The organism is Qipengyuania aquimaris, from assembly GCF_020171965.1.
GTDB classification, from domain to species: Bacteria; Pseudomonadota; Alphaproteobacteria; order Sphingomonadales; family Sphingomonadaceae; genus Qipengyuania; species Qipengyuania aquimaris_A.
In genome coordinates this window covers 227,306-452,821 of sequence record NZ_JAIUZK010000001.1, presented here as the reverse complement: position 1 = coordinate 452,821, position 225,516 = coordinate 227,306, and the positions used below count along the sequence as shown (strand labels likewise).

227 protein-coding genes, 8 tRNA genes and 1 other RNA gene (2 of these 236 only partly in view) are annotated in these 225,516 nt (G+C 62.2%); 153 read left to right on the top strand and 83 right to left on the bottom strand.

Translation table 11 applies throughout. The features are described 5' to 3' along the window. The 3 genes from glmU to LCM24_RS02240 form a co-directional block, all read left to right on the top strand. On the top strand, positions 1-918 hold the 3' portion of the coding sequence (gene glmU, locus LCM24_RS02250; RefSeq protein WP_224802569.1) for a bifunctional UDP-N-acetylglucosamine diphosphorylase/glucosamine-1-phosphate N-acetyltransferase GlmU. Its footprint begins 450 nt before the window's first position; the window shows 918 of its 1,368 coding nt (coding positions 451-1,368); the start codon falls outside the window, past its left edge; its stop codon occupies positions 916-918. Continuing rightward, entirely contained in the window at positions 915-1,193 is a 279-nt protein-coding gene (locus LCM24_RS02245; protein ID WP_224803444.1) for an HNH endonuclease, read from the top strand. The genes glmU and LCM24_RS02245 overlap by 4 nt, the downstream gene beginning before the upstream one ends. A 65-nt stretch (positions 1,194-1,258) precedes the next feature. After that, on the top strand, positions 1,259-1,891 hold the full coding sequence (locus LCM24_RS02240) for an SOUL family heme-binding protein (protein WP_224802568.1): 633 nt from the start codon (positions 1,259-1,261) through the stop codon (positions 1,889-1,891). Positions 1,892-1,964: 73 nt separating this feature from the next. On the opposite strand, the gene LCM24_RS02235 is transcribed toward LCM24_RS02240, so the two are convergent. The 7 genes from LCM24_RS02235 to LCM24_RS02205 form a co-directional block, all read right to left on the bottom strand. After that, positions 1,965-4,088, bottom strand: a complete 2,124-nt coding sequence (locus LCM24_RS02235; RefSeq protein ID WP_224802567.1) for a prolyl oligopeptidase family serine peptidase — start codon at positions 4,086-4,088, stop codon at positions 1,965-1,967. A gap of 149 nt (positions 4,089-4,237) precedes the next feature. After that, positions 4,238-4,495 (bottom strand): ATP synthase F1 subunit epsilon, encoded by a 258-nt coding sequence (locus LCM24_RS02230; RefSeq protein ID WP_100259344.1) that lies wholly within the window; start codon positions 4,493-4,495, stop codon positions 4,238-4,240. Between the two features lie 3 nt (positions 4,496-4,498). Next, positions 4,499-5,956, bottom strand: coding sequence for a F0F1 ATP synthase subunit beta (gene atpD, locus LCM24_RS02225; protein WP_224802566.1), 1,458 nt, complete (start codon positions 5,954-5,956; stop codon positions 4,499-4,501). A gap of 19 nt (positions 5,957-5,975) precedes the next feature. After that, positions 5,976-6,338 carry a hypothetical protein gene (locus LCM24_RS02220; protein ID WP_224802565.1) on the bottom strand — a complete coding sequence of 121 codons (363 nt, stop codon included), beginning with the start codon at positions 6,336-6,338 and terminating at the stop codon, positions 5,976-5,978. A gap of 14 nt (positions 6,339-6,352) precedes the next feature. Next, positions 6,353-7,225: a F0F1 ATP synthase subunit gamma gene (locus LCM24_RS02215; RefSeq protein ID WP_224802564.1), complete on the bottom strand. Its 873-nt coding sequence runs from the start codon at positions 7,223-7,225 to the stop codon at positions 6,353-6,355. 33 nt (positions 7,226-7,258) lie between these two features. Next, the gene (gene atpA, locus LCM24_RS02210) at positions 7,259-8,788 is read right to left on the bottom strand and encodes a F0F1 ATP synthase subunit alpha (RefSeq protein ID WP_224802563.1); all 1,530 of its coding nucleotides are present in this window, start codon (positions 8,786-8,788) and stop codon (positions 7,259-7,261) included. 16 nt (positions 8,789-8,804) lie between these two features. Continuing rightward, entirely contained in the window at positions 8,805-9,359 is a 555-nt protein-coding gene (locus tag LCM24_RS02205; RefSeq protein ID WP_224802562.1) for a F0F1 ATP synthase subunit delta, read from the bottom strand. Positions 9,360-9,565: 206 nt separating this feature from the next. Between LCM24_RS02205 and LCM24_RS02200 the strand changes: the two genes are divergently transcribed. Beyond that, positions 9,566-10,393 carry a TauD/TfdA dioxygenase family protein gene (locus LCM24_RS02200; protein ID WP_224802561.1) on the top strand — a complete coding sequence of 276 codons (828 nt, stop codon included), beginning with the start codon at positions 9,566-9,568 and terminating at the stop codon, positions 10,391-10,393. Position 10,394: 1 nt separating this feature from the next. Here the strand turns inward: LCM24_RS02200 and LCM24_RS02195 are convergent, their stop codons facing one another. Next, on the bottom strand, positions 10,395-11,963 hold the full coding sequence (locus LCM24_RS02195; RefSeq protein WP_224802560.1) for a S1 family peptidase: 1,569 nt from the start codon (positions 11,961-11,963) through the stop codon (positions 10,395-10,397). Between the two features lie 104 nt (positions 11,964-12,067). Here LCM24_RS02195 and ada point away from each other — a divergent pair, with 104 nt between their 5' ends. After that, positions 12,068-13,096: a bifunctional DNA-binding transcriptional regulator/O6-methylguanine-DNA methyltransferase Ada gene (gene ada / locus LCM24_RS02190; protein WP_224802559.1), complete on the top strand. Its 1,029-nt coding sequence runs from the start codon at positions 12,068-12,070 to the stop codon at positions 13,094-13,096. A 185-nt stretch (positions 13,097-13,281) separates the two neighbouring features. Continuing rightward, positions 13,282-13,863, top strand: a complete 582-nt coding sequence (locus LCM24_RS02185) for a J domain-containing protein (protein ID WP_224802558.1) — start codon at positions 13,282-13,284, stop codon at positions 13,861-13,863. Here the strand turns inward: LCM24_RS02185 and LCM24_RS02180 are convergent. The 3 genes from LCM24_RS02180 to LCM24_RS02170 are packed head-to-tail and all read right to left on the bottom strand — an operon-like array spanning position 13,860 to position 18,258. Then, positions 13,860-15,428, bottom strand: a complete 1,569-nt coding sequence (locus tag LCM24_RS02180; protein ID WP_224802557.1) for a cryptochrome/photolyase family protein — start codon at positions 15,426-15,428, stop codon at positions 13,860-13,862. The genes LCM24_RS02185 and LCM24_RS02180 overlap by 4 nt on opposite strands. 32 nt (positions 15,429-15,460) lie before the next feature. Beyond that, positions 15,461-16,081, bottom strand: a complete 621-nt coding sequence (locus LCM24_RS02175) for an SOS response-associated peptidase (protein WP_224802556.1) — start codon at positions 16,079-16,081, stop codon at positions 15,461-15,463. An 11-nt stretch (positions 16,082-16,092) separates the two neighbouring features. Further along, positions 16,093-18,258 (bottom strand): primosomal protein N', encoded by a 2,166-nt coding sequence (locus LCM24_RS02170; RefSeq protein ID WP_224803443.1) that lies wholly within the window; start codon positions 18,256-18,258, stop codon positions 16,093-16,095. A 66-nt stretch (positions 18,259-18,324) separates the two neighbouring features. Here LCM24_RS02170 and LCM24_RS02165 point away from each other — a divergent pair, with 66 nt between their 5' ends. Continuing rightward, positions 18,325-19,020, top strand: a complete 696-nt coding sequence (locus LCM24_RS02165; protein ID WP_224802555.1) for a DUF4197 domain-containing protein — start codon at positions 18,325-18,327, stop codon at positions 19,018-19,020. An 82-nt stretch (positions 19,021-19,102) separates the two neighbouring features. After that, complete coding sequence (locus LCM24_RS02160; protein ID WP_090481156.1) at positions 19,103-19,426, top strand: ArsR/SmtB family transcription factor; 324 nt, start codon at positions 19,103-19,105, stop codon at positions 19,424-19,426. On the opposite strand, the gene LCM24_RS02155 is transcribed toward LCM24_RS02160, so the two are convergent. Continuing rightward, the gene (locus LCM24_RS02155; RefSeq protein WP_224802554.1) at positions 19,401-20,663 is read right to left on the bottom strand and encodes a metal-dependent hydrolase family protein; all 1,263 of its coding nucleotides are present in this window, start codon (positions 20,661-20,663) and stop codon (positions 19,401-19,403) included. The two genes, LCM24_RS02160 and LCM24_RS02155, sit on opposite strands and share 26 nt — an antisense overlap. Positions 20,664-20,815: 152 nt before the next feature. Next, positions 20,816-21,190 carry a VOC family protein gene (locus LCM24_RS02150; protein WP_224802553.1) on the bottom strand — a complete coding sequence of 125 codons (375 nt, stop codon included), beginning with the start codon at positions 21,188-21,190 and terminating at the stop codon, positions 20,816-20,818. Between the two features lie 115 nt (positions 21,191-21,305). Here LCM24_RS02150 and soxR point away from each other — a divergent pair, with 115 nt between their 5' ends. Further along, positions 21,306-21,743: a redox-sensitive transcriptional activator SoxR gene (gene soxR, locus LCM24_RS02145; RefSeq protein WP_224802552.1), complete on the top strand. Its 438-nt coding sequence runs from the start codon at positions 21,306-21,308 to the stop codon at positions 21,741-21,743. A gap of 77 nt (positions 21,744-21,820) precedes the next feature. Beyond that, positions 21,821-22,339, top strand: coding sequence for a GNAT family N-acetyltransferase (locus LCM24_RS02140; protein WP_224802551.1), 519 nt, complete (start codon positions 21,821-21,823; stop codon positions 22,337-22,339). Positions 22,340-22,392: 53 nt separating this feature from the next. Here LCM24_RS02140 and LCM24_RS02135 read toward each other — a convergent pair whose 3' ends face one another. The 3 genes from LCM24_RS02135 to LCM24_RS02125 all read right to left on the bottom strand — a co-directional run bounded on the left by LCM24_RS02135 (position 22,393) and on the right by LCM24_RS02125 (position 25,935). Further along, positions 22,393-22,920, bottom strand: coding sequence for a SixA phosphatase family protein (locus LCM24_RS02135; protein ID WP_224802550.1), 528 nt, complete (start codon positions 22,918-22,920; stop codon positions 22,393-22,395). Then, positions 22,917-25,658, bottom strand: a complete 2,742-nt coding sequence (locus tag LCM24_RS02130) for an ATP-dependent DNA helicase (RefSeq protein WP_224802549.1) — start codon at positions 25,656-25,658, stop codon at positions 22,917-22,919. Before LCM24_RS02130 ends, LCM24_RS02135 begins: the two co-directional genes overlap by 4 nt. A 106-nt stretch (positions 25,659-25,764) precedes the next feature. Further along, positions 25,765-25,935 (bottom strand): hypothetical protein, encoded by a 171-nt coding sequence (locus tag LCM24_RS02125; RefSeq protein WP_224802548.1) that lies wholly within the window; start codon positions 25,933-25,935, stop codon positions 25,765-25,767. A gap of 595 nt (positions 25,936-26,530) precedes the next feature. Here LCM24_RS02125 and LCM24_RS02120 point away from each other — a divergent pair. After that, positions 26,531-27,247: a helix-turn-helix transcriptional regulator gene (locus LCM24_RS02120; protein WP_224803442.1), complete on the top strand. Its 717-nt coding sequence runs from the start codon at positions 26,531-26,533 to the stop codon at positions 27,245-27,247. A 56-nt stretch (positions 27,248-27,303) separates the two neighbouring features. Here the strand turns inward: LCM24_RS02120 and LCM24_RS02115 are convergent, their stop codons facing one another. Then, positions 27,304-29,235, bottom strand: coding sequence for a putative bifunctional diguanylate cyclase/phosphodiesterase (locus tag LCM24_RS02115; protein ID WP_224802547.1), 1,932 nt, complete (start codon positions 29,233-29,235; stop codon positions 27,304-27,306). Positions 29,236-29,689: 454 nt separating this feature from the next. On the opposite strand from LCM24_RS02115, the gene LCM24_RS02110 reads away from it, so the two are divergent. Then, positions 29,690-31,318, top strand: a complete 1,629-nt coding sequence (locus tag LCM24_RS02110) for a lysine--tRNA ligase (RefSeq protein WP_224802546.1) — start codon at positions 29,690-29,692, stop codon at positions 31,316-31,318. Positions 31,319-31,322: 4 nt separating this feature from the next. Here LCM24_RS02110 and LCM24_RS02105 read toward each other — a convergent pair whose 3' ends face one another. Further along, entirely contained in the window at positions 31,323-31,991 is a 669-nt protein-coding gene (locus LCM24_RS02105; RefSeq protein ID WP_224802545.1) for a prolyl hydroxylase family protein, read from the bottom strand. Positions 31,992-32,097: 106 nt separating this feature from the next. On the opposite strand from LCM24_RS02105, the gene LCM24_RS02100 reads away from it, so the two are divergent. After that, a complete protein-coding gene (locus tag LCM24_RS02100; RefSeq protein WP_224802544.1) occupies positions 32,098-32,649 on the top strand; it encodes a cytochrome b in 552 nt (183 codons plus the stop codon). A gap of 83 nt (positions 32,650-32,732) precedes the next feature. Here LCM24_RS02100 and LCM24_RS02095 read toward each other — a convergent pair whose 3' ends face one another. After that, complete coding sequence (locus tag LCM24_RS02095; protein ID WP_224802543.1) at positions 32,733-33,818, bottom strand: RcnB family protein; 1,086 nt, start codon at positions 33,816-33,818, stop codon at positions 32,733-32,735. Between the two features lie 184 nt (positions 33,819-34,002). Between LCM24_RS02095 and LCM24_RS02090 the strand changes: the two genes are divergently transcribed. After that, a complete protein-coding gene (locus tag LCM24_RS02090) occupies positions 34,003-34,572 on the top strand; it encodes a flavin-binding protein (protein WP_224802542.1) in 570 nt (189 codons plus the stop codon). Between the two features lie 103 nt (positions 34,573-34,675). On the opposite strand, the gene LCM24_RS02085 is transcribed toward LCM24_RS02090, so the two are convergent. The 3 genes from LCM24_RS02085 to ettA all read right to left on the bottom strand — a co-directional run bounded on the left by LCM24_RS02085 (position 34,676) and on the right by ettA (position 38,767). Further along, positions 34,676-35,113 carry an FKBP-type peptidyl-prolyl cis-trans isomerase gene (locus LCM24_RS02085; protein WP_224802541.1) on the bottom strand — a complete coding sequence of 146 codons (438 nt, stop codon included), beginning with the start codon at positions 35,111-35,113 and terminating at the stop codon, positions 34,676-34,678. Positions 35,114-35,236: 123 nt separating this feature from the next. After that, positions 35,237-37,045, bottom strand: coding sequence for a sensor domain-containing diguanylate cyclase (locus LCM24_RS02080; protein WP_224802540.1), 1,809 nt, complete (start codon positions 37,043-37,045; stop codon positions 35,237-35,239). Between the two features lie 48 nt (positions 37,046-37,093). Next, positions 37,094-38,767, bottom strand: coding sequence for an energy-dependent translational throttle protein EttA (gene ettA / locus LCM24_RS02075; protein ID WP_224802539.1), 1,674 nt, complete (start codon positions 38,765-38,767; stop codon positions 37,094-37,096). Between the two features lie 123 nt (positions 38,768-38,890). On the opposite strand from ettA, the gene LCM24_RS02070 reads away from it, so the two are divergent. From LCM24_RS02070 to LCM24_RS02060, 3 genes are all read left to right on the top strand, one after another. Next, the gene (locus LCM24_RS02070) at positions 38,891-40,066 is read left to right on the top strand and encodes a glycosyltransferase family 4 protein (RefSeq protein ID WP_224802538.1); all 1,176 of its coding nucleotides are present in this window, start codon (positions 38,891-38,893) and stop codon (positions 40,064-40,066) included. A 78-nt stretch (positions 40,067-40,144) separates the two neighbouring features. Further along, entirely contained in the window at positions 40,145-41,494 is a 1,350-nt protein-coding gene (locus LCM24_RS02065) for a M20/M25/M40 family metallo-hydrolase (RefSeq protein WP_224802537.1), read from the top strand. A 102-nt stretch (positions 41,495-41,596) separates the two neighbouring features. Then, positions 41,597-42,808 (top strand): GGDEF domain-containing protein, encoded by a 1,212-nt coding sequence (locus tag LCM24_RS02060; protein ID WP_224802536.1) that lies wholly within the window; start codon positions 41,597-41,599, stop codon positions 42,806-42,808. Here LCM24_RS02060 and LCM24_RS02055 read toward each other — a convergent pair whose 3' ends face one another. From LCM24_RS02055 to LCM24_RS02035, 5 genes are all read right to left on the bottom strand, one after another. Then, entirely contained in the window at positions 42,809-44,155 is a 1,347-nt protein-coding gene (locus LCM24_RS02055) for an MATE family efflux transporter (RefSeq protein WP_224802535.1), read from the bottom strand. A gap of 31 nt (positions 44,156-44,186) precedes the next feature. Continuing rightward, positions 44,187-44,263, bottom strand: a tRNA-Pro gene (locus tag LCM24_RS02050). Positions 44,264-44,296: 33 nt separating this feature from the next. Then, positions 44,297-44,373 (bottom strand) — tRNA-Ile (locus LCM24_RS02045). Between the two features lie 60 nt (positions 44,374-44,433). Next, the gene (locus tag LCM24_RS02040; RefSeq protein WP_224802534.1) at positions 44,434-45,480 is read right to left on the bottom strand and encodes a polysaccharide deacetylase family protein; all 1,047 of its coding nucleotides are present in this window, start codon (positions 45,478-45,480) and stop codon (positions 44,434-44,436) included. Between the two features lie 2 nt (positions 45,481-45,482). Then, on the bottom strand, positions 45,483-47,246 hold the full coding sequence (locus tag LCM24_RS02035) for a histidine kinase dimerization/phospho-acceptor domain-containing protein (protein WP_224802533.1): 1,764 nt from the start codon (positions 47,244-47,246) through the stop codon (positions 45,483-45,485). Between the two features lie 221 nt (positions 47,247-47,467). Here LCM24_RS02035 and LCM24_RS02030 point away from each other — a divergent pair, with 221 nt between their 5' ends. The 3 genes from LCM24_RS02030 (at position 47,468) to LCM24_RS02020 (ending at position 48,717) form a co-directional block, all read left to right on the top strand. Then, positions 47,468-47,932: an Lrp/AsnC family transcriptional regulator gene (locus LCM24_RS02030; protein WP_090481207.1), complete on the top strand. Its 465-nt coding sequence runs from the start codon at positions 47,468-47,470 to the stop codon at positions 47,930-47,932. Positions 47,933-47,936: 4 nt separating this feature from the next. Then, positions 47,937-48,356 carry a GFA family protein gene (locus LCM24_RS02025; protein ID WP_224802532.1) on the top strand — a complete coding sequence of 140 codons (420 nt, stop codon included), beginning with the start codon at positions 47,937-47,939 and terminating at the stop codon, positions 48,354-48,356. Positions 48,357-48,492: 136 nt separating this feature from the next. Then, positions 48,493-48,717, top strand: coding sequence for a hypothetical protein (locus LCM24_RS02020; protein ID WP_224802531.1), 225 nt, complete (start codon positions 48,493-48,495; stop codon positions 48,715-48,717). Between the two features lie 3 nt (positions 48,718-48,720). On the opposite strand, the gene accC is transcribed toward LCM24_RS02020, so the two are convergent. The 4 genes from accC to LCM24_RS02000 all read right to left on the bottom strand — a co-directional run bounded on the left by accC (position 48,721) and on the right by LCM24_RS02000 (position 51,600). Further along, entirely contained in the window at positions 48,721-50,070 is a 1,350-nt protein-coding gene (accC, locus tag LCM24_RS02015; RefSeq protein ID WP_224802530.1) for an acetyl-CoA carboxylase biotin carboxylase subunit, read from the bottom strand. A gap of 8 nt (positions 50,071-50,078) precedes the next feature. Continuing rightward, entirely contained in the window at positions 50,079-50,576 is a 498-nt protein-coding gene (gene accB / locus LCM24_RS02010; protein ID WP_224802529.1) for an acetyl-CoA carboxylase biotin carboxyl carrier protein, read from the bottom strand. A gap of 76 nt (positions 50,577-50,652) precedes the next feature. Then, positions 50,653-51,087, bottom strand: a complete 435-nt coding sequence (locus tag LCM24_RS02005) for a type II 3-dehydroquinate dehydratase (RefSeq protein WP_224802528.1) — start codon at positions 51,085-51,087, stop codon at positions 50,653-50,655. A 99-nt stretch (positions 51,088-51,186) separates the two neighbouring features. Beyond that, on the bottom strand, positions 51,187-51,600 hold the full coding sequence (locus LCM24_RS02000) for a holin family protein (RefSeq protein WP_224802527.1): 414 nt from the start codon (positions 51,598-51,600) through the stop codon (positions 51,187-51,189). 138 nt (positions 51,601-51,738) lie between these two features. Here LCM24_RS02000 and LCM24_RS01995 point away from each other — a divergent pair, with 138 nt between their 5' ends. After that, positions 51,739-52,146, top strand: a complete 408-nt coding sequence (locus LCM24_RS01995) for a hypothetical protein (protein ID WP_224802526.1) — start codon at positions 51,739-51,741, stop codon at positions 52,144-52,146. Positions 52,147-52,191: 45 nt separating this feature from the next. Here the strand turns inward: LCM24_RS01995 and LCM24_RS01990 are convergent. Further along, positions 52,192-52,268: transfer RNA gene (locus LCM24_RS01990), tRNA-Pro, on the bottom strand. 199 nt (positions 52,269-52,467) lie between these two features. On the opposite strand from LCM24_RS01990, the gene yajC reads away from it, so the two are divergent. From yajC to secF, 3 genes are read left to right on the top strand one after another with little or no spacing between them, the layout of a single operon-like run. Continuing rightward, the gene (yajC, locus tag LCM24_RS01985) at positions 52,468-52,794 is read left to right on the top strand and encodes a preprotein translocase subunit YajC (protein ID WP_090481285.1); all 327 of its coding nucleotides are present in this window, start codon (positions 52,468-52,470) and stop codon (positions 52,792-52,794) included. Positions 52,795-52,818: 24 nt separating this feature from the next. Then, positions 52,819-54,411, top strand: a complete 1,593-nt coding sequence (gene secD / locus LCM24_RS01980) for a protein translocase subunit SecD (protein ID WP_224802525.1) — start codon at positions 52,819-52,821, stop codon at positions 54,409-54,411. 11 nt (positions 54,412-54,422) lie between these two features. After that, positions 54,423-55,400: a protein translocase subunit SecF gene (secF, locus tag LCM24_RS01975; RefSeq protein WP_090481292.1), complete on the top strand. Its 978-nt coding sequence runs from the start codon at positions 54,423-54,425 to the stop codon at positions 55,398-55,400. Here secF and LCM24_RS01970 read toward each other — a convergent pair. Continuing rightward, positions 55,397-56,551: a glycosyltransferase gene (locus LCM24_RS01970; RefSeq protein ID WP_224802524.1), complete on the bottom strand. Its 1,155-nt coding sequence runs from the start codon at positions 56,549-56,551 to the stop codon at positions 55,397-55,399. The two genes, secF and LCM24_RS01970, sit on opposite strands and share 4 nt — an antisense overlap. 38 nt (positions 56,552-56,589) lie before the next feature. Next, positions 56,590-57,162 carry a helix-turn-helix domain-containing protein gene (locus LCM24_RS01965; RefSeq protein ID WP_224802523.1) on the bottom strand — a complete coding sequence of 191 codons (573 nt, stop codon included), beginning with the start codon at positions 57,160-57,162 and terminating at the stop codon, positions 56,590-56,592. A gap of 91 nt (positions 57,163-57,253) precedes the next feature. On the opposite strand from LCM24_RS01965, the gene LCM24_RS01960 reads away from it, so the two are divergent. Further along, positions 57,254-57,727: a DUF6456 domain-containing protein gene (locus LCM24_RS01960; protein WP_224802522.1), complete on the top strand. Its 474-nt coding sequence runs from the start codon at positions 57,254-57,256 to the stop codon at positions 57,725-57,727. Here LCM24_RS01960 and LCM24_RS01955 read toward each other — a convergent pair. The 3 genes from LCM24_RS01955 to LCM24_RS01945 are packed head-to-tail and all read right to left on the bottom strand — an operon-like array spanning position 57,712 to position 61,710. After that, entirely contained in the window at positions 57,712-58,290 is a 579-nt protein-coding gene (locus LCM24_RS01955) for a uracil-DNA glycosylase family protein (RefSeq protein WP_224802521.1), read from the bottom strand. The genes LCM24_RS01960 and LCM24_RS01955 overlap by 16 nt on opposite strands. Beyond that, a complete protein-coding gene (locus LCM24_RS01950; RefSeq protein ID WP_224802520.1) occupies positions 58,287-60,092 on the bottom strand; it encodes an ABC-F family ATP-binding cassette domain-containing protein in 1,806 nt (601 codons plus the stop codon). Before LCM24_RS01950 ends, LCM24_RS01955 begins: the two co-directional genes overlap by 4 nt. Before the next feature lie 43 nt (positions 60,093-60,135). Beyond that, on the bottom strand, positions 60,136-61,710 hold the full coding sequence (locus LCM24_RS01945; protein WP_224802519.1) for an amidohydrolase family protein: 1,575 nt from the start codon (positions 61,708-61,710) through the stop codon (positions 60,136-60,138). A 128-nt stretch (positions 61,711-61,838) separates the two neighbouring features. Between LCM24_RS01945 and LCM24_RS01940 the strand changes: the two genes are divergently transcribed. The 4 genes from LCM24_RS01940 to LCM24_RS01925 all read left to right on the top strand — a co-directional run bounded on the left by LCM24_RS01940 (position 61,839) and on the right by LCM24_RS01925 (position 65,136). After that, complete coding sequence (locus tag LCM24_RS01940; RefSeq protein ID WP_224802518.1) at positions 61,839-62,558, top strand: SIMPL domain-containing protein; 720 nt, start codon at positions 61,839-61,841, stop codon at positions 62,556-62,558. 62 nt (positions 62,559-62,620) lie between these two features. Beyond that, complete coding sequence (locus LCM24_RS01935) at positions 62,621-62,926, top strand: PepSY domain-containing protein (protein ID WP_100259278.1); 306 nt, start codon at positions 62,621-62,623, stop codon at positions 62,924-62,926. 94 nt (positions 62,927-63,020) lie between these two features. Continuing rightward, positions 63,021-63,698: a response regulator transcription factor gene (locus LCM24_RS01930; protein ID WP_090481318.1), complete on the top strand. Its 678-nt coding sequence runs from the start codon at positions 63,021-63,023 to the stop codon at positions 63,696-63,698. Continuing rightward, positions 63,649-65,136 carry an ATP-binding protein gene (locus LCM24_RS01925; protein ID WP_224802517.1) on the top strand — a complete coding sequence of 496 codons (1,488 nt, stop codon included), beginning with the start codon at positions 63,649-63,651 and terminating at the stop codon, positions 65,134-65,136. The genes LCM24_RS01930 and LCM24_RS01925 overlap by 50 nt, the downstream gene beginning before the upstream one ends. Here LCM24_RS01925 and LCM24_RS01920 read toward each other — a convergent pair. Together LCM24_RS01920 and LCM24_RS01915 are read right to left on the bottom strand one after the other, a co-directional pair. Further along, entirely contained in the window at positions 65,114-65,674 is a 561-nt protein-coding gene (locus LCM24_RS01920; RefSeq protein ID WP_224802516.1) for a hypothetical protein, read from the bottom strand. The genes LCM24_RS01925 and LCM24_RS01920 overlap by 23 nt on opposite strands. Next, positions 65,671-65,997, bottom strand: a complete 327-nt coding sequence (locus LCM24_RS01915) for a chorismate mutase (protein WP_224802515.1) — start codon at positions 65,995-65,997, stop codon at positions 65,671-65,673. The genes LCM24_RS01920 and LCM24_RS01915 overlap by 4 nt, the downstream gene beginning before the upstream one ends. Before the next feature lie 49 nt (positions 65,998-66,046). On the opposite strand from LCM24_RS01915, the gene LCM24_RS01910 reads away from it, so the two are divergent. The 8 genes from LCM24_RS01910 to LCM24_RS01875 all read left to right on the top strand — a co-directional run bounded on the left by LCM24_RS01910 (position 66,047) and on the right by LCM24_RS01875 (position 75,288). Beyond that, positions 66,047-67,063: a polyprenyl synthetase family protein gene (locus tag LCM24_RS01910; RefSeq protein ID WP_224802514.1), complete on the top strand. Its 1,017-nt coding sequence runs from the start codon at positions 66,047-66,049 to the stop codon at positions 67,061-67,063. A gap of 11 nt (positions 67,064-67,074) precedes the next feature. Next, positions 67,075-69,501 carry an ATP-dependent helicase HrpB gene (gene hrpB, locus LCM24_RS01905; protein WP_224802513.1) on the top strand — a complete coding sequence of 809 codons (2,427 nt, stop codon included), beginning with the start codon at positions 67,075-67,077 and terminating at the stop codon, positions 69,499-69,501. A 17-nt stretch (positions 69,502-69,518) separates the two neighbouring features. Beyond that, positions 69,519-69,797, top strand: coding sequence for an ETC complex I subunit (locus LCM24_RS01900; RefSeq protein ID WP_090481332.1), 279 nt, complete (start codon positions 69,519-69,521; stop codon positions 69,795-69,797). 143 nt (positions 69,798-69,940) lie between these two features. After that, positions 69,941-70,035, top strand: an RNA gene (gene ffs, locus LCM24_RS01895) — signal recognition particle sRNA small type. A 50-nt stretch (positions 70,036-70,085) separates the two neighbouring features. Next, entirely contained in the window at positions 70,086-71,906 is a 1,821-nt protein-coding gene (locus LCM24_RS01890; protein WP_224802512.1) for a DNA polymerase III subunit gamma/tau, read from the top strand. Beyond that, positions 71,903-72,241 carry a YbaB/EbfC family nucleoid-associated protein gene (locus LCM24_RS01885; protein ID WP_090481338.1) on the top strand — a complete coding sequence of 113 codons (339 nt, stop codon included), beginning with the start codon at positions 71,903-71,905 and terminating at the stop codon, positions 72,239-72,241. Before LCM24_RS01890 ends, LCM24_RS01885 begins: the two co-directional genes overlap by 4 nt. Before the next feature lie 132 nt (positions 72,242-72,373). Then, the gene (gene lon / locus LCM24_RS01880; protein WP_224802511.1) at positions 72,374-74,770 is read left to right on the top strand and encodes an endopeptidase La; all 2,397 of its coding nucleotides are present in this window, start codon (positions 72,374-72,376) and stop codon (positions 74,768-74,770) included. Positions 74,771-75,015: 245 nt separating this feature from the next. Continuing rightward, on the top strand, positions 75,016-75,288 hold the full coding sequence (locus LCM24_RS01875) for an HU family DNA-binding protein (protein ID WP_090481341.1): 273 nt from the start codon (positions 75,016-75,018) through the stop codon (positions 75,286-75,288). 115 nt (positions 75,289-75,403) lie between these two features. Here the strand turns inward: LCM24_RS01875 and LCM24_RS01870 are convergent, their stop codons facing one another. Both LCM24_RS01870 and rlmB read right to left on the bottom strand, forming a co-directional pair. Then, positions 75,404-76,264, bottom strand: a complete 861-nt coding sequence (locus tag LCM24_RS01870; RefSeq protein WP_224802510.1) for a hypothetical protein — start codon at positions 76,262-76,264, stop codon at positions 75,404-75,406. Between the two features lie 30 nt (positions 76,265-76,294). Then, a complete protein-coding gene (rlmB, locus tag LCM24_RS01865) occupies positions 76,295-77,086 on the bottom strand; it encodes a 23S rRNA (guanosine(2251)-2'-O)-methyltransferase RlmB (protein WP_224803441.1) in 792 nt (263 codons plus the stop codon). Between the two features lie 152 nt (positions 77,087-77,238). Here rlmB and LCM24_RS01860 point away from each other — a divergent pair. Continuing rightward, positions 77,239-77,324, top strand: a tRNA-Tyr gene (locus LCM24_RS01860). A 41-nt stretch (positions 77,325-77,365) separates the two neighbouring features. On the opposite strand, the gene LCM24_RS01855 is transcribed toward LCM24_RS01860, so the two are convergent. Then, the gene (locus LCM24_RS01855) at positions 77,366-78,253 is read right to left on the bottom strand and encodes a hypothetical protein (RefSeq protein WP_224802509.1); all 888 of its coding nucleotides are present in this window, start codon (positions 78,251-78,253) and stop codon (positions 77,366-77,368) included. 197 nt (positions 78,254-78,450) lie between these two features. On the opposite strand from LCM24_RS01855, the gene LCM24_RS01850 reads away from it, so the two are divergent. The 3 genes from LCM24_RS01850 to LCM24_RS01840 all read left to right on the top strand — a co-directional run bounded on the left by LCM24_RS01850 (position 78,451) and on the right by LCM24_RS01840 (position 81,223). Continuing rightward, complete coding sequence (locus LCM24_RS01850; RefSeq protein ID WP_224802508.1) at positions 78,451-79,593, top strand: beta-ketoacyl-ACP synthase III; 1,143 nt, start codon at positions 78,451-78,453, stop codon at positions 79,591-79,593. A 41-nt stretch (positions 79,594-79,634) separates the two neighbouring features. Then, a complete protein-coding gene (locus LCM24_RS01845) occupies positions 79,635-80,384 on the top strand; it encodes a phosphatidylserine decarboxylase (RefSeq protein ID WP_224802507.1) in 750 nt (249 codons plus the stop codon). Positions 80,385-80,470: 86 nt separating this feature from the next. After that, positions 80,471-81,223 (top strand): CDP-alcohol phosphatidyltransferase family protein, encoded by a 753-nt coding sequence (locus tag LCM24_RS01840; protein WP_090481641.1) that lies wholly within the window; start codon positions 80,471-80,473, stop codon positions 81,221-81,223. Here the strand turns inward: LCM24_RS01840 and LCM24_RS01835 are convergent. Further along, positions 81,192-81,431: a hypothetical protein gene (locus tag LCM24_RS01835; protein WP_160595236.1), complete on the bottom strand. Its 240-nt coding sequence runs from the start codon at positions 81,429-81,431 to the stop codon at positions 81,192-81,194. The genes LCM24_RS01840 and LCM24_RS01835 overlap by 32 nt on opposite strands. 353 nt (positions 81,432-81,784) lie before the next feature. Between LCM24_RS01835 and rpsB the strand changes: the two genes are divergently transcribed. Both rpsB and tsf read left to right on the top strand, forming a co-directional pair. After that, positions 81,785-82,534: a 30S ribosomal protein S2 gene (gene rpsB / locus LCM24_RS01830; protein WP_090481644.1), complete on the top strand. Its 750-nt coding sequence runs from the start codon at positions 81,785-81,787 to the stop codon at positions 82,532-82,534. A 116-nt stretch (positions 82,535-82,650) separates the two neighbouring features. Next, positions 82,651-83,577, top strand: coding sequence for a translation elongation factor Ts (tsf, locus tag LCM24_RS01825; protein WP_224802506.1), 927 nt, complete (start codon positions 82,651-82,653; stop codon positions 83,575-83,577). A 76-nt stretch (positions 83,578-83,653) separates the two neighbouring features. Here the strand turns inward: tsf and LCM24_RS01820 are convergent, their stop codons facing one another. Beyond that, positions 83,654-84,388, bottom strand: coding sequence for a hypothetical protein (locus LCM24_RS01820; RefSeq protein WP_224802505.1), 735 nt, complete (start codon positions 84,386-84,388; stop codon positions 83,654-83,656). 186 nt (positions 84,389-84,574) lie between these two features. Here LCM24_RS01820 and pyrH point away from each other — a divergent pair, with 186 nt between their 5' ends. The 10 genes from pyrH to rpmE all read left to right on the top strand — a co-directional run bounded on the left by pyrH (position 84,575) and on the right by rpmE (position 93,918). Further along, entirely contained in the window at positions 84,575-85,300 is a 726-nt protein-coding gene (pyrH, locus tag LCM24_RS01815; protein WP_224802504.1) for a UMP kinase, read from the top strand. Positions 85,301-85,329: 29 nt separating this feature from the next. Further along, on the top strand, positions 85,330-85,887 hold the full coding sequence (frr, locus tag LCM24_RS01810) for a ribosome recycling factor (protein WP_224802503.1): 558 nt from the start codon (positions 85,330-85,332) through the stop codon (positions 85,885-85,887). Between the two features lie 36 nt (positions 85,888-85,923). Beyond that, positions 85,924-86,610 carry a polyprenyl diphosphate synthase gene (gene uppS / locus LCM24_RS01805; RefSeq protein ID WP_224802502.1) on the top strand — a complete coding sequence of 229 codons (687 nt, stop codon included), beginning with the start codon at positions 85,924-85,926 and terminating at the stop codon, positions 86,608-86,610. 55 nt (positions 86,611-86,665) lie between these two features. Continuing rightward, on the top strand, positions 86,666-87,298 hold the full coding sequence (locus LCM24_RS01800; RefSeq protein ID WP_224802501.1) for a phosphatidate cytidylyltransferase: 633 nt from the start codon (positions 86,666-86,668) through the stop codon (positions 87,296-87,298). Continuing rightward, positions 87,295-88,452 (top strand): 1-deoxy-D-xylulose-5-phosphate reductoisomerase, encoded by a 1,158-nt coding sequence (gene dxr / locus LCM24_RS01795; protein WP_224802500.1) that lies wholly within the window; start codon positions 87,295-87,297, stop codon positions 88,450-88,452. Before LCM24_RS01800 ends, dxr begins: the two co-directional genes overlap by 4 nt. Positions 88,453-88,477: 25 nt before the next feature. Continuing rightward, positions 88,478-89,593, top strand: coding sequence for an RIP metalloprotease RseP (gene rseP, locus LCM24_RS01790; RefSeq protein ID WP_224802499.1), 1,116 nt, complete (start codon positions 88,478-88,480; stop codon positions 89,591-89,593). A gap of 133 nt (positions 89,594-89,726) precedes the next feature. Next, on the top strand, positions 89,727-92,441 hold the full coding sequence (gene bamA, locus LCM24_RS01785) for an outer membrane protein assembly factor BamA (protein ID WP_224802498.1): 2,715 nt from the start codon (positions 89,727-89,729) through the stop codon (positions 92,439-92,441). Then, the gene (locus tag LCM24_RS01780; protein WP_224802497.1) at positions 92,441-93,124 is read left to right on the top strand and encodes an OmpH family outer membrane protein; all 684 of its coding nucleotides are present in this window, start codon (positions 92,441-92,443) and stop codon (positions 93,122-93,124) included. Before bamA ends, LCM24_RS01780 begins: the two co-directional genes overlap by 1 nt. 22 nt (positions 93,125-93,146) lie before the next feature. After that, entirely contained in the window at positions 93,147-93,599 is a 453-nt protein-coding gene (gene fabZ, locus LCM24_RS01775; protein WP_224802496.1) for a 3-hydroxyacyl-ACP dehydratase FabZ, read from the top strand. Positions 93,600-93,693: 94 nt separating this feature from the next. Then, entirely contained in the window at positions 93,694-93,918 is a 225-nt protein-coding gene (rpmE, locus tag LCM24_RS01770) for a 50S ribosomal protein L31 (protein ID WP_090481408.1), read from the top strand. Between the two features lie 60 nt (positions 93,919-93,978). Here rpmE and LCM24_RS01765 read toward each other — a convergent pair whose 3' ends face one another. From LCM24_RS01765 to LCM24_RS01755, 3 genes are all read right to left on the bottom strand, one after another. Continuing rightward, entirely contained in the window at positions 93,979-94,296 is a 318-nt protein-coding gene (locus LCM24_RS01765) for a TraR/DksA family transcriptional regulator (RefSeq protein WP_224802495.1), read from the bottom strand. Positions 94,297-94,360: 64 nt separating this feature from the next. Further along, positions 94,361-94,783 carry a GFA family protein gene (locus LCM24_RS01760; RefSeq protein ID WP_224802494.1) on the bottom strand — a complete coding sequence of 141 codons (423 nt, stop codon included), beginning with the start codon at positions 94,781-94,783 and terminating at the stop codon, positions 94,361-94,363. 1 nt (position 94,784) lies between these two features. Next, positions 94,785-95,420, bottom strand: a complete 636-nt coding sequence (locus LCM24_RS01755) for a prolyl hydroxylase family protein (protein ID WP_224802493.1) — start codon at positions 95,418-95,420, stop codon at positions 94,785-94,787. Between the two features lie 196 nt (positions 95,421-95,616). On the opposite strand from LCM24_RS01755, the gene LCM24_RS01750 reads away from it, so the two are divergent. The 10 genes from LCM24_RS01750 (at position 95,617) to LCM24_RS01705 (ending at position 103,809) form a co-directional block, all read left to right on the top strand. After that, a tRNA-His gene (locus tag LCM24_RS01750) sits at positions 95,617-95,693 on the top strand. Between the two features lie 49 nt (positions 95,694-95,742). Beyond that, entirely contained in the window at positions 95,743-96,810 is a 1,068-nt protein-coding gene (locus LCM24_RS01745) for a Glu/Leu/Phe/Val family dehydrogenase (protein WP_224802492.1), read from the top strand. A gap of 62 nt (positions 96,811-96,872) precedes the next feature. After that, positions 96,873-97,595, top strand: a complete 723-nt coding sequence (gene ccmC, locus LCM24_RS01740; protein WP_224802491.1) for a heme ABC transporter permease CcmC — start codon at positions 96,873-96,875, stop codon at positions 97,593-97,595. A 1-nt stretch (position 97,596) separates the two neighbouring features. After that, positions 97,597-97,752 carry a hypothetical protein gene (locus LCM24_RS01735; protein ID WP_224802490.1) on the top strand — a complete coding sequence of 52 codons (156 nt, stop codon included), beginning with the start codon at positions 97,597-97,599 and terminating at the stop codon, positions 97,750-97,752. Continuing rightward, positions 97,749-98,210, top strand: a complete 462-nt coding sequence (gene ccmE / locus LCM24_RS01730) for a cytochrome c maturation protein CcmE (RefSeq protein WP_224802489.1) — start codon at positions 97,749-97,751, stop codon at positions 98,208-98,210. Before LCM24_RS01735 ends, ccmE begins: the two co-directional genes overlap by 4 nt. After that, complete coding sequence (locus LCM24_RS01725; protein WP_224802488.1) at positions 98,207-100,162, top strand: heme lyase CcmF/NrfE family subunit; 1,956 nt, start codon at positions 98,207-98,209, stop codon at positions 100,160-100,162. The genes ccmE and LCM24_RS01725 overlap by 4 nt, the downstream gene beginning before the upstream one ends. Then, the gene (locus LCM24_RS01720) at positions 100,159-100,686 is read left to right on the top strand and encodes a DsbE family thiol:disulfide interchange protein (protein WP_224802487.1); all 528 of its coding nucleotides are present in this window, start codon (positions 100,159-100,161) and stop codon (positions 100,684-100,686) included. Before LCM24_RS01725 ends, LCM24_RS01720 begins: the two co-directional genes overlap by 4 nt. A 20-nt stretch (positions 100,687-100,706) precedes the next feature. Continuing rightward, the gene (locus LCM24_RS01715; RefSeq protein WP_224803440.1) at positions 100,707-101,090 is read left to right on the top strand and encodes a cytochrome c-type biogenesis protein; all 384 of its coding nucleotides are present in this window, start codon (positions 100,707-100,709) and stop codon (positions 101,088-101,090) included. After that, on the top strand, positions 101,087-101,734 hold the full coding sequence (locus LCM24_RS01710) for a tetratricopeptide repeat protein (protein ID WP_224802486.1): 648 nt from the start codon (positions 101,087-101,089) through the stop codon (positions 101,732-101,734). The genes LCM24_RS01715 and LCM24_RS01710 overlap by 4 nt, the downstream gene beginning before the upstream one ends. Before the next feature lie 116 nt (positions 101,735-101,850). Beyond that, positions 101,851-103,809, top strand: coding sequence for a potassium transporter Kup (locus LCM24_RS01705; RefSeq protein WP_224802485.1), 1,959 nt, complete (start codon positions 101,851-101,853; stop codon positions 103,807-103,809). A gap of 196 nt (positions 103,810-104,005) precedes the next feature. Here the strand turns inward: LCM24_RS01705 and LCM24_RS01700 are convergent, their stop codons facing one another. Genes LCM24_RS01700 through LCM24_RS01680 form a run of 5 tightly spaced genes read right to left on the bottom strand, consistent with a single transcriptional unit; the run spans position 104,006 to position 109,302 of the window. Continuing rightward, entirely contained in the window at positions 104,006-104,650 is a 645-nt protein-coding gene (locus tag LCM24_RS01700) for an inner membrane-spanning protein YciB (RefSeq protein WP_224802484.1), read from the bottom strand. Then, positions 104,650-105,573 (bottom strand): signal recognition particle-docking protein FtsY, encoded by a 924-nt coding sequence (gene ftsY, locus LCM24_RS01695; protein WP_090481444.1) that lies wholly within the window; start codon positions 105,571-105,573, stop codon positions 104,650-104,652. Before ftsY ends, LCM24_RS01700 begins: the two co-directional genes overlap by 1 nt. Then, a complete protein-coding gene (locus tag LCM24_RS01690) occupies positions 105,570-106,757 on the bottom strand; it encodes a MiaB/RimO family radical SAM methylthiotransferase (protein WP_224802483.1) in 1,188 nt (395 codons plus the stop codon). Before LCM24_RS01690 ends, ftsY begins: the two co-directional genes overlap by 4 nt. Continuing rightward, the gene (gene dapF / locus LCM24_RS01685) at positions 106,754-107,563 is read right to left on the bottom strand and encodes a diaminopimelate epimerase (protein WP_224803439.1); all 810 of its coding nucleotides are present in this window, start codon (positions 107,561-107,563) and stop codon (positions 106,754-106,756) included. Before dapF ends, LCM24_RS01690 begins: the two co-directional genes overlap by 4 nt. 41 nt (positions 107,564-107,604) lie before the next feature. After that, complete coding sequence (locus tag LCM24_RS01680) at positions 107,605-109,302, bottom strand: putative bifunctional diguanylate cyclase/phosphodiesterase (RefSeq protein ID WP_224802482.1); 1,698 nt, start codon at positions 109,300-109,302, stop codon at positions 107,605-107,607. A gap of 160 nt (positions 109,303-109,462) precedes the next feature. On the opposite strand from LCM24_RS01680, the gene LCM24_RS01675 reads away from it, so the two are divergent. Next, positions 109,463-109,873 (top strand): EVE domain-containing protein, encoded by a 411-nt coding sequence (locus LCM24_RS01675; protein WP_224802481.1) that lies wholly within the window; start codon positions 109,463-109,465, stop codon positions 109,871-109,873. Positions 109,874-109,882: 9 nt separating this feature from the next. Here LCM24_RS01675 and LCM24_RS01670 read toward each other — a convergent pair whose 3' ends face one another. Then, positions 109,883-111,553, bottom strand: coding sequence for a thiamine pyrophosphate-binding protein (locus LCM24_RS01670; protein WP_224802480.1), 1,671 nt, complete (start codon positions 111,551-111,553; stop codon positions 109,883-109,885). A gap of 150 nt (positions 111,554-111,703) precedes the next feature. Here LCM24_RS01670 and LCM24_RS01665 point away from each other — a divergent pair, with 150 nt between their 5' ends. Then, the gene (locus LCM24_RS01665; RefSeq protein ID WP_143089629.1) at positions 111,704-111,898 is read left to right on the top strand and encodes a hypothetical protein; all 195 of its coding nucleotides are present in this window, start codon (positions 111,704-111,706) and stop codon (positions 111,896-111,898) included. Positions 111,899-111,902: 4 nt separating this feature from the next. Here LCM24_RS01665 and LCM24_RS01660 read toward each other — a convergent pair whose 3' ends face one another. Next, positions 111,903-113,246, bottom strand: a complete 1,344-nt coding sequence (locus LCM24_RS01660) for an MFS transporter (protein ID WP_224802479.1) — start codon at positions 113,244-113,246, stop codon at positions 111,903-111,905. 112 nt (positions 113,247-113,358) lie between these two features. Between LCM24_RS01660 and pgsA the strand changes: the two genes are divergently transcribed. Further along, complete coding sequence (gene pgsA / locus LCM24_RS01655) at positions 113,359-113,952, top strand: CDP-diacylglycerol--glycerol-3-phosphate 3-phosphatidyltransferase (RefSeq protein ID WP_224802478.1); 594 nt, start codon at positions 113,359-113,361, stop codon at positions 113,950-113,952. Here pgsA and LCM24_RS01650 read toward each other — a convergent pair. Next, entirely contained in the window at positions 113,949-115,415 is a 1,467-nt protein-coding gene (locus LCM24_RS01650; protein ID WP_224802477.1) for an oligosaccharide flippase family protein, read from the bottom strand. The genes pgsA and LCM24_RS01650 overlap by 4 nt on opposite strands. Positions 115,416-115,610: 195 nt before the next feature. Between LCM24_RS01650 and LCM24_RS01645 the strand changes: the two genes are divergently transcribed. Further along, entirely contained in the window at positions 115,611-115,880 is a 270-nt protein-coding gene (locus tag LCM24_RS01645; protein ID WP_224802476.1) for a hypothetical protein, read from the top strand. Here LCM24_RS01645 and LCM24_RS01640 read toward each other — a convergent pair. Next, positions 115,877-116,773, bottom strand: coding sequence for a hydrogen peroxide-inducible genes activator (locus LCM24_RS01640; protein ID WP_224802475.1), 897 nt, complete (start codon positions 116,771-116,773; stop codon positions 115,877-115,879). The two genes, LCM24_RS01645 and LCM24_RS01640, sit on opposite strands and share 4 nt — an antisense overlap. Continuing rightward, positions 116,770-117,972 carry a ribonuclease D gene (gene rnd / locus LCM24_RS01635; RefSeq protein WP_224802474.1) on the bottom strand — a complete coding sequence of 401 codons (1,203 nt, stop codon included), beginning with the start codon at positions 117,970-117,972 and terminating at the stop codon, positions 116,770-116,772. Before rnd ends, LCM24_RS01640 begins: the two co-directional genes overlap by 4 nt. A gap of 169 nt (positions 117,973-118,141) precedes the next feature. On the opposite strand from rnd, the gene aspS reads away from it, so the two are divergent. From aspS to LCM24_RS01575, 12 genes are all read left to right on the top strand, one after another. Continuing rightward, positions 118,142-119,962, top strand: a complete 1,821-nt coding sequence (gene aspS / locus LCM24_RS01630; RefSeq protein WP_224802473.1) for an aspartate--tRNA ligase — start codon at positions 118,142-118,144, stop codon at positions 119,960-119,962. A 191-nt stretch (positions 119,963-120,153) separates the two neighbouring features. Beyond that, positions 120,154-121,071: a hypothetical protein gene (locus LCM24_RS01625; protein ID WP_224802472.1), complete on the top strand. Its 918-nt coding sequence runs from the start codon at positions 120,154-120,156 to the stop codon at positions 121,069-121,071. A 111-nt stretch (positions 121,072-121,182) separates the two neighbouring features. Beyond that, positions 121,183-121,419, top strand: coding sequence for an acyl carrier protein (locus LCM24_RS01620; protein ID WP_090481488.1), 237 nt, complete (start codon positions 121,183-121,185; stop codon positions 121,417-121,419). Positions 121,420-121,513: 94 nt separating this feature from the next. Further along, on the top strand, positions 121,514-122,773 hold the full coding sequence (fabF, locus tag LCM24_RS01615; RefSeq protein WP_224802471.1) for a beta-ketoacyl-ACP synthase II: 1,260 nt from the start codon (positions 121,514-121,516) through the stop codon (positions 122,771-122,773). A gap of 22 nt (positions 122,774-122,795) precedes the next feature. Continuing rightward, the gene (gene mltG / locus LCM24_RS01610) at positions 122,796-123,749 is read left to right on the top strand and encodes an endolytic transglycosylase MltG (protein ID WP_224803438.1); all 954 of its coding nucleotides are present in this window, start codon (positions 122,796-122,798) and stop codon (positions 123,747-123,749) included. After that, positions 123,746-124,264, top strand: coding sequence for a 2'-5' RNA ligase family protein (locus LCM24_RS01605; protein WP_224802470.1), 519 nt, complete (start codon positions 123,746-123,748; stop codon positions 124,262-124,264). Before mltG ends, LCM24_RS01605 begins: the two co-directional genes overlap by 4 nt. A 76-nt stretch (positions 124,265-124,340) precedes the next feature. Beyond that, positions 124,341-124,417, top strand: a tRNA-Met gene (locus LCM24_RS01600). 457 nt (positions 124,418-124,874) lie between these two features. After that, the gene (locus LCM24_RS01595) at positions 124,875-125,855 is read left to right on the top strand and encodes a hypothetical protein (protein WP_224802469.1); all 981 of its coding nucleotides are present in this window, start codon (positions 124,875-124,877) and stop codon (positions 125,853-125,855) included. Positions 125,856-125,875: 20 nt separating this feature from the next. Then, positions 125,876-126,385, top strand: a complete 510-nt coding sequence (locus LCM24_RS01590; RefSeq protein ID WP_224802468.1) for a hypothetical protein — start codon at positions 125,876-125,878, stop codon at positions 126,383-126,385. Positions 126,386-126,455: 70 nt separating this feature from the next. Continuing rightward, complete coding sequence (locus LCM24_RS01585; RefSeq protein ID WP_224802467.1) at positions 126,456-127,562, top strand: DUF11 domain-containing protein; 1,107 nt, start codon at positions 126,456-126,458, stop codon at positions 127,560-127,562. A gap of 46 nt (positions 127,563-127,608) precedes the next feature. Further along, complete coding sequence (locus tag LCM24_RS01580; protein ID WP_224802466.1) at positions 127,609-132,792, top strand: DUF11 domain-containing protein; 5,184 nt, start codon at positions 127,609-127,611, stop codon at positions 132,790-132,792. Beyond that, complete coding sequence (locus LCM24_RS01575; protein WP_224802465.1) at positions 132,789-135,029, top strand: DUF11 domain-containing protein; 2,241 nt, start codon at positions 132,789-132,791, stop codon at positions 135,027-135,029. The genes LCM24_RS01580 and LCM24_RS01575 overlap by 4 nt, the downstream gene beginning before the upstream one ends. A 10-nt stretch (positions 135,030-135,039) precedes the next feature. On the opposite strand, the gene LCM24_RS01570 is transcribed toward LCM24_RS01575, so the two are convergent. Next, on the bottom strand, positions 135,040-135,186 hold the full coding sequence (locus LCM24_RS01570; protein ID WP_224802464.1) for a hypothetical protein: 147 nt from the start codon (positions 135,184-135,186) through the stop codon (positions 135,040-135,042). Next, on the bottom strand, positions 135,183-135,431 hold the full coding sequence (locus LCM24_RS01565; protein ID WP_224802463.1) for a hypothetical protein: 249 nt from the start codon (positions 135,429-135,431) through the stop codon (positions 135,183-135,185). The genes LCM24_RS01570 and LCM24_RS01565 overlap by 4 nt, the downstream gene beginning before the upstream one ends. 69 nt (positions 135,432-135,500) lie before the next feature. Between LCM24_RS01565 and LCM24_RS01560 the strand changes: the two genes are divergently transcribed. After that, positions 135,501-135,692, top strand: a complete 192-nt coding sequence (locus LCM24_RS01560) for a hypothetical protein (protein WP_224802462.1) — start codon at positions 135,501-135,503, stop codon at positions 135,690-135,692. Between the two features lie 245 nt (positions 135,693-135,937). Next, positions 135,938-137,320, top strand: a complete 1,383-nt coding sequence (locus LCM24_RS01555) for an NAD-dependent succinate-semialdehyde dehydrogenase (protein WP_224802461.1) — start codon at positions 135,938-135,940, stop codon at positions 137,318-137,320. Between the two features lie 29 nt (positions 137,321-137,349). Here LCM24_RS01555 and LCM24_RS01550 read toward each other — a convergent pair whose 3' ends face one another. From LCM24_RS01550 to yghU, 7 genes are all read right to left on the bottom strand, one after another. Next, positions 137,350-138,864 (bottom strand): tryptophan halogenase family protein, encoded by a 1,515-nt coding sequence (locus LCM24_RS01550; protein ID WP_224802460.1) that lies wholly within the window; start codon positions 138,862-138,864, stop codon positions 137,350-137,352. A gap of 16 nt (positions 138,865-138,880) precedes the next feature. After that, the gene (locus tag LCM24_RS01545) at positions 138,881-140,674 is read right to left on the bottom strand and encodes a tetratricopeptide repeat-containing sulfotransferase family protein (protein WP_224802459.1); all 1,794 of its coding nucleotides are present in this window, start codon (positions 140,672-140,674) and stop codon (positions 138,881-138,883) included. Then, positions 140,671-141,459, bottom strand: coding sequence for a hypothetical protein (locus LCM24_RS01540; RefSeq protein ID WP_224802458.1), 789 nt, complete (start codon positions 141,457-141,459; stop codon positions 140,671-140,673). The genes LCM24_RS01545 and LCM24_RS01540 overlap by 4 nt, the downstream gene beginning before the upstream one ends. Before the next feature lie 117 nt (positions 141,460-141,576). Continuing rightward, positions 141,577-144,738 carry a TonB-dependent receptor domain-containing protein gene (locus LCM24_RS01535; RefSeq protein WP_224802457.1) on the bottom strand — a complete coding sequence of 1,054 codons (3,162 nt, stop codon included), beginning with the start codon at positions 144,736-144,738 and terminating at the stop codon, positions 141,577-141,579. Between the two features lie 192 nt (positions 144,739-144,930). Then, positions 144,931-145,716, bottom strand: coding sequence for an enoyl-CoA hydratase-related protein (locus LCM24_RS01530; RefSeq protein ID WP_224802456.1), 786 nt, complete (start codon positions 145,714-145,716; stop codon positions 144,931-144,933). A 117-nt stretch (positions 145,717-145,833) separates the two neighbouring features. After that, a tRNA-Gln gene (locus LCM24_RS01525) sits at positions 145,834-145,908 on the bottom strand. Positions 145,909-145,956: 48 nt separating this feature from the next. After that, positions 145,957-146,808: a glutathione-dependent disulfide-bond oxidoreductase gene (yghU, locus tag LCM24_RS01520; RefSeq protein WP_224802455.1), complete on the bottom strand. Its 852-nt coding sequence runs from the start codon at positions 146,806-146,808 to the stop codon at positions 145,957-145,959. A gap of 91 nt (positions 146,809-146,899) precedes the next feature. Here yghU and LCM24_RS01515 point away from each other — a divergent pair, with 91 nt between their 5' ends. The 3 genes from LCM24_RS01515 to LCM24_RS01505 all read left to right on the top strand — a co-directional run bounded on the left by LCM24_RS01515 (position 146,900) and on the right by LCM24_RS01505 (position 151,687). Next, on the top strand, positions 146,900-147,904 hold the full coding sequence (locus LCM24_RS01515; protein WP_224802454.1) for a DNA topoisomerase IB: 1,005 nt from the start codon (positions 146,900-146,902) through the stop codon (positions 147,902-147,904). A gap of 269 nt (positions 147,905-148,173) precedes the next feature. Then, on the top strand, positions 148,174-150,234 hold the full coding sequence (locus LCM24_RS01510) for an NAD(+) synthase (protein ID WP_224803437.1): 2,061 nt from the start codon (positions 148,174-148,176) through the stop codon (positions 150,232-150,234). A 109-nt stretch (positions 150,235-150,343) separates the two neighbouring features. Beyond that, positions 150,344-151,687 (top strand): MFS transporter, encoded by a 1,344-nt coding sequence (locus LCM24_RS01505; protein ID WP_224802453.1) that lies wholly within the window; start codon positions 150,344-150,346, stop codon positions 151,685-151,687. Here the strand turns inward: LCM24_RS01505 and LCM24_RS01500 are convergent, their stop codons facing one another. Both LCM24_RS01500 and LCM24_RS01495 read right to left on the bottom strand, forming a co-directional pair. Beyond that, positions 151,688-152,281: an FMN-dependent NADH-azoreductase gene (locus LCM24_RS01500; RefSeq protein WP_224802452.1), complete on the bottom strand. Its 594-nt coding sequence runs from the start codon at positions 152,279-152,281 to the stop codon at positions 151,688-151,690. Positions 152,282-152,296: 15 nt separating this feature from the next. Continuing rightward, positions 152,297-152,998: a pirin family protein gene (locus LCM24_RS01495; RefSeq protein ID WP_224802451.1), complete on the bottom strand. Its 702-nt coding sequence runs from the start codon at positions 152,996-152,998 to the stop codon at positions 152,297-152,299. Between the two features lie 106 nt (positions 152,999-153,104). Here LCM24_RS01495 and LCM24_RS01490 point away from each other — a divergent pair, with 106 nt between their 5' ends. Next, positions 153,105-154,034, top strand: a complete 930-nt coding sequence (locus LCM24_RS01490) for a LysR family transcriptional regulator (protein ID WP_224802450.1) — start codon at positions 153,105-153,107, stop codon at positions 154,032-154,034. On the opposite strand, the gene LCM24_RS01485 is transcribed toward LCM24_RS01490, so the two are convergent. Continuing rightward, positions 154,031-155,110: a branched-chain amino acid aminotransferase gene (locus tag LCM24_RS01485; RefSeq protein WP_224802449.1), complete on the bottom strand. Its 1,080-nt coding sequence runs from the start codon at positions 155,108-155,110 to the stop codon at positions 154,031-154,033. The genes LCM24_RS01490 and LCM24_RS01485 overlap by 4 nt on opposite strands. 431 nt (positions 155,111-155,541) lie before the next feature. Next, positions 155,542-156,117, bottom strand: a complete 576-nt coding sequence (locus tag LCM24_RS01480) for a hypothetical protein (protein WP_224802448.1) — start codon at positions 156,115-156,117, stop codon at positions 155,542-155,544. 71 nt (positions 156,118-156,188) lie between these two features. On the opposite strand from LCM24_RS01480, the gene LCM24_RS01475 reads away from it, so the two are divergent. The 10 genes from LCM24_RS01475 to LCM24_RS01430 all read left to right on the top strand — a co-directional run bounded on the left by LCM24_RS01475 (position 156,189) and on the right by LCM24_RS01430 (position 169,012). After that, the gene (locus LCM24_RS01475) at positions 156,189-156,905 is read left to right on the top strand and encodes a TlyA family RNA methyltransferase (RefSeq protein ID WP_224803436.1); all 717 of its coding nucleotides are present in this window, start codon (positions 156,189-156,191) and stop codon (positions 156,903-156,905) included. A gap of 59 nt (positions 156,906-156,964) precedes the next feature. After that, positions 156,965-158,497 (top strand): acyl-CoA carboxylase subunit beta, encoded by a 1,533-nt coding sequence (locus tag LCM24_RS01470; protein WP_224802447.1) that lies wholly within the window; start codon positions 156,965-156,967, stop codon positions 158,495-158,497. Positions 158,498-158,871: 374 nt separating this feature from the next. Then, positions 158,872-160,911 carry an alpha/beta hydrolase family protein gene (locus tag LCM24_RS01465; RefSeq protein WP_224802446.1) on the top strand — a complete coding sequence of 680 codons (2,040 nt, stop codon included), beginning with the start codon at positions 158,872-158,874 and terminating at the stop codon, positions 160,909-160,911. Between the two features lie 79 nt (positions 160,912-160,990). After that, on the top strand, positions 160,991-161,440 hold the full coding sequence (mce, locus tag LCM24_RS01460) for a methylmalonyl-CoA epimerase (RefSeq protein WP_090478940.1): 450 nt from the start codon (positions 160,991-160,993) through the stop codon (positions 161,438-161,440). Between the two features lie 22 nt (positions 161,441-161,462). Continuing rightward, entirely contained in the window at positions 161,463-163,619 is a 2,157-nt protein-coding gene (scpA, locus tag LCM24_RS01455; RefSeq protein WP_224802445.1) for a methylmalonyl-CoA mutase, read from the top strand. A 211-nt stretch (positions 163,620-163,830) separates the two neighbouring features. After that, the gene (gene bioB / locus LCM24_RS01450; RefSeq protein WP_224802444.1) at positions 163,831-164,841 is read left to right on the top strand and encodes a biotin synthase BioB; all 1,011 of its coding nucleotides are present in this window, start codon (positions 163,831-163,833) and stop codon (positions 164,839-164,841) included. 226 nt (positions 164,842-165,067) lie between these two features. After that, entirely contained in the window at positions 165,068-165,847 is a 780-nt protein-coding gene (locus LCM24_RS01445; protein ID WP_224802443.1) for a heme-dependent oxidative N-demethylase family protein, read from the top strand. A gap of 148 nt (positions 165,848-165,995) precedes the next feature. Next, positions 165,996-166,427, top strand: a complete 432-nt coding sequence (locus tag LCM24_RS01440) for a hypothetical protein (protein ID WP_224802442.1) — start codon at positions 165,996-165,998, stop codon at positions 166,425-166,427. Between the two features lie 74 nt (positions 166,428-166,501). Continuing rightward, the gene (locus tag LCM24_RS01435; RefSeq protein ID WP_224802441.1) at positions 166,502-168,568 is read left to right on the top strand and encodes an acetyl/propionyl/methylcrotonyl-CoA carboxylase subunit alpha; all 2,067 of its coding nucleotides are present in this window, start codon (positions 166,502-166,504) and stop codon (positions 168,566-168,568) included. A gap of 183 nt (positions 168,569-168,751) precedes the next feature. Then, a complete protein-coding gene (locus LCM24_RS01430; protein ID WP_090478926.1) occupies positions 168,752-169,012 on the top strand; it encodes a hypothetical protein in 261 nt (86 codons plus the stop codon). Positions 169,013-169,018: 6 nt separating this feature from the next. Here LCM24_RS01430 and LCM24_RS01425 read toward each other — a convergent pair whose 3' ends face one another. Genes LCM24_RS01425 through LCM24_RS01410 form a run of 4 tightly spaced genes read right to left on the bottom strand, consistent with a single transcriptional unit; the run spans position 169,019 to position 171,770 of the window. Next, entirely contained in the window at positions 169,019-169,495 is a 477-nt protein-coding gene (locus LCM24_RS01425) for a GNAT family N-acetyltransferase (RefSeq protein WP_224802440.1), read from the bottom strand. Further along, the gene (locus LCM24_RS01420; protein ID WP_224802439.1) at positions 169,492-170,052 is read right to left on the bottom strand and encodes a chloramphenicol phosphotransferase CPT family protein; all 561 of its coding nucleotides are present in this window, start codon (positions 170,050-170,052) and stop codon (positions 169,492-169,494) included. Before LCM24_RS01420 ends, LCM24_RS01425 begins: the two co-directional genes overlap by 4 nt. A 48-nt stretch (positions 170,053-170,100) precedes the next feature. After that, positions 170,101-171,210 (bottom strand): 3-dehydroquinate synthase, encoded by a 1,110-nt coding sequence (gene aroB / locus LCM24_RS01415; protein ID WP_224802438.1) that lies wholly within the window; start codon positions 171,208-171,210, stop codon positions 170,101-170,103. Continuing rightward, entirely contained in the window at positions 171,201-171,770 is a 570-nt protein-coding gene (locus LCM24_RS01410) for a shikimate kinase (RefSeq protein WP_224802437.1), read from the bottom strand. Before LCM24_RS01410 ends, aroB begins: the two co-directional genes overlap by 10 nt. A gap of 76 nt (positions 171,771-171,846) precedes the next feature. On the opposite strand from LCM24_RS01410, the gene LCM24_RS12990 reads away from it, so the two are divergent. From LCM24_RS12990 to LCM24_RS01390, 5 genes are all read left to right on the top strand, one after another. Then, entirely contained in the window at positions 171,847-171,981 is a 135-nt protein-coding gene (locus tag LCM24_RS12990) for a hypothetical protein (RefSeq protein ID WP_263617977.1), read from the top strand. Further along, complete coding sequence (locus LCM24_RS01405; protein ID WP_224802436.1) at positions 171,978-173,798, top strand: hypothetical protein; 1,821 nt, start codon at positions 171,978-171,980, stop codon at positions 173,796-173,798. Before LCM24_RS12990 ends, LCM24_RS01405 begins: the two co-directional genes overlap by 4 nt. 7 nt (positions 173,799-173,805) lie before the next feature. Next, positions 173,806-174,684 (top strand): tyrosine recombinase, encoded by an 879-nt coding sequence (locus LCM24_RS01400; RefSeq protein ID WP_224802435.1) that lies wholly within the window; start codon positions 173,806-173,808, stop codon positions 174,682-174,684. A 10-nt stretch (positions 174,685-174,694) separates the two neighbouring features. Beyond that, positions 174,695-175,639 (top strand): acetyl-CoA carboxylase carboxyltransferase subunit alpha, encoded by a 945-nt coding sequence (locus tag LCM24_RS01395; RefSeq protein WP_224802434.1) that lies wholly within the window; start codon positions 174,695-174,697, stop codon positions 175,637-175,639. A gap of 112 nt (positions 175,640-175,751) precedes the next feature. Further along, positions 175,752-177,218: a M48 family metalloprotease gene (locus LCM24_RS01390; protein WP_224802433.1), complete on the top strand. Its 1,467-nt coding sequence runs from the start codon at positions 175,752-175,754 to the stop codon at positions 177,216-177,218. A gap of 84 nt (positions 177,219-177,302) precedes the next feature. Here LCM24_RS01390 and LCM24_RS01385 read toward each other — a convergent pair whose 3' ends face one another. Together LCM24_RS01385 and LCM24_RS01380 are read right to left on the bottom strand one after the other, a co-directional pair. After that, complete coding sequence (locus LCM24_RS01385; protein ID WP_100259056.1) at positions 177,303-177,494, bottom strand: Flp family type IVb pilin; 192 nt, start codon at positions 177,492-177,494, stop codon at positions 177,303-177,305. A 124-nt stretch (positions 177,495-177,618) separates the two neighbouring features. After that, on the bottom strand, positions 177,619-177,798 hold the full coding sequence (locus LCM24_RS01380) for a Flp family type IVb pilin (protein ID WP_224802432.1): 180 nt from the start codon (positions 177,796-177,798) through the stop codon (positions 177,619-177,621). An 86-nt stretch (positions 177,799-177,884) separates the two neighbouring features. On the opposite strand from LCM24_RS01380, the gene LCM24_RS01375 reads away from it, so the two are divergent. Both LCM24_RS01375 and LCM24_RS01370 read left to right on the top strand, forming a co-directional pair. Next, entirely contained in the window at positions 177,885-178,307 is a 423-nt protein-coding gene (locus tag LCM24_RS01375; RefSeq protein WP_224802431.1) for a (deoxy)nucleoside triphosphate pyrophosphohydrolase, read from the top strand. A 44-nt stretch (positions 178,308-178,351) separates the two neighbouring features. Further along, positions 178,352-178,428 (top strand) — tRNA-Arg (locus LCM24_RS01370). Positions 178,429-178,612: 184 nt separating this feature from the next. Here LCM24_RS01370 and LCM24_RS01365 read toward each other — a convergent pair. Then, complete coding sequence (locus tag LCM24_RS01365) at positions 178,613-179,023, bottom strand: metallopeptidase family protein (RefSeq protein ID WP_224802430.1); 411 nt, start codon at positions 179,021-179,023, stop codon at positions 178,613-178,615. 88 nt (positions 179,024-179,111) lie between these two features. Here LCM24_RS01365 and LCM24_RS01360 point away from each other — a divergent pair, with 88 nt between their 5' ends. The 4 genes from LCM24_RS01360 (at position 179,112) to LCM24_RS01345 (ending at position 183,150) form a co-directional block, all read left to right on the top strand. Next, positions 179,112-179,603: a hemerythrin domain-containing protein gene (locus LCM24_RS01360; RefSeq protein WP_224802429.1), complete on the top strand. Its 492-nt coding sequence runs from the start codon at positions 179,112-179,114 to the stop codon at positions 179,601-179,603. Position 179,604: 1 nt separating this feature from the next. Continuing rightward, positions 179,605-181,155: a phospholipase D-like domain-containing protein gene (locus LCM24_RS01355; protein WP_224802428.1), complete on the top strand. Its 1,551-nt coding sequence runs from the start codon at positions 179,605-179,607 to the stop codon at positions 181,153-181,155. Then, positions 181,152-181,763, top strand: coding sequence for a GTP cyclohydrolase I FolE (gene folE, locus LCM24_RS01350; RefSeq protein WP_100259051.1), 612 nt, complete (start codon positions 181,152-181,154; stop codon positions 181,761-181,763). The genes LCM24_RS01355 and folE overlap by 4 nt, the downstream gene beginning before the upstream one ends. A 148-nt stretch (positions 181,764-181,911) precedes the next feature. Continuing rightward, on the top strand, positions 181,912-183,150 hold the full coding sequence (locus LCM24_RS01345; protein WP_224802427.1) for an alpha/beta fold hydrolase: 1,239 nt from the start codon (positions 181,912-181,914) through the stop codon (positions 183,148-183,150). An 87-nt stretch (positions 183,151-183,237) separates the two neighbouring features. On the opposite strand, the gene LCM24_RS01340 is transcribed toward LCM24_RS01345, so the two are convergent. After that, positions 183,238-183,498, bottom strand: a complete 261-nt coding sequence (locus tag LCM24_RS01340) for a hypothetical protein (RefSeq protein ID WP_224802426.1) — start codon at positions 183,496-183,498, stop codon at positions 183,238-183,240. 79 nt (positions 183,499-183,577) lie between these two features. Continuing rightward, positions 183,578-184,057, bottom strand: coding sequence for a peroxiredoxin (locus LCM24_RS01335; protein WP_090478877.1), 480 nt, complete (start codon positions 184,055-184,057; stop codon positions 183,578-183,580). Positions 184,058-184,234: 177 nt separating this feature from the next. Here LCM24_RS01335 and LCM24_RS01330 point away from each other — a divergent pair, with 177 nt between their 5' ends. The 11 genes from LCM24_RS01330 (at position 184,235) to LCM24_RS01280 (ending at position 199,085) form a co-directional block, all read left to right on the top strand. Continuing rightward, positions 184,235-184,693, top strand: a complete 459-nt coding sequence (locus LCM24_RS01330; RefSeq protein ID WP_224802425.1) for an S-adenosyl-L-homocysteine hydrolase — start codon at positions 184,235-184,237, stop codon at positions 184,691-184,693. A gap of 143 nt (positions 184,694-184,836) precedes the next feature. After that, positions 184,837-186,246, top strand: a complete 1,410-nt coding sequence (gene ahcY / locus LCM24_RS01325; protein WP_224802424.1) for an adenosylhomocysteinase — start codon at positions 184,837-184,839, stop codon at positions 186,244-186,246. Between the two features lie 89 nt (positions 186,247-186,335). Further along, on the top strand, positions 186,336-188,678 hold the full coding sequence (locus LCM24_RS01320) for a PAS domain-containing sensor histidine kinase (RefSeq protein WP_224803435.1): 2,343 nt from the start codon (positions 186,336-186,338) through the stop codon (positions 188,676-188,678). Beyond that, the gene (gene tsaE / locus LCM24_RS01315) at positions 188,675-189,124 is read left to right on the top strand and encodes a tRNA (adenosine(37)-N6)-threonylcarbamoyltransferase complex ATPase subunit type 1 TsaE (RefSeq protein ID WP_224802423.1); all 450 of its coding nucleotides are present in this window, start codon (positions 188,675-188,677) and stop codon (positions 189,122-189,124) included. The genes LCM24_RS01320 and tsaE overlap by 4 nt, the downstream gene beginning before the upstream one ends. Continuing rightward, a complete protein-coding gene (locus LCM24_RS01310) occupies positions 189,121-190,110 on the top strand; it encodes an aminoglycoside phosphotransferase family protein (RefSeq protein ID WP_224802422.1) in 990 nt (329 codons plus the stop codon). Before tsaE ends, LCM24_RS01310 begins: the two co-directional genes overlap by 4 nt. After that, complete coding sequence (locus LCM24_RS01305) at positions 190,107-190,829, top strand: nucleotidyltransferase family protein (RefSeq protein ID WP_224802421.1); 723 nt, start codon at positions 190,107-190,109, stop codon at positions 190,827-190,829. Before LCM24_RS01310 ends, LCM24_RS01305 begins: the two co-directional genes overlap by 4 nt. Beyond that, complete coding sequence (addB, locus tag LCM24_RS01300; RefSeq protein WP_224802420.1) at positions 190,822-193,854, top strand: double-strand break repair protein AddB; 3,033 nt, start codon at positions 190,822-190,824, stop codon at positions 193,852-193,854. The genes LCM24_RS01305 and addB overlap by 8 nt, the downstream gene beginning before the upstream one ends. Continuing rightward, positions 193,851-197,321 (top strand): double-strand break repair helicase AddA, encoded by a 3,471-nt coding sequence (addA, locus tag LCM24_RS01295; protein WP_224802419.1) that lies wholly within the window; start codon positions 193,851-193,853, stop codon positions 197,319-197,321. The genes addB and addA overlap by 4 nt, the downstream gene beginning before the upstream one ends. Before the next feature lie 51 nt (positions 197,322-197,372). After that, positions 197,373-197,693: a thioredoxin gene (trxA, locus tag LCM24_RS01290; RefSeq protein ID WP_090478853.1), complete on the top strand. Its 321-nt coding sequence runs from the start codon at positions 197,373-197,375 to the stop codon at positions 197,691-197,693. 67 nt (positions 197,694-197,760) lie between these two features. Then, positions 197,761-198,546: a LysR substrate-binding domain-containing protein gene (locus tag LCM24_RS01285; protein WP_090478850.1), complete on the top strand. Its 786-nt coding sequence runs from the start codon at positions 197,761-197,763 to the stop codon at positions 198,544-198,546. A gap of 20 nt (positions 198,547-198,566) precedes the next feature. Beyond that, the gene (locus LCM24_RS01280; RefSeq protein ID WP_224802418.1) at positions 198,567-199,085 is read left to right on the top strand and encodes a GNAT family N-acetyltransferase; all 519 of its coding nucleotides are present in this window, start codon (positions 198,567-198,569) and stop codon (positions 199,083-199,085) included. Here LCM24_RS01280 and LCM24_RS01275 read toward each other — a convergent pair. From LCM24_RS01275 to LCM24_RS01265, 3 genes are all read right to left on the bottom strand, one after another. Further along, positions 199,082-199,753: a GNAT family N-acetyltransferase gene (locus LCM24_RS01275; protein WP_224802417.1), complete on the bottom strand. Its 672-nt coding sequence runs from the start codon at positions 199,751-199,753 to the stop codon at positions 199,082-199,084. The two genes, LCM24_RS01280 and LCM24_RS01275, sit on opposite strands and share 4 nt — an antisense overlap. A 47-nt stretch (positions 199,754-199,800) precedes the next feature. Beyond that, positions 199,801-200,295: a hypothetical protein gene (locus LCM24_RS01270; RefSeq protein WP_224802416.1), complete on the bottom strand. Its 495-nt coding sequence runs from the start codon at positions 200,293-200,295 to the stop codon at positions 199,801-199,803. A 229-nt stretch (positions 200,296-200,524) separates the two neighbouring features. Beyond that, a complete protein-coding gene (locus LCM24_RS01265) occupies positions 200,525-200,782 on the bottom strand; it encodes a hypothetical protein (RefSeq protein WP_090478840.1) in 258 nt (85 codons plus the stop codon). A gap of 316 nt (positions 200,783-201,098) precedes the next feature. Here LCM24_RS01265 and LCM24_RS01260 point away from each other — a divergent pair, with 316 nt between their 5' ends. Further along, complete coding sequence (locus LCM24_RS01260) at positions 201,099-201,755, top strand: hypothetical protein (RefSeq protein WP_224802415.1); 657 nt, start codon at positions 201,099-201,101, stop codon at positions 201,753-201,755. Between the two features lie 96 nt (positions 201,756-201,851). Continuing rightward, positions 201,852-203,069 (top strand): hypothetical protein, encoded by a 1,218-nt coding sequence (locus LCM24_RS01255; protein WP_224802414.1) that lies wholly within the window; start codon positions 201,852-201,854, stop codon positions 203,067-203,069. Positions 203,070-203,259: 190 nt separating this feature from the next. Here LCM24_RS01255 and LCM24_RS01250 read toward each other — a convergent pair whose 3' ends face one another. Next, positions 203,260-203,427, bottom strand: coding sequence for a hypothetical protein (locus LCM24_RS01250; RefSeq protein WP_224802413.1), 168 nt, complete (start codon positions 203,425-203,427; stop codon positions 203,260-203,262). Here LCM24_RS01250 and rpsL point away from each other — a divergent pair. From rpsL to LCM24_RS01080, 34 genes are all read left to right on the top strand, one after another. Further along, a complete protein-coding gene (rpsL, locus tag LCM24_RS01245) occupies positions 203,426-203,797 on the top strand; it encodes a 30S ribosomal protein S12 (RefSeq protein ID WP_006831873.1) in 372 nt (123 codons plus the stop codon). The two genes, LCM24_RS01250 and rpsL, sit on opposite strands and share 2 nt — an antisense overlap. A gap of 24 nt (positions 203,798-203,821) precedes the next feature. Further along, positions 203,822-204,292, top strand: coding sequence for a 30S ribosomal protein S7 (gene rpsG, locus LCM24_RS01240; protein WP_160595152.1), 471 nt, complete (start codon positions 203,822-203,824; stop codon positions 204,290-204,292). A 120-nt stretch (positions 204,293-204,412) separates the two neighbouring features. Next, positions 204,413-206,506, top strand: coding sequence for an elongation factor G (fusA, locus tag LCM24_RS01235; RefSeq protein ID WP_224802412.1), 2,094 nt, complete (start codon positions 204,413-204,415; stop codon positions 206,504-206,506). A 92-nt stretch (positions 206,507-206,598) separates the two neighbouring features. Further along, positions 206,599-207,774, top strand: coding sequence for an elongation factor Tu (tuf, locus tag LCM24_RS01230; protein WP_090478818.1), 1,176 nt, complete (start codon positions 206,599-206,601; stop codon positions 207,772-207,774). Between the two features lie 315 nt (positions 207,775-208,089). Continuing rightward, positions 208,090-208,401, top strand: a complete 312-nt coding sequence (rpsJ, locus tag LCM24_RS01225) for a 30S ribosomal protein S10 (protein ID WP_006831877.1) — start codon at positions 208,090-208,092, stop codon at positions 208,399-208,401. Between the two features lie 244 nt (positions 208,402-208,645). Next, on the top strand, positions 208,646-209,482 hold the full coding sequence (gene rplC / locus LCM24_RS01220) for a 50S ribosomal protein L3 (RefSeq protein WP_090478815.1): 837 nt from the start codon (positions 208,646-208,648) through the stop codon (positions 209,480-209,482). A gap of 2 nt (positions 209,483-209,484) precedes the next feature. Continuing rightward, positions 209,485-210,108 carry a 50S ribosomal protein L4 gene (gene rplD / locus LCM24_RS01215; protein ID WP_224802411.1) on the top strand — a complete coding sequence of 208 codons (624 nt, stop codon included), beginning with the start codon at positions 209,485-209,487 and terminating at the stop codon, positions 210,106-210,108. Then, a complete protein-coding gene (locus LCM24_RS01210; protein ID WP_090478807.1) occupies positions 210,101-210,409 on the top strand; it encodes a 50S ribosomal protein L23 in 309 nt (102 codons plus the stop codon). Before rplD ends, LCM24_RS01210 begins: the two co-directional genes overlap by 8 nt. 14 nt (positions 210,410-210,423) lie before the next feature. After that, entirely contained in the window at positions 210,424-211,260 is an 837-nt protein-coding gene (rplB, locus tag LCM24_RS01205; RefSeq protein WP_090478804.1) for a 50S ribosomal protein L2, read from the top strand. A 6-nt stretch (positions 211,261-211,266) separates the two neighbouring features. Further along, positions 211,267-211,542, top strand: a complete 276-nt coding sequence (rpsS, locus tag LCM24_RS01200; protein WP_090478801.1) for a 30S ribosomal protein S19 — start codon at positions 211,267-211,269, stop codon at positions 211,540-211,542. Next, positions 211,542-211,919, top strand: coding sequence for a 50S ribosomal protein L22 (rplV, locus tag LCM24_RS01195; RefSeq protein ID WP_090478798.1), 378 nt, complete (start codon positions 211,542-211,544; stop codon positions 211,917-211,919). The genes rpsS and rplV overlap by 1 nt, the downstream gene beginning before the upstream one ends. A gap of 1 nt (position 211,920) precedes the next feature. Next, on the top strand, positions 211,921-212,616 hold the full coding sequence (gene rpsC, locus LCM24_RS01190; RefSeq protein WP_090478796.1) for a 30S ribosomal protein S3: 696 nt from the start codon (positions 211,921-211,923) through the stop codon (positions 212,614-212,616). 21 nt (positions 212,617-212,637) lie between these two features. Beyond that, positions 212,638-213,072 carry a 50S ribosomal protein L16 gene (gene rplP, locus LCM24_RS01185; RefSeq protein ID WP_090478793.1) on the top strand — a complete coding sequence of 145 codons (435 nt, stop codon included), beginning with the start codon at positions 212,638-212,640 and terminating at the stop codon, positions 213,070-213,072. Further along, entirely contained in the window at positions 213,072-213,278 is a 207-nt protein-coding gene (gene rpmC / locus LCM24_RS01180; protein WP_090478791.1) for a 50S ribosomal protein L29, read from the top strand. Before rplP ends, rpmC begins: the two co-directional genes overlap by 1 nt. A 10-nt stretch (positions 213,279-213,288) precedes the next feature. Next, on the top strand, positions 213,289-213,579 hold the full coding sequence (gene rpsQ, locus LCM24_RS01175; protein ID WP_090478788.1) for a 30S ribosomal protein S17: 291 nt from the start codon (positions 213,289-213,291) through the stop codon (positions 213,577-213,579). Positions 213,580-213,639: 60 nt separating this feature from the next. Then, positions 213,640-214,008 (top strand): 50S ribosomal protein L14, encoded by a 369-nt coding sequence (gene rplN / locus LCM24_RS01170; RefSeq protein WP_006831888.1) that lies wholly within the window; start codon positions 213,640-213,642, stop codon positions 214,006-214,008. Then, positions 214,008-214,328, top strand: coding sequence for a 50S ribosomal protein L24 (rplX, locus tag LCM24_RS01165; protein ID WP_090478785.1), 321 nt, complete (start codon positions 214,008-214,010; stop codon positions 214,326-214,328). The genes rplN and rplX overlap by 1 nt, the downstream gene beginning before the upstream one ends. After that, complete coding sequence (gene rplE, locus LCM24_RS01160; protein ID WP_221564820.1) at positions 214,321-214,899, top strand: 50S ribosomal protein L5; 579 nt, start codon at positions 214,321-214,323, stop codon at positions 214,897-214,899. Before rplX ends, rplE begins: the two co-directional genes overlap by 8 nt. A 41-nt stretch (positions 214,900-214,940) precedes the next feature. Then, entirely contained in the window at positions 214,941-215,246 is a 306-nt protein-coding gene (gene rpsN / locus LCM24_RS01155; protein ID WP_090478779.1) for a 30S ribosomal protein S14, read from the top strand. Positions 215,247-215,257: 11 nt separating this feature from the next. After that, the gene (gene rpsH, locus LCM24_RS01150; protein WP_160595147.1) at positions 215,258-215,653 is read left to right on the top strand and encodes a 30S ribosomal protein S8; all 396 of its coding nucleotides are present in this window, start codon (positions 215,258-215,260) and stop codon (positions 215,651-215,653) included. Next, positions 215,653-216,186 (top strand): 50S ribosomal protein L6, encoded by a 534-nt coding sequence (gene rplF / locus LCM24_RS01145; RefSeq protein WP_090478773.1) that lies wholly within the window; start codon positions 215,653-215,655, stop codon positions 216,184-216,186. The genes rpsH and rplF overlap by 1 nt, the downstream gene beginning before the upstream one ends. Before the next feature lies 1 nt (position 216,187). Then, the gene (gene rplR / locus LCM24_RS01140) at positions 216,188-216,532 is read left to right on the top strand and encodes a 50S ribosomal protein L18 (protein WP_090478770.1); all 345 of its coding nucleotides are present in this window, start codon (positions 216,188-216,190) and stop codon (positions 216,530-216,532) included. Continuing rightward, a complete protein-coding gene (gene rpsE / locus LCM24_RS01135; RefSeq protein WP_224803434.1) occupies positions 216,532-217,326 on the top strand; it encodes a 30S ribosomal protein S5 in 795 nt (264 codons plus the stop codon). Before rplR ends, rpsE begins: the two co-directional genes overlap by 1 nt. Before the next feature lie 5 nt (positions 217,327-217,331). Beyond that, positions 217,332-217,517, top strand: a complete 186-nt coding sequence (gene rpmD / locus LCM24_RS01130) for a 50S ribosomal protein L30 (protein ID WP_160595145.1) — start codon at positions 217,332-217,334, stop codon at positions 217,515-217,517. A 94-nt stretch (positions 217,518-217,611) separates the two neighbouring features. After that, positions 217,612-218,142, top strand: a complete 531-nt coding sequence (gene rplO / locus LCM24_RS01125; RefSeq protein ID WP_090478767.1) for a 50S ribosomal protein L15 — start codon at positions 217,612-217,614, stop codon at positions 218,140-218,142. Positions 218,143-218,247: 105 nt separating this feature from the next. Next, a complete protein-coding gene (secY, locus tag LCM24_RS01120; RefSeq protein ID WP_090478764.1) occupies positions 218,248-219,612 on the top strand; it encodes a preprotein translocase subunit SecY in 1,365 nt (454 codons plus the stop codon). A 32-nt stretch (positions 219,613-219,644) separates the two neighbouring features. After that, positions 219,645-220,289 carry an adenylate kinase gene (locus tag LCM24_RS01115; RefSeq protein ID WP_224802410.1) on the top strand — a complete coding sequence of 215 codons (645 nt, stop codon included), beginning with the start codon at positions 219,645-219,647 and terminating at the stop codon, positions 220,287-220,289. An 83-nt stretch (positions 220,290-220,372) separates the two neighbouring features. Then, positions 220,373-221,023, top strand: a complete 651-nt coding sequence (locus tag LCM24_RS01110; RefSeq protein WP_224802409.1) for an SRPBCC family protein — start codon at positions 220,373-220,375, stop codon at positions 221,021-221,023. Positions 221,024-221,302: 279 nt separating this feature from the next. Beyond that, positions 221,303-221,671, top strand: a complete 369-nt coding sequence (gene rpsM / locus LCM24_RS01105) for a 30S ribosomal protein S13 (protein WP_224802408.1) — start codon at positions 221,303-221,305, stop codon at positions 221,669-221,671. 55 nt (positions 221,672-221,726) lie between these two features. Continuing rightward, positions 221,727-222,116, top strand: a complete 390-nt coding sequence (gene rpsK, locus LCM24_RS01100) for a 30S ribosomal protein S11 (protein WP_090478760.1) — start codon at positions 221,727-221,729, stop codon at positions 222,114-222,116. Positions 222,117-222,220: 104 nt separating this feature from the next. Continuing rightward, positions 222,221-223,276 carry a DNA-directed RNA polymerase subunit alpha gene (locus LCM24_RS01095; RefSeq protein WP_090478757.1) on the top strand — a complete coding sequence of 352 codons (1,056 nt, stop codon included), beginning with the start codon at positions 222,221-222,223 and terminating at the stop codon, positions 223,274-223,276. Between the two features lie 88 nt (positions 223,277-223,364). Then, positions 223,365-223,784, top strand: coding sequence for a 50S ribosomal protein L17 (gene rplQ / locus LCM24_RS01090; RefSeq protein ID WP_090478754.1), 420 nt, complete (start codon positions 223,365-223,367; stop codon positions 223,782-223,784). Between the two features lie 92 nt (positions 223,785-223,876). Next, the gene (locus LCM24_RS01085; RefSeq protein WP_224802407.1) at positions 223,877-225,334 is read left to right on the top strand and encodes a serine hydrolase domain-containing protein; all 1,458 of its coding nucleotides are present in this window, start codon (positions 223,877-223,879) and stop codon (positions 225,332-225,334) included. A 130-nt stretch (positions 225,335-225,464) separates the two neighbouring features. Beyond that, positions 225,465-225,516, top strand: the beginning of a protein-coding gene (locus LCM24_RS01080; RefSeq protein ID WP_224802406.1) for a hypothetical protein. The gene runs 548 nt beyond the window's last position; 52 of the gene's 600 nt are visible here — the first part of the coding sequence; its start codon is at positions 225,465-225,467; its stop codon lies beyond the right edge, outside the window.

Sequence of the window (225,516 nt, the reverse complement as noted above, 5' to 3'; positions counted from 1 at the left end):
GACGGGCGTATTTCGAAGATGGTCGAGTTCAAGGACGCCGACGAGAGCGAGCGCGCTTGCCACTTATGCAATTCGGGCCTGATGGCCGCAAAGGCGGACGACCTGTGGGCGCTGCTCGACAGGGTCGGAAACGACAATGCACAGGGCGAGTACTACCTCCCCGATATCGTCAATATCGCCATCGGTGACGGGCGCGTTTGCGCAGCTGTGACGACTGACGATCCGAACGAAGTCGCCGGTATCAATTCGCGGAGCGAGCTCGCTGCGGCAGAAGCGCAATGGCAGCGTGAACAGCGCGAACACTGGATGGCCGAAGGCGCGACACTGCGCGCGCCGGAAACCGTTTTCTTCAGCTACGACACCGAACTGGCCCCTGACGTGACGATCGAACCCAATGTGGTGTTCGGACCGGGCGTGAAGGTCGCAAGCGGGGCGACCATCCGCGCTTTTAGCCACCTCGAGGGAGCGAGCGTCGGTGAAGGCTGCGAAGTCGGCCCCTACGCGCGCCTGCGTCCTGGCGCGGTAATGGAGCAGGGCAGCAAGGTCGGCAATTTCGTCGAAATGAAAAAGGCCGTGCTTGGCGAAGGTGCCAAGGCCAACCATCTCACCTATCTCGGCGATGCCACTGTCGGCGCGGGCGCGAATATCGGCGCAGGTACGATCACCTGCAATTACGATGGCTATTTCAAGCACCAGACGACGATCGGCGAACGGGCCTTCATCGGCTCGAACAGCGCGCTGATTGCGCCGGTCACCATCGGGGCGGACGCAATCGTCGCTGCCGGTAGCGCAGTCAGCCGCGACGTGGCGCCCGGCGAACTTCGCATGGTCCGCGCAGAGCAGATGGTGAAACCCGGCTGGGCCGATCGTTTTCACGACACGATGAAAAAGAAGAAGGCGGCGTCGAAGAATGACTGAACGCCTTGGATAATCGCTGCTGGCTGTGCGAACGCCCGCTGGGGCGCAAGGTTCAGCAGCATCACACGGTGCCCAAGGCGAAGAAGGGCCGCACGACCGTGGCCGTGCATCCCATCTGTCACCGCGCCATCCACGCCAATTTCACCAACGCGCAGCTTGCGCGGATCGGGGAGGATCGCGCCGCCCTGCTCGAGGATGAGGCGCTGGCGAAGTTCGTTGACTGGGTTTCGGACAAGCCGCCCGACTTCCATGCTCCGACGCGACGACCGAAGTAGGTCGCTTGGCGGAACAGCCTTCCATACCCCGGCGTTGGGAAGGAAACGCAAGGGAGCATGGCTTCATGAAATTCTGGAAATACGCCGCTGCGGGCGCAGCAGTCCTGTCCATCGGTGCGGCGGGTGCTTACGCGCAATATCGCAACTCGGTCGACGAGCCGGACTACTCGCTTGTCTCCGAAGACGGCGATATCCAGCTTCGGGAATATGCGCCCATGATCGTCGCGGAAGTGACGCATACCGGCGATCGCAGGCGCGCGCTCAACGCGGGCTTCCGGCGTCTTGCTGCCTATATTTTCGCGCAGGACCGCCCGGGCAAGGAAATCGCGATGACGAGCCCTGTCATGCAGGACCAGGGCGAGAAGATCGCGATGACATCGCCCGTCATGCAGGATAGCGGCGATACCACCGGAAGCTGGCGTACGCGCTTCGTCATGCCTGCCGAATACACGATGGAAACGCTTCCCACTCCGCCGGAAGATGTCACACTGGTCGAGATGCCTCCGCGCAAGGTTGCTGCGATACGCTTCTCGGGGCGGGGGTCGAGCGATGACCTGGCCGCACGCGAGCAGGAATTGCGCGCGTGGATCGCAGATCGCGACCTAACGATCGCCGGTCCTGCGGAATTCGCCTTCTACGATGCGCCCATGGTCCCGCCGCCGCTGAGGCGCAACGAGGTCATCATTCCCGTCGAATAGGCGCGGAAACGAAAAGGGGCGACCGCGAGGCCGCCCCTTTCTTCTTGGTCTGGACCGGTTGTTATTCGCCGGCTTAGTTGTCGTCCATCAGGCGCTGCATCAAGTAGACCATCTGCAATGCCTGCAGCTTTGCGCGCTGCTCGTTGTCGACGCCGCCCGAGTGGCCGCCGGTCATGTCCTCGTAATACCAGTAATCCTGGCCAAGGCCCTTGAGCTTCGCCGCGCCCTTGCGCGCGTGCGCCGGGTGTGTGCGGTCGTCGGCGGTCGATGCCCAGAGGAACGGGGCGGGGTAGTCTACCCCGTCGACGATCTTCTGGTAGGGCGAATAGCCCTCGATCCACTCGCGTTGCTCGGGAATGCGAGGATCGCCGTATTCGCCGATCCACGAAGCGCCGCGGCCGATCAGGTGATAGCGCAGCATGTCGAACAGCGGGATTGCGACGATCGCAGCATCGAACAGGTCGGGACGCTGCGTGAAGGCGGTGCCGACCAGCAGGCCACCCTGCGACCCGCCCTGGATGCCCAGCTGGCCGGGATTGGTGATGCCGCGCTTCACGGCATCTTCACCCACGGCGATGAAATCGTCCCAGGTGCGCTGCTTGTTCTCGCGGATAGCCATCTGGTGCCATCCGGGTCCGAATTCGCCACCACCGCGCAAGTTGGCGAGGATGAAGGCGCCGCCTTTCTCAAGCCACATCTTGCCCGTGAGCGCCCGGTAGCTTGGCAATTGGGAAATCTGGAAGCCGCCATAGCCATAGAGCAGGGCGGGATTTTTCCCATCCATCTCCATGCCCTTCGGCTTCACGAGGAAGTACGGGACCTTGGCGCCGTCCTTGCTGGTCGCTTCGAACTGCTCGACTTCCATGCCGGTGGCATCGAAATACTCTGGCGAAGTCTTGAGCACCTGCGGATCGCCGCTGCCGTCCGAGTACCAGAGCGTGCTCGGCGACAGGAAGTCGGTCGAGGTGAACATGATTTCGTCGGTTTCGGACGAGGTGGCCTGCACGCCGAGCGTCGCATTGTCGGGCAGGTTGACTTCGGTGGTGACCCATTCGCTATCCTCGAAGTCGATCTTGAGCACCTTGCCCACGACATTGTCGAGGATCGCCATGTAGGCGCTGTTGGCGGTGACACCGCCGCCCTGCTTGGTCTGGCGTTCTGCCGGGGCCCAGACGAGCGTCTTCTTCGCTCCGTTCGGGTCACGCTTGAACTCTTCCAGGTCGACCGCGACGAGTGCATCGGCAGGGAATACCTGTCCCTGCGTTTCCCAGTCGACATCGGTCGAGAAGGTCAGCTGGCCATCGATGATGCCGCCAATGCTGGCTTTCTTTGGCATATCGAGTTCGACCCACTCGCCCTCGTGCCAGATGTAATTGATGCTTTCATGGAAGCTGATCGCACGGAAGGCGGTGCGACCGTGGACCACGCCCTTGTTGTCGCGGATCAGGCCGGCCCCGGCCCAGACGTCGCTTGCCTCGCCGCGGAAAATCTCTTCCGCCTCGCTCAGCGGCGTGCCGCGCTTCCAGAGACGCGTCGTGAAGGGGTATTCGCTTTCGGTGATGGTGCCGCCGCCGAAGTCGCGACCGACAAGCAGCGTGTCCTCGTCGAGCCACTGGACGCCGCCCTGGCTCTTTTCCTCGATGACGAAGCCGCCATCGATGAACTTCTTGGTCGTCATGTCGAATTCGCGCAGGATGGTCGCATCCTCGCCCCCGTCGGACAGGGCAATCATGCACAGGCGCTGGTCGGGCGGCAGGCAGGTGCTGCCCTTGTAGACCCATTCCTTGCCCTCTGCGGCAGCCAGAGCATCGACATCGAGAATGGTCTCCCATTCGGGATCGTCGGTCTTGTAGCTTTCGAGCGTCGTGCGGCGCAGGACACCCTTGGGATTTTCCTTGTCCTGCCAGAAATTATAGAGGCCGTCCTTGCGGATCGAGACGTAAGGAATGCGGTCTTCCGCATCGAGAATGGCCAGTGCTTCGGCTGTCAGTTCGTCGAAGCGCGGATCCTGGGCCATGTGCGCCATGGTGCGGTTGTTTTCCGCGCGCACCCAGTCGAGTGCCTCGTCGCTACGGGCTTCTTCGAGCCATATGTAAGGATCCTCGTCAGGTCCGGGAACGCCGTCTTGGGCTATTGCTTGAGTGTTCATGCCGAATGCCATGGCGGCACCCATGGCGAGTGTCGATACGCGTTTCATGATTGTGCGTCCCTCTATTTCTTCCATGCCAGTGTTGCGGGTAGAATTAAGGCGCGCAATGTCGTTCGCCGGTACGGGGTGACTGTTCGTCGAACGAAAAAGGGCGACCCAGCGGGCCGCCCTTTCCTATCTGCGATTGTCCGAAGGGCTTAACCTTCGACGTGCTCCGCGAGGACCGTCAGACCGTTTTCGCCCACTTCGGCGAAACCGCCGCGGACTTCGATGGTCTCGGGAGCGGCGCCTTCGGTCTTGTAGACCTGGACCGCGCCGTCGCGGATCGTCGACATGAAAGGCGCGTGGCCTTCCAGCACGCCGAATTCGCCTTCCGCGCCGGGGACGACCACCATGTGGACGTCCTCGCTACGGACCAGCTTGGCCGGCGTGACGAGTTCGAAGTGCAAAGCCATGGCTTAGTCTTCTTCCGCCATCTTCTTGGCCTTCTCGACCGCCTGGTCGATGCCGCCAACCATGTAGAAAGCGCTTTCCGGCAGGTGGTCGTATTCGCCGTCGACGACAGCCTTGAACGACTTCACCGTGTCTTCCAGTTGGACGAACACGCCCGGGATGTTGGTGAAGACTTCGGCGACGTGGAACGGCTGCGAGAGGAAGCGCTGGATCTTGCGGGCACGGGCCACGGTCAGCTTATCTTCTTCCGACAGTTCGTCCATGCCGAGAATGGCGATGATGTCCTGCAGGCTCTTGTACTTCTGCAGCGTTTCCTGAACGCGGCGAGCCGTTTCGTAGTGCTCCTGGCCGACAACGCGCGGTTCGAGAACGCGGCTGGTCGAGTCCAGCGGGTCGACGGCCGGGTAGATGCCCAGTTCCGAGATGGCGCGCGACAGGGTGGTCGTTGCGTCCAAGTGGGCGAACGAGGTTGCCGGTGCCGGGTCGGTAAGGTCGTCGGCGGGAACGTAGATGGCCTGGACCGAGGTGATCGAACCCTTGGTGGTCGAGGTAATGCGTTCCTGCAGGTTACCCATGTCGGTGGCGAGCGTCGGCTGGTAGCCCACGGCCGAAGGAATACGACCGAGCAGTGCCGACACTTCCGAACCCGCCTGCGTGAAGCGGAAGATGTTGTCGACGAAGAACAGAACGTCCTGGCCTTCAACGTCGCGGAAGTATTCCGCCATGGTCAGACCTGAGAGAGCGACGCGGGCACGTGCGCCCGGAGGTTCGTTCATCTGGCCGAACACGAGGGCAACCTTCGAGCCTTCCGAAGTGGCTTTGCCGTCTTCGTCCTTGGCGATAACGCCGGCATCGAGGAATTCGTGATAAAGGTCGTTACCTTCGCGGGTACGCTCACCCACACCGGCGAAGACGGACACACCACCGTGGCCCTTCGCGATGTTGTTGATGAGTTCCTGGATCAGAACGGTCTTGCCGACGCCCGCGCCGCCGAACAGGCCGATCTTACCGCCCTTTGCGTAAGGTGCGAGAAGGTCGATGACCTTGATGCCGGTGACGAGGATGGCCGCTTCGGTCGACTGGTCGACGAAGAGCGGGGCTTCCGCGTGGATCGGGCTGCTGCTGTCGGCACCGATCGGGCCGCGTTCGTCGATCGGCGCGCCGACGACGTTCATGATGCGGCCGAGCGTCTTCGGACCGACCGGGACCGAGATCTGTGCGCCGGTGTTCACGACTTCCTGTCCGCGGACGAGGCCGTCGGTGCCGTCCATTGCGATGGTACGCACGGTGTTTTCACCGAGGTGCTGCGCAACTTCGAGAACCAGCGTGTTGTCGCCGTTCTTCGTTTCAAGCGCGGTCAGGATCGGCGGCAGTTCACCTTCGAAGGCAACGTCGACGACAGCGCCGATGACCTGCGAGATAACGCCGTTGGGGCTCTGGTTAAGCTTGGGGGCAGTGGCCATGATAAGGTTTCCTACTGGCTCAGGAGGCTTTGTGGTGGGCGCCGTGTTCGGCACAAAGGGCGTCGGCGTCGCTCAGCATCCAGTCCGAACCGTCTTCGTTCGCAACCAGCGTGGCTTCGTGACGCATGTATTCGTCTTCGCCGAGACCGTATTCGCACAGTGCCTGGTCGGCACCCATTGCGCGGCGGCAAACGGCGTTGTTGACCGGTTCTGCACCTTCGCAGGTTTCTGCGAACTTGGCGCGGAAGTAGTCCTGGTCCGTGGCAGGCAGGCTCGCAACCGGTTCCGGTGCTGCGGTCTCGGTCGGGGTCGGCTCGGGCGCGGGCTCTTCACCGCAAGCGGCGAGGAGTGCGACGGGCAGGATGAGGGCGAGTTTCTTCACGTGTCCGGTCCTTGTCAGAGCGCTTCCGCGCCTGCGATGATTTCGACGAGTTCGGTAGTAATCGCGGCCTGGCGGCTGCGGTTGTACTGGATCGTCAGCTTGTTGATGAGGTCGCCCGCATTGCGCGTCGCGTTATCCATGGCGGTCATCGACGCGCCCTGTTCCGACGCTTCGCGTTCGAGCAGGGCGCCGAACAGCTGCGTCTTCACGTAACGCGGGAGCAGGTCTTCGAGGATTTCCTCTTCGCCCGGCTCGTATTCCACAACTGCATCGCCGCCGGTGCCTTCGCCTTCAGGCGAGGGGACGGGGATCAGCTGGTCGACGGTCGGGTCCTGCGCCAGCGCCGACTGGAAGATCGGGTAGACGAGGTGCGCAACGTCGAATTCACCCTTCTCGAAGCGTTCGAGCAGGTCTTCGGCGATGGCATCGGCCTCCTCGAAACCCGGCTGGCGGACGTCGGAAGTGTCGAAGTGCTTCTCGATCTTGTCGGCATAGTCGCGCTTGATCGGCGCGCGGCCTTTCTTGCCGACGAGATAGAAGGTCACGTCCTTGCCGTCTGCGATCAGTTCGCGCGCCTTGGCCTTGGCGGCCTTGACGATGTTGGCGTTGAGACCACCGCACAGGCCCTTGTCGGTGTTCACGACCACCAGCAGGTGGCGCTTGTCCGATCCGGTGCCGCGAAGCAGCAGGGGCGCGCTGTCGCCGCTTACCTTGCTGGCAAGCGATGCCATGACGCCCGACAGCCGTTCGGCGTAGGGACGTGCGGCTTCAGCAGCGGCCTGCGCACGGCGCAATTTCGCCGCGGCGACCATCTGCTTGGCCTTGGTGATCTTCTGGGTCGACTTGACCGACCCGATCCGATCCTTGAGTTCCTTGAGGCTAGCCATTTCGGCTCCCTATCTCGTGTGCTCTCGGTTGGCTCAGGCGAACTGCTTGGCGAAGGTTTTCAGTGCGTCGACGACCTTGTCCTTGGTGCTGTCCTCGAACTTGCCGGTGGTGCGGATTTCCGCGAGTACATCGGCGTGTTCGGAGCGCATGTAGCTCAGCATCTGGGCTTCGTAATCGGTGACGCGATCGACCGCGACATCGTCGAGGTAGCCGTTGGTGCCGGCGAAGATCGACACGGTCTGCTCTTCGAACGGCATCGGCGAGAACTGCGGCTGCTTGAGCAGCTCGGTCAGGCGCGCACCGCGGTTCAGAAGCTTCTGCGTAGCGGCATCGAGGTCCGAGCCGAACTGCGCGAAGGCAGCCATTTCACGATACTGAGCGAGGTCGAGCTTCATCGAGCCCGAAACCTTCTTCATGGCCTTGGTCTGGGCGGCACCGCCGACGCGGCTGACCGACAGGCCGACGTTAATGGCCGGACGGATGCCCTGGTAGAAGAGGTCGGTTTCGAGGAAGATCTGGCCGTCGGTGATCGAGATCACGTTGGTCGGAATGTAAGCCGAAACGTCGCCGGCCTGCGTTTCGATGATCGGCAGCGCGGTGAGCGAGCCCGAACCGTTTGCAGCGTTCATCTTTGCCGCGCGCTCGAGCAGGCGGCTGTGCAGGTAGAAAACGTCACCCGGGTAAGCTTCGCGACCCGGAGGACGACGCAGCAGGAGCGACATCTGGCGGTATGCGACGGCCTGCTTGGAAAGGTCGTCGTAAACGATGACGGCGTGCATGCCGTTGTCGCGGAAGAATTCGCCCATCGCACAGCCGGTGTAGGGTGCGAGGTACTGCAGCGGAGCGGGCTCCGAAGCGGTGGCGGCGACGACGATCGAATATTCCATCGCGCCGTTTTCTTCGAGTTGCTTGACGATCTGTGCGACGGTCGAGCGCTTCTGGCCGACGGCGACATAGACGCAGTAGAGCTTCTTGCCCTCGTCGTCGCCAGCGTTCAGTTCCTTCTGGTTGATGAAGGTGTCGATCGCGACGGCGGACTTACCGGTCTGACGGTCGCCGATGATCAGTTCGCGCTGGCCACGGCCGACGGGAACGAGGGCGTCGATGGCCTTGAGGCCCGACTGCACGGGTTCCGAAACCGATTCGCGCGGGATGATGCCCGGCGCTTTCACTTCGACGCGCTTGCGTTCGGTCGCTTCGATCGGGCCCTTGCCGTCGATCGGGTTGCCCAGAGCGTCGACCACGCGGCCCAGCAGGCCCTTGCCGACCGGAACGTCCACGATGGTGCCGGTGCGCTTGACGGTGTCGCCTTCGCCGATGTCGGTGTCGGCACCGAAGATAACGGCACCGACATTGTCGGCTTCGAGGTTCAGGGCCATGCCCTGAACGCCGTTGGAGAATTCGATCATCTCGCCGGCCTGGACATTGTCGAGGCCGTGGATGCGGGCGATGCCGTCACCCACCGACAGCACGGAGCCAACTTCGCTGACTTCGGCTTCGGTGCCGAAATTGGCGATCTGGTCCTTGATGACCTTGGAGATTTCTGCGGCGCGGATATCCATGATTATCGTCCTTTGATCAGGCTTTCATCGCCTGGGCGAGGGAATTGAGGCGGGTGCGGATCGAACCGTCAATGCGCTTCGAACCGATGGTAACGACAAGGCCGCCCAGAAGATCGGGATCAACCTTGGAATTAATCTTTACAGTGCGACCTTCGCGCGCGGTCAGCTTCGTCTTGAGCTGGTCGAGCTGCGTGTCGGTCAGCGCGTGGGCGCTGGTGACTTCGGCGGTCACTTCGCCGCGCTGCGCGGCAGCGATGGCGCGGAAAGCGCGAATGATGCCGGGAAGCTGGCTGAGGCGGCGGTTCGCGGCAAGCGTACCGAGGAACTTCTGCGTCAGGTCCGAAAGGCCCATGATGGCGGAAACGCCCCACAGTGCCTTTTCTGCTTCGCCGCGGCTCACGCGCGGGTTGGTGGTCAGCGTCTTGAGCTCTGCCGATTCGGCAAGCCCCGCTTCCAGTTTGTCGAGGTCCGATTCGACCGCAGTCACGGTCCCGGCCTCGCTGGCCAGATCGAAAAGGGCCGAGGCATAACGCCCTGCCAGGCTAGCCTGAATACCGGCGGAAATATCCACGCGTCTCTCGTCCTCTAAGGGTCGGAAAAAAAGTCTGTCGTTCCAAGCCGGGGGTGAGCGAAAATGAGTCGCTCCGGCAAGGTTGGCGCGCGCCTAGCAAAGGGTCCCCGCGAAGGCAACCCGACTCCGCCCGTCAAAGATTCGACTTTTGGACAGGGAGGCGTAAATTCGTCCTCAATCAAAACCGATCGAGCGGGAGAGACGGGATGGAGACAGCAGCATTGTCGCCGCATTGCGGTGTCGAGGTTAAGGGCGTTTCGCTCGCGGAGGCGCAAGGCAAGGCGCTCGATAGCATACGTGACCTTATATATAGGAACGGCGTGGCCGTGTTCCGCGACCAGGAATTCAGTCCCGAGGACCATATCGCCTTTGCGAAGCGCTGGGGCGGGATCGACATCAACAATTATTTTCCGCTGACCGACGAGCATCCCGAGATCGCCGTAGTCCGCAAACGAAAGGACCAGACCACCAATATCGGTGGCGGCTGGCACACCGATCATTCCTACGACCAGATCCCCGCCATGGGATCGATTCTCGTGGCGCGTGAATTGCCGCCTTCTGGTGGCGACACGCTGTGGGCGCACATGGGAGCTGCCTATGACACGCTGCCTGAAGAGACAAAAAAGAAGATCGACGGGCTGAGCGCATTCCATACGGCGGACCATATTTACTCGCCCGAAGGTGCCTATGCGCAGACCGACCAGGGCGCGGACCTACGCGGGCAAGACCTGAAGACAGGTGCAACGCACCCCGTCGTCATCCGCCACCCGCACACCGGGCAGAAGCTCCTTTATGTAAACCCGGGCTTCACGATCAATTTCGTCGGCCAGACCCGCGAGGAGAGCTTACCGCTGCTTAAGGAGCTGTTCGCCCATGCCATGTCGCCCGATCTCCAGTGCCGCGTGCAATGGGAGCCGGGCACGGTGGCGATCTGGGACAATCGCACAACCTGGCATTACGCGATGAACGATTACCAGGGTTACGCGCGCGAGATGCATCGCATCACCTTGTCGGGTGAAGCTCTCGCCGCCTGAGCTAGTCCCGCATCTCGCACTGATAGACGAGCCGCTCGTTCGGCTGCTGGGGTAGCTGGCTCAGCACTTCGCCCTGCAAATCTCCGAGAGACGTGGCCGCCCCGTCCACGCCGCACTTGGGCGCGGTGTATTTCGCCCGCGCGCTGCGCGCCTCGCGCATGGCGCCGCGCTGCAGGAGGTAGCGTTCGGAGCGGAAGATCCGGCGGTCGGGATCGAAACTGTTCACCGATACAGCGTCTTCCTGGTTTGGCACGAATACCCGTGACCAGTTTCCGGACGCATAGCCATATTGCGTGCGTTCGTTGACACAGCCGTCTGCGGTCCATTCAAACTCGATTTCGGGCGCTTCGGACGTGGTGATGCGGCTGCGTTCCGGAACCACGTTGCAGACGAGCGAAAGGTCTCCGCTTTCCTGCCCGGCGAGCGGAGCGCCCTCATCCGGTTCTTCGCCTTCCGCCATCATTGCCGCGACCCGCCGGTCCACTTCGTCGAGGCCGGGGCGCGTGATGAAAGCAATAAAGGCCACCACGACAAGAAAGCCTGCAATCGCGAAGGCGATGTTGGTCTTCTTTATGCGGAGCGCCGCATCCTCGTCATCCGCGCCGATCCTTTCGCGCTGGCTCCATGCCCAAAGTCCGAGTCCGAACGCGACCAGCATGAGAATGAATGCCAGTGCCATGCGGTCTTCGCGATCTTCGGCCACCGACAGCTGCGCGCGAAGCAGGGCGCGTTCGCGCTTGGCGCGGGTTTCTTCTGCGCGCTGGGCAAGGCTTTGCCGTGCTTCGGCCTGTTCGCGTTCGATCCGATCGCGCTCTGCCTCGTCGAGATCGGCGAGGCTGCGGCACGGCTGGTCGGAAAGGCGCGGAGTAATGTCGTTGGCCTTGAGGAAAGGCACCAGCTCGCGATTGGACACGGCAAAGAAGAATTCCGCATCTCCTCCTTCATTGTCCGCACCGAAACTGTTGACCCCTACGACCCGTCCGCACGGATCGAGCAAGGGGCCGCCCGAATTGCCCCGCGCGATCGGTGCTGTGTGCAGGATCGTGTCGAACTGGCGGCTCGGCCGTTCGCCTGAAATGAAGCCGCGGCTCTTGACCGGGGGCTGGCTGCGGAAGAGATCGGTGAGGTCCAGCCCCTGGGCGCGGTCGACATTCATCGGATAGCCGACGCTGGTCACCTCTCCGGCTCCGGAGACCGGCTGGCCCGCAATGGCGAGCGGGGGCAGGCGCAAATTTCCGGTCAGGCGAACAAGCGCCAGGTCGTTGCGCGAACTGGCAGTGACCAGCTGTCCGTAAACTGCCTCGCCGCCGCCATTGGGTACGATCCCGATACGCAAATCCTCGTCACGCATCGCGTCGCGCACGACATGCGCATTGGTAACGATGGCGTTCTGCGTGACGGCGAAACCGGTCCCGTGACTGACGGGATAAAGCTCGTCGCCGTCATTGCCGATGATGACCACGCGTACGACCCCGCGCGACGCCGCGTCGATATCGGCCGGATCGGCATGGACCAGTTGCGGCAGCAAGAGCGCGCACATGGCGGCAAAGATTGCGTGAATGCGTCCCATCGTCCCGCCGCTTGTGCCGCCCAATCGCTTTGACCGCAAGCTGCGGGATGCGTGCTGTGCAAATCATCCGCAAAGAGGGCCGAGATGCGCTATGGAGCAAGACGATGATCGACCAGGGACAGGCATGGCAGGCGGTAAAGCGGCGTGATCGCGCGTTCGACGGGCGCTTTGTCACCGGCGTATTGAGTACCGGCATCTATTGCCGTCCGTCCTGCGCTGCGCGGCACCCCTTGCGCGAAAACGTGCGATTCTTCGTCGACGGGGAGAGTGCACGCGCGGCGGGCCTGCGGCCGTGCAAGCGATGCCTGCCCGATGACGTCGGTCGCGACGAGGCTGCCGTTATGGCGGCAATCGACGAGATCCGCAGGGCCGAGGACGCGCCGACCTTGGCCGTGTTGGCGCAGATAACCGGCTATTCGCCAACGCATTTCCAGAAGGTGTTCAAACGTGCGACCGGTCTGTCTCCTGCAGCCTATGCGCGGGCCTTGCGTGAAGAGCGCGCCCGTGAAGCCCTCAGCGCTGGCGACAGCGTCACCGGCGCGATTTATGAGGCCGGATATTCCTCTCCCTCGCGATTCTACGACGATACGAAAGGCAAGCTCGGCATGACGGCAAGCGACTGGAAGGATGGCGGCAAGGGGCGCTCGGTTCACTGGAGCGTGATCGATACCTCGCTTGGCGCAATGCTGGTCGCGGCGACGGAGCAGGGCGTGTGCTGCCTGTCGTTCAACGAAGACGAGAGCGATCTCGCACGCCGTTTCCCCAAAGCCGAGTTGGTCGAAGCGGGTGAGGAATTTCGCGACCTGTTCCGGCAGGTGACCGCTGCAGTCGAGAACCCGGGGCAGGCGACGCTCGCTTCCATTCCGCTCGACGTGAAGGGCACGGCTTTCCAGCAACGGGTCTGGCAGGCCTTGCGCGAAATCCCGGCGGGCGAGACGCGCAGCTATGGCGAGCTTGCTGCCGCACTGGGCAATCCAAAGGCGTCGCGCGCGGTGGGCGGGGCCAACGGCGCGAACAACATCGCCGTGCTGATCCCGTGCCACAGAGTCATCGCTGCGGATGGTTCGCTCGGCGGATATGCTTACGGAACGCAAATCAAGGCGGAGCTGCTCGAGCGGGAAAAATCCCGATAAACTGCTGCGAACGCGAAATAAGTCGTGACCGCGGCAAGTTTCCTTTGACAATGAAGCCTGTAGTAGGAAGACTATACACCAACGTCGCAACCCGCCGAAGCAATCGCGTGGGCCAATAATAACCGGCTTCTGGTTCAACCCCGTGCGTTCGTGTCGATCGTGCAGAGTATTAGCAGGTTCAGGCGATGGATAGCGGTCAGGAATTCGTCGATTTCTACGCCCTGTTGCAAGTCAGTCCGGCTTGCGACCGCAAGATGCTGGAAAAAGCGTACCGGCACGCGGCGCAGATGTATCATCCCGATCACACCGATACCGCCGATATCGACAAGTTCCAGGAAGTCACCGCCGCATACCAGCTGCTGCGCGATCCGGAAAAGCGCGCCAAGTACGATCAGCGCTACAAGGAACTGAAGAAGGATAACCTGTACCAGTTTCCCGGCGGCGAAGACCTACAGATTGACGAGAAGTCCGCGCTGGACGATGCCGAGGCGCATGAAAAGGTGCTCTATCACCTTTACAAACGCCGCCGCGAGCATGCGAAAGACCCGGGCATCATGGGGTATTACATCCAGAAAACCCTAGATTGCTCCGACGAGAATTTCGAGTTCCACACCTGGTATCTGAAGTCCAAGGGCTTCATCGAGATCACCCAGGAAGGGAAGCTGGCGATCACCATCGAAGGCGTCGACCATGTAATCTCGATGAGCCGCAAAGCCGAGGAAACCAAGCTGATCGCCCAGATGGACGACCAGGCACGCGAAGCCTAATTGCGCACCCACGCATTGTCGGCAGGCGTCAGGCTGTCGAGAAACGCCTCTGCGCTGTCGAGATAATCCTGTCTCTTCGCCTCATCCATGCGGTCCCAGGTCGAATAGATGCGCCCGATGCGGGCGTTCTTTTCCAGCCTGTCGCGATGGCGATTCATGAAATGCCAGTAGAGCGGATTGAACGGACACGCGCCTTCTCCGGTCTTCTTGCTCACCGAATAGCGGCACTCACCGCAGTAATCGCTCATCTTGTTGATGTAGTTTCCGCTCGCAGCATAAGGCTTGCTGGCCAGCTTTCCGCCGTCGGCATAGAGAATCATCGCCGCCACATTGGGTAGTTCCACCCACTCATAGGCGTCGGCGTAGACCACGAGGTACCAGTCCTGCACCTCGCGGGGGTTTATCCCTGCAAGCAGGGCGAAATTGCCGAGCACCATCAGCCGCTGGATGTGGTGGGCATGGGCGTTGTCGCGGGTGGAGCGGATGCAGTCGGCAAGGCACCGCATGTCGGTTTCGCCGGTCCAGTAGAATTCGGGCAGCCCGCGCTGCGCATTCAGGGCATTCGCTTTTTGCAGGTGCGGCATCTGGTGCCAGTAGAACCGCCGCACATATTCGCGCCAACCGATGATCTGGCGGATGAACCCTTCGACCGAGTTTATCGGTGCGCGGCCGTCCTTGTAGGCCTTCTCCGCCCGCTGGCAGAGCTCCAGCGGGTCGAGCAGGCCGAGATTGATGCTGGTCGACAGCATCGAATGAAACAGGTCGTCCTGTCCGTGAACCATCGCGTCCTGATAGGGGCCGAAGCATTCGATGCGCTCGGCGAAGAAGGCATCCGCCGCCTCTTCCGCTTCCTCACGGGTCACCGGCCAACCGAAGTTCTCCAGCGACCCGAAGTGATCGCCGAAGCGATCTTCGACCAGTTCGATCACCTCGCATGTGATCGCATCGGGTTCGAACAGGGGGCGCTCGGGCGCGTCGAGCCCTTCCTTGGGCGGTTTGCGGTTTTCGCTATCGTAATTCCACTCCCCGCCTTCCGGCTTTTCGCCATCCATCAGCAGGCCAGTCTTGCGGCGCATCTCGCGGTAGAAATACTCCATCCGCATTTCCTTCCGGTCTTCCGCCCACTCGTCGAATTCGGCCTGGGTCGAGATGAAGCGGTCGTCCGCAAGAATCTCGACCTTGCAGGGAAACTTGTCGGCCCACTGGTCGAAATCCTGCCTGAGGCGCCATTCGCCAGGCTCCACGACATGGATAGCGCGCGGAGAGTGCTCTTCGACGGCGCGGGCCACCTCGCCGGTGAAGCTCCTGGCATTGTCCTTCGCATCCAGCCTTACGTAGTCGACCGTCCAGCCCGCATCGCGCAACTCCTCGGCGAAGTGACGCATGGCGGAGAAGATCAGGACGATCTTCTGTTTGTGATGCTTGACGTATGTCGCCTCGTCCCAGACTTCCATCATCAGGATGACGGTGTCGTCCTTGGTCCGCCCGCGAAGGCTGGCGAGGTCACGGGTCAGCTGGTCGCCAAGGATCGGGACGAGGATCGGGCCGTCGCTAGTATCTGCCATGCGCTCTCAATGCGCGAGCGCGCGACAGGTGCCTAAAGCATGGAGGACTGCGCCGGACGACCCGCCCACGGTACGTCGGTCCGGTCGATCGCGAGCGAGCCTTCGAACGGGCGACACAGCTCAAAAGCATCGTCAGGCGATCCGTCCAGCCAGGTTTCGCGCTGATCCGGCGTCAGGATGACAGGCATGCGGTTGTGGATCTCGCTCATCTGGGGAGAGGCATCGGTCATCACCATCGAATAGCAATCGCCCCATTCCGCGCTGCCGCGCCAGATGCCCGCGACGGTAAAGACCTCGACATCGGGCATGGTCATCCAGGTGCGGGTCATCGCGCCTTTCTTGCCCTGCGCTTCGGCGAAGCTTTCCAGCGGGATCAGGCAACGCCGTTCGACGAAGCTGCTTTTCCAGAAAGGACCGGAGAGCTTGTCCGTGCGTGCATTGTTGACCGGCTTCGGCTTGAGCGGCTGGCCCTTTGCGCCCTTGCGCTGGAGGGGGAAGCCCCAGGTCATGGTTTCGACCTTGCCGCCGGCGATCACGATGCCGGAATAGCCTGGATAAATCTCGCCGCCCGCATTGCTGCCGATTTCCGCCACCACGTCGAATAATTGCGCGACTTCGGTGGCGTTCTTGGTCATGCGATAGAGATTGCACATGGCAGCGCTACCTACACGAAACTGTAAGGATCGACATCCACCCCGACACGGACGCCCGAAGGATGATCGATGCTGGAGAGCCAGCGGCGGATAACATCCTGCAATTGCACGCTGCGCCGCGCGTTCATGAGCAGGCGATAGCGATAACGACCCCTCAGCAGGGCCATGGGAGCAGGTGCGGGGCCAAGGATCATGAGATCAGGCACATCGGGGCGCGCATCTCCGATCCGCCGGGCCGCTTCGCGTGCTTCCGCCTCGTCTTCGGAGGAAATGATGATCGACGCCCAGCGACCGAAAGGCGGGGCGCCCGCCTCGCGGCGCATCTCGGTTTCGGCCTCGTAGAAGGCGTCGCGGTCTCCGGCAGCCAGAGCGGCGATCACGCTGGCTTCGGGATGGCGGGTCTGGATCAGCACTTCGCCGGGCTTGGAGCCGCGCCCGGCACGCCCGGCAACCTGTGCAACCTGTTGGTAGGTCCGCTCGCCCGCGCGCAAATCGCCTCCCTCGAGACCGAGGTCTGCATCGACCACGCCGACCAATGTCAGCTCTGGAAAGTGAAAGCCCTTGGTCACCAACTGGGTGCCGACGATGACGTCGATCGCTCCGGCTTCTACTTGCGCGATGAATTCCGCAGCGCGCCCCGGCGAATTGAGCGTGTCCGACGTGGCGACGAAGACGCGCGCATCGGGCAGCCGTTCCGCCACCTCGTCGGCGATGCGCTCGACACCCGGGCCGCAGGCGACGAGGCAATCGGGCTCGCCGCATTCGGGGCAGGCGGCGGGACTTGGCGTCTCGTGCCCGCAATGGTGGCAGGCCAGCCGCCGGGTGAAGCGGTGCTCGACCAGCCAGGCGCTGCAATTGGGGCACTGGAACCGGAAACCGCAGTTGCGGCACAGGGTTAGCGGCGCATAGCCGCGGCGGTTCAGGAAGAGGAGCGACTGTTCCTTGCGCTCCAGCCGCTCTGCGATGCCGTCGATCAGGCGCTGCGCCAGCCACATTCCATGCGGCGGCTTTTCCTCGGTCAGGTCGATCGTGTCGATGTCGGGCAATTCCGCCCCGCCGAACCGGCTTGGCAGGTCGAGCTTCGCATAGACGCCGCTCTCGGCCATCTGGAGGCTTTCCAAGGCCGGGGTCGCACTGGCGAGGACAACCGGAATGCCTTCGAAATGCGCGCGCATGACGGCGACGTCGCGGGCGTTGTAGCGCACGCCGTCTTCCTGCTTGAAGCTGGTTTCATGCGCTTCGTCGACGACGATGAAGCCGAGATTGCGAAACGGCAGGAACAGGGCCGAACGCGCGCCCACCACGACCTGCGCATCGCCGTTCGCCACATTGCGCCATGCACGGCGGCGCTGGGTCGATTTCAGCGAGGAGTGCCAGAGGACGGGCGTGACCCCGAACCGCTCTTCGAAGCGGTGCAGGAAGTTTTCGGTCAGCGCGATCTCAGGGAGCAGGACCAGCACCTGTCGGCCCATCCGCAGCGCTTCGGCGACAGGTTCGAAATAGGTTTCGGTCTTGCCCGACCCGGTGACGCCGTCGAGCAGGTAAGGCGCGAATTTCTTTTGTCGCACGGCTTCGCTGAGCGTGTCTGCCGCGATCTTCTGGCTTTCGCTCAAGTCGACTTGCGCGAAATCGGGCCGCGCTTCATCGAAGGGGCGGTCGCAATCGACCTCTACCGGCTCCAGCACGCCCTGATTTACCAGGCCGCGAAGTACGCCCTCCGACACGCCAGCGATCCCGGCCAGCTCGCGGATAGTGGCCTGTTCGCCCTCGAGCGCCTCCATCGCCGCATGGCGTTGGGGCGTCATCCGCTCCGGCATGCCGCCGGTCAGGCGATATTCCGTTATCGTCGCCGGTCCCTTGAGCGCGCCGCCAGAGGAAAGCGCCATGCGCGCCACGCTGGACAGGGAGGCGACGTAATAGTCGGCTGTCCACTCTATCAGCCGCCTGAGCGGGGCAGACAAGGGCGGTACCGGCAGGATCGAGCGCAGCGGGCGCAGCTTTTCCGCCGGAACCTCGGTGCCGGGAAGCCGTTCGCTCTCCCAGACGATTCCGATGATCGTGCGCGGCCCAAGCGGACACTCGACCACATGGCCCGGACCGACTTCCATGCCTTCGGGCACCTTGTAGTCGAGCGGGCCGAGGGCGGCATTGAGGACGAGGCAGCGCACGCGGTTCATCGGAGGGCTCATATGGGCGGCCTATGTCGCACACGACAAGGGTGGGACCTTCGAGGAGTAGAAATAATGAACGATATTCTCACGGCCACCACTCACAGGCGTAAGTTCCTGGGCGGATTGACGCTCGGCGGGGCGGCCCTGGCGCTTCCGGCCTGCACATCGCTTGGCGGCTTCGGTTTCGTCGACGCCATCCAGCGCCTCCTGTTCCTGTCGAGCGAGCGGGCCTTTGCCCGCATGCTCGACGATGGCGGCTTCTGGGACGAACAGGTCGCGCAGGTCGGGCTGGAAAATCTGCTCGGTGCGCGCGGCGGAGTTCTGGGCAGCATCCTGACGTCCAACCTGTTCAAGGACCGCCTGTTCGATGCGTTCGGCGACATCGCCTATGAAGGCGCGGAGCGCGCGGCCCCGATCGTGGCGGATACTGTGCGCGTGATCGGCATTTCCAACGCGGTTGCACTTGTGAACGGTGGGCCGACCGCGGCGACCAGCTTCCTGCGCGGCGAAATGGGCATGCGCCTCGTCGATGCGATGATCCCCGAACTGGGCGACGCGATGCGCCTCGCCGAAGACCCGCTCGTCGGACAGGCCCTCGGCGCGCTGACCGGCGTCAACGTGTCGCAGGTCGCGAGCAGGGTCGCGAACCGCATCGACGACACGATCTGGCGCGAGATCGGGTTCGAGGAAGCGGAAATCCGCCGCAATCCGCGCGCGACCAATGACCCCCTCATCATCGGTGTTTTCGGCGGCGCGAGCGCCCTTTGAAGAATCCCGCTTGGGGAAAAACCGGCCCTGCGCGCGCCCGCAAACTTGAGCGACTCGCGCGCAGGTGCCTAGCCTTCCTCGCATGACGGATACCTTCGTCGCCTTGTCGGACCCTACACGCCGCCTCCTGCTCGACAGGTTGAGCGAGCAGGGAGGGCTGACTCTTTCGGAATTGAGCGAAGACCTGCCGATGACCCGGCAGGCTGTGGCCAAGCACCTTGCCGTGCTGGAAAGTGCCGAGCTGGTCGCGAGCGAGCGGGACGGGCGGTGCAAGCGGCACTACCTCAACCCGATGCCGCTGGCGAAGATGGCCAAGCGCTGGCTCGTCCGGTTCGAAGACGTGCCGCTGGGTTCGTTATCGGGCTTCCATGCGGCGCCCGCTATTCGACCAGCACACCACCCTTGATCACGGCATCGACGTCGGCGAGTTCGCCGACATCGGCCAGCGGATCTCCGCTTACGGCGATCATGTCGCCCCAGGCGCCGGGCTTGATCACGCCGACTTCGCCTTCCTGACCGAGCGCCTCTGCAGCAGTGACCGTGGCGGCCCGGATAGCTTCGAGCGGGGTCATGCCGTATTCGACCATGACGCGGAACTGACCGCCGACCAGTTCATGCGGCATGACGGCGGCATCGCTGGCAAAGACCATCTTCACGCCTGCTTTGTGCGCGCGGCGGAAATTGTCGCGCTGAGCCTGGCTGAGTGCGCGTTCCTTGGCGATGTTTTCTTCCAGCACGCCATTCGCGGCGCCCTGTGAGAGGGTGTATTCGGTGTTGAAGATATCCATCGAGAAGAAGGTGCCATGCTCCTTGGCGAGACGGATGGCTTCATCGTCGGCATAGCTGGCGTGTTCGATGGTATCGAAGCCCGCCCGGATAGCGGCCTTGATCCCGGGTGCACCGTGGGCATGGGCCGCTGCCTTCAAACCCCAGAAATGCGCCTCGTCTGCAATTGCGGTGAGCTCTTCCAGCGTCAGCTGCTGGATGCCGGGCGCGGTATTGCGACTAAAGACGCCTCCCGTGGCGCAGGCCTTGATGACTTCGGCGCCGTATTTGCGCTGCTCCCGCACGCGCTTGCGTAGTTCGTCGGGGCTGTCGCCCACCGCGGGGCTCTTCGCCTCGAAGCTGGGGGGCAGGAAAGTCTCGTCGCAATGCCCGCCCGTCGCGCCGAGCGAATGGTTGGCGACGACGATGCGCGGACCGATGATCCAGCCTTCCTCGATCGCCTGGTCGATACCGATCACGTTGTAATCGTCGTCGCCGACATTGCGTACGGTAGTGAAACCGATTTCCAGCATGGTGCGGGCATTCGCGACGCCGACCGCGGTCCAGAACCGGTCGGTGAACTGCAGCCCGGAATAACCGCCGTATTCGGGACGGCCATCGAGGTGGACGTGCATGTCGATGAGGCCGGGCAGCAGCGTGTGGCCGGCCAGATCGATATGCTTTGTGCCTTCGGGAAGCGTGACACCCGACTGCACACTGGCAACCTTGCCATCGACCACGGTCACGACCGGATCGGCGAGATAGCGTCCGGTCTCCACATCGAGCATCCGGTCTGCCGTCACCACCACCGTTTCCGCAAGCGCGGGCGAGGCGGTGAGGGACACGATTGCGGCTGCGGCCAGCAGGACAGGCTTCATTGTCAGATTCCCCTTGTCGCGGCGCTCCCCGGCCGCCCGCTTTTCATACAGGAAGCGGGCGGGGAGGGAAGTGCGGCTTTTCGGCCGGTTTCCCGGCGGCTTGCCGTGGTTTCCTGCGACCCGATTGGAAGAGCGGACGGCGCGGGACGATCTCATTCATAGCTGACCACCTCGAACTCGATCCCGTCCCAGTCGAAGAAGTAGAAGGTACGCGGGCCGGGATCGTATTTCCCGTGGCTAAAGGGTTCTAGACCGTGCCTCACGACGACGGCCTCCGCCGCATCGAGATCGTCGACCATGAAGGCGATGTGGTTGAGCGGCTGGCCCTTGCGATAATCGCCGGCAACAGCCTCGCTGGTGTAAAGCGAAACGTAATTGTCCTCGCCGCCGACATGTATCGTGCGGCCGTTGCCCATGGAAGGCCCACTCCAGCGTTCGTGCCAGCCGAGCAGGTCCTTGAGCAGGGCGGCACTGCGATCGGGATCGGTGACGGAAATATTGGCGTGTTCGAGACGTCCTTTTGGCATCGCTAGATTCCTTGTGTTCGATGCGGCACCGGGATGGTCCGCAAATGCGATGCACACTCAATGCAACCTCAAGCTAAGTTGAGGTCAAGCTTCGTTTTTGCTATCGCTGTGATCGATGAAAGCGAACGACCTCCTTCCCATTGGCGAACTGGCCCGCCGGACCGGCCTTTCCGTGTCAGCAATCCGGTTCTACGAAGAGCGCGGGCTGGTCGAAGCGCTGCGCACCAGCGGCAACCAGCGCCGCTTCCTGCGCGGCGATATCCGGCGGTTGAGCTTCATCCTGATCGCCCAGCGATTGGGGCTGTCACTGGCGGAGATCGAGGAGGCGCTCGCAGGCTTGCCGCAAGGACGCACGCCCAACGCCGCCGACTGGAAGCGCATCAGCGGCTCTATCCACAAACGCATCGAAGACCAGATCGCCTCGCTCGAAAAGATGCGCGACAGCCTCGACGGCTGTATCGGCTGCGGGTGTCTGAGCCTAAAGAAGTGTGCGCTCTACAATGCTGACGACAAATGGGGCGAGAGCGGCAAGGGCCCGCTCGTGCTGCGATAAGGACAGGTCTGTCGCTTCACGGGAGGATTGCGCGCATTGACTTGACCGTCAGATGATGGGGCCGGTAGAAATCGTGGATGGCAATCAGCTCGATAGAACCAGTCCAGCCCGGTGAGCTGTCCGCTATTGCGGCGATCGGCGAAAAGACCTTCAGGCAGACATTCGCCTCCAGCAACGATCCAAAGGAATTCGAAGCCTATCTGGAGAAGGCATTTGCTCAAGAGCAGCTCTCGCGCGAACTAAATGATCCGGAAACCAGCTTCTTTTTCGCCAAGGTCGACGGAGAGATCGTTGGATACCTGAAAACTAATCGGGCCGGAGCGCAAACCGAGAAGGTCGACGGTAGGACACTGGAGATCGAGCGAATTTACGTAGATGCGGATGTGCAGGGATCGGGCCTAGGAAAGGCGCTGTTCCAGCACGCCCTTGAAGAGGCCAATGCCCTTGGTGCGGATGCAATTTGGCTCGGCGTATGGGAAGAAAATCCCAAAGCTATCGAGTTCTACATGCGGCAGGGTTTCGAAGCCTTCGGCGAGCACGAGTTTAGAATAGGTAGTGATGTACAGCGGGACATCCTGATGCGGCGTCAGCTGTGATTTTGTGAAATCCCCAAAGACGTCCGCCTTGCTCTCACCATCATTGCTGTCCGCTAATATTCCGGGCCGAGATCGGCATCGAGATCGCGGGGGCGGGCGAAGTGGACCAGCTTGCCGCAGCCCTCTGACAGGTCCGACCAGTCGTCGATATCGAGTTCGAATACAGCGAAGGCTGCGGTGGGGAATTTGACCTTGGCTTCGTCGAACAGGTCGTTCTCGTTCTTCGGGGCGACCAGTTCGAAAACCATGTCGCCGAAGCCCGGATTATGCCCGGCCAGCAGCAACGTGTCGGAATCGCCGCCCATTTCGCTCGCCACTTCGCAGATCGTTTCGGTGGAGGCGAGGTAGAGACGGCGGTCCCATTCGGGCTCCGGGCCGATGGCGGCTTCTTGCAGCGTGAGTTTGACGCGTTCGGCGGGGCTGGCGACCAGCCGGTCCCATTTCACCCCGTGGTCGCGGATATGCTCCCCGATCAACCGCGCCCCCTTGAGCCCTCGCTCATTCAGACCCCGATCGAAATCGCGCTTGTCGCTTTGCCCCCAGTCGGACTTGGCGTGACGCAAAAGGCCGAGGATCTTCACGATTCTTGTTTCTCCGCTGGGGTGTTCCCAACCTCTCCAACACCGTTCGCCACCCGCTGTAAAGCCTCGTCGAGTGTCACGCGCATGACAGGCGTGCCGTCGGGGAAGGCCGACAGCAATCTGCTGGGGAAGGCGGAGGACAGGACGACGAAATGTCCTGCATCGTCGCGGCTGCGGATCAGACGGCCGAACGCCTGGGCCAGCCGCGCGCGGATGATGCGGTCGTCATAGCGTTTTGCACCGCCTTCCTGCTCGGATGCCGCCGCCCGGCGGGCACGGTGGAGGATTGTCGGGCGGGGCCAGGGGACGGCTTCCATGACCACGCAGCGCAGCGATTCTCCCGGCACGTCGACCCCGTCGCGCAAGGCGTCGGTGCCGAGCAGGCTGGCACGCGGATCGTCGCGGAAAATGTCGGTGAGCGTGCCCGTGTCGATCGGATCGACGTGCTGTGCATAGAGCGGCAGGCCCGCGCGCGCCAGGCGGTCGGCAATCCGGCCGTAGACCGCGCGCATCCGCCGTATCGCGGTGAAAAGGCCGAGCACACCGCCGTCACTCGCCTCGATCAGCCTGGCATAGGCTCCGGCAAGGGCAGGGATGTCGCCGCGCTTGATATCGGTGACGATCAGGACTTCGGCACGTGACGCGTAATCGAAAGGGCTGTCCGATTGCGCGGTCTTCGGCATCAGTTCGAGATGCGGCGCGCCGCTCTTGGCGATCGCATGCGGCCAGTCCGCGCCGGTCTCGTCGCGGTCGGTCAGGGTTGCGCTGGTGAGCATGACGCCATGCGCAGGCTCCAGCACGGTATGGGCAAAGGGCTTCATCGGATCGAGCCAGTGGCGGTAGAGCCCGACGTCGAATTCGCGCGCATCGTTGCGATCGACGGCCAGCCAGTCCACGAAATCGGGATCTGCAGGGCCGCCGAGGCGCGATAACAAGGCCTCCCACGCGGCGATCAGGTCGATGCGCCAGGCGAGCGAATGGCGCGCCCCCTCGATCCGCGCGCGGCCCTGTCCGTCGAGCCAGTCGGGCGCGTCCTCCAGCACCGCCTCCAGTCTTCCGGCGAGTTTCAGTAACGGTGTGCGAATGGCGGCGAGGGCTTGCGCGGCGGTGCCCGCAGCTTCGACCAGTTCGCCGGGGAGCTGTGCAGTCTCGGTCTCGATACCGTAGCCTGCCTCCTGCCCGCTCTCATCGCGCGCATAGGTGGTCGCCCGGACCTGTGCGAGCAGGGCTTCGACCGGACCGAAGGGCGTTCCTTCCGCAAGTCGTCCCAGCCAGCCTTCGGAGGGGAGGGCCTGCGCAGCCTCGACCGCAGCTTCCACCGCTTCGCCCCCTGCATCGTCATAGCTCGCCACATCGGCTAGGCGAGCGGCAAGGCCGCGTCGCCTTCCGCGCGAATTGCGTTCGGGACCGATGATCCAGCGGCGCAGCTCGATGGCTTCCTGACCCGTCAGTGCGGCGGAGAAGGTGGAATCGGCAGCGTCGAAGACATGGTGTCCCTCGTCGAACACAATGCGGGTCGGGCGGCTGGCGATATCGCGCCCGCGTGCGGCATTGACCATTACGAGAGCGTGGTTGGCGATTACGAGATCAGCCTGCGCGGCATTGCGCGCGCTACGTTCGATGAAGCACTTCCGGTAATGGGGGCAGCCCGCATAGACGCATTCGCCGCGCTGGTCGGTTAGCGCCGCAATCCCGCGCTTCCGGAACAGCGTGCCGAGCCAGCCGGGCAGGTCCCCGCCGATCATGTCACCGTCCTGGGTATACGCGGCCCAGCGCGCCACCAGCTGCGCCAGGATTGCGGGCCGTCCGGTGAAGCCTCCTTGCAACGCGTCTTCGAGGTTGAGCAGGCAAAGGTAATTCTCACGCCCTTTGCGCACGACCACCGGCGGAGAACCATCGGGTCGGGCTGCCGGCCACGCGCGCGCGCTCTCACGGCGCAGCTGGCGCTGGAGGTTCTTGGTATAGGTGCTGACCCAAACCGTGCCGCCGGAACGTTCCGCCCACAGCGATGCCGGGGCAAGATAGCCCAGAGTCTTGCCGATCCCGGTGCCCGCCTGGGCCAGCAGCACATGGGGACGCTTCTGCCTGTCGCGCGGCCCGAAAACGTGACCCGCACCGCGCGAGAACAAACGCTGCCCCTCGCGCCGTTCGGCTCCTTCGCCGGTCAGGCGTTCCAGCTGAGCCTCGATCTCCGGCTCGTCGATCAGGACCTGCGCAGGTTGCGGCCGGTCGGGGGTTTCTTCCCACTCCGGCAACTTGGTGAAGAGCCACTTCTCCGCCTTTTCCGGCTTGCGCACATGGTGCGCGAGAACATTGGCCCATGGCCAGCGCAAGCGGGCGAGGGATTGCAGCGTCGACCATGCGCCTTCCCGCTCGGCCCAGTCGTCGCTCTCGCAGGTGGCCACAAGGGCACCAGCCGCCTTCTGCAACAGCAGCGGCACATCGGCATCGTCTGCCGGTTCTTCGAGGCCGAGCGCGTCGGCAAGGCCCTTGGGCGTGGGAACGCAGAATTTCGCGGGATGGATGAAAGCGAACAGTTCCAGCAGGTCGAGGCCGGAAAGATCGGGATAGCCCAGCCTGCTGGCCACCAGCGGTGCGTTCATCATCAGGAGCGGCGTATCCGCCGCCGCCATCACCGCCTCGCCCTTGGAACAGCCACGGGTGGAGCCGTTGGCATCGCGCAGCCAGGTTCCGGCATGGCTGGCGTGAAGGGCAGGGAGGGGCAGCGGCTCGCTCACTCCTTGCCGTTAGAACACAAACGGAACGCGGGGCAAGCGCCCAGCGGCGCTTCTACGCGACAGATACTTTTCTTCCCAAGAAGGTCTTGCTGTCCGCTCCACTCGGTCAGTCGAAAGCCAGACGCTTCATCCGTTCATGGAAGTATGTATCCATTATCTGGCGCGCTTCCGGCGTCAGTATCGCCTTCGGTCCGGCGCTTTCCTCGCCGCCAGTTTCGCTTACGATCAGGCGAGCAGCTTCGAGACATTGAAGGTGTCGAAGATACGCTGCGTTCATGCATTTGCGAGGAGAGTAGCCCATCCTGTCGGCCAACCGGGTCTGGCAATCCTCCCCAGCATAGAGCGCGACGAGAATTTCCCATCCGATGCTTCGCAAAGCGCCATCGGGGAAGAGGTCTTTGCGAATATCTATGCTGGTCAATTCGTCCAGCGCTAGTGGCTGGAAATCAGCGGTGGCCGTACAATTTTGGGTGGGTAGCGGCTGCTGTGACTTACCATCGCTGGTCGCCGAGGGCGAATTCCGGAACAAGTCGCCGAACCCGGACAGTTTCTCGAAAAGCGTCCTTGGATCGATCCTTCGTCTCCCCCCGGTATCTTGGGGCAAGCGATGAGGAGCTTGTGCAATATCCTTGGCCGCTCGGCCACGCTGATCAGCGTGTTCTCTTGATCTCGGTTCCATGCGTGCGACCTATTGGATTTACAGGGCATCTAAGGGAGAAGTGTGTTCAAGTCCCGACCGGCCCGTGGTAAGCTGATTGCAAATTCCTGTCATGTCGCCTGATGTGATGACGAGAGCGCGCCTAGCGGCCGTACTTGATCGTTACTCGATGGTCATGATTCCCCCGGTTTAAGCAGAGGGAAGGTGGATATTGGTGAGTGTGGAGTGGGACCCTGTTCGCCCTGGCGAAACCGTCGCATCCGAACTGGAAGGCCTGGCAAAATACTGCCTGGAGCATGGTGCGAAAGCGATTTCCTACCATATCACACCACCATTCAATTCGCAGGTCTCCAAGAAATCTTCGGTACATCATTTCGGATATGATGATGGGCTATCGAAATTGTACCGTGATCCCCAGATCATGGAAAACGATCCGATCCCCGATTTCGTGATGCACGTGGGCCACGTCATGACGTGGAATCAAATCATCGGGCAGATCGAGCTGTCCGACAAACAGCGAGAATTTCTCCGCCTGTTTCGCGAAAAAGGCTTCATCGACGGTGTCGCCTGCCCGTTGTTCGGCCCTGTGGGGCGCAACTCCTACTTCTCCATCGATTTCGATCGGGAACTATCGCTCGAGGACGAGGCGATCGTGCGCCCAATGGTCGATCGGGCTCAATCCTGTCATCGGCGAATTTGTGCGATGATCCGCAGGAAGGAGACGGCAGAGATCAATCTTTCGCCAAGGGAGAGCGAGATCATCTACTGGATTGCACGCGGCAAGACCAACCCGGAAATGGCGATCATCCTCGGCATTTCGGAATCCTCCGTGGTCACCTACGTGCGGAGAATGTTCAAAAAGCTCGACGCAACCGACCGTGTCTCAGCCGTCATCAATGGGCTAGAGCGATCATTGGTGCAGCTAGACTGACAACGCCGGGCCTAGTGTGCAGGTCTGACCAATAGCGCCTCCAACGGGCGAGGCCGTCAGCGGTCCAGATCATCGAGGGAAATCGGGTCGATGAACTGGATCCCTGCTTCCTGATCGCCGATCCAACGGATCTCGGCTTTGTGCATTTCGTTGGGGAACACTTCCACCATGATCCGTACACCGATCATCTGTTCGGTGAAGTCGACCTGATCGATGAGGGCGCCGGTACTCGAAAGGTTTCTTATGCGTATAGGCTTGCTGTCCTCGTTGACTGTCATGCTGCCGGTCCGCAGGCAGTTTGTGCGGGGACTGCGGCTGCACTTGTGCCCGATGGGTTCCATCTTGCGTAGTCCGGCCTGGAGTTCGGGCATCAGGTCAGCAAGGTCCAGACCCGAGCCATAGACATATCCCTGGATGTGGCTGCAACCCAGCGTCCGGATCAGATCTATCTCGTCCTGATGCTCCACGCCTTCTGCCGTGGTTTCCATGCCCAGAGCTTTCGAAAGCGCGACAATCGATTCTATGATCGCAGAGTTCCTGCTGCGCGGATCGACCGCTCCGCGTACAAAGCTCTGGTCGATCTTGATCTTATCGAAAGGCGTATGCTGGAGATAAGACAGGCTCGAATAACCGGTCCCGAAATCATCAAGTGCCAAACGTACGCCTAGACCCTTGAGCGCTCTGAATGTTTTCTGCGCCTTGCTTTCGTCTTCCAGGAAGACACTTTCCGTGATCTCCAGTTCGAGGCGCGAGGGGTCGATCTGGCTCTCAGCAAGGGCGTTGGCGAGGATGGACAGCAGGGCAGGATTGGAAAACTGGATGGGTGATACGTTGACGGCGATCCTCAAATCCTGAGGCAATGTCGCCAGAGTATTGATGGCTGTGCGCAGGACCCAGTCTCCGATTTGCTGGATCAGGCCGCTGTCTTCGGCAACGGGGATGAATTCCGCCGGACCGATGAAGCCCCTTGTCGGATGCGACCATCGCAGCAAGGCCTCGAAACCGGCAAGCTTCTCGGTATCCGTCGTTACGACCGGCTGAAAGACCAGGAACAATTGATCGGTCGCGAGGGCCGTGCGCAGTTCATCCTCCAATTCCTTGCGCCACTTGGCCTTGGCCAGCATTTCGGCCTCGAAGAAACGATAGGTCGCCCTGCCACCGTCCTTGGCGGCGTACAGCGCGATGTCGGCGTTCCTGACGAGGGTCTCGGCGTCGGATTGCTTGTCGGCGAGTGCGATGCCGACAGAACAGCTAACCGTGATCGTGGAACCGTCGATGCTGTAGGGCGAAGAGACCCCCGCGATAATCCCGGCGGCCAAGGTAGACAGGGTTTCGACGTCCGCATCGCTGGGTATCAGGATCTGGAACTCGTCGCCTCCGAGCCGTCCGACAACGCCTGTTTCGCCGGTTACCTCGGCCAGTCTCTGGGCTACTTGTATTAACAAGGCGTCGCCGACAGGGTGGCCCAGCGTGTCGTTGACGTTCTTGAAGCCGTCGAGATCGAGCATGATCAGGGCGCAATCGGGTTCCTTGTTCCGCGACAGCTTTATCAGCGTATCGAGATGGTCCTGCATGCGCTGGCGGTTCGCAAGCCCGGTGAGGCTATCGGTGACCGCAAGCCGTCTGATCGTGGCTTCCTGCTTGCGTGTTTTCGTTAGATCGGTTCCCGAACCTACGAAGCCTGCAAACCGACCCTCTGAATCGAACCAGGGACGGCCTGACATCGACCACCAGCTTTCGCTCAGGCTCTTGATGCCGCGCACCGGATAATTCGAGAATGCCGTGCGCGATACGATATGGAATTTAAGTGACCTGGTTAGTTCGAACTCGCTCTGATCGAGACTGAATACATTAGCGATCGGTTCGCCTACTGTCTTGATGCCGAACATTTCGATCTGTTCGGAAACGTTGGCAGAAAGATATGTGAGACGGCCTTCGGTATCTGTTTCCCAGTACCAGCGATCTTCGAATTCTTCCGCGTAGGTCATCAGGCGGTGCGCGCGGTCAACCTCGCACTCGGAAGCTTCGCTGAGCTTTTTGGACCAGAAGCCCGATCGGGTTCGCAGCGCCTTCATGCACCCATGTTAACTAGAATAATTTTCTAATTACTTAATAGGGTGATCGACTGAGTAGTGCTCTGTAAAATACTCTTGGATCTACTTTAAAGATCGATACCATCAATTGGTAGCCTCATTGCCGAAGCCGTCGTTCTTAAAGTCTCAGCCGCGCAGCCTGTCCTACAGCGAACCGTCGACTTATTGTTCTGCCTATGGAACGCGCCTCGCCACCGACCGAAATCCGCATCACGATCGGCCATGGTCCGCACCGTGGGTTTTCTTTCCCAGGACCGTGTTCCATGTGTTCCACTCTGTCGGACCTGGCGGGGCGCGTTCCAACACTTCGCACTTGCAACAGGAACGGCGAGCGGCAAGAGGGATTGCCATGAGCATGAACGATCTGATCACCGCCGCACGTGTGTCCAAGGCCTGGCCGTTCCAGGAGGCGCAGCGGCTGCTCAAACGCTATCCCGACGGCACCAAGCCCGATGGCAGCCCCGTGCTATTCGAGACCGGCTATGGCCCCAGCGGCCTGCCGCATATCGGCACGTTCCAGGAAGTGCTGCGCACCACGCTGGTGCGCCGCGCCTTCGAGGCGATGATCGGCGCCAAGCCCGAAGACGGCAAGACGCGCCTCGTCGCCTTTTCCGACGACATGGACGGGCTGCGCAAGGTACCCGACAATGTGCCCAACCAGGCACTGCTCGAAGCGAACTTGCACCTGCCGCTTTCGCGCGTGCCCGACCCGTTCGAGAAGGGGCACGAGAGTTTTGCCGCACACAACAACGCCAAGCTGCGCGAATTCCTGGACCGTTTCGGTTTCCAGTACGAGTTCATCGCCGCGAACGATATGTATAACTCCGGCCGCTTCGACGAGGCGCTGCGGCAGGTCCTGCGCAAGAACCAGGACATCCTCGACATCATGCTGCCGACACTGCGCGAAGAGCGGCGCAAGACCTATTCGCCGATCCTGCCGATCTCGCCGAGCACGGGCCGCGTGTTGCAGGTGCCGGTCGAGGTGGTCGATCCCGAGGCGGGCACCATCCGCTTTACCGACGAGGACGGCACCGTGGTGCAGCAATCCGCGCTCGGCGGCATGTCTAAGCTGCAGTGGAAGGTCGACTGGGCGATGCGCTGGTATGCGCTCGGCGTCGACTACGAGATGTATGGCAAGGACCTGACCGACAGCGGCATCCAGTCCGGCAAGATCGTGAAGGTTCTCGGCGGGCGCAAGCCGGAGGGCCTCATCTACGAGATGTTCCTCGACCAGAACGGCGAGAAGATCTCCAAGTCCAAGGGCAATGGCCTCTCGATCGAGGAATGGCTGCAATACGGCAGCGAAGAGAGCCTCGGCTTCTACATCTTCCCCAATCCCAAGAGCGCCAAGCAGCTGCACGTCGGCGTGATACCGCGTGCGGTCGACGATTACTGGCAGTTCCGCGAGCGGCTGGCGGAGCAGGAGCTCGACAAGCAGCTCGGCAATCCTGTGTGGCACCTTGCGCGCGCCAATGGCGGGTTCGAGGGCAGCGAGGCTCCGGGAGCGGGCGACAGCCTGCCGGTGACCTACGGCCTGCTGCTCAACCTCGCCAGCGTGCTTGGGGCGGAGGCGAGCGAGGAAGCGCTGCGTGACTATCTCGCCAGCTATATCGGGTCCGAGCGGATTACGCCGGAGCTCGACGTGCTGATCGGGACTGCGGTCGCCTATACGCGCGACTACATCGTGCCGACCCTGTCGAAGCGCGCGCCTGCCGCGAACGAGGCCGAGGCGTTGCGTGCGCTCGATGCCTACCTTGCAGAAGCGTCGGCCGATGCCAGCGCAGAGGATTTGCAGACGCAGGTCTACGAAATCGGCAAGCGCGAGGAGTACGGCTTCGAGAACCTGCGTGACTGGTTCAAGGCGCTGTACCAGACACTGCTCGGCAGCGACCAAGGGCCGCGCATGGGCAGCTTCATCGCGCTTTACGGGATCGAGAACAGCCGCAAGCTGATCGCAGAGGCGCTGGCGCGCGGCTGACGCCTCAGACGTGCTTACGTGTGCGGTACCACTTGGTCAGCACGTATTTGGCGCCTTTGATGACCGGCGTTCCGGCATGCATCGTGCCCTCGTTGGGCTCGCCTGCCGGCGTGGCGTTGTTCCACACCAGTAGGACGCCGGGCTTGGGTTCGATCGATGCACCGACTTCGGTAAAGTGGGTGTGTCCGCCCTCTTCGACCTTGTTGAGGAAGGCCATAGCGGTCCAGCACCTTTGGCCACCGCGCTTGCGTTCCAGCTTCCAGTATTCCTGGTCGGTATAGAACCAGTCGTTGTGCGGCTTGAACTCCTGGCCCGGCAGGTAGCGCTGGCCCTGGATCGCTTCGCCGGTGATCGAGTTCATGCCGAGAAGGTCGTCGATGCGGCGCGAGATGCCTTTGACGAAGGGATCGCGCGGGTCGAAATTGCCCGAATAGGATGTGCGGAACTTCTCGATATAGGCCGTCTCGTGAAGTTCGCTCGGCCTTGCGACCACGTCGATCATGGTGATGAAGCGGCGGCACTCCTCGGGTGAGAGGAAGTTCGGCACGGCGAAAATCTCTGCCTTGTCCGTGGGAACCTTGTAGATTTCCGGATCCGCCTCGAGGCGCTGGCGCACCTTCGCACCTATACGTTTCAGGGCATCCTGGTCGGGAATTGTCGCTGTCTTTGTCATCGCTGCGATTGTTAGCGATCACCGCGCGGCTCGCAAGATGGCATCTTGTGCTTCAATGGCAAACCTATAGTTTCGCGCACCGATTGAGGGGAGAAGCCGGATGGAAATGGCCACCAAGAATGCCAAGCGTTACTCGCTGGTCGCAATGCTCTTTCACTGGGTCATCGCAATAGCGGTTATCGTGAACTGGAGGCTGGCGGAAGCGGCCGAGCATGCGGGCGATGCGGAAAAAGCCGCGATCTTCGCCAATCACAAGGCCTTGGGCATCGTGATCCTGATTCTCAGCCTCGCAAGGCTGGTCTGGCGATTCACGCATCCGGTTCCGGCCCTCGACGGCGTTGCGACCTGGGAGCGTATCCTTGCTCGCACCACGCATATCATTTTCTACGTCATGCTGATCGGACTGCCGATCGGCGGCTGGCTGGGAAGCTCCTATTTCGGGAGCGGCGTCGACGTGTTCGGGATATTTACGCTTCCCGCGCTGCCGGTTGGAGAGAACCCGGAAGCAGGCAAGGCGATCTTCAATCTCCACGCGACTGGTGGATCGGTGATGATTTACCTGATCGGCCTGCACATTCTGGGCGGACTGAAGCACACGTTCTTCGACAAGAACGGTGGCATCTTCCGGATGCTCCCCTTCGGCAAGGTACCCGGCTGACACGAAAAACCCCCGCCGATCGCTCGGCGGGGGTATCGTGCCCGAAAGGCCACTCTCTTCCCTTCGGGCAGGAGCCTGAAGGCTTACCAGAAGAAGTCGTAGATCACGTCGACCACTTCGCCGCTGTAGGTGTCGACCAGCAGCACGTCGTCGTAATACCGGACCCAGCGATAGGGGCCGTAGACTTCCGGCAGGCGATAACGCCAGGGATCGTTGATCCAGTAGCGGCTGCCGAAGAACAGGTCTCCGATGTAGAAACCGATGCTCAGGCGGCGATAGCGGTAATCGCGATAGGGTGCGTAGTAGCGGCCAAGGCGATAGATGCTGCGATACCGCTTGCGGTAGTCGTGCCAGTTGTAGCGGTGGTTGTTCCGCCAGTCGTAGCGGTTCCACGTGTTGTAGTGATGCCAGCGGCGTCCGTCCCAGTGCCGCTTGCGACGTTCGTGGCGATCACCGCGGCGCGCGTCCCGATAACCGTCGCGGTAGGCGTCACGACGAATGCGGCGATCTTCGCGATTGTCCCTGCGGCGTTCGTCCCGACGACCTTCACGATAGGCGTCACGGTAATTTTCCCGGCGATCCGCGCGGCGGTCTTCACGGCGATCCTGACGACGGTCGATGCGGCGATCTTCGCGACGATCGGCCCGGCGGTCCGCGCGCCGCTCTTCACGGCGATCTGCACGACGGTCCGCCCGGCGTGCGTCACGCACGTCCTCGCGACGGAAAGTGCGGTTGGCGTCGCGGCGTTCGCTGCGGTTCCAATCGCGGCCCGAGCGCACTTGCGCGGTGTCCGAGCGACGGTCCGAGCGGTTCCAATCGCGGCCCCGGCGCTCCTGGTTGCGAGCAACCGGTTGCGGACGTTCTGCGCGTTGCTGCGGGCGTGCCTGGCGGCGCGGTGCTTCACGGCGGACCTGCGCACGCGCCTCGCGGCGTTCGCTGCCCCGGTCGTTGCGTGCTTCACGGCGCTCGCTACGCCTTTCCTGGCGACGTTCGCTGCGGCGTTCCTGGCGGCGATTGTCGCGGCGTTCCTGTCGGTCGCCCCGGTCGCGTTCAGCGCGTTGTTGGTCGACTGCGGTTGCGGCTTCGGCCTGGGCCGGAACCACCGCGGTCGCCATCGCAATTGCGAGGGCACCGAGCGCGCTGCCTTTCATCAGCTTCGTAAAAGTCATGGAGCGTTCCTTCTTGCTCAAAAGCCGCTCCACCACCCGCGGCTCAAATGTCGATGTATTGCTTTGTATCAGAACGGCCTGACGCGAAACTGAACCGGCTTGTCATGCTTGCGTTAATGTTGGGGGCGCCGAATCTGAACATTGACGTTTGACACAAAGCGCCGATACGTGCGTTGGGAGCATCATGTACGATGATCTCGACAAGGTTCGCGCCGATATTGCCGACCGCTTCTGCATTGCCGCGTCCAGCCGGAAATCTCCGATGCATTCTCCGGTCGTGGTTACGCACGATGCCGATGCCCGGATCATGATCCTGAGGGAGTTCGACTGCGACGACTGGAATCTGCGCTTTCATACGGACGCGCGGTCACCCAAGACGACGGTTATTGGCGACGGCGCCCCGATGGCGGTGCTGTTTTATGATCCGGAGGAGAAGGTACAGATAAGGGTGCGCGGTACGGGGCGGATCGAAACGCAATCTGCGCTGGCAGACAAGGCGTGGAACGAGAGCAGCAATTTTGCGAGACGCTGTTACCTTGGCGCACCTCCCGGCGAGACGCGCGCCGAGCCTTCAAGCGGGCTCCCCGATTGGGCGGAAGGCATCCAGCCGACAGATGAGCAACTCGTCCCGGCGCGTGAGCACTTCGCTGTCCTGCTGGTCAAGGTAGAGGAGGCCGACTGGTACTGGCTCTCCAACGAGGGTCATCGCCGCGCGCTAATCGGTCGTGATACAGCCTCCTGGATCACGCCTTAGCAAGCGCAGCCTAGCAGGACCGATGTCCGCAAGAGATTTGGCGAGGGGGCGGCCGATCTCGCGCCGCGCGGAGCGACCGGCCAGCCCCGACTAGATCAGCTCGTCAGGCTGCCTGCTGGATTTCGCGCAGGGTGAGATCGAAAGTGATGTCTTCGCCTGCCAGCGGGTGATTGCCGTCCGCTTTTACGCTCTCGTCGCCAACTTCCAGAATGAAGAGGGTCATCGGCTGGCCGTTGGGAGACTGGGCATTGAGCTGCATTCCCGGCTGCGGAGCCGGTTCGGGCGGCAGGTTGGCGCGCGGAATGTCGATCACCAGTTCATCGCGGCGCGGACCGAAAGCCTTGTCGCACGGGATGGCGACCGACTTTTCGTCACCGACCTCCATGCCGGTCAGCGCTTCTTCGATCTGCGGGAAGATCTGGCCGCTGCCGATCTGGACCTGCTGGGGGCCGACCTGGGCGGTATTGCCGACTTCCTGTCCGTCACCCCGCTTGAGGACGTAGTCGATGGTTACGGTGTCACCGTTGCTGGGAGTAGTCATGGATATCCTTGAAATTCGTCGGAAACGGCGCCCGCGTGTCGGGCGCCTCGGGGGGGGCTTTTGTCAAACGGGAAGGGGCAGAGTCAAATCCTGCCCGGATGATAAGCGGCAAGATGTGCCGCGTCAGACCCTGACCAGATTTCCTTCGAACACGACCGAGCGATTGCGGCCTCCGCGCTTCGCGAAATAGAGCGCCTTGTCAGCGGCATTGAGGATCTCGGTTTCGCTGGAGCCGTCGGCCAGTTCGGCAATGCCAATGCTGAGCGTCACGTCCTTCAGGTCCTTGACCGGCCAAGCATAGGCACAAAGGAAATCACGCAAGGCCGTGCAGCGCTGGTCCAGTTCGCTGGCGCTCGCTCCGCGGGCGACGACAAGGAACTCCTCCCCGCCCAAACGCCCTACGACGCCGACATCGTCGAAGCGTTCGGACAGGACCTTCGCAATCACTTGCAGCGTCCGGTCCCCTGCTTCGTGTCCGAACCGATCATTGACCGACTTGAAATGGTCGACATCGACAATCGCAAGGGCCACCTTGTCGCCGGTGCCGCGGGCGTCGAGGACCGTTTTCTCCAGCACCGCAAGGATCTTGCGCCGGTTCGCGATTCCGGTGAGATGGTCGGTCTCCGCAAGGGCCTGGTGCTCTTCTGCCTTGCGTTCGGCATGGGCACGCGCATCGGCAAGCGCACGCATCGTGTTTGCGCGTTCCGTGATGTCCATCATCGTGCCGAATATCGAGATTTTCTCTGGGTCGTCCGACCATTCCACTTCGCCGCGACATTCGGTGTCGAAAACCTCGCCGTAAGGGCCGGAAATGCGTGCCTCGAATGCGAAGGGCACGCCGGTTGAAAGTGCCTGGACCAAGATGTGTGAAACGCGTTTGCGATCGCTGTCCTGGAACAGCTCGGCAATATCGGCGACGGTATGGGGCTGGGCATCGGACCCAACCATCCTGCGCGTTTCGGGAGAGAGGTAAACCGGTCCCTCAGCTGGCGCATATCGCCAGTGTCCAACCTTGGCGGCTTTTTCCGCGGCGGTCAGAAAGCGGTTGCTTCTCGAAAGATTGACGAGATCGTTCTGGCGCTGGGTAAGCATGAGTGCGACCGGCAGCGCCGAGACCAGCAGGCCGAGGAAGTAAACCTGCAGGAACAGCACCTTCTGGCCCTGCAGTTCGAAATAGCCACTGACCGGACCAAGGTCGTAAACCGTCAGGATCGACCCGATAACCGCCACGACGAGCAGGGACAGCGCGGCGCCGCTCAGGCCGAGGGCGGCCGTTGCGATCGAAATGGCGAGCACCGGCAGGAACAGCAGCGGCACTTCGGATTGCCCGAAAGCAACCAGCGAAGCGACAGCAACCAGCATCAGCGCCCAGACCGTGCGTATGCTGGCGAGGCGCCTGCGCCCCTCGTCGCTTTGCACAAGGAAGAGGATGAACGGGGCAACGATCAGCATGCCGAGGCCGACTGTGGTCGCCCAAGACACCAGGAACTCGAATGCGAAATTGGCGCTGAGGATGCCTGCAACCCCTGCGCTCAGAATGCTCACGATAATCGCGGACCCGGCAAAGCGGAGAAGGTTGAGCGGCCGCGCAAGCAGTTTGCCGCGGCTGTTCTCTCCGCCCATCAGGTAGAAGACGAGCCAGCCTTCTGCCAGGTTGGCCACCGTGTAGCCAAAACACGCGAGCAGCGACACGCCTGTAATGTAGTTCGCCACGAGGCTTGCGATCCCGACGCCGATCGTCACCGCGACGCGGCCTTGACCGCGCAAGTGCAGCAGCGATGCCACGAAGATACCGCTCGACGGCCAAACGGCCGCAATGCCGTCTTCACCCTGCGTCAGCTTGAGCGCGATGTATGCGCAAATGAGCCAGGCCAGGCTGTAGGCCAGCGGCCAGACGAAAGTCTCGGTCCGGTTTGCAGTCGATCGGTTCAAGATTACCCCCCTAGAAGGCCGTCTGGCCGATCGACTGTTTCGCCAAGCTTAACGTGTCAGCTTCTTGTAGCTTACCCGGCTGGGGCGGTCCGCCGCATCACCGAGGCGACGACGCTTGTCTTCTTCGTAAGCTTCGAAGTTGCCCTCGAACCATTCGACGTGGCTGTTGCCTTCGAAAGCGAGGATGTGGGTTGCCAGACGGTCGAGGAAGAAGCGGTCGTGCGATATTACCACGGCGCAGCCGGCGAAGTTCTCGATCGCCTCTTCCAATGCACCAAGCGTTTCCACGTCGAGGTCGTTGGTCGGTTCGTCCAGCAGCAGGACGTTGCCGCCCTCCTTCAGCATCTTAGCCATGTGCACGCGGTTGCGTTCACCGCCCGACAGCTTGCCGACGTTCTTCTGCTGGTCCGCGCCCTTGAAGTTGAATGCCCCGACATAGGCCCGGGTCGAGGTGTCGTGACCGTTGACCTTCATGTAGTCGAGGCCGTCCGAAATCTCTTCCCAGACGTTGTTCTTCGGGTTCAGGTGATCGCGGCTCTGGTCGACATAGCCGAGGTGGACGGTCGAACCGATTTCCACCGTGCCGCTATCGGGCTCTTCCTTGCCGGTCAGGATCTTGAACAGCGTTGATTTACCGGCGCCGTTCGGACCGATCACGCCGACGATGCCACCCGGGGGTAGCATGAAGGAGAGGTTTTCGAACAGCAGCTTGTCGCCGTAAGCCTTGGAGATGTTCTTGGCCTCGATCACCTTGCCGCCGAGACGCTCCGGCACTTGGATCACGATCTGTGCCTTGCCCGGCTTGCGGTTCTGCTGCTCTTCCTGGAGCTGTTCGAACTTGCGGACACGGGCTTTCGATTTGGTCTGGCGCGCGGAGGGCGTCTGCCTGATCCATTCGAGTTCGCGCGAAAGGGCCTTCTGGCGACCGCTTTCCTCGCGGCTTTCCTGCTCGAGGCGCTTGGCCTTCTTCTCGAGATAGGTCGAGTAGTTGCCTTCGTACGGATAGTAGGAACCACGGTCGAGCTCGAGGATCCACTCCACCACATTGTCGAGGAAGTAGCGATCGTGGGTGATCATCAGCACCGCACCCGCATATTCCTTGAGGTGGTTTTCAAGCCACTGGACGCTCTCTGCGTCGAGGTGGTTGGTCGGTTCGTCCAGCAGCAGGATGGAGGGCTTCTGGATCAGCAGGCGGGTAAGGGCGACGCGGCGCTTCTCACCACCCGAAAGATCGGTGACGGGCCAGTCGCCCGGAGGGCAGCGCAGCGCTTCCATTGCGACTTCGAGCTGGTTGTCCAGCGTCCAGCCGTCGACCGCGTCGATCTTGTCCTGCAGTTCGGCCATTTCGGTGCTGAGCGCGTCGAAATCGGCGTCTTCTTCCGCCATTTCCATGCCGATCGCATTGAAGCGTTCGACCATGTCGGCGATTTCGCGCGCGCCGTCCTTGACGTTTTCGAGCACGGTCTTGCTCTCGTCGAGTTCCGGCTCCTGTTCCAGATAGCCGACGGTGATGTTCTCGCCCGGCCATGCCTCGCCGGTGAAATCGGTGTCGATGCCGGCCATGATCTTGATCAGCGTGGACTTACCCGCGCCGTTCGGACCCACGATGCCGATCTTGGCACCCTGGTAGAACTGCAAGTTGATATTGCTGAGCACCGGCTTCTGGGCACCGGGGAAAGTCTTGGTCATGTCCTTCATTACGAAGGCGTACTGCGCGGCCATCGGGCGAATCCTTGGGTCTGATCTGTTCGGAACGGGAAGTTGTGCGCCAGATAGTCATAGCTGTGGCCGGGGGCAAGCCGGGTCTGGCAATCGTCCCGCGCCTGGCATAGCGAAAGGACCGTGATGACCGACGCGCGCGCAGACAGTCCGGCCTTGCCGCAAGTGGCGATCCTCTTCGCGCAATATGGCGCGTTCCATGTCGACCGGGTCGAAGCCGCTGCCCGCAGGCTGGCCGGGCGGGCGGAAGTTATCGCGGTCGAATACGCGACCACCAGCCGAACTTACGCGTGGGAGCCTGCAACGGGTTTCGAGCACGCGCGGCATGTCACGCTCTTCCCTGGCAGGTCCTATGACGACGTCGGCCATCTCGCCCGCTACCGGGCCGCCATGAAGCTGGTCGGCGAAGCGGATATGGTGTGCATCGGCGTACCCTATTCGGAGCGCGACATCATCGCTCTTTCCTGGCGCCTGAAAGCCGCCGGCACGCGCTGCGTGATGATGACCGAAAGCAAGTTCGACGATTTTCCACGCAGCTTGCCGCGCGAGCAGGCCAAGGCGAGGCTGCTGTCCTGTTATCGCGCCGCAATCGTCGGCGGGCTGCGCCAGCGCGAATACCTGCGCTTCCTTGGCTTTGGCGACAAGCCGATCCTTCCCGGATACGACAGCGTGGGCATCGAGCGGATCCGCACGCAAGGCGCTGGCGCCGACGCAAAGTGGGCGGATCGCCATTTCCTCTATGTCGGTCGCTTCGTGGAGAAGAAGAACCTGCCCGTGCTGCTCGCAGGCTACGCGCGCTATCGCGAACTGGCAGGGCCAGCCGCGCGCAGGCTGGTGCTGGCTGGGGACGGTGAGCTGGGCACAGTTTTGCGCGAACAGGCGGGAGAGGGGGTCGAGTTCACCGGCTTTTTGCGCGCCGAGGAAGTCTCTCGCCAGATGGCAGGAGCGCTGGCGCTATGCCTTGTCAGTACCGAGGAACAGTGGGGCCTGGTGGTCAATGAAGCGGCGGCTTTCGGGGTTCCGGCCATCGTCTCGACCCCTGTCGGCGCGCGCGACGCCATGGTCCGCAATGGCGTCACCGGTTACGTCGTCGAGCCGCAATCGGTCGAAGGGATCGCCCGCGCCATGCTGGCCCTGGCGCAGAGCGAACCGGCGTGGCAGCGCTATTCCGACGCGACTGCCGCCCGGGCGCACATGGGCGATGTGGGACGCTTTGCGGATGCCGTGGAAGCGCTGTTCGATCCCGACAGCGACGGCGCCAGTAACGCCCTCGATTTCTGGGACGAGATGTCGACGAGTTAACGCGGCTCCTCCAGGTTACGAACAGCCAAACAGCCGTCTGCGCTTGGCACACCTGTGTCTTTTGCTAGGCAGCGCGGCATGAAAAAACAGCTGCTTGCGCTTGCCGCCCTCACTCTCGCCACTCCCGCACAAGCCGATCGCGCCGATGAAGCATTGGCTGGCGACACCATCGCCTGGGATTTCGTGGAAGGGATCACCACCGAAGTCGGTCCGCGCATGCCGGGCACCGATGCCGAAGCGCGCGGGCGCGTCTGGGCGATGGACTGGCTGCGGCGCAATGGCTTTTCCAACATCGCGGACGAACCGTTCGAGATGGAAACATGGGTGCGCGGACAGGAGATGGCCTGGGTCGTCGCCCCGGCAACGCAGCCCATGGCAATCACCGCGCTGTCGACCACAAGCTCGACTGGACCAGAGGGGATCGAGGCTGAGGTCGTCTATTTCCCGACCTATGCCGACCTTGTGGCAGCGGATGCAGGTAGCCTCGACGACAAGATCGCCTTTGTCAGCCACGATATGCGCCAGACGCAGGACGGCTCTAGCTACGGGTTCGCGGGCCCGGCGCGCTGGATGGCCCCCTCCATGGCGGCGAGCAAGGGCGCAGTGGCAACCGTGATCCGCTCGGTAGGCACAGACAGCCACCGTGTTCCGCACACCGGAACGACGACTTTTGCAGAAGGCATCCGGCCGATCCCGGCAGGTGCGCTGTCCAACCCCGATGCCGATAATATGGAGCGGCTCTTCGCGCGTGGGGGCGAGGTGCGCATGAAGCTTATCCTTACTCCGCGCGACCTTGGCGTGACGAAAAGCGGCAATGTCGTCGGCGAGATTGTCGGCAGCGACCCTTCGCTCGAGCCGGTATTGCTGGCATGCCATCTCGACAGCTGGGATCTCGGAACCGGCGCAATCGACGATGGTGCAGGTTGCGGGATAATCGCTGCCGCTGCAAAGCACGTCGCTGCGCAGGGACAGCCCCTGCGCACCATTCGCGTCCTTTTCGCAGGGGCCGAGGAAACGGGACTGTGGGGTAGCGCCGCTTATGCCGAAGCACATGCCGACGAGCCGGTTTATGTCGGGCTCGAAAGCGATTTCGGCGCAGACCGCATCTGGCGGATCGAGACCAACTTTACTTCGAGCGATCCCGATCTCTACCGCGAACTTGCGGGCGCGGTCGCGCGTTTCGGAGTAGCACCGACGCGCATTGTCGCCACCGGCGGTGCCGATCTCAATCTCGTGCGCGAACAGGGCGGAGCGCTGATCGACCTCCAGCAGGATGGAACGCGCTATTTCGACCTGCACCACACCGCAGACGATACGCTGGACAAGATCGACCCGGCCCAGTTGCGGCAGAACGTGGCTGTCTGGACCGCCGTTGTCGGTATCCTGGCCAATCGCAGCGGACCGATCGTGCGGGATAGCGCAGAATAGCTACCCGGCGTAAACACCCGTAAATTCGAGATCTTGGGCAAGTCCTCAACGGGTGGTTAACCTTTCGGAGCTAACGCGAAAGTTCAACAAGACAGGGCGGGGATGCGCGAACAAATCATCGGGATGATCACGCCGACCATGGCGGTGATGTTCAGTGTCGGCTTCCTCCTCTTGTGGAAGCGCGGGACGCTGGGCAATTACGTGCTCGCGTTTGCCGCAGCCTATGCTTTCTTCGCGATTGGTTTCGGTGTCACGCACCTGTTCGACACCGGATCGCCCTATGTCTTCCACACCACCCAGTTCTTTTACACGCTGAGCACGGCATCAGGGATTTGGGGCGTGGCGCGCCGCGTCGACCAGCCGCCCCACCTCGGCGTCTTGCTGATTATCTACGCGCTGTCGGCAGGAACGCTGGCACTTGCTATCCTGCTCTCGGATGACCTGACGTCACGGCTCATCATTGTGAACATGGGCTATGGCGTCATGTACGTGGTCGCGGTCATGTCGCTGCTGAATGCGCATCGCCGCGATACGATCGACAAGATCGTCATCGGCATGCAGGCGCTGCTGGCCGCTCAATTCCTTATCCGACCTTTGCTGACGCTGCTGATCGAAGGCAGCATTCCGGCAGCAGCCTATCGTGAGTCGCTCTACTATTCCGTGCTCAACCTGTCGCTCGCGCTGCTTTCATTGCTGGCTGCGATGGTACTGGTGGCTGCTTGCATCTACGACCAGATCGCTGCCGTAAGAGAGCGCGCCGAACTCGACCTTCTCACCGGCTTGCGTACGCGCCGGGCCTTCGAACAGGACGCGATCGCTTATCTCGAACGGGCCAAGCAGGAAGGCGTCCCGGTATCGCTGGTCGTGGCCGATATCGATCACTTCAAGGCCGTGAACGACATCTACGGGCACCAGACAGGTGACCGTGCCATCGCCAGGTTTGGCGAGGTCGTGCGCAATACAATTCGCGATACCGATATTGCAGGGCGCATCGGGGGCGAAGAGTTCTGTATTCTCGCCTGGAACTGTGATGGGAATGCTGCCGTCGCAATGGCAGAACGCGTTCGCAATCGCTTCGGCGCCAGCGCCATCGAAGGCATGCCCGAAGACCATCGCCTAACCGCGAGTTTCGGTATTGCAGGGCGCGCCGAAGGCGAGGGCTATGGCAAGCTCTTCGCGCGCAGTGACGCAGCGCTATATGCAGCTAAGCAGGGCGGCCGGAACCGATCAATTCGTGACGAAAGATCGGGTGAGACTTCCCTCATCGCTTCCGTCGCTCCCAAAGCCAGCTGGCCGAAGGCGGCAAACTCCTAATCAGTCATCCTCGCCGGGACCGCCAAATTCGCGGTCCAGCAGCATCGGGATCGCCCCCAGTTGCAGGACGGTGCGCGCGATCAGGAAGAGGGTGAAGGACAGCCACAAGCCATGCGATTCCAGTGGCCATGTCAGCCATAGGGAGAGCGCGAAAATCGCCGCTGCGCCCATCATTGTGAGAAGCAGCGCCCTTGTCCAACTCGCGCCTACGTATATTCCGTCCAGCACGAAGCTGGCGACCCCTGCAAAGGGGATGATGATCAGCCAAATCCCGAGGTCCTGCGCCACGTCCTCTACCGCCGTAGTCGCGGCGAAACTTGCCAGGACGGGGTCGGCAAACAGGGCGAACAACGCCGCAACCAGTGCAGCAGCGGCAATGCCTCTGAGAAGGATGGCACCGACATAGGCGCTGAAGCCTTTGCGATCCCGTGCTCCTACTCGTTCCCCGTTGAGCACTTGTGCTGCATTCTCGAAGCCGTCGAGAAGGAGGGCGGTGAAAATGAACATCTGGTAGAGAATGCCATTGGCGGCGAGTACGACTGCGCCGCGTTCAGCCGACAAGCGGGTCAGCGCAGCAAGGGCAATTGTCAGTACCACGGTGCGCAGGAACAGGTCCCTGTTCACCGAGAGGAACGGTTTGAGCGCGCTCCATCCCAAAGTGCCCTGTTCCTTCAGGCAATTTTTCAGCCGGGCCAGGAAATCGCCACGGGCCAGGAACACGCCCACCGCGACCAGCTTCGCATATTCCGCAATCAGGCTCGACCAGCCGATACCCGCAATGCCCCAGTCGAGGCCGAGCACGAACCAGAGGCCGAGCGCGATGTTCGTGAGATTATAGGTGACTTCGAATATCAGAACCGCGGTCATCTGTCGGCGACCAACCATGAAACCGATGAGGGCCAGGTTCGCCATGACTGCAGGGGCGGACCAATAGCGTATCTCGGCATAGACCTGCGCAGCTTCGAGCACTTCGCCCGAGGCCCCCAACAGGCCTAGCGCGGCGGGCAGTAAGACGGGCTTCGCGATCAGCAGGATGGCGGCAATGACCAGACCCACGGCGAGACCGCGTACCAGCATGGCAACCTGCGCGTCCTTGCCCGCCCGCGTGCCTTCCTGTGCGACCAGCCCCGTGGTTCCGGTCTTGAGGAAGTTCATCACGGTGAAGAGTACCGCAAACAGCCGCGCGCCGACATCGACTGCGCCCTGCGTCGGCGCGTCGCCCAATTGCCCGACGATCCACATATCGCCGATGCCGATCAGAGCCGTGGCCACATTGGTGACCATGGCAGGTAGGGCGATCACCCAGATTGCGCGCTTGTCGATAGGTGCAGGTCGGGCGGCGGTCATCCGGCTTTCCTCCTGCGTTGAACTGGATTGCTGGTCGGGGAGACAGGATTCGAACCTGCGACCCTCTGTTCCCAAAACAGATGCGCTACCAGGCTGCGCTACTCCCCGACACTGGCAATCCCGACTGACGACACAAACCACTGGTGGGCCCGGCAGGACTCGAACCCGCGACCTAGCCGTTATGAGCGGCCAGCTCTAACCAACTGAGCTACAGGCCCCTGTCATCTGTGGTCAGACGAATGCGCCGCCTAGACGCGCCATTCGTCAAGCGCAAGCGCTCAAACCTCAACCTGGTGCATGATTTCACCGACGCTTGTCGGTTTGACACCGCGCAGGGAGAAATAGCCATAAACGGCACGCAACCAGCCATAAAGCGCGTCCAGATCGTCTTCGGAGCGCACATAGGGCGTGTGGCCGGGCACCAGGGACGGGCTGTGCAAGCTAATCACAAGCAGTTCGAAGCCATCATCGAGCGCGATATCGATGCATCGGATCGCTTCTTCGCTTGTTGTGCCTTCAGGAGTGAGCGGGATGCGTTCAAGCATGCCGGTCTTGGCCAAAGCTCCTCCAAGGCCGGGAAACTTGCGAATGAGCGGCTGAAGCATCGCGCCCTGCTTTCGCAGCATTCCCCAATAGCACGTCGTCAGCGGGATCTCGAGCAGGTTGCGCTGCTCGTCCGTCCAATATGGATAGTCGGGATGTCGGGTGAAATCGGGACCGCCATCGTCGGAATAGTCATGATGCGGACGAACGGAGGTGTCGATAGCGATACCACGCCCTTTCAGGATGGTCGCCGTTTCCGGCCCGACACCGTACCGCCCGGCACGATATATCAGCGGAGAGACCCCCAAATTCTGCTCGATCGCGTCCACCAGATTGTCGAATTTTTCCCGCTCGAGATCGGGAGGCAGGTTCCCCGCATAGCTGTTGCGAGCGTTGACCGTTTCGCGCTGGGGCGGGTTGACCCAGGGATGCAGCTGGACGCCGATTTCGGCGCGACCGTTCGCCACCAGCGGAGGAAACACCTCTTTCGCCAGGGCGGAACTGACGACGGGCCAATCCACGAGGTAGACCGGGACCACGCCCATGCCTTCACAGAATTCCTGGAACTTGCCGATCCTCATGAGGTGGTCGACCTTGTGACCACTGGGCGTGAAGGGCTTCGACCAGTCGAACTCTTCCTCGGTATCTATCGTCAGGAGCGCGCGTTGACCGAAACCCGGCTTGAACCGCGCCCTCAGGCCCGGCGGCGGAGGGTCGAGAAGGCTGCGGTCGGACAAATGTGCTTCCCCAAGCTGCTTCTGGTCCAGGGGGCCGTTACCCAAGCTCAACCGGTTGCGTTGTCCGGCTGCCCTTCAGGGCTAGGCAGGCTCTCCACACCGGTCAAGAGCGGGAGGCTCAGAACCAGCGCGTCATCCAGCCTGACCAATTCCCCGCCCGCAGCACGCGCTTCGGCGCGGGCAAGACGAAGTGAGAAGCCGGCCCCGAATATGCCGGCACTTAGCGCGCCGGAATTAGCACGGGTTTCGACCGAAAAAATGTCATCGGCCGACTTCAGGCCGGAGGGCAGGCTAAGGGCAAACTCTACCTGCTCCGCACCGGTTTCCATCTTGATGGCAACCGCTTCCCCCGCCGACAGCGTTCCGGCAAGCGTAGCGAGCAGTCGCCATGCCAGGCGTTCGGCTTCGGACTCCGACAAAGAGATCGGCGCGCGTCCATCGCCTAGATCGGTGTCGAAGCGGGCGACGCGCGGGCTCAACACAGGTTGCAGCTGCGCCACCTGCTTGCGTGCAATCGCCGCGAAATCGGCATTTCCTGCCTCCAGTTCGAGCGAGCCGGTCTCCAGCTTGGCCAGCCGGTCCAGTTCCTCGAACCCGGCGAGGATGTGCGCAGCATCGCCCGCAATCGTCGCAGCAATGGCGCGGTATTCGTGCGGGACCGGCCCAATAACCTGCTGCTGTATGATTTCGGCATAACCCTGCATTGCGTTGACCGGTGTGCGCAGTTCGTGGAGCAGCTGGCGCAGGCGATCAGCCTCCGCCTCGCGCCGGTCCTCGACCTGCGAAACGGCGCGGCGGAAGCGGCCTACGTAACCGTAGAAGCGCCCTTCCGAGCGGGTGAAGCGCGGGGTTGCATCGACGATCCAGTCGCCTTCTATCCGGGCTGCGCCCCTCAGGTGTATTGCGAGGCCTGACAGGGGCTGTCGCATCCGCAAGGCGCGCGAAGCCTGGTCCGGCTCGTCGGCTGCATGGGCGATATCGATACCGACGACCATTTGCGCAATGCCGCTTTCGGCCCAGTCGATCCGTCCGTCGGTGTCGCTGCCGAACACAAACTGGTCGAGCGGCCTTGCGTGCGGTGCAGCTTCTTTTTCGCCCAGCGGAAGTCGCGGATTGTCTTCGTCCAGCACCCTCTCACTGCGCACCTTCTGGAAGGCCTCGATCCGGTCGACGAGCGCGCGAATGCCGTCCTTTCCGGGCTCGATCGGCCGATCTTCCGGCGCAGGTTTTTCGTCGGCAGGAGCTTCGGGCGCTTCGAGCGTGCCAAGCGACAGGGGAGTAGGCTCTTCGAAAATATCTTCCGGCGCGCCTTGTGGTTTTTCGACCGGGGTAGGGGGCATGGCCGCCTCTTCACCCAACTGCTCAAGTACAGGCTGCGGAAGGGCGCGGTCCGATACGCCAAGGGCATCGAGAACGCGCTCTGCCGCAACGGGAAGATCGCGCCGGTGGCGCAGGAAACCGCGCGCACGGATCGGCAGGCGGGGGATGATTTCCTCCCATTCCTCGCCCTTGAGATTCGCCCGGTAAAGCGCTGCTGCAGCGATGTGCGGGTGCGCCTCGCCGAACCATTTGACCAGTTCCGGGTTGCGGAAACGCCATCCGTTCTCGCCCACGATCGCTGCCCGGTCGGCGACGGGAATCATCTCGCCCAATGCGATCAATCGCAGGTAAGCTGCTGCTTTCAGGGCCTTGTCGCCTGCTTGCGGGCGTTCGCCGAGAAGGTCGATCAGCTGCCGGAACTGCGTTTTGGCCGCACGCTCCCCGCCCGCGCGATTGCGCAGAACAGTAGCAAGGCGGTCGTCAAAATGCATCGAAGCTCCGGAAGCTTAGGTGGTTTGCAGGCGGGTAACCATTACGCGCGCGTCCCTTCTATCGCTCCAACAAACGTGATGAACGAGATGTTTCCGACACGTTGCAAAGCGGGACGATTGCTGGCAAAGATAATAATGTTAGCCAATACGATGCTTGCGCCTTTTCAACATTTCTTAAGCGCGCAGCGTCTTTATGGCGCATCAAATTATTGAGGACTCGCATGGCCAATCTCGACGAAATCGATCGTCGTCTGCTCTCCGAACTGCAGGACGAAGGCAGAATCACCAATGTCGAACTGGCTCATCGCGTCGGCCTGACCGCGCCCCCGTGCCTGCGCCGTGTGCGCGCGTTGGAAGAGGACGGGGTCATTCGCGGTTATCATGCCGAACTCGACCCGTCGAAGCTGGGCTTCTCGATCACCGTTTTCGCCATGGTCAGCCTGAAGAGCCAGGCCGAAGACGCCCTGCGCGAATTCGAAGCGGCGATGATGGATCTGCCCGAAGTGCGCGAAGTGCACATGCTCAATGGCGAGATCGACTTCATCATCAAGATCGTCAGCAGGGACTTGCAGAGCTTCCAGGAATTCCTGACCAGCAAGCTGACGCCTGCGCCCAATGTGGCCAGCGTGAAGACCTCGCTCACCATTCGCACTTCGAAGAGCGAACCGGGCGTCCCGCTCGGCTGATCGGATGGTCGAAGGTCATTGCCTCTGCAAGGCAGTCCGCATCGAAGTTGCGGACGCTTCGGGCGAGATCGAGATTTGCCAGTGCACCATGTGCCGCCGTTGGGGCGGGGCGTTCTATAGCGCGCTGGAAAGCAGGCAATTCACCATCCACGGCGAGGATAGCGTCGCCGTTTACCGCTCGAGCGAGTGGGCCGAGCGTGCGTTCTGCAAGACCTGCGGGTCGAACCTGTGGTTCAAATTCCTCCCCACCGGCAACCGCAGCTTTTCGGCCGGCCTGTTCGACAGCGCCAGCGACGCGAAGATCGAGAAAGAGATTTTCGTCGATGAAGCCGCCAGCTGGACCTGCATCGGCGGACAGCATCCGAAGATGACCGGCGAAGAGATCATCGCGGAAGCGAAGGCGGCCGGCTTTACCTTCGAGTAGACTAGAAGTGACGCTCCTCGGATCGCTTGGCTTGGTGATAATAGCCCTAGCGCTGCAATATGGGCATGCTTGCTGGCTCGACCTCAGGTTGCCTAGACGAAAGAAACTGCCAGTGTGGCTGCGCGGCGGCCCGGTCATGTTCCGTCGCCGCACCGCCCTCTATTGCTATCCGCTTTTCTCTACCGCACTCGCGTTGCTCCTGCTGTGCATCGCTGCGATGCAGGACGTGGCACCGGGACCGCGCAGTCGGGTGGAAATCATGCTCGCCATCGGCGGTGCGATGATGGCCTTCGCGTTCGTCCAAGTGGTGAATTGGCGAATGCTGATGCGCTGGTTCGCGCGAGGTGAGCCTAGGGTTTGATCTTCAGACTCCACGCTCCTTCAGCCAGTCCTCCAGCCACTTGATCGAATAGTTGCCCGTCTGGACGTCTTCCTGCTCCAGCAGGGCCTGGTGAAGCGGGATGGAAGTCTTCACGCCCTCGACCACCATTTCCTCAAGCGCGCGCTTGAGGCGCATCATGCAGCCTTCGCGGTTGCGGCCGTAGACGATCAGCTTGGCGATCATGCTGTCGTAATAGGGCGGGATCGAATAGCCGGCATAAAGCCCGCTATCGACGCGCACGTGCATGCCGCCTGCCGGGTGGTAATAAGTGACCTTGCCGGGGCTGGGCGCGAAGGTGAACGGGTCTTCCGCATTGATGCGGCACTCGATCGCGTGTCCCTTGAACTCGATATCTTCCTGCGCAACCGACAGCGGCTTGCCTGCCGCGATGCGGATCTGTTCGCGTACCAGGTCGACGCCGGTGATCGCCTCGGTGACGGGGTGTTCGACCTGCAGGCGGGTGTTCATCTCGATGAAGTAGAACTCGCCGTTCTCCCACAGGAACTCGATCGTGCCCGCACCGCGATAGCCCATGTCGCGCATGGCCTTGGAGCAGACCTCGCCCATGCGCATGCGGTCTTCTTCCGAGATGACCGGGGAGGGCGCCTCTTCGAGCACTTTCTGGTGCCGCCGCTGGAGCGAGCAGTCGCGCTCGCCAAGGTGGATGGCATTGCCTTCGCCATCGCCGAAGACCTGGAATTCGATGTGGCGCGGGTTGCCGAGGTATTTCTCGATGTAGACCGTGGCATCGCCGAAGGCGGCTTTCGCTTCGCTACCGGCCTGCTGCATCAGCGTTTCGAGCTGGTCTTCGCTTTCGCAGACCTTCATCCCGCGCCCGCCGCCACCGCTGGCGGCCTTGATAATCACGGGATAGCCGATTTCGCTGGCGATCTCGCGCGCTTCCTCGATCTCGGAAACAGCGCCGTCGCTTCCAGGCACCAGCGGCAGGCCGAGCTTGCCTGCGGTGCGCTTGGCTTCGACCTTGTCGCCCATTGTGCGGATGTGCTCGGGCTTGGGGCCGATCCACTTGATGTCGTGCGCTTCCACGATCTCGGCGAACTTGGCGTTTTCCGACAGGAAACCGTAGCCCGGGTGGATCGCATCGGCCTGCGCGATTTCGGCGGCCGAGATGATGTTGGCGATGTTGAGATAGCTGTCGGTCGCGCTCGGCGGGCCGATGCAGACCGCATGGTCGGCAAGGCGCACGTGCATGGCGTCGGCGTCGGCGGTGGAGTGCACCGCGACCGTCTCGATGCCCATTTCGTGCGCGGCGCGATGGATGCGGAGCGCGATTTCGCCGCGATTGGCGATAAGGATACGCGAAATCGTCATGACCTGCCTCAGCCGACGACGACGAGCGGCTGGTCGAATTCGACGGGCTGGGCATTCTCGACGAGGATCGCCTTGACCGTGCCCGACTTGTCGGCGGCGATCGGGTTCATGACCTTCATCGCTTCGACGATCAGGAGGGTCTGGCCTTCCTTCACGCTGTCCCCGACCTTCACGAAGTCGGCTGCGCCCGGTTCGGGGGCGAGGTAGACGGTGCCGACCATGGGCGACTTCAGCGCACCGGCGACGTCGGCGTCAGCCGGGGCAGGATCGTTACCCGGAGCTGGAGCCGGTGCCGGAGCGGAGGCTGCGGGCGCAGGCGCAGCTGCCATCGGGGCGGGGGCGGCCATGGCCACGCCGCCGCCACGCGATACGCGGATCTTGCGATCGCCATCCTCCACCTCGATTTCGGTGAGGCCCGTGTCGCCCAGCATTTCAGCCAGCTCGCGAACCAGCGAAGTGTCGACGTTCATACCGGATTTTCCGGCGCTACCTTTGCGTTCGGCCATGAATGGTCCCTTGTTAACTGTTGCACGCGCCTATGCTCTGGCTCGGCGTGCAAGACAAGGGGTCGTGACGAATGCGTTACAACGCGGCCGCCTTCTCCAACGCTACGGAATAGCTGCGTGCGCCGAGGCCCTGGACGCAATCGGCAGCGGCCATGCCGACATAGGAGATATGGCGGAATTCCTCGCGTTTCGAGGGATCGGACAAGTGCACTTCGATGACCGGAACCGCGATGGCGCGGCACGCATCGAGCAGGGCGACAGAAGTGTGGGTATATGCCGCCGCATTGAGCAGGACGGCCTTCGCGCCCGCGCTGTTCGCCTCGTGAAGCCAGTCTACCAGCTGCCCTTCGTGATTGGTCTGGCGAAAGTCGATTGCGAGACCGAGACCCTCCGCCTGCTCGTGCAGGGCCGCCTCGATTTCGGCGAGCGTGTCGGAGCCGTAGATCTCCGGTTCACGCGTGCCGAGAAGGTTCAGGTTCGGGCCGTTGAGGACGTAGACGAGGGTGCTCATGAAGCGTCTCGTAGCCCAGCCGGGCGCGCAGGGACATAGTTGGATTGCCCCCGCACGCCTCCGACAGAGTGGAACATGTGGAACACGGTCCTGGGAGAATTATTTCTCCATTCCCTTCGCCTTGCCCCACTGGCGCGCAGCCGTGTAGCCGAGGTAGCCGGTCCCGAAGAGGGCGTAGAGCTCGTCCGGAAGCCCGCGCAGGTAGCGCGTGATGCCGTCGCCGATATCCCCCGCCGCTTCCGGCAGGAAGGCTGCAAGGATGCCCATCGGCAGCGCGAACAGGATCATCGCATACATGACATAGAGAAAGCTGGGCCGCGCGCGGCTGGTCCATGGGTCCTTCGAATTGGCTTCGGCAACGATGGCGGCGAGGCGGGCTTCGATGGATTTGAGTTCGTGCGTCCCTTCCAGCGCCAGAAGCTCAAGCTTTGCCTTGGCGCGCGCTTCCTTGTCGGGAATGATCTTGTCGATGATCGAGGCGATAGGTCCGATAAGCGATTCGATGATTGCCATATTTGGTTCCTCCAAAAGCAATTGGATAACCAAATGGGAACATGTAGGAAACGGACCGGCACAGCCTTGCGCGCTTCATTGTATCGCAAGGGCAAGTGAGTTAAAGCAGGCACCGTCGAAAGAGATGCGGAGCATCGGATGAAACGGGTCATTTCGCATATTGCTGCAACTGCAGGCGTGCTGGCGCTGGTCGCCGGCGGTGCCGTCGCGCAACCGGCAGATCCGATCCCTTCGACCGCCGATGGCGCGCTCGACATTCCCGAACTGTGGGATTGCGACCGGATCGAGCCGGAATATGCCCAATGGCTGGAAGATGGCAATGCGCCTGAAGACTGGCACTATGTCGGCAAGACCTATCGCGATGTCGAAGATGACGAGCTCTATTCCTGGCAGGACTGGCTCGACTGGGCCGATGATGCCGGCTGCGGTGCGGGGTTTGCCGAGGCCGGGAAATCTCCCACCGCTATCGTCGGCGTACTGGTCGCTTTTTATGCGACCGGCCTGATCGCAGCACTCGGCGGCGACCGCGCGATCAGCCCGGGCTGATCCCGGTCGGGCCCACATAAATCCAAATTTTCCGGTGTGATCCACTGGTCGGGACGACTGGATTCGAACCAGCGACCCCTACACCCCCAGTATAGTGCGCTACCAGACTGCGCCACGTCCCGATACCAGTGGAGGCGGCCCTATAGGGGGGAGTTCTGTGCATGGCAAGCGCCAAGCTGCGGCAATTCATTGCCCTGCAATCGCGTTCCTGCTAACTGCGCGCGCTCTTGGCGAGGGGGCTTTCGGCCGGAAGCTTGATTGCTCCGCAACCGGTCCCATCTCGCACGAACAACAGCATCAACGGATACAGGCTTTTCCTTCATGATCGACCTTCTCGCCGCCGCCGGCTCCGCCGCAGCCCAGCCGCCGGTCTGGCTGCAGATTCTTCCGTGGGTCGCGATTTTCGCCATCTTCTGGTTCCTGATGATCCGCCCGCAGATGCGCCAGCAGAAAGCGCACCAGGAAAAGATCGCCGGTCTGAAGCGCGGTGACGAGGTCGTGACGGCAGGCGGCCTCGTAGGCAAGATCACCAAGGTCGAAGACCAGTTCGTCGAAGTCGAACTGTCCAAGGGCATGAAGGTCCGCGCCGTGCGCAACACCATTGGCGAAGTGCTGTCCGGCACCACCGCCAAGCCCGCCAACGACTGATCCGGTAAGAGGCACACAGCAGACATGCTCGATTTTCCAACCTGGAGGAAAGCGTTCCTGTGGGGCATCGCCGTCATCGGCATGCTCCTGTCGCTGCCTTCCCTGTTCTCGCTCGCCAATCTCGATTGGCCCGATCAGCTTCCCGACCCGGTCGTAAACCTCGGTCTCGACCTTGCCGGCGGTAGCCACATCCTCCTCGAAGCCGAGCGGGACGAAGTGGCCGCCATGCGTCTGGAAGACCTGGAAGAAAGCGTGCGCAACGCCATGCGCCGCGCAGAGCCCCGTATCCGCATCGGTGATGTTTCGACCGCGGACGGCCAGCTCAGCTTCCTGCTCGATGATATCGCCGACGTGGACCGCGCGCGGGCCGAAATCGAAGACATCATGAACGGCACTGGCCCGGTCCGCGAATGGGACCTGCAGGTCGTCGACGGGCAGCGCTTCGTGCTGACCCAGACCGCTGCCGGCCTCGACAATGCGGTCGACGGGGCAATGGAAGGTGCGCTGCGCACCGTCGGTATTCGTATCGACGGCCTCGGCACGCGTGAGCCGACGATCCTTCGCCAGGGCGACACCCGCATCGTGGTGCAGGTGCCCGGTCTGCAGGATCCCGAACAGCTCAAGGAACTGCTCGGCAAGACTGCCAAGCTGGAATTCAAGCTCGTCGAACGCCAGGCCAGCGCCGAGGAAGTGGCGCGCGGTTTCGTGGCAGGCGGCGAAGTCTATCCCTATGCCGAGGGCGAGGGCTTCCCCAACGGGGTCGTCGTCCAGCGCATCGGCGGCATCGACGGCGAAACGCTCACCGGCGCGCAGCAGAATTTCGACGCGCAGACCAACGAGCCGGTCGTTTCGATCACTTTCAATCCCGACGGCGGTCGCCGCTTTGCGCGGATGACGACGCAAAACACGGGACGCCAGTTCGCTATCATCCTCGACGGGGAAGTTATTTCCGCTCCCGTCATGCGCGAGCCGATCCAGAACGGCCAGTCGCAGATATCCGGCGGGTTCACTGTCGAAAGCGCGAACAACCTGGCGATCCAGCTGCGCTCCGGCGCGCTCCCGGTCGATCTCAGCGTGGTGGAAGAACGCACGGTCGGTCCTGACCTCGGCGCAGATTCTATCAAGCAGGGCATGATCGCCATCGTGATCGGCACGCTCCTGGTCATGGGCCTGATGATCGTGACCTACGGTCGGTTCGGCATCTATGCGACGGTGGCGCTGGTCATCAACGTGCTCATGCTGCTCGGGATCATGGCGGCGCTCAACATGACGCTGACCCTGCCGGGTATCGCGGGCTTCGTGCTGACCATCGGCGCGGCGGTCGACGCCAACGTGCTGATCAACGAACGCATTCGCGAGGAGCGAAAACGCGGGAGGCGCGTCATTGCGGCGGTGGAGAACGGTTACAAGGAAGCCAGCCGCGCCATTTATGACGCGAACATCACCAACTTCATCGCAGGCGTCCTGCTGTTCAGCTTCGGCTCCGGACCGATCAAAGGCTTTGCCGTGGTCCTCGTCGTTGGCCTGTTCACCAGCGTCTTCACCGCCCTGCCGCTGACCCGCATGTGGGTCGCCGGATGGCTGCGCAAGGCGCGCCCATCCGACATCAATCTTTGAGGAAACGGACGATGAAACTTCTCAAGCTCGTCCCCGACGACACCAACATCAAGTTCCTCAAGTGGCGCGTGCCCTTCTTCGTGGTCAGCATCCTGCTGATCGCGGCGAGCTGGGCGCTCGTGGCGACCAAGGGCCTCAACTACGGCGTCGACTTCGCCGGCGGTCTCGAAGTGCGGGCGACCTTCACCGAACGCAGCGAGGCCCCTGTGGCGCAGCTGCGCGACGACGTGGAAGGGCTGGGCTACGGCTCGCCCGTCGTCCAGCGCTTTGGCGAGGACAACCAGGTTTCGATCCGCGTTCGCCTGCCCGACGAGGTCGCTGCCGACAAGGACGCTGCGCAGGCCGCCGCCAATGCGGTGGTGGACGAGTTGCAGGGCAATTACCCCGACTTCCGCCTCGACGGGAACGACAACGTGTCCGGCAAGGTATCGGGTGAATTCCGCGAGGATGCCGTGTTTGCGCTGGTGGCCGCCATGCTGGCCGTGGCGCTCTACATCTGGATCCGCTTCGAATGGCAATTCGGCGTTGGTGCGTTGTTCGCGTTGTTCCACGACGTCAGTCTGACCCTGGGGATGTTTGCGCTGTTCCAACTGGAGTTCAGCCTGCAGATCATCGCGGCTATCCTGGCCATCATCGGTTACTCCCTGAACGATACGATCGTCGTCTACGACCGCATCCGCGAAAACCTGAAAAAGTACCGCAAGATGCCGGTGCCAGAGCTGCTCGACCTCTCGGTCAACGAAACCCTGGCGCGTACCGTCATGACCTCGCTGACGCTGCTGGTGGCGCTGCTGCCGCTGCTGCTGATCGGCCCGGCGAGCCTTTTCGGCCTTACCGCTGCGATCACGCTCGGCCTCTTCGTGGGTACATACAGCTCGGTCTACATGGCCTCGCCGCTGCTCATCTGGATGGGCGTCAACTCGGACAGCTTCGTCCCCGAAGAGACGGTCGCCGATAAGCAGGAACGCGTTGCACGGGGCGAGGTCTAACCCTCGACGAGGCGATCGTAATGCGCGCCTAGCGCCTTGCCGTTGGCCACCCAGCTATAAACATCGACACAGGCGGCTACCTCCAGGGGTGGCCGCCTGTTTTGCATGACCAGCCTGATGCCTTCGCGCACGGCGTCGGTTCGCCGGGCGACGATGACACCTGCGGCTGGCGTATTCACCACTTCGCGCGCACCGCCTGCGTCGGTGATGACGAGGGGCGTACCGCAGGCCAGTGCCTCGATCCACGCATTGGCCAGCCCTTCGCTGGCAGAGGGCAGGGCCATAACATCGGCGGCGGACAGGATGATCGGCAACAGGTCGTGATCCACGCTGCCGAGGAAGTGGACGCGATCGGCCACGCCCTCCGATCTTGCAAGGGCGCGTAGGCTCGCTTCGACTTCTCCCTTGCCGACCAGCAGCAGGCGGGCGTCAGGCAGGTCCGTCAGAGCCTTTATTACCAGCGCCTGCCCCTTGCGTTCGATGAGCGCCCCGACGGTGGCGATAAGCTGGTCGTTTTCGCCGATCTCGATGCCGAGTTCGTTGCCGAGGCGATTGCGCAACTGGGTGTGGCCGAGCGGCCGGAACCGGTCGCGGTCTAGCCCCGTGCGATGGATCGCGATTTTAGCGCGGTCCATGCCCAGCGCAGCCATGTCGTCCGCCAATGCCTCCGAGACGCTGAGCAGACCGGCAGCCTGCTGGGCAGCAGTCTTCAGCGCGTGTGCGCCATAGCTGCGGCCGCCCCAGTAATGGATATCCGCCCCCCGCGCCTTGATCGAGAGGGGAAGGCTGAGCTCAGCTGCGATGCGGGCAGCGGCTGGCCCGTCCGGATAGAAAAACTGCGCGTCGACCAGGTCGAACGGCTGCTCTTCGTGCAGTCTTTTTCCCAGAGGCATTACGGCCTTGGCGATCAGGCGGGGATTGAGACGACCGCCCACCTTGGGAAGGAGGCGAAATGTCGGTCGATGGACGACAACACCGTTTTCCACCCCATCGACGGCGGCCTCCTTCGCCTCGCGATATCGTCCAAGCGCCAGGGGTGGCAGGCCGATGGGGTTGATGACGACAGGTTCCCAGTCGGTATGGTTTGCGAGTGCCTCGATCGAGCGTGCGACGAATGTGCCGAACCTCGGCGCCGATGCGTTGGGCCACAATGTCGACAGGACTAGGGCCCGCCGTGCTTTGCCAGAGCTCACAGCCGGCGGACCAGCATTTCGGCGACACCGATCCATGGCGGGCTGTCGACCACCTGCTGCTTTTCTCCGTGGCCCGGGGGCAGGATACCCACGAGGCTGCCCTGCCGATCGATCAACCGGCCGAAGGAGAAGCGCCCGGCCTTGCGCGGGACGAGCACGTCGCGGTTCACCGCGCGTCCGGCATCTTCCGGATCGATCTGGCGGAGCCACAGCTGGTCCCCAGGACGGTATTCCCCATGCGGATAGTCGATGGTCAGGACCATCAGGGCGCCGTCCGATCCCAGATCGGTCGCGAGCAATGCGTCGCGGGTTGTCTCCAGCGCCTCTGGCCCATCCTTGCCGAGACTTGCGACGACTTGCGGATGGGCGGCTTTTTCGGAGCGGACGAGCACTTCCGGCTCTACGCTCAAGGCATCAGCAATCCGTTCCATCCATTTAAGTGACAAGTTCCGCATTCCGGTCTCGAGCCGACCGACGGTCTGCGGCGTGGTGGGCGGGTCGCAAGCCTCTGCCAGATCGGCCAGCGTCCAGCCCTTCTGCTTGCGGATGTCGCGGATACGGTTGATCAACCACCTTCTCCAGTAACCGGAATGGTTTTTCGACTTTCCTACACTAACCGAAAATATGCAAGCGATCTCTCCAAAGGCAAGGAGATCGGGTATGCGAAGGGAACTAAGCGAGAGGGAACTCACCGAAGAAGGGCCTCGCGCAAAAGGCTCTGCAAAAGGCAAGAAGCGAACCGTTACGGTGAATTTGGCCGAGTCGCCGCTATCATGGCTTCATGCGCGCGGGCATATCGATGATCGCCTGTTCGATGCGGGCGAGCAGCTGCGGTCCGACTATGAGCGTGCGCAGGTTGCGCCGGGGATCACTATGCGTTGGGACCCGGTACGCGTGGACGGCGGAGGCGGTGACGGCATGACGCCGGGTGAGCGCCAGTTGGCGGCACGCGCACGCTTCGACGGTGCGATGGCGCAGGCAGGCAGCGGCCTGAAGGATGTCCTGTGGCATGTCGTCTGCAATTGCGAGAGCCTGTCCCATGCCGAGAAGGGCCTCGGCTGGCCCGCAAGGAGCGGGAAGCTGGTCCTGCGTCTTGCGCTGGACCGGGTGGCTGATTTCTATCGGATCCGCTGAGCGACCAAGTGGCGCAGCCGCGGCAGGACCTGCTCTTGGAACCACGGGTTCTGCCGCATCCATAATGTGGAGCGCCATGCTGGGTGGGGCAGGGGTAGAAAGTCCGGCAGGTAGTCTTCGAAGGATCGAACCCGCTCGGTCATCGACAGCTTGCGTGTCTGCGGCAGGTAGTAGTTTTGCGCGTAGGTTCCGACGAGCAGTGTGAGCCGGTCCTCGGGAAGTATCTCGAGCACGCTTCCATGCCATTGGGGCGCACATTCGCGCCGCGGTGGCTTGTCTCCACCGCTGGCTTTGCCCGGATAGCAGAAACCCATCGGGACGAGCGCAACCTGCTCTGGATCGTACATCTGCTCCTTGGTGAGGCCAGTCCATTCGCGCAGCCGGTCACCGCTCGCATCGTCCCATGGAATGCCGCTTTCATGGACTTTCGATCCGGGCGCCTGGCCGATGATAAGGAGGCGTGCCCCGGGCGAGAAGCTGGCGACGGGACGCACGCCGTGGGGCAGGTGCTTTTCGCACAGCTGGCAAGCTGCGATCCGTGATGCAAGCGCCTCTGCGCTCAAAGGGCCTCTGCCATTTCCGCCAGCATCAGCCAGCGTTCTTCGGCTGCGTCCTTCTCGGTCCGGGCGTTCTCGATCCCTTCGCTGATCGTGGCGAATTTCTTGGGATCCTTGGTGTAGAGATCGGGGTCGGACAGTATCGACTCGCCCTTGGCGATGGCTGCTTCCAGTTCCTCTATGCGTGAAGGCAGCAGTTCCAGGTCGCGCTGGTCCTTGTAGGACAGCTTGGTCGGCTTCGCCCTGGCTTGATCGGCAGGCTTCGCCGCGGGCTTGTCCTGTCGCTTTTCCTTACGCTCGACAGGGGCGCGGCGCTTCTTTTCCCAATCCTCGTAGCCGCCGGCCACGATATCGACCTTGCCCGTCCCGTCGAGGCCGAGGGTGATCGTGACGGTGCGATCGAGGAAGTCGCGATCGTGGCTGACGATCAGCACGGTGCCTTCGTAATCGGCGATGACTTCCTGCAAGAGGTCCAGGGTTTCGAGGTCGAGATCGTTGGTTGGTTCGTCCAGTACGAGGAGGTTCGATGCCTTGGCGAATTCGCGCGCCAGAAGCAGTCTCGAACGTTCGCCGCCGGACAGGACAGCAACCTTCATGTCCACGATCTTGGGATCGAACAGGAATTCCTTGAGATAGCCCTGCACGTGCTTGCGGTTGCCGCGCACGTCGATCCAGTCGCCGCCTTCGGCCAGCACCTGGCGTACGGTCTTGTCGTCGGTGAGCAACTGGCGTTGTTGGTCGATCATCACGCCGGTCAGGGTCTTGGCGATTTCCACCGTGCCGCTGTCGGGTTCCAGTTCGCCGGTCAGCATTTTCAGCAGCGTCGTCTTGCCCGCGCCGTTCGAGCCGACGATGCCGATGCGGTCGCCGCGCTGGATGCGAAGGTTGAACGGCTTGATAATCGTGCGCTCGCCAAAGGACTTGGTGATGCCTTCCGCCACGATGACCGACTTCGACTTGAAGTCTTCCTCCGTCGCCAGTTTCAGCTTGGCGGTGCCTGCGCTGGCAATCATCGAGGCACGCTGGGCGCGCATCTGCCATAGCTTCTCAAGGCGGCCCTGGTTGCGCTTGCGACGCGCGGTGACGCCGCGTTCCAGCCAGTGCGCTTCGAGCTTCAGTTTCGCATCGAGCTTTTCCGCTGCGCGGGCTTCTTCGGCGTAGACCTGTTCTTCCCAGGCTTCGTACCCGCCGAAGCCGACTTCCTTGCGGCGCAGATTGCCGCGGTCGAGCCAGATGGTCGCGCGGGTCAGGCGCTTGAGGAAGGTGCGGTCGTGGCTGATGACCAGGAACGCGCCGCGATAGCGGTCGAGCCAGCCTTCGAGGAATTCGATGGCCGCGAGATCGAGATGGTTCGTCGGCTCGTCCATCAGCAGCAGGTCGGGATCCTGCGCCAGCGCGCGGGCAATGGCGGCGCGGCGTTTCTCGCCGCCGCTGGCGCCCTTGGTTGCACGGCTCATATCGATGCCGAGCTGGCCGGCGATCGCCTCTACCTCGTGCTCCTGCGGTGCGTGAGCACCGTCGAGCGCCCAATCCATCAGCGTGGAGTGGCCAGAAAGATCGGGGTCCTGTTCAAGGAGGACGATGCGCGTGCCGGGCTTGATCTTGCGCGTCCCGGCATCGGTTTCCAGCTGCCCGTCGATCATGCGGAATAGCGTGGTTTTGCCGACCCCGTTGCGGCCGATCAACGCCAACCGGTCGCGCGGGCCGATATGCAGGTCGAGCGGGTCGTGATCCGGCCCGCCGAACAGCCACTTGCCGCCCTGTTGCAGGGCCATGCCTTCGAGGCTGAGGATGGGGGGCTGTGCCATAACGCAGCGCGAGGTAGTCGCGCCGCCCCCAAGCTGCAAGCGCCTACTGGGCGGCTTCGCGCGAACCTTTCTGCATTTCCACCATCGCAGCGACGCTTTCGAGCAGTTTCGGCGCGTCGTAGATCACGCCGTCCTTGATCGTCCAGCGCACGCCGCCGACCTGCTCGATAGCGCCGCTCTCGCGGTTCAGCTTCGTGTGGCCGGTGCCGTAGAGCAGCTTGAGATTGTCGAGCGGATTGCCCGGCACGATCACCAGATCGGCGAGCTTACCCACCTGGATCGTGCCCATCGGCGCCTCTTCACCGCGCGGATCGTAAATTTCCTGCGCGCCCGCCGTGGTTGCAGCGCGGATGACCTCTAGCGGGGAAAGTCCCGCCTCGCGCAGCATCTCAAGTTCGCCGATATAGGCGAAGCCCCAGGTCTGGTAGATATAGCCCGGATCGCTACCCGCGGTGACGCGCCCGCCGCGGCGGTGGAATTCTGCCGTCAGGTCGAACCAGTAGCGATAGAACTTGCGCCAGGCGACCTCGTCCTCCGTGCTCCAGTCCTTATAATAGCTGCCGTGGTTGGTGGCGCTCGGCGCATAGAAATCCATCAGCGAGGGAAGGCTGTAGCGTGCATGCCAGTCGCGGTTTTTCGCAGCCATGACATCGCGGCTGGCGGAATAGATGTTGAAGGTAGGGCTGAGCGTGACACCGCTTTCGATAAGGAAGTCGATATAGGCGTCCCATTCCTCGCTATGCGGATCGACGACCTGGTCGGCGAGGCGGGCGACCCAGCCGAAACGCGATTGCTCGTCGAAATAATTGTAGCCCTGCGGATAGCGCGGAAGGGCGTTGTCACCGAGCAGGCTTTCGAAGTGACCGTAAAAGTGCGTGATCCCGTCGAGGCCCAGTTCGACCGCCCTGCGCGCATTCACCCGCTGCACGCCCGGCTGGGCGAGATGGGCGACCGTGCCGAGGCCCTGCTTCTCAGCCTCGTCCAGCGCCGCGCCGAGCACGTCGGGCATCGCGGAATTGAAGAACTTGATCCCCCAGAAACCCCGCGCCTTGGCCCAGCGCACCCATTCGCGTGCTCCGGCAGGTGTTGTGGGGGCGGGGCGGCCCCACTTGTCGCCGAAGACCGCATAGGGGAACAGGCGCGGAGCGACGATTGCATTCGCCTCGCTGCGCTGGCGGTCGGTAAGATCGGGCTGGCCGGGTCCGAAATAGAAGCTCACCCCGCGCACGCTGGTCACGCCATGCGCAAGCCAGAGGCGATAGCCGTAGGACGGCTGGGCTGCCTTGGACGGATCGCCATTGTGGCCGTGCGTGTCCACGAAGCCGGGCATGACGGTCATCCCGGCGGCGTCGATCACACGATCGGCAGCAGCACGCACGTCGGCAGGAGCACCGCCGCCATGGATTGCTGCGATACGATTGCCCTCGATGACGATATCGACCGGCCCCATCGGCGGCGCGCCCGATCCTTCGATCATGGTCGCCCCGGAAACGATCAGCGTCCCGTATGGCCCTTCCGCTTCGCCCGGCTGGATATCGGGCACCGGCTCCATCTGCGCCGACAGCCCGCTTGCCATGGCCGCAGCCGCCATCGCGATGAGATATTTTCCAAGCCGCATTCCGGTCCCCCTGATCCTGCGCATGCGCTACCGCCATCGGGCGAAGATGAAAAGAAGGGAACCTCGGCGTTCAGCCATTGGTAAAGGTGGGGAACCGAAAAACGCGTCTCAACAAAAGGAGTTACGCCATGATCCGCCACACCGTCCCAGCTCTCGCAGCGCTCGCCATGGCCGGAACCGCACAGGCCGCCGAAGTCCAGATCTCCGCCACCGGCCCCGTCGTGGAACTGAGCATTACAGAGCAGATCGAGGCCGAACCCGACATCGTCAATGTCGGCGCAGGCGTGGTGACCGATGCACCGACCGCAGTGGAAGCCCTGCGGCAGAATTCGGTCGAGATGCGCAAGGTGATCGAGCGGGTAAAGGCGCTGGGCGTGGCGGAGCGGGATATCCAGACCTCGGGCATCAACCTGAATGCGCGCTACGATTACGACCAGCGCCAGCAGCGGCAGGTGTTCCGCGGGTACCAGGCAATGAATCGGGTCAGCGTGAAACTGCGCGATATCGACGAGACCGGCGAAGTGCTTGATGCGCTGGTGTTGGCAGGCGCAACCAATCTCGACGGGCCGCGCTTCAGCCTCGAAAACGATACCGAAGCAAAGGCACGGGCAAGGGCCACGGCGATGCAGCGTGGCCGCGAACAGGCCCTGGAATACGCGCAGCTTGCCGGCTTTACCGGAATTCGCCTGCTGGAGGTGAACGAGACGATCACCGGTCGCTCGCCCGGCCCCTATCCGGTCGTGCGTACAGCCTCCTTGGAAGCCGCTGCCGACCAGTCGGCGCCCGTCCAGCCCGGCCTTGTGAGCACTGGCGTCAACGTGACGGTCAAATACGAGATGACCCGCTGAACCATTGTGAACGTCCACATTCACGACTTGTTCAATGGCTCGGGAGTAGTCACTACAGCATCATGAAACGCCTGCTTGCATCCTTCCTCGCTTTCGGTCTCGTCGCCGGTCCGCTGCTGGCGACCCCGGCAGAGGCGCAGCGTCGCACCGACCAGGGCGAAGCGCGCAAGGAAATGCGGGCAGGCAATATCATGCGCGCCCGTGAAATCGAAAATCGCATCGTTCCCTCGATGGGCGACGCGGAATACCTCGGTTTCGACTACGACTCGACCGCGATGGCCTACCGCCTGAAGTTCATCAAGAACGGCAAGGTGAAGTTCGTCGACGTCGATGCACGCACTGGCCGCGTCCTGCGCCGCAGCCGCTGAGCGGTCCGGCACCGGGCACAAGAAACTCCGTTCATCTTGACGCGTTCATCTACATGAACGACACGCATTACGCAGATAACAAGGACGGAAATTCATGCGGATCCTGATTGTCGAGGACGAACCCACGCTCGGCCAGCAGCTCAAGAGCACTCTCGAGCAGAATGGCTATGCGGTCGATTTGTCGACCGATGGCGAAGACGGGCATTTCCTCGGTTCGACCGAAGATTACGATGCAGTCATTCTCGATCTCGGCCTGCCCGAAATCGACGGGCTGACCGTGCTTGGGATGTGGCGCAAGGAAGGGCGCAAGTTCCCTGTCCTCGTGCTTACCGCTCGCGACAGCTGGTCGGACAAGGTGGCGGGGCTCGATGCTGGAGCCGACGATTACCTCGCCAAGCCGTTCCAGACCGAAGAGCTGATCGCCCGCCTTCGCGCGCTCATCCGCCGTGCGTCCGGCAATACCTCCAGCGAACTGACAGCAGGACAGGTGCGCCTGGACACCCGTTCAGGCCGCGTGACGCTCGCTGGCGAGCCGGTCAAGCTGACCGCGCAGGAATACAAGCTGCTGAGCTACCTCATGCACCACAAGGGCAAGGTAGTCAGCCGCACCGAACTGATCGAGCACATCTACGATCAGGATTTCGACCGCGATTCCAACACGATCGAGGTCTTCGTTACGCGCATCCGCAAGAAGCTGGGTGCAGAGGTAATCACGACTATCCGTGGACTTGGGTACAGCCTCGACGACCCCGCTGACGCGCCCCGAGCCTGAGGATACTCCGGCTGGCGAGGCGCGTCGCGCGGCGGACATTCCGCCCGGTGACGCGTCTGCGCCGCCCGCCGAACCCGTGACACTGCCCGAAGGCAAGCCGCCGCAGCGCAGCCTTGCCAAGCGCATGATGGTCATCGCGGCCGTCTGGATCGGCCTGTTGCTGGTCGGCGGGGGCTTCGCGCTGGACCGCACGCTGACGCGGCTGGTGCAGAACAATTTCGACAACCAGCTGGAATACGTGCTGACCGCGCTGATCTCCTCCGCAGAGATCGACAACAATGGCGAGGTCTGGACTTACCGCTCGCTCGGCGACCAGCGCTTTCTCGAACCCTACAGCGGCGTCTACTGGCAAATCAGCGGCGAAGGTCGCGAGACCTTCCCCAGCCGCAGCCTGTGGGACCGCACCCTGACGGTCGATGGATCGCATCGCGACAACGACCCGCATTTTTACGACTCATACCAGTTCGATGGCGAGCCGCTGCGGGTTGTGGAGCGCAATGTCGAACTGCCCGACAGCGATGTGGTGTGGACCTTCACCGTCGCCTCGGCGCGCGAGGAACTCGATTTCCAGATCGCCCGGATCCGTTCGATCCTGATCTGGAGCTTCGCCGCGCTTGGCCTGGGCCTGCTGATCATGGCGATCCTGCAAAGCTACTACGGCCTGTCGCCGCTGCGCCGTGTGCGCGCCGCGATCCAGTCCATGCGCTCGGAAGGGGCAAACAGGATTACGGAGCCGCTGCCGCTGGAAGTCGAGCCGCTGGTGGAAGAGATCAACGGCTTGCTCGCCCATAGCGAAAAGCAGGCGGAAGAGGCGCGCATGCACGCGGGCAATCTCGCCCATGCGCTCAAGACCCCGCTGACCGTCCTCACCAATGCCGCCACCGCGCACGATCCCAAGCTGTCCGACCTCGTGTGCCGCGAGACCAAGACCATGCAGCGCCATGTCGAGCACCACCTTGCGCGGGCGAGGGCGGTCGGGCGGCGGGCGAGCGGCCATGCGCGCGCCGATGTCTGGCCCAGCGCCGAAAGCGTGCTCCGCGCCGTCACACGGATCTATGAGAACACCCGCTTCGACCTTGACGGAAACAAGCTGGCCGCCGTCTCGATCGAGCGGCAGGACCTCGACGAAATCCTCGGCAACCTCATCGAGAACGCGGCGAAGTACGGTGGCGGCAGTGTGTTTGTGACCATCGATGCCGAGCGAGAAGAGGAACAATGCATCATCTGGGTCGAGGATGACGGCACCGGCATTCCCGAAAGCGAACGTGCCCGCATTTTCGACCGCGGCGCGCGGCTGGACACGGGCAAGCCTGGCACCGGCCTCGGCCTCGCAATCGTGCGGGACGTGGCGGAAATCTACGGCGGCTCGGTCGAACTCGACGAAAGCGAGGATCTCGGCGGGCTGCTGGTAAAGCTCAGCCTGCCTCGGGCGGGGTAAAGGGATCGTCCTCGACAAGTTCGAGGCAGCGCGCACCGACCCGTTTCGCGAAAATATAGACTATACCGTCATCGCCATAGGTCTTGATGTCCTTTTCAGTCATCATAGTACCTGCCTGCATGGTCATGATGCCGAACATCTGAATGCCTTCGCGCTTGAGTGCGATGCGCCGCTCGACGGGCATGTCCGGTGCATGCTGCTGAGCCAGCGTTTCCGCCTTTTCGGCGTAGACCTGCGCCTCTGCGATGCGCTGCTCCCTAAGCGCTGCGTCGTTGGTCTCCTGCGCGCCCATCCTGAACGGTTCGGCCAGCGCGGAACAGAGTACCGCGCGTTCCGAGCGCGGTCTCGTCAGTATCATCGCGCCGACTATGTCGCCTGCTTTCCTGCGACGCTCCATCTCTTTTTGGTAGCGTTCGACCAGCTTCTTTTCTTCGTCCGACATCGGCTTTGCAGGCGCGAGGCGGATGGAGGGCGGTTGCGATTGTTCAGGTCCGGCCATTCCCGCTCCCAATGCCAGCGCGGCGGCTGCTAGGATCATTTCTCGCGCGCCCGTTCGTGGTGGCGAATGACCTCGTCGATGATGAAGCGCAGGAATTTTTCGCTGAATTCGGGGTCTAGCTCGCTTTCCTCTGCCAGGCGGCGCAGGCGTGCGATCTGCTCTTTCTCGCGGTTCGGATCGGCCGGCGGCAGCGTGACCTTCGCCTTGTATTCCCCGACCGCCTGCGTGATGCGAAAGCGTTCCGCGAGCATGTGGACGATAGCGGCATCGATGTTGTCGATGCTCTTGCGATAGCCGGCCAGGACCTTGTCGTCCCCCGGTTGAGGTTGCGCCGTTTGCGTCATCGCTTGCCAAGCTATCATCAATTGCTCTCTTGCCAAGAAAGCAAGTGCAGCGCATGGCCAAGCTGCAATGACAGCCGACGTCGTATCCCTTCCGCGCAAGGGCCCCGTGCCCTCGATCGATCCCATGCTCGCGCTTACCGCCTCGGGCATGAACCAGGTCAATCAGGTCATTCTCGACCGGATGCAGAGCGAAGTGCCGCTGATCCCTGCGCTGGCCGGGCACCTTATCTCTGGCGGCGGCAAACGGCTGCGGCCCATGCTGACGCTCGCCGGGGCGGAGCTGGTCGGGTATAGCGGGACCCGCCATTACAAGCTCGCTGCGGCGGTCGAGTTCATCCACACCGCCACGCTGCTGCATGACGATGTCGTCGATGGCAGCGACCTGAGGCGCGGCAAGGCGGCGGCCAATATCATCTACGGCAATCCCGCGACCGTGCTGGTCGGCGATTTCCTCTTCAGCCGTTCGTTCGAGCTTATGACCGAGGACGGCAGCCTGAAGGTGTTGAAGATCCTGTCCGGTGCCAGCGCGATCATCGCCGAAGGCGAGGTCGACCAGCTCACCGCCCAGCGCAAGATCGACACGAGCGAGGAGCGCTACCTCCATATCATCCGCGCCAAGACCGCAGCCCTGTTTGCCGCGGCGAGCCGAATTGCCGCTGTTGTCGCCGAGTGCGGGGAGGAAGAAGAGCGGGCGCTCGACGAATACGGACGCAACCTCGGGGTTGCCTTTCAGCTGGTCGACGACGCGCTTGATTACGATGCCGACGCGGCGCAAATGGGCAAGGACCAGGGCGATGATTTCCGCGAAGGCAAGATGACCCTGCCGGTCATTCTCGCCTATGCACGCGGCAACGAGGAAGAGCGCGCTTTCTGGAAATCGGCGATCGCCGGATTCCGTTCAGGCGACGAAGACCTGGCCGAAGCGATCCGCCTGATCGGCAAGTACAACGCCGTTGCCGATACGAAGGCACGTGCACGCCACTTCGCCCAGCGAGCTATCGACGCGCTCTCGATCTTCCCCGATGGCAAGGCCCGGCAGGCCATGGCGCAGGCGGCACTGTTCGCGGTCGCACGCGGACACTAAGTGCTGTCCGGGTGCCGGATGCGCTACCAATCAGTGCGGTCCTGCCAGACCTGCTGGAGAGTCTGCGGGTAGGCACGGGCGCCGTCCTCATCGCTCCTCCGGGTGCAGGTAAGACGACCGCCGTTGCGCCTGCGCTGATTACCGAGGACTGGTGCACGGGCACAGTCATCCTCACATCGCCGCGCCGCGTTGCGGCTCGGGCTGCTGCCGAGCGCATGGCCGAGATGCTGGGCGAAAAGCCGGGCGAGACGATCGGCTACCTGACCCGCCTCGACAGCAAGCGGGGCCCGAAGACGCGGGTGCTGGTCGTTACCGAAGCGATCTTTGTGAATATGCTGGTGCAGGATCCCGAACTGGAGGGCGTCTCGACCGTCCTGTTCGACGAGGCGCATGAGCGTCATCTCGACAGCGACCTCGGCCTGGCCCTGGCACTGGAAAGCCGCGCAGTGCTGCGCGACGACCTACGGGTCCTTGTCATGTCGGCGACCATCGACGGCACGCGGTTCGCGGATTTGCTGGGCGTGGACACGCCGGTCATCGAAAGCGAAGGCCGCGCCCACCCCTTGCGCATCGAATGGCTCGGGTCTTCGCCGCAAATGCGGGTGGAGGACGCCATGACGTCGGCTATCGCGCAGGCATGGCGCGATGAGGAGGGGGATATCCTCGCTTTCCTTCCCGGCGTGGGTGAGATCGAGCGCACGCGCGAGCGGGTTGAAGCGCGACTGCCCGAAGCCGTGGTCCTTCCGCTTCACGGACAGGTGCAAGGCGCGGAACAGCGCGCTGCGATCCGCCGCGACCCGCAAGGGCGACGGCGTATCGTGCTCGCCACCGCGATTGCCGAAACTTCGCTCACGCTCGATGGAGTTTCGATAGTCGTCGATGCCGGGCTATCGCGCCGCGCGGAATTCGACCGTGCGGCTGGCACCACGCATCTGGTGACCCACCGCGCGAGCCAGGCGGCTGCGGCGCAGCGGGCAGGGCGCGCGGCGAGGCAGGGCCCGGGAGTTGCCTATCGCCTATGGGAGGAGGGCGGCCATGCCGGACGCCCCGCATTCGATCCTCCCGAGATGGAGACGGCCGACCTCGCGCCGCTGGTCCTGACACTTGCGAAATGGGGCACGAACGAGCCGGCCGAGCTGCAGTGGCTCGACAAGCCTTCCGCCCCCTCGGTTGCTGCAGCGCTCACTACCTTGCAGGCGCTCGGCGCGCTCGATGGGGAAGGGCGCATTACGCCAGACGGTGAGAAGCTTGCGCGGCTACCGATGGACCCGGCATCGGCTGCGATGGTCCTGTTCGGAGCGGAACACGGGGCGGCGGAACGTGCCGCCAAGCTGGCCCTGCTGCTGCAGGAAAGGGCGCTGGGCGGTCGCGGAGAGGATTTGGAAGCGCGCCTGCAACGTTGGGACGGCGATCGCGGCCAGCGGGCAGAAGCGAGCCGGAAATTGGCAAAGCGTTGGGCAGCTCAGGCGAAGGACCTAGTGGAGCATGTAAGGGGTGAAGAGCCACCCGCCGCCATCATGCTCGCAGCAGGGAGGCCCGAATTCATCGCCAAACGACGCGATACGAGTGGAGAGAGCTGGATATCCGCAGGGGGCAGGGGCTTTTCCCTGGATCCGACGTCGTCGCTGGCCCGATCGTCCTATCTCGTTATCGGCGATGCGCAGGGGCAAGCGAAGGCAGCCCGGATCACCTCGGCAATTGCGCTCGAGGAAGGCGATCTCGAGCGCTGGCTGGGTGGTCGGATCGAAGGGCGGTCGGTCTTGCGGTGGAGCGGGAATCGTATCGAAGCGCGGCTCGAACGGCGGCTCGGCGCAATCACGCTGGCGAGCGGTCCCGACCCTTCCCCTAGCGAGCAGGCGATTGTGGACAGCCTTGTGGAAAAAGCGTTGGAGAACCCGGCAAAGCTGGTTCCGCAGGCGCTCGCTGCCCGGGCTGCCTTTGTCGGCATCGACGCGTTTGAGCCCGAAAATTTGCGCGATACCATGGACTTATGGCTTGTGCCCTTGCTGGCTGGCCGGCGCGATCTGGATTTGCCCAAAGGCCGGCTGGTCGATGCGCTTCTCAGTCTCCTCGACTGGGACGCACGCCAAAGGCTGGATAGCGAGGCACCGCGGGAATTTACCTCGCCTGCCGGGACCACCCATCCGATCGACTACACCGGCGACGATGCGCCGAGCGTGGAAGTCCGCGTACAGGCATTGTTCGGGCTAGAGCGGCATCCGATGATCGGCAAGACGCCGCTTCTCCTGAAGCTTACCAGCCCTGCCGGGCGCCCGATCCAGTCGACCCGCGACCTGCCGGGATTCTGGCGCGGTAGCTGGGACGATGTGCGTAAGGACATGAAGGGTCGCTATCCCAAGCATCGCTGGCCCGAGGAACCGTGGACCGAAAAGCCGAGTTTGAAGACCAAGAACGCCTTCCATAAATCGGGAGGTTGAATTATGGGGCGCCCACTATGGCTGCACGAATCTACCAACGTCCGCAAAGCGCGATGCAATCCGGCAAGGCCCGCACCGACGAATGGGTGCTCGAATTCGAACAGTCCGAAGCGCGCAAGGCCGACCCCCTGATGGGCTGGACGGGCAGCGGCGACACGCAGGTGCAGGTGCAGCTCAAGTTCCCAAGCAAGGACGAGGCGAAGGCCTATGCCGAAAAGTACGGCATTCCCGCCCGCGTCCACGCCACGCCGCCGCACAATCTGAAGCTGCAGGCCTACGCCGATAATTTCCGGTAAAGTCACGCCCTCAAGCGCCGGGCGCGAGCCGTCCGGCTCGCTTGGCTTCCTCGCATAAGCTCGGACGGGCGGTTGCCCTTGCGGACCTGCGGTCCGAGGATTTCGCCGGTTGATTTCCGTTCCGACCATCGCCATATGGCGCGCCGGGAGTCGGGTGGACGTTTGCGTTCGCTCACCGGGTCAGGTCCGGAAGGAAGCAGCCCAGGTGAATTGCGACGGGTCGCTCGGCTCCTTTATTTTCCCACACCCTTCATGACATTCGGCGCGTGTGCGCCTACCTAATCCTGCATGGGTGATTCACCGGACAACACTGACGGTCTTCCGTGGGAAGCCGAGGCTGAAAAAGCGGACGCGCCGAGCGCAGCCGAACTCGAGGCTGCTGGCCAGAATTCGATGTTCGGGGACGCTCCCGAACCTGCCCCGGCTCCTGAACAGCCCTCGGTTACCCAGGTCGAAGCGGCACCGGCTCCTGCCGTCGCTGCGCCGGAAGCCGCGCAGCCTTACCGTGTGCTCGCACGCAAATACCGTCCGCAGACCTTTGCCGAACTGATCGGCCAGGATGCGATGGTCAGGACGCTGGCCAACGCCATCGCCCGCGACCGGCTGGCCCACGCCTTCCTGATGACCGGCGTGCGCGGGGTGGGCAAGACCTCGACTGCGCGCCTGATCGCCAAGGCCCTCAATTGTGTCGGCCCGGATGGCGAGGGTGGACCGACGATAAGCCCCTGCGGCGTCTGCGAACCTTGCACTGCGATTGCCGAAGGTCGGCATATCGACGTGATCGAAATGGACGCCGCCAGTCATACCGGCGTCGACGACGTTCGCGAGATCATCGAAGCGGTACGCTATGCCGCCGTTTCTGCGCGCTACAAGATCTACATCATCGACGAAGTTCACATGCTGTCGCGCAATGCGTTCAACGCCTTGCTCAAGACGCTGGAAGAACCGCCGGCGCATGTGAAATTCCTCTTCGCCACGACCGAGGTGGACAAGCTGCCGGTCACGGTCCTCAGCCGCACGCAGCGTTTCGACTTGCGCCGTATCCCGGTCGAATTGCTCGAATCGCACTTTGCGGAAATCTGCCGCAAGGAAGGGGTCGAGGCCGAGGACGAGGCGCTGCACATCATCGCCAACGCTGCCGAAGGATCGGTGCGTGACGGCCTGTCCATCCTCGACCAGGCGATTGCCCATGCCGACATGGAAACGGGCGGAAAGGTTTCTGCTGAACGCGTTCGCGACATGCTTGGCCTTGCCGATCGTGGAGCGCAGCGACGCTTGTTTGCCCACCTGCTGGACGGCGATTCCAAGGCTGCACTGAAGGCCGTCGACGATCAGTATGCACTGGGTGTCGAGCCATTGTCGCTGATGCGCGCGCTTATGGATCTTACGCACCGGATCGCGCTGGCACAGGTGGCCGGGGAGGCCGACGCCCCGACTGCCGAAGAGCGCGAGCAACTGGACGACTGGGCGAAGCGGCTCGAAGTCGGTCAGGTCCATCGCCTCTGGCAGCTGTTGCTCAAGGGGCATGACGAGGTGCGGCAGGCACCCGATCCACTCGTGTCCGCCCGAATGGCTCTGTTGCGCGTGCTTCACGCGTCGAACTTGCCCGATCCCGGGAAGCTGGCGAAAAAGCTGGAAGAACTGGCCGAACGCGGCCCGGCACCTGCCGCCGCTACTCAAGACACCGGCGGCGCTAGAGCCCCGTCCGCTTCGCTCGACTGGGAAACGCTCGTCGACAAGGTCGACAATGCCGGTCATTTGCAGGCCGCCAGCATTATGCGCCTGCAGGTACGCCCGATCCTGGTGGAGCAGGGCAGGTTGGTCTATCATCGCTCCGACAAGTTCAGCGATGCCATCGAACCGGTGCTGAAGGATGCTCTCTATGCGATCAGCGGTGAACGCTGGACGTTGGAAAGCGGCGATCCGGCGAAGGCCCGTCCATCGCTGGTTGAAATCGAGAAAGCGGAGCGCGAGGAGGCCAAGGCCAAGCTACGCGAACATCCGCTGGTGAAGGCCACATTTGCGGCATTTCCCGATGCCGAACTTATCGAAGACGGCGCCGAGCTCCCCCCGCAACGGCGCGAAATACCCTGGAGTCGAAACGCATGAAATCGATGGAAGAAATGATCGCCGCAGCCCAGAAGGCCGCCGAGACGATCCAGACGCAAATGGGCGAGGCGCAGGCCAAGCTCGACACGATCGAAGTCGAAGGTACCGCCGGCGGCGGCCTCGTGAAGGTCCGCGCCTCCGCGCGTGGCCGCATTATCGGTGTCGAGATCGACGACAGCCTGATGAAGCCGGAAGAGAAGCAGATGGTCGAAGACCTCGTGGCCGCCGCCTTCAACGACGCGCGCGACAAGGCAGACCGCAAGTCGGCTGAGGAAATGCAGAAGATCCAGGGCGGTATGGGACTTCCGCCGGGCTTCAATCTCCCCGGAATGTAAGCCGGGCGCGGCGAGCATCGCCCAATCCCCAAGATGTTGCGCCCTCCACGTTGCGAAGCGTGGGGGGCGCACCCATATTCAGGGTCAAGGACGGTCCCACCAACCTCACGGACCGCAAACGGACGCATGAATATGACTGAGAGTTTCCCCCTTCTTCCCCTGCGCGACATCGTCGTCTTTCCCGGCATGGTCGTTCCGCTGTTCGTGGGCCGCGACAAATCGGTCGCCGCGCTCGAAGTAGCGATGGAAGGATCGAAGGACATCTTCCTCCTCTCGCAGCTCGATCCGGGCTGTGACGACCCCGAGGGCAGCGACCTTTACGACCTCGGTGTCGTGGCGCAGGTCCTCCAGCTGCTGAAACTGCCTGACGGCACCGTGCGCGTGCTGGTCGAAGGCCAGGAACGCGCCAAGCTCGAGGCGCTTCGTCCTGAGGGCGAGCATGTCGTCGCCGATGTCTCGATTATCGAGGAGCCGACCGCTGCAGGCAGCGAAGTTACGGCCATGATGCGCCAGGTCGTCGACCAGTTCGGCGAATACGCCAAACTCAACAAGAAAGTCGGCGAAGACGCTGCCGAACAGCTTCGCGAAATCGACGATGCTGGCGAACTGGCGGATACGATTGCCGCGGCGATCAATGCCAAGGTGTCGGACAAGCAATCGCTGCTGATCGAACCCGATCCGCTCAAGCGGCTGGAAATGGTCATGTCCTTCATGGAAGGCGAACTGTCCGTCCTTCAGGTGGAACGCCGCATCCGTGGCCGCGTGAAGCGCCAGATGGAGAAGACCCAGCGCGAATATTATCTCAACGAGCAGCTCAAGGCGATCCAGAACGAGCTGGGCGGTGACGACGAAGACGGCGGCAACGAGATTGCCGAACTGACCGAGAAGATCGGCAAGACCAAGCTGTCGAAGGAAGCCAGGGCCAAGGCCGAGGCCGAGCTAAAGAAGCTCAAGGCCATGCAGCCGATGAGCGCCGAGGCGACCGTCATTCGCAATTATCTCGACGTCCTGCTCGGCCTCCCGTGGGGCAAGAAGAGCAAGGTCAAGAAGGACATCGGCAAGGCGCAGGAAATTCTGGATGCGGATCACTATGGCCTTGAGAAGGTCAAGGACCGGATCATCGAATACCTTGCCGTGCAGGCACGCACCAACAAGCTGAAAGGCCCGATTCTTTGCCTCGTCGGCCCTCCCGGCGTCGGCAAGACCAGCCTCGGCAAGTCGATCGCGAAAGCGACCGGCCGCGAATTCGTGCGCCAGTCACTTGGCGGCGTGCGCGACGAGGCGGAAATCCGCGGTCACCGGCGGACGTACATCGGCTCCTTGCCGGGCAAGATCGTCACCAACCTCAAGAAGGCCGGCAAGAGCAACCCGCTCTTCCTGCTCGACGAGATCGACAAGCTCGGACAGGATTTCCGCGGCGATCCCGCCTCGGCCCTGCTCGAAGTGCTGGACCCCGAACAGAACAACAAGTTCCAGGACCATTACCTCGAACTCGATCTCGACCTTTCGGACATCATGTTCGTGACCACCGCGAACAGCCTCAACCTGCCGCAGCCGCTGCTCGATCGCATGGAGATCATCCGGCTGGAAGGCTATACCGAGGACGAGAAGGTCGAAATCGCATCGCGCCACCTCTTGCCAAAGCAGGTGAAGGACCATGGCCTGAAGCCCGAAGAATTCGAGCTGACCGAAGAGGCGCTGCGCGATCTCATCCGCTATTACACCCGCGAGGCTGGTGTGCGTACGCTTGAGCGTGAGCTGGCGAGGCTGGCACGCAAGAGCCTGCGCAAGATCCTCGAGGGGAAAGCGACCGAAATCACGATCACGCCGGAAAACCTCAGCGAATTCGCAGGCGTGCGCAAGTTCAAGCACGGCATGAGCGAAGACGAACCCCAGGTGGGCGCCGTCACCGGTCTCGCATGGACCGAGGTGGGCGGCGAATTGCTGACCATCGAAAGCGTGACGACGCCGGGTAAGGGCGAGATCAAGACCACCGGTAAGCTGGGCGAAGTGATGAACGAAAGCGTCGCCGCCGCCTTCAGCTTCGTGAAGGCGCGGGCACCTGCCTATGGCATCAAACCGAGCATCTTCCAGCGTAAGAACATCCACATCCACCTTCCCGAAGGCGCCGTGCCCAAGGACGGGCCGAGTGCGGGTGTCGGCATGGTGACGTCGATCGTATCTACCTTGTCGGGCGTTCCGGTGCGTGCGGACGTTGCGATGACCGGTGAGGTGACGTTGCGCGGCCGGGTGCTGGCGATCGGCGGCCTCAAGGAAAAGCTGCTCGCTGCATTGCGCGGCGGCATCAAGAAGGTGCTGATCCCGGAAGAGAACGTAAAGGATCTCGCCGAGATTCCCGACAACGTGAAAGAAGGGCTGGAGATCGTCGCGGTCAGCCACGTCGACGAAGTGCTTGAACATGCTCTCACGGCGATCCCGGCGCCGATCGAATGGACCGAGGCTGACGACCTTGCCAGCCAGCCTGTCCATCCGGGCGCTGCAGGCCCCGCGGCCCCTACGGCACACTAACAAAAGATACGTTGCACTGCAGCGAATCGTGAAGGCGCCCGGACCTCGGTTCGGGCGTCTTTCCCGTTGTGGGACACCTCCAGTCAACGGTTCGTCGCAGAAATCGAATTCGTAGCGCGAAATCGACGCTTTTTCGCGGATTTTGCCTTTGACAGCGCGACCAAAAGCCTCTCAATTCGCTCGCCTTCGGTGACGTGATTCACCGGCATTATTTCAAAACACCAAATGAGGGGGTTTCCATCAAAATGAACAAGAACGACCTGATCAGCGCGGTTGCCGATTCGAGCGGCCTTTCGAAGAGCGACGCAGCAGGCGCCGTCGAAGGCGTTTTCGACGCGATCACCAAATCGCTCTCGAACGGTGACGAAGTCCGCCTGGTCGGCTTCGGCACGTTCTCGGTCGCCAAGCGCAAGGCATCGACCGGTCGCAACCCCCGCACCGGCGAACCGATGACGATCAAGGCTTCCAACCAGCCGAAGTTCAAGGCCGGCAAGGGTCTCAAGGACGCGGTTAACTAAGACCGCTCCGTCACTGCGCCGTACTCGTGCGGCTGGCAGTCATGGAAAAGAAAACGCCGCAGCCCGCTTGATGCGTGGCTGCGGCGTTTTTCTTTGGCCTTGAGCCCCCGCGGGCTCAGTCGAAGGCGATGAGCGCGGTCGGCGCCTGTTCGGTGCGCTGGTTAATCTCCCAGGCCAGCGTCTGGCCGCGAGCGGTCTCGACGGGACCTTCGTCGGTATTGTTGGCAAGGATGCGTCCATCGGTGACAATGGTGAAGGTGCCGTTCGGCATGAGGATGTTCGGCATCTCGCCGTCCTCGCCATCCTCGTTCGACTGGCCGAGCGTGGCCAGCCCCATAATCCCTGTCATCATGCCCTGCATCGGATTGCCGCCGCCCTGCGACGCAAAGCCCGGCGCATCGACCCGCACCTGATTGCCGTCACGCAGCATCATGGTGACGAACATGTTCGCCATGGGCATCTTCTCAACCATCGGAAAGGCGAAGTCGTGGGTCATGCGGCCAGATACGCTGAAGTCGACGTCGAAAATGCCATCGCCCTTGTATTCGACCGCTTCCCAACCGCGCTGCCGTGACAGCTGGTCGGCAAGCTTCTGCGCTGCTTCGGGATCGGAAGGGTCGAAGCCGCCGAGCATTTGTTTCGCCTGCTCCGCCTTGCGTTCGGCCTCAGCGCGGCGCTCGCTCGCCCCGGCCTGCCATTCGGCGCGCTGCTCGCTCACCTCGTCCAGCGTGCACTCGCGTGTTTCGTAATTATCATCATCCCAGCATTCCGCCTCGAACTTATCTTCGGACTTGGCGCCCATCTCGGCGAGCTTGCTCAGCGCCAGCATCTGGATTTCGCCGTCGTAGCTGTATGCGAAGGTGCCGTCCTTCATCAGCTGCATTTCGCTGGCGAAAGTGCCTGGCGACAACAGGCAGCCGCTCAGTGCTAGCGAGCTGGCCGCTAAAAGAGCGGCTGTGCGAATCGGTTTAGTCATGAAATTCCCCCGGTCGAGTTCGTCGGTTCGTCAGTTGCGCGTTGCTACGGCATACAATGCCACAGCAGCTGCATTGGAAACGTTAAGGCTTTCGATTTCCGAAGAGATCGGCAGTTTGGCGAGAGCATCGCAGTGGCCTTCGATATTTTGCCGCATCCCTTCGCCCTCGGCCCCAAGCACGATCGCAACCGGCCCGGCGGGCAGGGCCTCTGCCAGGGTGGCCTCCGCGTGGCCGGTCAGGCCAATACGCCAGTATCCGGCCTCGGCGATCTCATCGAGCGCACGGGCCAGGTTTACGACCCTGATCCACGGCAGCGTTTCCAGCGCGCCGGATGCGGTCTTGCCGATGACGCCGCCTTCGGGCGGGGCATGGCGGTCCTGGGTTACAATCGCCGATGCGCCAAATGCCTTGGCGGAGCGCATGATGGCGCCCACATTGTGCGGATCGGTTACCTGGTCGAGCAGGACGATCGGCCGGGCGGGATCGCCGTCGAGCACTTCGTCGAGAAATTTGTCTTCCAGCGCGGCACATTCGAGAACCAGCCCTTGGTGCGGCGCATCCTTTGCGACAAGCCGGGCCAAATCCTGTACATCGGCAAACTCTACCGGAAAGTCCGGCGGCAATTCCCCGTCGAGCGATTCGATCCCCTCGCGTGTTGCCCACAGCTTGCGGTGGACGCGGTCGGGATTTTTCAATGCGGCCTCGACTGCGTGGCGGCCCCACAGGCGGACGTGACCGGCACTGGCCCTGCCACTTCCTCGACCACCCTTCATGCGGCCGGCACGACCTCTCAATGCGCGTTTGCGTTCGCCCTTTGCCATCTTTTCCATCCTGTATTTCGGCTTGGGCTGCGCTCCTGCCAGTGAGGGCATTGACAGGCAAGCGTCGCTTCGCCAAAGGGGCGCCTCTCGGCAGGGGACCCCAAGGGGTTTCCGGCGTTATATCTCTGAGAAGAGAACAGGCGAGCCCGTGTGGACAGGTGGCCGAGTGGTTAAAGGCAGCAGACTGTAAATCTGCCCGCGCAAGCGTACGCTGGTTCGAATCCAGCCCTGTCCACCACCGGCTCCCCGCCAATCATCAGCGCCAGGCCAACAATCCCGTCAAGCAACGCCGATTTGCTTGTCTGCCTTGCGCGACGCGAAGTATCTCACGAGATATCCTATGAGGAAGGCTGGGCCTGCGAGGAGAAGGGGGAGGGCCATCAAAACCCAAAAGAGATTATCCTCGCGTGCGAAGAGCGAGATCGCGCCCAGCACGCCGATGAACCAAAGGATCGGCAGGACGTCCCGACGAGCATAAACCGCCCATCCCGCGAACGAGGCTGTAATCCAGGGCCATCCAATCCAGGGTGCGACGGTCAGCATGCTCAATGTGACGGCGTCGGAAACGAAGCCGGAAGGCCCTCTCATCGCATCCCAACCTTGCGAATCCACACCCGGCGGTTGCAGGCTCACCTGCCATGCGTGGAAGGAGTAGAAGGCGATCACTGCGACTATTGCTGCGAGCGTAAAAGCCCGCTGCGGTTTGAAAATCAGCAGAAGCATCAGAATGGGAAAGGCGAGTTCTCGGATAATTGCCGCCAACGTCATTATCGCCAGCCGCAAAAACCATTTGTCATCGCCAACTGCCAAGCCGAGACAAATCAGTGCGCTAGCCCAATTTTCGTGGACGTAAATGGAACTGCCGCCAATCGACAGATTGATGCCCAGCGCGAGTAGTGTCACAAAAACAGCGCGTTCTGCTAATGACAGTCCCTTCAATCTGATAAACCATGCGATTACGGCGGCATTGAAGATCGCAAGGAGGGCCAGATAAGCAATTTGGTGGCCAACCAGTGCAATAAAATGCGCTAGAACGGGCGACCTGACAGTAACGAAAGGGTGCGTGGGAAAATCGTTTTCGCGGTGGAGGCGGTTCGAGGTCTCATAATATGAGCTGCCATTCGCAACCTCATCCACAACCGCGCGATATAATTCGATGTCGTTCATTCCGGCCATCGCAGGATGAGCCGAAACGAAAGCGATGATTATTAAAAGTGCGCGGACCAAATATTTCCCCCTTCCCCTCCGATTGCATCGAAAAGCCACCCGTGATTGCTATACAGGTCTAGCGATGTCGCCAAGCGATCTCTTTGCCCGCCGCTACTCTCTTGCGAGCCAGCTTGGCCGCGCCTAGGCACGCGGGCATGACTCAGCATATCCAGATGACCGGTCGACCCGTCATTTCCTCGACCGGATTGTTCACCCCCGCCGAAAGCATCACCAACGAAGAGCTGGTCGCCAGCTTCAACGAGTATGTGCGCCGCCACAACGAAGCGAACGCCGACGCGATCGCCTCGGGTGAAATGGAGCCGTTGACCGAAAGTTCGGTCGAATTCATCGAAAAGGCCAGCGGCATCAAGGCGCGCCATGTGATGGCGAAAGAGCCGGTTCTCGATCCCGATGTGATGGCGCCGCGCTGGCCTCAGCGTTCCAACGACGAATTGTCTATCCTCGCTGAAATCGGCGTCAAGGCGGCTCGCGACGCGCTCGAGCGGGCAGGGCGCAAGCCCGAGGATGTCGACGCGGTTCTTTGCGCAGCCTCGAATATGGAACGGCCCTATCCGGCAATGGCGATCGAGATCCAGCAGGCGCTGGGCATCGACGGGTTCGGCTTCGATATGAATGTCGCGTGTTCTTCGGCGACCTTCGGCATCCAGACCGCTGCCGATTACATTCGCGCCGGAAACGCCAAGAGCGTGCTCGTCGTCAGCCCGGAAATCACCAGCGGCCACCTCAACTGGCGCGATCGCGACAGCCACTTCATCTTCGGCGATGTCGCCACGGCTGTGCTGGTCGAAGATGCAGCCATCGCTCCTGCGCAGCACTGGGATATCCTGGGCACCAAGCTGAAAACGGTGTTCTCGAACAACATTCGCAACAATTTCGGCTTCCTCAACCGCGCCTACCCCGAAGATGCAGGCGGGCCGGACAAATTGTTCGTCCAGGAAGGCCGCAAGGTCTTTAAGGAAGTCGTGCCGATGGTCGCGCAAATGATCGTCGACGAAGCAGGGCGGCTTGATATCGATCCGACAGCGCTGCGCCGCCTGTGGCTGCACCAGGCGAATACGGGAATGAATCGCCTTATTGCGCATCGGGTCCTCGGCCACGAAGCGAACGAGGACGAAAGCCCAACCGTGCTCGACACCTATGGCAATACGTCCAGTGCCGGCTCGATCATCGCCTTCCACCTTCACAGCGAAGACCTGAAAGAGGGCGATACGGGCCTGATCTGCAGCTTCGGCGCAGGGTACTCTGCCGGCACCGTTTTCGTGCGCAAGGCAGGGTAGGCGGGTTGTGAGCGGCGCGATCAGCGCCTAGGCCCACGCACATGGCAGGTGATCTACTCGACAGCCAGGGTCGCGGCGAAGCCCAATGGGGGCTGCCCGCGATCCATCCGGAGGGCCGTAAATTCGGCATCGCAGCGCTCGGCATCTCCTTGCTGTTCGCCCTCTTCGCGTGGGAGACGCTGGCATGGCCGATGGCTTTCCTGTCGCTGGGCGTGTTCGCGTTTTTCCGCGATCCCGAAAGGGTCGTCCCGCAGGACCAGAATGCGATTGTCTCACCAGCGGACGGTCGCATCGTGCAGATCACCGAGGTCAATCCGCCGCGCGAACTGGTGGTCGATGACGGTCACGGTCTTCCCTGCCTAAGCGACGAGCCGACAATCCGCGTTTCCATCTTCATGTCGGTTTTCGACGTCCACATTAACCGGACACCGATTGCTGGCATGGTCCAGCGGCTGGTCTATGTTCCCGGCCAGTTCCTGAATGCAGAACTCGACAAGGCGAGCGACGAGAACGAGCGGCAGCACATCCTGGTAGAGCGGAGCGACGGTGTCTGCGTGGGGTTCACGCAGATTGCCGGTCTGGTCGCGCGCCGCATCGTGCCCTTCGTGAAACCGGGGGACACACTGGGCGTTGGTCAGAGAGTGGGGCTCATACGGTTCGGCAGCCGCGTCGACGTTTACCTTCCCAAGGGAACATCGTCGCGCGTCATGCTCGGGCAAAGGGTCGTCGCCGGGGAAACCGTCCTCGCCGAGATCGGTTCGCAGCGCCTGCTTGAAGGAGTGTCGCATTGAGCCAGCCCGAAGAAGCCGATCCCCATCGCCAGTACGAAGAGCGTGCTCGACTGGGTCCGAAGGCCGCCGAGGATGAGAAGCCCGTAATGGGGAAGTCACGCGGACTTTCGCTAAGGGCCATGGCACCCAACGCAATCACGGCAGCCGCACTCTGTTCGGGGCTGACCGGGATCCGTTTCGCAATTTCCGAGCAGTGGGCGGCTGCAGCAATCGCGATCATCGTGGCCGGCCTGCTGGATGGAATGGACGGGCGAATCGCACGCGCTCTCAATGCCCAGTCACGCTTCGGCGCAGAGCTCGACAGCCTCGCGGATTCGCTCAGCTTCGGCACCGCACCGGCGATCATCATCTATCTATGGTCCCTGTCGGCAGAGCCGCGCCTAGGCTGGTTCGCAGCTCTCGCGCTGGCAATCTGTTGCGCCTTGCGCCTGGCGCGATTCAATGCCCAGATCGACATGCAGGAGCAACCGCATAAGTCGCTCGGGTTCCTGACAGGGGTTCCGGCGCCGATGGGGGCAGGCCTTGCCTTCCTGCCGTTTTTCATCTGGTCAGCGACCGACCTCGACATATTCCGGGCTCCGATCGTGGTCGGTCCGTGGCTCCTGGCCGTGGCGGTGCTGATGATTTCGAGCATGGCGACGCCCAGCTGGACTTCATTGAGGCCGCGACGGGGGATCAGGCTGTGGGTCTTGGCCTTTGTCGGCCTGCTATTCGCGGCCCTGCTCGTGGAGCCGTGGTGGACGCTCAGTGCTATCGGTGTCGGCTATCTCTTGCTGCTGCCATACACGTTGATGCGGTATTCCCGGATCAGGCGGCGCAGCGCACCGACTGGCGCGTAGCAGGGCGGGCGCGACCCGGACGGGTAAATCCGCCATGGGTGATCGCCGGACGCATTCCACTTTCGCAAAACTCGACTTCGGTCGGCAGCTTTAGGCGGTGCCGCAGCTGACCGAAAGCGGACCACCAGCGCAGTCCGCTATCGGCGAGCACTGCCAGCGCGGCGATTGCAGCGATGGCGAAAACAGCAGTGAGGAACAGTGCGAACATCCGATTATCTCCTCCCCGTGCCCTGTCGATAAACCTGTTGACAGACCGGGTAATTCTACGGGAAAACCCCTAATCCCCGCCGGGAGTTCCGGCGATGAGAACAATGTTCCTGGTTTGTTCTCGCCTGTCAAGCGCTTTTCGCGCCAGGATTCCCGTTTTTTGCGATGAATCGAGTCTGGCTTTCGCCGGAAAACCCCGCTAAAGGCGCGCCGTTCGCTTGAGATTCGGCCAATTCGGGCTGCTTGAAAAGGCGGACAAATCCACATGGAAGGCGCTCATACCGGTGCCCGGCGCGGGACATACCGCACCACGGGTTCCAGCCTTCCAGAGGTACAACCGGAAAGGAAATGACCATGGCGGCTCCTACCGTCACCATGCAGCAACTGATCGAGGCCGGCGCACACTTCGGCCACCAGACCCACCGTTGGAACCCGCGCATGAAGCCGTATATCTTCGGCGCGCGCAACGGCATCCACATCATCGACCTGTCGCAGTCCGTGCCGCTTTTCGCGCGCGCTCTCGACTTCATCAACCAGACCGCACGTTCGGGCGGCAAGGTCCTGTTCGTCGGCACGAAGCGCCAGGCTCAGGACCCGATCCGCGAAGCCGCGCTTGCCGCAGGCCAGCACTACGTCAACCACCGTTGGCTGGGCGGAATGCTCACCAACTGGAAGACCATCAGCGAGCGTATCAAGTACCTCAAGACCCTCGACGAGCGTCTTGCAGGTGACAATGCCGGTCTGACCAAGAAGGAAGTCCTCGACCTGACGCGCAAGCGCGACAAGCTCGAACTTTCGCTCGGCGGTATCCGCAACATGGGTGGCATTCCGGACGTGATGTTCGTGATCGACGCCAACATGGAAGACCTGGCCATCAAGGAAGCCAACGTGCTTGGTATTCCGGTCGTCGCCGTGCTCGACACCAACGTCGACCCGAGCGGTATCGCATTCCCGATCCCGGGCAATGACGACGCTGCCCGCGCCATCAAGCTCTATTGCGATGCCGTTGGCGACGCAGCCCGTTCGGGCAAGGGCGAAGGCGTGACCGATTCCGGTGCCGACGTCGGCGCCATGGAAAATCCGCCGGAAGAAGCCGCGGCTTAACCGGTTTCGTGCGGCGGGAGCGCCATGCTCCCGTCACACAAGCGAACTATGCGCCGGGCCGCTGACCACAGCAGGCCCGGTGCCTACGCATTAAAGACACCAAGAAGGAAAATCTCATGGCTGCATTCACTGCCGCTGACGTGAAAGCCCTGCGCGAGAAGACCGGCGCGGGCATGATGGACGCCAAGAAGGCGCTCGAAGCTGCAAACGGCGACATCGAAGCCGCTGTCGACGCTCTGCGCGCCAAGGGCCTCGCCACTGCACAGAAGAAGTCGAGCCGTACGGCTGCCGAAGGCCTCGTCGGCATCGCCGTCGAAGGCACGAAGGGCGTTGCCGTCGAAGTGAACTCGGAAACGGACTTCGTTGCGAAGAACGACCAGTTCCAGGACTTCGTGCGCAAGACCACCGAAGTTGCCCTTGGCACCGACGGTGACGATGTCGAAGCGCTCAAGAACGCTGCCTACCCGACCGGCGGAACGGTTGCTGAAAAGCTGACCAACAATGTCGCCACCATCGGTGAAAACCAGCAGATCCGCCGCATGAAGACCGTTTCGGTCTCCAACGGCGTTATCGTGCCCTACATGCACAATGCTGTCGCTCCCGACCTCGGCAAGATCGGCGTCCTCGTTGCGCTGGAAAGCGAAGGCGACAAGGCCAAGCTGGAAGAACTCGGCAAGAAGCTCGGCATGCACATTGCTGCCGCTTTCCCGCAGGCGCTGACCGCCGACGGCCTCGACGCAGAAGTGATCGAGCGCGAGCGTGCCATCGCCAAGGAAAAGGCTGCCGAAAGCGGCAAGCCCGAAAACGTCCAGGAAAAGATGGTCGAAGGCGCGGTCAACAAGTACGCCAAGGAAAACGCGCTCCTCAGCCAGATCTACGTGATCGACAACAAGACGCCGATCGCGCAGGTCGTCGAACAGGCTGGCAAGGACGTCGGCGCCAAGGTTGAACTGGTGGACTACGTCCGCTTCCAGCTCGGCGAAGGCATCGAAAAAGAAGAAACCGACTTCGCAGCCGAAGTGGCTGCTGCTGTCGGCGGCTAAGCGCTTCCTTCCCGAAGGCTAACAAGCGGCCGCCGGACCTCACGGTTCGGCGGCCGTTTTGTTTTTTCAGAGCTGATCAGCCGAACCAGCGCCGCCTGTTTTCCGAAAGTCGCAATTTGTAGGCGGTGGCGAAGATAACCAGCAGGCCAGCTGCGATCGTCGCGTAGGCTATCGACGGTGAGGCTTGTCCCCCTGCCGAGTAAATTGCGAACAGCGCCCACAGGAACACCAGCGCGTAGACCGGGTTTCCGCGACCTCGCCAGATGGCAAGGGAGGCGATCATCCCCCCGATCGCCACGATTGCCGCCCCGACTGCTGCTTCGGGCCAGGATCCGCCCACGCCGTAGGTTTGCAGGGCGGCGGAAACATTCACGATAGTAGCTGCGGTTAGCCAGGCGGCAAGAGCGCTGAGCGGAAGCATCACTATCCAGCGTTCCGCGACCGTGAATTCCCGGTCCAGGCGCACGAAGGTCCGGTAAATGACCAGCAGGCAAGAAAGCACACTTGCGATAATCAGGACGGACAGAGCGTCCAGCCTGTTCAATTGGGTGTAGAGCGCCCACAGGCCGTTGCCAAAAAAGGCTGCTGCCGCATACCAACCGATCTTCCCAAGCAAGGCGTTCGTTTTCTGGGACGGCAGTGCCTGGTAGATGGCGAACACGACCGAGCCGAAGTACAGCGGACCCCAAATGGCGAACGCCCAGCCAGCGGGCGTGATCAAGGTGCGTTCCGCATCGGAACGGCTTCCTATCGGCTCTCCCACGCCAAGGCTGGGCAGGAAGGTAGAGCCGATCTGAAGGGCAACGGCCACGATGATCGCAATTCGCTGCCAGGCGCTACGTTGCGATACAGGATTTTGTGATCGAATGGTCATCAACCGGTAACGGCAGGTCGGCGGGAGCGTTCCTTGACAGTCTTCCGGGGCTCGCCTTTCCCTTTGCGAGTCCGGCGCATCATGGCTAAGGACCCCCAAACCCCATAATCGAGAATATCCCGCATGACCCTCCCCAAGATGAACCGCGTCCTTCTGAAGCTTTCGGGCGAGGTGTTGATGGGGGACCAGCAGTTCGGGATCGATCCTGCCTTCGTGCTGGAGCTTGCCAAGGAAGTGAAGGCAGCCAAGGATACCGGCCTTGATATCTGCCTCGTCATCGGCGGCGGCAATATCTTCCGCGGCATGGCAGGTGCTGCGCAGGGCATGGACCGGGCGCAGGCCGACTACATGGGCATGCTGGCGACCGTGATGAATGCGCTCGCGATGCAGAGCGCGCTTGAACAGCTGGGCGTGCAGACCCGTGTGCAGAGCGCGGTGCAGATGGATCAGGTCTGTGAACCGGTCATCCGGCGCCGCGCAGAGCGCCATCTCGAAAAAGGTCGTATCGTGATCTTCGCCGCCGGCGTGGGCGCACCCTATTTCACTACCGATAGCGGTGCGGCACTACGCGCTGCAGAAATGAATTGCGACGCATTGCTCAAGGGCACGAGCGTCGATGGCATTTACGACAGCGATCCCAAGAAGAACCCCGACGCGACGCGTTACGAAACCGTGAGTTACGGCAAGGTTCTGGCAGATGATCTGAAGGTCATGGATGCCAGCGCAGTAGCGCTCTGTCGCGACAACGACATCCCGATCGTGGTCTTCTCGATCCGCGAGAAGGGCAATGTCGCCAAGGTCCTGTCGGGCAACGGCGTACAGACCGTCGTCACCGACCATACCGCATAAAAGAAACGAAGAGAGACGAGGAAGCCATCATGGCCAAATACGACAAAGCCGATATCGAACGCCGCATGCAGGGCGCTATCGACAGCCTGAAGGGCGATCTTTCGGGCCTGCGGACCGGCCGCGCGAACACGAGCCTTCTCGATCCTGTCGTGGTCGAAGTCTATGGCTCGATGATGCCGCTTAATCAGGTCGCGACCGTGTCCGCCCCGGAACCGCGCATGCTGAGCGTGCAGGTGTGGGACAAGGCGAACGTCACCGCGGTCGAGAAGGGAATTGCCAAGGCAAACCTCGGCCTCAATCCGATGATCGACGGGCAGAACGTTCGCCTGCCGATGCCCGACCTTACCGAAGAACGCCGCAAGGACCTCGCCAAGCTCGCGGGCCAGTATGCAGAGCAGTCCAAGATCGCTATCCGCAATGTTCGCCGCGACGGCATGGAAGCGCTCAAGGAAGACGAGAAGAAAAAGGAAATTTCCGAGGACGAGCGCAAGCGCTTCGAGGATGAGGTCCAGAAGCTGACCGACAAGTATGTGGGCGAAGCCGACAAGGCGGCCCAGGCCAAGGAAAAGGAAATCATGACGCAGTGAAGGCCGCAAGGTCCGCTGCCTCTCGGATGAGAACCTATGGCTGACAGCCACGACAAGATCGCGCGCCATGTCGCCATCATCATGGACGGCAACGGGCGTTGGGCGAAGCGCAAGCACCTGCCGCGGGTCATGGGCCACCGCAAAGGCGTCGAGGCCGTGCGCGAGCTCGTGCGCAGCCTCAAGAATACCGAAATCGAATGCCTGACGCTCTACGCCTTCAGCAGCGAGAACTGGAAGCGGCCCGAGGAAGAGGTCGACGACCTCATGAACCTGATGCGCAGGTTCATCAAATCGGACCTACCTGAGTTCATCGCGAATGACGTAAGGCTGAAGATTGTCGGCGACTGGCAGGCACTTGCACCCGACATCGTAGAAATGCTCGAGGATGCGCTCGACAAAACTGCGCACGGTTCACGGACCTTGGCGGTTGCACTAAACTACGGTGCCCACGCAGAAATTGCCCGGGCCGCGCGCAAGGCTGCCGAGGCAGGCGAAATCGATGAAGAGAGCATCGCCGCCAATCTCTTTACAGCAGACTTGCCGCCTCTCGACCTGCTGATCCGCACCAGCGGAGAGGTGCGTCTATCCAATTTTCTCTTGTGGCAGGCGGCCTATGCGGAAATGCTGTTCACGGATGTGTTATGGCCCGACTTCACTCCTGCGCACTTGATGGAGGCGCTGGACCAGTTTGCGGGACGGGAGAGACGATTTGGTGGACGGTGATCCAAAACCGAAGAAAAATGCGGACCTGCCAAAACGTCTGATTTCGGCTGCCGTCATGGTCGCCATCGCTGTTGCAGCATTGGTTGCCGGGGACCCATGGCTCGACTGGTTTATCGCGGCGGTGGTGCTCGCTACCTTCGTCGAGTTCATCCTGCTTGTCGTGAAGGCCACGACCAATGTGCCTTACCGGCTGGCTGCCATACTGGCTGGCGCGCTTTACATCGGGCTGGCCGGATTCGTCCTTACGCGGATGCCGCCCGGCCTCGTGGTCGGCATTGTCGGGACGGTAATCGCAATCGATACATTCGCGTACTTCTTCGGCCGTACGATCGGCGGGCCGAAGATCGCGCCTTCGATCAGTCCGTCGAAAACATGGGCCGGGCTGCTCGGCGGCGTCGTCGGAGCAAGCCTCTGGCTGGCCCTGTTCATCTATTTCTCGGCGCGCCAGATTAGCGGGCCTACCACAATGGGCTTCGACATGAACGAGCTAGGCACCATCGCCTTGATGGGACTCGCACTCGCGGTCGCTGCCCAGGCAGGCGATTTCCTTGAAAGCTGGCTCAAGCGCAAAGCCGGGGTCAAGGACAGCTCGCGCCTCATTCCGGGCCACGGCGGGGTTTTCGACCGGACAGACGGCATCATTCCCGTGGTGCTCATCGCCGGGTTCGTCCTCGGTTCCGCAGCATGACCAGGTCGATTTCGGTTCTCGGCGCTACCGGTTCGGTCGGCGCGTCGACTCTCGATCTCATCCGTCGCAATCGCGACGATTGGCGCGTCGTCGCTCTCACTGCCCATTCCAATGTCGCAGAGCTGGCGAAGCTGGCCCGGGAATTCGGTGCGGACATCGCGGTGATTGCGCAGGATAACCTTCTCGGCGCGCTGCAAGATGCACTGGCCGGTTCGGGGATCGAGGCTGCAGCGGGAAGAGCGGCCCTGTGCGAAGCTTCGGCGCGCCCGGCGGATATCGTGATGGCGGCAATCGTCGGCTGCGCGGGATTGGGTCCCGTGATGGCGGCCATCGAGCAGGGCACCACGGTCGCCTTGGCCAATAAGGAAGCGCTCGTTTCGGCAGGCGAGGTGATGACGGCCGCGGTCGAGAAACACGGCGCGACGCTGCTTCCCGTCGACAGCGAACACAATGCCATTTTCCAGTGCCTCCAGGGCGGCAAGCTGGCGGAGGTGCGCACCATCACCCTGACCGCCAGCGGCGGTCCGCTTCGCACATGGACCAACGCCCAGCTGGATGAAGCCACGCCCGCTCAGGCAATCGCTCACCCCAACTGGGACATGGGTGCCAAGATCAGTGTCGACAGCGCCACGATGTTCAACAAGGGCCTTGAACTGATCGAGGCGCATCACCTGTTCCCCGTCGGCCTCGACAAGATCAGGATCGTCGTACACCCGCAGAGTGTCATCCATTCGATGGTCGAATACCGCGATGGGTCGACGCTTGCGCAGCTTGGCCCGTCCGACATGCGCGTGCCGATTGCCTCGTGCCTCGCTTACCCTGCGCGCATGGACACGCCGATGGACGCTCTCGATCTTGCCGCCATCGGCGAACTTACCTTCCATGCGCCCGATGAAGAGCGCTTCCCCGCGACGCGCTTGGCGAGGGAGGCTGCCCAGGCGGGCGGCGCAGCGCCTGGCACTCTCAATGCGGCGAACGAAGTTGCGGTCGCTGCGTTTCTCGCAGGTAACATCCCGTTCAGCCGTATTGCGCTAATGGTGGAGCGCGTTCTTTCGGAAACAGAGCTTCCGCCTGCGCCGCAGACCCTCGAAGAGGTGCAGCGCGTTGACGAGGACGCGAGACGGCGCGCAAGCGCAATGCTGGAGACTTGCTGAGTTGGACGGTTCGATACCTTTCTGGATGTACATCATCGGCTTCCCGCTGTTGCTGGGGCCGCTGGTGACGCTGCACGAACTCGGACACTATCTCGTGGGCCGCTGGTTCGGCGTCCACGCAGAGGCTTTTGCCGTGGGTTTCGGCAAGGAAATCGCGGGCTTCACCGACAAACGCGGCACTCGCTGGAAACTATGCGCGCTGCCGCTTGGCGGATACGTCCAGTTCAAGGGCGACATGAATCCCGCCAGCGTGCCGGACAAGGAAGCGATCGCTAACGCTTCCGCCGAAGAGCGCGAGGGCACTTTCCATCATGCCAGCCTGTGGAAGCGTTCGCTGATCGTCTTTGCCGGGCCGGCCATGAACATCATCGTGACCTTGGCGATTTTCACGAGCTTTTTCATGATCTTCGGCAAACCGGTCTCGCCGGATCCGGCGATGGAGACGACGATCACCGCCTTCGCCGAAGACTCAGCTGCTGAAGAAGCCGGACTGGAGATCGGCGATCGTATCGTGAGGGTGGATGGGAAGGAGGTCGCCAGCTTCTTCGACCTGCGCGAAGCGATCATCATGTATCCGGGGCGCACGCTGGATATCGAGGTCATCCGTGACGGAGATGTGCGGAACTTCGACGTCGTCCCGCGCACGATCAAGGCGGAGGACAGGTTCGGCAACGTCTCGACCATCGGACAGATCGGTATCCCGCCTGCCGTTACCGAGCGCCAGTTCGAAGGTGTGGGGCCTGGAGAGGCGGTCAATCTGAGCTTTGTCCAGACCGGCAAGCTGGTCGACATGATGGTGACCGGGATCAAGCAAATCGTGGTTGGCGAACGCTCTGTAAAAGAGCTCGGCGGGCCGGTGACGATCGGCAAGTTTGCAGGCGAACAGCTGAGCCTCGGCGCGCTGGCATTTTTCAACCTGGCAGCGCTGATCTCGCTTAACTTGGCATTCATCAACCTCCTGCCAATCCCGGCTCTCGACGGCGGGCACCTGGCTTTTTACGCGGCGGAAGCGATCCGTCGGAAACCGCTGGGCCCCCGTAGTACGGAGGTGGCCTACCGGGCCGGTGTGGCACTTGTGCTTGCGCTGATGATTTTCGTCACCTTCATAGATATCGCCAAACTCCCGTTCTTCGGGAATTAGGCGGGGAAAGGGCCGGGTGAAGGCGCGTCTGCGGCGTCACACGGCTTGATCGCGCGGCGCGCATGGGGCAGGGGGCCTTCAGGCGCTCCGCAAGGCGTCTTTTGTACTTTTGAGGACGGGAACTCCCTTGTCGATGACTGATTTTGCGAACGCCGCGAGCGAGACGAAACCATTTGGCACGCGGCTCGTCGCCGGACTGATGGCCGGTTCGGTGCTGGCGGGCATGCCCGCAGTAGCCCTGGCGCAGGATGCCGAAGAGGCCCAGGCAGCACAGACGGTAGAGCCGGTAGTCCAGCAGGATATCGTGCGTTCGATCGCCGTGGCAGGTGCCCAGCGCCTCGAGCCGCAGACGATTCTCTCCTACATCCGCTTGCGTCCGGGTGAGGAATACACCCAGGCAGTGGGCGACCAGGTCCTCAAGGACCTCTACGCGACCGAACTTTTCTCGAATGTCAGCGTGACCAACAATGCCGGTAACGTCGTCATCACGGTGACGGAAAACCCGGTTATCAACCGCATCATCCTGGAAGGGAATGCGCGGATCAAGAATGACAAGATCATTCCGGAAATCCGCCTCGCGCCGCGCCAGATCTTCACGCGTTCCAAGGTGCGTGCCGACGTTGCCCGCATTATCGAACTTTACAAGCGGCAGGGCCGCTTTGCCGCCACGGTAGAGCCGCAGCTCGTCCAGCTGAGCCAGAACCGCGTGGATATCGTCTTCGAGATCGAAGAAGGTCCCAAGTCGAAGATCCGCCAGATCAACATCATCGGCAACGAGGCCTTCTCGGACAGCGATCTGCGCGGCGAGATGGTGACCAAGCAATCGCGCCTCTGGACCTTCTTCAGCTCCAACACGAGCTACGACCCCGATCGCCTGGCGTTCGACCAGCAGCAGCTGCGCACCTTCTACCTCACTCAGGGCTACGCCGACTTCCGCGTCGTTTCCGCGGTTGCAGAGCTGACGCCCGACAAGGAAGATTTCATCATCACCTTCGTCGTCGAAGAGGGTGAGCGCTATAAGTTCGGGGACGTCAGCGTCGAAAGCGAACTGCGCGACTTCGACAGCGAAGCCATGACGGCTCGCCTGCCCATGCAGTCCGGCGACTGGTACGATGCCGAACGGGTCGAAGACACGGTCGAGCAGATGACCGAGCTGGCCGGCACCTTCGGCTATGCCTTTGCCGAAGTGGCGCCCCAGTTCACCAGGAACCCCGAAACCTTGACGATGGACGTCAACTTCGTCCTTCGCGAAGCTGACCGCACCTATGTCGAGCGTATCGACGTCAACGGCAACACGCTCACCCAGGACAAGGTGGTTCGCCGCGAATTCCGTGTCGCAGAAGGTGACGCGTTCAACTCGCTCGCCATCCGTCGCTCCGAAGCCCGCATCAAGTCGCTCGGCTACTTCCAGGAAAACTTCGAGATCACGCAGGTCGAAGGCAGCGCGCCCGACCGTATCGTGCTCGAAGCCAACATCGAAGAACAGCCGACTGGTGAACTCCAGCTTTCGGCCGGTTTCTCCTCCATCCAGAGCTTCATTCTTTCCGGCTCGATCCGCCAGCGCAACTTCCGCGGTCGCGGCCAGACGGTCGGCCTGAGCGTCAATTACTCCCGCTTCTCGAAGTCGGCCCAGATCAGCTTCTCCGAACCTTATGTGTTCGACCGGAATATCTCGATGGGCGCGGACATCTATCACCGCGAGTACGACAACGACTTCTTCGCCACCGATTTCAACCGCTACAAGCAGGCGCAGACCGGTTTCACCATGCGCGCCGGTGTTCCCCTTTCGGAATACATGTCGCTGATCGGCAGCTACACTTTCCAGTACGAAGACGTGTCGATCGGTGATGGCTTCTTCGAAGACACCGATGGCGATGGGGTCGCTGAATGTCTCCAGTCGCGCTTCATCTGTGAGGCCGTCGGCGAACGTACGGTTTCGATCCTCGGCACGACGCTGAATTACAACTCCCTCGATAGCCGGGTGCGCCCGACGCGAGGCGAGACAATCAGCGTGACCGGCGAATTTGCCGGCCTCGGCGGCAACGTGAAATACCTGCGGATGCGTTCGCAGATGGGCAAGTGGTTCAACCTCGGCAGCGGCCTGATCTTCTCGGTGAACGCCGAAGGTGGCTGGATTCGCGCCCTGAGCGAGAACGACACGCCGGGCTTCGACGACGTGCGCCTGACGGACCGCTTCTTCCTCGGCGAACCGCAGTTCCGCGGCTTCGATATCCGCGGTGTGGGACCTCGCGTGGTGCGTTTGCGCTACCTCGATGACGATGGCGATCCGACCACGGATCGTGTCCTTGAGACCATCGACCAGTTCCGCGAAACCAAGAATCGCGCTTTCGACGATGCGCTGGGCGGCAGGGCCTATTACCTCGCCCGTGCAGAACTCGAGATCCCGTTGGGCTCCGGTGCACGTGAAATGGGCATCCGCCCCTCGCTCTGGCTCGATGTGGGCTCGCTTTTCGCGATCGACCGTCCGCAGCTCGATGATTTCCCGAACAGCTTCCAGTCGCGCTCGGGCGGCATGCCGGTTTACTTCGGCCCGCTCTACGATGCCGACGGTAACCCGCAGCTCGACACTGACGGCAATCCTGTCTCCGGCAGCACATTCGATGCCGTGGACGCGGATGGAAACGCAAACACCCCGGTCCTCGACCCGAACGGCTTCTATCGCGAAGTCCTGTTCGGCGACAGCATCAGCCCGCGTATTACGGCGGGCATCGGTATCAACTGGAACTCGCCCTTCGGCCCGTTCAGGATCGATCTATCCCAGACGATTAAGAAGCAAGAGGGTGACGATACCAAGACCATTTCCTTCAATGTAGGAACGCAATTCTAATGAAACTGATTACCAAGTCTCTCGCAGCTGCGAGCCTCGCAACCGCTGCCATGGCGGCCACTTCGGCTGCCGCGCAGGTGAACGGCAACATCGGGATCGTCAGCGTCCCCGCTGCCGTCGCACAGGCTACCGCACGCACGACTGCCTACCAGCAGATCTCGACGACCTATGCCTCGCAGATTACGCAGATCCAGCAGAAGCAGCAGCAGATGCAGACGCTCCTGCAGCAGCTGGACACCAACAGCGACGGCCAGCTCGATCAGGCCGAGCAGCAGGCGGCGCAGAGCGCTCCGCAGGCTCAGCAGCTCCAGACGCTGGAAAACGAAACTGCACAGCTTTCGAACCAGATCGACGGTGCACGTATCTACGCGATCGAACAGATCCTGCTCCAGTATAACGCTGCGCTCCAGACCGTGGTTCAGCAGGATAACCTCCAGCTGATCCTTTCGCCCGATGCGGTTCAGTATTCCGCCCCGGCAGCGAACGTGACCCAGAAGGTCGTCGCAGCGCTCAATACGCGCGTGCCGTCGGTCCAGATCACCCCTCCGCAGGGCTGGCAGCCGGCGCAGCAGTCGGTCGCGATCTACCAGCAGATCCAGCAGATCCTGATGGTTGCCGCAGCCCGCCAGCAGCAGGCAGCCGCACAGCAGCAGACGCAGCAGCCGGCTGCAACCGGCCGCTAAGAACAGCATAGGGAGCAGGGGAATGAGCGATACCGGTTTCGACGTCGTCGAGGTGCTGAAGCGCCTGCCGCACCGCTATCCCCTGCTGCTTGTTGACCGGGTGAAAGAACTCGTCATCGACGAGCGTATTCACGCGGTGAAAGCGGTCAGTTTCAACGAAGACTTCTTCCAAGGACACTTCCCGGGCTCGCCGATCATGCCGGGCGTCCTCCAGATTGAGGCCCTGGCCCAGGCGGCTGGCGTACTCGCTGTCGAAAGCCTCGGGCTCGCAGGCTCGGGTAAGCTGGTGTATTTCATGGCGATCGAGAATGCGAAGTTCCGCGCGCCTGTGACACCTGGCGTCTTGCTCGATCTCGAGGCCGAATTCGTCCAGAAACGCGCCCGCGTCTGCAAATTCGCCGGCAAAGCCAGTGTCGAAGGCAAGGTCACCTGCGAAGTCAGCTTCACCGCAATGATCGCCGACGCACCCGAATAGGCTTGCAAATCTCTGCGCGCGGCGCTAACCGCGCGCCTTCTCCAAACACAGCTGGACCGGTCGGAACCGCTCCGAAGCTAGAAGGACGTTTATCATGAAGGCCGAAGGTCACCCCGATTACCACATGATCACGGTCAAGATGACCGATGGCACCGAATTCCAGACGCGCTCCACCTGGGGCAGCGAAGGCGAAACCCTGACGCTGGAAATCGACCCGACGAGCCACCCGGCATGGACCGGCGGCAAGCAGCAGCTTCAGGAAGGCGGCCGCGTCGCAGCCTTCAACAAGCGCTTCGGCGGCATCAGCCTCAAGAAGTAAGCTTTCGGGCATTACCGAATTCAAAGGGCGGTCCTGCGGGGCCGCCCTTTTTCGTTTCGGTCAGGCAGCACATTCGATGCAGCGCGTGGCGATCGGGCGCGCCTGCAGGCGGGCTTCGGCGATCGGCTTGCCGCAATTGGCGCAAGTGCCATAGGTGCCGTTTTCTATCCTCAGCAGTGCATTGCGCACCTGTCCGATTTCCGCGCGCAATACGTCGTCGACCCCTTCCAGAGCCTCGTCGTCGGCAAGGTCGATTGCCTGTTCGCCGAAATCGGCATCCAAGGGGTGCCGCAGATCATCCTCGATCACCTCTGCACGGTCGAGCAGATCGGCAAGGCGCCGTTCGAGCTGTTGTTTGAGGCCGCTGTAGTCGGTCATCGCGATTTCTCCCTTCGTCTCAGGGAGAATTAGCAATGGGCGGATTGCCCGTAATTGATACGGATCAATCTTCGTAGCGTTCGAAACGCATCACGCCGATGTAATTGTAGTCGCCGCTATCGGCCGGGTGGTTCTGTCCGTCGAAGACCTCGATCTCCGGCAGGTCGTAGATTGTCATGCCGTCGATGCAGGCAAGATTGAGACCGTAGTGATCGGGTTCCGATCGCAACTGGTGGAAGGGGTGGATACCGCATTTCGAGCAAAAGCGATGCTGCGCTTGCCCGCTTCCGAAAGTGTACAGGGTGAGGGCGTCCTCGCCGGCCGTGATCGTGCAATCGGCCATCGGCACGTCGACCATGACCACGCCCTTCATCGCACAGATCGTACAATTGCAGCGCCTGATTACCGGCGCGTTGGGCATGGTGAAGCGAAACCTCACCGTTCCGCAGTGGCAGCCGCCTTCGTGGATCTTTCCGCCTTCGATCATCCTACCAACCCCACGGCTTTTCGCGATACCATTTCGTTATGACGTATTTGACGCCGCGGCGCACTTTCATGCCATGATGGATCGTATTCGGGTTTTCCGAGCCATCGGGACGCATGTTGTTCCAGCACACCAGCTTGCCGGTTTCTGGTTGGAAGTTCTTCTTGATCGCCTTGAACCGCGTTGCGCCACCGGCTTCGACATCGTTGAGGTAGACCATGAAAGTCCAGGTGCGCTGGCCTGCGACGGAACAATATTTGTCCCAATCCTGTCCGTCGCGGTTGAAGTAGTCGCAGTGCGGTTTGAACTCCTGGCCCACATCGTAGCGCTGGCCTTGCAGCGGTTCGCCGTGGGTCGGATCGATACCGTTCAGAGCGCTGAACAACGCCTCCATCTCGCGAACCGCAGGTTCTTCCGGCTCGAGGTCGCAGGTCTCGCTGGTGCGGAAATATCGATCGTCCCCCGCATCTGCGAGAGTGGAAGGACGGCGATCCTTCTCGATCAGTTCGATCAGCGTTTCGCACAGGGAAGGGCTGACGAAATTTTTCAGCTGGAACAGCTCTAGCCTGTCCGAAGGAACACGTTGCACGCCCGGACGGGCTAACAGTGTTTCGGCAGAAGATTCGCCCGGTCCGATCATCGGCTCGCACGATAGTCGCGGGTGCAGCCGCTGCAAGGGGTCGTAAGATAGTTGCGTGCCAGACCCCGCACACGCTTTTTTCCCTTCCCATCGGGCGCACATTGTGCAACAGGCACGCGCCGTTGCGGAAGGCGGGTTGACGCCCGCTCGCCCGCGATTATGTGCCGCCTACCCGGCTGCGTTCCGGGGGCGTGTGGCGATCGTAGCTCAGTTGGTTAGAGCGCCGGTTTGTGGTACCGGAGGTCGCGGGTTCGAACCCCGTCGATCGCCCCATTTTCTCCCCTTCGCGCAGCATGTTGAACTCCTTGCAAGGGGCATAGCGATGACGGCTTTCTGGACCGAAACGGACTTTGACGATCACGAGCTCGTGCAGCTCGTTCGCGACCGGAAGAGCGGCCTGACTGCGATTATCGCGCTTCATTCCACGCATCTGGGCCCCGGCGCCGGTGGCACGCGCTTCTGGCACTATGCGGAGCCGGAGGCAGCCATGCGCGATGCCCTGCGCCTTTCACGCGGGATGAGTTACAAGAACGCCATGGCCGGCCTGCCGATGGGCGGCGGCAAGGCCGTCATCCTGGCGGATAGCGACAAGACCAAGACCCCCGAAATGCTCGCTGCCTTTGCAGACGCGGTCGACGCGCTTGGCGGCCAGTATGTGACTGCCGAAGACGTGGGTATCTCCGAAGCCGACATGGCAGCGGTAGCTCAGCGCACGCAGTACGTATCCGGACTGCCGGTCGAGGGCGAGGACGCTGCCGGTGGCGACCCCGGCCCGTTCACCGCGCTCGGCATTTTCCTCGGCATCAAGGCCGCTGTGAAGCACAAGCTTGGCAAGGATAGCATGGACGGTGTGCACGTCGCCCTCCAGGGGGTCGGCAGTGTCGGTGGCAGCGTTGCGAGGCTGCTGGCCAAGGAAGGCGCGAAGCTCACCCTTTCGGATATCAGCGAAGATCGCTGCCGTGCGCTGGCAACCGAACTCGATGCCGAATGCGTGGCAAGCGACGCGATCATGTCGGTCCCGTGCGACGTATTCAGCCCGAATGCGCTTGGCGCGATCCTCGATGACGAGGGTATCGGCCGACTCGATTGCAAGATCGTGGCGGGCGGCGCGAACAACCAGTTGAAACGGCCGGAGCATGGCCCGATGCTGGCGAAGCGTGGCATCCTCTATGCACCCGATTACGTCATCAACGCGGGCGGAATCATCTCCGTCACTCTCGAGTACCTGTGCCGCCAGGACGAAGCGCCGTGCGACATCAACGAGGTGCGCAAGCGTATCGCCCTCATTCCCGGGCGGCTGGAAGAAATCTGGCAGGAAAGCGACAAGACCGGCGAATCGCCCGATCAGGTTGCCGACCGCTTGGCGCAGGCCCTCATCGGGCGCGGATAGGCGCGATCTTCACTTGCGGGTCAGGCCTGCGCCTGTAAAAGCGCGGGCGACGGCTTTCGATCATGCACGGCTTCGCCAATCCCAAACGGTTCCTTTCCCTTGCGCAGTGGCTGACGCCGCTGTTGCTCGTGAGTGGCCTCATCGCGACGGCAGTCGCGTTGTTCTGGGGCGTCACCTCGGTTCCCCCTGATCGCCTGATGGGAGAGACCGTCCGCATTCTCTTCATCCACGTTCCAACAGCATGGCTTGGCATGGGCGGGTGGAGCGCGATTGCGATTTCCAGCCTCGTGTTTCTGGTATGGCGCCATCCGCTGGCCGCCATCGCCGCGCGAGCGGCAGCAGTACCTGGCCTCGTGTTCACTATTATCTGTCTCGCGACCGGCTCTATCTGGGGGCGGCCGACCTGGGGCACGTGGTGGGTGTGGGACGGACGATTGACCAGCATGCTTGTGCTGGCGTTCCTGTATCTCGCTTACATCGCGTTGGCGCAGGCTGCCGAACGCGAGGGCGTATCCGCGCGCATTCCGGCGATTTTCGGTCTGCTTGGCGCGGTCAACATCCCGATCATCAATCGCAGCGTCGTGTGGTGGAATTCGCTCCACCAGCCGCCCAGCATCACTATGGGCAAAAGCGCGATCGACGCGGTTTTCCTGCAGCCGCTGTTTCTGGCGGTACTCGGCTTCTCGCTGATTTTCGGCGGGGTAGTGCTTGCACGGATGCGTGCTCTTCTTGCCGACATACAGGCGGAAGCCCGCTTGCGGCGGCGCGCGCTGGAGGCGGACTGAAATGCGTGAAGCTCTCGACCAGTGGGATTTCGTGCTGGCGGCATATGTCGTGGCGGTCATCGGGACGCTGGGCATGATTGCCTGGAGCTGGATTGCGATGAAGCGCGCGGAAAGGCGCCGCGAGAACGTGCGTTCCGCCACGAGGAAAGCGCGATGAAGGCGAAACACCAAAGGCTGATCCTCATCGTCCTCGCCCTGATCGCTCTGATCGGCGCCGGACTGTTGGCAAGCTATGCCCTGCGCAACCAGGCCAGCTACTTCTACCTGCCCGAGCAAATGGCGGAAAATCCCCCCGAGCCCGGACAGGCCGTGCGTCTTGGCGGGATGGTCGAACCCGGTTCACTGGAAAAGCAGGCCGACGGCATCACCGTCACCTTTGCCGTAACCGGTCGCGAAAACTCCCGCATTCCCGTGCGGTTTGCCGGCATCCTTCCTGACCTCTTCGTCGAAGGGTCGGGCGTGGTGGCCGAGGGCCGCCTCGATGCAAGCGGAACCTTTGTCGCGGACAACCTGCTCGCCAAGCACGACGAGAATTACGTGCCGCGCGAACTGGAAGGCATGAGCGAACACCAGGCAGCCGAGATGGCCGAAGAGACCACGGTGGGCCTCGAATGATCGCAGAACTCGGTCATGCCGCGCTGTGGATGGCGGCGGCTTTGGCCGTCCTGCAACTGGTGGCAGGCGCACTCGGTATCCGTGATGGAGAAGACGAGGGCATCGCAATTCTCTCGCGTCCCGCTGCGATCCTTCAGGGAGGACTTGCTGCATTCGCCTTTGCGGCTTTGCTCTGGGTGTTTGCGATAACGGATCTTTCGGTCAAACTGGTGGCCGCAAATTCCCACTCGATGAAGCCGATGATCTTCAAGCTCTCTGGCGCATGGGGGAACCACGAAGGCTCCATGCTCCTGTGGGTTACGGTCATGGCGCTGGCCGGCGCATTGATTGCCGCGGTCGAACGACGCCTTCCGGAACGCACCATGCAGGCGACATTGGCGGCACAAGGCTTTGTCGCGCTGGGTTTCTATGCTTTCCTGTTGCTCAGCTCGAACCCGTTCGAGCGTCTGCCGATCCCTGCGGCTGAAGGGCAGGGGCTCAATCCGCTGCTGCAGGATATCGGTCTCGCCTTCCATCCGCCGACGCTCTATTTCGGCTATGTCGGACTGTCGGTAGCTTTCAGTTTCGCCGTCGGCGCCATGCTGACCCGATCCGTCACGCCCGATTTCGCTCGTGCCATGCGTCCTTGGGTGCTCGGCGCCTGGGTTCTCCTGACGCTTGGTATTACGGCCGGTAGCTATTGGGCCTATTACGAGCTCGGCTGGGGCGGCTGGTGGTTCTGGGACCCGGTCGAGAATGCGTCCCTAATGCCCTGGCTGGCAGCGACCGCGCTGCTCCATTCCGTCAGTGTCCTTGCGAGCCGCGATGCCTTGCGGGTCTGGACCATCATGCTGGGCGTGATCGCCTTCTCCATGAGCATGCTCGGGACTTTCCTGGTGCGCTCGGGCGTCCTGACCAGTGTGCACGCCTTCGCCGTCGATCCCGAACGTGGCAGCTTCATCCTGGCATTGCTCGCGATCTACATTGGGGGCGCTCTCCTCCTCTTCGCGCTGCGTGCCAACTCGATCAGCGAAGGGGAACGCTTTAGCGTGGCCAGTCGCGAGGGCGCGCTGGTTTTCAACAATGTCATGCTGAGCGCGATCCTTGCAGTGGTCCTTCTGGGGACGCTCTATCCGTTGCTGACCGAGGCCTTCGATGTGCGCGTGTCTGTCGGCCCGCCATATTTCAATCCGGTATCGGCGATATTCGCCCTGCCGATGCTGGCGGTCATGGCCGTGGGCCCGCTGCTGCGGTGGCGGCGCGACAGCTTCGGGCGCATTTCCAAGGAACTCGCGCTTATCGCCGCGATCATCGTCGCGGGGCTGATTTTCTTTGCTTTGTTCGAGGGCGTTGCGATCCTTCCGCTCTTGGGACTGGCGCTGGCAATCGCACTGGGCGTGGCAAGCTTCCTTCCACTGAGGGGACGCAACCTCCGACGCCTCCCGGTCTCGGTCTGGGGCATGGTGATGGCCCATTTCGGCATAGCCGTCGCCCTCTTCGGAATGGCCAGCGAAAGTGCGTTTTCAAGCGAGAAACTGGCAGCCCTGGAAGTCGGGCAGTCTACCCAGGTCGGACCTTGGGAAGTGACGCTGGATGGTATCGAACCGGTTGCCGGACCCAACTGGACCGCGATCGAAGGCCGGATGCTTGCCAGCTACAAGGGCGGTGAACCCAGCGAGATTGCGCCCCAGTCCCGCAATTTCTGGGCTCCGCCGCAACAGACCACGGAAAGCGTCCTACTCACTCGTTGGAATGGCCAGCTTTACGCTGTGATGGGTAGCGAGGCCGACGATGGCAGGTGGCAATTGCGCCTGTGGTGGAAGCCTTTCGTGACGCTGATCTGGTACGGCGGAGTGCTGATGGCGCTGGGCGGGGTGCTCGCGATCATCGGCCGCGTCCGCCGCGATCTGAAGCGCCGCTCGATCCGCCGGAAGATCGAGGTGCGCCGCGCCGATATGGAGGAATTGCGATGAACTGGCGTGTCTGGCTGCCTCTGATGCTCTTCGCGCTCTTCCTCGGCGTCGCGGCCTATCAGCTGACGCAGCCGAAGGACGACGTCGTCGCGAGCGGCATGATCGGACAGGAACTGCCCTATTTCGAACTGCCGCCTGCGCATTCCGAAAACCCCGGCGTCACCACGGCAGGCCTCAGGGACGGGAAGCCGCGTCTTCTCAATATCTGGGCGAGCTGGTGCCTGCCCTGTATCGCCGAGGCCCCGCAGCTTGAGGCCTTGAAGGAACAGGGCGCCGAGATCGTCGGCATCGCGATCCGTGATGATCCCGAAGACGTGGCGCAGTTCCTTGCGCGACACGGCAACCCCTATACCCGCATCGGGCGTGACGACCTTTCGGAAGTGCAGCTGGCTATCGGCTCTTCCGGTGTGCCCGAAACCTTCGTCATCGATGGCAACGGGGTGATCACTTACCAGCACATCGGCGACATCCGTGCGGATGACGTGCCCGTCCTGCTCGAGAAGCTGCGGGAAGCCGGCGCGTGAGACTGCTTGCGGCAATTCTCATGGCGGTAGTCGCCGTCCCGACGCTGGCGCAGGGCAGCGCGCCGCCTGCCCCTTACGCTTATCGCCAGTTGGACGATCCCGCGCAGGAAGCTGCGGCGCAGGAGTTGATGGAAACACTGCGCTGCCTGAAATGCCAGTCGCAATCGATCGCGGACAGCGACGCGCCGATGGCCGGCGACATGCGGCACCAGGTCCGCATACGGATCGCGGCCGGCGAGCAGCCGGAAGAAGTCCGCGCCTGGCTCATGCAACGCTATGGCGACTATGTCAGCTATGCCCCCGTGGTGAGTGCACGGACATGGCCGCTGTTCGTTCTGCCGATAGTCTTCCTCCTCGCCATTGCTGCGATATTGTGGCGCCGATTCGGTAAGGGCAAGGCATGACCTGGTTGCCGATCATCCTCCTCGCGCTTGTTGCTTTCGTGGCCGCCGTCGCTTTCCTGCGCCTGCCGCGCAGCTTGTGGACATTGCTCGGGGCGACGCTGATTTTCGGCCTGGCGGGCTACGCCATGCAGGGTTCGCCCGGTCAGGGTAGCGCTCCCAAGGCTGCGGTTGGTTCAGAGGCACAGAGCGGCGAACTCCTGGTCTCTGCCCGCCGCGAATTCTTCGGCGAGGGCCAATTGCCCAGCCGCTGGATCGTGACCGGGGACGGTTTCGCCCGCCGCGGAGACTATGCGCAGGCCACCGGTCTTTATGCGAATGCGATCAGTGAAAACCCTTCAGATACAGAGGCTTGGCTGGCAACGGGCATTGCGCTGGTCGAACATGCGGAAGGCAATCTGACGCCTGCGGCGATCTACGCATTCGAACGCGCTGCCAAGCTGCAACCGGAGAACGGCGGAGCGCGCTATTTCCTCGGCCTTTCCTGGCTTCGCGGCGGCGAGCCTGCCCGGACACGCGAACTTTGGCTGGAGGCGCTGGAAGCAGCGCCCGAGGATGCCGAGTGGCGCGAAGACTTTGAGATGAGGCTCGCTCGCCTCGACGCGCTGCTCGAAATGGCGGCGAGGCCTGCCGATCCCGATCGGTAACACCTTTGTCTGGGCCATTGCGAGCGTCGCGGGGCGGTGCTAAGCGCCGCGACCTTGCGAAGGACACAGACACTTCGCGGATAGGCGAATGACATTATGCGGCCGGAAACCCACCTTTGAGCACCGATAACACAACTCCAGTCGATACGGCTGCGGTCGATGGTGCGCGTCGTGAAGGCCCCGGCCAGGCGCATGGCCACGGCCACGGTGCTTCGAAGACCGCGCTGGCGGTCGGCGCTATAGGTATCGTCTTCGGCGATATCGGCACGAGCCCGCTTTACGCATTCCGCGAAACCTTCACCGGTGCTGCGAATATCGCCATCGACCGGATGCACGTCCTGGGCGTCGTCAGCCTGATTTTCTGGTCGATGCTGATCGTCGTGGCGATCCAGTATGTCACCATTCTCATGCGTGCGGACAACAAGGGGCAGGGCGGCAGCCTCGCTCTTGTTGCGCTGCTCAGCCGCCATATCGGCAAGTCGCGATGGGGCTGGCTGGTAGTCCTGCTGGGGGTATTCGCGACGTCGCTTTTCTATGGCGACTCTATGATTACCCCGGCGATTTCCGTCCTGTCCGCAGTCGAGGGCCTGACGGTGGTCGATCACCGGCTGGACCCGCTGGTCATACCGATCGCCCTTGTCCTTCTGGTCTGCCTGTTCCTGTTGCAAAGCCGCGGGACTGCGAAGGTGGGGGCGCTCTTCGCGCCGGTCATGATCGTCTATTTCGTGACCATTGCCGGACTGGGATTAAACCAGATCTGGCAGAATCCCGACATCCTGTGGGCCTTGAACCCCTATTACGCCTTCATGTTCTTCGTCACCGACGGCGTCGTGGCATTCCTCGCGCTGGGCGCGGTCGTGCTCGCGGTAACCGGTTCCGAAGCTCTTTATTCCGACATGGGGCACTTCGGCCGCGGACCGATGCGCCTGAGCTGGTTCGGCTTCGTGATGCCGTGCCTGTTGCTGAACTATTTCGGGCAGGGCGCGATGATTGCGGGGCTCCCGCCGGAGCAGGCGGCCATTGCCGCGGCGAACCCCTTCTTCCTGCTGGCGAGCGAGGAATATCGCCTGCCGCTGGTTATCCTCGCCACCATGGCGACGTTCATCGCCAGCCAGGCGGTTATCTCCGGCGCGTTCTCGATTACCCACCAGGCCATGCAGCTGGGCTTCATGCCGCGCATGTCGATCCGCCACACCAGCGAGACCGAGGCAGGCCAGATCTACATCCCGGTTATCAACTGGGCGCTGATGGTGGCGGTCATCATCCTCGTTCTTACCTTCCAGAACTCGTCCAACCTCGCCAGCGCCTACGGGATTGCGGTGACCGGTGCGGTGACCATCGACACGCTGCTTATGGGCGTGCTGTTCGTCGGGGTGTGGAAATGGAAGTGGTGGTACGCTCTGCCCGTGGTGACTTTCTTCCTGATCGTCGACGGCGCCTATTTCGCGGCCAATCTCGTCAAGATCCCGGATGGCGGCTGGTTCCCGCTGGTCGTCGGCCTTGTGGCGTTCACGCTGCTCACCACCTGGGCGCGCGGACGCAAGCTGATGCGCGAACGGATGAGCGAGACGGCGCTTCCCATCGAAATCTTCGCCAAGAGCGCCAAGAACAGTGCCACCCGCGTGCCCGGTACGGCGATCTTCATGGCCAGCCAGACGGCTGGCGTTCCCTCCGCGCTGCTGCACAACATCAAGCACAACAAGGTGCTGCACGAGCGGGTGGTGATCCTGACCGTGCTGATCGACGACACCCCCTATGTCGACGCCAGCGAACGTTGCGAGATGGTCGATCTGGGCGACGGTTTCTACCGTGCCGTTCTGCACTACGGCTTCATGCAGGAAACCGACGTGCCGCAGGGCTTGAAGGAAATGGGCCGGTGCGGCGGCGAGTTCGACATGATGCACACAAGCTTCTTCCTGTCGCGCCAGACGCTCTTGCCCAGCGAGAAACCGGGCATGCCGATCTGGCGCGAGAAGATCTTCGCCTGGATGCTGAGGAATGCGGCGACCGCGATGGACTTTTTCAGGCTGCCGACCAACCGCGTGGTCGAGCTTGGCAGCCAGGTCGAGATTTGACGCTGACGTAAGAGGTCGGGGTGACAAAGGCGACACTCTGTCAACTTCCGGATTTGGCTTTATTACACTGAATTGGAAGCGAAATTCTCGCGCCCGACAGGGTGACAGGTCGCTGCGTCGCTACTTCTGGATCGGTCGGTAATGCCATTGGGCATCTCTGCCGCAGGGCGCCCGCAGTAGGAAAGCGTTTCCCCGATCACCCAGTCGGCGGTTCGTCCTGCATGACCTCGTCGGCATCCTCGAACGAGAGGCCGTGGCGCAGCAGCATGGGTAGCTGCGTGAAGGTGAACAGGAAGGTCAGCGGCAGGAAGACCCACAGCTTCGCCCAGAGCCAGCCTTCGAAGCTCATCGTGCGCACCAGCACCTCGTTGAGGCCTGCCAGCGCGAAGAAGAAGAAACCCCAATTGCGCGACAGCTTGAGCCAGCCCTCATGGGTGACGCCCTCGAAGGCGGCTTCGAGCAGGACCTGAAGCCACGCCCGGTTACGCAGCCAGCCGATTATCAGGACCACGCCGAACAGCAGGTAGATCGCCGTCGGCTTGAACTGGATGAAGCGCTCGTCCTGCAGCCAGATCGTCAATGCGCCGAAGCCCACAATCAGCGTCGTCGACAGGATCAGCATCGGGCTGACCTTGCCGAACTTCCATTTGCTGAAGGCGAGGGCGACCACGGCGGCGACCATGAAGGCGATCGTGCCGTATATCACTGCCGCAATCTCGCCGAATGTCGAGGTCTCGGGCGGTTCGTAGAGCTTGTAGACACCGAGGAAGACCAGCAGCGGGCCGTAATCGACCAGCGTATGCAGCCAGCCGGTTTTCTGTTTGGGTTTCGCTTCGCTCATCAGGCAATTCCCGCAATGACGCGCGCCACGAGGTCGGGATCGAAGGGGCGCAAATCGTCGATCTTTTCGCCGACGCCAATGGCGTGGATCGGCAGGCCGTATTGTTCCGCCGCCTGCACCAGCACGCCGCCGCGCGCGGTTCCGTCGAGCTTCGTCATGACGAGACCGGTGACGCCTGCCACTTCCTTGAAGACGTCGATCTGGGACAGTGCGTTCTGGCCGTTGGTGGCATCGAGCACCAGCACCACGTCATGCGGCGCTTCGGGGTTGAGACGGCCGAGGACTTTGCGGATCTTGGCCAGCTCGTCCATCAGCTCGCGCTTGTTCTGCAGGCGACCGGCGGTATCGACGATCAGCACATCGGTGCCGATCTCGGTGCCCTTCTTGACCGCGTCGAACACGATCGAGGCGGGGTCGCCGCCTTCCGGGCCGCGCACTATGGGTACGCCCACGCGGTCAGCCCAGGTCTGGAGCTGGCCGATGGCGGCCGCGCGGAACGTATCTCCGGCGGCGAGCATGACGTTGTAATCGTCCTCGACGAAAAGGTGCGCGAGCTTGGCGATGGTGGTCGTCTTGCCACTGCCGTTCACCCCGATCACGAGCAGGACCTGCGGACGCGGGAAGGCCGTGATTTCGAGCGGCTTTGCAACGGGGCGCAGGATTGCGGCGATTTCCTCGGCGACCGCTTCCTTTAGTTCCTGCGCGCTGATTTCCAGGCCGAAACGCTTGTCGCGCAGTTTCTCGCGAATGCGCGCAGCAGCGCTCGGGCCGAGGTCGGACATGATGAGAGCATCCTCGACATCGTCGAGTGTCGCATCGTCCAGCTTCGCCTTGCTGACGACTTCGGTCAGGTTTTCGGACAGGCGTTCCGACGTCTTCTTGAAGCCGCCGAACAGGCGCTCGGTCCAGCTGGGTTTGCTCATGCCAGGAGGTCGTCCTCGAATTTGGTGGGGGTGATCGTGACGATCTGCCCCGGCTCGGTACCGGCGGGCATGTCCACCCGCGCGAAGTTTTCCGCATAGCCAGTGCCGTCGCGTTCCGCGAGGACATTGAGTGGCTTATCGACGAGCGTTGCCAGCCATTCTGCACGGGTCTTCGACACTGCCTCGCGCAGTTCGGCAGCGCGCTGCTTGATCGTCGCGCGGTCCAGTTGCGGCATCCGCGCTGCGGGGGTGCCGGGGCGGGGCGAATAGGGGAAGATGTGACCGTGCACGATGCCGAGCTCGCGAATGATCGAGAGATTGGCCTCGTGGTGCTCCTCGGTCTCGGTCGGAAAACCGGCGATGAGGTCGGCACCAACGGCGAGATCGGGGCGGCGGTCCTTCAGGCGACGCACCAGATCGACCGCATCGGCGCGGCTGTGGCGGCGCTTCATGCGCTTGAGGATGAGATCGTGCCCATGCTGCATGGACAGGTGGAGATGCGGCATCAGGCGCGGCTCGCCGGCGAACAGTTCGAACAGGGCCTCGTCGATCTCGATGCCGTCGAGCGACGACATTCTGAGACGGGGCAGGGTGGGGAATGCGTCGAGCACGGCGCGCACCATCGCGCCCAACTGCGGCTTGCCTGGAAGGTCGTGACCCCACGAGGTGACATCGACGCCGGTCAGCACCACCTCGGCAGCGCCCTGGTCCACGTGGAGGGCTACTTCGCGGATCACCTCGTCGACGGACATCGAGCGGCTGGCACCGCGCCCCTGCGGGATGACGCAAAAGGTGCAGGCGTGGTCGCAGCCGTTCTGCACGGCCACGAAGGCACGCGTGCGGCGCTTGGGGACGGGCGGAGCTTGCGCCGGGACGTTCCATGCGCGCGGGTCGAGCTTGGCGTCATTGGCGATGAGGCCATCGACCTCGGGCATGGCGGCCAGCTCGTCGCGCTCGATCTCGGCGGCGCATCCGGTGACCAGCAGGCGGGCATCGGGATTGGCGCGGCGCGCGCGGCGGATGGCCTGCCGCGTCTGTCGCACTGCCTCGCTGGTGACCGCGCAGCTGTTGACCACGACGAGGTTTTCCTCGCCTGCCAGCATGGTGCGCATCCGCTCGCTTTCGGAGATGTTGAGGCGGCAGCCCAGCGACACGATCTGCGGCCTTCTGGCGGGCGCGTTCATGCGTAGTCGTCCCACTCGAAAGAACCGCGGAAGCTTTCGCTGGCAGGGCCGGTCATGCGAATGGTTTCGCCCTCGCTCCAGGCGATCTGCAGGTCGCCTCCGGGCAGGGCAACGGTCACGTCACTATCGACGAGCCGTCGGCGCATGGCATGGACTGCCGTCGCGCAGGCACCCGTACCGCACGCCTTGGTCAGGCCCGCGCCGCGTTCCCACACGCGCAGCCTGATCCTGCTGCGGTCTTCGATGGTCGCGACGTTCACGTTCACGCGTTCGGGGAACAGCGGGTCATTTTCGATCTCCGGTCCCAGCCGGTCGAGCGGGACCGCATCGCAATCGTCCACGAAGAAGATCACATGCGGATTGCCGACATTCACCACCCCGGGATTTTCCAGCATTTCCCAGCTGACGGGCATGGACAGCGTGTCCATGGGATAGGCGAGCGGGATCGCATCCCAGTCGAAGCGCGGCCCGCCCATGTCGACGCTGGCACCGCCGTCGCGCGGCGAGGCTGCCAGCATGCCGCCAGCCGTCTCGATCGTAGCGTCACTGCCATGCAGCATGGCAACAGCGCGTGTTGCGTTGCCGCACGCGCCCACTTCACTCCCGTCATGATTGTAAATCCGCATGCGGAAATCTGCATTTTCGCTGGGCTGCAACAGGATCAGCTGGTCGCAACCGATACCGGTATGCCGGTCGGCGATACCGCGAGCGATATTCTCTTCCAGATCGGGCAGGGCATTCTCGCGCGCATCGAGCACGACGAAATCATTGCCTAGTCCATGCATCTTGATGAAGGGAATGCGCATCTTGGCGCGCATCTATGCCTTCGGGGGGCTATCGTAAAGTATCAGCCCGCGCGCTTGCCGCTCTCGGCCTTGTCGTCGCGTTTCTTGCGCTCGGCCTCGAGGTCGAGGACATCGTCGCTTTCCGAGGCCAGGAGTTCCTGTGCCGACAGCCGCTCGAGCACCTTCGCTGCGGGTTCGGGGCGGCCATAGTGGTAGCCCTGGCCCTTCATGCGGCCCATGGTCTTGAGAACTTCGTGGATCGCCTCGTTCTCGATGCCTTCGGCCGTGATCGGCAATTTCAGGCCATCGCTCATCGCCACGATCGCATCGACCAAGGCAGTGTTGTTCTCGTCAGCGCGCAACTCGCTGATGAACGTGCGGTCGATCTTGAGGCGGTCAAAGGGGAGGCTGCGCAGCTGCGACAGGCTGGAATAGCCGGTCCCGAAATCGTCGAGGCTGACGTGAACGCCCTGATTGCGCAGGGATGTGATCATAGAGCGCACCATGCCGATGTTTTCATGGAGGCAGGTCTCGGTGATTTCGATATCCAGGCGGTGCGGCGGGAAACGGTGCTTGACGAGTAGCTTCAGCACCTTCTGGGCGAACCACGGATCGCGCATCTGCACGGGCGAGATGTTGACCGACAGGGTCAGTTGGTGATCCCACTGCTTCGCGTCTTCGAAAGCCTGCGCGATCAGTTTTTCGGACAATTCGCCAATGACACCGATCTCTTCCGCGATCGGAATGAAGATGTCCGGCCCCACCACGCCCAGTTCCGGCGATTCCCAGCGCGCGAGCATTTCGAAACCGACCAGCTTGTCGGTCTCTAGGTCGATTTGCTGTTCGTAATAGGGGACGAATTCCCCATTCGCGATGCCGGCGCGAATGCCCGATTCCAGCTTGTTGCGGAACCGCAGCTCGTTTTCCATCGGCGCTTCGAACCAGTAGAAGCGGTTCTTACCCTGCTTCTTGGCGTGATACATGGCGATATCCGCCTTGTGCATCAGGTCCTGCGCGCCGCTCGATCCTTCGGTGTGGGAGTCCAGGTGGATTGAGCTGGCGATGCCAATCGAAACGGTGACATCCAAGGCGATATCGTCGTGGCTTACCGCGGTTGCTACACGGTCGACCATTCGCGTCGCCAGATGCTCGATCCGGTCAGGCGCAGATGCGTGGTAAGGCACCACGCACAGGAATTCGTCGCCGCCGATCCGGGCAAGCACACCGCCTGCGGGAAGAACCCGCTGCAGCCTTTCCGCGGTCGCCCGCAGGACTGCGTCGCCTGCCGCATGGCCGTTGAGATCGTTGACCTGCTTGAAATTGTCGAGGTCGACCGCAATCGCGGCCAGCGCCCGCTCGGAATTGCATTCCTGTTCGAGGAGGATCGCGAGCCGTGCCGCGAAACTGCGGCGGTTGAGGCATCCGGTAAGATCGTCGATCTCGGCGAGGCGGCGGGCTTCCTCTTCGGACTGGCGACGCTCTGCCAGCTCGGCATTCAGCGCCTTGTAACGCCGCCATCCAAGCAGGATGAGCGCAATGTTGAGAATGAGGGCATTGGTAAGGACCGCATCGGGACCGCCGACCGATCCGCTCCACGTCTTGATGATGTTGGGCAGGGCGACGCCGGCGGTGCCGACGAACAGGATCATCGCGGCAAAGGCGATCCCCTGCGTGACCAGGTCGTGGCGTGTCGATCCCGCGAGGTCATGCGATGCACGTTCCGGCTGGTCCTGCCGCAATCCTGAGATGTTCTTGCCCAAAAGGTCCCCCGGACACACTCGTGTTTCATGCGTGCCTAAGGGACGATGTCTAAAAAGCCGTTAACCGGAACCCGCTGTCGCGGCGCGCTTTCTGGCCAAATGGCGTCCTGCGCGCTAGGCCGCCGGAAAATTATCGAAGCTGACCAGGAGAATTTTGCGAATGGCCCGTTACTGGCTGATGAAATCGGAACCCTTCAAATATAGCTGGGACGACCTTGTCGCCGAGAAGGAAGGCACCTGGGACGGCGTTCGCAATCACCGCGCCAAGAACAACCTCGCGGCCATGGAAGTGGGCGACCAGGCGTTCTTCTACCACTCGCGCGAAGGGCTGGAGATCGTCGGCATTTGCGAAGTCAGCGTGGCCGGGATCACCGATCCGACCGATCCTGAAGGCAAGTGGGCCGCGGTAAAGGTCGTACCGAAGACCAAGCTGCCGAGCCCGGTGACGCTGAAGCAGATCAAGGCCGAACCAAAGCTCGAGGATTGCGAACTCGTACGCCTCTCGCGCCTGTCGGTCGCGGAAATCAAGCCCGACGAATGGTCCGTGATCTGCTCGATGGCAGGGATTTGACCGACGGGATCAGCTGCGGGCGCGCAATCCGCTGACGGTTGCGCCGCTCGCTGCCAGCTGTTCGACATCGATCACGCAGTGAATGAGCCGCAGGCCTGTGCGGCCTTCCGCTGCAACCAGCGCATCCTTGAACTGCTCGGTCGTCTCGGCGCGGGCCGACCAGCCGCCATAGGCCTGCGCCAATTCTGCGAAATCGGGATTGGCGAGGCGGGTGCCGCTAATGCGCTCTTCGCCCGGGAATTCGCGTTCCTGGTGCATGCGGATCGTGCCATAAGCCCCGTTGTCGACGACGACGACGATCAGATTGCCGCCGTGCTGGACGAGCGTGGCCATTTCCTGCCCGTTCATCATGAAATCGCCGTCCCCCGCGACGGCAACGACCGTGCGTTCGGGGAAGCGTAGCGAAGCGGCAACTGAGGCGGGCACACCATAGCCCATGGCGCCGCAAGTCGGTGCAAGCTGCGTGGGATAGCCTTCATAGCGCCAGTAGCGGTGCCACCAGCCGGCGAAATTACCCGCGCCGTTGCAGATGATCGTATCGGCGGGGAGTGTGTCGCGCATGAACTGGACGCACGCGCCCATGTCGAGCGGGTAGTCGTTCGGCGTTGCCGTGGCCCAGGCTTCCCATTCGGCATTGGCCTGCGCCCCGGCATCGAAATCGATCGTGTCGCCATCGTCCCACAGGGCGGCGCTTTCCGCGAATTCGTCCATCTCGGCACAGATGGCGAGATCGGTTGGATAGACGCGGTGCAATTCCTCCGGGTCGGGATGGACGTGGATCAGCGTGCGATCGGCATCCTCCAGCGGCGGGACGGTATAGCCGTCGGTAGTCGCCTCGCCGAGCCGTGCGCCTACTGCAAGCACCAGGTCGGCGTTCTTTACGCGCTCGACCAGCTTGGGATTGGGGCCATAGCCAAGCGAACCGGCGTAGACGCGGCTCGACGGGCTGATCGCGTCCTGGCGGCGGAAAGCGGTCGCGACCGGAATGCCGAGGCGTTCGGCGAAGAGCTGGAAATGCTCGCGCGCCTGTGCGTTCCACCCGGCGCCGCCGACTATGGCGACCGGCGATGCAGCATCGGCGATAAGCGCCATCATCGCCTGCATTGCATCGGGACAGGGGGCCTGCGCAGGCCGCTCCACCCGTTTGCGGGGTTTTGCCGCAGTGTCATGGCTCAGCATGTCTTCGGGAAGGGCCAGCACGACCGGCCCGGGGCGCCCGGAAATGGCCGTCGCATAGGCGCGGGCGACGTATTCGGGGATGCGATCCGCGCTGTCGATGCGCGCCGCCCATTTCGCGATCGGCCCGAAGAAGGCCGCAAAGTCGACTTCCTGGAAGCCTTCACGGTCGCGCATGCCGGAATCGACATCGCCGACGAACATGATCATCGGCTGGGAATCCTGCTGGGCAACGTGGATGCCGATGCTGGCATTGGTCGCGCCCGGGCCGCGGGTGACGAAGGCGATCCCCGGCCTTCCGGTCATCGCGCCGTCCGCGCAGGCCATCATCGCAACCCCGCCTTCCTGGCGGCAGGTGACAAGCTCGATCTCCTCCTGCTGGCCGAGCGCGTCGAGCACCTGCAGGAAGCTTTCTCCCGGCACGGTGAAGATTCGGTCGCAGCCCTGTTCGATCAGGCAATCGACGAGCAGTTTCGCGGCGGCGGGAGTGGGGCGCTTGGTCATGGATCAGGCGGTTAGCCGCGCGGGCTGCTTCGTGCAATCGCGGTGGCAAATCTTGCCACTTATCCTCAGCAAACACGCTGAATGTCCCGAATTGCTACAGCGTTGATTGTGCGGGACCCCAAGGGTTAAAAATGCGTTAAGACCTGCATCATGAGACGCGCATTAGTTCTTAACACCGAAGCCGCCCGCCACTGGTTGCGGGCAAGCCTGCCCCAGCGCCGTGCAATGTTCGCCGACGTGCCGCAGGACCAGCCGATCGACTGGCGGCTTACCGCCTCGGATGTACGCGGCGCGGCGACGGTCTATTTCGCGACCTTCGCAGCGGTTCTCGCCTTTATCGCCTGATTTTTCAGGCCCGATTGTGGGCTGCGGCGCTACGCTCTGCCTTCAAAAGTTTGCGCCCCAACCATGCAGAGATCAGGCACATCAGTGCGCTGATGAGTACCTGTTCCACGATCGGGACCCCGCCCGCGCTCATCCCCATCGCCAGGAGCGAGCCGCAGACCATCGCGCCTGAATTGACGATATTATTGGCCGCAATCGTGCGCGATGCCTTCTCCGGCGCCACACGCGTGGTCAGGAAGGCGTAGAGCGGCACGACGAACATTCCGCCTGCAATCGCGATGCCGAGCAGGCACAGCAGCAGCACGGTCGCCATGGGCCAGGCGAGAAAGCCTGCCACATCGAGCAGTTCGGTCGGCTGGTCGGCCTCCCATAATTTCGCGACGCTGTAGAAAGCGATCACGAACAGGCCCATCACGATCACCGATTGTGAGGCATAACGGGCCGAGACCTCGCCTTTGAGCAGGGCGTTGATTGCCACCGATCCGATGGCGATCCCGACCGAAAAGATGACGAGGAAGAGGCTTGCCACTTCCTTGCTGGCCATGATCACGTTCTTGGCGAGTGGTGGGAACTGGATGAACAGCACCGCCCCGATGGTCCAGAAGAAGCTGATCGCGATGATGGCGTAATAGACTTCGCGCGCATGCATGGTTTCGCGCACGAGTTGCACCGATGCGCGCAATATGTGCCAGTCGAGCTTTTCCGGTGCGCCCTGCGGCGGGGCGTCGGGCACCTGGCGGCTGACGAAATAGGCGACGACCGAGGTGAGGATGATACCCACCGCCGCGACTTCGACGGGGATCCATCCGGCAAGGATCGTGCCGGCCAGGATGGCGATATAGGTTCCTGCTTCGACAAGGCCGGTGCCAGCGAGCACTTCGTCTTTCTTGAGGTGCTGCGGCAGGATCGCGTATTTGATCGGGCCGAGGAAGGTCGACTGTACGCCGGTCAGGAACAGGGCAAACAGCATCAGGACGATCGGCAGGGTGGTCTCGATACCGAACAGGCTGACCGGCAGGTCATAGCCTTTCCACGCGAGGTAAAGCCCGCTCGCCCCGATAAGCATCAGGATTATCTCGCAGAATTTGACCTTGCGGATGATCGCCGCCTTGTCGCGCATGTCGGCCAATTGGCCTGCCAGTGCGGACAGGATGAAGAAGGGCAGGATGAACAAGCCCGACGCGATGGCGCTGAACTGGCCCTCTGCCTCTTCGGAATTGTATATATGGTAGACCACGAAGAGCACCATCGCGGTCTTGTAGAGGTTGTCGTTGAATGCGTTGAACAGCTGCGTCACGAATAGCGGCAGGAAACGCCTGCTGCGCAGCAAATGTGTAGATGTAAGCATGACCCCCCGGGCACAACCTCGGCTCCGCAGCCCTTGTGCGGACTAACGCAGGCGCGGACAAGGCAAATGTGCCGCTTTTGCGCCGGACAGTTTGTCGTTAGAGCGATTCGCCATGTTGAGCCTGCCCAACATCCTCACGCTTTCGCGCATCGTTGCGATCCCGCTCTTGGCCTTCCTATTGTGGTGGCCGGGCTGGGAAACCGGCTATCTTGCGGCCTTCGTGCTCTACTGCGCGATGGGCATCACCGATTATTTCGACGGCATGCTCGCCCGTTCCAGCGGAGCAGTATCCAAGCTCGGCATTTTCCTCGACCCGATTGCGGACAAGATCATGGTCGCATCGGTGATCCTCGTGCTGGCGGCGCAAGGCGTGCTGACGGGGCCCTATGTCGGGGACATGCATGTTATTGCCGGACTGATCATTCTCGTGCGCGAGATCGCGGTGTCGGGCTTGCGCGAATTCCTTGGCGGGCTGCAGGTGTCGGTTCCGGTGAGCAAGCTCGCCAAGTGGAAGACGACTTTCCAGCTTATGTCGCTGGGTTCGCTGATCCTCGGGCAGGGTCTGCCGCGCTGGACGGTGATGATCGGCGATATCGCGGCGAATGTCCCGCATACGGTCGGCCTGGTGACCCTTTGGGCGGCCGCAATCCTGACGCTGATTACCGGCTGGGACTACCTGCGCGTCGGCCTCAAGCACATGGACTAGCGCCGCCGCAGATTGCGGCCTGCGACGCGAAGGAGCTCGGCCTCGCTGGAATCGGGGCGGCCCGAGATAAGCCAAAGCAGCCAGAGCATCGCGGCATAGCTCACCGCACCCACGCTCGCGCGCCAGACCAGCTCGACCAGCACAGAGGTCGACAGCACCGGCAGGCTGATTACCAGCGCGTACATGGCTGCAGCAGCAAGGAAGGGGCGGGCCACGGCCACGATCGCGCCGAAGACGCTGCCCCGCGACAGGTGCGAGATTATGGCAAGGCCGACCAGCAGTTGCGCCGCGCTCACGGCAAGGCCGGTCTGGGCGATGGCCAGCGGCGATCCCCCGTTCGCGGCGACCGTGACGACCGCGATCACCATGGCGGCCAGTGCGCCAAGGCACAGCAGTCCGGACACCCGTTCGTGCCCGCCTGCCTGAAGCGAGGAGGCGATCAGGCGGAACACGGCGATGAGAGCCGTGCCGACAGCGATAGGCGCGACCAGCAGGGCGGCGGCACCCCATTGCTCGCCCAAGAACACGCGGATGAACTGTTCCGACACCGCCGCGAGGCCCAGCCCCATGGGTGCGGCCATCATGGCATAACCGCCCAGCGAGCGGGCGATGCGGCGCCCCTGTTCGGTAAAAGCTCCACTGCGTGCCGTCGTCACATAGGTGACGCGGTTAAGGGCCATCGCGATTTCCTGCGTCAGGATATTGGCCACGTCCTTGCTCACGGAAAACGCGCCGACCGTGCCGGTGTCGGCCACTCGGCCCACGGTCAGGCGTTCCACCTGGCTATAGAATACCTGCGCGGCCGCCCCGGCAAAGATCCACAGGGAAACGCCGAGCAGCTCCGCCCGGCGCGCCAGCGACAGTCGCGGACGATAGGGCTGCATCGTGTAGGAGAGCACCATGAGGATCAGGGATTGCACGATCATGCCTGCGACCAGCGCCCAGTATGACCGCAGCCACAGCGCCAGCCCGACGGTCACGAAGAACGATACGATCCGTGCCGTGCCCTTCATCTTCAAGTCGCGGCCAAAGGCGAAATCGCGCTCGAACTCGACGATGCCGATATTCATTGCCCCGAGCATGAGGAAGCGCAGCGACAGCGCGTAGATGACCGGCTCTACCCGCGGTTCTGCAAAGAATGCCGCAGCCGGGCCGGCGATGACGAACAGGACTGCGGCGAGCAGGGCAAACATCACGATCTGGATGGTCCAGGCCGTGTCGTAATAGTCCCGCTCCAGCTTCTCCATCCGCAGGAGGGCCTGCTTCATGCCGAGGTAGGAGAAGGTTTCCACCAGTGCGACAGCCGTCATCGCCAGGCCGACCACGCCGAAATCGGCCGGGGTCAGCAAACGCGCGAGCACGAAGACCGATACCAGGCCGATTGCGCGCAGGACCCAAGTCATCGCGACGGCCACCGCAGCGCCGCGATAGACGCCGACCTGTGCGGTCTCTTCCTTGCTCACCGGTAGTGTGCCCCGGTCAATTGCATGACGATCTTGAACCCCCTGATGCGCCTCGCGTGATCCCGTGTCGGTGCCGCAAAGCCACCTTTAGGGGCGTGCGCGAGACATGACCAGTCGCACCGCGTTCACGACGGGGCGGGGATACGGGCCGGGTGGTCAACGGTTTCTTTACCAACAAGAATTACTACGGTTCGCATGACTGCCACGCTACACATGCTCCTCGCGGCGCTGCTCAAGGTCGGCGCTGTTGCGATCATCTTCAACGAGATCCGCGGCCTCGTGCTCGCGGCGCCCGTGCTTTATGGACTGTACCTGTCCGGCGGCACGGCGATGGCAATCTGGATCGCCTTCTGCTCGCTTGCTGGGATCGCGCTCAGCGTGATCGTCCCGATGTTCGTCGTGAGGAAGGCCGACCGCTACCTTAAATCCAAGGTCAAGCAGGACGAAGAAGCGCTCGCCGCCTAACCGGCGCGCAGTTCTTCCGCCAACAATTCGAAATCGTCCCGGCGCGGGGAATTCTTGCGCCAGATGAGCGCAATCTCGCGGCTTGCCGCCTTGCTCTTGAGCGGGCGCGCGACGACGTCCGTGCCGTTCAGGATCCCCGCATCGACCGCCATCTGCGGCAACATGGTCAGGCCAAGGCCGTTGTCGACCATCTGTACGAGCGTGTGCAGGCTGGTACCGATCATGGTCGCACTGCCACGCAATTCGGGCCGGTTGCAGGCCGCCAGCGCGTGTTCCTTAAGGCAATGGCCGTCTTCCAGCAGGAGCAGCCGTCCCTCGTCGATCATGTCGGCGGAAATGGTTTCCGGCGGATCGCGCGGGTCGTCTTTCGGGAATGCGACATAAAGCGGATCGTCGGCGATATGGGCCTGTTCCACCTCTCCGGTAGCGAAGGGCAGGGCGAGGAGGACGCAGTCGACCCGCCCGTGCTGGAGCGATTCGACGGCATCCTGGCTGGTCTCTTCGCGCAGGAAGAGCTCGAGCTCGGGCCTTTCCTTGCGCAGCCGGGGCAGGAAACGCGGCAGCATGAAGGGCGCGATCGTGGGGATCACGCTCATGCGCAATTGCCCCGCCAGCGGCTTGCCGGCAGCCTGGACGAGATCGGCCAGTTCCTCCGCCTCGCGCAGGATGCGATGGGCCTTCTCGACCACCTGGTTGCCCAGCGCCGTAAAGCGCACCACGCGGCGGCTCCGCTCCACCAGGGTGACGCCGAGCAGCGATTCCAGCTCGCGAATTCCCGCCGACAATGTCGATTGCGAAACGAAGCTGGCCTCTGCCGCACGGCCGAAATGGCCATGTTCGTGCAGGGCTACGAGATATTGCAGCTGCTTGAGGGTGGGGAGGTAGGTACTCACTCTGCCGCCTGCGCTTCGCTCAATTCGCTTCCCATGTCGTCGATATGCGTCATCAGCAGCTTGCCGTCCTTCACCGCGAAGGCGAGCCTGCCTTCGACCAGTTCGAGCGCATCCTTGCCGAAGACCTCGTAGCGCCAGCCCTCCAGGATCGGCAGCTTACGAACGCCTGCGGCCAGCGCTTCCATTTCGTCTGCTCGGGTGAGCAGGCGGGCGGCAATGTCGATTTCGCGCGCGCGGATCTTGAGCAACAGCTTGAGGAGATCGGCGACCAGCGCGCCTTCCTTGCCGAGCGGCGCGCCGCGCTTCGGCTTGTCGGGCATTTCGCTCTTCGGCATCGGCTCTGCCTTGTCGAGCACCTTCATCAGCCGCTTGCCGATATCGTTGTCGCGCCAGGCGTTGGAGAGGCCGCGCACCTTGGTGAGGTCGGCCTGCTTCTTGGGCGGATGGCTGGCAATGTCGGCCAGCGTCTCGTCGCGCATGATCCGGCCGCGCGGGATATTCTTGTGCTGCGCTTCGCCTTCGCGCCATGCGGCCAGCGCCTTGAGCCGGCCAAGCACCGAAGGATTGCGTCCGGGCGAGCGGATGCGCTTCCAGGCGAGATCGGCATCGTTGGCGTAATTCGCCGGGTCGGCCAGCTTGTCCATTTCGGCGTTTAGCCATGCGCCGCGCCCGGTCTTGACCAGCTTGTCGAGGATCTTGGGGAAAATTTTCGACAGATGGGTCACATCGCCGATCGCATATTCGATCTGCCGTTCGGTCAGGGGGCGGCGGCTCCAGTCGGTAAAGCGGGCGCCCTTGTCGACCGTGAAGCCGAGCCAGCTTTCGACAAGGTTGGCATAGCCGATCTGTTCGGACTGGCTGATCGCCATCATCGCGATCTGCGTGTCGAAAATGGGGTGGGGCGTCTTGCCGGTGAAGTTGTAGACGATCTCGACATCCTGCCCTCCGGCGTGGAAGACCTTGAGCACGTCTTCATTGTCGCACATCAAATCCCACAACGGGGCAAGGTCGATGCCGTCTGCCAGCGGATCGATGGCCGCGGCTTCTTCCTCGTTTGCGATCTGCACCAGGCACAGTTCCGGCCAGTAGGTGTTCTCGCGCATGAACTCGGTGTCGACGGTGACGAATTCGCTTTTCGCCAGGCGCTCGCACAAGTCGGCGAGGGCATCGGTGGTCGTTATCAGGTCGTGTATTTTCATCGTGTCTTTTCATGTTGCGAGCGGAGTACCGCTCCCGCACCGCCACAAGCATCTGCCAAAGTCTTGACAAAAACCCGCCGGTGCCCTGTTAGCGCGCGCGATTCCTGTTAAAGGAGCGCGCACGCTCGCGCCCTTAGCGCCATACATCCCAAATTGGAAAGACTTCCAGATGCACGCCTATCGTACCCACAACTGCGCTCAGCTGACAAAAGAGAATGTCGGCGACACCGTTCGCCTGTCCGGCTGGGTGCATAACAAGCGCGACCATGGCGGCGTGCTGTTCGTCGACCTGCGCGACCATTACGGCATCACGCAAATCGTTGCCGACAGCGACAGCAAGGCGCTTCCGGTGCTCGAAAAGCTCAAGCTGGAATCGGTCGTCACTATCGACGGGACGGTGAAGGCGCGCGACGAGGTGGCGGTCAACAAGAACCTACCCACCGGCGAGATCGAGGTTTTCGCCCGCGAGATCGAAATCCAGAGCCGTGCGGAAGACCTGCCGCTGATCGTCAACCAGGCGGAAGACTATCCGGAAGAAACGCGCCTCAAGTACCGTTTCGTCGACCTGCGCCGCGAGCGGGTGCACAAGAACATCATGCTGCGCAACCAGGTCATCACCAGCCTGCGCCGCCGGATGACCGACCAGGGCTTCAGCGAATTTCAGACGCCGATCCTCGGCGCATCCAGCCCCGAAGGCGCGCGCGACTACCTCGTGCCCAGCCGCCTCCACCCGGGCCGCTTCTACGCGCTTCCGCAGGCGCCGCAGATGTTCAAGCAGCTGCTGATGGTCGCCGGTTTCGACCGCTACTTCCAGATCGCGCCCTGCTTCCGCGACGAAGACCTGCGTGCCGACCGTAGCCCGGAATTCTACCAGCTCGACTTCGAAATGAGCTTCGTGACGCAGGAAGACGTCTTCCAGGCGATCGAACCCGTCCTCGCCGGCGTGTTCGAGGAATTCTCGGGCGGCAAGTCCGTCACCCCCGCCGGTGAATTCCCGCGCATTCCCTATGCCGAAGCGATGCTGAAATACGGCACCGACAAGCCCGACCTGCGCAACCCGCTGATCATCTCCGACGTGACGCACCACTTCGAAAAGAGCGGTTTCGGCCTATTCGAAAAGATCGTCGGCACCGGCGGCAAGGTTCGCGTGATCCCGGCGCCGAACACCAATGAGAAGAGCCGCAAGTTCTTCGACGAGATGAACGACTGGGCCCGCAAGGAAGGCTTTGCAGGCCTCGGCTATGTCACCCGCAAGGGCGGCGAATTTGGCGGCCCGATCGCCAAGAACCACGGCACCGAAGGCATGGAAGAGCTCTATGCCGAGCTGGGCCTGGGCGAAAACGACGGCCTCTTCTTTGCTGCAGGCAAGGAAAAGGACGCGGCCAAGCTGGCTGGCGCCGCACGCACGCGCGTTGGCGAAGTGCTCGAACTGATCGAGGAAGGCTGCTTCAAGTTCTGCTGGATCGTCGATTTCCCGATGTTCGAGTATGACGAGGAACTCAAGAAGGTCGATTTCAGCCACAACCCGTTCTCCATGCCGCAGGGTGAGATGGAAGCGCTGGAAACCAAGGACCCGCTGGATATCCTGGCGTGGCAGTACGACATCGTCTGCAACGGCTACGAATTGTCCTCGGGCGCGATCCGGAACCACAAGCCGGAAATCATGTACAAGGCGTTCGAGATCGCCGGTTACACGCAGGCCGATGTCGACGAGAACTTCTCGGGCATGATCGAAGCCTTCAAGCTCGGCGCACCGCCGCACGGTGGCTCGGCACCCGGTATCGACCGCATCGTGATGCTCCTCGCCGACGAGCCGAACATCCGCGAAGTGATCGCATTCCCGCTCAACCAGAAGGCGCAGGACCTGATGATGGGCGCGCCCAACCTCGTGTCCCCACGCCAGCTGCGCGATGTGCACATCCGCACCGTGGAAGCGCCCAAGCCGCAGGGCGCCGAGGCGACCCGGGTGGACCGCGCGGGCGACGCCTGAAGATTAGGACATTGAAAAATTCTGGCGGACCCGGAGATGCGCTTAATCGCTGCGTAAGCTTGGGTGCGCAATTCTCTCGCTGAACAGAAAGCGGGGAGATTATGCATATCAGGAGCTTGTGGGGCGTACTTACGGGGATTTCTATCCTTCTTGCGGCCCCATCGCACGCCGAAACCCTCCCGGTTTCGACCATGGCGCCGGCGAACACGAACGATGCAATCGGCATAGACGTCATCATGATCGATGACTTCGAAGGCAGTGCCGGTCCCGATTTGAAGTATGCCCTGATGGATCGCCTTGCTGCGATAAACGTCGAGCAAGGCCCGTTCTTCAAGGTCGTGCCCAGCGACAAGGCAGGGAGTGGCGCGCCGGGCATCCGCAGAGGAACTCTGTTCGGCATGGCGCAGGTCGACGTCGACGAAATCGAACTCGATCCCCGTATCGAAAAGACCTGCATCGAGGAGAAAGACGACGAATGCGTGCGATACAGGACTACCGAAGTGGCCTGCTATGCAATCGTCGTTTCGCTCAACGCCAATGTTCGAATGGTCGCGGAACTCGGCCGTGAAGAACGCTATTCAAACGGCGGAGAGCGCGCTCGCAGGCTGGAATATTGCGCAGGCGATGATCGCCCCACAATTGGCGAGGTTGGTCAGTCCCTTATCGACGGTTTTGCCCGGGAAGTGCGGATGGATTTCGCTCCGCGGACGGGTGGCGAGCAGGTCAGGTTGCTCGAGAAACGGAAAGGCCTGTCGAAAGAGGACCGTGCCACTTTCAAGCGCGCGCTCGCGCTCACCAAACACGACCAAATCGGGGCTTGTGCCCTTTTCGACCGGCTTGCACAAAGCAACTTCGACCACCAGTCGGTTCGCTTCAACAGTGCCGTGTGCCACGAAAGCGAAGGCGACCTCCGCCAGGCGCTGAGCGACCAGAAAATCATCGAGGGCAGGCACGGAAGCCATTCTTACGTCCGAACGGCCATCGCGCGGCTGCAAGCGACGCTGGCAGCCAAGGATCAGGTCTCAAAGCATTTCCCGCCCGACTATATCCTCGATGAAATCTGGGGGGCTAGCGGAGACGACACAGGTGAAGCGACCTCCCGGCCGTAAGGTCAACCTCGATTCCCCTCCGTCAAAGCAGCCAACCCCTTGCGCTTATCGGCGGCGTTCATTAGGGCGAAAGCCAACTTGCTAACCCCCATGAATTCGAGAGGGAATAAAATGAGCGAAACTGCCGACCGCGTGCAGAAAATTGTTGTCGAGCACCTCGGCGTCGAAGCCGACAAGGTGACGCAGGAAGCCAGCTTCATCGACGATCTCGGTGCAGACAGCCTCGACATCGTGGAACTGGTCATGGCGTTCGAAGAAGAATTCGGCGTCGAAATCCCCGACGATGCGGCTGAGAAGATCACCACCGTCGGCGATGCGACCAAGTACATCGAAGAGCACAAGGGCTAATTCCCTCTAAGGCTCAATTTCCCGCGTAAAGCGGGACCGGACAGGCCCGACCCGATAGCGGGCCGGGCCTGTTGTTTTTTACGCGGAGAATTACATGCGTCGTGTGGTCGTTACCGGACTTGGCCTCGTCACCCCCCTGGGCGGCGATGTAGAGACTACCTGGTCCAATCTCATCGCTGGCAAGAGCGGGGCGGGAAAGATCACCCGCTTCGACGCGTCGAACCAGAAGGCGCAGATCGCCTGCGAGGTTAAGGACAAGGACCACGAGTACGGCTTCGATCCCAACAAGCGCGTCGACCACAAGGTCCAGCGCCAGGTCGATCCGTTCATCATCTACGGCATCGACGCGGCCGGACAGGCAATCGAAGACGCGGGTCTGGAGGACATGGACGAAGCGACCAAGATGCGCACCGGCGTGTCGATCGGTTCGGGCATCGGCGGCCTTCCGGGTATCGAGAGCGAATCCATCGTCCTGCACGAACGCGGTCCGGGCCGTGTTTCGCCGCATTTCGTCCACGGGCGCCTGATCAACCTCATCAGCGGCCAGGTATCGATCAAATACGGGTTGATGGGCCCCAATCACGCAGTCGTGACCGCCTGTTCTACCGGCGCGCACTCGATCGGCGATGCCGCGCGCATGATCGCGCTCGACGATGCCGACATCATGCTGGCAGGCGGTGCGGAAAGCACCGTGAACCCGCTCGGCGTGGCCGGTTTTGCGCAGGCACGCGCGCTCAACATGAGCATGAACGACACGCCCGAAAAGGCGAGCCGCCCCTACGACAAGAACCGTGACGGCTTCGTCATGGGCGAGGGTGCCGGTGTAGTGGTTCTCGAAGAATACGAGCACGCCAAGGCCCGCGGCGCGAAAATCTACGCCGAAGTCGTCGGCTATGGCCTGTCTGGCGATGCCTATCACGTCACCGCCCCGCATCCGGAAGGCAAGGGCGCGGAACTGGCGATGCGCATGGCGCTGAAGAAATCCGGCCTTGAGGCCTGCGACATCGACTACGTCAACGCGCACGGAACCTCGACCATGGCAGACACGATCGAACTCGCCGCGGTAAAGCGCGTGCTGGGCGACGATCTGTGCGGCGCATCCATGAGCAGCACGAAGTCGGCCATCGGCCACCTCCTCGGCGGCGCGGGTGCGGTCGAGGCGATCTTCTGTATTCTCGCAATCCGCGACCAGGTCGTCCCGCCGACGCTCAACCTCGAAGATCCGGACGAGGGCACCGAAGGCGTCGATCTCGTCCCGCTCACGGCCAAGAAGCGCGAAGTAAAGGCCGCACTGAACAACAGCTTCGGCTTTGGCGGCACCAACGCTTCGCTGATCGTCAAGAAGGTCGACTAAGGTGGCAAAACGCTCCGCGCTGATGCTCGGCGCGGTTGCCGCGCTGGTTATCGCTGCTGCAGCCGTATGGTTCGCCAGCGGCTGGTTCGGCTCCGCCCAGATCGAGGAAGACACGCCCTTCATCGTGCCCTCGGGATCGACGCTGACCTCGGTGGCGAACCGCATGGAGGACGAGGGCGTTGTTGCGTCCGCCGATGCTTTCCTGCTGCGCGCGAAGATCTTCGGTGGGGGCGCTCCGATCCAAGCGGGGGAATTCCTCCTGCCGGCAAACGCCAGCCAGTCGCAAATACTGGACATGTTCCAGTCGGGCGACGTCATCCGCCGCTTCGTTACCATTCCCGAAGGCATGCCCTCCATCCTGGTGTGGGAACGCCTGATGGCGCAAGAGCACCTGACCGGCGAAATCCCGGTGCCGCAGGAAGGCAGCGTCCTGCCTGACACATACGATTTCGAACGCGGCGAGGAACGGGCTGCCGTGCTCGCCCGCATGCAGGCGGCGATGCAAAATTACCTCGCCGAGGCATGGCCGCGCCGCAAGGAAGGGATCGCGGTCGACAATGTGAAGGATGCACTGATCCTTGCCTCGATCGTCGAGAAGGAAACCGGGGTGCCGGAAGAGCGGCGCATGGTCGCAGGGCTTTATTCGAACCGCCTCAAGGATGGCATGCTGCTGCAGGCGGACCCGACGATCATCTACCCGATCACGAAGGGCAAGCCGCTTGGCCGCCGCATCCGGCAATCGGAAATCGCCGCGGTGAACGACTACAATACCTATTCGATGGTCGGCCTGCCCAAGGGGCCGATTACCAATCCGGGCCGCGAATCCATCGCCGCCGTGCTCGACCCGGAGGCCACCGAAGCGCGTTACATGGTCGCCGACGGGACGGGCGGGCACGCCTTTGCCGAGACGCTGGCGGAGCATAATACTAACGTCGAAAAGTGGTTCGCCCTGCGCCGCGAACGCGGTGAGATGTGAGCGGGGGCGACGCGCCCCTGATCCTCACGGCCGAGCTGCCTGCGGACCTCCAAGGTCGCTTCACCGACCTGCGTACCGAGCATTTCCCGCCCGAACGCAATTACCTTGAAGCGCATGTGACGCTGTTCCACGCCCTGCCGGCGCAGTGCGAGGACGAGGTCCGCCGCTACCTTGCGCGGCTCGTCGGAGAAACCTCGCCGGTCGAGGGGAGGGTAGAGGGCCTCATGTCGCTCGGCGGAGGCACCGCCATCAAGCTTGTCAGCCCCGACATGCTCGAATTGCGCGACAGGATCGCCGATCATTTTCACGGCATGCTGACCAACCAGGACCAGCACCGGCCGCGCCTGCACGTGACGATCCAGAACAAGGTCACTTCCAAGGAGGCCAAGGCGCTTCAGGCGCAATTGGAGGGGGTAATCCAGCCTCGTGACTTCGCCTTTCGCGGCCTCGCGCTTTACGCTTACCGGGGCGGACCATGGGAGTTTCTGCGCCGCTTCGCATTTCGCGGGAAATGAGTGTTGACCGATAGGCGCGCGCGCCCTAAATGCGCCGCCTGCCGAGCGGGCATTTGCCTGCCGCATGGCCTTTCGGGGCGGAGTAGCTCAGGTGGTTAGAGCAGCGGAATCATAATCCGCGTGTCGGGGGTTCGAGTCCCTCCTCCGCTACCAGGAAATTGTGTTCGCGCGGGTTACCATGCCTCCGACGCTAGGCATAAATCACCAACTCTGAAGAGACGTTAGCGCGAGATTCGATTTGGATTTCGTCGCGCGGGGTTTGAACTCTAGAAGAAAGACCCCATGCGCGTTCACGAGGCGATGTATTGCCGCGTCGAAATAAAACTTCTCAAGAATGGGGTGGGAAGGACAATACTCGCAGTTTAGTCCTCAGCGCTGCCGGATTGCGAATGCTATAAAAACCGGGCTGTCAGTCCAGTTACTAATGATCGGGCTCTCTTGGATCACGGCTGAACGTCATCTCGTGCATGAGACCATTTTGCGTATTCAAAAAAGCGTGGTTCCATTAACCCTTTTCCAACCCGCTGCGTGACCAGCTATCCGCAGAAATCAGCGGTTTCCGGCAAATCGCTTACATCTTGGTAACCTTTACCGCCTAAGCGCGGTAAGTATGAACACGCATACAATCATTAGGCATCTCGCTACCGGTTCAGCGGTCGCGCTTTGTGCATTTGCTTCGCCAGCTCTCGCCGAGGGTGTCGATGCAGGCACGCTGATCGAAAACACGGCTACTGCGACATTCGACGCAGGCGACGGGCCGCAGACGATCGAGTCAAACACCGTGGTGCTGCGGGTCGATGAACTGCTCGACGTCACCGTCACCTCGCTGGATGCAAGTGCAATCGGCGCGACGCCTGGCGAGGCTGTGCTTACTTTCGAAGTGACCAATACCGGAAACGGCCCGGAAGCGTTTACGCTGACCCCGAACACCGCGGTGGCCGGCAACGACTTCGAGGTGCTCGTCGAAAGCATCGCAGTCGATACTAACGGAAACGGGGTCTACGATCCGGGTGTCGACGAAATTCTCACCGCCCCTCAAACGCTTGAGCCGCTCGCCGCTGACGAGGCCGTGACCGTATTCGTGATCGTCACGGTGCCCGACAGCGTGACGGACGGGCAGCAAACAAATGTCGAACTTATTGCAGAAGCCGCGACTGGCACGGGCGCGCCGGGCGACACCTTCGCCGGGCAGGGTGTCGACGGCGGCGACGCTATCGTCGGCACAACCGGCGCAAGCGCGACAGCGACTGGAGCTATCCAGGTTGGCCTGACATCCGTCGACCTGACGAAATCCGCTTCCATCGTCGATCCGTTCGGCGGGGAGAGCGCGGTACCCGGATCCATCGTCACATTCACGATCGTTGCCGAAGTCTCCGGTAGCGGCTCGGTAAGCGATCTGGTCGTCGCCGACATCATTCCGGACGGCACTACCTATGTCACCGGGTCGCTCGCCCTCGATGGCAACCCGCTTACAGACGCTGCAGGCGACGATGCGGGCGAGGCTTCCGATGCGGATGGAATTACGGTCGATCTTGGATCGGTCAGCGCACCCGCAACTCAGTCCATATCCTTTAACGTTACCATAGATTGATTCTAGGTTGGGATTATAAGATGATGAATACGCTCATAAAAATGGTCGCAAGCGTATCCATTCTTGCTTTCGCTCCTACCCAGGTGCTGGCGCAAGAAGATACGCTCACGGAAGCGCCTTCTCCGAATGGCTCGGTTAAGCTTTCCGGTGATGTGATGGCCGTCAAGGTCATCGCTGACGACACCGGGGCGGAGCGCACAGAGCTCGTCAAGCCGGACCTTATCGTGCCTGGCGACAGGCTCGTATTCGGTACCGATTACGCGAACGAGGGCGCCGAAGCGGTGACCGATTTCGTCGTGACCAATCCGCTTCCATCGGCAGTCCGCCTTGCTTCGGATGCCGACGCAGGACTGACGGTTTCCGTCGATGATGGCGCTAGCTGGGGCATGCTTTCCAGTCTGAGCATCACCGAAGACGACGGCTCTGTCCGTTCCGCCACCCACGCCGATGTAACGCATGTCCGCTGGACAATCGCGTCGATCGCGCCGGGCGCAAGCGGACGGCTCGAGTACCCCGCCATCATCCGCTGACAAGCGAAGGATAGCCGCCAGGTCTCGCGGGCGGTGTGTGTAGCGCGGGGCAAACGCAGAGGACACTTCAATGAAACCTACCTCCCAGTTGCTGGGTGCGGTAAGCTCGGCTGCGCTTATTGCACTTTCCAGCGCCCCGGCAATGGCCCAAGGGACCACCGCCGGAAGTTCGATCACCAACAATGTGACGGTTGATTACCGGGTCGGCGGCGTCGACCAGGTGGCCGTGACCGATAGCGACACGTTCACGGTCGACCGCAAGATCGATGTGAACGTCAACTTCACTGGCGCGACGCCCGTTTCCGTGTCGCCTGGCGAAGAGAATGTCGCCTTGGCATTCGACGTCACCAACCTGTCGAACGCCACTGTCGACCTCGATCTGACGGCCGTCCTGACTGCAGGGGCCGGCGCCAACATCGAGAACTTCGAGATTTACCTCGACGACAACGGCAACGGTGTACTCGATGCCGATGAACTTGCCGCAGGTCCGATTAATTACCTCGACGAAGTTCTCGCAGACGATGGAACCGGGGACGAGACGATCGCAGTTCTGGTTGTCGCCGATATCACGCTCGATGCCGTCAACACCGACACATTCGACGTCGCCCTTGTGGCCGATGCGCATGAAAGCGGGACTATTGGTAGCCTTGGTACGAATATCGACGCGACTGCCGGCGCAAATACTGCGGGCATCGACACCGTACTCGCCGACGGTAACGGCGGTACCGGCGAGGAAATCGACAATGACGGCGCGTTCTCCGACGAAGGCACCTTTGCGGTGTCCGGTGCGAATGTCACGGTCGTCAAGTCGAGCAGCATTATCAGCGACCCGGTAAACGGTACGACCAATCCGAAAGCGATCCCGGGCGCGACGATCCAGTACTGCATCGCAGTCTCCAACGCGACCGGCAGTGCCACCGCGACCAATATCGCCGTGACCGACGACCTGCCCTTCGATGTGACTTACCTGTCGGCCTTCGGCATTTTTGTCGATGGGACCGCAACGATCGACAGTTCGGGCGCAGAACCGGTTGCGAGCTGCAACGCCGACGGTTCGGCAGGCGGAACCTACGGTGCCGGGACCGGCGATGCTGGTGAAAACCAGGTGCTCGGCAATCTGAGCGACATCGCAGCGGGCGCGACGCGTTCGCTCTACTTCCGCGTGACCATCAACTAACCACGCCGGAAGCAAACCTTTGCGTTCCACCCCCTCTCTCGGGCAGATGGCAGCAGTACTCCTCGCGGTACTGCTGCCTTTGGTCCTGCTCGCGGAGGGGGTATTCGCACAGGTCGTGGCAGAACCTGCCCGGACCATTTCCAACACCGCAACCGCCAGCTGGCAATTCGCGGGCCGGGAACGGGAAACGGCGTCCAACACGGTGACGTTCGATGTTGCTGCACCGGCTCCCGAGATCCGGACGTTCCGTCCCGCTCCGGGGGGAAGCTTCGATCTCGATTTCCAGGCGCCTGTCTGCGCCGTTGCGGGCGAGCAGAGGCCACTTGCCGGGAATTCGGACACGAGCGGCGGAAGGGATGGCAGAAATCAATTGGAGGCTGACGAGACCAGTATCATACGCGTCGGCCAGCCGCTGCTCTTCGATGTCGTCGCGCGATCGGCGAACCGCGATCCTGCAGCGATCGATACTCTCGATGTCGTAATAACCTCGTCCAGCGGCGATCGCGAACGGCAGACCATTTACGAGACGGGGCCTGATACCGGTGTATTTGTCGGGCGGATCGGAACGGTTCGTATTGCACCTGCACCAACTCGCGACGATTGCCGCCTCAGCCTTTCCGACGGCAGCACCATCGAAATCACCGCTTTCACGCCCGGCGGTGACACCACGATCGCCAGCACCACCGTTGACGTGCTGGCCGATCCGTTTGGCGTGGTTTTCGACAGTGAAACAGGCGAGCCCGTCAATGGTGCTCGCGTGACGCTGATCGATGACGTCACCGGACTGCCGGCAACGGTATTCGCCGAAGATGGCGTGACCCCGTGGCCTTCGACGGTCATATCCGGCCAGCCCGTAACTGACGGCGCCGGCAATGTCGTTGAACTGGGGCCGGGCCAATACTGGTTCCCGCTAACCTTCCTTGGACGCTATCGCATCGAGATCGTGCCGCCCGAGCCCTATACCGCTCCTTCGGCTGTATCGCCCGAAGATCTCGCACGGCTTACGCGTCCCGATGGCGGCAGCTTCCTCATCAGCGATTCGTCGTATGGTGCGCCTTTCGCACTCGATACTCCCGTACCGGTACAGGTCGACATCCCTCTCGACAGGCCCAGCCTCGAGATCGGTTTGACCAAGACGGCATCGCGCCAGCGCGTGGTGCCCGGCGATGTCGTGTTCTACACGGTTACGGCTCGCAATGCCGACCCGAGCCGGGTGAAGCGCGCGGTCATCCTGACCGACACGCCAGCGCCGGAGCTGAGGCTTCGCCCCGACACGATCCGCATCGACGGCGAGGAGGCTGCCGACCGGATCACCATCGCGCCCGATGGCAGCAAGCTGACGATCGCTTTGGGCGATATTGCCGGCGGTGCAACCCGCCGGGTAACCTATGCCATGACCGTGCGCCCCGATGCAGCACCGGGCCGTGCGCTGAACGATGCGCTCGCGATCGATTCTCTCGGCCGTGCTGCGCGGGCAAGCGCCGTAATCGACATCGAACGCGAAACCATCGCCGACCGTCTGACCATCATCGGGCGCATCACGGCCGGTCCATGTACCCGGCTCGAGGATCTGGACGATCCGCGCCCGGGCATCCCCGGCGTGCGTGTGATGATGGAAGACGGCAGCTATGCGATAACCGATGCCGACGGCCGCTATCATTTCGAAGGCGTCGTCCCGGGCACGCACGTCGTGCAGGTGTCGCAGATGACGCTGCCTGAAGGCGCGGAGCTCGTCGACTGCCATCGTGGCACTCGCAATGCCGGCAGCGCGAATTCCCGCTTCGTTATCGGGCAGGGCGGTAGTCTCCAGGTCGCAGATTTCCACGCGATCGTCCCCGAAGGCGCCCTGGAGGACGTCGCCAAGTTCGCGGAAACACGACCCGAAGGCGCAGGCGCGCGTGCGATCGAAGCCATCGCGTCCGATACGGTTCTGGAAACAGGCGCCGACGAACTGGTGCAGCAGGGTGTCCTCCTGCCGGTCGCGAATGCAGCCAGCGCGCCGAAAAGCCTCGCACCCAACACCGATTGGATTGCCCTGGGTGACGGAGAAGACGGTTTTCTGACGCCGGGTATCGATGCCAATCCGCGCGCTCCCGCTATTCGCGTCGCCGTGCGTCACCGCCGCGGCCAGACCATCAATCTCAAGATCGACGGCGAACCGGTAAATCCGCTCGCCTTCGATGGCACGCTTACTCCCGAGCGGGGCGGTTTCGCCGTCAGCACCTGGCGCGGCGTCCCGCTCCTCAACGAGAAATCCATCCTGACCGCTGAAGTAATCAATTCGTTCGGCGAGCCGACGAAGGCGTTTACCCGCGAAGTCTTTTTCACCACTACGCCGACCCGGGTCGAGCTTGTTCCCGAGCTTTCCAATCTGGTTGCCGATGGACGCACTCGGCCGGTAGTCGCCATTCGCGTTCTCGACCGCAACGACAAGCCCCTGCGCGAAGGGGTTTCCGGCAATTTCCAGTTGAGCGCTCCGTACGAAAGCGCCGAACAGCTCGATCGCCAGCAGCTCAACCAGCTCACCGGCCTTGCGCCCAGTTCTGCGCGCTGGACCGTCACCGGCACCGAAGGCATCGCTCTCATCGAACTCGCTCCGACGATGGTGAGCGGGTCGCTGCAACTCGATTTCGTTTTCGACGACGGCGAGATCGCGCGTCGCCAGGAAGTGGAAGCATGGATCGAACCCGGCGATATCGAGTGGACGGTGATCGGCCTCGTAGAGGGTACGGTCGGGGCGCGTTCGGTCGCCGATAACATGGAACGCACCGGACGCTTCGACAGCGATCTCGGCGACGATGCCCGGGTCGCGCTTTATGCCAAGGGCCGGGTGCTCGGAAAATATCTCGTCACCCTGGCTTACGACAGTGCCAAGCAGCGCGAAGACCAGCGCGTGCTGGGGACTATCGATCCGCAAGCCTATTACACCGTCTTCGCCGACGGTTCGCTCCGCCGGTTCGATGCCGCCAGCCGCGAAAAGCTCTATGTCCGCATCGAGACTTCGACTTTTTACGCGCTCTACGGTGATTTCGAGACCGGTTTCGATCAAACCAGGCTGGCACGCTACAATCGCACCGCCACCGGCGTGAAGGGCGAGGCGCGCTTTGGGCAGGTGAAGGCGCAGGGCTTTGCTGCAGAGATTTCCAGTCGCCTGCAGCGCGAAGAAATTCAGGGGCAGGGCATCTCCGGGCCGTACCAGCTCGGCAGCCGCCGGATCCTCGCCAACAGCGAGCGGGTGACCATCGAAACCCGCGACCGCTTCCGTTCCGAGCTGATCGTGTCGTCGCAAGTGCTGACGCGCTTTATCGACTACGACATCGACCTGCTGTCCGGGACGATCAGCTTCGCGCGCCCTGTTCTCAGCCGCGACGAGAACCTCAATCCGCAATTCATTGTCGTGGAATACGAAACGGATGGCCTGGGCGAGGCGGAACTCAATGCCGGTGTTCGCGCGGATTGGAGCACCGATGACGGCGATGTCCGCTTCGGCGCGACGGTCATCAGCGACAAGGGCGACGGAGCCCGCACCGAGATCGGGGCTGTCGATGTGCGCGCACGGATCGGAAACTCCACCGAAGTGCGCGGCGAGATCGCCGTGAGCCGCAGAGAGGGCGAAACCGCCACCGGTTGGCTGGTCGAGGCCCAGCACCAGACCAAGAATATCGACCTGCTCGCTTACGCCCGCCAGCTCGATGCCGATTACGGCATAGGCCAGCAGAACGGGGCGGAGCTTGGCCGCCGCAAGGTCGGCGTGGATGGGCGCGTGCTGCTGGCCGAACACCTCAGCATTCTCGGAAGCGTCTGGCAGGACAACAGCCTCACCGACGACACTCGCCGCCGGGCCGTCCAGACCCAGCTCAATCTGACTCGCCAGAACACTGACTTCCGCCTCGGCCTTTCGCACTTCAACGACCGGCTCAGTGATGGCTCGACCAATAGCTCGACGCTGCTGGAAGGCGGTGTCACGCAGCGGCTGCTGAACAACAAGCTCGAATTGAGCGCCGCCAGCGCAATCGCGCTCGACGATGCGGAAAGCGTCGACCTGCCCGCGCGTCACCGCCTCGGTCTGCGTTATGCGATCACGCCGGATGTCCGCTTGGTAGGAACTTACGAGATTGCCGATGGCGATAACGTCAGCGCCCGCCAGCTGCGCGGCGGCATCGAATTTACGCCGTGGCAGGGTGGCCAGATCGTGACGACGCTGGGCCAGGAAAGCATCAACGAGTTCGGCAATCGCACCTTTGCCGCCTACGGGCTTTCGCAGAGTTTGCAGATCAGCAAGGAACTGACGCTCGATGCGACGATCGACGGCAACCGCACTCTGGGCGGTTCGCCCGATACTGCCGATGTCATCAATGCCGCACAACCTGTCGCCAGTGGCGGCCAGTTGACCGGCAAGGCCCTGTTCGAAGATTTCACAGCGCTGACGCTGGGTGCCGCTTGGCGCAAGGATCGCTGGAGTGTGACCGCTCGCGGCGAATACCGGGATGGTGAAGAAGCAGACCGCGCCGGAGCCACTTTTGGCGCAATCCGCCAGTTGGGAGAAGGCAGCATCGTCGGCTCGGGCGCCACGTGGACACGTGCCGAGACCGAAGGCGGCGCCACGACCGAAGTTATCGACGCGGGCGTCGCGTTTGCGCATCGTCCTGCCGCCTCGGAAGTGGCGATGCTGGGCAAGCTCGAGTATCGCAGCGACCGGGTCACGGGCGCGATTGCGGGCCAGGCCGGCGCGGCGGGCCGGACAGCGCTTACAGTCGACGGCGATGCCGTTTCGCGACGCCTGGTCGCCAGCTGGTCCACCAATTGGTCGCCGCGCGGCACTGACTTGGACGAAGGCGGCATAGAGCACGAGACGCGCCGCGACGAATACACCCTGTTCCTAGGTGGCCGGTACAATTTCGACCAGTTCGAAGGCACGGAGTTTTCGGGGACGACCCTCCTTGCAGGAGCTGGTGCGCGTTTCGGCATCACCGATCGTTTCGAAATCGGTGCCACCGCAACGGTCCGGGCAAATCTTGATGATGAAGTTTACAGCTTCTCCTATGGTCCCCAAGTCGGGTTCACCCCGGCGGACGACGTACTGCTTACGGTCGGCTATAATGTCGACGGCTTTCGCGACGCCGATTTCTCCGCCGCGCGCAATTCCGAGCAAGGTCTCTACGCAGCCGTTCGGATAAAATTCGATGCCAACACCTTCCGCGGCCTCGGCCTTGGGAGGGACGCGCGATGAGCCCCGGCAAATCCGGTTCGGTAAACACACTGTTTACCATGTCTGCCTATGTCGAAGGCATGGTTTGGACTGCCGCGAAATCTTTCCGCATGATCGCCATGGCTTGGCTGGCGCTTGTTGTCGCCATTCTCATGCCAGCGACCGCCAGTGCACAGGATGCGACTGTGGATTGGGCGAATGCGAACGCGGTTTCGCTGACATCCCTGCCGAGCGGCACCACTGTGGCGGGCTCGGATGGCACGACTGCTACCGTAGACTGGGGTGTGACGCTGAATGGATCGGGCTCGTTCACGCCTGCGTTTGCAACCGATTACGTCAGCTATTTCGCGGGACAGATCGGGAATGGGCAGTCGCCCTTGTTCGTCGGCTTCAACAATGCGTCGTACGATCCGGGTGACAAGATAACCGTCACCATCACGCTGAGCCGTGCGGTCGGCAACCTGCGGTTCTCCTTGGATGATATCGACGCCGGCAATTACGTCGATGCGATCGAAGTCTATTACGACGATGACACTGCGGGCGTGATGTCCAACGCTGCGAGCAATCCCGCTTTCTGGTCCATCGGCAGCTCCGTCGCGCGGACCAATGACGCGACCGTCAATGGCTGGCGCGGCGTCGGAGCATCGGACCAGTTTGCAAGCGACGGTACCATCTCGTTCGCATTCGGCGAGCAGGCGGTACGCCGGATCCGCGTCGTCTACTACAGTTACACGGGCACGGGCGATCCGGGGAACCAGTATCTCGGCCTCTCCGACCTGACCTACCAGGGGCCTGGAGCAGACCTTTCCCTTAGCAAGGCGCTCGTGGGATCGCCTCCTGTCCAGGGGGGAACGGCTACTTGGCGGCTGACGGTTTCGAACAGCGTCACTTCCACCCAAACGCCAACAGGTATCGTCGTGCGCGACACTTTGCCGGCGGGTTTCAGTTTCGTCTCCTCCAGCGGGACGGGGAGCTTCAATTCCGCAACAGGGGACTGGTCGGTCGGTTCGCTAGCGCCGGGCAACAGCGTCAGCCTGACGATCACGGGCACCGTCTCATCGGCGGCAGGCACCACGATAACCAATACAGCCCAGATAACGGTTAGCAGCGCCAACGATCCGGATTCGACAGTGAACAACGGCGTGACCACCGAAGACGACTACGCTTCTTTCAGCTTCGTCGTGCAGAGCGGCAATCCGCCTGGCATCCCGCCGACACTCTCATGTCCCGCGGGAAGTTCGGTTTTCGACTGGGATCGCATAACCACTTGGACGCCGGGAAGCGTGGACAATTCCTACGCTTTCTCAGCCTTCGGGAATGTCAGGTTCCAGCTGACCAACAATGGAGCCTACATCAATAACGCTGCCTTCGGAGGGCAATCCCCTACCGTTGCCAATGTATTTACCGGCGGATTGCAGCCTGCGCAGAACAGCCTCACGGTTTTGGCCGATCAGCCGAACCGCAGCGGTGTGGTGCAGGTGACCATCACGCTCCCCCGCGCGTTCAGCGGGGTGCAGTTCTCGATCTATGACGTCGATTTCGCATCGGGCCAGTTCACCGATCGTGTTCAGGTCACGGGCAGGAATTCCGGCACTACAGTCAATCCGATCCTTACCAACGGCAACGTCAACACTGTGTCCGGCAACACCGCCACCGGAACCGGCGCGTCGAATTCGGATCAGGCGCTCGGCAACGTCGTCGTGACCTTTAATCAGGCGGTGGACACGATCGTCCTGACTTACGGCAATGCAGCCAGCGCCCCGGTCGATCCCGGACAACAGGGCATCGGCCTCCACGACATTACGGTGTGCAATCCGTCGACGACCTTGTCGGTAACGAAGGTCAGCTCGGTGATTTCCGACCCGATCAACGATGTTTCGAACCCGAAGGCTATCCCCGGCGCGATCATCGAATATCTGATTACAGTGACGAATAGCGGTGGCGTAGCGACCGATGCCAACAGCGTGGTTGTAACCGACGACGGCCCCGCGGATGCAAAAATGTGCCTTGTCTCCAGGACTGGCGGTCCGGTGATCTTCGGCGCAGGCAGTTCGAACGTCAGCTATACCTTCAGCAGTCTGGCGTCGGCCACGGATAGCATCGCATTTTCAAACGATAATGCCGCGACATTCGCCTATACCCCGACCGCCGACGCGGACGGCTGCGACCAGGCAATTACCGATTTCCGCGTGGTGCCCAGCGGGGCTTTCTCCGGCGGCGGGAGCTTTTCAATTAGGGTGCGCTATAAGGTCGAATAGCATGAAGAGGTCACGGATAGCCGTTTCCGGGACTTCCCTGAACCGCGCTGCGAGAGATTTCTCGACCGGAGCCTGATAACTCGGGGATGGGGGACTGCTCGTCATAAACGGCTTCGATGGGGAGAAAGCTCTCCATGAGGAAAAAGCGCGTTGTCATGCCTTCAGGCCTCGCGCATCCCAAACCCGCTCGCAATGCCGGTCGAATTGCTCGAGTGTTATGGCTTCGACCTCGAAGCTGTTGTCGAGGCGGGAAAGATAGGTCGCGTCCTTACTCAGATCCCGCGTTTCGTACGCCGGTACTTCGGCGCCGATCCGCCGGTGCTCCTCGTCAAAGACCACACGGATCGGGACGGAGTTGCCGAGGAGGTAATATTCGTACTTCATGACGGGTTTGGTGGTCATGATTTATTTTCACCTCTGTTATGTTACGCCGTCGAAAGTGCAAGGATCATAGTTTCAAGGCTGACAATAATGAAGGGACGCGCTCGGCAGGCTTTTGTCCATCTTATTTTGGCCATGGCTGCGGTGTCCGGCGCTCAAGCCAATAATCAAACAGTGGCAGATCCAGACACCCTGACCGAAGTGCAACGTCAAGCATTCGCAACCATTGATGCGCGTTCGTGCAGCGAGCGTTTCGTCATGGCGGCAAATCCCACCGCATAAACGCCCTTCCAAGTCTTTTCATTGAATTGCGTGAGATCGGCTTCACGCAATGCGTCACCGTCTGGAAGCCGGGTTGGAAGAGTTCGCCGTTCCAAGGCTGAGCCCAGCCAACCTCCAATCGTCTCGGGACCGACAGTCGCAGGGCGGCCTCGGAACACGGCAGTGCCGTCACCGTTGGCCACGTGAAGTCCAACCTCGCGAGCGACGCCCACGAGCGCTTGCCCAACGACCAGAAAGTCCCTCCCATGAGTACCATCCAGACCAAGAACCCTGCGACCGGGGAAAATCTGCAGACCTATGACCTGATGAGCGAAAGAGAGGCGTTCGGGATCGTCGAGGCTGCGCATGAGGCGTTTCTGGACTGGCGCAAGAAGTCCCACGAGGAACGCGCGCCATATCTGCGCAAGATCGCCGAGGTCCTGAGAGACAATGCGGACAAGTTTTCCGAGCTCATGACCAAGGAAATGGGCAAGCTCTACAAAGACGGGAAAACCGAAATCGAGATTTGCGCCCGCATTTGCGAATACACGGCCGACAACGGTCCGGAGGCGCTCGCCGATGAGGAACGCCAGCACAGTGGCGGCAAGAAGCGCGGCATCGTCACCTACTCCCCAATCGGCGTGATCTACAGCGTGCAGCCGTGGAATTTCCCGGTCTACCAGCCCATGCGGGTGCTGGCGGCGAACATCATGGCCGGAAACGCCGTCGTCCTGAAACACGCATCGATCTGCACCGGCAGCGGCCTGTTGCTGCGCGACCTGTGTCTCGAAGCCGGACTGCCCAAGGGCCTGTTCGACGTGATCCTTGTCGGCCACGATGTATCTGACAAGATCATCGAACATGATCTGGTCCGCGCCGTGACCATGACCGGCAGCGATGGCGCAGGCAGCCATATCGGCGAACTGGCGGCCAAGAACCTCAAGAAGACGGTTCTGGAGCTCGGTTCGAACGACGCTTACCTCGTCCTCGAAGATGCCGACATCGATCTGGCAGTGAAAACCTGCGTCCAGGGCAGGCTGTATAACAATGGCGAAACCTGCGTGTCGGCCAAGAGGTTCGTGGTGACCGACGCCGTCTATGACGATTTCGTATCGGCATTCGTCGAAAGCATGAAATCGGTAAAGATGGGCGATCCCTTTGACGAGGACACCCAGCTAGGCCCGGTGTCGAGCGAAGAGCAATTCGATACGCTGGTCGAGCAGGTCGGCAAGAGCCTCGATGGAGGGGCGACCCTGCTGTGCGGCGGCGATCCGGACAAGGACGCGCAAGGATGCTACTATCCCGCTACGGTGCTCGCCGATTGCAAGCCGGGCACTCCGGCCTATGACGACGAACTCTTCGGCCCCGTCGCCTCCATCATTCGTGCCAAGGATGACGAGGACGCGATGCGTATCGCCAATGACAGCCGCTATGGCCTTGGCGGCGGTATCTTCACCAAGGATGAGGACAAGGCGATCCGCCTGGCCCGCGATCATTTCGACACCGGAATGGTGCGCATCAACTCGTTCGGGGCGGCAGACCCGAACATGCCTTTCGGCGGGGTCAAGGATTCAGGTTATGGCCGCGAACATGGCGGCTTCGGCATGAAGGAGTTCGTCAACGCAAAGGCCATTTTCCTGCCATCGTAAGGCGATTGCTTGCCTGACGTGACCGGGGCCTATGACGATGCCCCGGCCATGCGGGCCAGGAACTCTCTGTGATCGGGCAGTCCCTCGGCGCTTTTGCGCAGCGAGCTGGCGATATGGGCGATCCGGTCCGCGATCGGTTGCGGCTGCGCACGCGCCGTTGCCGGATGAGGGCGGGACGGTTCGAGATTCTGTCCCAGCAGCAGCGAGGTCCACGACCCGAGCTGGAAGAGATGACCTCCGTCGATGGCCACGCTTCCGTGCGAACGCCAAAGTTCGAGGATCGTCGAAAGGGTATCGGGCAATTCCATCGTTCGGCAATGACGCCAGAACTCGCTGTCGTCGCGCTGCGTCACCGCATAGTGCGCGATCACGAAGTCCCGGACTTGCTCCCATTCCTGCTGCGTTTGCGCATTGAAGCGGCCGCGCAGGACAGGGTCGATCGCCTTGGTCGGGAAAAGCTCTACCAAGCGTTCGAGGCTGGCCTGGACCAGATGGATACTGGTCGATTCCAGCGGCTCCAGGAAGCCGGCGGCAAGGCCGATCCCGACGACATTGCCTGCCCAGGCTTCCTGCCGCCTGCCGGTCCGGAATTTGATCAGGCGCGGGTCGCCGCGCAGATCGCCCGATACGGTCGCCAGCAGGCGCTCAGTCGCCTCGTCCTCGCTCGAGAACGCGCTTGAAAAGACGTGGCCGTTGCCGGTCCTGCTGCGAAGCGGGATGCGCCATTGCCAGCCAACGCTGTGGGCGATGGCCCGGGTCATCGGAGATATCGTTTCGCCCACGTTTTCGGTCTGCACGACGAGCGCGCGGTCTGCAGGCAGCCAATGACTCCAGTCGTCAAAGGGCACTTCCATCGCCTCGCCCAAAACGAGGCTGCGGAAACCGGAACAGTCGATGAAGAAGTCGGCATCAAGGGTGGCGCCGCCATCCAGGCCGACTCCTGTGACTTCCCCCGTGTCGGAAGCGCGGTGGACGGCGACAATCTTTCCCTCGGTCCGCTCTACACCGCGGCTCTCCGCGACCTTGCGCAGATACTGCCCATAACTGAGGGAATCGAAGTGATAGGCGTGGGGGAGCAGTCGGGAAAGTTCGCTGCCCGGGCGCTGGTCGATGGCAAAGCGGTCGCGATCGGCGGCGGCCCGGCCAAGGAACAGCTCCTGCCACTGCGGATAGTCCGGCCCACCCGCATCCTTGCCCAGCAGCCACCAGTGATGGAGGCGCACCATCGCATCGAGTTCCTGGCCGACATGTCCAAAGGCGTGGAGGTATCGATCGCCCGGCACGCCCCAGTTTTCGAACTCGATACCGACCTTGAAGGTGGCATCGGTGGCCCTGACGAACTCGAACTCGTCGATCCCAGCCAGGCGGTTGAATTCGCGAATGGGCGGGATTGTTGCCTCGCCGACACCGACCGTGCCGACCGCTTCGCTTTCGACGAGTTCGATCGCCACGGTGTCGGAGAGCGCACGCGACAGATAAGCGGCTGCCATCCAGCCTGCAGAGCCTCCGCCGACAATCAGTATCTTGCGAACAGGGTCGGTCATCGCGCTTCCCTATGTCTCAGCTTGCGGCCAGCTCACCCAAGGCGTCGGACAGTGGGGCGAGATGCGCCTCATAGTCTTTCCATGCCCCGATCCCCTTGCGGTTCAGGGGCTTACGCACCTGTTCGGAGCTGGCCGTTGCCACCGCATCGGAGGATTGGTGGAAGGCGAGCATTGCCTCGTCGTAGGAAACGCCGAGGAATTCGCACACATCGCCGAGCACCTCCTGCGGACGGTCCACGAGGTTCTCATATTCGACCAGCATGATCCGGTCGGGGAACCGCTCGCGCAGGGTATCGGTGAGTTGCGTATAGGTGCGATAGAAGCTCGCGATATCCTCCAGATCGCTGGAAGCCGCATGGCCGCGTGCGAACAACGTGCGATAATTCGACCAGCAGCAATCCATCGGATCACGCCGGATATCGATGATTTTCGCTTGCGGCAGCATACGCAGGATCAGGGGCAGGTGGCGCCAGTTCATGTGCATCTTGTCGATGATAATGCTGGCATTGCTGCGCATCATCTCGCGTGCACGATTGCGATACCATGTGCCCATGGAGGCAAGCGACTGGTCGTTCAGCCCGGCTATCGTTTGCGGAAGAGCGTCGCGGCCCTGGGTCAGCATCAGGCGCTGGACCATGTGGGAGACGACCTGCAATTCCCCGAGAGGTTCGATGGCGTCCGACTGACCGAGCATTCGCTCAAGTAGGGTCGAACCTGCCCGCGGCATACCCACCACGAAGAGGGGGAGGGGGGACGCGTTCTCGCTAACATCTTGCGGTGCTGCGGAGATCGAGCTCGCGTGATCGAGGTGCCTCGTCATCAATTCCTGGAACTCGGCTGCATCGAAAGGATCGGCCTCCCGGCGCTTCCGGTTTCCGGCTTCGAAATGGGCGAATGCCTGGTCAAAATCCTTCCGCGCGTGATGAGCCATTGCGAGGGCGAAGTGGAAATTGATCTCGCGTTCGCCCTTGAACCCGGCTGTTTCCAGTCGCCTGGTCAGATAGGCGATATCGTCATCGGAGAGACTGGAAGCGTCGAGATCGGCGAGGCTCCACCACGAGCGCGCATGATCGGGATCGAGCTCGAGCGCCTTGCGATACGCCTCTTTCGCCTCATCGCTCCGCCCGACGAAGCGCAAGGCGTCTGCATGGTCGGCACGGAAATCGGGCGATTTCGGCTTCAGATCGATCAGCCGCTGCGTCGTCTCCACGCAGCCCTCGAAATCGCCAGCGCCGGTCAGCAGGCGGTTCTGAAGCGAGAGAAGGCCGATATCGTCCGGGTTAGCGGCAATGAGCGGGGCCAGCGTCTTGCGAGCCTCGGTCAACTGGTCCGACAGCATCAAGCCGTTGACCAGCAGCACAGCCGCGTGAGCGAAACCCGGCGCGCGATCGAGGACCATCTTCAGCATGGGGATCGCCTTGTCATGCAAACCGATACCCAGAGCGCTCTCGGCAGAGAGGACTATTCCAGCGAGATCTCCGGGAAAGTCCTTGAGATGTTTGGCGGCAAGATCGCTCGCCGCGGGGAAATCACCCGCATTGAGTGCCTTGGCCGCCTGCGCCAGAACGGGATACCGGCGCGCTTCATCGATAGCGAGAAGCTCGGCCTTGGCGGCGAAATCCGCCTCGCCCCTTGCGCGATGGGCGGCAGCGGCAAGGCGCAGGGCACGCGGTTCGCGCCCGTCCTTGCGCAGGATGACCTGAGCCTGCTTCAGAGCCAGCGCAGGGTCGGACTGGAGCAGTGCGGCGCCGCGGGCCAGGGCGTCGTCGAGCGAGCCGCCGACGGTTTCGACTGGGCGTCCGCCGCTCATTGCGCGTACCCCAGGATGGTGCGCAGGCGCGGTGATACGAGATCGACGATATCACGCTGTGCCTGGGGGAGCGTGTCGGGAATGCTGACCCCGCGCATGGTCAGGTTCTGCCGGGCCGTACCGCTCTGCTCCGGATCCGCACCGATGCGGACCCGCTCGCGCCAATCGTCGGGCATGGCAATGCCGCAGGCTTCGAGGAGGTTGGCGAAATAGGCTTCGCTTTCGTCGCTATCGAGGTTCTTCACCGCCTCGCGCAATTCCTCGAACCTGACGAGGTATTCGCCCGTGCCGAGCCAGGCGACCGCGTTGAAAAGAAAGGTCTCGTGCAACCCGGGGCTCTGTCGCGGAAGGCCGAAAATCACGACATTCATAAGCTCCTCTGCGGTGAGCGGGGCCTTCTTGAGGATATCGAGATCGCCGGAAAACTCGTCGGACAGCATGAAGCGGGCCATTGCGAGAACCCAATCGTAGGGATCGCGCACGAGGAGGATGCGGCGCGCGCCACCCGTGGTCGCAGCCGAGATATCGGCGAAGAAAAGGTGACCCCAGCTGAGCTTGGCGGGCGGACCGTCGAAAGCCGCGACGTGGCGCTTGAGATTGGCGAATTGGATGAAGTCGGCGTTGTACTGGTGTTCCACCGGTACGAACATGCGAATGATGTTGCGCAGCAGATGGCTGCCGGACTTCGGAAGGCTGTTCAGGAATACCGGATGATCGAGCGGCGTCTGCGGGAACTCCGCATTCCGTTCGTCCAGATTGTCCGGCTTGACGTGGATTGTTTGCATGCCAGCCGGATTAAGGGTGCGGGCGCAAAGTGCAAGGCTGGCGAGGGTTTCTACCGCGCAAAATAAAAGGGGCGATGCCTTCCGGCACCGCCCCCGATTTTTAGCTAAGCGAGACGCTTAGAAGTTGATGCCTGCACGCACGAACAGACGACGGCCGAGCCAGTCATACTGCGATGCGAACAGCGGCGTTGCACCACCGACAGTGGTGATGCCGGACACTTCAGGCGGACGCGTGTCGAAGATGTTCGAAACACCGGCGGTGATCTCGAAGCGGTCTGCGAATTCCTTCGTCAGCGAGAGGTTGTGATAGAACACGGCATCGGTACGCGGACGAACGCAATATTCGCCGAGGTAGACGAATTCTGCGATCGGGCTCGTTGCCGGGCTGCGGCAAAGCGTGCCGAAGTCTTCGATGTAGTCTTCTTCGCTCGACGAAGCGCCGATGATGTCCAGACCGTAAAGAAGGTTCCAGCCCTTGTAGTCATAGCCGAGGTTGATGTCGGCCGTGAACTTGGGATCGCCAACTTCACCGTTGAAGTCTTCGAATTCGCCAAGACGCGCAACCGTGTCTTCCAGCTGGTAGGTAGCCTGAGCAAGCAGCTGGATGCGACCGGCATCACCGAAGTCGTGGCTTGCACGGACAGTGAAGTCGATACCGCGGTTCAGCTGTTCATCGACGTTGATGAACTTGCGGAAGATGTTGCGGATGTTGGTCGGGTCGCCGTCCTGGCCACGCTCGAAGAGATCACAGAACGGGCTGTTCGGGAAATCTTCGGAGTCATAGCACGAACGGAGGATCGACGTCGGCGTAAGCTGAGCGATTTCGTCCTTCACCTTGATATCGAAGTAATCGATGGTGATGGCGAGGTCGCTGTCCGAACCGATGTACGGCGTCAGGATCGTGCTGGCCGTGATGGCGCGCGACGATTCCGATTCCAGGACGCCGACACCGCCAGAGGTGAAGACGCTGGCCTGGATACCGGCACCGGTACGGTCATCGTCGAGACCTTCGGCAGCGCAGTTATCAGCGATACGCTGCGTAATTGCACCTTCTGCGAGGTTCTGACCCCAGTTGACGCACGGGTCGACAGTCTGGCGAGCGCCGCTGACCTGGTCGGCCAGGAAGAGCTCGAACAGGGCCGGTGCACGGTAGGACGTACCGTAGGTTGCGCGGAAACGCAGCCAGTCGTTGACCTGCCAGTTACCCATCAGCTTGTAGGTGATGTTGCCATTGTCGGAGTCCGAGAAGCCGTCCGAACCACGGACCGAGTTCACGTTCGTGACACGAGCCGATGCCGACAGGACGAGGTCCTGGACCAGCGGACGGTCGCGCATGAGCGGAACTTCGATTTCGGCGAACGCTTCGGTCGTCTCACGATAACCGAAGGTGTTGCCCGAGGAGAACGGGTTCGCGAAACCGTTGTCTACGAACGGACGCTCGTAACCGTCATCTTCCGGCGACAGGGTCGGGTCGAAATCGGGGTTCGGAGCATAGGTGATGTGACCCGGAAGGTCGTTGATGTCGTCACGGCGGTAGACGGCGCCGGCTGCGAAGCCGAGCCAGCCTGCCGGCAGTTCGAACGCCTGGCCCGAAACCGAAGCTTCGACGAAGACCTGTTCGTACAGGGTGTTACCGACTTCCGTTTCCGTGAAGTAGGCTTCTTCTTCGTCGGTGAAGTCACCGGCCATGATGCGCGGATCGACCCAGTTGACCTGGAGACACTGCTTGCCGCTGATCGGCGTGACGAGGCCCGCACAACCGGCACCGAAGGCGCGGTTGGTCTGCTGGCTGATAACGTCCTGCAGGATCTGGTCGAGTGCGTAGTCACCGTCGGAACGGCTGTACTGACCGTGGATGTCGAAACCGATACGGTCGCTGAAGTCACCCGTCAGGCCGAGGACCGCGCGATAGTAATCGACGGTGATCTCGTTGTCGTAGTTGTCCAGGATACCGGTCGGCGACAGGAACTGGAAGTTGCCGTTCCAGCCCGGGAACGGATCGTCCGGATCGCCTTCGTCGTACTGCTGCGTGTAGCCGAAGTTGTAGAACTGGCTGTAGCTGTCGACGTAGGTACGACGCTGGTTGAACAGGCCTTCACCATAGAGGCGAAGCGTGTCGGTGATGTCGAACGAACCTTCGACGTAAGCGGTGTAACGCTCGGTCTCGGGGATGACGGACGACTTCTGTTCAAAGGGGTGGTAGCTGTTGGTCAGCGCCTGGGACAGCGGATCGTACTTGGCGACCGGATACCAGCCTTCGGGCGACGAAATGTCGAACGCGCCGGTGATCGGGCCCGGACGATCGAGGTACTGGCCCAGATTGTCATTGCCGTAGCTGAACTGCATGAGCGTTGCCGGCGAGTTCGTCTGCGGAACGTTGCTGGCGTAGTATGCCCACACGTGACCCCAGGTCGTACCACCGGTACAGGCAAGGTCGCCGGTTCGCGGGTCGATCAGGTCGACACGCTCGTCACCGTCTTCGGTGCGGAACAGGTAGTCGTAGTCGCAACCGAGATAGTCGCGGTCCTGGCGCTCGAGTTCTTCCTGGCGATAATATTCACCGGCGAACATGATGTGGCCACGGTCGAATTCCTTACCCCAGGCAGCGGAGACCTGGTAGATTTCGCCACCGCTTTCGAACGGCATGGTAACCGAGCCGTCGAGCTCGAGACCGTCGGTCGAGCGCTTGGTCAGCAGGTTGACCACGCCGGCCACAGCGTCCGAACCGTAGATCGACGATGCGCCGTCCTTCAGGATTTCCACCGACTGGATGATCGAGGAGGGAAGGACGTTCAGGTCGAACGAGGCAACGCCGCCACGCGTACCGGCGGGGCCTGCACGACGCGAGTTGAGCAGGACGAGGGTACGTTCCGCACCCAGGCCGCGCAGCGAGATCGTTTCTGCACCCGGACCACCGTTCGAAACGGAGTTGACCGAAATTGCGGAAGTGATCTGCGACGAACCGCTCGCGATGGGCGAGTTCTGTACGATCTCGGCGACGTCGGTGGCGCCGGTGCGGCGAGCGATGTCGGGATCGATGATCTGGAGGGGCGAAGAGCTGGTCGCTTCGCTGCGACGGATACGCGAACCCGTAACGAGGATGGTGGTACCCTCGGGGACTTCCTGACCTTCTTCCAGGATTACGACTTCTTCGTCTTCCTGAGCGTCAGCGTCCTGGGCCACGGCTGGCGAAGCCAAGGTTACGGCGAGTGCAGCCAGGCCGGAGCCTGCCAGCAGGCGCGTAGCCTTAGGATTCGCACCGTAAATGCGAGTATTCATATATTCTAAACCCCCTAAGCAAACCGGGTTTTCCGGTGTTGGCGATTCCCAAAAATTGCACTGCCCTGAAAGGCAGCGCAGGCGTTAATGCTGGCACTACTGCGGAAGATCGGTTGGAAAACAATCAACGAGCGCGGTTTTTGCCCATTTTGATGAGGCCTTGTTGTCTTTTCGCCACAAGGCAGCGCCGGATCAGCTTCCCTTGAATTCGGCCTTGCGCTTCTGGAGGAAGGCGAGCGCGCCTTCGACCGCATCCTGGGTGCTGCCGGCGATACGCTGCGCGTTGGCTTCTGCCGCCAGCGTCGCCGGGAAATCGGCCTGCAAGCCGTCGCGCAGGGTGCGCTTCATCTGGCCGATTGCCACCGTGGGGCCATTGGCCAGTCGCTCGACGAGAGCCTGCGCCTCGCCCGCCAGCGCGTCGTCTTCGACGCAGCGGTAGATTAAGCCGATACGCTCCGCTTCCTCGCCGTGGATTTTCTCACCGAGCATCATCATACGAGTGGCTTGGGCAGTGCCGATAAGGCGGGGGAGCATCCAGCTCGATCCGCCATCGGGGACCAGACCGATGTTGACGAACGCCTGGAGGAAGTACCCGCTCTTGCCTGCCAGCACGAAATCCGCAGCGAGGGCCAGCGAGCAGCCGACGCCCGCGGCAGGGCCCTGGACCATGGACACCACCGGAACAGGCAGTGTCGCCAAGGCCTGGATCATCGGGTTGTAATGCTGGCTCAGGGACGCAAACGCGCGATCGCCACCACTGACGGACATTTCGGCATTCGCGGCCAGGTCGGCGCCCGAACAGAAGGCGCGGCCTTCACCGCGCAGGAGGACGGCGCGTGCATCGCCGATATCGCGGATTGCCGTGAAGATTTCGTCCGCCATTTGCGGGGGGCAGGCGTTGAGGCGTTCGGGACGATTGAGCGTAATCGTAAGAATGGGCCCGTCGCGTTCGGCCTTGATCATTTCGAAATCGCTCATGGGTCCTCTATCTCCTATCCCTTGTGTCCGACCCGTTTGGTCAAAAGGGTGCGCAAATGCAACCTAGTTCGCTCGCAAAAGCGAGCGAGGGACCGGTATCACAAGAATGGAGAAGAGTGGCTGGGGTGGCAGGGATCGAACCTGCGAATGCCGGTACCAAAAACCGGTGCCTTACCACTTGGCTACACCCCAGCAGGCGGGCGCTCCTATAACGTGCCCGCCGTCAATGTGAAGGGGGGATTAGAGCTTCTTTCCTTCAAAATCGGCTGCCGAGTGACGCTCTAGCAACTGCGTGTCTTCATCGCCCCATGCCTTGTTGACGATCCGGCCGCGCTTAACCGCCGGGCGGTCGGCGATCTGCTTTGCCCAGCGCGCGACGTTTTCGTACTCGTGGATAGAGAGGAAGGTCTTTGCCTCGTTGTAGATCGTGCCTTCGACGAAAGGCGCCATCCATGGCCATGCCGCGATATCGGCGACCGTGTAATCCTTGCCGCCCAGATATTCACTGTCCGCGAGCCGCTTATCAGCGACATCGAAGAGCCGCTTGGTTTCCATGGCGTAGCGGTTGATGGGGTACTCGAATTTCTCCGGCGCATAGGCGTAGAAGTGGCCGAAGCCGCCCCCGATAAAGGGCGCGCTGCCAATCTGCCAGAACAGCCAGCTGAGCACTTCGGCGCGCGTGTGGTCTGTCGGGAGCAATGCGCCGAACTTTTCAGCGAGATGCATCAGGATCGCACCGCTTTCGAAAATGCGGACGGGCTTGTCGCCGCTGCGGTCGAGGAGGGCGGGGATCTTGCTGTTGGGGTTCACGTCGACAAAGCCGCTGGTGAATTGCACGCCGTCGCCGATATTGATCGTGTAGGCATCGTATTCGGCGCCGGAGTGGCCGGCTTCCAGCAGTTCTTCCAGCATGACGGTTGCCTTCACGCCGTTCGGCGTTGCCAGCGAGTAGAGCTGGAAATCGTGCTCTCCGACCGGCAGATCCTTCTGCTCGCGGGCACCTGCTGTGGGAGCGTTGATACTGGCGAAGCGCCCGCCGTTTTCGGCATCGTGGGTCCAGACTTCGGGCGGGGTGTAAGTCGCATCGGCCATAGTGATCTCCTTTTTGGTCGGGCTAATTCACCCTTCCATTCGTCGCAAGGTGGGGAACCGCTACACGCTTGCCACGGTTCTTCCCTTCGCCATGACGAAGCTCATCTATGTAGACGACAGCCTGCCCGGCATCACCCGCAAGGGAGCGGGCAAGGGCTGGGCGTATTACGATCCCAAGGGCGAGCTTATTCGCGACCGCAAAGAGAAGGAGCGGCTCAACGCCATTGCCCTGCCGCCCGCTTACGAGGACGCTTGGTTCTGCCCCGCGCCGAACGGCCATATCCTCGCGACAGGCCTGGATGCGAAGGGACGCAAGCAATATCGCTATCACCCTGAGTTTCGTGCTGCCCGCGAAGGCGAGAAATTCGATGGCTGCATCGCGTTCGGCGCGTTGCTCCCCCTCGTTCGCAAACGGGTTGAAGAAGATTTGCGCGGCCGAAAACTGACCCGCGACCGGGCAGTGGCAAGCGTGGTGCGACTGCTCGATCTCGGCGCGGTTCGTGTCGGCAATGAAGGCTATGCCGAACGCAACAAGAGCTTCGGCGCGACGACTTTGAGGCGGCGGCATGCAGAGGTGACCGGCAAGACGCTGCGCCTTCGCTATCGCGGGAAGTCCGGGAAGCAGCGTGAAGTGACGCTGACCGATGGCAGCCTCGCCCGGCTGGTGCGCAAGATGCAGGACCTGCCCGGCCAGAACGTCTTCAAATACGTCGACGATGACGGCGAGGTGAACCCCGTCGGTTCGAGCGATGTGAACGCCTATCTCGAAGAGGCCATGGGCGAGCGCTTCACGGCAAAGAATTTTCGCACCTGGCATGCAAGCGTGCTGGCCTTCGAGTGCCTGCGCCAAGGCGAGGGCAGGCTGCCGATCAAGGAATTGCTCGATTGTGTCGCGCAGAAACTCGGCAACACCCCCGCCGTGACGCGCAAAAGCTATATCCATCCGGCCGTGATCGATCTGGTCGGTCGTCAGGAGGAATGGCGGGCTTCGCTGAAGCTGCCTCGTGCGACGCAGTGGCTGACGCGGGACGAGCGCGGGCTACTTGAGCTATTGCAGGATGCCCCCGACGTAGCGGAGTTGCTTGCTGCGGCTTGATCCTTGCGTGAATTATCTTTTCGGGATAATCGCGAGAAATGCATAAAGCAGGACAGAAACTCAAGGCATGGCGGCAGGCGCAGAAACCACCCCTGTCCGCAGAAGAGTTCGCGTCCCGTCATGGCTTCAAGACGCAGACCGTGTTCGGCTGGGAAAGCAAGGGCCGCATCGCCCGCGCACAGGCCCAGCGCACGCTCTCCGAACTCGGAATTTGTGAGCCTGCGGACTGGATAGAGCCTGCCGAAGACCAACAGAAAGAAACGCGACCCATGGCCAGCGGTGACACGCATCCCTTTTTCGATTTGCACACCCACGGCTTCGTGCGCGTCGCAACCGCCACGCCGAAAGTGCGCACTGCGGACATCGCCTACAATGCCCAAGGCATAATCGAGCAGGCCGAAAAAGCGCATGAGCAGGGCGTCGATCTCCTGCTTTATCCGGAGCTGAGTCTTTCCTCCTACGCGCTCGACGACCTGCATTTGCAGACCGCGCTTTTGGAGGCGGTAGAGAGGCATCTTTCCGAAATTCTCGAACGGTCGCGCACGCTCGCACCGGTGCTGGTCATCGGCGCGCCGCTGCGGCGGAACGGGCGGATCTACAATTGCGCCATCACCATCGCCAAGGGGCGTATCCTCGGCGTGGTGCCCAAAAGCTACCTGCCGAATTACCGCGAATTCTACGAAAAGCGCTGGTTCAGCCATGGCCGCGATTGTGTCGGGCTGGAAATCGATGTTCTGGGCGAGACGGTGCCGTTCGGAACGGACATCGTCTTCGAAGCGGAAGATCTTGCCGGCTTCACCTTCGGTATCGAGATTTGCGAGGATTTCTGGTCGCCCAATCCGCCCGGTACGCTTGCCGCGCTGGCCGGGGCGACGATTCTGCTCAACCTGTCCGCATCGAACATCACGATCGGCAAGTCGGACGAGCGGCACATGCTCACGCGCGCCAGCTCTTCGCGCTATGTCTGCGCCTATGCCTATTCCGCCAGTGGTTACGGCGAAAGCACCACCGATCTTTCATGGGACGGGCAGGGCATGATCTACGAGCTCGGCGACTTGCTGATCGAGAGCGTGCGTTTCGATCACGAGCCCGAACTGTGTGTGACAGACGTCGACACGCGCCGCATCCTTGCAGAGCGCATGCGAATGCAGACCTGGGGCGATGCAGCCGATGCGGCGGGTCGCCCGGAAGACTGGTACCGCACAATCGGGTTCGAGCACGGCGCGGCGCCAAAAGACAACGGACTGGTGCGACCGATCCGCCGCTTCCCCTTCGTCCCGAACCGTCAGGAGAAGCTGGACGAGGATTGCTACGAGGCTTTCAATATCCAGGTTGACGCCCTGATGCGCCGGATCGAAGCGACGCGGCCAAAGTGCCTCGTCATCGGCATCTCGGGTGGACTCGACAGCACCCATGCCTTGCTGGTCGCCGCCAAGGCGATGGACCGCCTGGGCCGCCCCCGCACCGATATTCGCGGCTACACCATGCCCGGCTTTGCAACCTCGGACGGGACCAAGTCCAACGCTTGGAAGCTGATGAAGGCGTTCGGCATCACCGCGGAAGAAATCGACATCAAGCCGACGGCGACGATGATGCTGGAGAATATCGGCCACGCCTTCGCCGACGGACATCCCGTCTACGACACCACCTTCGAAAACGTCCAGGCGGGCCTGCGCACGGACTACCTCTTCCGCCTTGCAGGACAGCATGGCGGCTGGGTGATCGGAACCGGCGACCTGTCCGAACTCGCGCTCGGTTGGTGCACCTATGGCGTCGGCGACCAGATGAGCCACTATGGCGTCAATTCCGGCGTGCCGAAGACGCTCATTCAGTATCTCATCCGCTGGACCACGACGACGCACCAGTTCGACGATCATGTGGACGAGGTATTGCTCGACATCCTTGACACCGAAATCAGCCCCGAGCTGGTTCCCGCGGGCGAGGATGGCACGATTCAGAGCACGCAATCGATCATCGGCCCGTACGAATTGAACGATTTTTTCCTGCATCATGTCATTCGCTGGGGGCAGAGCCCGAGCCATGTCGCCTTCCTTGCCTGGCACGCATGGAAGGACGCCGAGGCAGGACAGTGGCCGATCGATTTCCCCGAAGATGCCAAGAACGCCTACGACCTGCCCACCATCGCCAAGTGGCTGGAAAACTTCGTGAATCGGTTCTTCGGCTTCAGCCAGTTCAAGCGCAGCGCCATGCCCAACGGGCCAAAAGTCAGCGCGGGCGGCGCGCTTTCGCCACGCGGTGACTGGCGTGCGCCCAGCGATGCCGTAGCGGATCTGTGGCTCGATGACCTGAAGCGAAACGTGCCCGGCTGACCTTGCGAGATCGCCCGCGATAGGGCAGCACTAGGCCAATCGGATCGTAGGGACGCGATCGGCCAAGGGCAGATAGCCAGCCGTCACTCATGCTTATGGGGGCTAAGCGATGGCATCTGCCGCGTCCGGAAAATCACTGATCCTTGAAGACAGCCAGCGCTTGCGGCTGTTCACCCTTTTCATTCTCTACGTCGGGCAGGGCATGCCGATCGGCTTGTTCTGGTTCGCGGTGCCGGCATGGATGGCCGTGAACGGGGCGCCTGCGGCCGATGTCGGCTCCGTGGCTGCGCTGACGGCGCTTCCGTGGTCGCTCAAGCTCGTCAACGGGTTCATCATGGACCGCTATACCTTCCTGCCCATGGGGCGACGCAGGGCGTGGATCCTCGGTGCGCAGCTCGTGATGATCGCATGCCTGCTGATCGCAGCGCTAATAGACCCTTCCGTGAAAGACGTCGCAATTCTCGGCGGTATCGGCTTTGCCCTGAACCTGGCGACGACGTTCCAGGATGTGGCGGTCGATGGCCTTGCGGTAGACATCATGACCGAGGATGATCGCGCGCGAGGGTCCGGCATGATGTTCGGCGGTCAGGCGATCGGCATCGCCGCCGCAACGGCCATTTGCGGTTTCGTAATCGGGGACTTCGGAGCGCCAGCGGCATTCCTGATCGTCGCCGCCCTGATTTTTGTCCTTTGCGTTTACATTGCCTCTTTCAGGGAGCGGCAGGGCGAAAGGTCGATGCCGTGGAGTAGCGGCAGGGCCCACGAGAGGAACCTGGAAATCCAGCTCGATGCCTGGTGGCCGCTGCTCAAGTCCACGTTCAACTCGATGCGAAGGTCGTCGAGCCTCTTGTGGCTGCCCTGCCTGTTCGGGCGCGGGGTCCTCTATGGCGGCTTCGCAGGTGCGACACCGCTCATCGGGGCCAACTATGTCGGCTGGGACACTGCCGAAATATCCAGCCTGACCGCAACAGCCGGCCTGCTTGCCGGCGTGCTGTGCATGACGCTCGGTGGCTGGCTCGGAGACAGATATGGCGCGAAGCGGATCGGCATCATGTGGGTGGCGTCGGGCATCGCGATGTGCGCGGTCATGTTCGGAGCGATCGAACACTGGAGCAACTCGGCCGTCTTCATGGCGTTCGTCTATTTCTGGATCCCGCTCGACATGCTGATCACGGTCGCATTGCTGCCGATCTCGATGCGGCTATGCGACCCGACCGTCGCAGCGACGCAGTTTACGATCTACATGGCGGTATCGAACTTCGGGATTTCGTTCGGAGCGTTCATGCTGGGCAAGACAGACGCGCTTGGCGGTCTGCCGTCGATATTCATCATCGTGGGTGCCGGACTGTCGATTGCGCTGCTGCTGTTGCTGACAGCGAAATTCCCGCGCCGCCCTGAATATTATGAAATCCAGAAGCGGCGCGAGATAATGGCGGCTCACAAGCCTGCGTAATCAGGCGGCGAGGCGTTCGACCTCTTCGTGGGCTTCGGCGATCTTCTCTTCGCCGCCTTCACCCATGATGCCATCGGCAGCGACCATTTCGACATCGGTGATGCCGAGAAAGCCGAGGAAGAATTTCAGCCACGGGCTCATGAAGTCGATCTCGCTGCCGATCGGAGTGCCGCCCGACGCGATTGCGATATAGGCCTTCTTGCCGGTGAGAAGACCTTCGGGGCCGTTGGCGGTGTACTGGAAGGTCGTGCCAGCGCGGGCGACGAGGTCGGCCCACGCCTTTACCGTGGCGGGGACGGCGAAGTTGTAGACCGGCACGCTGAACACGATGGTGTCGGCTGCCTTCAGTTCCTCGATCAGCTCGTCGGCAACCTTGGCCAGTTCGTGCTGCTCGGGCGAACGTTCGGCATAGGGGGCCAGGTTTGCCGCAAACCGCTCTGCATCGATGAACGGAATGTCGTTCTTCGCGAGGTCGCGGGTGACAACCTGGGCGTCCTGCTTGGCTGCGAGGTTTTCGACCAGCTTGGTGCCGAGGCTGCGCGATACGCTTTCGCCGTCACGGATACTGGCGGTGATGTGAAGGATAGTGCTCATGTGTCTGTCTCCTGTTCAGGCCGCATCGACGAGGACGAGTTCGCTGTCCTCGAGAGCGGTAATGGTGATGCTGTCTTCCTTGGTGATGGCGATGCCGTCGCGGGCTTTCGCCTCGATATCGCCGATGCGGATGCTGCCGGTCGCCGGCACGAGATAGAGGTGCCGCTCGGCAGTGCGCGGCGTGTAGGTCACGCTCTCGCCAGCCTTGACCGTTGCACCCAGAACACGGGCATCGGTCCGGATATTGAGGGCGTCGTCGTCGTTCGCGGCTCCACTGGCGAGCGGCACGAACTGGCCGGCGCGGTCGCCCTTGGGGAACTTGCGTGCGCCCCAGCCGGGCTGGCCGCCGCGTTCCGAAGGAATGATCCAGATCTGGAAGAGCGTGGTTTCCTCGTCTTCCAGATTGAATTCCGAATGCTGGACGCCGTTCCCGGCGCTCATCACCTGGACGTCCCCTGCTTCGGTGCGGCCTTCATTGCCCATGCTGTCGCGGTGCGTGATCGCGCCGGTGCGGACATAGGTAATGATTTCCATGTCCCGGTGCGGGTGCGTCGGAAAGCCGCTTTTCGGCGCGATGATATCGTCGTTCCAGACGCGCAGGGCGCCCCAGTTGACGCGCTCCGGATCATGGTAGCCGGCGAAAGAAAAGTGGTGGTTCGCATCGAGCCAGCCGTGGTTGGCCTTGCCGAGCGTATCGAAAGGGCGGTGTTCGATCATTTCGGGTCTCCTCGAAGGGATTGCTTCGTTGGAGCTACAGATAGCGATTGCTCTTTGTTTCGATAACTGCGATAAAATGCGTTAAGATGTTCAGGAAATACGAACAGTGAAGCTTGGCGAGCCTAGCCTCGACCAACTCCGCATCTTTCTCGCAGTGGCCGAGGAGGGGAGCTTCGGCGCCGCAGCGCGCAAGATGGGCCGGGCGGTCTCGGCCGTGAGCTACGGCGTTGCCCAGATGGAAGCGCAATTGGGGGTCACGCTGTTCGAGCGCGAAGGCTCGCGCCGACCGGTGTTGACGGATGACGGCAAGGCGCTGCTCCCTGAAGCCATGGCCGTAACCGACGGTGTCGACACGCTCCTTGCGAAGTCGCGAAGCCTCCATGCCGGCCTCGAGAGCGAGGTTTCGTTGGTCGTCGACGTGATGCTGCCGGGTGAAGTGACGGCGGGGGTGCTGCGCGAATTTCGCAAGATGTATCCCAATGTCGCCCTGCGACTACAGGTGGAAGCCTTGGGCGCTGTGGAAGCTTGCCTCATCGGAGGCGGGGCGGATCTGGCGATCGGCGGTCCGCTGATGGCCGATAGCGCGGAACTTGAACGACAAGCCGTCGGCGCCGTCGAACTGGTCCCCGTTGCTGCCCCCGATCATCCGCTCGCGCGCGCCGGCATCAAGCCGGGGCAAAGCCGCAAGCACCTCCAGCTCGTACTGTCGGACCGCTCGCCGCTTTCGGAAGGGCGTGAATTTTCGGTGCTGTCGCCGCAGAACTGGCGCCTCGCAGACCTCGGCGCGAAGCACGCGCTGCTCAAGGAGGGAATCGGCTGGGGCAATATGCCGCGGCACATGGTGCGCGGCGATCTTGAGGAAGGCAGGCTGTGTCTGCTGGACCTCCCCGAAAAACCTGGGGCGAACTATACGCTCAGCGCGCTTTGGCGCCGCGATGCGCGGCCAGGCCCTGCAACCAGCTGGCTTATCGATGCAATCAGGGACCGACTGGCGGCGTGCGAAGGAGTGGAGCCTTCGGTGACGGCCCGGCCTTAGAGCTTCGTGACCCAGCCGTGCGTATCGTTCACGGCGCCCTTCTGGATGCCGACCAGCTTTTCGCGGACCTTGTTGGTGATCTGGCCGGTACCGCCAGTGCCAATGGTGAAGTCGCCATCAGGGCCAAGAACAGTGCCGACCGGCGTCACGACCGCAGCGGTGCCGCAGGCCATCGTTTCCAGCAGCTTGCCGGTGGTCGCATCCACGCGCCACTGGTCGATGCTGTATGGCTCTTCGCGAACGTTGAGACCCTCTTCGCGCAGCAGCTGGATCAGGCTGTCGCGGGTGATGCCCGGCAGGATCGTGCCCGTCAGCGGCGGAGTAATGACCGTGCCATCGTCGAATACGAAGAACAGGTTCATGCCGCCCAGTTCTTCGATCCATTTCTTTTCGACCGCATCGAGGAAGACCACTTGGTCGCAGCCGTTCTCGATACCCTCGGCCTGGGGCACGAGGCTGGCAGCATAATTGCCACCGGTCTTCGCTGCGCCGGTCCCGCCGGGCGCAGCGCGGGTATAATTGCGGCTGACCCAGATCTTCACCGGCTTCGCGCCGCCCTTGAAATAGGGGCCGACGGGGCTCGCAATCAGGATATATTTGTACTGCCTCGCGGGGCGCACGCCGAGGAAGGCCTCGGATGCGAACATGAAGGGGCGCAGGTAAAGCGAGCCGTCGGGATCGCTCGGCACCCAGTCCCGGTCGGCGGCGACCAGCTGGCGGATGGATTCGAGGAACAGCTCTTCCGGCAATTCGGGCATCGCCATCCGCCGCGCGCTCGCATTGAAACGCCGCGCATTCTGTTCGGGACGAAACAGGCCAAGCGTGTCGTCGCCGTGCTTGTAGGCTTTCATCCCTTCGAAAATTTCCTGCGCGTAATGCAGCACGGCCGCCGCAGGATCGAGGCTGATCGGCTGGCGGGGTCCTAGTGTCGCCTGATGCCATCCACCCTTGTCCGCATCATAGTCGATGACGACCATGTGATCGGTGAACAGCTTGCCGAAACCGGGGTCCAGGAGAGCCTGCTGGCGGGTCTCGCCGGGGACGGGGGCGGGGTGGGGAATGTGCGCGAAATCCATGACGCGCGGTTAGTGTGAAGGGCGCGCGGGCGCAAGTATCGAGACCCTCAAATGAGAAGGGCGACCCTCGCCCGTAGGAGGATCGCCCTTCGCATGGTCAGCGGTCGGAAGCGCCGCTCACGTAGCCTTACTCGGCAGGAATGTTACCGAATATGCTCCGTAGGGATCTTCACCGACCTCGCTACTGAACCATGAGACATCGGATCACCTCCTTTCAAGCTTGTGAGCTAGACCGCCGTTTCACTGGTGGCCAAGACCGCGTGTGCCGCTGATCTTGCTTACAATTTGTTGCGGATAAGGGGTGAAAACAAGGCTTGTAAAAAAGTTATCCCACGTCAGAATTGGCGTTTGTGGCTCGGGACGAATCCCGGGCCTTTTTCGTATCCGCCGACAGGGTTGCGATACGGAGGTTCGGCGACGTCCGAATCAGTCTAACGGCAATCCTCGATCACTCGCGTAACTTCGGACCATGCCGGCAGGTAAAGCGGCGGCGAATTGCTTGTTTCCACAGCGAATCGTCCGCGTGTCAGGGCCATGGCATCGAGCAGCGGATCGCGAGGTTGAAGTTGCGTCCTGACCCCGCCGCCCTGAAATACCGGCAGCGCAGTCAAAGTTCGGTCAGCCGTCTCGGTGCGAATTGTCACTATCCGCTGCTCCGAATTCTCGATTTGCGCGCCTTGTGGGCGCGGACTGATTATAATTTCAATCTGCCTTTGGTCCGGATCGCAACCGAGCGCGAACAGCGGCTCATTCAAATCCGGCCCGAAACTCGCGACGGAACCACGTCCGACTTTTCGATACGACCAGTCCCCTGCGGTTTGCGGGGCATCGATCCAGTTTTCGGTGACGGGAGCCTGCGCCACCGGTGTCGGTGTCGGCGTCGGCGACGGGGTGCTGACTGGCGCAGGGCTGGGCGCGGGCGTCGGCTCGGGCGAGGGCGGGATGCAGCCTGCAAGGCCGATGGTCAGGGCACAGGCGGCGGCAAATTGTCCGTAGATCGGTTTCATACCGGTCCAATGCGCGCTAACGCCCTTGGTTTCAAACGGAGTTTGCTGTGGCGAAGAAACGTCTCGACCAAATGCTTGTCGATCGCGGCCTGGTGGAAAGCCGGACCCGTGCGCAGGCGCTGGTCATGGCGGGGCTGGTATTTTCCGGCGAACAGAAGCTTGCCAAGCCCGGTCAGCAATTGCGTGAGGACGCGCCGCTCGAAGTGCGCGGGCGCGACCATCCATGGGTAAGCCGCGGCGGGATCAAGCTGGCTCACGCGATCGAGCACTTCGGTCTCGATCCGAGCGGGGTCACCGCGATGGACATCGGCAGCTCGACCGGCGGCTTTACCGATGTGTTGTTGCAGGGCGGGGCTGGCCACGTCTTCGCTGTCGACAGCGGCACCAACCAGCTGGCTTGGAAGCTGCGGCAGGACGAGCGGGTTACGGTGCTGGAACAGACCAGCGCACGCATCCTCACGCCCGAGATGATCGACCGGCCCGTGACATGGGTGGTGTGTGATGCAAGCTTCATCGGTCTGTCGAAGGTGCTTGAACGACCACTCGAACTTGCCGAGCAGGACTGCCGCCTTGTCGCCCTCATCAAGCCGCAGTTCGAGGTCGGGCGCGAGGAAGTGGGCAAGAAAGGAGTGGTCAGCGATCCCGCCTTGCACGCCCGCGTCTGCGAGGAAGTCCGGACATGGGTCGAGGGTCTCGGCTTCGAGGTTCAGGGCATTGTCGAAAGCCCCATCACGGGCCCGGAAGGCAATGTCGAATTCCTGATAAGCGCCCAGCGAGGCCACGCCTGACATTGACGCTTCGCCACTGCGCGCTCTAGGCGCTTGGCGAGAGATTTTACGGAGAGAGCATGTCCGCCAATATCGCCGAAATGGAACGTCGCCGCGAAGCCGCCAAGCTGGGCGGGGGCGAGAAACGCATCGCCGCACAGCACGCCAAGGGCAAGCTGACCGCGCGCGAACGCCTCGACGTGCTGCTCGATGAAGGCAGCTTCGAAGAACTCGACACCTATGTCGAACACGACTGCGTCGACTTCGGCATGCAGGACCAGAAGATCCCCGGCGATGGCGTCGTCACCGGATCGGGCACGATCAACGGCCGCCTGGTCTACGTGTTCTCGCAGGATTTTACTGTTTTCGGCGGCTCCCTTTCCAAACGACATGCAGAGAAAATCTGCAAGGTCATGGACACTGCAATGAAGGTCGGCGCGCCGGTGATCGGCCTTAACGACAGCGGCGGCGCGCGCATCCAGGAAGGCGTGGCTTCGCTGGGCGGCTATGCCGAAGTGTTCCAGCGCAATGTGCTCGCCAGCGGCGTCGTTCCGCAGATCAGCCTGATCATGGGGCCGTGTGCAGGCGGGGCGGTGTACAGCCCTGCGATGACCGACTTCATCTTCATGGTGGAGGACAGCTCCTACATGTTCGTCACCGGTCCCGACGTGGTGAAGACGGTGACCAACGAGGTCGTCACGCAGGAGGAACTGGGCGGGGCGAAGACGCACACCACCAAGACGAGCGTCGCCGACAACAGCTTCGAAAACGATATCGAGACGCTGCTCGCGACGCGCAATTTCTTCGATTACCTGCCGCTGTCGAACCGCGAGGAAGTGCCGGAACGTCCCACGGCCGACGCATGGGACCGCGAGGAGCCGAGCCTCGACACGCTGATCCCCGACAATGCCAACCAGCCCTATGACATGCACGAAGTCATCCGGAAGACGCTGGACGAGGGCGACTTCTTCGAAATCCAGCCGAACCATGCGGCCAACATCATCTGCGGCTTCGGCCGGGTGGAAGGGCGCACGGTGGGCGTGGTGGCAAACCAGCCGATGGTGCTCGCCGGCGTGCTCGACATCGCTTCGTCCAAGAAGGCCGCGCGCTTCGTGCGTTTCTGCGATGCATTCGAAATCCCGATCGTGACTTTCGTCGACGTGCCCGGCTTCCTTCCCGGCACGGCGCAGGAACACAACGGCATCATCAAGCACGGCGCGAAGCTGCTGTTCGCCTATGCCGAGGCGACCGTGCCCAAGATCACGGTGATCACCCGCAAGGCCTATGGCGGAGCCTATGACGTGATGGCCTCCAAGCACCTTCGCGGCGACCTCAATTACGCCTGGCCCACCGCCGAAATCGCCGTCATGGGCGCGAAAGGCGCGGTGGAGATCATCTTCCGCCAGGACCGCGACGACCCCGACAAGATCGCCGAGAAAACCAAGGAATACGAAGACCGCTTCGCCAACCCCTTCGTCGCGGCACAGCGCGGCTATATCGACGAGGTGATCTACCCGCACTCCACGCGGCGGCGGATTGCGCTCGGGCTGAGGAAGCTGCGCACGAAGCAGCTCGAGAACCCGTGGAAGAAGCACGATAATATCCCTCTTTGACATCTATCTACCTTGGCTAGTCGCGGCGGCAACTTTACTTGCCCTCGTTACGGCAGTTCAGGGAACACGTAGGAAGTCATTCGGGATCGCACCGCTCGCGTGCACTCGTGTCGATGATCCCGCCGGATATTGGTTCTGGTTTTCGGTTCATTGGATGATCGCAGTTTTCGCGATTTTGATAACGCTGAGCTTCTTTGGGCTCGATGCGAGGTATTGGTTATGAAACTCGGCCGTCCCAACCATATCCGCGTTGCCACGCCATTAATCGACTGAACTCTGCCGTCCATCGAGGCCCGCGCCGCGAGAGGGCGTGTTACCTAGACAATACAGCATCCCCCGGTTAGTCTCCCCGTCATCGAGAGGAGACTGACTTCATGAAGAAAATTTCCCTAGCCGCCGCTGCACTTGCAGGTTCGGCCTTGATGACGGGCGTCGGCCATGCAGAACATCACGCCCTTTCCGATTACGAACTGATCGACCGCGACGAATTGTTCGGCAATCCCGTCGCCAGCCAGGGCCGTATCAGCCCGGACGGCCAGTGGGTCAGCTGGATCGCGCCCGACGAAGGCGTGATGAACGTCTGGGTCGCGCCTGCCAGCGATCCCTCGAACGGCAAGGTCGTGACCGACGACCGCCATCGCGGCATTTCCAATCACCAGTGGACCGTCGACAGCCAGTACGTCTTGTTCGTGAAGGACAATGACGGCGACGAGAACTTCCACGTCTACGCCGCCGATCCCGAAACCGGAGAGACGCGCGATCTCACCCCGCTGCCCGACGGCATCCGCGCGCAGCTGATGGGTGCCAGCCGCGACCGGCCCGGCGTGATCCTGGTCGGCACCAACGAGCGTAACCCGCAGCTGACCGATCTCTATGAATACAATATCGAGACGGGCGAGCGCACGCTGGTTGCGGAAAATCCCGGCTATGCGGCGTGGGTTACCGACAACACCTACAAGCCGCGCATGGCGCTGGCCCCGCAGCCCGATGGCGGCATGAAAGCGGTCTATCTCAACGAGGATATGACGCCGGGCGAAGTCTTCGCCGACATTCCCAGCGAGGACATGCTCAACACCAATATCGTCGGCTTCTCGCGCGACAACAACACGGTCTACATGATCGACAGCCGCGAGCGGAACCTTGCGGCAGGCTTCGCCATCGACCTGACGACGGGCGAGCGTTCGCTTCTGATCGAACCGGACAAGGCGGACCTGAGCCGCGTGCTGGTCGACAACGAGACTTACGAGCCGATCGCCTATTCAACCAATTACCTCCAGGAAGAATGGCAGGCGCTGAACGACGAGGCCGCCAAGGAATTGCAGTTCCTCTCCTCCAAGATTGACGGCGAATACCAGATCCTGTCGCGGACCGAAGACGACAGCAAATGGATCGTATGGGGCGGCTCTGCCGAGGCTCCGGGCCAATATCATGTCTATGACCGGACTGCGCAGACGCTCACCCCATGGTTCGTGACGCGTCCCGATCTCGCCGATGCGCCGCTGCAGCCGATGCATCCGCTTGAGCTCAAGTCTTCGGACGGCAAGACGCTGGTGTCCTACCTCACCCTGCCGCCAGGCAGCGATCCCGATGGCGACGGGCGTCCGGACGAAGCGGTCCCGATGCTGCTGTGGGTCCATGGCGGCCCGTGGGCACGCGACAGCTACGGCTACAACACGGTGCACCAGTGGATGGCCAATCGCGGATATGCGGTGCTGAGCGTGAATTACCGCGGCTCGACCGGCTTCGGTAAGGACTTCACCAATGCCGCCGTCGGCGAATTCGCCGGCAAGATGCACACCGACCTGATCGACGCGGTCGACTGGGCGATTGCGGAGGGCATTGCGCAGGAAGACAAGGTCGCGATCGGCGGGGGCAGCTACGGCGGCTATGCGACGCTGACCGGCGTTGCCTTCACCCCCGACCGCTTCGCCTGCGGTGTCGACATCGTCGGCCCGTCGAGCCTCGTCACCCTGATCGAAAGCTTCCCCGAATACTGGAAGCCGTTCCTCGCCGGGACCTGGTATCGCTATGTCGGCGATCCCGCCGATCCGGAACAGCGCAAGGACCTCCTCGCCCGCTCGGCCATCAGCCGGATCGACGATATCCGCGTGCCCCTGCTCGTGGGGCAGGGCGGCAACGACCCGCGCGTGACCAAGCAGGAAGCCGACAACCTGGTAGAGGCCATGCAGGCCAAGAACCTGCCCGTCACTTACATCAACTATCCCGACGAAGGGCACGGCTTCCAGAAACCGGAAAACCGCCTGAGCTTCTTCGCCGCGATGGAAGGCTTCCTCGGCACCTGCCTCGGTGGGCGTACGCAGCCTATCGGCGACAGCTTCGAAGGCAGTTCGGCGGAAATCCTCGCCGGTGCCGAATATGTCGAAGGACTGGGAGATGTCGAAAGCGGCGGTTGATTGCTGCCTGCCGACGTTCCAAAGAAGCGGCGCGCTCCTGTTTACAGGGGCGCGCCGTTTCTGTTCTGGAGGATGACGCATGAAGCTCGGCCGTCTCAATCACATCGGTGTCGCGACGCCGTCGATCGAGGAATCGATCCGCTATTACCGCGATGTCATGGGCGCGACGCGCTTTCACAAGCCGTTCGATCTGGAAGCGCAGGGCGTGAAGGTCTGCTTCGTCGACACTCCGGGCGAGAATGGCACCAACGGCACACAGATCGAACTGATCGAGCCGCTGGGTGAAGACAGCCCCATTGCCAAATTTCTCGAGAAGAACCCTTCCGGCGCGCAGCACCATGTCTGCTACGAAGTCGAGGACATCGAGGACGCGCGCAAGTGGTTCGAGGATATGGGCAAGCGCATCCTAGGCCCGACGCGCATCGGCGCACACGGCACGCCGATCTTCTTCCTCCACCCCAAGGACATGATGGGCCAGCTGACCGAAATCATGGAAACCCCCAAGGAAAACGCGCACTGGTCGAACTGACCGCGCGGACACGGAACTCACGATGACTGACAAGCCGACATACGACGACTGGAAGGCCCGCGCCGACAAGGAAGTGAAGGGCCGCGACCTGACCTGGCACACGCCGGAAGGGATCGAGGTAAAGCCGCTCTACACCAGCGAGGATACCGAGGGGCTGGACCCCGGTGTGCCCGGCATCGCTCCGTTCACGCGGGGGCCCTATGCCTCGATGTACACCGGCCGTCCGTGGACCATCCGCCAGTATGCGGGCTTCTCTACGGCAGAGGAATCGAACGCCTTCTATCGCCGCAACCTTGCCGCGGGCCAGAAGGGCCTCTCGGTCGCTTTCGACCTCGCCACGCACCGCGGCTATGACAGCGACCACCCGCGCGTGGTCGGCGATGTCGGCAAGGCGGGTGTCGCGATCGACACCGTGCGCGACATGGAAATCCTGTTCGACCAGATCCCGCTCGACACGATGAGCGTCAGCATGACGATGAACGGCGCGGTTATCCCCGTGCTCGCTTTCTACATCGTCGCGGCGGAGCGGCAGGGGGTTTCGCAGGACAAGCTCGCCGGGACCATCCAGAACGACATCCTGAAGGAGTTCATGGTCCGCAACACCTATATCTATCCGCCCGAACCGAGCATGCGGATCGTCTCGGACATCATCGCATATACCTCGGCCAACATGCCGAAATTCAACAGCATTTCGATCTCGGGCTATCACATGCACGAGGCCGGGGCGACGGCCGTGCAGGAGCTCGCCTTCACCATTGCCGACGGCAAGGAATATGCCAAGCGCGCGATGGAAGCGGGCCTCGATATCGACGCCTTCGCGCCGCGCCTGTCCTTCTTCTGGGGCATCGGCATGAACTTCTTCATGGAGATCGCCAAGATGCGCGCCGCGCGTGCGCTGTGGCACGATGTCATGGAAGGGCTGGGGGCGCAGAACCCCAAGTCGAAGATGCTGCGCACCCACTGCCAGACGAGCGGTGTGAGCCTGCAGGAGCAGGACCCCTACAACAACGTCATCCGCACCACGATCGAAGCGATGGCAGCGGTGCTGGGCGGCACGCAGTCGCTCCACACCAATGCGCTGGATGAGGCGATCGCGCTGCCGACCGACTTCTCCGCCCGCATCGCGCGCAACACGCAGCTGGTGATCCAGGAGGAGACCGGCATCACCAATGTCGCCGATCCGCTGGGCGGTAGCTACTACATCGAAAGCCTCACTGCCGCGCTGGTGGACGAGGCCCGAAAGCTGCTCGACGAGGTCGAAGCGGCGGGCGGCATGACCGAATATGTCGCCAGTGGTAAGCCGAAGGCGCAGATCGAGGAAGCGGCGGCTGCCAAGCAGGCGAGCGTCGACAAGGGCGAAACGGTGATCGTCGGCGTCAACAAGTATCGTCTTCCGCAAGAAGCCGATATCGACACGCTCGACATCGACAACCATGCCGTGCGCCAGAGCCAGATCGCACGGCTGGAGAAGGTCCGCGCAGGCCGCGACGAATTCGCCTGCAAGGCCGCGCTCGATGCGCTGGCACGCGGTGCTGCGCAGCGCGAGGGCAACCTTCTCGAACTCGCGGTCGAGGCGGCGCGGCACGATGCGACGCTGGGCGAAATCAGCCAGGCGATGGAAGATGCCTATGGCCGCTACGACACCATGCCGAGGCCCGTGCGCGGCGTGTATTCGCAGGCCTACTCCGAAGACGACCGCTACCAGCAGGTCGTCGCGGGCGTGAAGGCGGTCGAACGCCGCTTGGGCCGCGCACCGAAGCTGATGGTCGCCAAGATGGGTCAGGACGGCCACGACCGCGGCGCGAACGTCATCGCATCGGCCTTTGCAGACATGGGCTTCGAGGTCGTCTCCGGCCCCCTGTTCCAGACGCCCGAAGAAACCCGCGACATGGCGCTTGAAAACGACGTCGACGCCATCGGCGCGAGCAGCCTTGCGGCGGGTCACAAGACGCTGATCCCCGAACTCATCACACTGCTGAAAGAGGCGGGCCGCAGCGACATCAAGGTGATCGCCGGCGGCGTGATCCCGCAGAAGGACTACGACTTCCTGCGCGATGCCGGAGTGCAGGGCATCTACGGCCCGGGCAGCAATGTCGTGGAATGCGCAGCGGATGTGCTGCGATTGCTGGGCCACAACATGCCGCCTGCGGGTGAGGACCTGGACGAGGCGGCGGAGTGATGGATCGTGGATTACTTAAGGCACTCGTAATTTTGCCCGCTTGGCTTTTCGGGGTGGCGATGTTGATGTTGTTTCTCGGCTTCAATGCACCCGGTTTCCAAGACTACTCTCCAAATGGGTGGCGGTTCATAAATTATGGAGTGCCATTGATTGGCGCGCTGGCCTATTTTCCCTTCGCTTGGTGGATAGTGAAGCGAGAGAGAAAGAAGTAATGACCCAAATCCGCACCGATTGGACCCGCGAGGAAATCGCGGGGCTGTTCGACCTTCCCTTCACTGAACTGCTTTTTCAGGCGGCCACCGTCCACCGGCAATACCATCCACCCGAGCAGATCCAGCTGTGCACGCTGCTGTCGATCAAGACCGGCGGGTGTCCGGAGGATTGCGGTTATTGCTCGCAGTCGGTGAAGGCCGACAGCGGGGTCGAGGCGACCAAGCTGATGGAGGTGCAGTCGGTCCTCCAGCGCGCGGCGCAGGCCAAGGATCAGGGCAGCCAGCGCTTCTGCATGGGCGCGGCGTGGCGCAACCCCAAGGACCGCGACATGCCTGCGATCGTCGAGATCGTGAAGGGCGTGCGCAACATGGGGCTGGAAACCTGCATGACTCTGGGCATGCTGACGCCGAAGCAGGCGGACATGCTGAAGGAAGCGGGCCTCGATTACTACAACCACAATGTCGACACCGGGCCGGAATATTACGAGCGCGTGATCTCGACCCGCAACTATCAGGACCGTCTCGACACGCTCCAGAACGTGCGCGATGCGGGCATCAACGTGTGCAGCGGCGGGATTGTGGGCATGGGCGAAACGCGCGATGACCGGGTTGGCTTCGTCCACACGCTCGCCACGCTCGAACGCCATCCTGAAAGCGTGCCGGTCAACGCGCTGGTGCCGGTCAAGGGCACGGTGCTGGGCGACATGCTCGCCGACACCCCGCTCGCCAAGATCGACGATATCGAGTTCGTCCGCACCGTGGCCGTAGCGCGTATCACGATGCCGATGAGCATGGTGCGACTGTCCGCAGGCCGCGAGTCTATGTCCGAGGCGACGCAGGCGCTGTGCTTCATGGCGGGCGCGAATTCGATCTTCACCGGCGACAAGCTGCTGACCGCGCCCAATGCTGGCGATGACAGCGATGCTGCACTATTCGCCAAGCTCGGGCTGACAGCGCTGGCGCAGGAGGAGCCGATGCGGGCCTGCAAGGTGGTGGAGCCTACGGAGTGATCGGGCGGTTTGTCAGAATTTCGAGCATCGCCTTTTCGCTCTTTTCGGTCTTCTTTTGGCTTACCGCTTCGATGATTTTCGAGGTCGTCAAGTTCGTGGCTCCAGATGAGCAGCCGAGCGATACGAGCTACTTTACTGGTAGCGCCATCCCCACGATCATTTACGGACTGATCTGCGCTGCTTTTCTGCAATGGTTCGCTCGCGGAATTATCAAGAGGATACGCGATTGACCTTCGGGTTCTCGGTCGACGAGCTCCTGCCGCGCGCACGCGGTGGCGGCGTACTGAAGATGGGGCTTGCCAAGCTGGACGAGGACGAATGGCTCCAGCCATATCCCGACCTTGCGGCGCGCGAGGCGGGGTTTGCAGCCTATCCGCAAGGCATCCAGCTTTCGCCGGAGGGTGAGGCTCCCGGGGCGGAACTTGCCGCCATGCTTGGTCTGTCGGGTGGCCTGCCCGAAGCGGCGCGAACACATCACGAGGACATGTGCCTGCTCACACTGCGCGATGGCGACGAACAGTACCGCCTCGTCGGCGCGGCGGTGGCATGGCCTTCCGACTGGACGCCTGCCGACAAGATGGGGCTTCCCTTGCGTTCGCTCCACGCCCCGATCCAAGGCTATGAGGACCAGCTTGCCAGCGGTGTCGACCACTTTATGGCCAAGCTGAAGGCGGGCGCGATATACGGTCGTTGCAACTGGTTCATCGCCGCCACGGGAGAGCGCCGCTGGGTGGCGGAGACTCCTGAGCGGGCCTTCGCCCATGTCACGCCCGATAATGCGGGCGAGACACTGTTCGTCCGCTCCGAACGCCAGACCTTGCGGCGTTTGCCGGAAACGGGGGCGATCCTCTTCACCATCGGGATCTACGTCTCCCCGCTGGGAGAGCTTTCGGCAGACAACCAGCAGCGCCTCGCGGTGGCCATGCAGGGGCTTCTCGAAGGCGAGGGCGAGCGTCGCGGAGCGCAGCACTACGCCCATGCCCTGATCGATTTCGTCCAGGCCTAATCGGAAATTCGACGTCGGATCAGCGGATTAGATCGGCTGCTTGACTCTCGCTCGATTCAGGTGGCTAATTCGCCGCGCTGGGGGACAACAGCATACAACCGAACGGATCGCTTCTTAGGGTCGTATTCCTGACTAGGGGGAAGACTGCATGAAGAAGCTAATCTTGACCGCCGCCGCCATTGGCCTCGCCATTCCGGCAACACCTGCCTTTGCGGACGATCACACGCCCGAACTTTCCAAGGTCGACTGGTATCGTGTCAACATGATCAAGTGGAAGCCCGGCAAGGGCGAGCGTGCCCACGAGATCATCGAGATGTTCGCAAAGGTCGATGCGGCGCTGGGCTATAACGACGTGATCGATTTCCACATGCAAACCGGCGATTACGACAGCATCGTCGCCTTGCCGATGCGTGGTGGTATCGCCCAGATGGGCTGGGCCGAAAATCCGGAAGGCAAGAAGTGGGAAGCCGAATTCGTGCGCCAGGTCGGCGGCGAGGCCAAGGCCAAGGCGCTGTGGGAGGAATTCGACTCCCTGATCTTGCGCCAGGACCGCCAGATCGGTCATATCGACCGGGATTGAGGCACTTGCCTTGATACGGGGCCTCCGCTGCGGCATGGACTGCTCACGCTAGTTCGCCTGCATCGGAGGCCCGTTTGTTTTCCAAGATACTGATCGCCAATCGCGGTGAAATTGCCTGCCGCGTCATCAAGACTGCCAAGCGCATGGGTATCGCCACTGTCGCGGTCTATTCCGATGCCGATGCGCGCGCGCCTTTCGTGCGCATGGCGGACGAGGCCGTGCACATCGGTCCGGCGCCCGCTGCCGAAAGCTACCTGATCGCGGACAAGATCATCGCCGCCTGCAAGCAGACGGGCGCAGAGGCGGTGCATCCGGGCTATGGCTTCCTGTCCGAACGCGCCAGCTTCGTGGAGGCGCTGGCGAAGGAGAACATCACTTTCATCGGCCCGCCGACCGGCGCGATCGCGGCGATGGGCGACAAGATCGAATCGAAGAAGCTCGCGCGCGAAGCGGGGGTGAACGTCGTGCCCGGTTTCGTCGGCGAAATCCGCGACACAGAGCACGCGGTCGAGATCAGCAACGACATCGGCTATCCGGTGATGATGAAGGCCAGCGCGGGCGGCGGCGGCAAGGGAATGCGCCTCGCTTACTCTGAAAAGGACGTGCGCGAAGGCTTCGAGGCGACCAAGCGCGAAGGTTTGAACTCCTTCGGCGACGACCGCGTCTTCATCGAGAAATTCATCGAGAACCCGCGCCATATCGAAATCCAGATCCTTGGCGATAAGCACGGCAACATCATTTATCTGAACGAGCGCGAATGCTCGATCCAGCGGCGGCACCAGAAGGTAGTCGAAGAAGCCCCGTCGCCTTTCGTCACACCCAAGATGCGCAAGGCCATGGGCGAGCAATGCGTCGCGCTGGCGCGGGCCGTGGATTATCACAGTGCAGGTACGGTCGAACTGATCGTTTCCGGCGCCGACAAGACGGGCGAGAGCTTCTACTTTCTCGAAATGAACACCCGCCTGCAGGTGGAGCATCCTGTAACGGAAGCGATCACCGGTGTAGACCTTGTAGAGCAAATGATACGGGTTGCGGCCGGCGAGAAGCTCGAAATCACGCAGGACGATGTAAAGATCGACGGCTGGGCGATCGAGAACCGCGTCTATGCGGAAGATCCCTATCGCGGCTTCCTCCCTTCAACCGGTCGTCTCGTCCACTACCAGCCTCCGGTCGAGCCCTGGGCGGACGATGGCGCGGAGAACGGGCGACGCGGTGTCGATGGCATTCGCGTCGACGATGGCGTCTTCGAAGGCGGCGAGGTGTCGATGTTCTACGACCCGATGATCGCCAAGCTCGTCACCTGGGGCGAGACCCGCGACGAGGCGGCGGACCTTCAGGTGCAGGCGCTCGATGCATTCCGGATCGAGGGGCTGGGGCACAATATCGATTTCCTCAGCGCCATCATGCAGCACCCGCGGTTCCGTTCGGGCGAACTGACCACCGGCTTCATCGCCGAGGAGTATCCCGAGGGCTTCGAGGGCGCGCCTGCCTCCGACGAACTCAAGCGGGTGCTGGCTGCGGTGGGCGGCGTTATCGCCACCGCCGATGCCGACCGTGCACGGCGGATCGACCAGCAGTTGAACGGCGACGAATACGCGCCGGGTGACTGGACCATTCGTATCGGGGCAAGCGAAGAAGGCTCATCGACCCATGAAGTGCGTCTGGAAGAGAATGCGCTCACGGTCGACGGTGAGCAGGTCACGATCGAGATGCAGTACACGCCGGGCCAGCGCATGACTGACGTGGCCCTGTTCGACAACGGGGCTGACGAAGATGCCGAGCCGCGCGAAACCTACACTTTCCAGCTGGCTCCGTCGCGCACCGGCTATGCGATCACTACGCGCGGGGCGACGCATCACCTGCGCATCCTCCAGACGCGCATCGCGCATCTGGCCGGTCACATGATCGAGAAGGAACCGCCGGATCTTTCCAAGATGCTGATCTGCCCGATGCCCGGCCTGCTGGTGAAACTGCACGTGGCAGAGGGCGAGGAAGTCCAGCCCGGACAGCCGCTCGCCACGGTCGAGGCGATGAAGATGGAAAACATCCTGCGCGCCGAAAAGCAGGCCGTCGTGGGCAAGATCAACGCCGGCGAGGGCGACAGTCTCGCGGTGGACGAGGTCATTCTCGAACTCGAATAGAAAAGTCGCGCGCGCTTTCCAATAAAGCGTCGCGTTTTGATTATTACCCGATTTGCGCTGATCCTTGCGAAATGCAGGGGTTGGCGTGAAATCGTGGTTAAGAGACTTTTACCGAATCGAACTAGTGGAGATACTGTGGGCCTTCGGTTCGCTTCTGACGCAACACACTCAGGAGTATTACGCATGGCACATAGGGGCACTGGATTTTTCGATACCAGGGGGAATTACCACAAGACCCCCGAGGACGCGACGATCGCCGATCTCGCAGGAATCCTCGGCAAGATCGGCGATGGCGACAGTCTCGCACCGGGCATCGCGCAGATGCTCTTGCAACGCAGGACCGAGATCGAGCGGCTGTTCGGCGAACACGATGCGATGATGGCGGATTACGAGCCTGTGGGGGCAGGCGCGAAGGTCACACGGCTGGAGCCGCGCGCAAGCTGATCCCGACTAGGCAGTAAGGTCCAGATGGTAGCACTGGTTGTGCGGCCCGTTGACGTATTCCGAAAAGGCATCGCCCTTCGCAAAGCCATGCTTCGAATAGAGCGCGATTGCCGGCATGAACTCCTCACTCGTCCCGGTCTCAAGGCTGAGCCTGCTGAGGCCCTCTTCACGTGACAGCTTTATCAAGGCGACCAGCAAAGCCTTGGCAGCACCTTTGCCAAGATGGGCGGGAAGGGTGCGCATGGATTTCAATTCGGCGGTGCCGCCTCCCACTCGTTTGAGTGCGCCGATGGCGATGAGAGTATCGCCTTCCCAGGCTCCCAAGACAGTCGTTTCGGGACCGGTGAGCCCCGTGAGATCGAGCGCCCAGCTGGTTCCTGGCGGCGACATTTCCTCCATGTCCTGCTGGTGAAACGCGATCAGCGAGCGGACCTGCGGGTCATCGAGGTTTGCTACCGCGATCTGCATCTCGAAAATGCTCACTTCCCGCCCTCCAGTTTGCTCGCTTCGATGACCATACGGGCACAATCTTCAAGGCTTCTTGCGCTGGTATCGATCGTGAGATCGTAATCTATGCCTTCATGAATCCTTTGCGCCTGTTCGCGGGCGGTACCAAGAGTGCGGTCTCCGCGCGCGTTTTCACGCTGGATCAATATGTCGACGGGGGCATCGACTTTCACGGCTAGCAAGGTGTGACCCTTCATCGATTGCCGCCACTCCTCAACCTCCTTTACCGTGCACACATCATCAATAACGAGCGGAAATCCGTCATCGGCAAGCTCGCGCGCGAGATTGCGCATCGAGGCTAGCAGCTTCGCACCGCAGGAGCCGGTGTCGATCCTGACCAACGGATTTGGCTCTGTGCCGAGCCGGGTGACCGGAAACCATTGATCTGCGTTTTCCACGCCGGCTGGCAACATGCCGATGAAATCGTCCAGCGATATGTGAAGCAAAAGGTCTTGAGCTTCGGCCTGCATGGCGCGCGCGAGGCTCGTCTTGCCCGAGCTGCTGGAGCCATTGAGTAGTATGGCAGTGGCCATCAGGCGTAGGGGCCATCATTTGGTAGCGAAGTGAATGTCCCGGCCATTTCAATGCGCCTTCAGCTGCTCGTCGAGGAAGAGCGCAACGTCGTCCAGCGTCACGTCCTTGGCGAGATATGCTGCACCGATGCTGCGCAGCAGGATGAAGGGCAGGGTGCCTGCATCCATCTTCTTGTCGTGCAGCATGTGATCGGCCAGCGCGCGCCCGTTGCAGGTCAGGCCAAGCGCGGAAATTTCCGATGGAAGCCCCGCAGCGTCGACCGCGCGGGTCACGCGCTCCGCTTCCTCGATACCGATCTCGCCGCGCCGTGCGGAATAGCGGGCGGCAAGCACCATGCCGAGGGCAACCCCTTCGCCATGCAGCAGGCGGTCGGAAAAGCCTGTTTCCGCCTCCAGCGCATGGCCGAAGGTATGGCCGAGATTGAGCAATGCACGTGCACCGGACGTCTCGCGCTCGTCCTCCGCGACGATGCGTGCCTTCGCCGCAACGCTGGTCGCGACGGCGTGTTCGAGCGCCCCGTTCTCGCGTGCCACCACCTTCGCGCCGTTTTCCTCGAGCCAGGCGAAGAAATCCGCATCGCCTAGCACGCCGTACTTCAGCACTTCCGCATATCCTGCGCGCATCTCGCGGTCAGGCAGGGTGTCGAGCGCCGACAAGTCGGCCAGCACCAGCGAGGGCTGGTGGAAGGCTCCGACGAGGTTCTTGCCTGCCGATGTGTTGATTGCGGTCTTGCCGCCCACCGAACTGTCCACCTGCGCCAGCAGCGTCGTCGGCAATTGGACGAAGCCGCAGCCGCGTTTGAGGATTGCGCAGGCAAATCCGGTCAAGTCGCCAACCACCCCGCCGCCAAGCGCCAGCACGTGGTCCCCGCGCTCGACGCCTTCGGCCAGCAGCCAGTCAGTAAGGCGCGCCAGGCTTTCCCAGCTTTTCGAACTCTCGCCCGGAGCAACATCGTACCAGCGGGGCTCCTTACCCGCTGCGCGCAGGGACGCCTCGACGGCTGCGCCCCAGTGTTTGCGCGCATTGGCATCGGCCACGATCGGCACGGCCTGTTTGCGCAGGAAGGGGGCAGCCTCTTCGGCTACACGGGCGAGCAAATCGCGCGCGACCCGTACCTCGTAGCTGCGTCCGGCAAGTTCGACGTCTATCACTGCCATGCCGCAAGCTCCTCGATGATGCGTTCGACCGCAAGCTCATGCGGGCCATCGCCCGTCACGACGTGAATTTGCGCCTGCGCATAGGCGGGGCTGCGCTGTTCCTTCAGGTCGCGCAGGATGGTGTGCGGGTCGCCGGTCTTCAGCAAGGGGCGCGTATTCTTGCGCGAAGTCCGCTCGACCAGAGTTTCGATGTCGCAATCGAGCCAGATCGCCAGCCCCTGATCGAGGACGAGAGCGCGGGTTTCGGGATCGACGAAGGCGCCGCCACCGGTGGCGATCACGCCGTGCCCTTCTTCCATCAATCTCGCGATCACGCGGCGTTCGCCGTCGCGGAAATAGGCTTCGCCATGGGCTTCGAAGATTTCCGCCACCGTGCGGTCGGCGGCGCGCTCTATTTCCTCGTCTGCGTCGACGAAATCGCGATCAAGCGCCGAGGCGAGGCGGCGGCCGATACTCGTCTTGCCCACGCCCATCAATCCGACCAGCACGAGCGGGCGTGTAATCCTGCGTGCCTGTCGCACGGGATCGGACATATCGTGGGGTGTATGCGCGTTGCTCATTGCCGCTCGGCCTATAGATGGGCTAGGGCGCGGGCAACCCACACGAATATTGATCGAGGATACGAAAATCTTGGCCGTGAAACGCTCGCGTATGATCCTGATCGCTGCGCTCGCCCTCCTGGCGGTGCTGGTCGTGGCCTGGATCGACGGCGGGGAAGAACCGCTGCGCCCGATTTCCGAACCTGTCGAATTGCCGGGAGCAGCAGGATGAAGCGCGGTTACTGGCTGGCCGGTGCGGCCCTCGTGATTTCGTCGAGCGTCGTGGTGGCACAGCGCACGCCGGAGAGCATTCTGCCCGGCGCGGCCAATACGCCAGCACCGGCTCCCGCTCCGGCTCCTGCCACGCCTGCGCCTACGGAAAGCCCGTCGACTTCGGGCGAAATCGTGCAGCCCCTGCCGAGCGCGCCCGCGCCCGTCGACACGTCCGGCGTGAACCTGAGCGACATTCCGTCGGTCGAGGAACTGGAGGCGATGAGCGCGGCGGAACTGGACGAAGCTCTGGGCCTTAGACCGCGATACGATATTCCCCCTGCCGCGCGCCGCGCCACCAGCGAAATCGGAATTATTGCGCCGGCCGAGGGCGGCTTGCCGACCGGCTCGCTCGCGCGCCAACCCGCTTCTATCGTCCGCGCTGCCCTGGGAGGTGTCCAGGGGCCGATGGTTTCGCGCTGGGGTCACATCCTAATGCGCCGCGCGCTCGCCAGCCGCCTCGATGCGCCCCAGGGGATGGGTCCGATCGAATTCGCCACGCTGCGTGCAAGCGCGCTGAACAGCATGGGCGAGTATGCTGTCGCCCGCGCTTTGGTGCAGGATATCGACACGGCGAATTACTCGCCCGCGCTGACCCGCGCCGCGATCGACGCCTATGTCGGGACGAGCGATATCGTGGGGGCATGCCCGGCCATCCGGCTGGGCAAGGTCTCCGACGAAACACCGCATCGCGAGATGCTGGAAGGTATCTGCGCAGCATTTGCAGGCGAGACCCAGCGAGCGCAGAACGACTTGCGCCGCCTGCTGTCGCGTACCGAGGAAGACGACCGGCTCGACGTCCTGCTGGCCCAGCGCTTTGCCGGTGCAGCGGGTGAGGGTCGCCGCGCGGTGACCATTGAATGGGAAGGGTCTGGCGATCTGACCCCGTGGCGCTTCGCAATGGCCAATGCGCTGGGCGAACCCGTCCCGGAAAACCTGACCGACGATCTCGATAATCCGATGCTGATTTCCAGCGCTCTGACGCCGGCGCTTTCTCCGGGCCAACGCATCCGCGGTGCCGATGTGGCGGCGGCATCGGGCGTGCTTTCCGCGCGTGCCATCGTCGATCTCTATTCGCTGCTCTACGCAGAGCGGGAGCAGGCAGGCGAGGATCCTGCGCTGCCAGTAGCCTCGCGCCTGCGCTCCGCCTATGTCGATCCTTCTCCTGCCGAGCGGATCGCAGCCATCCGCGACGTGTGGGGCGGGGCAGACGACCAGTACGGTCGTTACGTCCTGACCGCCTATGCCGCCGCCCGCGTGACGCCGAGCGCGGATTTCGCGGACGAATCCGGAGACCTCATCGCCTCGATGCTGACCGCAGGGCTCGACCGGGACGCGATGCGATGGGCTAGTGCTGTCGATGAGGGCAGTCTCGGCTGGGCGCTGCTGGCGCTTGCCAATCCCCAGGGTGGCACCGTCACCGACGGCCAGCTCGACAGCTTTTTCGACGACGACGAATCCGCTCGCAGCCGCAAATCGCGTATGCTGTTGGCCGGTCTCGCCGGATTGGGGCGTGTCGGGCAGGACGAAATCACCGAATATTCCGACCGGCTCGAAATGAATTTCACCGCGCCCACCCGGTGGACGCGGATGATCGACAAGGCTGCCGAAGTGAACAACGGTGCGCTGGTGGCCTATCTTGCCGGGCTGGGCATGCAGGGCACGAGCTGGGACCAGATGACCGCGCGCCACCTCTACCACATCGTTTCCGCGCTCAATGCCGTGGGCTTGGAAGCGGAGGCCAGGATGATCGCCGCGGAGGCGGTCGCGCGGGCCTGATCGGTCCATGAGCGCAATCGAGGAATTCCTTAACATGCTGGCCGCGGAACGCGGTGCGGCCCAGAACACTATAGCTGCCTACGGACGCGACCTAGCGCAGGCAGAGGAGATCGTCGGCGGCGATCTCGCCTCCGCCAGCAAGGCACAGCTGTCGAAGCTCGGGCAGGGCTGGTCCACGCTTGCCGCCTCGACCATGGCGCGCAAGATTTCCGCGCTGCGCCAGTTCTACGGCTTCCTGATGGACGAGGGGCTGCGCGAGGACGATCCGACGCATGCCCTTCCGCGGCCCGCCACACGGCGCCCCTTGCCAAAGATCCTGACGCACCAGCAGGTGGAGGCACTTTTCGCCCGCGCCGAGGACGAGGCAGCCAGCGAGCGGCCCAAGGCAGTCCGGATGCTGGTCATGCTCGAATTGCTCTATGGTTCGGGTCTGCGTGCGACCGAGCTCGTTTCGCTTCCCCTGTCCGCCGTCCCCCGCGACGAACCTTTCCTCACCGTGACGGGGAAGGGTGGCCAGGCCCGGCTGGTACCGATCAGCCGCCGTGCCACGAAAGCGCTTTCGCGCTGGCTCGCGCTGCGGCCGGGCGGAGCGACCTTCCTGTTCCCCTCGCGCGCCGGGCATATTTCGCGCGTGCGCCTGTTCCAGATGCTGAAGGAACTGGCCGTGCGCGCCGACCTGCCGCCGGAAAAGCTCAGTCCCCACGTGCTGCGCCACGCCTTTGCGACCCACTTGCTGGAGGGCGGGGCGGACCTGCGCGCGCTACAGACGCTGCTCGGCCATGCGGATATCGCGACGACGCAAATCTATACCCATGTCGATGCGGCGCGGTTGGTAAAGCTGGTCAACGAGCGGCATCCTCTTGCCCGCCCGCGCGCGAGCGACTAGCGGGGTGGCAATGGTTTCCTATCTTGAATTCGAAAAGCCCGTTGCCGAACTCGAAACGCGCATTGCGGAACTACGCAGCGCTGCCGAGGGCGACGAGGTCGATATCACGAACGAGCTCCAGCGCCTTGAACTCAAGAGCGCGGACCTGCTGGCATCCACCTATGCCTCGCTCACTCCGTGGCAGAAAACGCAGGTCGCGCGGCATCCCTCGCGCCCGCATTTCCGCGATTATGTCGAATACGCGTTCGAGGAATTCGTGCCGCTGGGCGGTGACCGCGCATATGGCGAAGACGAAGCGATCATGGGCGGCTTTGCCAAGCTGAATGGCCGCAAGATCGTGCTGATCGGCCATGAAAAGGGCAATGATACCGCCAGCCGCATCCGTCACAATTTCGGCATGGGCAAGCCCGAAGGCTATCGTAAGGCGATCCGCCTGATGGAACTTGCCGGCCGGTTCGACCTGCCGGTCGTGACGCTGGTGGATACTTCCGGCGCCTTTCCGGGCGTCGAGGCGGAAGAGCGCGGCCAGGCGGAAGCGATCGCGCGTTCTACCGAGGCCTGCCTCGCGCTGCCGGTGCCAATGGTCGCCAGCATCGTGGGCGAGGGCGGTTCGGGCGGCGCAGTGGCGCTGGCCAGTGCGGAACGCGTGCTGATGCTCGAACACGCGGTCTATTCGGTGATTTCGCCCGAAGGCTGTGCATCCATCCTCTGGCGTACGGCCGAAAAGGCCCCCGATGCGGCAGAGGCCATGAAGGTGACGGCGCAGAACCTGAAGGATCTGGGCGTCATCGACCGCATCGTGGCCGAACCTGTTGGCGGCGCACACCGCGATCCGCGTGCAGCGGCGCACAGCCTAGCGGAAGCGATCGGCGAGGAACTCGACAAGCTGTCGATTCACTCTGCGGAAGAGCTCAAGCGGATGCGTGAGGAGCGTTTCCTGCAGATTGCAGGCTGATCGACCTCATTTGCGCGGTGCGGGAACAAACAGCCGCATCCCCCTGTTCTCCCTAGCGTAAACAACCGGCCGGCGGCGGTGGGACCCGCTCGGCCAGACGAAGGGGAACCCAATGTCCGTCATGAAGACACTCGCCGCATCCACCGCCACCATGGCGCTGGCCCTTACGGGCTGCGCCACGATACCCGATGCTTCAGCGCCGATTTCGCAGAATGAAGCACAGCAGGGGGCCGAGGCCCATCCGCAGCTGCTGGCCGAATTTGGCGGAGCGATGACCGGTCCGCAGGCACAGTATGTGGAGATGGTCGGCCAGAACATCGCCGTCCAGTCGGGCCTTGCCAATGCGCGCGGCAGCTTCACCGTTTCGCTGCTGAACAGCCCGGTCAACAACGCTTTCGCGATCCCCGGTGGCTATGTCTATACGACGCGCCAGCTCGTATCGCTGATGAACAACGAAGCCGAACTGGCCGGCGTCCTAGGTCACGAAGTCGGTCACGTTGCGGCCCGCCACTCGCAGCGCCGCCAGCAGGCCGCGCAGCGTAACTCGATCCTCGGCGTGCTCGGCGCGATCGCTAGCCAGGCCCTGCTTGGCGGCACCGGCCTTGGGCAGCAGCTCGGCCAGCTTTCGCTGCAGGGCTCGCAACTGCTGACCCTCAAGTTCTCGCGCAGCCAGGAGCTGGAAGCCGACCGCCTCGGCATCCAGTATCTCAACCAGGCAGGATACGACACGCGTGCAATGGCTACCGTGCTGTCCAGCCTCGCGGCGCAGAACTCGCTCGATGCGCAGTTGATGGGACGCGACAACGCGCGCCTTCCGGAATGGGCATCGACCCACCCCGATCCTGCCAGCCGTGTCCAGACCGCTCTGAACTATGCGCAGGAAGTTGGCGGAACCGGCCGCGTGACGAATCGCGACACCTTCCTCACTCGCATTGACGGGATTCTCTACGGGGATGACCCGCAGCAGGGCGTCGTCGAAGGGCGCCAGTTCATCCATCCGGACCTGCGCCTTGCATTCACCGCGCCGCAGGGCTTTTACATGGTTAATGGCACGCGCGCCGTCACCATCAGCGGCCAGAGCGGCAAGGCTCAGTTCTCGCTCGGGCCGTATAATGGCAATCTGCAGAGTTACGTCACCAGCGTGTTTGGTGCGCTGAGCGACCAGCAGCAGGTTCGCCCCGCCAGCATCCAGACCACCACGGTCAACGGATTGCCTGCCGCCTACGGCACCGCGCGGGTCAATTCGGGCAACCAGAACCTGGATGTCACAGTGTTCGCGTATGAATTCTCGAACGACCGCGCCTATCACTTCCTGGCGCTGACCCCGGCGGGCCAGTCGGGCACGTTCAACTCGATGTTCTCGTCGATGCGCCGGATTACCGCGCAGCAGGCGGCCAATGTCATTCCCCGTCATGTGGATGTCGTGACGGTCGGATCGCGCGATACGGTTGCGACTATGGCAGCGCGCATGGCCTATGACAGCGGACAGGAAGCGCGCTTCCGCGTGCTCAACGGCCTCTCGTCGACCGATCGCCTGCAGGCCGGGCAGAAGGTGAAGATCGTGGTGCGGGGGCGCTAAGCCCTCCATCACTTTTACCGCAGGCAACAAAAAAGGCGGCGAGGTTTCCCTCGCCGCCTTCTTTTTTCGTTACCGAAGGGTCTATTAGACGCCGTTCGGAGCCTTGGCGTTTGCCGTAGCCATTTCACCGTCAACGGTGTTGAAGGTCGTGCTGAGCTCGCCACCGAGGCTCTGCATGGCAGTGATAGCAGCAACAGCGATAAGAGCAGCGATCAGGCCGTACTCGATAGCGGTTGCACCTTCTTCGTTGCGACGCAGCGTTTTGATGAACTTCATGTGTAGTCTCCTGGTTCAGTCTTCGTTACCCGGCTCTCGCCCCTGTTGAAGCTTGAGCAATTCTCGTTCTGACGCCGACAAGTTGACAAATTGCTAATCAACGGGCCGACTTCTTCACTCCCGTTCAGACCCCCGTGGCCGCCGAAATCGTCGTGGCCACCCTGTTCCACATGTCGATAGTGGTCTGCCCGAATGAGCTGACCGCACCGATCATGGAGAGGAAGATCAGAGCGAGAATCAGCCCGTACTCAACAGCGGTGGCACCTTCGGTGTCGCGTCCCAGTTTTTTGAGAAATTCGACCACTTTTGTTGCCCCCAAAGTCAATTCGTAGCTGACATCGTCGAACTACTCGGTCAGGCGTTAAGAAAAGGTTTCGCGAAGGATCAATTTTGGAAAATATTCCGACATGGCGCTGCGTGGTCGCCCTTGCGCTGGGTAACGGGGAGGGCCGCTGGCTGATGCACAAACGCCCCGATCACAAGCACCACGGCGGGTTGTGGGAGTTCCCCGGCGGCAAGGTGGAGCAGGGAGAAACGCCCGCCTGCGCCTTGGTTCGCGAGGTGAAGGAAGAATTAGGGATAGATGTCCGCGTCGGGGATCTCTCGCCCTGTTGCTTTGCGCAGGAGAGTTCAGAAACCAGCGAGCGCCCGATTGTCATACTTCTTTACACCTGCACCCGATGGACCGGGAAACCCGCTGCGCTGGAAGGTGGCGCGGTGGAGTGGGTGAGGGGCCGGGACATCGATAAACTGGCCAAGCCGCCGCTGGATATCGAGCTTGCTGCACATTTGCTCGCCAAAATGCCCGATTAGGTGTTGCCAAGGCCGCATCGCCTGCCTATGTGCCGCCCTCCAACGCGCCAGTAGCTCAGCTGGATAGAGTACCTGACTACGAATCAGGCGGTCGGAGGTTCGAATCCTTCCTGGCGCGCCAAACAAGCCCATGACCCTTTCGGGGTCGTGGGCTTTTTTGGTTGGTCGGTATGAATGTTCGAACCGTTCGGAGTCGAAGCCGCGCAGCGGCGCAGACGGCCAGAGCCGCGAAGCGGCGTCGGCCAATCCTTCCTGGCGCGCCAAACAAGCCCATGACCCTTTCGGGGTCGTGGGCTTTTTTGGTTTTAGGGCTGATCCTGGTCCGCGCGGTCTTCCAGCGCGTGCATGTCTTCATCGCTGAAGCCGAAGTGGTGGCCCGCTTCGTGAATGACGACGTGGCGCACCAGATCGTCCATGCGCACGCCTGTTTCCCTCCATTCAGCAATGAGCGGTTTGCGGAAGAGCCAGATGCGTGCCGGCATGCGTCCGCTGGCCCAGATCGAGCGATCAGGAAGCGATTCGCCTTCGTAGAGGCCGGTTAGGTGCCATTTGCTCTCGATCTCGACGGCGGCGAGCTGTTCCTCGGTGGCGAAGTCCTCCACCCGCAGGACGATTTCTTCCATCTGCACGCGGAAATGATCGGGCAGCGATGCGCGGACGGCCTCTGCCATCTGTTGCATCTGCTCCTGCGTGGGCCCCGATCGATCGTGAAGCATTCGTCCTATATGAGTCGCCACCTATCATCGTGCAAGGACGGAACCCGCCGCGCCTTCGCCTGTTCAAACAGGCAAAGGAGAAACACCCATGTCCGACACCACCGAAATCTTCGATCGCCTGAAAGAAGACCACGATCGCCACCGCGAGCTGATCGACAAGCTGCTCGAGACCAGCGGAGAGAGCCAGGAGCGCGAAGAGCTCTTCACCGAACTGACCAAGGAACTGAAGAGCCATGCCGCCGCAGAAGAGCAGGCGCTCTATTCCACGATGCTGCGCAAGCCGCCGACCACCGACGAAACGCGCCACTCGGTTGCCGAGCATCATGAAATCGACGAAATGCTCAACGATCTTGCCGCGACCGATATGTCTGAAGGCGGCTGGCTGACCAAGTTCAAGACCTTCGCCCACGATTACCGCCACCACATCGACGAGGAAGAGGAAGACCACTTCCCCGATTTCGCCAATTACCTGGACAAGGAAGACGAACAGCATATGCGCGAGGTCTTCGATCGGCGTAAGAAGGAAGAGAAGGCGCAAGCCGAAGTGACGCCCGAGAAGAAAGAGGACGCCAAGGAGTAAGATGGCCAAGGGGGCGGAGGGGCAACCCGCAGATCCGAAACAGGTGACCCGGCTCGACGAAGGCGTCGAGCCGGGTGTCTGGCGTTATGCCAAGGTCGACCGTGCGCGGGTGATCATCGATGCGGCGGACTATTTCGCCGCGATGCAGGAAGCGATGATGAATGCGAAGCATCGCATTTTCCTCATCGGCTGGGATTTCGATACCCGCATCCACCTGGGCGAGGGACGCCGCTGGTGGCAGCGGCCCTTCAGGGACAAGTATCCCGCGCGTCTGGGCAGTTTCTTCTCCTGGCTCATCAATCGCGAGAAATCGCTGGAAATCCGTATCCTCAAGTGGAGCTTCGGCGTCTTCAAATTCGTCCTGCGCGGCTCCATGTGGTGGGACCTGGTCCGCTGGGCGCGCCATCGGCGGATCGATTTCAAGTTCGACAGCGCCCACCCGACCGGCTGCAGCCACCACCAGAAGATCGGCATCCTCGACAATTCGCTGGCCGTGTGCGGCGGTATCGACATGACCGTGAAGCGGCTCGACACGCGCGAGCACAAGGAGGACGAGCCGATGCGCCGTACTCCGCGCGGCGAACCCTACGAGCCCTGGCACGATGCCTCGATGATGATGGAAGGCGAGATCGCCGAGGCCCTCAGCGACCTTGGGCGCGATCGCTGGATCAGGGCGGGCGGCACGCCGCTGCTGCCGATCCAGTCGCGCGAGGAAAGCCTGTGGCCCGAAGGCCTGGAGGCGACTTTCGAGAACGTGGAGGTCGGCATCGCCCGTACCCGCGCCGAACACCGCGAATGGTCAGAGGTGAAAGAGATCGAGCATCTCTTCGTCGACCACATCAAGCGCGCCGAAAAATTCATCTACGCCGAAAGCCAGTACTTCGCCTCGCGTGCAGTGGCGGAAGCGATCATCCAGCGGGTGCAGGAAGAAGATCCGCCGGAAATCGTCATCGTCCATCCCGATAAGGCCGACGGCTGGCTGGAACAGCAGGCCATGGACCATGCGCGCGCCGAGATCGTGCGCTGCATCGAGGAAGTCGATCACAAGCACCGCTTCACCATCTGGTGCCCATGGTCCGGCGAAACCCCGATCTACGTCCATGCCAAGATGATGATCGTCGACGACAAGATCTTCCGCATCGGTTCGGCCAATCTCAACAATCGCTCCATGGGCCTCGACAGCGAATGCGACGTGTTCGTCGATTCAACGCGCCCCGGTAACGAGCACGCCGCCGATCCCATCCGCGCGATCCGCCACTCGCTTCTCGCCGAACATTGCGGCGTGGAAGAGGACGAGGTGCCCGAGATGCTGGCACGCTACGGCTCGATGGCCGCCATGATCGACCACACGGTCACCGAGGACGGCCGCAACCTGCGCCGCTATCACCCGCCGGATCTCAACGATGCGGAAAAGGCGGTGGCCCAAAGCGGCATCCTCGACCCTGAAGACCCGGAAGATATGTTCGAGCCGTTTGCAAAAGGCGGGCTTTTCCGCAAGGGAAGCCGCCTCGAACGGGTTCGCACCAAGATCAAAGGGAAGTGGGGCAAGTGAGCAGCCTTGTAGGTCCAGACGAAGACGATCCGCGCGGTAAGCCGCCGGTACCGGAACACGTGCAGGACGCGATCCGCACCTTGATCGAGTGGACCGGAGACGATCCCACCCGCGAAGGTCTTCTCGACACTCCCGCGCGCGTCGCGCGCGCGTGGAAGGAATACTGTCTCGGCTACACCGAAGACCCTTCCTATCACCTCAGCCGCGTGTTCGAAGAGGTCGGCGGGTATAACGAAATCGTCCTGCTCAAGGACATTCCGTTCCAGTCGCATTGCGAACACCACATGGCGCCGATCATCGGCAAGGCGGCCATCGCCTACCTGCCGAACGACCGTGTGGTGGGCATCTCGAAACTCGCCCGCGTGCTCCACGGCTTCGCGCGCCGCCTGCAGGTGCAGGAGCGCCTGACCGCAGAGGTCGCCGATTGCATCTGGGAGCATCTGCAGCCCCAGGGCGTCGCTGTGGTGATCGAAGCCTCGCACAGCTGCATGACCGCCCGCGGCGTGCGCACGCCCGGCGTCGGCATGATCACCAGCCGCATGATGGGCACCTTCCTCGAAGACCAGCGCAGCCGGAAGGAAGTGCTCAGCCTGATGGGGTATGGCTGAGCGTCAAAGGCGCGATAAAGCTTAGCGCATGATTTCACCAGGTGGTTGCGTCTCATCCGCTTAGGTGTATTATCCGTGTATGTCACCAAAAGATATGATCGGATTGAGCCTCTTTGCACTGACAGCATGCACCACCTCGCCGACAGAGGTGGCTTCTGCCAACGCTCAGGCCACGGCACCCAACTTTTCCCCGGGCCCATGCGAGGTTGGCATTTATGGTGAGCCGGGCGGTCCTTTCGTCGCCATTACGCGATCTCAAGACGGCTTTCGCTACGCGTTCGAAGATGGCCGGACCGGATCGACGGAGAACGCGGATGAAGTCGTCCGATGCGCAGAAGGCTCCATCCTCGTCGAGGGCGAACACCTCTGGTCCGCTATCCCGATACGGGTAACGAACACCCGCTTCGCCTCCGGTGAGGTAATGCTGGCGGGGCAACTGCTGGAACCTGCCGATGCCGATAGTGACACGCCCCTTATTGCCTATGCGCACGGTTCCGAGCCGACAGGGTGGATAGAGGCCGTCCGCGATCCGTATCAGATGCTCGGGCGGGGCATTTCGGTGTTCGTTTTCGACAAACGGGGCACCGGACAGTCCGAAGGACGCTATTCGCAGAATTTTCCGCGCCTTGCCGATGATCTGGCTGCCGCATCGATGGAGGCGAAGCGCCTGGCGGCGGACCGGTTCGGCCGTTTCGGCCTGGTCGGCCTGAGCCAGGGAGGATGGGTCGCGCCGCTGGCTGCAGAACGGTCGCAGGCCGACTTCATCGCCATCGGCTACGGCCTCGTCGCAGATATTCGCGAAGAAGATGCCAGCCAGGTGCAAAAGGAACTTCGCGACGCCGGCTACGGTAAGGAAGTCCTCGCGATTGCGCAGGAGATCACCGACGTCACGGCGCGGGTTGCTTCCTCGGACTATAAGGACGGCCTGGACGATCTGGCGGCAATCCAGCAGCAATATGCATCCGAACCCTGGTTCCAGCTAATTCGCGGCGGCTACACAGGCGTTTTCCTGAACACGCCCGTTGAACAGCTGAGGGAAGAGGGCGTGCCCCGGTTTAACGATCTCGATATCGATTGGTCGCTTGAGCCGATGAGTGTCCTGCGGGATGTAGAAGTACCTCAACTCTGGGTCCTTGCGGGCGAGGATCGAGAAGCCCCGATCGACCTCACGCTTGAACGTCTCCAGAGCCTTCGTCGCTCCGGGAGCGATATTGCGATCCGTGTATTTCCCGAGACCGATCACGGCATGTGGGAGTACGAGCAATCTCCCGATGGATCGCGCGAATACCTTCGTGTCACGCCGGGATATTATGATCTCATGGCCGACTACATCAAAGGAACGACCGGTCGCGACTACGGACGCTCCGTTTCGGTAGCAGTGGAGTGAGGTCTAACCTTCGCTAGCGTGGGGAAGGGCCGGTCTTCCCTCGCTCACCTCGAAAATCGCCACGGGGTAGCTAGGCCGCAACCGCTGCTATCCGCCGAACATCCTCTCGATAAGCCCGCGCTTCTTGCGGACCGGCGCCGTTTCTCCGGCGAGGGTGTAGAGGTAGTTGCCGAGCTGGACCGCCTGTTCTTTGCTCAGGAAATAGCGGTACTCGCGCACGTCCTCTTCGCTTTCGACGACCTTGCGCGTGCTTTGCATCTTGAGCGCGATGCGTTCGCCTGCCGGTGACGAGCTCCATCCCAAGAGGATGCCGAAATTCTCGTCGCTGCTGTCTTTCCCCTGCGTCATGCCCGAAAGACTGCGCCCCGCCGTGCCGTGAGGCAAGACGGGGCGCCGCTTTGTCCGCAATCGGGACAGGTAATGCGGGTTACATCTGGCCGAGCATGTGCTCCGCGCTCGATACCGAGAAATCACCCGGTGCTTCCACGTTGAGCTGTTTCACAACGCCGTCTTCGACCAGCATGGAATAGCGCTGACCGCGCTTGCCCATGCCGAAGCCGGAGCCGTCCATGGTGAGACCGACCGCTTCGGCGAAATCGGCGTTGCCGTCTGCCAGCATGGTCACGTCATCCGCGTCGTTGGCTCCCTTCCAGGCGCCGAGCACGAAGGCATCGTTGACCGCGGTGCAGGCGATCTCATCGACGCCCTTGGCCTTCAGGTCGTCTGCCTTTTCGACATAGCCCGGCAGGTGCCGTGCAGAGCAGGTGGGGGTGAAAGCACCCGGCACCGAAAACAGTGCCACGGTCTTGCCCTTGAAATACTCGCTCGACTGGACCTGCTCGGGTCCATCGGGCGTTGCCTTCACCAGCGTTACATCGGGGAGGCTGTCGCCTACAGCGATTGTCATTTGATAAAACTCCTGTGTCTTCCCGTCCACACTCACGATGTAGAGAGACGAACCGTGCATGCAAGGGAGTCGAGTGGTTAACCTCGGTTTACTGCGCGGGTTTAAATCCCGGTAAATTTTTGCACTCATGGTTTCCATCGCGGGCAACGGGTCGTCCGCGAAGGGAGACCAGGGACTATGAAATATCTGAAGAATTTTGCGCTCGCGGCTTCGGCGGCAGCGATGCTTTGCGTGCCGACCACTGCCAGCGCCGGGACGGGCGACGAGCAGATCCGCAAGCTGGACATCATGCTGATGGTGACGTCGCTGCGGTGCCGCATGGGAAGCGACGACTTCCAGCACCATTATCGCAAGTTCTCTTCCAACCACCTGTCTACGCTCAATGGCGCGGCGCGGCGGATGGAGCAGGGCATGGTGCAACGCCACGGGCGCAAGGGCGCCAAGCGCAAGCTCGACCAGATCAGCGTCGGCATGGCGAACCAGTACGGGCAGGGACACCCGTGGCTGGGCTGTGCCGAACTGAAAGAGATCACGTCGGACCTTGCAGGTTCCAAGGATCCTGCGGTCCTGGCGCAGGCGGCCGACGAACTGCTCGGACCGCGTCCGCGCAGCGGCGGGCGTTACGCACGACGCTGAGGCCTTTCGGGATACGCGAGGGAGGGCAGCAGAGGGGCGCTGTTGCCCTCCCATAAAGGAAGGGCTAGGGGCGGCGCATCTGTGTGCCGCCCCTTCTCCGTGCGCGGCGCGTGAATCCGGACATATCAAGAAAAGGACCGCCAGTGGCCCAGTTTACAGACTACGTCGTCAAGGACATTTCGCTCGCCGATTACGGCCGCGAGGAAATCCGTATCGCAGAGACCGAAATGCCGGGCCTGATGGCAACGCGCGAGGAATACGGCGCATCGCAGCCGCTCAAGGGCGCGCGCATCACCGGCTCGCTCCACATGACGATCCAGACCGCGGTGCTGATCGAAACGCTGACCGCGCTGGGTGCCGAAGTGCGCTGGGCGACCTGCAACATCTATTCGACGCAGGACCACGCCGCCGCAGCAATGGCCGCCAACAACATTCCCGTATTTGCGGTGAAGGGCGAAAGCCTTGCCGAATATTGGGACTATGTCGGCAATATCTTCGATTGGTCTTCCGATGAAGATCCCGATTGCACGGCGAATCTCATCCTCGACGATGGCGGCGATGCGACCATGTTCGCCCTGTGGGGTGCGCGGATCGAAGCGGGTGAGGAAATGCCCGAGCCGCAGAACGCCGAAGAAATCGAAATGCAGCGTGCGCTCAAGGCGTTCGTCGCGAAGAAGCCGGGTTACCTCACCAAGAGCGTGAAGGCGATCAAGGGCGTTTCGGAAGAAACCACCACCGGCGTCCACCGCCTCTACCACCTCGCCAAGCAGGGCAAGCTGCCGTTCCCGGCGATCAACGTGAACGACAGCGTGACCAAGTCGAAGTTCGACAACCTCTACGGCTGCCGCGAATCGCTGGTCGACGCGATCCGCCGCGCGACCGACGTCATGCTGTCGGGCAAGGTCGCCTGCGTCGCCGGCTTCGGCGATGTCGGCAAGGGCTCGGCTCAGTCGCTCCGCAACGGCGGCGCGCGCGTCCTCGTCACCGAAATCGACCCGATCTGTGCGCTTCAGGCCGCGATGGACGGCTTCGAGGTCGTGACGATGGAAGACGCCGTGAAGCGCGCCGACATCTTCGTCACCACCACCGGCAATGAAGACGTCATCACCGCCGAGCACATGAAGGCGATGAAGCCGATGAGCATCGTGTGCAACATCGGCCACTTCGACAGCGAGATCCAGATCTCCGCGCTCGACAATTACGAGTGGACCGAACTCAAGCCCGGCACCGACCTCGTGAAGTTCCCCGATGGCAAGGAAATCATCGTGCTGGCCAAGGGCCGCCTGGTGAACCTCGCCTGCGCCACCGGCCACCCCAGCTTCGTGATGAGCTGTTCCTTCACCAACCAGGTGCTGGCGCAGATCGAGCTCTGGGAAAACACCGACGGTTATGAAAACGACGTCTACGTCCTGCCCAAGAAGCTGGACGAGAAGGTCGCTGCGCTCCACCTCGACAAGCTGGGTGTCCAGCTTACCAAGCTGAGCCAGGAGCAGGCAGACTATATCGGCGTGCCGGTCGAAGGTCCGTTCAAGCCGGAACATTATCGCTACTAAGTGGCGATTCCCGCTTTTCGGCGGGTTATTCAATCATGTGAGGCGGCGGGGCATTGCATCCCCGCCGCTGCACGCATAGCTGGCGAATGATGGAAGTTTCGCCGACCCTCCTGGCCCTGATCGGACTGCTGCTGGCAGTCTGGACCGGCGCGGCCGTGTGGCTGATGCTGCGCGCGACGACGCGGGCACAGGCCGCCGAGGCCCATCGCAAGGCCGCCCTGCGCCTCGCGCGCATGGTCGAGGAAGGCCCTGCCATTCCCCTGACGGTGCGGACCGACGGCCGGATCGAGGCGCCCGACCGGCTGGCGCGCTGGCTCGGGCTGGAGCGGGTGCCCGAATACCTTAGCGAACTCGCACGCGAAGACGGCACTGGACTTGCCGACGAACAGATCGAGGAACTCTCCACCCTGGTCCGGCGCACGCAGCGCACCGCCAAGCCGTTCAAGCTTTCCCTGCGACCTCCCGGCTCGGGCAAGATGCTGGCCATGCGCGGTGCGCTGGCGGATCCCGCCGTGTCGCCAAGCGGTGCTGCGCTGATCTGGGTGTTCGATTTCACCGAGACCGAAGACGAACTCGCCCGGCTGGAAGAAGAGGCCGCACGCGCCCGCGACGATTTCGGCGCGCTCGTCGGCCTGATCGAAGCTGCGCCCATGCCGATGTGGTTCCGCGGCGCGGATATGCACCTGCGCCTCGTCAATCGCGCCTATGTCGAGGCAGTAGGCGGCGAGAGCGCCGACCAGGTCGTCACCGAGCAGGTTGAACTGGTCGAACGCGTCGGCGGACGCACCGCGGCTGAAGTGGCGCAGCAGGCAGCCGACCGCCGCCAGCCGATCGAGCGCATCGTCTCCGCCACGATCAAGGACGCCCGCCGCACGATCCGCGTCACCGACCTGCCGCTGGTGGGCGAGGGGATCGCCGGATACGCGGTCGACATCGAGGAAATGGAAGAGCAGGCCCGCGAATTCCGCGCTTTCCGGGAAGCGCAGCGTTCCATGCTCGACCAGCTGTCGATCGGGGTGGCGCAGTTCGACGCGCGCCGCCGCATGACCTTTGCGAACCAGCCGTTCCACCGGACCTTCTCGCTCCCGCCCGGCGTGGTGAACGAGCGCACCAGTTTCGAGCAGATGCTGATGGTCGCGCGCGAGAACGGCCGCATTCCCGAAGTGCGCGATTTCCCCGCATGGCGCGGCGAACTGGTCGAGTGGTTCCAGCGCGACGATCCCGAAGAGATGGCCTGGCCCTTGCCGGATGGTACGCATCTGCGCGTCATCGCCCAGCCGCTGCCCGACGGCGGACTGGTCTTGATTGCGGAAGACCGGACCGAGCAGCTGGCGCTTTCCGCCACCCGCGACACGCTCCTGCGCACGCGTACAGCGACTTTCGACAGCCTGTTCGAGGCGCTCGCCGTGTTCGCACCCGACGGGCACCTTGAACTGTGGAACCGCGGTTTTCCGAGGGCCTGGGGCCTCGATGGCGAGGTGCTCGACAACCATCCGCAGGCCGAAGAATTGCTCGAGGCGATCGCGGGCCAGCTGGCCGACCCCAAGGCCATTTCACAGATCGGCCAGACTATCCGGTCTGCAACGCTGGATCGCAAGAACCGTGAAGGCCGGATCGAACTCGCCGACGGACGTACTCTCGATTACGCCGGCGTGCCGCTGCCCGACGGCAACGGTCTCCTCACCGTACTCGACGTCACCGCTTCGCAGCAGGCGGAAGAGGCACTGCGCGAGCGCAATCGCGCGCTCGAAGAGGCCGATGCGGTCATGACCCGCTTCCTTGCCAATATGAGCTATGAATTCCGCACCCCGCTGACCACGATCGGCGGGTTTGCCGAAATGCTGGAAAGCGGGCTGGCGGGCGAATTGAGCCCGCAAGCCGCGGAATACGTGGCGGCGATCACCCAGTCCGTTGGCAAGCTGACGGAGCAGGTGGAAAACGTGCTCGACCTGTCGCAGTCCGAGGCCGGTCTCATGCCGCTGCGCAAACAGCGCGTCGAGTTGCTGCCGCTCTTGACCCGTATCGTGCGCAAGCGCGAACAGGCGATCCTCGACGGCGGGCTGACGCTCGATCTGAAGGGCAATGCGAACAAGGTGGTCGAGGCCGACCAGCAGCAATTGCAGCGCGCCCTCGGCCAATTGCTCGACAATGCGATCAACAACACCCCGCAGGGCGGCAAGATCGTGATTGACGTAGCCAAGCAGCGCGGCCTCAACCGCATTGCGATTACAGATACGGGTCGTGGCATGAGCCAGCACGAACTGGCCCGCGCGCTGGAAGGCATCCGCATGTCCGCCGACGGTAAGGGCATCGAGCGGCGCCAGGGCCTCGGCATCCCGCTCGCGCGCCAACTGGTCGAGGCGCACGGCGGCACCCTCGATATCCAGAGCCGGCGCAATGCCGGGACCAGCGCGGTCATTACGCTGCCGTGATCGTCGACCTGCCCGATCTTGCCGCGATGGATGCGTTCGGCGCCAGGATCGCCGCGAAGTTGCAGCCCGGCGATGTCGTGGCGCTGTCGGGAGGGCTGGGCGCGGGCAAGACCACGCTCGCCCGCGCGATCATTGCGGCGCTTGGTCACGAAGGGGAGGTGCCGTCGCCGACCTTCACGATCGTCGAAACCTACGATCATCTGCGCGTGCCGCTCGTCCATGCCGATTTTTATCGCCTGGAGGATCCCTCGGAAGCCGAAGAGATCGGCCTCGATGATTACCGCGAGGGCGCCGCGCTGCTCGCCGAATGGCCCGACCATGCAGGCGGATTTTCCCATGAGGCGACCTGCCTCGAAATCACGCTGGAAACGGTGGGAGAAAATGGGGGTGAGGGGCGCAGGGCCGTTGTTAATGCAGGCGAAGCTTGGCAAAGCCGGAAGCCATGAGCGACACGCTGCCCGACGGCATTCACGACTTCCTTGGCGACACTGCATGGCAGGGCGCCGAAATCGCCCCGCTGGTGGGCGATGCCAGCTTCCGCCGCTATTTTCGCCTGCGCATGGGCGGCCGCAGCGCCATGCTGATGCACGCGCCGCCGCCGGAGGAAGACCCCAAGCCGTTTCTCCACGTGGCCAAATGGCTTGCCGACCATGGCATGCGCGCGCCGGCGATCCTGGCCGAACGGGCGGAAAAGGGCTGGATCCTGACAGAGGATTTCGGCGACCAGCGCATGAAGGAATGGATCGACGCCAATCCGGATGACGAGCACGCCGTCTATGCGCAGGCAATCGATGCGCTGGTGGACCTGCACAAGCTGCCGCCGGGACCATTCGAGTCTTACGACATGGCTGTCTACCAGCGCGAGGCTGGCCTGTTCGTCGAATGGTTCTGCCCCGCTGCGGGCCTGAAGGTGGATGAAGAGGGCTGGCGTGATGCCTGGGATAGGGCCTTGGCGCCGATGCTTGCCCGCCAGCAACCCGGCGTCAGCGTGCTTCGCGACTACCATGCCGAGAACATCATGCTGCTCGAACCAGGCAAGGCGGGCGGCGAGCAGGGGCTGATCGATTTCCAGGACGCGCTGGTCGGCCACAAGGCCTACGACCTCGTCAGCCTGCTGCAGGATGCACGACGCGATGTATCGACCGAGCTGGAAGCAGCCATGCTGGACCGGTATCGGCAGGCCGCAGCCCCAGACGAGCATTTCGAGGCCGATTACGCCCGTCTCGGTGCGCAGCGGAACGCCAAGATCGTCGGCATCTTCACACGCCTGTTCAAGCGCGATGCGAAGCCGCGCTATCTCACGATGGTCCCGCGCGTGTGGGAAGCGATGGAGAGGGATTTGCAGCACGAGGCGCTTGCACCGGTGGCGGACTGGTTTGCCGCCAATATTCCCGACGACATCCGGGTCAATCATGGCGGGAAGATCGCATGAGCGGCCTCGTTTCCGATACCGCGATGCTGATGGCTGCGGGCCTTGGCAAACGGATGCGCCCGCTGACCGCGACCACGCCGAAACCCATGGTCCGCGTTGCGGGCAAGCCGCTGATCGACCGGGCGCTGGACCGCGTGGAAGATGCCGGGATCGCGAAGGCGGTCGTCAACGTCCACTACCTCGCGGAATCGATCGAGGCGCATATTGGCGCTCGCAAGGCTCCGGTAGTCACCTTCTCCGATGAACGTGCCGAGCTGCTCGAAACGGGCGGCGGCATGGTCAAGGCGAATGCGGCCGGCCTGCTCCCCGACCCTTTCTTTGCCTGCAATGCCGACAGCATCTGGCTGGACGGACCGCGCAACGCCTTCCTCGACCTGTCGCAGGCGTGGAACCCTGAAAAGATGGATGCGCTTCTTCTCGTCGTCACCCATGCGCGAGCGTATAATTTCGACGGTACGGGCGATTTCTACATGGACGGCGCGGGTCGCCTGTCGCGCAAGCGCCCCGACCGAATTGCGCCTTTCATCTACACCGGCATCCAGCTGGTCTCGCATCGCCTCTTGCGCGATGCGCCCGAGGGTAAGTTCTCGACCAATATCCTGTGGGACCGTGCGATCGCCGAGGACCGGCTCTACGGCGTGGCTTTCACGGGACAGTGGTACGAAGTCGGCACGCCGCAGCACATCAGGCCCACGGAAGAGGCTTTGAAGGGTGGCTGACGAAGGCAGGGTCGCACCGGAGCCGAAAGTCTACTCGATTGCCGCGCACCGCGGCTTTGCCGACGCCCTGGTCGCAGGGCTGGTCCCGCGATATTCCGAAGACGAACTCGGCCTTGCCCGCCTGACCCTGCTTCTGCCTAGCAGCCGGGCGCGGCGCACCGTGTCGGAGGCCTTTATCCGCCATGCAGGCGAGCTCGGGCGCCCCGGCCTGCTCATGCCGCGCATGGTGGTCATCGGCGATCTAGACCTCGATGAAGCCCTCGGGCCGCTGCTCGACCCGCTGGGCTCTGCAGATATCAGGCCCGCGGTCGACCCTCAGCGTCGCATGTTCGCGCTTGCCGCCCTGATTGCCGAGGAAATGGGCGACGATGCGCCCAAGGGGGCGACCTTGCTGCGCCTAGCGCGTGAGACCGGCGCCACCATGGACCGCCTGCTGGTCGAGGATGTGGGTCCTGAGCAACTGCTCGACGAGAAGGTGCTCGAGATCCATCCGAGCCTGTCGGAGCACTGGCAGAAATCGCTGCGCCTGTTTGCGCGGGTCCAGACGCGCTGGCTGGCGTGGCTGGACGCAAACAATTCGCTCGATGCGGCAGCGAGGCGCAATCGCCTGTTCGATCACGCGGCAGCCGGGTGGAAGGCCAATCCGCCCGCGACGCCGATCGTCGCTGCGGGTGTGACGAGCTCGGCCCCTGCGCTCGCAAGGCTGCTGCGGGTGGTGAGCGAACTTCCGCAGGGAGCTGTCATCCTGCCCGACTTCGACCTGACCATGGATGCGGATGTTTGGGAGGAGCTGGGCAGGGCTGGCAATCGTCCGTCGCCCGGCGATACCGTGTTCGCGAAAGACGATGCTGTCACGCATCCGCAGTACCATCTCAAGCTGCTGCTCAACCGCATGGGCATGCGGCGCGAAGAGGTGCAGCCCTGGCACCGCAAGGGCATGACCGCCGCCCCGCCGGAGCGCAGCCATGCGATCGGCGCACTTTTCCTGCCTCCCGAAGGTAGCAAGGTCTGGGCCGCTCTACCTTCCGAGAAGCGACGCCTGTCCGGCGTGCGGGTCATGCAGGCTGCCAATCCGGAAGAGGAGGCGCAAGCCATCGCCTTGCTTGTGCGCGAGGCGGTGGAGCGACCGGAAAAGCGTGTCGCCGTGGTGACGCCCGACCGGGCATTGGCGCGGCGAGTGGTGCATCATCTTGCGCGTTGGAACATCGTTGCAGACGATTCCGCAGGCCGTCCGCTCTCGCAAACGGCGGCGGGGCGCGCTTTCCTGCTCGCGGCCGAGGTGATGGCGGAAAATGCCATGTCGGTATCGCTGATGGCGCTGCTCGGGCACCCTCTCGTCAAGGGCGGGATGGAGCGTGGTGTCTGGCTGCGCCAGCTGCGCCGGATCGAGCGCGAATTGCGCGGACCGAGGTTGGAGGCCGGCCTCGAACCGGTAAGCGAAGTTGCTGCCAAACTTACGGAAACGCACAAGAATGTCGGTGAGTTCTGGTCCCAGGCAGAGGCGGCCCTCTCACCGCTGGTCGAACGGGATAACGAGGCTCCTTCTTCGCTTGCGGAGCTGATCGACACGCTCGCCTCCAGCGCCGAAACGCTGTGCGGTGAACGCCTGTGGGCGCGCGAGGACGGGCGCAGCCTGTCCGCTTTCGTCGAGGAATTCCGCCTCCATGCGCGCGAGGCAGGCTTCACCGTGGCGCCGCGCGATGTGGCCGCGCTGCTGTCCGATGCCATGGAACAGGTCGCGGTTCGCCCGCCCTATGGCGGCCATGCGCGCGTGCAGGTGCTCGGCCTGCTCGAGGCGCGCATGAACCGCGCCGACCTCGTCATCTGTGCAGGGCTCAACGAGGGCGTGTGGCCCGTGCGCGGGAGCGTGGATGCGCTGCTCGCCCCGCCGGTCCTGCGCACGCTGGGCGTGCCGGGCGGCGACTTCCGCATCGGCCTGTCCGCGCACGACCTCGCGGGCGCTCTCGGCGCGCCCGAAGTGGTGCTTAGCCGCGCAGCGCGGGACGAGGGCGGCCCCGCCATTCCCAGCCGCTTCCTCCTGCGCGTGCAGGCGCTGCTTGGCGACCAGTTGCCACGCCACGAGGAAGTGCAGGCCATCGAATGGGCGCGCGCAATGGCGCGGGCCCCCGATGCGGGTATCTATCCGCGGCCCAGGCCGATGCCCGATGCAGAGCAGCGCAAGGTCGCGATCTCGGCCACCGCGCTCGACCGTCTACGCGGCGATCCCTACCAGTTCTACGCCCAGCAGATCCTCGGCCTGAAGGATCTCGACGCCCTCGATGCAGAGCCGTCTGCTGCGTGGCAGGGCACGGTTGCGCACGAGATCCTGGAACGCTGGCACCAGGCCGATCCTAAACCGCCCATCGCCGAGGTGATGGAGGCGGTCTTCGATGACCACAATGTCCACCCGCTGATGCGCGGCCTTTGGCAACCGCGCCTGCAAAAAGCGCTGGAGAGGGTGGAAAGCGAAATCACAGGCTACACGGATCGCGAAGTGGTGGCGGTGGAGGCGTGGGGCGATATGCACGTCGAGGGCGTGCGCGTACACGGCAAGATCGACCGCCTCGACCGGCTGGCCGACGGGAGTCTCGCAATCGTCGATTACAAGACCGGATCGCCGCCTTCGTCGAAGATGGTCGAACAGGGCTTCGCCCTGCAGCTCGGTTTGCTCGGCATGATGGCCGGGCGGGGCGGCTTCGAGGGCGTCACGGGCGATGCCAGCGCCTTCGAATACTGGTCGCTCGGCAAGGCCAAGTCGGACAGCAATGATTTCGGCTTCGGCTATGTCGAAACGCCGCTCAAGGTCGGCAACAAGCGCAGCGGGATCGAGCCGGAGGATTTCCTGCCCAAATCGGAAGCCTACCTCACCGATGCGATCAACCGCTGGATCAAGGGCGATGAGCCGTTCACTGCGCGGCTCAACCCGGATTACCCCGCTTACGACACCTACGACCAACTGATGCGGCTGGAAGAGTGGCTCCCCCATATGGATGCGGAAGAAGACGCGGAAGGCGGCGCGGCATGAGCGGCAAGGTCTATCCCCTCAAGGGCCACCAGATGGATGCGGTGGACCCGCAGGAGAGCGTCTGGCTTTCGGCCAGCGCGGGGACCGGCAAGACGCAGGTGCTCTCCGCGCGCGTGCTGCGCCTGCTGCTGGAGCCGGGTGCCGACCCATCGCAGATCCTATGCCTTACCTTCACCAAGGCGGGCGCTGCGGAAATGGCCGTGCGCGTCAACGAGGTGCTGGCCCGCTGGGTGCGCATGAGCGACACGCAGCTGGCGGAGGAGCTCGTCAACCTGGGCGCGAAGAGCGATCCGGACACGCGCGCACGGGCCCGCTCGCTCTTTGCGCGGGTACTCGATTGTCCGGGTGGCGGCCTCAGGATCGATACGATCCACGCCTTCGCGCAATATCTCCTGGCGGCTTTCCCGGCAGAGGCGGAAATCCTGCCCGGCAGCCAGCCGATGGAGGACCGCGAGCGCGATTTGCTGAGCCGCGAAGTGCTGGGCGAACTGCTCGAAGTGGGCGATCCCCAGTTCCTTGCCGCAATAGGCGAAATGAGCCGCCGCAAGGGTGCGGATGCCGTGCGCGGCTGGCTGATGAAATGCGCCGGTTTCCTCGATCTCTGGTACCAGCCGCAATGGCAGGGTGACCTCTCCGGTGCGGTAAGGCGCGTGCTGGATATTCCTTCCGATGCCGGACCCGAATGGGTGGCCGAGGCGTGCAGCGACGGGATTTTCCCGGTCGCCAGCCTGCAGTCGTGCAGTCGCATCAATGCCGAATGGGGCACTAAAACCGGGCTCGAGAACGCCGATTTCGCGGCGGGCTGGCTGGCGGCCGGTCCAGATCAGCGTTTAGCGATGCTCGACGGCTTCTACGGCTCGCTGCTCACCAAGAAGGGCGAGCCGAGCCGGCTGTCCAATCTCGAAAAGATCGATCCGTCCTATGGCGAATACATCGGGCGCGTGCAGGAGGGTATCCAGCAGGTAGCAGAACGCCGCGCCCTGCTGGACCTTGCGGATTTCCTCGCCCCTCAACTGGAGGCCGGACGCGCCTTTGCGCTGCGGTGGGAACAGGCGAAGGCGCGCGAAGGACTGGTCGATTTCGACGACCTGATCCAGCGCGCCGCACACCTGCTGTCTGATGCCGCGGTGGCCGACTGGATCCGCTACAAGCTCGACCGCAGTTTCGATCACATACTCGTCGACGAGGCGCAGGACACCAACCGCGCGCAGTGGCAGATTATCGAGGCGCTGACGGACGATTTCTTCTCCGGTGAAGGCGCGCGCTCCGACCGCATCCGGACGATCTTCACCGTGGGCGACTTCAAACAGGCGATCTTCGGTTTCCAGGGCACCAGCCCGCGCAATTTCGCCGAGGCGCGCGACCGCTATGCCGAAAAGATGCGGCGCACCGCCGATGCCGCACAGGACGCGCGCGGGGCGCCCGATCCGCGATATTTGCGCCAATACGGCCTCGGCCAGAGCTTCCGCACCGCCGACAACGTTCTCGATTTCGTGGACGAGGCCATCAAGGCCATCGGTTCGGCCGAACTCGGCCTCGACCGGGAGGCGGAAAAGCACGACGGACAGGATCGCCCCGGTCTCGTCACACTCTGGAATACCGTCCACGCCGACAGCGGGATGGATGAGGGCGAGCAAGACGAAAGCTGGCTCGGCAAGCATGACCGCAAGCTGGCCGATCGTATTGCGCGGCAGGTGAAGCGGTGGATGGACGATCCCAATGGCTTTCCGCTGGTGAAGGACGGCACGCCGCGCCGTGCGGGACCCGGCGACGTGATGGTGCTGGTCCGCAAGAGGCGCGATCTCGCCTCGCTGATCGTCGCGCGGCTCTATCGTCACGGGGTGCCGGTGGCGGGCGTCGACCGGTTGCGGCTGGGCAACCCGCTGGCGGTGAAGGACCTGATGGCGGCAATCCGTTTCGCCGCGCAGCCGCTGGACGATCTGACTTTGGCGAGCCTGCTGGTATCGCCGCTGGTCGGATGGTCGCAGGACGATCTCCTGAAGCATGGCTACCGCGACAAAGGCGTGCGCCTGTGGGAGCATCTGCGCCAGAGCGACGACCCGGTCGTAGTCGAAACGCTGGCGGCCCTGCGCGAGATTTTGCGCCGGGCGGACTTCGATACGCCGCAGCAGCTGCTTCACTGGATCCTCGTCGGGCCGATGGACGGGCGGCGCAAGCTCGTGTCGCGCCTCGGGCGCGAGGCGAACGATCCGATCGACGAGTTGCTCAACGCGGCCAACGCCTATGCCACCAGCCACGTCGCCAGCCTACAGGGGTTCATCCGCTGGTTCGATGCAGGCGAGGGCGAGATCAAGCGCGAAGCGGGCGAGGGCGGCGACCAGGTGCGCGTGATGACCGTTCACGGGTCCAAAGGCCTGCAGGCTCCTATCGTCATACTGGCGGATGCAGCAATCGGTCCGGACGGTTCCGGCGATCTCGAGCTGGAAGACGCGCCGCTTGGGAGCGAGCGAAAATTCGCAGTCCCTGTGCCGGGCCTCAAGAAGGACGAGAAGGTCGGTCCCTTGCGCGAGGCCGAGGATGTCGCATCGTCAGCCGCGCTGGAGGAACACTGGCGGCTTCTCTATGTTGCGATGACCCGCGCGGAAGAGGCGCTGTTCATCGGCGGATCGCTTGGGCCGCGCGATGCGCGGAATGGACCGCACGAGGACAGCTGGTACGCGCGCCTCAAGCCGCTTTTCCCGGACGACGCCCTAGCAGACGATCTGTGGGGTGCGCGCTACGAATGGGGAAGCTTGAGCGACGAGAACCTGCCTGACCCCGCATCGCGCGCCGTGGACGAAATCGAACTACCGGTGTGGGCGAGTGCGCCGGTAGGGCCGGAGCCGCGTCCTCCCCGTCCGCTCGCCCCGTCGGGCCTGGGCGAGGTCGAAGGCAGCGATCCCCCGCTTCCTCCGGAAATTGCCGCCGGTGCCGCGAGGCGCGGTGTGCTTATTCACGCTCTGCTGGAGCGCCTGCCCGAAGTGCCGCGAAGCGAACGGGAGGCGAGGGCGCTCGACTGGCTGGGTCGGCAGGCGCCCGATCTGGCCGAGGCGGAGCGGCGCGAAATGTACGAACGCGCACGCGATGTCCTGGAGACGCCCGAATATGCCTCGATCTTCGGACCCGATGCGCTTGCGGAGATACCGCTGGCTGCAACGGTGCAGGGACAGGTTGTTATGGGCACGGCCGACAGGCTGCTGGTGACAGCGGAGAAGGTGACCGTCGTCGATTTCAAGACCGCGCGCCGTCCTCCTGCCTCGCTGGAAGCAATTCCGGAGACGACAATGCGCCAGATGGCCGCCTATGTCGCGGCGCTGGAAGCGATCTATCCGGACAGGGCGGTAGAGGCCGCCGCGCTCTATACCCAGACGCCGCAATTGATCGCCTTGCCCGCAGCCTTCATCGCGCCCTACAAGACCGCGTTTCCGGATCGGCAGGAAAGCTTTGCCTTGCCGCCAGTTGAGTAATTGACCAAGCCGCCCCACATCGGCGGCAGACACGAATTCAGGAGATATTCCATGGCCACCATCAACGTAACCGACGAAGGCTTCCAGAAAGACGTCCTCGACAGCGACAAGCCCGTCCTCGTGGACTTCTGGGCCGAATGGTGCGGGCCATGCAAGATGATCGCTCCGGCGCTGGAAGAACTTTCCGAAGAAATGGCCGACCAGGTCACCATCGCCAAGATGGATATCATGGAAAACACCGGCGTGCCCGGCCAGATGGGCGTGCAGTCCATCCCTTACCTCGTCCTGTTCAAGGATGGCCAGCCGGCGGCACAGATGCGCGGCGCGGCTCCCAAGGGCCAGCTCAAGCAGTGGCTCGAGGGCGCGCTCTGACGCACTTCGGGACATAGTCTTGCCGCAATCTTGTTTTGCGGCGCAACATTGCTAAACGCGTGGAACCATGAAGCGCACGCACCTGCCTCTCAACGCTTTGCGCGTCTATGACGCTGCGGCCCGTCACCTGAGCTTTACCCGCGCTGCGGACGAGCTTGCGGTGACCCCTGCGGCCGTGGGCCAGCAGATCCGCGCGTTGGAGGACCACCTCGGCACCGTGCTGTTCCGCCGCACGAGCAAGGGTCTTGAGCTGACGCAGGAAGGCTCCGCCGGCCTCGACGCGCTGCGCGAAGGTTTCCTCAAGTTCGAGGAAAGCGTGTCCGCGATGCAAGCTGGCCAGGCGAGCGACAATTACACGGTCGCCTGCCCGCGCGAATTCTACGCCCAGTGGCTGGCGCCGCGGCTGGCGAAGTTCGCCGAGGCGAACCCCGACATCAAGTTCACCTTCGTCGCCGACGAGAACGCCGATTTCACCGAGGCCAATCTCGACTGCGCCATCCGGCTGGTCGACGGGCCCGGAGATTTGCAGGGCGTCGAACTCGCCGCGGCGCGCCGCGTGACCGTGGCCGCGCCGGGTGCGCCGGACAAGTGGATCGACTGGGGCCTGCCGCTGCAGGACGGCACCGTCGCACATGTTACGGTAAGCAATGCCGGACAGGCGCTTTCGGGCGCGATGGCGGGGCTGGGCAAGGCGATCCTGCCCGAACTGCTCGCCAAGGAAGCGATCGAGGCGGGCCAGCTCGAAGTCCTCGACGGGCCCGAGCCGGGCACGCGCGCCTATTGGCTGGTCGCTCCGACCCCGCAATGGCGCACGAAGAAGGTCAAGGCGCTGGTCGCCTTCCTGACTGCCTGATCACCGCGCTGGCCGAGTCCATGCGCGACGTCGAAACCCTTCGTACCGACCGCTTCACCCTGCGCCCCCTGAGGCGCGAGGACACCGCTGCCCTTTACCCGACCTTCGCGGACGAGGTGCAGTGCCTCTACCTCTCCCGCCCGGCCTTCACCTCCGAGGAGGAGTTGTGGGGCTGGCTGGCGGAGCCGGACTGGAACGGGCGCACCTGGATCGCCGAGGATGCGGAGGGCCGTGTTGCGGGGCGCTTCGTCGCTGTACCTGCGCACGAGGACGGTATCGAGGAGATCGGCTACGTCACCTGCATGGACCGGCAGGGCGGGGGCGTGGCGCGCGAATGCACTGAGGCGCTGGTCGATCACCTGTTTGCCGGCGGCTTGCGCAAGCTCACCGCTGAGGTGGACATGGACAATACCCCCTCGATCCGCCTGCTCGAACGGCTCGGCTTCACGCGCGAGGCCCTGTTCCGCGAGCATGAGACAACCCATGCGGGCTTGCGCGATGTGGCAGTTTACGGCCTGCTGGCGAGCGAGCGGGCCTAGCTCTCGAACGCGGAAAAGACGTGCGCGATGCCGGGCGGGTCGGCCTGGTGCCGCAAGCGCTCCAGCGCCTCGTCGATTTCGAGCACCCAGCCGCGCGAGGCGTCGACCGTCCGGCTGCCCACTCCGCCGAGCATCCGCGTAAACTGCGTCGCGCTGCGGTTTTCGCTCAGAGTTTCGACATGGAAGCGCGTGATCCCCTCCTCGCGCGCGTCGAGCAGGATCGTCGCCGTCAGCAGCTTGCCGAGGCCGAGGCCGTGGAAGTCGTCGATGATCGCGACGGAGAACTCCGCGCATTCCGGATCCTCCTCGTCGCGAAAGGCGTGGACGGCACCGATGGCGGAGCGCGGCGGGTCTTCCGACAGGTCCAGCGCGCCCCAGGCGAGGTGCATCACCCCGTCCGCGTCGAGCAGGCGGTCGATCACCCAGTCGGGCGGGGTCCGCATGCCGGAAAAGAACCGCAGATAGCGCGAGTGCGGCGACATCCGCTCTATGCCTGCGCGCATCAGAGCCTCGTCCGCGCGGTCGACGCGGCGGATGCAGACGGGGCGGCCATCCTCGATCGCGGTGGTGATCGAACCCGGCCCGCAGCCACCGCGCCAAGGCACGTGATCGGGCGAGGGGGGATCGTCGGCGATGGGTCGGCTCCTTCGTCTGTCCCTGCGCCGCATAGCACAGGGATGCCCTACGGCTAAGCCCCGCAATGCGGGCACGCGGCCTAGACCAGCCCCTCCGCCGCAATCACCTCGTCGCGTATGCGTTCGTAGGTGGGATGGCCGGGGAGGATGTTGCGCACGTCCTCGCGATAGCGGCCGCGATAGGCGAGGACGAAGCAGAGCAGCGAATTGGCGCGCGGGTTGTAGAGCCCCTCGGCAAGAGCGCGCTCGATCGCGCAATCTTCCAGCCGCCAGACGCCGTACCCGACTGCCTCGTCCCACGCGGCGGCAAACCCTTCCGCCCCGGGCTGCGCACGAAGCTTGTAGAGCGCCTCCATGCTCTTCCCGATGGAGCGCGCCGCCTGCACGACGATACCCGTCGCCGCGAGCGTGGCGACGAAGCGGCGCTGCAGGTCAGGCGTGATGGAATTGCGCCGCGGCTGCTTGTGAATATAGGGCGCAAAGGCGAGCAGCGGATCGTCCGGATCAAGCTCCGGCCCGGGATTGGCAACGGCAGAAGTCGCCTGTCGAGGCGTAACACGAGTGGTTTCGTTCATAGGCCGAGCCACAAGGCATAACCGAACCGAGTAGGAAACCTCGAAGTCTGGCGAGATTCCCGAGCCGAAGGCGAAGGCAAGGGCGACCGCCCGCCCGAGCCTATGCGAGGAAGCCAAGCCGCACGGACGTGCGGCGCCCGGCGTCTGAGGGCGCACAAAAAAAACGGCGCCCGTCTTTCGACGGACACCGCTTTTTGTCGCCTGCGGAGTGAACCGCGGGCTGTGTGGCTTACATGCCTTCGTCGACAGCGTCTTCTGCTGCGTCGCCGGCTTCGCCCATGGCGTCCGCTTCGGCGTCGAGAGCTTCTTCAGCTGCTTCGTCGCCCTGTGCTTCTGCGAGGTCGGCCTGCTCTTCAAGGAGGTCTTCCTGCGATTCGGCCTGCTGCTCGACCAGGTCTTCCTGAGCTTCCTGCTCGCTTTCGGCGCAAGCTGCGAGCGAGAGAGCGGCTGCCGAAGCGGCGACGATTGCCAGTTTGTTGAACTTCATGTGGTATTCCCCTTTATGTGGATTCCGAGCGCGGAAACCCGCGCTTCGACCATACTACGCACCGATGACAAATTTGTGCCACATTTTTTTTCGTCTGGTGTGAAATCAGTGGGATGGGGCGGGGAGGGCGAGCCTCGCGCGGCTGCAAAATCACCGAGCCGCAGGCGAGGCAAGGGCGACCGCCCGCCGCGGCTTATGCCGCGAAGCTAAGGAGCGCGGATGCGCTCCGCCCGGCGTTTGAGGGACGAAAACAAAAAAGAGAGGCTTGTAGACTTTGTGGACTTGCTATGCGCTAGTCCATTAATATCCTCAATTCATGAGTTATTGGTCGAAGCGCGCTTGTGAGACTTTATTGCCGCTCAGCAACGCGGATGCGTTGAAGGCCGCACTTCAAGAATGGTTTTATACTGGTTCGTGCTCTGAGTTTGAGTGTTGCTCAGAAACTTGCGAATTATGCGGTCAAGATGGACTGCGCTATCATTTTGAAATTGCAAACAGCGAAAACGGGAACACGCTGAGCGTAGGCTCAGAGTGTATTAAACGTTTTGAAATTCGCGCCATTGATCATGATGGATCAAAGCTCAGCATCGCTGAGACTGCTCAATTATTGGATATCGATCGGCGGAAGTTGGTTGAAGATGCGCGAAAGCGCAGAGCTTTGGAGGCGATCCGTCAACTGCAAGAAAAGATGCCAGAATTTATCGCCGAAAGGGCATTGACGAAAATGAGTAATTCCGGATCGTTCAGTCCGCTGCAGGCAGCGTTCTTACTGGAAAAGTTTGATTTTTTTGGAATACCATTTCGCTTTGGCGACTACAAGATTTCGATTAGATCGAGCGCGGAAAAGGACGAGTTAAGAGACATGTCTGAGCATAGATTGCGCTTGGCATGGCATGCATTGACGCCGCAACAGCGCAAATCCATTCACAACTATAGAGAAAAAGTTGAACTCAATGGCGAACGTTGGCGCTGATCTTAGTAGGACGAGATTACAATCTAAGTGATTTTTTCACGGAGATCGATCCAAAGAATGCTTGATAGTCTGAGGAGTCATCTCGACCCTCAGACCATGACTGGTCTCGTGCGCGAATTGAACCGCAAGGGTATCAAGCGCACTTCCACCATGTGGGAGGTTGCAGTGCTGCATGCCTTTTCCAACGGAGGCTCAATCAAGCATGAGGTTGGAAACGCGAGTGGTGGATCGATCGACCTCCAAGTATCCATTCCAGGCATGCAGACCATAGTTGCGGATATCGTTACCGTTTCTGACCGAGGTTTGAGAGAGATAAATCCAATTGGCGCCATGATGGATGAGGTATCGCTTGCTCTACGGGAAGCGGGTTTAGGGTATCAGGCTTATCGCATTGATGTTTTTGAGGCGGAGAAGCGGACGTCAAAGGGCACCAAACGTGTGCTAAGACTTCCCGTCAGGAACGAGCTTCGTCAGCATATAGAAAATACGCTCAAACCGCGATTTCTTGAGTTTGCAGAGAAGCGGGTTTTGCCCTTCGTAATAACTGTTGATGACGAAAATGCAGGTTATCAGCTGACACTCGTAGAAGGCGAATTCGCAGGCGGCACGTATGCCAGCTTCGACGCTCCGACAATTGTCGACCGCAATCCACTTTATCGCGCTTTGAAGGACAAGGCTGCGAAAGTAGCAAAGATGGAAGGAATTCAGGGCGTCATTGTAACGGACGGTGACAGTCAATCATTACGCCAAAGTTCTGGGGCCGGAGGGGTATCCACCGACGCAATCGTAAGTCGCTTTCTCGATGATTTTGATGAGATTGAGTTTGTTTTGCTCATTACGGTAGATTCGCGAAATTCACGGGGCAACGTCCATCAGGGGCACGATTTAAAAAGTAGAGTTTGGTTTCGGAAACATTTGCCCGAAAATTTCGGCGAGATTCTCCACGATCTAGTGAGGACGTTGCCAAAACCGATAAACAGCGCGCTTAATGGGGGGAGACGCGCTCAAGAAGCCCAGTATGAGAGACCATATGGTGGTATTACACGGAGTGACCGAATGGTAAGAATTGGAGCAAGACACCTTTTGGAAGTTTTGGCCGGTAGGAAGACTGTCGCTCAGTTAAATTCGAACTTTGGCTGGGATCGCGAGCCAAAGAGGGCTGGCATTTTCGACGAGAACCCATTTGAAGTCGCATTGCGCGAGGGTCGTCTGCCAGAGATGGTGAATGTATACCCGGCCGACGAGCTAGAGAATGATGTCTTTGTCGAGATTAGGTTTGGCGAAGCCGATCCGGCGGTTTCCAAGTTTAAGTGAATCCCCCCAATCTCTTGACCCAAACCCCCTCTCACCCTATGTGCGCGCCCATCCGGTGAGGGAATCGCCCTGTGCGAAACCAACGCTGGCCAGATAGAGCTGAACATTGCCGGTCATGACCCGGGGGCCTGTCGCTGATGCGACGAGGCTCTTTTCTATTGCAGCGAACCAGTTTCGCTCGGGGCAGCCGTCAAAGTAACCCGGTGGCCGTGTGGGCCGATGGGTGGAGCGTTTCAGGCTCGTGCGTACAGACCGCCCAGGTGCCCTTTGCGGCATCGGTGCGGCGCTTGGCACGAACCCGACGAACCATCCTCAACCCGCTAGTCGCCGCCATCGAAACGGTGAAGAGAGAACTCATGCCGACTATTAACCAGCTGGTCCGCAAGGGCCGCGTTCCGCAGAAGGCCAAGTCCAAGGTCCCTGCAATGGAGCAGAACCCGCAGAAGCGCGGCGTTTGCACCCGTGTCTACACGACCACTCCGAAGAAGCCGAACTCGGCTCTGCGCAAGGTTGCCAAGGTTCGCCTGACCAACCAGCGCGAAGTCATCTCCTACATCCCGGGCGAAGGCCACAACCTGCAGGAGCACAGTGTTGTGCTCATCCGCGGCGGCCGTGTTCGCGACCTTCCCGGCGTTCGCTACCACGTCCTTCGCGGCGTGCTCGATACGCAGGGCGTCAAGGATCGCAAGCAGTCGCGCTCGAAGTATGGCGCGAAGCGTCCGAAGTAATCCACGGGACTTAGGAGATAATCAATGAGTCGTCGTCGTCGTCCCGAGAAGCGGGAAATCCTGCCTGATCCGAAATTCAACGATCAGGTCCTTTCGAAATTCATGAACAACCTGATGTATGACGGCAAGAAGGCCGTTGCAGAAGGTATCGTCTACACCGCGCTCGACGTGGTCGAGGAAAAGGCAAAGGCCAACCCGGTCGAGCTGTTCCACGCCGCGCTCGACAACATCAAGCCGCAGGTCGAAGTTCGCAGCCGCCGTGTCGGTGGTGCGACCTACCAGGTGCCGGTCGAGGTTCGCCCCGAGCGTGCCCAGGCACTCGCGATCCGCTGGCTGATCGGCGCAGCGCGCGGTCGTCCGGAAACCACCATGGCAGCACGTCTGTCGGGTGAGCTGATGGATGCGGCGAACAACCGCGGCAATGCCGTGAAGAAGCGCGAAGACACGCACCGCATGGCGGACGCGAACCGCGCTTTCTCGCACTACCGCTGGTAAGCCGTTCCGCTTGTGGGGCCGGGGGAGGGCGTTTCCTTCCCCGCGGTCTTCAAGCGGTCACAATGATACCCATATGGGGCTGGAGAATTCGTCTCCTCCCCCAGTCTTAAGGAAAAGCACATGGCTCGCGAATATCCGCTGGAGCGGTACCGCAACATCGGCATCATGGCCCACATCGATGCCGGCAAGACCACCACGACCGAGCGTATCCTTTACTACACCGGCAAGTCCTACAAGATCGGCGAAGTCCACGACGGCGCCGCTACCATGGACTGGATGGAGCAGGAGCAGGAACGCGGCATCACCATCACCTCGGCTGCAACGACCACCTTCTGGTCGGCCGAAGACGGTGAAGGTCCCAAGCACCGCATCAACATCATCGACACGCCCGGACACGTCGACTTCACCATCGAAGTCGAACGCTCGCTGCGCGTACTCGACGGCGCTGTTGCAGTTTTCGACGGCGTCGCCGGCGTAGAACCGCAGTCCGAAACCGTCTGGCGCCAGGCCGACAAGTACGGCGTTCCCCGGATGTGCTTCGTGAATAAGTTGGACCGCACCGGTGCCGACTTCTATTACTGCGTGCAGTCGATCATCGACCGCCTCGGCGCGACGCCGCTGGTGCTCTATCTCCCGATCGGTGCGGAAAGCGATCTTGCTGGCGTGGTCGACCTCGTCAACATGCGCGGCATCGTCTGGGAAAACGACGGTCTGGGCGCGACGTTCAACTACGTCGACATCCCGGCCGACCTCGCCGACAAGGCTGCCGAATACCGCGAGAAGCTGGTCGAGACCGCCGTCGAACTCGACGACGATGTCATGGAACAGTACCTCGAAGGTAACGAGCCCGATGTCGCAACGCTGAAGCGCCTGATCCGCAAGGGCACCATGGACCGTGCATTCGTTCCGGTTCTGTGTGGCTCGGCGTTCAAGAACAAGGGCGTCCAGCCCCTGCTCGACGCGGTTGTCGACTACATGCCGTCGCCGCTCGACGTTCCGGCCATCAAGGGCGTCCTTCCGGACAGCGACAAGGAAGAAACCCGTCCCTCCTCGGACGAGGCTCCTTTCTCGGCGCTCGCCTTCAAGATCATGAACGACCCGTTCGTCGGCTCGCTCACCTTCACCCGCATCTACTCGGGCCAGCTGTCGAAGGGCAGCGTCCTGAACTCGGTGAAGGACAAGAAGGAAAAGATCGGCCGTATGCTGCTGATGCATTCCAACAACCGGGAAGACATCGATGAGGCATTTGCCGGCGATATCGTCGCAATTGCCGGCCTGAAGGAAACCACCACCGGCGATACGCTGTGTGATCCCTCCAAGCCGATCATTCTCGAGCGTATGGAATTCCCCGAGCCGGTGATCGAGCTGTCGGTCGAACCGAAGACCAAGGCCGACCAGGAAAAGATGGGCGTCGCCCTCAACCGCCTGGCCGCCGAAGATCCGAGCTTCCGCGTCACCACCGACCACGAATCCGGTCAGACGATCATCAAGGGCATGGGCGAGCTTCACCTCGACATCCTCGTCGATCGCATGAAGCGCGAATTCAAGGTCGAGGCGAACGTCGGTGCACCGCAGGTCGCTTATCGCGAATACCTCGGCAAGCCGGTGGACGTGGACTACACCCACAAGAAGCAGTCGGGTGGTTCGGGTCAGTTCGGTCGCGTCAAGCTCAAGGTCACTCCGGGCGAGCGCGGTCAGGGCTTCGTCTTCGAAGACGAGATCAAGGGCGGTAACATTCCGAAGGAATACATCCCCGCGATCGAGAAGGGTCTGCGCGAGCAGGCCGAAAGCGGCCACCTGGTCGGCTTCCCGATCATCGACTTCACGGTCAACCTGTATGACGGTGCCTACCACGACGTCGACTCGAGCGCGATCGCGTTCGAAATCGCCGGTCGCGGCGCAATGCGCGAAGTCGCAGAGCGTGCGGGCATCAAGCTTCTCGAACCGATCATGAAGGTCGAAGTCGTCACTCCCGAGGATTACCTCGGCGACGTCATCGGCGATCTTAACTCGCGTCGTGGCCAGATCCAGGGCACCGACAGCCGCGGTAATGCACAGGCTGTCGAAGCCAACGTGCCGCTCGCGAATATGTTCGGTTACGTGAACGAACTGCGCTCCTTCACCCAGGGTCGTGCTCAGTACACGATGCAGTTCAGCCACTACGACGAAGTTCCGGCTAACGTGGCACAGGAAGTCAAGGAGAAGCTTGCGTAAGGCAGCTTCACCGTCTAGGGGCGGCGCCTGATTCCGCGGGCGCCGTTTCTTCCCGCAGAAATCCCAATTTTTAAGACAGAGGTTATTGGAAAATGGCGAAGGAAAAATTCGAGCGCAATAAGCCGCACGTCAACGTTGGCACCATCGGCCACGTCGACCACGGCAAGACCACGCTGACCGCAGCAATCACCAAGGTTCTCGGTTCGGCCGTCGATTTCGCAAACATCGACAAGGCTCCCGAAGAGCGTGAGCGCGGCATCACCATCTCGACCGCACACGTCGAATACGAAACCGACGCACGTCACTATGCGCACGTCGACTGCCCGGGTCACGCCGACTACGTGAAGAACATGATCACCGGTGCTGCCCAGATGGACGGCGCTATCCTGGTCGTGAACGCAGCTGACGGCCCGATGCCGCAGACTCGCGAGCACATCCTGCTTGCTCGTCAGGTCGGCGTTCCGGCTCTGGTCGTTTACATGAACAAGGTCGACCAGGTCGACGACGAGGAAATCCTCGAACTCGTCGAACTGGAAGTTCGCGAACTGCTCAGCTCGTACGACTTCGACGGCGACAACATCGCCATCGTCAAGGGTTCGGCTCTGGCCGCTCTCGAAGGTCGCGATCCGGAAATCGGCGAAAACTCGATCAAGGAACTGATGGACGCCGTTGACGCGAACATCCCGACTCCCGACCGTCCGGTCGACAAGGACTTCCTGATGCCGATCGAAGACGTGTTCTCGATCTCGGGTCGTGGTACGGTTGTCACCGGCCGTGTCGAAACCGGCGTTGTGAACGTTGGCGACGAAGTCGAAATCGTCGGCATCAAGGACACCGCCAAGACGACCGTCACCGGCGTCGAAATGTTCCGCAAGCTGCTCGATCGCGGTGAAGCCGGCGACAACATCGGTGCCCTGATCCGCGGCGTCGGCCGTGAAGAAGTCGAGCGTGGCCAGGTTCTCGCGAAGCCGGGTTCGGTTACGCCGCACACCGAGTTCAGCGCAGAAGTCTATGTCCTGTCGAAGGACGAAGGCGGCCGTCACACGCCGTTCTTCGCGAACTACCGTCCGCAGTTCTACTTCCGCACCACCGACGTCACCGGCGAAGTGATCCTTCCCGAAGGCACCGAAATGGTGATGCCGGGCGACAACGTGACGATCGACGTCAAGCTGATCGCACCGATCGCCATGGACCAGGGCCTGCGCTTCGCAATCCGCGAAGGCGGCCGTACGGTCGGCTCGGGCGTTGTTGGCTCGATCAAGAAGTAAGCTAACGCTTCAATGGCAGGCCCGTCCTTCCTTTCGGGGAGGGGCGGGCCTTCCGCTTTTATGGGGGCTTGCGATCGGTGCTGAGGCACGGTTGATCGCACCTCGATCCCGCTTGTTGGATTTGGCGGAAATCGGGGGTTGCCAGATGCGGGTGTCACCCGTATATGCGCGCCCACAGACAGAGATTCGTCTCTGATATATCGAATTCATGGAAGGTCGCTCGTTCCGGGAAACCGGGTCCAATGCGAGGCGGACCTTTCTTTTTGTTTGCGGGTCACCCCCGGCCCGCTTGGCTCTTTCGCATCGGTGTAGGTAATGGAAGCACAGAATATCCGCATTCGCCTCAAGGCGTTCGACCATCGCGTTCTCGACCAGGCAACTGGTGAAATCGCAGACACCGCACGTCGTACGGGTGCCCTCATTCGTGGTCCCATTCCCATGCCGACGCGCATCGAGAAGTTCACCGTGAACCGCGGCCCGCACATCGACAAGAAGTCGCGCGAGCAGTTCGAGGTGCGCACCTACAAGCGTCTGCTCGACATCGTGCAGCCGAACGCCCAGACCGTCGACGCGCTCATGAAGCTCGACCTCGCAGCTGGCGTAAACGTCGAGATCAAGCTGGCATAAGCCACTGATCGGGTCCCCGGCAGGACTGTAAAGCAGCCGGAAGTTAAAGGGGCGCTCGATAGCCCCGCCGGATCGCAAGATCAGGCAAGACATCGGGATACCGCCGGGCATCAGCCCGGGACTGCGTCCCCCGTCTGCTTTCTTCTCGGAAGCAATCAGCCCGGACGGGGGCACGCATCACATCATCGGGCTGGCAAGCACCCTGGGGATGGGCCTCTGGGTGCCTCTGTTGAGGAGTTTGACGATGCGCACAGGCGTGATCGCAAAGAAAGTCGGGATGACCCGCCTCTTCCAGGAGGACGGACGGCACGTACCCGTGACCGTTCTTTCGCTGGAAGATTGCCAGGTCACCGCACATCGCACGCAGGACCGCGACGGCTATTACGGCGTCCAGGTCGGTTCGGGCGAAGCGAAGCAGAAGAACGTAAACAAGCCGCAGCGCGAAGCTTTTGCCAAGGCAGAAGTCGGGCTGAAGATGAAGGTCGCGGAATTCCGCGTCGACAGCGAAGAAGCTCTGCTTCCGGTCGGCGCTCGTATTTCTGCCGAGCACTTCATTGCCGGCCAGAAGGTCGACATCACCGGTCACACGCAGGGTAAGGGCTTTGCCGGCGCCATGAAGCGTTGGGGCTTCGGTGGTCTGCGCGCTACCCACGGTGTCTCGATCTCGCACCGCTCGCACGGTTCGACGGGTAACCGCCAGGATCCGGGCCGCGTGTTCAAGGGCAAGAAGATGGCCGGCCACATGGGCGACCGTCAGCGTACCCAGCAGAACCTCGAAATCGTGCGCACCGACGCCGATCGCGGCCTTCTTTTCGTCAAGGGTTCGGTCCCGGGCGCGAAGAATGGCTGGCTCATGGTTCGCGATGCCGTGAAGGTTGCTCCGGCCGAGGAACTGCCGTTCCCGGGCGTCATGCGCCGCAACCAGGACGAGTTCGCTTCGCAGGAAGCTGACGCCGGTCTGGTCGAAAGCGCAGCCGAGCACGAAGTGAACACCGAGGTGGACGCCGAAACTCAGGCGAAGCTTCTCGCACAGCAAGAAGCTGGTGCCGAGGGCGATGCCACCGATAGCAAGGAGTCCTGATCGTGAAGGTCAAGGTCCAGAAAATCGACGGTAAGGCGTCGGGCGACATCGAACTGAACGCAGATGTGTTCGGTCTCGAGCCGCGTGCCGACATCCTTCACCGCGTAGTAACGTGGCAGCTCGAAAACCGCCGCGGCACTGCACGCCCCACGCGTGAGCGTTCGGACGTTGCCCGCACGGGCAAGAAGTTCGGTCGCCAGAAGGGTTCGGGCGGCGCACGTCACGGCGATCGCGGCGCTCCGATCTTCATCGGCGGTGGTAAGGCTCACGGTGCGCGCAAGCGTGACTTCGAGCAGTCGCTCAACAAGAAGATCCGTGCACTCGGCCTCAAGATGGCTCTCTCGAGCAAGGCTAAGGACGGCCTCGTCGTCGTCGACAGCCTTGAACTCAAGGATGCCAAGACCAAGGTGCTGAAGGGCATGTTCGACAAGAATGGCTGGAACGGCAAGGTCCTGGTCATCGACGGCGAAAGCGTGAACGACGGCTTCAAGAAGGCCGCCGGAAACCTGCCGGGCGTGAACGTCCTGCCCGCCATGGGCGCCAACGTTTACGACATCCTGAAGCACGACACGCTGGTCCTCACCAAGGACGCGGTCGAAAAGCTGGAGGGCCGTTTCAATGGCTAAGAAGCAGGCAGTAGACGCGCGTCACTACGACGTCGTGCTCGCACCGCACATCACCGAAAAGTCGACCCTTGCTTCCGAGCATAACGCGGTCGTCTTCAAAGTGGCCAATGACGCAACGAAGCCGCAAATCAAGGAAGCCATCGAGGCGATCTTTGATGTGAGCGTGACGGGCGTCAACACGATCAATGTCAAGGGCAAGACCAAGCGTTGGCGCGGCAAGCCCTACAAGCGCAACGACGTGAAGAAGGCTGTCGTCACCCTGAAGGACGGCGATAGCATCGACGTCACCAGCGGTATCTGAGGGGCTAGGAAACAATGGCACTCAAGAACTACAAACCGACGAGCCCCGCGCGCCGCGGCCTCATCCTCGTCGACAAGTCGGGCCTGTACAAAGGCAAGCCCGTCAAGTCGCTCACGGAAGGCAAGCGCAAGACCGGTGGCCGGAACAACAAGGGCCATGTCACCTCGCGTGGCATCGGCGGCGGTCACAAGCAGAAGTACCGCTTCATCGACTTCAAGCGTCGCAAGTGGGACGTCGAAGGCACCGTGGAACGGATCGAATACGATCCCAACCGCACCGCTTTCATCGCACTCGTGAAGTACGAAGACGGTGAGCAGGCCTACATCCTCGCTCCGCAGCGTCTCGCTGTCGGCGACAAGGTGATCGCAGCCGAAAAGGCCGACACCAAGCCCGGCAACGCAATGCTGCTCGGCCAGATGCCGGTCGGTACGATCTGCCACAACGTGGAAATGAAGCCGGGCAAGGGCGGCCAGATCGCCCGCGCTGCAGGTTCCTATGTCCAGCTGGTCGGTCGTGACCGCGGCATGGTCATCGTGCGTCTCAACAGCGGCGAGCAGCGTTACCTGCGCGCCGACTGCATGGGCACCGTTGGCGCCGTGTCGAACCCGGACAACCAGAACCAGAACCTGGGCAAGGCCGGTCGTCGTCGCTGGATGGGCATCAAGCCGCTGACGCGCGGTGTCGCCAAGAACCCGGTCGATCACCCGCACGGTGGTGGTGAAGGCCGCACCAGCGGTGGCCGTCATCCCGTCACTCCGTGGGGTAAGCCGACCAAGGGCGCCCGCACCCGCAAGAACAAGCAGACGGACAAGTTCATTATCCGTTCGCGTCACGCGAAGAAGAAGAGGTAATCCGACATGGCTCGTTCCGTCTGGAAAGGTCCGTTCGTCGAACTCAGCCTTCTGAAGAAGGCCGAAGAGGCTCAGGACGCAAGCAATGCCAAGCCGATCAAGACCTGGTCGCGCCGCAGCACCATCCTGCCCCAGTTCGTCGGTCTCACGTTCAACGTGTACAACGGCAACAAGTTCATCCCCGTAGCCGTTTCGGAAGAAATGGTCGGCCACAAGCTTGGCGAATTCGCGCCCACGCGCACGTTCCCGGGTCACGCTGCCGACAAGAAGGGTAAGCGCTGATGAGCAAGCAGAAAGCTCCCCGTCGCGTCGCCGACAACGAGGCTCTGGCAGTAGGCACCACCATCCGTGGTTCCGCACAGAAGCTGAACCTCGTTGCCGAGCTCATCCGCGGCAAGAAGGCCGAAGAGGCCCTCAACATCCTGGCCTTCTCCAAGAAGGCGATGGCCAAGGATGCCACGAAGGTTCTCGCCTCGGCGATCGCCAACGCGGAAAACAACCACAACCTCGACGTCGACTCGCTGGTCGTAGCCGAGGCTTCGGTAGGCAAGTCGATCACGATGAAGCGCTTCCACACCCGTGGTCGCGGCAAGTCGACGCGCATCCTGAAGCCGTTCAGCCGCCTTCGTATCGTCGTTCGCGAGCAGGAAGAGGCGTAAGATGGGCCATAAGAGCAATCCGATCGGTCTGCGCCTGCAGATCAACCGCACCTGGGACAGCCGCTGGTACGCCGAAGGGCGCGACTATGCGAAGCTGCTGAGCGAAGACATCGAGATCCGCAAGTACATCCTCGAGAACGCAGCTCAGGCTGCCATCTCGAAGGTTGTGATCGAGCGTCCGGCCAAGCTGTGCCGCGTTTCGATCTATGCTGCGCGTCCCGGCGTCATCATCGGCAAGAAGGGCGCGGACATCGAAAAGCTGCGTGCCAAGCTGTCGCAGATGACCGAAAGCGAAGTGAAGCTGAACATCGTCGAAATCCGCAAGCCGGAAGTCGACGCGAAGCTCGTCGCCCAGGGCATTGCCGATCAGCTGATCCGCCGTGTGGCTTTCCGCCGCGCGATGAAGCGCGCCATGCAGTCGGCCATGCGCCTTGGTGCAGAAGGCATCAAGATCATGTGTGGCGGCCGTCTTGGCGGTGCGGAAATCGCACGTGTCGAACAGTATCGCGAAGGCCGCGTGCCGCTGCACACGCTGCGCGCCAACATCGATTACGCTGAAGCCGAAGCGCTTACCGCTTACGGCATCATCGGCATCAAGGTGTGGGTCTTCAAGGGTGAGATCCTCGGCCATGACCCGACCGCGCAGGACCGTCTCATGATGGAATCGCAGACGTCCGGCGTCCGTCCGGCTCGCTGATTGCAGGATTAGGAAAGAACCATGCTGCAACCGAAGAAAACCAAGTACCGCAAGGCGTTCAAGGGCAAGATCCATGGCAACGCCAAGGGCGGAACCACGCTGAACTTCGGCTCGTACGGCCTCAAGGCCCTCGAGCCCGAGCGTATCACCGCACGCCAGATCGAAGCTGCGCGTCGTGCGATCACGCGTCACATCAAGCGTCAGGGCCGTCTCTGGATCCGCGTCTTCCCCGATGTGCCGGTGTCGAAGAAGCCTGCCGAAGTCCGTCAGGGTAAGGGTAAGGGCTCCGTCGAATACTGGGCCGCTCGCGTGAAGCCGGGCCGTATTCTGTTCGAACTCGACGGCGTTGCCGGCCCGCTGGCCGCCGAAGCGTTCAGCCGCGCAGCGATGAAGCTGCCGGTCAAGACCAAGGTTGTTGCCCGTCTGGGTGACTCCTCGCACCTGGGAGGCGAATGATGAGCAAGATCGAAGATCTGCGCCAGAAGAGCGACGACCAGCTGGCAGAGGAACTGACCAACCTGAAGCGTGAGCAGTTCAACCTGCGCTTCCAGGCTGCGACGAACCAGCTCGAAGCGCCCGCCCGCATCCGCGAAGTCCGCCGCTCGATCGCCAAGATCAAGACGCTGCAGACCGAGCGCGCCAGCGCCGCTGCCAAGGCTTAAGGAGTAGACCATGCCCAAGCGTATTCTGATCGGGACCGTCACCTCCGACAAGACCGACAAAACCGTGACCGTACTGGTCGAGCGTAAGGTGAAGCACCCCCTCTACGGGAAGATCATCCGTCGCTCGAAGAAGTACCACGCACACGACGAGAAGAACGAGTACCAGCTCGGCGACGTCGTGCGCATCGAAGAGACCAAGCCGATCTCGAAGACCAAGACCTGGATGGTCAAGGACCGGGTGACGGCAGGCGGAACGCAGGCTGTCGAGGCTGACCTCGAAGTCGAAGCCGCAGGCAACTGAGTTAGACGTTAGGAACTGCCGGGCAATCGTCCCGGCAAGCCAAGAGAAGGAACCGGATCGATGATCCAGATGCAATCCAATCTCGACGTCGCGGACAACAGCGGCGCAAAGCGCGTCCAGTGCATCAAGGTACTGGGCGGCTCCAAGCGCCGCACCGCGTCCGTCGGCGACGTGATCGTGGTTTCCGTCAAGGAAGCCCAGCCGCGCACGAAGGTAAAGAAGGGCGATGTCCATCGCGCTGTCATCGTGCGCACGAAGAAGGACGTACGCCGCCCCGACGGCAGCGTGATCCGCTTCGACAGCAATGCCGCGGTTCTCGTCAACAAGAACGAAGAACCGATCGGCACCCGTATCTTCGGGCCGGTGGTACGCGAACTGCGTGGCCGCGGCTTCATGAAGATCATCTCGCTTGCTCCGGAGGTGCTGTAATGGCGTCCGCAAAGATCAAGAAGGGTGACACCGTCGTCGTCCTGTCCGGCAAGGACAAGGGCAAGACCGGTACGGTTTCGAAAGTGAACCCCAAGGACGGCAAGATCGTCGTCGAAGGCGTGAACATCGCAGCCCGTCACCGCAAGCCGACCCAGCAGAACCCGCAGGGTGGCATCGACCGCTTCGAAGCACCGATGCCGATCTCGAAGGTTGCTGTTGCCGATCCCAAGGATGGCAAGCCCACCCGCGTCCGTTTCGAAGAGAAGGACGGCAAGAAGGTGCGCGTCGCCGTCAAGTCCGGGGAGACCATCGATGGCTGATTATACGCCTCGCATGAAGCAGCGCTACGACGACCAGATCGTCAAGGCGATGACCGAGAAGTTTGGCTACAAGAACCGTCTCGAGGTTCCGAAGCTGGAAAAGATCACGCTCAACATGGGTGTGGGCGAAGCCAGCCAGGACAAGAAGAAGGTCCAGACTGCAGCCGAAGAAATGGCACTGATCGCCGGCCAGAAGCCGGTTATCACCAAGGCCAAGAAGTCGATCGCGCAGTTCAAGCTGCGTGAAGGCATGCCGATCGGCGCGAAGGTTACCCTTCGTCGTGAGCGCATGTACGAATTCCTGGATCGCCTTGTGACCATCGCAATGCCCCGCATCCGCGACTTCCGTGGCCTCAACGCCAAGTCGTTCGACGGTCGCGGCAACTATGCAATGGGCCTCAAAGAACAGATCATCTTCCCCGAGATCAGCTACGACCAGATCGAAAAGGTCCGGGGCATGGATATCATCGTAACCACCACGGCGAAGACCGACGAAGAAGCGCGCGAACTGCTGCGTCTGTTCGGTTTCCCGTTCCCGGCTGAAAAGTCGGAAGAGAAGGAGGCGGCGTGAGCCGCCTTCCGATCGAGAGATAAGGAAGGAACTTAAGTCCAATGGCGAAACTGAGTTCGATCAACAAGAACGAGCGTCGCAAGAAGCTCGTCAAGCAGTATGCGGATAAGTTCGCAAAGCTGAAGGCGATCGCAGACGACGAGAGCCTCGATGAAGGTGAGCGCCTGATCGCGCGCCTCAAGATGGCTGAACTGCCGCGTAATGCGAACCCGACCCGGGTGCGCAACCGCTGCTCCACCACCGGCCGCCCGCGCGGCTATTACCGCAAGTTCGGCCTTAACCGTATCGAACTGCGCGACCTCGGCAACAAGGGCCTGATTCCGGGCCTGACCAAGTCGAGCTGGTGAGGAATCGATAGATGGCTATGACCGATCCCCTGGGTGATATGCTCACCCGCATCCGCAACGGCCAGCAGGCGAAGAAGGACAGTGTCCTCTCGCCCGCCAGCAAGCTGCGTGCAAACGTCCTCGAAGTGCTCCAGCGCGAAGGCTACATCCGTGGCTACGCTGCAGACGACAGTGGCAAGCACCCCGCGCTGCGGATCGAACTGAAGTATTTCGAAGGCGAACCGGCTATCAAGCACGTCGCCCGCGTCTCCAAGCCCGGCCGCCGCGTCTATGCGGGTTCGAAAGAACTCCCCGTGGTCCGCAACGGCCTTGGCATCACCATCGTCTCGACGCCGAAGGGCGTGCTCTCGGACGCCGAAGCACGTGCCGACAACGTCGGTGGCGAAGTGCTGGCGGAGGTATTCTGATGAGCCGCATCGGTAAAAAACCCGTCGCGATCCCGAGCGGGGTCGAGGCCAAGATCGAAGACGGCACGCTGAGTGTTAAGGGTCCCAAGGGCACCCTTTCCATGGGCATGTCCGATCTGGTCGAGTACAAGCTGGAAGACGGCGAGATCTCGGTCAAGCCGGCCAATGACACGCGCGCCGCTCGCAACCACTGGGGTATGCAGCGCACGCTGGTGTCGAACCTGGTCGAAGGCGTTACCGAAGGTTTCACCAAGGTCCTCGAGATCAACGGCGTCGGTTACCGTGCACAGGCGCAGGGCAAGAAGCTCAAGCTTCAGCTCGGCTTCTCGCACGACGTCGACCTCGATGTTCCGGAAGGTATCGAGGTGAAGACCCCGGACCAGACCACCGTCGAAATCAGCGGTAGTGACAAGCAGGCCGTGGGCCAGTTTGCGGCCAACGTCCGCAAGTGGCGCAAACCCGAACCCTACAAGGGCAAGGGCATCAAGTACCGCGGCGAGTATATCTTCCGCAAGGAAGGGAAGAAGAAGTAAGATGGCAAAGCTTTCCCTTTTCGAACGCCGCCGCCGCCGTGTGCGCACTGCGCTTCGCAGCCGCGCTGGTGGCAAGCCGCGCCTGTCGGTCCATCGCACCGGTAAGCACATTTACGCGCAGATCATCGACGATGCTGCCGGCAAGACCGTTGCCGCTGCCTCGACGCTGGGCGTGAAGGGCTCGGGTGCCAATGTCGACGCCGCCAAGAAGGTCGGCTCCGACATCGCCGCTGCTGCAAAGAAGGCTGGCGTGACCAACGTCGTTTTCGACCGCGGTGGTTTCCTGTTCCATGGCCGCGTGAAAGCGCTGGCCGACGCCGCCCGTGAAGGCGGGCTGGAGTTCTGATCATGGCTGATGAAAACAAGACCGAAGAAAAGACCGAAGAAAAGGTCGTGACGGCAGAAACCGAAACCGCTGTGACCAACGAAGAGCCGGCTGTTGCCGATACGCCTTCGGAAGCTGCTGCCAACCAGGACCCTGCACAGGGTGCTGAAGGTCAGCCGCGCGGACGTGGCAACCGTGGCGGTGGCCGCGGTGGCAACGATCGCGGCCGTGGCCGTGGCGGCCGTGACAACCGCCGTGGCGGTCGTCGCGAAGAAGAAGACGACGGCATCATCGAGAAGCTCGTCCACATCAACCGCGTCAGCAAGACGGTGAAGGGCGGTAAGCGCTTCGGTTTCGCTGCTCTCGTGGTCGTGGGTGACGGCTCGGGCCGTGTCGGCTTCGGCAAGGGCAAGGCCCGCGAAGTGCCGGAAGCGATCCAGAAGGCGACTGCCGCTGCTCGCAAGAAGATGATCCGCGTCCCGCTGAAGGAAGGTCGTACCCTCCATCACGACGGCAACGGTCGCTTCGGTGCCGGCAAGGTTACCGTGCGTACGGCGCCTCCGGGTACCGGTATCATCGCCGGTGGTCCGATGCGTGCCGTCTTCGAAAGCCTGGGCGTTGCAGACGTGGTGACCAAGTCGGTCGGCACCTCGAACCCCTACAACATGATCCGCGCCACGTTCGACGCGCTGACCGACCAGACTTCTCCGAAGTCGGTTGCCCAGCGTCGCGGCAAGAAGGTCGCCGACCTGCTTGGTCGCGGTGGTGCATCGGAGGCAGAGGCTGAAGCCGACGCCGCCGCTATCGCGGAGTAAGAATGATGGCCAAAGCTAAAACCATCAAGCTCAAGCAGATCGGTTCGCCGATCCGCCGTCCGGAAGGACAGCGCAAGATCCTCATCGGTCTTGGCCTGAACAAGATGCACAAGGTCGTCGAGCGCCAGGACACTCCCGAAGTGCGTGGTGCCGTCGCCAAGGTCCCGCATCTTGTCGAGATCGTCGACTAATCAGTCGACGGAACAATTTGACGGGAGCGGCCTGCTGCGATAGCGGGCCGCTTCCATTTTTCAGCGCGAACAAAAGCGAAAGCGAGTGCAAGACATGACTATCAAACTCAACGACATCCGTGACAACCCCGGCGCCCGCAAGGAGCGCATCCGTGTCGGCCGTGGCATCGGTTCGGGCAAGGGCAAGACCGCTGGCCGTGGCCAGAAGGGTCAGAAGAGCCGTTCGGGTGTTGCCATCAAGGGCTTCGAAGGCGGCCAGATGCCCCTTCACATGCGCCTGCCGAAGCGCGGGTTCAACAACCCGTTCGGCAAGGACTACGCCGAAGTGAACCTGGGCATGGTCCAGAAGTTCATCGACGCGAAGAAGCTCGACGCCAAGAAGGACATCGACCACGCAGCGCTGAAGGCCGCAGGCCTCGCACGCGGCGGCAAGGACGGCGTCCGCCTCCTCGGCAAGGGTGAGATCAAGGCAAAGGCGAAGTTCGTCGTTGCCGGTGCCTCCAAGGGCGCGATCGAAGCCGTCGAGAAGGCCGGTGGTTCGGTTGAAGTGCTGCCCAAGGCGCAGCCCGAGCACGAGAAGAAGGCTGCTCGCACCGAGGCCAACAAGGCCAAGAAGGCAAAGTAATCGATGGAAATAAGGGAGCGGGGGTTCGACAATCGGCCTTCCGCTCCCTATCTGTCCGGTCAGCGCCGGGACGGGCCGGCGACAAGCTAGGATCGAAGACGACCAATGGCATCAAGCGCCGACAGTTTCGCGAGCAACATAAGTCTCGCCAATTTCTCCAAGGCCACTGAGCTCAAGCAGCGCATCTGGTTCACGATCGGCGCGCTGATCGTTTTCCGCTTCCTGAGCTTCGTTCCGCTGCCGGGCATCAACGCCCGCGCGCTGACGCAGCTGGCCGATGTCACCCAGGGTGGCATCATCGACATGTTCAACATGTTCACGGGCGGCAGCCTTGAGCGGATGAGCCTCATCGCGCTCGGCGTCATGCCCTACATTACCGCCTCGATCGTCGTGCAGATGGCTTCGGCCCTGCATCCCACGCTCGCTGCCCTCAAGAAGGAAGGCACGGTCGGACGGCAGAAGCTCAACCAGTATACGCGATATGGTACTGTGCTGCTCTGCACGGTGCAGGGCTGGTTCCTCGCCGCCGGACTGGAAAGCTTCGGTGCCTCCGAAGGTATCGCCGCAGTCGTGGATCCGGGCTACATGTTCCGTGTCGGCGCGGTGATCAGCCTTGTAGGCGGCACGATGTTCCTGCTCTGGCTGGGTGAGCAGATCACCAGTCGCGGTATCGGCAACGGCGTTTCGCTGATCATCATGGCCGGCATCGTCGCCCAGTTCCCGACCTTCGTGTCGAACATGGCGACCGGCTACAGCGAAGGTTCGATCGCAACCGGCATCCTGCTCGGCTTCATCGTCATGGTCGTCGGCCTGATCCTGCTGATCAGCTTCTTCGAGCGTGCCCAGCGCCGCCTGCTGATCCAGTATCCCAAGCGTGCAACCCAGCGCGGCGGTATGCAGGCGGATCGTTCGCACCTTCCGCTCAAGCTCAATACTGCCGGCGTCATTCCGCCGATCTTCGCCAGCTCGCTGCTTCTGCTGCCGCTGACGATCACGCAGTTTGCCGGCAACTCGCTGGACACGGAAAGCAGCTTCGGCGGCGGTGTGCAGACGGTTCTGCAATACCTCCAGCACGGCCAGCCGCTTTACATGACGCTGTACGGCCTCGGCATCATCTTCTTCTGCTTCTTCTACACCGCAGTCGTCTTCAATCCGGAAGAGACCGCAGAGAACCTGAAGAAGAATGGCGGCTTCATCCCGGGCATCCGTCCGGGTAAGCGCACCGAGCAGTATCTCGACTACGTTCTCACGCGCATCACCGTGATCGGCGCCATCTACCTGACGTTCGTCTGCGTGGTGCCCGAATACATGATCGCCCAGACCGGTATCCCGCTGTTCCTTGGCGGAACCAGCCTGCTGATCGTCGTGAACGTGACCGTCGATACGATCAGCCAAATCCAGTCGCACCTGCTGGCGCACCAGTACGGCGATCTCATCAAAAAGGCCAAGTTGAAGGGGCGCCTTCGTTAAGGCATGAGCGAAGGCGAAAGGGACGTCACGCGATGGATATAATTCTTCTCGGCCCTCCGGGCGCAGGCAAGGGCACGCAGGCACAGCGCCTGGTCGAGCATCATGGCATGATGCAGCTGTCCACCGGCGACATGCTTCGCGAAACGCGCAAGGCGGATACCGAACTCGGCCGCAAGGTCGCGGACATCATGGATTCCGGCAGCCTTGTCTCGGACGACATCGTCTCGGCCATGATCGATGCCAAGCTCACCGACATGGGCCCCGAGACCGGTGCCATCTTCGACGGCTATCCGCGCACGGCAGCACAGGCTGAGCAGCTCGACGAAATCCTCGCCAAGCATGGCCGCAGCCTCGACCATGTCATCGAACTCGAAGTGAACGAGGATGCGCTGGTAGAGCGTATTACCGGTCGCTTCACCTGCGCCAGTTGCGGTGCGGGCTATCACGACACCTTCAAGCAGCCGAAGGTGGAAGGTGTCTGCGACCAGTGCGGTTCGACCGAGTTCAAGCGCCGCCCCGACGACAATGAAGAAACCGTGCGTCACCGCATGCAGGTTTATCGCAGCGAGACCGCTCCGATCCTGCCTGGCTACGAAGAGCGCGGAATCGTCAGCCGGGTCGACGGGATGGGTGCCATCGATGACGTCACCCACGCGATCGACGCGATCCTGACCTGAGGAAGGGGGAGGGCGGTGCGAACTGCCCTTTCCAAACACCTTTTGCACTCATACAACTCGCCCGAATGATCCGGGAGAGACCAATGCTGCGTTTTCATGCAACCCTTGCTGCCATCGGCCTCGCGGCATTCGCGGTGCCGGCTAGCGCAGAGGTCGTCGCGACAAGCGATAGCGGCTTCGTGACCAAGGCGTCGGCGCGTGTTGCGGCAACCCCGCGTGAAGCCTGGCTTGCCTTGATCAAGCCTTCCGACTGGTGGAACGACGCGCACACCTGGTCGGCCGATGCGTCTAACATGACGCTGGTGCCGAGCGCAGGCGGGTGCTTCTGCGAGAAGATCCCGGGCGAGGGCGACATTCCCCTCGATGGCAGTGCGCAGCATGCGATTGTGGTGCAGGCCGTGCCGGATCGGGCGCTGCGTCTACGCGGAGGGCTGGGCCCGCTGCAGGCTGTCCCTGCGACCGGGGTCCTGACTGTCACACTCTCCGAAATTGACGGCGGCACCCGGATCGACTGGGAATACAATGTCGGGGGGCCGATGGGTTTCGAGATCGGCCAGATATCCAAGGCTGTCGACGGGGTGATGAACCAGCAACTGTTGGGACTGCGCGATCACCTCGGTTCACTGGATGGTGATGAAGCCGAAGCCGCGGGCGAAACGCCGGAGCAGGAGGACGAGGATCAGCCGGCCGAGGAAGCCAGTGTCGGGGATCAGATAGACGGTTTGGCCGACTGAATTTTGACGCAGCTGCCTCCACCCGTTATGACACTGTTGTAATAGACGGAAGGCCTCCTACATCGGTGGCCTCGTCGTTTGCGTGCGCGGGCTGTTGACCTTAGCGGCGAATCCGCCTAAGCGCGCGTTTCATTCGACACTTTCGGTGAGTCCGGCAGGCGGGAGCTTTAAGCACGCCATCCGGGCTTTTTGCGTGAAGAACGACCGGTTGTGTCAATGAAAACAAGGCGTTGAGATAGGGTCCCGCTTTAAAGGACCCTGTGGAGCATGGAGAATTAAGTGGCTCGTATTGCCGGGGTAAATATCCCCACCAACAAGCGCGTTATCATCGCGCTCACCTATATTCACGGAATCGGCCGTACCAAGGCTGTTGAGATCGCCGACAAGCTCGGCATCGATCACGCTCGCCGTGTCCAGGACCTTTCCGACGAGGAAATCCTGCGCGTTCGCGAAACGATCGACGAAGATCACATGGTTGAAGGCGATCTTCGTCGCAACACCGCGATGAACATCAAGCGCCTGATGGACCTGCGTTCCTATCGCGGTCTTCGTCACCGTGCCGGCCTGCCCGTTCGCGGCCAGCGCACTCACACCAACGCCCGTACCCGCAAGGGCAAGGCCAAGCCGATCGCTGGCAAGAAGAAGTAAGCCTGGGTCATCCCAGCGCTTTTCCCTTCTTGAGAATATGTAAGGAAGTAACATCATGGCACGCGAACCCGGCCGCGTTAGGCGCCGCGACAAAAAGAACATTTCCAGCGGCGTTGCGCACATCAACGCCAGCTTCAACAACACGATGATCACCATCACCGACGCACAGGGCAATGCTATCAGCTGGTCCAGCGCCGGGATGATGGGCTTCAAGGGTAGCCGCAAGTCGACTCCCTATGCTGCCCAAGTCGCAGCAGACGATGCCGGCAAGAAAGCTGCCGAGCATGGTGTGCGCACCCTCGAAGTCGAAGTGAAGGGCCCGGGTTCGGGTCGTGAGAGCGCGCTTCGCGGTCTCGCAGCTGTCGGCTTCACGATCACTTCGATCCGCGACGTAACGCCGATCCCGCACAATGGTGTGCGGCCGTCCAAGCGTCGTCGCGTCTGATCCGTACCTGCCTGGCGGTCCGGCAACGGGCCGCCGACAATCTTCACGGACCGGACGCTCACTGAGAGCTCCGGTCCTGCCCGCATCCACACCAGGGGAAATCCATGTCCGTCAACATCAAGAACTGGCAGGAACTCAAGAAACCCAACACCCTCGACATCAAGGACGGTGGCGACAAGAAGCGTAAGGCGACCTTCGTTGCCGAGCCGCTCGAGCGTGGCTTCGGCCTGACGCTCGGCAACGCTCTGCGTCGCGTGCTGCTGTCCTCGCTCCAGGGCGCGGCCATCACCTCGATCAAGATCGAGAACGTGCTGCATGAATTCTCCTCGCTCGCAGGCGTGCGCGAGGACGTCACCGACATCGTCCTGAACGTGAAGCAGATCGCGCTCAAGATGGAAGGTGAAGGCACCAAGCGTCTTCAGCTCTCGGCCACCGGTCCAGGCGAAGTGAAGGCTGGCGACATTGCCGTTTCCGGCGACATCGAGGTCATGAACAAGGACCTCGTGATCTGCCACCTCGACGAAGGTGCGACGCTGAACATGGAACTGACCGCCGACACGGGCAAGGGCTATCGCCCTGCCGTGATGAACCGCCCGGCCGACGCGCCGATCGGTCTCATCCCGGTCGACAGCCTGTATTCGCCGGTTCGCCAGGTCAGCTACAAGGTCGACAACGCTCGCGTGGGCCAGGAACTGGACTACGACAAGCTGTCGCTGACCATCGAAACCGACGGCACCGTCACTCCGGAAGACGCGGTGGCCTATGCCGCGCGCATCCTCCAGGACCAGCTGACCTTGTTCGTCCACTTCGAAGACGGCATCCCGCAGCCGACTTCGGCGATGATCGGCCAGGCTGCAGAGCCGCAGGAAAGCGACACCAACCAGCTCAACCGTTACCTCCTCAAGAAGGTCGACGAGCTGGAACTGTCGGTCCGTTCGGCAAACTGCCTGAAGAACGACAACATCATCTACATCGGCGACCTGGTCCAGAAGACCGAGGCCGAGATGCTCCGTACGCCGAACTTCGGCCGCAAGTCGCTCAACGAGATCAAGGAAGTCCTGAGCTCGATGGGCCTGCGCCTCGGCATGGACATCCCTGGCTGGCCGCCGGAAAATATCGAGGAAATGGCCAAGAAGCTCGAACAAGAGCTGCTCGGCTAATCGATCCCAAGGGGCATAGGCCGGACCCCGTCTTCCGGCCTGTTTCGGGCTACCTCATACGGGCCCCCTACGAACGAAGGACTAGAAAATGCGTCACAAGATTTCCGGCCGCAAGCTGCAGCGCAAGACGGGTCACCGTCACGCAATGCTGCGCAACATGGCTGCTGCGCTGATCAAGCACGAGCAGATCATGACCACGCTGCCCAAGGCGAAGGAAATGCGCCCCTACATCGAAAAGCTGATCACGCTGGCGAAGCGTGGCGGCCTTTCGAACCGTCGCCTTGCGATGGCTCGCCTGCAGGACGAAACGCAGCTGAAGAAGCTGTTCGACGTCCTGGCAGAGCGTTATGCCGATCGTGAAGGCGGTTACAGCCGCGTGATCAAGGCCGGCTATCGTGGCAGCGACGCCGCGCAGATGGCCGTGATCGAGCTGGTCGACCGCGACGTCGACGCCAAGGGCCAGGACAGCGGTCCGGTCATGGGCGACGAGGAAATGGAAGACGCGTAAGCGCGACTGCCTCAAGAACAACGAAGGGCCGGGGGAGCGATCCTCCGGCCCTTTTGTTTTGCGCGCAAGGCAAGTCGTGTCACAAGGCCGGAATGATCAGAAAAGCCCTTGCCGCTAGCGCACTCCTCGCCGCGACCCCGCTTGCCGCGCAATCGACCACGCAGGAGGAGATCGACGCCCGGTACGACCGTGCTCTTGCGGCGGGGTACAAGGCGCTCATGCTTTGCAGTGCGATCAGCAGCGCCGAACACGCGCGGCAAAACAGGACTGCACAGAGCGTTCTGGAATGGGAGCTCGCAGGTATTCAGCAGCCACTCGATGATTTGGTGGGCGAGCTTCCCTACGAGATCCACCGCCGGGCAGACGGCGAACGCGTGATGCATGTCGAGGTCGAGTGGGCACAGGATATGCCGCCGCGCATCGCTCGTTCATTCGGGGCTGGCTGTACACTCGGACCGATCGGGATTGCGATCCCCGAAGATGAGACAAGCGCCGACTATCAGCCACCGAAATTCAGGGAGCGCGATAGACGATATCCGACCGCGGCATTGCCACGCGAAGTCCAGGATGGGGCCTTTGGCGACGCCTATGGTCCGGGCACCCGCACAACCGCTGTCCTCATTTCCAAAGAGGGGCGTCCGCTCTTCGCCCGGTTTGCCGAAGGCTTCGACGAAGACACGCCGCAGCGCACATGGTCCGTCGCGAAGAGCATAGCCGCGACCTACCTTGGTGCTCTGGTGCATCGCGGTGATCTCGACATGCACGATAGTGCAGGCCTGGGCCTCAATTCCGACGATCCAAGGGGGACCATCACTTTCGACCACTTGCTTCGCATGGCGTCGGGACGCTATTCCGACACTGCGGGCAATCGAACCGATCCGACCTATTTCGGAGGCGCCACGGTTGCCGAGCGGGCAGCACAGTGGCCGTTGCTGCACCCGCCCGGCTCGGTATTCCGCTATGCCAACAATGACACGCTCATGGCTGTCGAACGGGCCGTGTTCCACAAGTCCGGCTTTCTTCCCGAGCAGCTGCTTGGCAGATTGCGGATGAGCGACACCATTCCTGAGAAGGACTGGGCTGCGGCGCTCCTTGCGCGTCCTTCCCAATGGACGGATGAAGTCGATATCCAGTCCATGCTGGACGCCATGGCAAACCGCCCGTCTCGAGACTATTCGGGAGGGTACATTCTCTCCAGTCAGGTATGGTCCAGTCCCAAGGATCTGGCGCGTCTCGGACAGCTATATCTCGATGGGGGTGTCGGGCCGGATGGCAGCCGTATCCTTTCAGAAGGTTGGGTCAAATACGTCTCTTCGCCCTCAGGGCCACAACCCGACGGCCCATTCGGCTATGGTGCGGGCTTCTGGCTGTTCAACAATTCGGAGGGCGTTCCTGCCGACACCTTCGCTGCGATGGGTAACCGCGGCCAGTATGTCGTAATCGTTCCGAGCCTTAATGTTGTCATCGTGAGAAGGGGAGAGGACCCCAGCGGATCGCGCTTCGATATCGCGGCATTTACCCGCGATGTCCTTGAATCGCTTCAGAAATAGATATTCAGGAAAAGATATAGTTTCCTGAACGCCGCCTGTAATCGGGATTCAGGCTCACCTCAGTGCGACTCGCCTAGAACCTCATTCAACCGAGGCAATCCCGCCTGGGTAGAGATGAGGAGAACCTCACATGACCAAGATTACCAAGAACATTGCGAAGGGTGGGATCGCAACGGCTGCAG

Bases quoted from the DNA above. Each gene is read 5' to 3' on its own strand.
- LCM24_RS02240 (WP_224802568.1), top strand. From the start codon at position 1,259: ATGAAATTCTGGAAATACGCCGCTGCGGGCGCAGCAGTCCTGTCCATC.
- LCM24_RS02235 (WP_224802567.1), bottom strand. From the start codon at position 4,088: ATGAAACGCGTATCGACACTCGCCATGGGTGCCGCCATGGCATTCGGC.
- LCM24_RS02230 (WP_100259344.1), bottom strand. From the start codon at position 4,495: ATGGCTTTGCACTTCGAACTCGTCACGCCGGCCAAGCTGGTCCGTAGC.
- atpD (WP_224802566.1), bottom strand. From the start codon at position 5,956: ATGGCCACTGCCCCCAAGCTTAACCAGAGCCCCAACGGCGTTATCTCG.
- LCM24_RS02215 (WP_224802564.1), bottom strand. From the start codon at position 7,225: ATGGCTAGCCTCAAGGAACTCAAGGATCGGATCGGGTCGGTCAAGTCG.
- atpA (WP_224802563.1), bottom strand. From the start codon at position 8,788: ATGGATATCCGCGCCGCAGAAATCTCCAAGGTCATCAAGGACCAGATC.
- LCM24_RS02200 (WP_224802561.1), top strand. From the start codon at position 9,566: ATGGAGACAGCAGCATTGTCGCCGCATTGCGGTGTCGAGGTTAAGGGC.
- LCM24_RS02195 (WP_224802560.1), bottom strand. From the start codon at position 11,963: ATGGGACGCATTCACGCAATCTTTGCCGCCATGTGCGCGCTCTTGCTG.
- ada (WP_224802559.1), top strand. From the start codon at position 12,068: ATGATCGACCAGGGACAGGCATGGCAGGCGGTAAAGCGGCGTGATCGC.
- LCM24_RS02185 (WP_224802558.1), top strand. From the start codon at position 13,282: ATGGATAGCGGTCAGGAATTCGTCGATTTCTACGCCCTGTTGCAAGTC.
- LCM24_RS02180 (WP_224802557.1), bottom strand. From the start codon at position 15,428: ATGGCAGATACTAGCGACGGCCCGATCCTCGTCCCGATCCTTGGCGAC.
- LCM24_RS02175 (WP_224802556.1), bottom strand. From the start codon at position 16,081: ATGTGCAATCTCTATCGCATGACCAAGAACGCCACCGAAGTCGCGCAA.
- LCM24_RS02170 (WP_224803443.1), bottom strand. From the start codon at position 18,258: ATGAACCGCGTGCGCTGCCTCGTCCTCAATGCCGCCCTCGGCCCGCTC.
- LCM24_RS02165 (WP_224802555.1), top strand. From the start codon at position 18,325: ATGAACGATATTCTCACGGCCACCACTCACAGGCGTAAGTTCCTGGGC.
- LCM24_RS02160 (WP_090481156.1), top strand. From the start codon at position 19,103: ATGACGGATACCTTCGTCGCCTTGTCGGACCCTACACGCCGCCTCCTG.
- LCM24_RS02155 (WP_224802554.1), bottom strand. From the start codon at position 20,663: ATGAAGCCTGTCCTGCTGGCCGCAGCCGCAATCGTGTCCCTCACCGCC.
- LCM24_RS02150 (WP_224802553.1), bottom strand. From the start codon at position 21,190: ATGCCAAAAGGACGTCTCGAACACGCCAATATTTCCGTCACCGATCCC.
- soxR (WP_224802552.1), top strand. From the start codon at position 21,306: ATGAAAGCGAACGACCTCCTTCCCATTGGCGAACTGGCCCGCCGGACC.
- LCM24_RS02140 (WP_224802551.1), top strand. From the start codon at position 21,821: ATGGCAATCAGCTCGATAGAACCAGTCCAGCCCGGTGAGCTGTCCGCT.
- LCM24_RS02125 (WP_224802548.1), bottom strand. From the start codon at position 25,935: ATGAACGCAGCGTATCTTCGACACCTTCAATGTCTCGAAGCTGCTCGC.
- LCM24_RS02115 (WP_224802547.1), bottom strand. From the start codon at position 29,235: ATGACCTACGCGGAAGAATTCGAAGATCGCTGGTACTGGGAAACAGAT.
- LCM24_RS02110 (WP_224802546.1), top strand. From the start codon at position 29,690: ATGAGCATGAACGATCTGATCACCGCCGCACGTGTGTCCAAGGCCTGG.
- LCM24_RS02105 (WP_224802545.1), bottom strand. From the start codon at position 31,991: ATGACAAAGACAGCGACAATTCCCGACCAGGATGCCCTGAAACGTATA.
- LCM24_RS02100 (WP_224802544.1), top strand. From the start codon at position 32,098: ATGGCCACCAAGAATGCCAAGCGTTACTCGCTGGTCGCAATGCTCTTT.
- LCM24_RS02095 (WP_224802543.1), bottom strand. From the start codon at position 33,818: ATGACTTTTACGAAGCTGATGAAAGGCAGCGCGCTCGGTGCCCTCGCA.
- LCM24_RS02090 (WP_224802542.1), top strand. From the start codon at position 34,003: ATGTACGATGATCTCGACAAGGTTCGCGCCGATATTGCCGACCGCTTC.
- LCM24_RS02085 (WP_224802541.1), bottom strand. From the start codon at position 35,113: ATGACTACTCCCAGCAACGGTGACACCGTAACCATCGACTACGTCCTC.
- ettA (WP_224802539.1), bottom strand. From the start codon at position 38,767: ATGGCCGCGCAGTACGCCTTCGTAATGAAGGACATGACCAAGACTTTC.
- LCM24_RS02070 (WP_224802538.1), top strand. From the start codon at position 38,891: ATGACCGACGCGCGCGCAGACAGTCCGGCCTTGCCGCAAGTGGCGATC.
- LCM24_RS02065 (WP_224802537.1), top strand. From the start codon at position 40,145: ATGAAAAAACAGCTGCTTGCGCTTGCCGCCCTCACTCTCGCCACTCCC.
- LCM24_RS02060 (WP_224802536.1), top strand. From the start codon at position 41,597: ATGCGCGAACAAATCATCGGGATGATCACGCCGACCATGGCGGTGATG.
- LCM24_RS02055 (WP_224802535.1), bottom strand. From the start codon at position 44,155: ATGACCGCCGCCCGACCTGCACCTATCGACAAGCGCGCAATCTGGGTG.
- LCM24_RS02035 (WP_224802533.1), bottom strand. From the start codon at position 47,246: ATGCATTTTGACGACCGCCTTGCTACTGTTCTGCGCAATCGCGCGGGC.
- LCM24_RS02030 (WP_090481207.1), top strand. From the start codon at position 47,468: ATGGCCAATCTCGACGAAATCGATCGTCGTCTGCTCTCCGAACTGCAG.
- LCM24_RS02025 (WP_224802532.1), top strand. From the start codon at position 47,937: ATGGTCGAAGGTCATTGCCTCTGCAAGGCAGTCCGCATCGAAGTTGCG.
- LCM24_RS02020 (WP_224802531.1), top strand. From the start codon at position 48,493: ATGTTCCGTCGCCGCACCGCCCTCTATTGCTATCCGCTTTTCTCTACC.
- accC (WP_224802530.1), bottom strand. From the start codon at position 50,070: ATGACGATTTCGCGTATCCTTATCGCCAATCGCGGCGAAATCGCGCTC.
- accB (WP_224802529.1), bottom strand. From the start codon at position 50,576: ATGGCCGAACGCAAAGGTAGCGCCGGAAAATCCGGTATGAACGTCGAC.
- LCM24_RS02005 (WP_224802528.1), bottom strand. From the start codon at position 51,087: ATGAGCACCCTCGTCTACGTCCTCAACGGCCCGAACCTGAACCTTCTC.
- LCM24_RS02000 (WP_224802527.1), bottom strand. From the start codon at position 51,600: ATGGCAATCATCGAATCGCTTATCGGACCTATCGCCTCGATCATCGAC.
- LCM24_RS01995 (WP_224802526.1), top strand. From the start codon at position 51,739: ATGAAACGGGTCATTTCGCATATTGCTGCAACTGCAGGCGTGCTGGCG.
- yajC (WP_090481285.1), top strand. From the start codon at position 52,468: ATGATCGACCTTCTCGCCGCCGCCGGCTCCGCCGCAGCCCAGCCGCCG.
- secD (WP_224802525.1), top strand. From the start codon at position 52,819: ATGCTCGATTTTCCAACCTGGAGGAAAGCGTTCCTGTGGGGCATCGCC.
- secF (WP_090481292.1), top strand. From the start codon at position 54,423: ATGAAACTTCTCAAGCTCGTCCCCGACGACACCAACATCAAGTTCCTC.
- LCM24_RS01960 (WP_224802522.1), top strand. From the start codon at position 57,254: ATGCGAAGGGAACTAAGCGAGAGGGAACTCACCGAAGAAGGGCCTCGC.
- LCM24_RS01950 (WP_224802520.1), bottom strand. From the start codon at position 60,092: ATGGCACAGCCCCCCATCCTCAGCCTCGAAGGCATGGCCCTGCAACAG.
- LCM24_RS01945 (WP_224802519.1), bottom strand. From the start codon at position 61,710: ATGCGGCTTGGAAAATATCTCATCGCGATGGCGGCTGCGGCCATGGCA.
- LCM24_RS01940 (WP_224802518.1), top strand. From the start codon at position 61,839: ATGATCCGCCACACCGTCCCAGCTCTCGCAGCGCTCGCCATGGCCGGA.
- LCM24_RS01935 (WP_100259278.1), top strand. From the start codon at position 62,621: ATGAAACGCCTGCTTGCATCCTTCCTCGCTTTCGGTCTCGTCGCCGGT.
- LCM24_RS01930 (WP_090481318.1), top strand. From the start codon at position 63,021: ATGCGGATCCTGATTGTCGAGGACGAACCCACGCTCGGCCAGCAGCTC.
- LCM24_RS01920 (WP_224802516.1), bottom strand. From the start codon at position 65,674: ATGATCCTAGCAGCCGCCGCGCTGGCATTGGGAGCGGGAATGGCCGGA.
- LCM24_RS01915 (WP_224802515.1), bottom strand. From the start codon at position 65,997: ATGATAGCTTGGCAAGCGATGACGCAAACGGCGCAACCTCAACCGGGG.
- LCM24_RS01910 (WP_224802514.1), top strand. From the start codon at position 66,047: ATGACAGCCGACGTCGTATCCCTTCCGCGCAAGGGCCCCGTGCCCTCG.
- LCM24_RS01900 (WP_090481332.1), top strand. From the start codon at position 69,519: ATGGCTGCACGAATCTACCAACGTCCGCAAAGCGCGATGCAATCCGGC.
- LCM24_RS01890 (WP_224802512.1), top strand. From the start codon at position 70,086: ATGGGTGATTCACCGGACAACACTGACGGTCTTCCGTGGGAAGCCGAG.
- LCM24_RS01885 (WP_090481338.1), top strand. From the start codon at position 71,903: ATGAAATCGATGGAAGAAATGATCGCCGCAGCCCAGAAGGCCGCCGAG.
- lon (WP_224802511.1), top strand. From the start codon at position 72,374: ATGACTGAGAGTTTCCCCCTTCTTCCCCTGCGCGACATCGTCGTCTTT.
- LCM24_RS01875 (WP_090481341.1), top strand. From the start codon at position 75,016: ATGAACAAGAACGACCTGATCAGCGCGGTTGCCGATTCGAGCGGCCTT.
- LCM24_RS01870 (WP_224802510.1), bottom strand. From the start codon at position 76,264: ATGACTAAACCGATTCGCACAGCCGCTCTTTTAGCGGCCAGCTCGCTA.
- rlmB (WP_224803441.1), bottom strand. From the start codon at position 77,086: ATGGCAAAGGGCGAACGCAAACGCGCATTGAGAGGTCGTGCCGGCCGC.
- LCM24_RS01855 (WP_224802509.1), bottom strand. From the start codon at position 78,253: ATGAACGACATCGAATTATATCGCGCGGTTGTGGATGAGGTTGCGAAT.
- LCM24_RS01850 (WP_224802508.1), top strand. From the start codon at position 78,451: ATGACTCAGCATATCCAGATGACCGGTCGACCCGTCATTTCCTCGACC.
- LCM24_RS01845 (WP_224802507.1), top strand. From the start codon at position 79,635: ATGGCAGGTGATCTACTCGACAGCCAGGGTCGCGGCGAAGCCCAATGG.
- LCM24_RS01840 (WP_090481641.1), top strand. From the start codon at position 80,471: ATGGGGAAGTCACGCGGACTTTCGCTAAGGGCCATGGCACCCAACGCA.
- LCM24_RS01835 (WP_160595236.1), bottom strand. From the start codon at position 81,431: ATGTTCGCACTGTTCCTCACTGCTGTTTTCGCCATCGCTGCAATCGCC.
- rpsB (WP_090481644.1), top strand. From the start codon at position 81,785: ATGGCGGCTCCTACCGTCACCATGCAGCAACTGATCGAGGCCGGCGCA.
- tsf (WP_224802506.1), top strand. From the start codon at position 82,651: ATGGCTGCATTCACTGCCGCTGACGTGAAAGCCCTGCGCGAGAAGACC.
- pyrH (WP_224802504.1), top strand. From the start codon at position 84,575: ATGACCCTCCCCAAGATGAACCGCGTCCTTCTGAAGCTTTCGGGCGAG.
- frr (WP_224802503.1), top strand. From the start codon at position 85,330: ATGGCCAAATACGACAAAGCCGATATCGAACGCCGCATGCAGGGCGCT.
- uppS (WP_224802502.1), top strand. From the start codon at position 85,924: ATGGCTGACAGCCACGACAAGATCGCGCGCCATGTCGCCATCATCATG.
- LCM24_RS01800 (WP_224802501.1), top strand. From the start codon at position 86,666: ATGGTCGCCATCGCTGTTGCAGCATTGGTTGCCGGGGACCCATGGCTC.
- dxr (WP_224802500.1), top strand. From the start codon at position 87,295: ATGACCAGGTCGATTTCGGTTCTCGGCGCTACCGGTTCGGTCGGCGCG.
- rseP (WP_224802499.1), top strand. From the start codon at position 88,478: ATGTACATCATCGGCTTCCCGCTGTTGCTGGGGCCGCTGGTGACGCTG.
- bamA (WP_224802498.1), top strand. From the start codon at position 89,727: ATGACTGATTTTGCGAACGCCGCGAGCGAGACGAAACCATTTGGCACG.
- LCM24_RS01780 (WP_224802497.1), top strand. From the start codon at position 92,441: ATGAAACTGATTACCAAGTCTCTCGCAGCTGCGAGCCTCGCAACCGCT.
- fabZ (WP_224802496.1), top strand. From the start codon at position 93,147: ATGAGCGATACCGGTTTCGACGTCGTCGAGGTGCTGAAGCGCCTGCCG.
- rpmE (WP_090481408.1), top strand. From the start codon at position 93,694: ATGAAGGCCGAAGGTCACCCCGATTACCACATGATCACGGTCAAGATG.
- LCM24_RS01765 (WP_224802495.1), bottom strand. From the start codon at position 94,296: ATGACCGACTACAGCGGCCTCAAACAACAGCTCGAACGGCGCCTTGCC.
- LCM24_RS01760 (WP_224802494.1), bottom strand. From the start codon at position 94,783: ATGATCGAAGGCGGAAAGATCCACGAAGGCGGCTGCCACTGCGGAACG.
- LCM24_RS01755 (WP_224802493.1), bottom strand. From the start codon at position 95,420: ATGATCGGACCGGGCGAATCTTCTGCCGAAACACTGTTAGCCCGTCCG.
- LCM24_RS01745 (WP_224802492.1), top strand. From the start codon at position 95,743: ATGACGGCTTTCTGGACCGAAACGGACTTTGACGATCACGAGCTCGTG.
- ccmC (WP_224802491.1), top strand. From the start codon at position 96,873: ATGCACGGCTTCGCCAATCCCAAACGGTTCCTTTCCCTTGCGCAGTGG.
- LCM24_RS01735 (WP_224802490.1), top strand. From the start codon at position 97,597: ATGCGTGAAGCTCTCGACCAGTGGGATTTCGTGCTGGCGGCATATGTC.
- ccmE (WP_224802489.1), top strand. From the start codon at position 97,749: ATGAAGGCGAAACACCAAAGGCTGATCCTCATCGTCCTCGCCCTGATC.
- LCM24_RS01725 (WP_224802488.1), top strand. From the start codon at position 98,207: ATGATCGCAGAACTCGGTCATGCCGCGCTGTGGATGGCGGCGGCTTTG.
- LCM24_RS01720 (WP_224802487.1), top strand. From the start codon at position 100,159: ATGAACTGGCGTGTCTGGCTGCCTCTGATGCTCTTCGCGCTCTTCCTC.
- LCM24_RS01715 (WP_224803440.1), top strand. From the start codon at position 100,707: ATGGCGGTAGTCGCCGTCCCGACGCTGGCGCAGGGCAGCGCGCCGCCT.
- LCM24_RS01710 (WP_224802486.1), top strand. From the start codon at position 101,087: ATGACCTGGTTGCCGATCATCCTCCTCGCGCTTGTTGCTTTCGTGGCC.
- LCM24_RS01700 (WP_224802484.1), bottom strand. From the start codon at position 104,650: ATGAGCGAAGCGAAACCCAAACAGAAAACCGGCTGGCTGCATACGCTG.
- ftsY (WP_090481444.1), bottom strand. From the start codon at position 105,573: ATGAGCAAACCCAGCTGGACCGAGCGCCTGTTCGGCGGCTTCAAGAAG.
- LCM24_RS01690 (WP_224802483.1), bottom strand. From the start codon at position 106,757: ATGAACGCGCCCGCCAGAAGGCCGCAGATCGTGTCGCTGGGCTGCCGC.
- dapF (WP_224803439.1), bottom strand. From the start codon at position 107,563: ATGCGCATTCCCTTCATCAAGATGCATGGACTAGGCAATGATTTCGTC.
- LCM24_RS01675 (WP_224802481.1), top strand. From the start codon at position 109,463: ATGGCCCGTTACTGGCTGATGAAATCGGAACCCTTCAAATATAGCTGG.
- LCM24_RS01670 (WP_224802480.1), bottom strand. From the start codon at position 111,553: ATGACCAAGCGCCCCACTCCCGCCGCCGCGAAACTGCTCGTCGATTGC.
- LCM24_RS01665 (WP_143089629.1), top strand. From the start codon at position 111,704: ATGAGACGCGCATTAGTTCTTAACACCGAAGCCGCCCGCCACTGGTTG.
- LCM24_RS01660 (WP_224802479.1), bottom strand. From the start codon at position 113,246: ATGCTTACATCTACACATTTGCTGCGCAGCAGGCGTTTCCTGCCGCTA.
- pgsA (WP_224802478.1), top strand. From the start codon at position 113,359: ATGTTGAGCCTGCCCAACATCCTCACGCTTTCGCGCATCGTTGCGATC.
- LCM24_RS01645 (WP_224802476.1), top strand. From the start codon at position 115,611: ATGACTGCCACGCTACACATGCTCCTCGCGGCGCTGCTCAAGGTCGGC.
- rnd (WP_224802474.1), bottom strand. From the start codon at position 117,972: ATGAAAATACACGACCTGATAACGACCACCGATGCCCTCGCCGACTTG.
- aspS (WP_224802473.1), top strand. From the start codon at position 118,142: ATGCACGCCTATCGTACCCACAACTGCGCTCAGCTGACAAAAGAGAAT.
- LCM24_RS01625 (WP_224802472.1), top strand. From the start codon at position 120,154: ATGGCGCCGGCGAACACGAACGATGCAATCGGCATAGACGTCATCATG.
- LCM24_RS01620 (WP_090481488.1), top strand. From the start codon at position 121,183: ATGAGCGAAACTGCCGACCGCGTGCAGAAAATTGTTGTCGAGCACCTC.
- fabF (WP_224802471.1), top strand. From the start codon at position 121,514: ATGCGTCGTGTGGTCGTTACCGGACTTGGCCTCGTCACCCCCCTGGGC.
- mltG (WP_224803438.1), top strand. From the start codon at position 122,796: ATGCTCGGCGCGGTTGCCGCGCTGGTTATCGCTGCTGCAGCCGTATGG.
- LCM24_RS01595 (WP_224802469.1), top strand. From the start codon at position 124,875: ATGAACACGCATACAATCATTAGGCATCTCGCTACCGGTTCAGCGGTC.
- LCM24_RS01590 (WP_224802468.1), top strand. From the start codon at position 125,876: ATGATGAATACGCTCATAAAAATGGTCGCAAGCGTATCCATTCTTGCT.
- LCM24_RS01585 (WP_224802467.1), top strand. From the start codon at position 126,456: ATGAAACCTACCTCCCAGTTGCTGGGTGCGGTAAGCTCGGCTGCGCTT.
- LCM24_RS01580 (WP_224802466.1), top strand. From the start codon at position 127,609: ATGGCAGCAGTACTCCTCGCGGTACTGCTGCCTTTGGTCCTGCTCGCG.
- LCM24_RS01575 (WP_224802465.1), top strand. From the start codon at position 132,789: ATGAGCCCCGGCAAATCCGGTTCGGTAAACACACTGTTTACCATGTCT.
- LCM24_RS01570 (WP_224802464.1), bottom strand. From the start codon at position 135,186: ATGACAACGCGCTTTTTCCTCATGGAGAGCTTTCTCCCCATCGAAGCC.
- LCM24_RS01565 (WP_224802463.1), bottom strand. From the start codon at position 135,431: ATGACCACCAAACCCGTCATGAAGTACGAATATTACCTCCTCGGCAAC.
- LCM24_RS01560 (WP_224802462.1), top strand. From the start codon at position 135,501: ATGAAGGGACGCGCTCGGCAGGCTTTTGTCCATCTTATTTTGGCCATG.
- LCM24_RS01555 (WP_224802461.1), top strand. From the start codon at position 135,938: ATGAGTACCATCCAGACCAAGAACCCTGCGACCGGGGAAAATCTGCAG.
- LCM24_RS01550 (WP_224802460.1), bottom strand. From the start codon at position 138,864: ATGACCGACCCTGTTCGCAAGATACTGATTGTCGGCGGAGGCTCTGCA.
- LCM24_RS01545 (WP_224802459.1), bottom strand. From the start codon at position 140,674: ATGAGCGGCGGACGCCCAGTCGAAACCGTCGGCGGCTCGCTCGACGAC.
- LCM24_RS01540 (WP_224802458.1), bottom strand. From the start codon at position 141,459: ATGCAAACAATCCACGTCAAGCCGGACAATCTGGACGAACGGAATGCG.
- LCM24_RS01535 (WP_224802457.1), bottom strand. From the start codon at position 144,738: ATGAATACTCGCATTTACGGTGCGAATCCTAAGGCTACGCGCCTGCTG.
- LCM24_RS01530 (WP_224802456.1), bottom strand. From the start codon at position 145,716: ATGAGCGATTTCGAAATGATCAAGGCCGAACGCGACGGGCCCATTCTT.
- yghU (WP_224802455.1), bottom strand. From the start codon at position 146,808: ATGGCCGATGCGACTTACACCCCGCCCGAAGTCTGGACCCACGATGCC.
- LCM24_RS01515 (WP_224802454.1), top strand. From the start codon at position 146,900: ATGACGAAGCTCATCTATGTAGACGACAGCCTGCCCGGCATCACCCGC.
- LCM24_RS01510 (WP_224803437.1), top strand. From the start codon at position 148,174: ATGGCCAGCGGTGACACGCATCCCTTTTTCGATTTGCACACCCACGGC.
- LCM24_RS01505 (WP_224802453.1), top strand. From the start codon at position 150,344: ATGGCATCTGCCGCGTCCGGAAAATCACTGATCCTTGAAGACAGCCAG.
- LCM24_RS01500 (WP_224802452.1), bottom strand. From the start codon at position 152,281: ATGAGCACTATCCTTCACATCACCGCCAGTATCCGTGACGGCGAAAGC.
- LCM24_RS01495 (WP_224802451.1), bottom strand. From the start codon at position 152,998: ATGATCGAACACCGCCCTTTCGATACGCTCGGCAAGGCCAACCACGGC.
- LCM24_RS01485 (WP_224802449.1), bottom strand. From the start codon at position 155,110: ATGGATTTCGCGCACATTCCCCACCCCGCCCCCGTCCCCGGCGAGACC.
- LCM24_RS01480 (WP_224802448.1), bottom strand. From the start codon at position 156,117: ATGAAACCGATCTACGGACAATTTGCCGCCGCCTGTGCCCTGACCATC.
- LCM24_RS01475 (WP_224803436.1), top strand. From the start codon at position 156,189: ATGCTTGTCGATCGCGGCCTGGTGGAAAGCCGGACCCGTGCGCAGGCG.
- LCM24_RS01470 (WP_224802447.1), top strand. From the start codon at position 156,965: ATGTCCGCCAATATCGCCGAAATGGAACGTCGCCGCGAAGCCGCCAAG.
- LCM24_RS01465 (WP_224802446.1), top strand. From the start codon at position 158,872: ATGAAGAAAATTTCCCTAGCCGCCGCTGCACTTGCAGGTTCGGCCTTG.
- mce (WP_090478940.1), top strand. From the start codon at position 160,991: ATGAAGCTCGGCCGTCTCAATCACATCGGTGTCGCGACGCCGTCGATC.
- scpA (WP_224802445.1), top strand. From the start codon at position 161,463: ATGACTGACAAGCCGACATACGACGACTGGAAGGCCCGCGCCGACAAG.
- bioB (WP_224802444.1), top strand. From the start codon at position 163,831: ATGACCCAAATCCGCACCGATTGGACCCGCGAGGAAATCGCGGGGCTG.
- LCM24_RS01440 (WP_224802442.1), top strand. From the start codon at position 165,996: ATGAAGAAGCTAATCTTGACCGCCGCCGCCATTGGCCTCGCCATTCCG.
- LCM24_RS01430 (WP_090478926.1), top strand. From the start codon at position 168,752: ATGGCACATAGGGGCACTGGATTTTTCGATACCAGGGGGAATTACCAC.
- LCM24_RS01420 (WP_224802439.1), bottom strand. From the start codon at position 170,052: ATGGCCACTGCCATACTACTCAATGGCTCCAGCAGCTCGGGCAAGACG.
- aroB (WP_224802438.1), bottom strand. From the start codon at position 171,210: ATGGCAGTGATAGACGTCGAACTTGCCGGACGCAGCTACGAGGTACGG.
- LCM24_RS01410 (WP_224802437.1), bottom strand. From the start codon at position 171,770: ATGAGCAACGCGCATACACCCCACGATATGTCCGATCCCGTGCGACAG.
- LCM24_RS01405 (WP_224802436.1), top strand. From the start codon at position 171,978: ATGAAGCGCGGTTACTGGCTGGCCGGTGCGGCCCTCGTGATTTCGTCG.
- LCM24_RS01400 (WP_224802435.1), top strand. From the start codon at position 173,806: ATGAGCGCAATCGAGGAATTCCTTAACATGCTGGCCGCGGAACGCGGT.
- LCM24_RS01395 (WP_224802434.1), top strand. From the start codon at position 174,695: ATGGTTTCCTATCTTGAATTCGAAAAGCCCGTTGCCGAACTCGAAACG.
- LCM24_RS01390 (WP_224802433.1), top strand. From the start codon at position 175,752: ATGTCCGTCATGAAGACACTCGCCGCATCCACCGCCACCATGGCGCTG.
- LCM24_RS01385 (WP_100259056.1), bottom strand. From the start codon at position 177,494: ATGAAGTTCATCAAAACGCTGCGTCGCAACGAAGAAGGTGCAACCGCT.
- LCM24_RS01365 (WP_224802430.1), bottom strand. From the start codon at position 179,023: ATGCTTCACGATCGATCGGGGCCCACGCAGGAGCAGATGCAACAGATG.
- LCM24_RS01360 (WP_224802429.1), top strand. From the start codon at position 179,112: ATGTCCGACACCACCGAAATCTTCGATCGCCTGAAAGAAGACCACGAT.
- LCM24_RS01355 (WP_224802428.1), top strand. From the start codon at position 179,605: ATGGCCAAGGGGGCGGAGGGGCAACCCGCAGATCCGAAACAGGTGACC.
- LCM24_RS01340 (WP_224802426.1), bottom strand. From the start codon at position 183,498: ATGACGCAGGGGAAAGACAGCAGCGACGAGAATTTCGGCATCCTCTTG.
- LCM24_RS01335 (WP_090478877.1), bottom strand. From the start codon at position 184,057: ATGACAATCGCTGTAGGCGACAGCCTCCCCGATGTAACGCTGGTGAAG.
- LCM24_RS01330 (WP_224802425.1), top strand. From the start codon at position 184,235: ATGAAATATCTGAAGAATTTTGCGCTCGCGGCTTCGGCGGCAGCGATG.
- LCM24_RS01320 (WP_224803435.1), top strand. From the start codon at position 186,336: ATGGAAGTTTCGCCGACCCTCCTGGCCCTGATCGGACTGCTGCTGGCA.
- LCM24_RS01310 (WP_224802422.1), top strand. From the start codon at position 189,121: ATGAGCGACACGCTGCCCGACGGCATTCACGACTTCCTTGGCGACACT.
- LCM24_RS01305 (WP_224802421.1), top strand. From the start codon at position 190,107: ATGAGCGGCCTCGTTTCCGATACCGCGATGCTGATGGCTGCGGGCCTT.
- addA (WP_224802419.1), top strand. From the start codon at position 193,851: ATGAGCGGCAAGGTCTATCCCCTCAAGGGCCACCAGATGGATGCGGTG.
- trxA (WP_090478853.1), top strand. From the start codon at position 197,373: ATGGCCACCATCAACGTAACCGACGAAGGCTTCCAGAAAGACGTCCTC.
- LCM24_RS01285 (WP_090478850.1), top strand. From the start codon at position 197,761: ATGAAGCGCACGCACCTGCCTCTCAACGCTTTGCGCGTCTATGACGCT.
- LCM24_RS01280 (WP_224802418.1), top strand. From the start codon at position 198,567: ATGCGCGACGTCGAAACCCTTCGTACCGACCGCTTCACCCTGCGCCCC.
- LCM24_RS01275 (WP_224802417.1), bottom strand. From the start codon at position 199,753: ATGCGGCGCAGGGACAGACGAAGGAGCCGACCCATCGCCGACGATCCC.
- LCM24_RS01270 (WP_224802416.1), bottom strand. From the start codon at position 200,295: ATGAACGAAACCACTCGTGTTACGCCTCGACAGGCGACTTCTGCCGTT.
- LCM24_RS01265 (WP_090478840.1), bottom strand. From the start codon at position 200,782: ATGAAGTTCAACAAACTGGCAATCGTCGCCGCTTCGGCAGCCGCTCTC.
- LCM24_RS01260 (WP_224802415.1), top strand. From the start codon at position 201,099: ATGAGTTATTGGTCGAAGCGCGCTTGTGAGACTTTATTGCCGCTCAGC.
- LCM24_RS01255 (WP_224802414.1), top strand. From the start codon at position 201,852: ATGACTGGTCTCGTGCGCGAATTGAACCGCAAGGGTATCAAGCGCACT.
- rpsL (WP_006831873.1), top strand. From the start codon at position 203,426: ATGCCGACTATTAACCAGCTGGTCCGCAAGGGCCGCGTTCCGCAGAAG.
- LCM24_RS01250 (WP_224802413.1), bottom strand. From the start codon at position 203,427: ATGAGTTCTCTCTTCACCGTTTCGATGGCGGCGACTAGCGGGTTGAGG.
- rpsG (WP_160595152.1), top strand. From the start codon at position 203,822: ATGAGTCGTCGTCGTCGTCCCGAGAAGCGGGAAATCCTGCCTGATCCG.
- fusA (WP_224802412.1), top strand. From the start codon at position 204,413: ATGGCTCGCGAATATCCGCTGGAGCGGTACCGCAACATCGGCATCATG.
- tuf (WP_090478818.1), top strand. From the start codon at position 206,599: ATGGCGAAGGAAAAATTCGAGCGCAATAAGCCGCACGTCAACGTTGGC.
- rpsJ (WP_006831877.1), top strand. From the start codon at position 208,090: ATGGAAGCACAGAATATCCGCATTCGCCTCAAGGCGTTCGACCATCGC.
- rplC (WP_090478815.1), top strand. From the start codon at position 208,646: ATGCGCACAGGCGTGATCGCAAAGAAAGTCGGGATGACCCGCCTCTTC.
- LCM24_RS01210 (WP_090478807.1), top strand. From the start codon at position 210,101: ATGGCTAAGAAGCAGGCAGTAGACGCGCGTCACTACGACGTCGTGCTC.
- rplB (WP_090478804.1), top strand. From the start codon at position 210,424: ATGGCACTCAAGAACTACAAACCGACGAGCCCCGCGCGCCGCGGCCTC.
- rpsS (WP_090478801.1), top strand. From the start codon at position 211,267: ATGGCTCGTTCCGTCTGGAAAGGTCCGTTCGTCGAACTCAGCCTTCTG.
- rplV (WP_090478798.1), top strand. From the start codon at position 211,542: ATGAGCAAGCAGAAAGCTCCCCGTCGCGTCGCCGACAACGAGGCTCTG.
- rpsC (WP_090478796.1), top strand. From the start codon at position 211,921: ATGGGCCATAAGAGCAATCCGATCGGTCTGCGCCTGCAGATCAACCGC.
- rplP (WP_090478793.1), top strand. From the start codon at position 212,638: ATGCTGCAACCGAAGAAAACCAAGTACCGCAAGGCGTTCAAGGGCAAG.
- rpmC (WP_090478791.1), top strand. From the start codon at position 213,072: ATGAGCAAGATCGAAGATCTGCGCCAGAAGAGCGACGACCAGCTGGCA.
- rpsQ (WP_090478788.1), top strand. From the start codon at position 213,289: ATGCCCAAGCGTATTCTGATCGGGACCGTCACCTCCGACAAGACCGAC.
- rplN (WP_006831888.1), top strand. From the start codon at position 213,640: ATGATCCAGATGCAATCCAATCTCGACGTCGCGGACAACAGCGGCGCA.
- rplX (WP_090478785.1), top strand. From the start codon at position 214,008: ATGGCGTCCGCAAAGATCAAGAAGGGTGACACCGTCGTCGTCCTGTCC.
- rplE (WP_221564820.1), top strand. From the start codon at position 214,321: ATGGCTGATTATACGCCTCGCATGAAGCAGCGCTACGACGACCAGATC.
- rpsN (WP_090478779.1), top strand. From the start codon at position 214,941: ATGGCGAAACTGAGTTCGATCAACAAGAACGAGCGTCGCAAGAAGCTC.
- rpsH (WP_160595147.1), top strand. From the start codon at position 215,258: ATGGCTATGACCGATCCCCTGGGTGATATGCTCACCCGCATCCGCAAC.
- rplF (WP_090478773.1), top strand. From the start codon at position 215,653: ATGAGCCGCATCGGTAAAAAACCCGTCGCGATCCCGAGCGGGGTCGAG.
- rplR (WP_090478770.1), top strand. From the start codon at position 216,188: ATGGCAAAGCTTTCCCTTTTCGAACGCCGCCGCCGCCGTGTGCGCACT.
- rpmD (WP_160595145.1), top strand. From the start codon at position 217,332: ATGGCCAAAGCTAAAACCATCAAGCTCAAGCAGATCGGTTCGCCGATC.
- rplO (WP_090478767.1), top strand. From the start codon at position 217,612: ATGACTATCAAACTCAACGACATCCGTGACAACCCCGGCGCCCGCAAG.
- secY (WP_090478764.1), top strand. From the start codon at position 218,248: ATGGCATCAAGCGCCGACAGTTTCGCGAGCAACATAAGTCTCGCCAAT.
- LCM24_RS01115 (WP_224802410.1), top strand. From the start codon at position 219,645: ATGGATATAATTCTTCTCGGCCCTCCGGGCGCAGGCAAGGGCACGCAG.
- LCM24_RS01110 (WP_224802409.1), top strand. From the start codon at position 220,373: ATGCTGCGTTTTCATGCAACCCTTGCTGCCATCGGCCTCGCGGCATTC.
- rpsK (WP_090478760.1), top strand. From the start codon at position 221,727: ATGGCACGCGAACCCGGCCGCGTTAGGCGCCGCGACAAAAAGAACATT.
- LCM24_RS01095 (WP_090478757.1), top strand. From the start codon at position 222,221: ATGTCCGTCAACATCAAGAACTGGCAGGAACTCAAGAAACCCAACACC.
- rplQ (WP_090478754.1), top strand. From the start codon at position 223,365: ATGCGTCACAAGATTTCCGGCCGCAAGCTGCAGCGCAAGACGGGTCAC.
- LCM24_RS01085 (WP_224802407.1), top strand. From the start codon at position 223,877: ATGATCAGAAAAGCCCTTGCCGCTAGCGCACTCCTCGCCGCGACCCCG.